The following is a 230686-nucleotide window of genomic DNA, read 5'->3' as shown; positions in this document are numbered from 1 at the left end:
GTTCGGCGACGAGGAGCGCTACCCCATCGCCTGGGGCGTCCTGATCCACGAGGCCGCCCATGCCGCCCACACTGCCTGGCTCCCGGCACCACACCTCCGCCCGACCGCCGCCCACCAAGCGGCAGAAATGCTGGAGGAGTCCCGCGCCGAGTGCGCCCATCTCGCTCGCCGCCCGGCCGACCGCCGTTTCCTGCGGGCCACCGTGGCCACCCTGGTCATGGCCGACATCACCGCCCAGACCCCCGCCGACCGCTGGCAGGCCGCCTTCGCCGCAGGCCTCATCCTCGCCCGCCGCGACGCCGGAATCCTGGACGAGGACGAAACCGAAGCTCTCGAGCACACCGTGCGCGACATCCTCGGCCCGGACCTCCTCAACACCTTGGCCGCGATCTGGCAGGCCGCCCACCAAACCGCCGACACCGACGGCCAGGCCATGTGGGAGCACGGCCGCGCCTGGTGCGAAGCCCTCGGCACCGACCCGACCCAGCCCCCGCCCGCCCCCGGCAACGAACGGCGCGGCGCCCTGGCCGCCGCGATCGGCAAGGTCACCGGTCAAGTCACGGCCAATGAAGACGCACACGCCGCAGCCCAACAAGAAGCCCGCACCACCCGGGCCAACCGCGCAAAGGCGAAGGCGGCCCAGGCCGAACGCCAACGCCAGGCCACCCGCACCGCCGAGCACGTCTTCACTCCCGGCGCCCGCCCCTACGCCCCCGCCCCGCTCCGGGGCAGCGGTCGCCTCGCCTCGCCGATCACGGGCACCCGGTTGCCCACCAGCGCCGAGAAGGCTGCCACCGCTCACCTCGCCCGAGGCTTGCGGGCCGCCGCCTACCGCGAGCGCACCGAAATCACCTCCACCTCCGCCGTGCCACCCGGGCGCCTGAACATGCGCGGCGCCCTGGCTCGCCAGGCGCAGCAGGCAGCGGGCGCCACCCCCACCGCCCAGCCCTGGATCCACACCCAGCGCCGCCCAATCCCCGCCCCACCCCTACGAGTCGGTATCGCCGTCGACGTCTCTCGCTCCATGCGCAGCGCCGCCGCCCCGATCGCTTCGGCCGCCTGGATCCTCGCCAAAGCCACCGCCCTGACCGACCCGGACTCGCGGGCGGCAACGGTCGCCTACGAGGAGTCACTGACCGCGATCACTGCGCCCGGCCGCACCCCGCACCGGGTCACCGAGTTCGACGCCGACGGAGCCGGGCACAGCCTCGGACACGCCATCGACGCCCTGACGGCCGGGCTTGAGCTCACCCGCCCGGGTCGAGGCCGCCTCCTGGTGATCGCCTCGGACGGCTACTACCGCCGCACCGAGGCCGCCGAGGCCACCGAGCGGCTCACCACCCTGACCCAGACCGGGTGTGCGGTGCTCTGGCTCGCCTTCGCCCCCGAACCCTGCCCTCTGCCCCACACCACCCTCCTCGAACTCGAAGACCCGGCCAAGGCGGCGACCGCCATCGCCAAGGCCGCGACCACCGCACTCCAGGCCCTCTGACCTGACCACTCACGCGGGAGGAGCCGATCCCCATGACCTCACTCGCCGAACGCGCCCACGCCGCCGCCGTATTCATCCAACGCGCCACCGCCCCCGGCCCGTACGGCCCATGTCGGGGCTCCGACCATGCCCTCATCGCCGTACGTCTGGCAGCCGCCCTCGGCATCGAAACGGACAACATCACCGTCGCCCCGGATTGGCTGCGCCGCCGCACGATCCCCGACGAACCGGTCCTGGCCACCGTCATCTGCCCCGACAGCGGTGAGAGGTACGTCTTCCTGGCGCGCCGCTCGCACCACGCGGATGAGCCCTTTGAATTCCTGGGCCCGTGCCCCGAGTGCGCGGCGCGAGTGCCCCTTGCCGACGTACGTCACCTCGCTGACCTCGGCATACATCTGGCCCGTGGCCCCGCCCCGCTCACTGACGGCCAGGTGCCGTCCACCTACCCCGACACGTTCGCCGCCGACGAAGCCCACACCGCGGCCTGCCATTTCGGAGCAGATCCCTGAAAGAGCAACGGCCGGGCCGAGCACAGCCTCGCAGTGATCATCCGTAAACCGTGTCGAAGAGAAGGAAGTTGAGCCATGACATCGAACTCTGATTCCCCGGTCTATCTGATCGCTCCTTGCTACCTCGCGGGCCCCGACACCAGCATGAGCACCGCTCTGACCGCCCATCTCGAAGCGGCAGGGTGGGCGCGCAAACCCGTCCGGGCGGGCCTGGCGTTCTCCCACCGTGAGAGAGGAGGGCTCGTGGAGGCCGTCCACGCACCGGACGGCACGCCACCAGGAGAGAGCCCGTGCCCGGCGCTGAGCTGGGAGTTCACCGCCCGCCCCGGGCCCGGCCGCCCCTCGACCTGGTCGGTACGGTTCACCCCCGCCACCCCGCCCGAACTCCCCACCGCCTTCGCGCACGCCCTCACAAGCCCCGATCCTGCCGCTGACCCAGACGGTGGGGCACCGCACTACCTGCAGGCACCTGGCCTGACCGACCTGACGACGGCGCCATTGCAACAGGCGCGGTGGCAACGGGACATCGGTTCCTACTGGTCCGCCTGGAACGCTCCCGACCGGCAAGGCGTCGTCATCACTCCCGTCGCGCCGGGAGTCGACGGCTACGGCGGTGCCGACTGGCTGCTCGCCGCACGACGGGCCAGCGACAAGACCGTGATGTGGATGGCCGTGGCGCACCCGAACACCCCCACACACCTCATGCGCACACTCTGCACCGCGCTTGCCAGCCCGGCCCCCGTACCCCGCCAACGCAAACCCGCCTCCTAGGTCGGAGACGTCACCATCACCAGCCGTTGATGGCACCCGGCCCCGAACCAGGCGGCAACGAGCGCAGGAAGAACGGTCCCATGACCAGCACGTCCCACACGGAGATCAACCCGCCATGACCAGCGATCCATCCATCCCGGGGCCGGGCACCCGGCTTCTGACCGAGCAACTCGGCCTCGCCGATCCCCTGGCAGAACTCGCCGCTCACCATCCGCCGGGAGAGCACCTGCAGCGACTGGCTCGCGCGCTCGGTCAGACCGCGGTCGATCTCGATGCCGCGTACACGCGGGCCAGGCAAGCCGGCAGCATCCTGCGAGACCTGCGCGCACAGCGAGACATCCGCCACCTGGTGGATGAAATCGCAGCTGTGGCGCAGGAATTGGAGCGAGAACTCGTCCGGTTCGACGTGATCGACACGGCGCTGATCCGCCTGCTTGCGGTCTACTTGGACCTCACTAAGGAGACGGAGAGGACCGCGGCGGGAGGTTCGCCGGCCCGCCGCGAGGCCTGCAGGCCAGCGTGAGGAAGCTGTCAGGGCGTGCGGAGCTGGGGCAGGCACCCGGCCCGCGCAGCTCGTCTGAGAGGTGGCTGACGTCGTTGTGGGCGAGGACGGTTGCGGGCCGAGGCGTTGCGGCTGGAGGGCCCGGGGATCGACATCGTGTAGTGGCGGGTAGAGATGTTGCTACGCCCCGCCTGGCAGACCTCCTTGAACTACCGGGAGGCCCGTAGATTTGCCTGGTCCGAGGAGCCTGGACACCCTGCCGGAGCGCAGCGGCCCGGTACCCATCCGAGGAGATGACCGGTCCCTCGTGTTATCGGCCCCGTCCAGCAAGCTGAAACGGCCCGCCAGATGGAGCGACGTGGCGCCGCGAATGGACGAGGCCTTCCCTCGCTCGCAATGGGGCGTTCACCTGACACGTTCTTACCGTCAACTTATGCCCACTGCAGGCACGATGACTGCGCACTCACTCCACGCGAAGGGACCTGCCACGGTGCGCGAAGCCATGCCCATGGGCAAGCGCTGGATCGCTATAGACCTCCACCGGGTACGCGCTGAGAGCCCGGGGCAACTCTCCCCTAGCTTCCCGACGGGTGCGATCCCCTTGGGCGGCAGCTCGTTAAGTCGGATGTGAGGTCATGGCCCGTACCCCCGAGGGTGCTCCGCAATCGATGCTCCCGCCGAAACCACAACATCCGCCACAGGCGTCCCCCACCGGGCGTTCCTGGTATCGAATTGAGGCCACCGGGAACCTGTCGCGGCTGCGTCCAACTATCCGGATTCGGCTGACGGTGCTGTACGGCGGTATGTTCCTGATGGCCGGGATTGTGCTTCTCTCGATCATTTATCTACTGGCTGCTGAAGCCCTGCAAAATGACGGCGCGAGCGTACGCATCACTGATGGATACGGGGTGCGTTGGTCGAGTAGCACCTGTCCTGCGCTAGAACTGGCCCAAAGCCCTGCCGAGTTCAACAGCATCTTGCGAGAGTGCGTGGACCAACAACGCGCCGCATCGCTCAACTCATTGCTCAACCGTTCTTTGCTGGCTCTGCTGATACTCACGGCGGTGGCGTTTGCCTTCGGCTACGCGATGGCGGGCCGTGTCCTGGCGCCCCTGGGGCGGATCACACGCGCCGCGCGCCAGGTCGCTGCCACCGACCTAGCACGGCGTATCAAACTGGACGGCCCCGATGACGAGCTGAAGGAACTCTCCGATACGTTCGACGAGATGGTGGATCGCCTGGAACGGGCGTTCACCGCTCAGCAGCGCTTTGTGGGGAATGCTTCACACGAGCTGCGCACTCCGCTCGCCATCAGTCGCACACTCCTAGAGGTTCATCTCTCCGACCCAGGGGCCTCCATCGAACTGAAGCAGCTCGGCAAGACGCTCCTGGCTACCAATGAGCGGAGTGAGCAACTCGTCGAGGGTTTGCTGCTGTTGGCCCGCAGCGACAATCAGATCGTGGACCGCAAACCCGTGGACCTCGCCGAGGTCGCTTCGAGGGCCATCGACCAAAGCAGCTCAGAGGCGAGCCAAGAGGGCATTGAGATCCGTGGTGAGCGGCGCTCGGCAGTCACTCAGGGCAGCGGCGTTCTCCTGGAACGCGTAGCCCTCAATCTGGTACAGAACGCCATTCGCTATAACGTTCCTGAGAACGGTTGGGTGAAAGTGGACACGGAAGTTGAGCGTGGCCACGCTGTCATGGTTGTCTCAAATACAGGCACGCTGGTGCCCGGGTACGAGATCGAGAATCTCTTCGAGCCTTTTCGCCGACTACGCGCGGCGCGCACCGGCAGTGACAAGGGTGCAGGCCTCGGCCTGTCCATCGTCCGCTCCGTGATGCGTGCTCATGGTGGAACAGTGACAGCAACGCCTCGTGAGGACGGAGGCCTGGAGGTCCGTGTCCAGGTCCCAAACCACTGAGTCTCGACAAAGAGTGCAACCATAGCCCTCTTCATGGCGAGGCAGAAACACAGAGAGGCTTCCAGCGGCAGCTCCGTTGAGGAGATCCAACCGCCAGAAGCTCTCTGTGTTTGGGGGCCGGCAGCGCCTCCAGGGGACTTAGAACTGCGCCCCTGTCAGCAAGCCTTCAGTGAGCCTCCGCCATGCCGAACGTTAGGCGCATACACGAAGCCGTAATTTTCGGTACCGGAGAGGCGCCCGTAGATCCACTTGTTTCCGTAGCCATTCGTCCACTGGCACCAATAGAAGATCTTTCTGCCCGCGCCGTGGCGTGTGGAGTCGCACACCTCGTACGGCGCGTCCCTTAAGTGGGTGTTGTTCTCCTTGAAGTAGCCGTAGCCATCGGAGTTGTTCTGTACGGCCCTGATGCCATCACATATTGGCGGGTCGGCACTTGCGCTGGTCGCAGTGGCGCCCACGAGCGCTCCCGCCAGGAGCGTACCTGCCCCGATCAGTGATGCCGCACGATTCTTGAACCTCAAGTGACCTCTCCTATGTCGCATGCCGCAGGCTTGACGGATTCGAGATGGCAAGCCTTGCCGCCACCTGAACTTCCAATTCTGCACACTCTCCGTGCGCTTGCCTTTGGCATAGCCCGAACGTTGTGCCGCCAAAGCTATATTCGAACTCCTGAGTGCGGCAATCGGTTCTTGTGGTGCGGCTGGAAAGTAATCAGTGAGCGGAATGCTGGTTAACGAGGAATTAACCTCGTAGGTGCCCCGGCTGCTCAGTAAGCGGAATGCATTTCAGGATTTTCACTCTTGTCTGGGCTGGCGCATTTCATTCCTTGAAGCCTCTTGGTGAGCGTCCGCGCGTTCGCCGATCGGCGAGATGCCCACCAGCCTCTCGGACTTGAAGCACTATTCGGCGAAGCCGTCTGCGTCTGGGGCACGGTATGGCGGAGCCGGTATAGAAGCCCCTTGTTGGGGAGTTACTGGGCTTGAACTCGTGTCGTAGTCGGCGGCAAAGCTTGGTCCTCGCGCGGCTGACGGCAGTCGGAAGACTGTCGCTGTTGCATCGAGCACCAAGGTGGAACGGCGCGGGCATCGACTTTCCTCTGCAACCTGTCGACGATGCGGCCCTGTTTCTGACTCGTATGAATGACAAGCAGTTGCTGGTTTCGGTGCATGCCGAAAGCAGCCCGTGCCTCCTGTGACACCCACATGGGTGTCACAGGAGGCACGGGCTGATGGGGGGCGGTCAGCTCTGAGTGGTCGTGGGCGCGCGACGATAGGTCCTTGGCCGCTCACTCATCTGCTCGGCGGCACACCCCTTTTCGCCAGACCGCCGAGTAGCCGGCGATCGCACCGCATGATCTCTCGATGGCGCGGCTGATGCCGGTGGCGGCAAATACTTCATCGGGTCTGCCCCTGAGGTGTTCGACGGGGAGGCATCGCAATACCCAGGAGCGAGCCCGGAAGGAGTGCACCGGCGAAATGCCCGCCCGGTGGGCGTGAAGCGAGCCCGAGCGTTTCGAGAGTGTCCGGCGCGCTGGTGGCGGTGGAACGGCCCAGCCCTGCGGCGAGGGCGAGTTCGGGGGCTAGGCCCGGGCGCCGTGGATTGAGTGGAGCCCTACTCGAGTGGCGGGGGTGGCGGCGAAGGCGGGTGTGGTGGAGGAGGCGGAAGTGGACGCTGAGGTCGAGGGCGGCTTAGGAGAGAGGGAACCAGAAAGCCGAGAGCTCCGCCTGCGACAGCGCCGACCAGCGCGGAGAACAGCACGTCCCAGCCGATCCCGGAGTTGAGGAACTTCAGGGGTCCCGTGATAATGGCGCCGAAGAGGCTCACACGCGCTGCTGCACGCCAACGTGACCGTAGGCTTGGCCTGTTGTTCTTCATTGCAGGGTTTCTCCTCCCGGCGGGCCTGCGAGCGATGCACGCTCGCAGGCCCTCATGCCTACGCTGCCTGCTACCTAGAAGAAGCGCCCCAGCCAGGACCCGGCCGGGGACGCACCGAGTGCTCCCCACAAGGTCCCATTCTTGAAGGCGTCGGCGCGGTCCTCGTAGTCTCCGCCGCCCACGGCGGATCCGATAGCCGCTCCGGATCCTGAACTGAGGCCGACGATGACTGCCCCGGCGACGACGCATCCGACGCCTGTGGAGCACAGCGCGGCAGTAGCTGCCACACCGACTACACCTCCGGCGAAGGCGCCGAGACCTTCACCAATGTCTGACCATCCGAACAGGCCGCTCGGGTCGATGATGTTGGTGGGGTCGCCAGAGGCGTAGAGGTAGGGATTGGCTTCCAGGCCTGCCGGGTCGGGTTGCGTGAAGCGCCCGATGTTGGGGTCGTAGAAGCGAGCCTTGAAGTGGTACAGCCCGGTGGGGTCCTGGTAGCCGCCGGCGAAGCGGTAGGGCTGGGGGACCTTCTCGTTGGCGCTGGTGACGCCGCGGGGGCTGTAGCCGTAGGTGTTGACCTTCTCGCCGTCCGCGTTCACGACGGCTTCGATGCTGCCGAGGGCGTCGGCGAGGTAGTAGTAGGTCGTGTTCTTGGTACGGAACGAGTTGAGTGTGCCGCCCGGTTCGCGGGTGAAGTTCGTGTCCACGCCGCTGAGAGTCTGGGCGGACAGGCCGAGCGGTCCGTGGTGGAACGCCGTCGAGCCGAACTGGGTGCGCTCGGAGTTGTCGGTGCTCGCGTAACGGGCCTTGTAGTCGGTGCCGCTGTGAGTGAGAGCGGTCTGCTGGGAGAAGTCGCTCCACTGCCCGCCGGTGCGGGTGGTGTCGGTGGTGGGTGCGGCGGCGGTTTCGTTTCCGGCGGCGTCGTGGGACCAGTTGGCCGTCGAGCCGTTCTTGCCGGTGATCTGTGAGGCGGCGTTGTAGGTGTACGTGGAGCCGCCGGGGCAGCCGGCCGCGGTGCCCTGCGAGGTCAGGTTGCCGGCCTTGTCGTAGCAGTACAGCCAGCTGCCGTTGGTGGCCGAGCCCTTGGTCTCCTTCGTGAACGTCAGACGGCCCGCGGAGTCGTAGTCGTAGGTGCGCTTGAGACCGCTGACCGCGTCGGTGCGGGTACGGATCTTCGAGCCGTCCTTGGTGGTGGTGCCGCTGGTGTACGTGTAGCTGTAGGAGAGGTCCATCAGAGTGCCCTTGGGCGAGGTCGCCTTGATGGCTGTCTCCCGGTTGGCCGCGTCCCGCGTGATGGTCTGCACCGTGCCGCCCGGATAACTGATCTGTCTACGGGCGTCGTTGGCGTTGTACTCGAAGCCGGTCTTCTGCCCGTAGGGGTCGGTCAGGGATTCGAGCCTGTTGGTCTTGTTGTAGGTGTACCGCACCATGCCCGAGGGGTCGTGGTAGGTCTCCACGTTGCCGTCGGCGGTGTAGGTCAGCACCGTCTGGGAGCCGTCCTGGAGGGTGCGGACGGTTTCGCGGCTCAGAGGGTCGAAGTCGTACTTGGTGATGCCGGTGGCATCCGAGCGCTGCTTGAGGTTGCCGTCGCCGTCCCAGGTGTACTCGGCCCAGCCGCTGGGGCCGGAGACTTTGGTGATGCGGTCGCGGTTGTCGTAGGTGAAGTTGACCTTGGTGCCGCGGCCGTCGGTGGTGCTGGTGGCTCGTCCGGCCTGGTCGTACGTGTAGGTGGTCTCGCCCAGCGGCTTGGGTGGGGTGACCTTCGAGAGGTTGCCCTTGGCGTCGTAGGTGAACTGGGTGGCGTTGCTGTTGGCGTCCTTGATCTCGCAGCGCTGGCCCTTGAATCCGCCGCAGGTCGGTGATGTGGGGTTGTAGGTGAAGGTGCGTGTGCCGCCCTCGGTGCCGGCGACGGTCTCTTTGGTGGTGTTGCCCGCGCTGTCGTAGCTGTAGGTGGCCGACAGTCCGTCCGCGGTGGTGATCTTTCCCGGGACGTCGGCGCCGGCGATGGTCTGGTAGCCGGTCAGCGAGGACGTCGCGCCGGTGGGCAGCTTTGCCGTGGTGGGGTTGGAGCGGGCATCCCAGCCGTAGGCGGTGACATTGCCCGGGGTGGAGCCCACACCCATGGCGTCGGTGGCGGTGGCGACGTTGCGGTTGGCGTCGTAGGTGCGTTCCCGGTTGCGCCCGAGGGCGTCGGTGACCTTGGTGATCTCGCCGTCGGCGGCGTGCTTGTAGGTGGTGGTGTCGCCGACCGGGTCGGTGACGGTGGTGATGCCTTCGGAGTTGGGGGTGGCCGCCGTGTAGTCGTACAGGTAGGTCGGGCCGGTTTCGCCGGAGCCGTCGAAGGTGGTGGCGCGCTTCATCGAAGTGACGCGGCTCTGTGCGTCGTAGGTGAAGACCGTGACGCGCCCCTCGGGGGTGGTGATCTTCGTCAGGCGGCGGTTCGAGTCGTAGACGAAGCTGGTGGCCTTGCCCTCGGTGTCGGTGGTCTTGGCCACATCCCCCGCCGAGTTGAGGTCGTAGACGACAGTGCGACCGGTGTTGTCCTTGGCCTGCCACTGCGAGGCATCGGTCTTCAGCAGGTCGATCGAGCGGCCGGACCGGTCGTCAGTGATCTTGAAGCCCTTGTGCTCGCTGCCCTCGTCGTGCTGGTCGACGAGTATGTGGCCACCGTTGCGGTCGGTGACCTTCACCAGGGTGCCGGCCGCGCTGTAGGTGTCCTTCATGCCCGAGCCGCGCTCGGTCACCGTGTACTCACCACTGGAGGTCTTCTTCAGGTCCAACCGGTAGCCCTCGGGGGTGGCGAAGGTGCCATCGCTCTTCTTGCTGAAGGACACCGAGGCGCCGGTGGCGTCGTAGAGGACCATCTTGTCGGTCTCGACCTGCAGGTAGCGCTCGTACCCCTGCCACCATCGCTGGGAGACCTTCCCCCAGGGCGCGTCGAGGGAGTTGTAGGTCCGCGTCAGCTGAAGCGACTTGCCCACCCCGGGCAGGTGCAGGTCAGTGGCGGCGAGCATGAGGTTGCCGGTCGAGTAGTTGACGCGCACGACCAGGGAGTCAGTCACCCAGACGTCCGAGATCTGGTGCCAGGGCACCTGGCCCTGCCCCTTGGGGACCACCGCCGCGAGCGCGGCCCGGTCCTTCGCGCTCAGCTGCGCCGGCTCCTTGGTGCCGCGGGAGCGTTCTTCCTGCACGGCCCGCCACCGGGCCACCGCGGCGGCGGCCTCCTGTTCGCGGACCGAGGCGGGAGCCTTGGTCCTGCCGACCTTCACCGGCGGCATCTTGGCCTTCTCGCCGCCCTTGCCCCAAACAGTGGACGGCCTGTCTTCCTTGCCGGGAGCTGCGGCGGCTGGAACCACGCCGAGGGAGAGTGCGACGGCGACCGTAGCCGCCAGCGCGGAGCGTCTTGCACGTATGCGGGCACGCCGGACCGACGTGCGTGAGGTGCCTAAGTGCATGGTGTTCGGATCTCCTTGCCCTGATCAACCGATGGTGCACTGTCGAGGCAAGGGGCGCGGCGGCGCGGCCGCAAAGGGAAGCCGCACGGCGCCTGCGGGGGACAGGCACACACCGTGCCCGTGGCCAGGCCACCTCGGCCGCACCCCCTGCCGGCTCTCCAGCGCCCGCGGCAAGAGATACGGCACACCAGCCTGCGGCCGGCGCAGCCGTGCGCATTCCCTCCCCGTAGCAACCGCGCACATGCCGTTGGTCTGCACCTGCGGGCGCGGCGATCACGATAGGCACCGGCTACCGGGGCCCGGCAAGGACGATCGAAAGGCAGGACGGGTGGGCTGTCCGGAAACAGGCCGCAAGCGGAGGCGGGGCGCCCAGGGCCTCTCGTGATGTGCGAGCTGTATGAAGCGATGTGTGACACCTGTGAAAGAGACGAGGGAGGGTGGTGCTCCGCTTCAGGGCGAACCGACCGATTCCGTGTATGCCATCGGCCCGGCCTATCGGTGCATCTTGCATGAACTGGCGCGCAGCCAGACAACATCCGGTCGGCGCTTGGAAGGGCATCTCGGTGTGGGCGCGATCCATCCCCGAACGGCAGGTGCTGACCGGTCAGTCTCGCAGGATGCTGGTCTGGATCAACGGACCCTTCGGCGGCGGGAAGACGCAGACCGCGCACGAGCTGCACCGCAGGCTGCCGGACAGCCTGGTCTGCCACCCGGAGCTGACCGGTCTCGGCCTGCACCGGATGATGCCGCGCGGGCGCGCAGCACTAAGCCGCGTCGAGTTGGGGGGGGCGGGCAGGAGCCTCGGTGAGCAGAACGCAGTAGGTCCGGGCGCACCGCGCCATGCGCGCGATGCGCCCGGACCGGGCCTGGGGCTGCGGCTACTCGGATTCTGTCCCGCTCGGATTCGCCAGCCGGTAAGTCCGGGGGCGATCGGTGACTTGCTCGGCGACACCCTGGCCCGCGAGCGTGACCAGCGCGTTGGCGATGGCGCCTGAGGATTTCGAGATGGCACGGCTGATGCCGGTCGCGGTGAAAGCCTTGCCGGGGTGCGCTTCGAGGTGGCCGACCACCAACTGCCTCAGAGCACCGGGTGCGAGTCGCTTGCCTTCGCCGAATGAGGTGGTCGCCGCGCTCTCAGCCACTGGCTGTCCCCCGTCGCTTGGGGCCTCGGGGTGGACCGTCTGCTCGCCGAGCGTGGTCGACGGGCTCTCACTCGTAGTGCCAGTGCCGTTGGCGTCGACCTTCGTGGGGCTGGTGGGTGCGGGCTCCGGGCGGTCGCCTGTGCGTGTGGTGTCGCTGTCGTGATTGGCGGCGGCGTCGTCATCGCCGGTGGCCAACGGGGAGTCACCCGCAGCGCGCCAGCGGTCGGGGACGCGCCGCGCCCCCTCGTGCCCGCCGGGCTCACGCACGACCAGCCCCTGCTTCTCCAGGGTGGCCAGGGCATTGGTCGCCGTGGAGCGGCCGAGCCCGGCGGCAAGGGCCAGTTCGGCCGCCGTGGCGTACGGGGTGGTGACCAGCTCGGTGTAGATCGCCGCAGGGGCACCAGTAAGGCCGGTCAGAGGTTGAGGGCTGGGTACTGGGCGCAGATCACGGACGTTGGAGTCTTGGACATCGGACATGGTGGGGCCTCGCTTCCGGTGAGCGGAGATGGACGGAGGTCCCCGGCCGGGGTGCGGCATGGAATGCCACGGTGTCGAACGGGTGCGTGCGCAGCGCAGAAGATCCCGGTCGAACTCGGCCCGGCGCCCGTGGGTTCGGGGTGCGTGAACCCGTGACGCTCGGCCGGTGCGACCCATGGACGCTCCATAGGGTTTCCCCTGTCAAGTCGATCGGCGGATATTGCGATCGACGGTGGGAAAACGGATCGTCGCTGGTCAGGAGAGCGGTTCGGCGTGGTCGGGCCGACGGGCCAGGAGCTGCGTCCGGATCTGGCGGGCCCGCTTCGGGCCGAGGTGCAGATCCGATCGGAGCCGCCAGACGCTCACCGGTCGGCCAGTGACCGCACGCACCGCGTCGTCGATCGCTGTGGCGCGCGCCCACACGTCGCCCTGTGGCGGGCTGTCCGTACGCGCTTCGCCCACCGGGGTCACCGAGGCTGTGCCCGGCGCGCTGTCGGCCGCCGTGGGGCCCCCGTCGTCGGAGGGTGGGGGTGTGGCCGGGTGCGCCGGGGCGGTCAGAGCGCCGGAAGGGGCAGGATCGGGCGGGGGAGCGGGACCGATCGAGGGCTCGGTGATCGGTTTGATGCCAGGTGGGTCAGGTTCGGACGATCGGGGCCGGAGGGAGGCGGGGGCGAGGCAGTTTTCCGTGGGATCGGCGGGGCCGATCCGGTCTAGGAGCGGCGAGATGCCTCGTCGATAGGCGGCCACTGTCTCCGTGAGCAGTACGAGGAGCAGGGTCGGCGTGGCGTGCAGGACGATGCCCGCCGGATCGGCCCGGGTCGGCCAGCCGATCCGTCCGTCCGGCCACAGCGACGGCCAGATGTTCATCAGCGTCGCGACCGTGCCGGTGAACCACCGCAGAGCCGTCGACCACCGGGAAGGACTGACGCCCCAATCGGCCAGCCGGGCCTCCGCGTACAGGGCGACCACCAAACCGAGAGCCAGCATGGGGTCGAGAAGGACGGCAATGGGCCACGGCACTCCCTGACTTACCGCGAACAGCGTCACGTTCACCGCTGTGAAGACGAGCGCGAGAACGGCGACGGCGCCCAAGGCCCGGGTCAGGGCGTGAAGGAACCGTCGGGCCTCGGAGGGGCTGGGGCCGGTCATCGGGGGCCCCGCCCGGCAGCGGGTCGGGAGGCACCCTGAAAGTCGGACCTCGCGGCCACGTCGAGGGGGAGCTCCCGCACGACTGCTCCCCGGCGGGGCGCGTCGATCATCCGGCCCGGTGCGCTGGCGATGCCGACATGAGTGATGTGGCCAGGGTCGGTGCCGAAGAACAACAGGTCGCCTGGGGCCAGTTGGGCCTTCCTCGGTAGACGGGGCCCCGCATCGTACTGGGCCTGGGCGACGCGGGGGATGCTGATGCCGGCGGCACGGTAGGCGGCCTGGGTGAGTCCGGAGCAGTCGAAGCCGCCCTCGGCAGGTCCGTCGCCGCCCCACACGTAGGGGGTGCCGAGCTGGGCGCGGGCGAAGGTAACGGCCTTGCCTGCCGCGCCGGTTGGGACGGGCGCCGCAGCCGCGTACCGTCCGGAGATCTTGAGGATCTTGTCGACGTACCAGTCCGCGTGGTTGTAGTGCCAGATGGCCCGCCGGAGGTTCTTGTTGTTCTTCGCGCCGTTGGCGCACAGTAGGCGGGCGGCGGCGTGGACCGCGTCGACGGGATCCCACGGGGTCGGCGGCTTCTTTCCGCCGGGTGGGACCGGATAGGCGTACGCCTTGAAGGTGGACGGCAGGAATTGCATCGGTCCCACGGCGCCTGCTGAGGAGATCATCGTGGGGTGGCGGCCGTGATTGGTCTCGACCTTGCCGATCGCGGCCAGGATCGTCCAGGACAGGCCGGGGCATTCCGGAGCGGCACGCTGGTAAAGCGCGAGCATGTAGGCGGGGATGTCGGCGAGGGCGTGCTTGCTGGGTGCGGCGGACCCGTCGGCGCCGCCGGGAAGCAGGCCGGATATGAGCGCGGCCACGGTCAGTGCCGCGAGCAGGGGCAGGGCGAGGATCGTGCAGCCGATGCCCCCGGTGGTCTTGGCGAGGGCGCTCATGGCCGTTCCTCGTCCGGAGGGAGCGGCGGGATGGGCCGCCAGGGCAGCGCGGCGCGTCGGCCGGGCGCGGGCAAGGTCGTGTCGGGGGTCAGTGCGGGGGTGAGGTGGGGCCAATGGGTGGTGAGTTGGGTGAGGTCGAGCCGTGTGCTGGGGACGGAGTCCATGGGGAGCCAGGCCGCTGCGTCTGGGGCGGCGAGTTCGGCGTTGCCGGTGGCTACGAGAAGGCCGAGCTGGCCGGCTGACGGGGCGAGGCGGCGGCGCAGGGCGGTTTCGCGGCGTGTGGTGCGGGTGTGGATGAGGAGCGGGGTGCGGGTGCCGGTGGTGGAGGCGAGGGCCGCGTAGCCGGGGAGTTTGGATTCCAGCCGGGCGAGGTTGTAGGAGCCGGTGTCGTACTCCAGGAAGAACGGAAGGAGTTGGCCGCTCGGCGCCGCGCAGTGGGCGTAGGCGTCGGGCCGGGTCCAGTCGCCCCACAGCCGGGTGGCGGAGCGCTCCGACAGCCAGATGGGAAGCCGCCGGGTGACGGCCAAGGTGACGAGGAGGGCGTTGACGCCGAGGGTGTGCTCCAGGGTCGGGGAGAAGGCGATGCGGGCACACGAGTCTTTGCGCCAGCCAGTGGCGGCCGGTTCGACTCCGGCACGGGCGGCGAGGAGTTCGGCCCCGGCCTTGCCGAGGGTGTAGTGCTCGGGGGCGGAACCCGTCTGCCTCAGAGGGCGGAAGGAATCGACGAGGCCGAGAAAGTACAGCTCGCGCAGGCGGCGGTTGGCGGTGCGATGGCCGCCGCCGAAGGCGAGTTGAGCGATGTGGTGCGAGGTGAGCACCTTGTGTTCGTGGAGTATCTCGGTCAGCCAGACGTCGCGGGGCGTGAGTCGGGCCGTGAGCTCGGCGAGGTTGGTGCGGGCGCGGGCGGCCTGTGCTGGGCGGCGCCGGCGGACGGCGGCCCGGGGCACGTAACCGGAGCGGGGGTCGGGGGTGGGTGTTGGCATGGCCGCTCCTTCGAGGTCACGAGGTCACGAGTTTTCGAGGTCACAGGGGCAGGTGGAAGGAGCGGCTGGTGGTGCCGCCGAAGTGGCGGGCCGCAGCGGCCCGTAGGTCGTCCGAGCGGCCCGGCCGGGCGGGCGGCAGGGGACGGGTGGTCAGGGTGAACGCGGCCGACTCGGCGCCGTCGGTGAGGAGGTGGGCGGCGGCCTGGTAAGGGCCGAGGTGGGCGAGGTCGTGGGCGCCGAGCGTGGGCAGGGTGTGACGCTCCAGGGCGTGGGCGTCTTCCGGGGAGGCGTTGAAGAAGACCTTGTTGCGGGCGTTGGCGGAAATGCCTTCGCGCAGGTCGCGGGGGAGCTGTGCGAGGTTCTGGTGGGCCAGCGTCAGGGACAGGCGGTAGCCGCGGGCCTCGGCGAGCATGTCCTCCAACGGGTACGGCAGGGTGAGGAAGTTGTGGCACTCGTCCACATACAGGGCGGCGTCGATGCGCTGGTGCTCGGGAGTGCGGGCGCGGGCGGCGGCGCACTGCCAGGTCTTGGCGACGATGAACGAGCCGAGCAGGCGGCAGGTCTCTTCGCCGAGCGCGCCTTTGGGCAGGCGGGCGAGCAGGATGCCGCCGTCCAGGACATCGGCGAGGTGGAAGGTGGACTCGCCCGACGCGATGGCCTGGCGTGCGAAGGAGCGCAGCAGGAAGGCGCGGAGCTTGTTCATGACCGGGCCGACCACGGCGGCCCGGGATGGCTCGGACAGTTCCTCGTACCAGGTCCAAAAGCCTTTCAGGACGGGGTCCTTGATGGTGGGGATCATTCGCAGTCGGTAGGCCGGCTCGCCGAGCAGCCGGGGTACGTCCGCGAGGGTGACGAGCCGGTTGGTCACCTGGGCGTGGTGCAGCAGGGTCAGGCAGGCGGCGCGCATCACGTCGTCGGTCCTGGGTCCCCAGAAGGCGGTGAAGATACGGCGGAAGATGCCGGTGATGTTGTCGACGACGACGTCGATGTCCGTGCCGTCCAGGACGTTCAGGCACGGCGGTACGTGGACGTCGTCGGGGTCGATGACCACCAGGCGGTCCGCGCAGGTGTCCGGCAGCCGGTGCAGGAGACCGGCCACCAGATCGCCTTTGGGATCGATGACGACCGCGCCGCGGCCTGCTTGTACGTCGTCCAGGATGAGGTTGCCGATGAGGGTGGACTTGCCGGAGCCGGTGGCGCCCATCAGGTGCAGGTGCTGGCGGGCGTCAGGGACGGCGAGGCCGACGGCGCGGCGGGCGCCGGTGTCCGCCGCGCCGAGCGGTTTGATGTCGGGGCCGGGCTGAGGGACGGCTGGGGGTGGGGCGATGGAGCGGGCACCGGCGCGGGCCAGGCCAGGGGCGTCCGGATCCCAGGGCAGATGGGCGAGGGCGGCCAGTTCCGGGACCGAGAGGAGGTCTGCGCGCAGCGGGAAGCGGCGGGCGCTGAGGTCTCGGTGGGGGATACGGAGGCGGTGGCGGGTCAGCCAGTTGCGGGCGGCGAAGAGCAGGAAGGCGGAGGCGACGGCATGGGCCCGGCCCCGCAGTCGCGTCCCGGCTCCGTCGCCCGTGGGCGGCAGAGTGACGGCGTAACGGATCGTGGTCTCCCACTGCGGGCCGGTGAGCTTGGTGACGCTCTCGCGGACCTCAGCTCCGTGCGAGGGGTCCTGCGGGGTGGACGAGACCGGCTGGGGACGGTGAGAGAAGAGCCGGAGCAGGAGCGTGACGCGCGACGCGGAGCGCCCGGCCTTCAGACGGCGGGCCCGGTGCCTGGCCTGTCGCACGCGGGCACCGGTCGCGGGCCGGGCCAGGATCTGGACGAGTGCCTGCTCGCCGGCGGCCATGTCGGTAGCGGCCTGCAGCAGGGCACGCAGGGGATCGTCCTTGTGGTCCGTACGCAGCGGCAGGACCTCGGGGCGTGCCAGGGCAAAGCGTCCCGCAGTGTGCAAGTAGCCTACGGGGAGCGGAGGTTGTGCGTGGCTCACGGTGGTGTGGGCGCCGGGCCAGGCGGCCTCGACGGCCCGGCGCACCAGCGGGCTGGGTACACCTTTCGGCAGCCACAGCCGTACGGCCAGTCCGTCGCCAGTGAAGGCGTATTCGAAGCCGACGTGCGGCTGGCCGTGCAGCAGGCGCTGGTGCCAGGGCCGCAGCAGGCCGGCCAGTTGGGCCCACAGCACCTCGCCGCCGCGCTCGGGCACGGTGGGCGGGGCGAGGACGGTGACCAGGTGGGCGCCGTCGGCGAGGGCGGCCTGCCGACGCCGGTGCACGACCACCCGCAGTGCGCCGACGGCCGCCGCGGTCGCGGCGCAGAAGGCCACCAGCCACGGCCAGGACGCGCTGAGGAAGTCCTTGCCGCCCAGGAGGCCGGGCCAGAAGGAGCCCGGATCGGTCAGAAAGTCCACCACCGGTCCGCCGGGACGGCCGGCGCTCATGGCGCAAGCCCTGGCAGATCAGAGAGCCCGTCCAGATCGGGAAGCCCGTACGGGTCGCTTTCCTCGCACTCCAAGGCGACTTCATTCGCCTGGAGTTCGGCCGGGTCCGTGGTGATCTGATCATGCTCGGTCTCGGAGGCGACGGGACTGAAAGAGATCTTCGTTCGGCCAGACAGCAGTAACGCGCACCCGCGCGGAGCGGACAGCAGATGATGCCGCTCCCCGCGGGACAGCCGGAAGGCGGCGGCGACTTGATCGATGGCCTGCGGGGCCTGGCGCATGAGCAGCTGGGTGGCGGAGTTCGCCACGATCGCCCGCCCGAGCTCGCTGGCCAGGACGTCGTCGGCGTCTTGGGTGACCACCGCGAGTCCGGTCCAGTACTTGCGGGCGGCCTTGGCCATCCGGAAGAGAAACCGTGCTCCGTGCCCGTCGCGCATCAGCACCCACGCCTCGTCCACCACGACCAGACGGCGCCTGCGCGGGCCGGGGTGGGCGACCTGACGCCAGATCGCATCCAAAGCGAGCAGCATGCCCGCGGTCTTCAGCTCGTCGGGGATCTCCCGGAGGGAGAACACCACCAGATGGCCGGTGGCGTGGGACGTGGTCGGCCCGGCGAAGAGCTGCCGGTGCGAGCCGTTCACGTATGGGTCGAGGCGCGCTGCCAGCTAACCGGCCGCCGCGTCCGTCATCGTCGTCAGCTGCTCGGCCAGGTCCTTCAGCAGCGGCGCCGGGCGTGACCAGGTGGCCGGATCGGTGGAGATGCCGGCATGCCGGTAGGTGGCAAGAACGGCCCGGTCAAGGACGGCACGTTCGGCAGCCGATAGCTCGGCGCCGAAGAGCACGGACAGGAATGTGTGCAGGAACAGCACCCGCCGGGTCAGTGCGTCCCCGTCCCCGCCCGCGGAGGGCGGCAGGTCGAATGGGTTGAGCCTGACTGCCGGATCGCCGAGCCGGATGACCGTGCCGCCGACCGCTTCTGCGAGGCGCACGTATTCGTCCTCGGGGTCGATGACCCTCGCCTCGATGCCGGTGAACAGCAGCCTGAGCAGTTCGAGCTTGGTCAGATACGACTTCCCGGCCCCCGACCGGGCGAGCAGCACGGAGTTGTAGTTGTCCTGCGCGAACCGGTCCCACAGCACGAGAGAGCCGCTGGCGGTGTTGACCCCATACAGGACTCCGCCCGGCCTCATGGCCGTATCGGCGGGCAGGTCAGGGGAGGCGAACGGGAAGCAGGCGGCGAGGGCTTCGGTGTCGAAGGTGCGGCGCACTTTCAGCGTGTCCAGGCCCAGCGGGAGCGTGGCGAGCCAGCCGGGCAGGGAGCGGTAGGTGGCCGGGGCGGTGGAGACCAAGAGGGACTCGGCGACGGACCGCACGGAGGCGACCTCATCGGCGAGGTGCTCTTCGTCGCGCCCGTAGACGGTCATGTACAGGCCGACGCGGAAGAGTTTCCCCTCGCCGCGCGCGATCCGGTACGCCAGCTCGGCGGCGTCCTGGGCGGCGGCTTCGGTGTCCGGGTCGTCGAGCCGGCCGCGGTCGAAGCCGGTGCGGCGGGTGGATTCCAGGCGGGCGCGTTGCGTCTTCAGCTGTCGGGCGGCGAGTGCGCTGGGCACGGGCTCGATGTGCAGGGCGACATCCAGGCGGCCGGGGTAGGTGAGCAGCGGATCCAGCCAGCCCGGTACCACTTCTGCCGGATAGCCGGTCACCACCAGCGTGGCGGCCAGCTGACTGCCGACGGCGAGCGTCCGGGCGTGCACCTCGATACCGTCCGGGCCGAGCCGCGCCAACTCGTCCCGCACATCGACGCGTTGCCGCGATGCGGCGGTACGTCGCCACAAGCGGGGCATCACGCACCTCCCAGGTCGAGGGCTTCGGGGGCGGCGGACAGGCGGAGCGTGTGCGCGGCCGATGCGCCGTCCAGTGCCGTGACGGTGATCTCGGCGGCTTCCAGGGCGCGGGCCGCCTCGTCGAGGCGATGAGCGGCACGCGGGCCGCCGGAGGCGGAGGGCTCGCGGGTGGTCAGCAGGACCTGCCGGGTGAGGAGGTCGCGTTCGTCGGCGAGCTGGTCGAGGTAGGCGGCGTGGGCCAGGGCCGCCTGGGCGAGCGCCGGGTGGGGAAGCTGGGCGGCTTGCTGGGTGAGGTCGTGGACGAGCGGGGCGACGTCGAGGCGATGGGCCCGCACCAGGAGCTGGGTGGGGCCGGTGAGCGCGTTGAGCCAGCGGGCGAATGCCTCGGTGAGCGCCTGCTGTTCACCGCCGGTGCGCAGGTGGAAGTTGAGCGTGCTGCACATTGCCAATGCGGCTTGCCCGTCCCGCCCGAGATCCATGACACCGGCCTCGGTGACGGCTTCACACGGCAGGCGCTGAGCGGTCGGTGCGCCGCCGGCGGCTGCGCGCCAGGCGGCCGGGGTGACATCCGGGAGCGCGGGGACACCCTCGGGCGCGGGCACCTGCCGCTTCACGAAACGGTGGTGGCGGACGGCGGCCAGCAACAGCCGGTCCAGACCGATGCCGTCGCGCCGTCCTACCGCCACCACCGTCACGAGCACGGCGAGCGGAGCGACGAGCGCCGCGTAGGCGAGCGGCGCCATGAACGGACGACTGGCCCAGAACCCCGTGTACAGCACGAGAGCGGCGAGGGAGAGGATCGCCAACTGCCGCGCGGTCAGCGGCCCGAGCAGTGGATCACTCTTCGCTACGTCGGCGGGGATACGGGCCGATGCGACGTACTCGTCATCTGTGTCGGGCATGACGGTTCACCTCCGGGCGGCGGGCGGGGCGGGTGGTTCGAGCGGCAGGCGCAGCTGTACGGGCCGGGCGGGGCGGCGGCGGACCCGCTCGGCAGGGATGGGAAGCGCCAGCTGCCGGGGCCGTCGGGGTGCACGGGGTGGTCCCGGCGCGGTGGAGACCGCGGGGCCTGTACTCGGCACGGTCCCCGCGGCAGCGGGCGAGGCGCGGCGGGGGACGCGCTCGGCGGGAATGGGCAGGCGCAGTTGGGTCGCCCGGCCTGGACGGGCGGGAACACGTTGCGCGCGGATCGGCAGTACCGTCTGCCTGCTGTGCACCGCCTGGGCCGGGTGGATCACCGACCGCGAGCCTGAGGGAGGTGTGCGCGGTGGTGGGCTCTGCGTGGATGAGGAACGCCGGGTGGACGGTTGCCCTGCGGGCCTGGGTCCGGCGCCGCTCGTTGGCGTACCGCCACCGCCACCGCCACCGCCACCGCCACCGCCACCGCCACCGCCGCTGCCGCCACTGCTTCTTGCTCCGGCGCGCTGTCGGGCGGTGGCGAGGAGGGCCCGGCTGCGGCGCACCGCGAATCCAGCTGGTCCACCCGGTGCAGGCAGATGGCTCCCGCCGCCCCGGCCTGGCCCGCCCCGGCCCCCTCCACCTCTGCCCCCGCCGCCTCCGCTCCCGCCCGTGGGCGGTGGGCTGCCGGGGATACCCCCGCCACCTGACCGGCCCCCGCCCGGACCGCCCCAGCCCCGGCCGCCGTGGCGCAGATGGCGCATGCTCCGCATGGCGGGCAGGGCGCGGCCCAACAGGTCCCACAGCAGGCGGTATTGCAGTGTCCGGAGCGGGCCGGGCAGCCCGGGGTGGATCGGGGTGGATCGGAACACGGACCGCAGACACCACCCAGGGATCTTGAACAGAATCCAGAACAGGGCGAGCCCGGTGAGCATGGTGCCCAGCTGGCTCGGCTTCGGGAAGCCGAGCAGGGTAGCGCCGGGGGCGTAGAACATCTTCAGCGCGACGACGAACGTCATCGACTGGGCGACTTGGATGGTGAGACACCCGGCGAGGCCGCGCCACCACATCCGGGCCACGCCCTCGGTCAGCGGGTGGGCGTGACAGGACAGCGCCAGCGGCGCGGACACGGCAAGCAGCGCGATCACCGCGATCCGCACGACGTAGCCGATCAGCACCGCCACGATGAGCACGACCATCACCACGGCGAGCAGCAGCAGATACAGCTTGAGACCCGGGACGCCGAACAGAGCAAAGGGGATCACGCGCTCCACCAGGCCCTTGCCCGCGTCACTCACGTCGGTGCCGAGCACCGCGTGGGAGAGCGCGTTGGCCAGGGAGATGGCCTTGCCCATGACGGTCAGCGACAGTGCGGCGGCCACCATGCCGAACAACAGGCGCGGGGTGATCTGTTTGAGGGCGTAGCGGGACTGGACGGTCTCATGTCCCATGACGGTGATCCCGCCGGCGGTCACGAACAGCACATAGATCCCGGCGGTGATACCCATCGCGCCGGTCCACAGCGCCTTGATCGGCTGCTGCTTGGTGACGTCGGGTGTGGACAGCAGGGTGTCGGCGAGGAGTTCCCGGGCCGGCTTCATGACCTGATCGAGGAGCGTCCCGAGGAATGTGGTGACCGCGTTCACGATCAAAGCTGGGATGTCGGTGAGCGGGCCGAGGTTGAAGCCGGTGCCCGGGTCGCAGTCGCTGTCGTCGCCGTCAGCCGCGCAGGCGGGTGGGGTCGGTCCCGGAGTCGGTTCAGGGGAGGCAGGATCGTCCCCGCCCCCGCCCCCGCCCCCGTCCTCGTTCCCGTCGGCGTCGCCGGGCGCCGGTGTGGGACCGGGTGATGGTTCGGGCTCTGCCGGTGTGGGGGCGGCAGGTCCCGGCTCGGGCCGAGGCTCCGGATCTGTGGGCGTGGACGGTACGGCCACCGCGTATGAGACGGGCAGCGTCGGCACGACGACGGTGGCCGCGACGACGAGGAGGAATGCGAAGGCGAGCAGTCGCAGATGATGCCGCGGGCGCATCCAGCGCCGGGCCCGACTCATTCCGCGCCCCCGCCTTCGCCGACGATGCCCTGGAGCACCGTGACGAGTACTGGGGCGAGGACGGCCAGGCCGTAGCCGATGGCGGCGGCCTTCAACGCCCGCTTGGCGGCTTCGACTTCGCCCGGGTCACCGCCGGCCATCAGGTAGCGCAGGCCGCCGAACGTCAGGAACAGAGTGGCGAGTCCGGCAAGGATGCCGACGACCCAGTTCCGCAGGTTCGTGATCACGGTGGGGATGTCCGCGACCGCCCACGAACTGGGCGGGTCGCACAGCAGCGCGGCCAGAGCGAGTACGGCCACGAACAGCCCCCGGCACACCTGCCGGCCAAGGCGGCGCAGGCCATGCCGACGGCCCTTGATCCGGGACGGGTGCAGTGACGCAGGCACGGACATGCACCTCCAAGGCGCGGGCGGCAGGCGGGAGAAGAGACAGGAGCGGACCAAGGAGAGGGGAGAGGAGGCGCGAAGGCCTCGTCCCCCGGGCCGGGCCGGCCCGCGCCGGCGCTTCACCTCCTTCGCTGCGAAGGCGAGCCGCTGGTGCGGGGCGTGGGGGCCACTTCGGGTGTCAGCACGAGACGCCGTGCCCGAACCCCGGGGACGTACGGGACGAGAGCGGCTCTACGGCGCTTGACGTGCCGCAGTTGCTCTCACCTTCTAAGGAGAATTTCGGGACCTGATCGTGCCAAGCCCTGGCCGGACCCTGGTCAGAAGTCCTGCGCGGCCAGGGCGGCTGCGAGCCGCTCCTCGGCGGCGGCGCGATGGCGGAAGGCGCTGCGTGCGCTCATCCCCACGGCCGCGGCGGCCTTCGCCATGACCTGGCGCTCGACCCGTGTCCGGGCGATGAGTTCGGCCTCGGCTTCCGTCAGCACCTTCTCGTGCACCGCCCGCTGCAAGACCGCGCACATGGCAGCCGCTCCACTTGCGGGAAGCGGCTGGGGGACAGAGTTCTCATCCAACGGCAGCGGGGCAGTACGTCGTGTCCGCTGGGCCGCGTACAGCCGCCGGTGGGCGGCGCGGTCACCGGCTCGCACGAGCCTCAGTCCGGCCTGCGGTTCGTTCACGGCCAGGAGGTTGAGCTCGGCGCTCACCGCGGTCAACACCTCCTGCTCCAGCTCGCAGATCTCGATCTCGGCGAAGCGGGGCAGCCGCGCCAGCAGACGCCGCAGCGCGGGAACGGTGAAGCCGACGGCGACCGTGCTCCACGGCTCCCTGCGCGCGGCGCGGCGGGCAAGGACCTCCGCCCATACCCTTGTCCGGGCATCCTCGGTGCAACTGGGGTGGACCAGCCGGGCACGAACCCGGTTCACCGGCAGCACTCCACCCGCCAGCGCGTCCGTGAACAGGCGGGCAGGCAGAGTGAGCGGCCAAGGGTCGGCGGCCAGCGCGAGAAACGCGGACTCGACCTCTTCCAACGGCGAAACGAACGAGACGGTACGGGCGGAACGAGCGGAACGGGCGGGACAGGCGGACGTGGCGCGCATCGCGGGGCTCCTTGCCTCGAAGTGCGGTGCATCGGGACGCGCCCATCGCGCCAGCCGCCCCTGCCACGGCCCCGCCATCACCTCGCCACGTGGCTGCCAACGCTCCGCCACAGCGCTGCCACGCCCCGGACGCGCCGTAGCAGATCCGCCCCTCACCAGCAGCGATGTCAGACTCAGCCGACCGGAGAACTCCACCAAAGAATCTCCGGCACCGTCGCGGCGCCCGCTGTCGTTGGCCGCACTCCACAAGGACCCCGCCGACCGGGGCGTCGCCTACCGCAGGTGTGGCAGATCGGCCGCTGACCAGTGTCTTTGTCGCCGGCTGGCAGGATCACCCCTGGAAATCCTCCTTAGATAGACGTCAGCACCTTGCGTCGCCCGGCCCGCCCAGCGCGCCCACCATGGCCCACCCCCGCACCCCGAATGTCCCGCCCCCGCTGCCGATCACGATCTGGCTGCCTGCCCACGACGAGCCGTCCCCAGCTCCCGCACCGGGCCGAGTTCTGCCCGACTGGGCGATCGACAAGATTCGAACCGAGTACCTTCGTCTGCCGGGCCGACCGCCCACCCGGCTGCTGCGGCTCTCGATCCGAGAGACCGAACCTGGCATGGACACACGCATTCCGTGCACCGACGGCGACCACGGCGCCGAAACTGACGCACCGGCCGGACCGCCGACCCTGCTGGCCGAACTCCACCCCGACGCCCTCCCGGCCCTCAATGACGGCGCCATGCTCGCCCGACTGGGCACGGCCCCCGGCGTGATGGACGGCGGCTGGCCCGGCTTCTTCCACCGCGCCCACCACCTCCTGCCGCCCGACGGACTGCTCCTGCTCGCCACCCGCCAACGCCGCGACGCCGGAGTCCTCACCGACCCGCTCGGCACGCTGATCGCCTGCGCCCGCAGTGCTGGCTTCCGCTACTTGCAGCACATCGCCATCGCCTACGCCCACCCCGTCGGCGATCGCCTCGTGCCCTGCCCGCCGGGCGACGCCAGCCCCGGAGTGGCGCACTGCGACCTTCTCGTCCTCTCAGCGATCAACCACGCCTGAACACCGAGGAGTTCACCATGCCTGCCCTCTGCTCGGCGTGGAACACCGCCCCCACCTCCGCCCCCGCCCAGCGCAAGGGCCGCTACGTCCCCGGATCCGCGGCCCACCCGGCCAAGATGCTCCCGGCGATCGCCGCCCACGCGATCCGCGCCTGCTCCAAGCCCGGCGACCTCGTCCTCGATCCGATGTGCGGCATCGGCACCACCCTCGTCGAAGCCATCCACCTCGGCAGGCACGCGTTCGGCGTCGAGTACGAGCCCAAGTGGGCCCACCTCGCCAAACTCAACACCGCCTCCGCCGCTCACGAAGGCGGCACCGGCACCGGATCCGTCTTCCTGGGCGATGCCCGCCAGCTCACCGACCTCATCCCCACCCGCCTCCACGGCAAGGTCGATCTCGTCGTCACCTCACCCCCGTACGGCTCCAGCGTGCACGGCCAGGTCCGCTCCACCCGCGAGACCGGCGAACGCGGCGTGGTCAAGAAGGACTTCCGCTACAGCCACGACCCGACGAACCTTGCCCACGTAGGAGTGGAGCAACTCCTGGTCGCCTTCACCGAGATCCTCGACCAGTGCCGCCGCGTCCTGCGCCCCGGCGGCACCGTCGTCGTCACCACCCGCCCCTGGCGCGAGCGCGGCGAACTCATCGACCTGCCCTCCGCCGTCCTCGCCGCCGGCCAAGCGGCCGGACTGGTCCCCACCGAGCGCTGCGTGGCCCTGCTCGCGGGCATCCGCGACAGCCGCCTGATCGCCCGCCCCTCCTTCTTCCAGATGAAGAACGCCCGCGACGCCCGCCGTCAGGGCATCCCGCTCTCGGTCGTCCAGCACGAGGATGTGATCGTCCTGGCCAAGGCTCTAAGTTCCGGGAGGTCATGCGCGCCGAACTCCTCCGGACACCGTGATGGAACACGGGCGCGGTCGCGTACGGGCCGGGTCAAGCCCGCCACCGCAGCCACCTTCACCTCCCGCACCTGTCAGACGGGGCCTCGGCCGTGACCACTCGCGAGCTGCGGATCGGCTCGCTCTGCAGTGGAATCGGCGGGCTCGACCTCGGCGTCCAGGAAGTGCTGGGCGGCCGCATCGCCTGGCACGCCGAAATCGACCCTCGCGCCGCCCGGGTCCTCGCTCGGCACTGGCCCGGCGTCCCCAATCACGGTGACGTCCGCACTACCGACTTCCGCGAGGTCGAACCCGTCGACGTGATCACCGCCGGGTTCCCCTGCCAGGACCTGTCGGTCGCCGGGCCGCGTACCGGACTCGACGGCTCACGCTCGGGCCTGTGGCACCACATCGCCGACACCCTCTCCGCCCTGAATCCACGGATGGTGGTTATCGAGAATGTGCGCGGAATCCTCTCCACCCGAGCCGGCACCACCCCCGTTCGCGACGTGGAACCCTGCCCGACGTGTCTGGGAGACCCCGCACAAGAACCTGGCATGCGGGCACTCGGCGTCGTTCTCGCAAGTCTGGCCGAGCGCGGCTTCGATGCGGACTGGCGCGTGCTCCGCGCCTGCGACATCGGAGCCGCACATGCCAGGGCCCGCGTGTTCCTGTGCGCCTGGCCCCGAACGCCCGCCCCGCACACCGCAGATGGAGACCCAGACTGCGGACCTCGGCCGAGGCGGCAGCTCCCAGAACCCGGACAAACGCAAGACAGGAGGCCACGGACCGGCCCTGGCCGACGAGATCGAGCACCTGCTGCCCACTCCCAGGGCCAGCGACGGGTCGAAAGGCTCCCCCAACCAGCGCTACCGCAACGGCAGCCTCACCCTTGCCTCCACCGCGGCCCAGCTCGCCGCCTCGCAAGCCTCCACTCAGGCCAGCGCCCTCACGCTGCTGCCCACCCCGACATCGGCGGACGCCCACGGCGGTGCCGGCACCACGCCGAAACGCAAGGGCGGGATGAATCTGCGCACAGCGGTCACTCACCTCCCGAATGGTGGGGCCCCTACCTCCCGGCCATCCGCAGATGGGAGTACGTGACCGGGGGCGCCGCTCCCGCACCGACCGTGCCCGGCACCCAGCGCCTCTCCGCACAGCTCGTGGAATGGATGCTCGGCCACGAGAAGGGCTGGGTAACCGCCACCCCCGGCCTGTCCCGCGCCGACCAGCTCCACCTGCTCGGCAACAGCGTCGTCCCCCGGCAAGCCGCACACGCTCTGAAGCTCCTGCTCCCGGACGGCATTCCGCCGCCCGCGACATCAGCGCCCCACCCCTACGAGGACGTGGGAGGAGCGCGGTGACCGGGCAGACACGGCACGAACCGGCGGGACATGAGAGTGCCCTTGACGACGGGGCCGAGACGGAGCGTCCATGGTCCACGCCCGGTCCGGCCACCGGTTCCCCACCGTGCCGCACCCCGCCCACCGCCCCCGCCCGGAAAGGAAGCGGCGGACGCCCGCGCTCCACCCCGGTCCGCGGGCGCTCCGTCCCGGACGGACGGGATCGGTTGCTGACCGTGGCAGAGGTCGCGGCATGGCTGCGGGTCAGTACGACCACGGTCAGGAACAAGTACCGCTTGTGGGGCATCAAGCCCCAGAAGGTCGGACGCCTCCTGCGGTTCCGCGAACGCGACGTCACCCGCTATCTCGACGACCACTACGGCTGACGCGAGCCCGCGCCGGCCCGTGAGGAGGACGCAAGACCGGTGTCCACCATCTACCAGCGCTGCAAGAGCGACAAGCGCAACATCAACTACCCGTGTACAAAGGACCGCTGCGGGCATCCCTGGACCGTCCGTTACCGCGAACCAGGCACCTCGCGAGCCGAACGTCAGCCCAGCTTCGAGAAGAAGTCCCAGGCCGAGGCCTTCGCCGGGCGCCTGGAGCACGACAAGTACGAGGGCTTCTATCTCGACCCCAAGCGCGGCGATATCACGCTGCGCGAATACGCCACCGACTGGCTGTCCCGCCAGGTCATCGCCGACGGCACGTGGCGCAACTACGAGAGCTTCCTGCGCATTCACCTCATCCCCGCCCTGGGAGCCAAGACCGTCATCGGGGTCCAGGCCAAGGACATCGAGTCCTTCGTGGCCACCGTCAGCAAGAAGCTCGCCCCCAGCACGGTCTGCGACCGCATGAAGATGGTGAGCAGCCTCTTCAAGGCCGCGATCAAGGAGAAGCGGCGTCCCGACGACCCCACTGACGGGATCAAGCTGCCGCGCACCGGTTCCCACGCGGTCGACGAGGACGAGATTCCCACGCTGCACGAGGTGGACCTCATCGCCAAACAGATCTCCCCGCAGTACCGGCTCACGATCTACCTCCAGGCCGGTGCCGGGCTGCGCATCAGCGAGACCCTGGCCTTCTCCGCGGACTGCCACCGTGACGGATTCGTGCGCATCCGACGCCAGGTGAGCTCCAAGGCCCACCGCGAGGACTGCGTCACCCGGTTCATCCCGCTCAAGCACCGCGCCGAAGGCGAATACCGTGACATCCCCACCCCCGCTTTCCTCGCCGACGAGATCGACACCCACCTGCGCGACTGGGGCGTCAAGACCGTCGGCGACGTCCAGGTCCTCTTCGCTCCCCGCGAGCGCGGCAAGGGCACCATGCCCACGGCCAACACCTACGGCTACCACTTCAGAAAGGCCCTCAAAGACGCCGGGGTCACCAAGCCCGACGGCAGCCCGAAGTACACCCCCCACGGCCTGCGGCACTTCTTCGCCTCCACCGCTCTGGCCCACGGCATTCCGATCCACGAGGTCTCCCGCTGGCTCGGACACAAATCCATCAAGACCACCGTGGATGTGTACGGCCACATCGTCCCCGCCTCCTGGGACCGCTGCCGCACCATCATGCAGAACGCCCTGCGCCCCAGCCGCCAGGCCGCACCCGGGCATCTGTGGACGCCGGATCCGACCGGGATCCGGCCTGAAACGTCGGGCGGGGACCGCCGTTACGGCATGCTTCGAGCAGGCGCGGTCGGCGGCCACTTCGATGCAGCGCCGCTTGGAGTCGACGGCATTCAATGCCATCTGCTGGACGGTGCGTCCGGCGACGTGGAGGCCTTCGGCCCGGAACCGCAGCGCGATCTGTGTCAGTAGGTTCGGTGGGAGGCGGGTGGGCCCGCCTCCCACTATGTCTGGCTTCCTCTCTGTAGGTCAGTTGAGAGCGATCATGGATTTCCAGCCGGAGGAGCCTGCGAGGCGAGGGGTGCGATGCGTAGTAGATCCGCCGGGGTAGAACAGCAGACACCCGGTCGGGCAGGTGGTTGATGCGGACGTGCCGTCGTCTGGGCGTATCTTTGGCGATTATGATCTTGACATGCGCAGCTGCGTCACATACTGCGCAGACGTCTTGCGAGTGATGTCGGCGGCCTCAAACGGCTGGACCACTGGTCCGCCCGCGGAACCTAAGAGGCCAGGGTGGGGCACGATGCAATCGCCGCCGACACCAGCCGGGGCGAGATCGCTACTCGACGGGAGGGTAACACTGCGTGCATTCACATCCGGCCTGCTCGCTGGCGTTGTCAGCCCCCTGCGATAGCGTCTGAATCCGTGCCACCCTGAGGTCCCGCGGCGGCGAGCGGAGACCCAGAAAGGAGTGCCCGATACCGATGGCTGCGACGGCTGATCACATCAAGGCTCTGGTACAGGCACACGCGGACGGTGACGACCGCAACTTCTACGCGGTCGCCTTGCAAGTCGCAGCCCGTGAGGCACGACAGGGACATACCCGAAGCGCTGCCTCCCTGAGAGATGTCATCGACGCGTCCAAGGCCAAGCGGGTACGTCACCTTGAGTCAGTATCGGCTGTGCCCCCCAATCGCGAACTCGCCGGCCTGCTCCATCTCAGCCATCCCGATCTCGGGCTGGAGCACATGACGCTCGATCCACAGGTGCGCGACCACCTCCGACGAGTGCTTTCGGAACAGCGCCAAAGGGCCAAACTGGGGGAGTTCGGCTTCTCGCCCGTCCACCGCATGCTGCTGACCGGCCCGCCCGGCACGGGCAAGAGCATGTCGGCCGCGGCCGTCGCCTGCGAGCTGGGACTGCCGCTTTACAGCATCCGCCTCGACGGCCTGATCAGCCGCTTCATGGGAGAGACTGCTGCAAAACTGCGGCTGATCTTCGACGCGGTGGGACGGACTCGTGGGGTGTACCTCTTCGACGAATTTGATGCCCTGGGAGCCGAGCGCATCGCTGGCAATGACGTCGGCGAGGCAAGAAGGATCCTGAACTCCTTCCTGCTCTTCCTGGACGAACTAGAACCGCACAGTCTGGTGATCGCTGCGACCAACCATGAGGGTCTGCTTGACCGTGCATTGTTCCGCCGCTTTGACCTGATGGTGGGATTCGACCGGCCTGGGCAAGAGGAAGCCCTGGAGGTACTCCAGCGCCGCTTGTCCTTGATGGACGCGACACAGATCCAGTGGACTGAGGTAATTTCTGAGGCAGTTGGCCTCAGCCACGCGGAGCTCGTCGCTGCCGCGGAGTCGGCCGCGAAGCAAGCGATCCTCGGAGGAAGTGACGTGATCGACCCAGCAGTGCTAACAGTGGCCCTTGCCGAGCGTCGTAGCGTCGCCGGTGCCTGAGGATAATGGCGGACAACTCTCCCGCCACATAGATCTCCCGCCTGCCGTCGACCGTTCCTTCCGGGCCATGCCAGGTCGAGGAGAGCAGAAGATCCGGCCGGTCGCCGACAGGCTTGAGCACGCCGAGAACCTGCGGAACTCGTTGACGCATGCCTTGATGGCAGGCGACACGCGGCGCGAGCGCATCCCCTCCGGAGAGGCCGCTGAGGAGACGCTCCTCGCCATCACCTCGGCTCCCGGCTATCCGCTGGCCGTCCCGAAACTCGACTCCTCCGGCTGCCGTCTGGTGGCCATGTCGTCACAACCTGGCAATGCCCACTCCGAGGTGGCGCTCGTAAGCGTTGGTGACTCGGGGGCCGAGAAGCTGCGGGGACGTATCGCCGCGTATGTCGAAGTTCCCGGCGAGGAGCAGCCGGAAGGCTCGCTGCCGGCAGAGGCGGATCTGATCGCCAACGTTGATGAGATCTCTCTGGCCTCGGTCAGGCATTTGTGGAGTGGCGGTGACGCGCTACCCGAAGGCGAACGCTGGTGGCAGCTGTGGCTGGAGAGGGCTGCGGACCGTGAGGAGGAACCGATCGAGGTTCTTCGCAGACTCGGCCCGTTGGCTGGGCTGACGCTGAGCGAGCACACCTTGTCCTTTGCGCGACGCACTGTTGTCCACGTTCATGGGACCCCTGCTCAACTCTCAGACTTGGTGGGCACCAACGCACTTCCCGTCGAGGTCCGGCCGGCGCCCATGGTCGAAGTCTTCACCGAGGCCACATGGGCCCTCCAGGAAGACTTGGCTGATGACCTCGCCGGTCGCACCGTGCCTGTCCAACGCGATGACGCTCCGGTTGTCACCGTCCTTGATACCGGCGTGCTTGCACAACACCCATTGCTCAAGCACTCGTTGGTCCGGAGCCTGACCTTGCGGACCGATGGCCAGGCCGGTGACGCGAAGGGGCACGGCACCGAAATGGCCGGACTGGCGCTATACGGTGATCTGTCCAAGGTGTTGAGCCATAACCTGGAAGTGCATCTACGTCACCGCATCGAGAGCATGAGGATCCTCTACCTCGACCGTGATCAATCGAGTGAGCATGACTTCGGCGCTGTCATGGCCGAAGCCGTGGCCCGCACGGAGATCGAGGATCCCACGGCTCCCCGTGCCTATTCGATGTCCGTCACTGCCCACACGTACGAGCCGTCACCTGTGGCGGGACAGCCCACAGCGTGGTCGACCGCTGTAGACGCACTCGCCTACGGTCATGACATTGCGGTTTCCGAGGAAGGTGATGTGACCCTCCTTACGCCCGCCGAACCCGGGCCACGTCGCCTGTTCTTCATCTCGGCCGGCAACGTGCGCGACCCATATGTGCGGGACTACCTGGATCGCTGCGATCTCATGCCAGTGGAGGACCCCGCTCAGAGCTGGAACGCCCTCACAGTCGGTGCGTACACCCGACTGGCGCATGTGCCGGCTCAGAATTCGGACTACGCGGGTTGGAGCCCATTGGCACCTGACGGTGAACTGTCGCCGTTCAGCCGCACCGGGGTTGTCTTGAGCAACCGCTGGCCGAACAAACCGGACATTGTGATGGAGGGCGGCAACCTTCTCTTCCAGACGATGCCGGATGGCGAACTGGACACAACCGCGGCTAAGAGCCACGGCGTGCTGACGACGACACGCGCGTCCCACGCTCGGGTTCAGGCTACCCACGCCACCAGTCCCGCCACAGCCCAGGCCGCCCGCCTTGCTGCCCTGGTGATGGATCGCTATCCGCATCTGAAGCCGGAGACGATACGTGGCCTGCTGGTGCACTGCGCCGAATGGACTCCGGCGATGTGGAGCCGCTTCACTTCGGCCGGAGCTTTTGGCACGAAGGGCAACAAGCAGGCACTGGGCGCCCTGCTGCGCCGTTACGGCTGGGGCGTCCCGACCGAGGAACGGCTCCTGAATAGCGCCGCCCACGACTTCACCCTGATCGCCCAGGAAGAGTTCTGGCCGCTGAGGGTCGCGAACCGGCAGCCCAAGCTCTCGCTGATGCAGGTACACGATCTCCCGTGGCCGGTCGAACAACTCCAGACCCTCGGCGACGAGAGGGTGCGGATGAGGGTGACCCTGTCGTACTTCATCGAACCCTGGGTCGGAGGCCAAGGCTGGCGAGACCGCTTCGTCTACCCGTCCCACGAGCTGCGCTTCGAGCTGCCGAGGCCCGGGGAGGATCCAGTCGACTTCCAACGCCGTGTCTCCCACGACGCCGCAGCAGACGAACTGGGGCGCTCAGCCGGCACGCGCCGCGGCAAGCCGCGAGCCGACAGGGGCTGGCTCCTAGGCCAGGGACAGCGACAGCGCGGCAGCCTGAGCTCCGACCTGTGGGACGGAACCGCAAGCGAATTGGCCGAGCGAGGCCACGTCGCCATCTACCCGGCGGGCGGCTGGTGGCACCGGCAGAAAGCCACCGACCGCGCCGAGATGCCGGTGGCTTACGCGCTGCTGGTCACCATCCGTACCCCGAACGCCAAGACGGACCTACTGACTCCGATACGAAGTGAGATCGCTGCCAGAGTGCCCGTCTCGGTGCCCATCGAGCTCTGAGCCCGACGCGTTAGTCGTCAGAGCCCACCCGGCTCGGATGACTCGTCAGCCTCGGCTGAGGGATCGTATGTCTCCCGGAAGACCGTCTCAGTCAGCCACCGTTGGAACTCGGGATTACCCATGAACTCGCGGTACAGCTCGGTATCGGACTGGAGGAAACTGCCGATCGCACGCCGAACGGCTGCGTCGCTTTCGACGCGCGCATTCTGTTCGTCGTTGTACTGCTGGGCGTTGCGGTAGTCCTTGTCCTGACGTACCTTCGCTGGAATCTCTACGGAGATCAGCTGCTGTATGCGGTCCTTGTCATTCCACGGGATGTTTCCGAAGTTTTGGTTGAAATCGGCAAGGATGACGGAAGCAGGTTTCAACTCCGGTTCGGAGTGATGTCCGCCCCCTCCTGGGTTGGTGGCTGTCAGCTCGGCGTCCTCGTCTCCCAGGGCGATGCTGATCGCCTTCTGCTGTTCGGCTCGATAGCTGTCCAGGTTGACTGTCTCCAAGATGCCCCGAGACAGGTCCTCTTCGATGGGAGCTGGCAGTTTAGGGATGAGGAAGGTGAGCAGGATCGACAGCTTCAACCACTCCGGGTTGCGGTACGGAAGGATGCCGGCGAGGTAGTCGTAGTTGCGGACGAAGGTCTTGGCCTTGCCCTTGAACTCGACCTGCAGGTCTTCGCTATCGAGCTGCTGATAGGCGACGACGAGTTGATCCAGGAGGGTCTCTAGGCGCGATCGCGGTTCCTTGTCCAAGAACATCTCGACGAACTCATCGATATCCGACTGGTCGTAGACTCCGGCGCTGTCCAAGACGGCACGCAAGTCATGGAGCTTGTTGGGGTCGACGCTGTCCGCGAGCACGGTGGTGCGATACCACTTCTCAAAGGACGTCTTGATGGCGTCAGTCTTGTTGGAGAAATCGAGAACCGCGACATCGTGCTTGTCCGGGTGGGCACGGTTAAGGCGGGACAGAGTCTGCACAGCCCGCACACCGGAGAGCGTCTTGTCGACATACATCGTGTGCAGGAGCGGTTCGTCATAGCCAGTCTGGAACTTATCCGCGCAGACCAATATCCGGTAGGGATCTTCACGAAAGGTCTCTTCGATGTCACTGCTTGGAAAGCCATTGAGGCCCGCCTCCGTGACCTTTTTGCCGCCATATTCGTGTTCACCGGCGAATGCGACGATGGCTCGGTAGGGATGGCCGAGCTTCTTGAGGTAGGCGTTGATCTCTGCGTGGTAGGCCAGGGCGCGCTTTACTCCGTCGGTCACCACCATGGCTCGGGCCTTGCCGCCGATCTTCCGGGGGCGGATAACATGGTCTAGTAGATGGTCGACCATGATCGATGCTTTGACCTTGACCGCATGGTCGTGCCCCTCGACGTAGCGGCGAAGCTTCTTCGCGGCCTTCTTCGCGTCGAACTCAGGATCGTCTTCGACTCGTTTGACGAGCTTGTAGTGGCTGTCGACCGTACTGAAGTGCTTCAACACATCCAGGATGAAGCGTTCCTGGATTGCCTGCTTCATGGTGTAGACGTGGAATGGACGGCCCTTCTTGTCCCTGCCGCCCCCGCCGAAGTAGCCGAGCGTCTTGTCCTTCGGTGTAGCTGTGAACGCGTAGTAGCTGGCGTTGGTAAGTAGCTTCTGACTTTCGATGATCTTGTTGATCTTGTCTTCGGTTGTCTCTTGCTCCTCTCCCTCGGACTCGACGCCAAGTGCGCTGCTCATCGCATGAGTTGTCTTGCCGCCCTGCCCGGAGTGCGCCTCATCGATGATGATGGCGAAGTTCCGGTCCCGGAGAGTGTGGCTGATGTCCTCCACGATCACCGGGAACTTCTGAACCGTGGAAATCACGATCTTCGTGCCGTTGGCGAGTGCCTCCCGCAGGTCCTTTGACTTGTCGGCATGCTTGACCAGTGACCGAATCTGCGTGAAGTGCATGACCGTGCGGTTGATCTGCGTATCGAGATTCACGCGGTCAGTCACGACGATCACCGCGTCGAAGATGGGTGAGTCGTCAGTGCCCAGACTGACCAACTGGTGTGCCAGCCAGGCGATGGAGTTGGACTTGCCGCTGCCGGCCGAGTGCTGGATCAGGTAGCGCTGGCCCGCGCCCTTCGCCTTGCTGTCTTCCAGGAGTTTGCGGACAACATCGAGTTGGTGGTAACGAGGGAAGATCTGTGAACGCGTCGTCTTCTTGGTCTTAGGATCCTTCACCACCAACCTGACGGCGTAGTGCTCGATGATGTCCGTGAGGCTGGTAGGGGACAGGATCTCCCGCCACAGGTACGCCGTCTTGTAGCCGTCAGGGTTCGGAGGGTTGCCTGCGCCGCCTTCCCAGCCCTTGTCGAAGGGCAGGAACCAGGACTTTGTACCGAGCAGCTGGGTGCAGAACCGTACGGAGTGCTCGTCGACTGCGAAGTGGGCGAGGCATCGCCCGTCCTTGAAGAGCAATTCGCGATGATCGCGGGTGTTCTTGAACTGTTCGACCGCGTCCTCCACGGTCTGTTTGGTCTGATTGTTCTTCAGCTCGAACGTCGCGAGCGGCAGGCCGTTGAGGAAGATCACCAGATCGAGTGCTCGATGAGTCTCATCTTGGCTGTAGCGCAGTTGACGGGTCACGCTCCAGAGGTTTGCGCTGTGTCGAGCCTCAGCCACAGCGTTGCCTGGAGAAGGTGTTGCCCCGTAGAAAGCGACCTCGTAGGCGCCCGTGGTAGTGGAGTGGTTCATCCCTTTACGGAGGAGGTCCACAACCCCGTAGGTGGTGATGTAGCCCTGCACCCGTCCCAGGAACTTGGCCCGGGTCTCGGACTTCGAGTTGTCGAGCTCGAATGCTGCAGCGACGTCAGGTTGAGTCTCTTGCAGGAACGCCTTCAGCTGCTCGGTGTCGATGGCGTGGCCGCGGTCGTACGCCTGAGAGGAGCCCTCTATCCACCCTCCTGAGGCCGAGGTCATGTCGGCGACTATGTCGCGCTCCAGCGCGCCCTCGCTCATGTCCGTGCCGCCGTACAGGGTCGCCTTGCCGCTCACATTGACTCCTCAGTCGGGTTGTCACCGTCCAGCCTGGCTTCGTTGGCGTCGAATGCCGCTGCCAGGCCAGGGTCATGCGGGTCCACGTCGGGCAGCGTGGCTGCGGCGGCACGGACGTCAAGTTTGCCAGTGACCACGTCTGCGGTCAGGCGGGCTTGGTATTCACGGAGGAGGGAGATTTCACGCTCGGCGCGCCGTCTCGTCGCATCATATTTCTTGCACCGTGACTGGATTAGGTTCACGATCTCCTGCTGCTCAGCCAGGGGTGGAGCTACCAATCGGTAGTTCCTGATCTGCTCTACGTTCACCCGTGGCGATGCGGAACCCACCATGTCCGCCTGAGCCTGGTCGAGCACATGTCGGCAGTTTAGTTGCCACATCATGTATTCACTGGAATATGTTTCTTTGATGCGAAGCACGACCATGCGTTGCCCAATGCAGAGACGGACGTCGGGCGGGACTGGAGCTGCGATGCCGAATCGCCCACCTTCTCGAGAATAGAGGATGTCGCCGGCCCTAGGTTCCAATCTGGAAGTCCATCTCTTGAATTCGCTCTTGGATACGCGATGGGCGTCCTCGTGGAGCGTGCGACCCGGTTCGATGTCTGCAGTCCGAATTACTGGAAAACCGCCATCATCGACATAGTGGGGAGTTGCGTGCAGGCAGTCGACGATGTGCGACGCTACACGCTTGAGGTGAATGTTTTCCCAATGGGCTGGAATTCGAGGCGCCCCAAGGGTATTTGGATCCTTGAGAGGGATATCAGGATCCGTGCCTCGCGTTACCAAGTGGTTGATTAGGGTGTGCTTTTGTTCGCCGAGAAGGGAGATGAGCCGTTGTTTGGCGCGGACCGCAGTTCCGACGTAATGGTCAATCCGCCTAACGTATCTAACGATAGCTAGCTGCTCCTCGAGGGGGGGCGTTGGCAGCTGCTGCGAGCCGAACTGGCTGAAGCGAAAATCCGTGGACCGCTCACGAATTCCTGTAGCCAGCGCGGTGATCCAACCCGAAAGTGCCATATGCCGCACAAGTAGCGCGTAGTACTCTGCGCTAACTCCGGCGCGCGGCTGGAGGGCGGCGTAAACCGGAGTGGACTTCCCATCGGAATCGGAAACGCCGACTGCACCCGCAAACGCATCCATTGCGTGAATTACGAGATCGCCTTTGCGAATTCCTTGATATCCGATCTCTTTGACAGATTCTGTGTAACCCGTTGCGCGTCGATTTTTTCGCAACGTGACGGTTCCATCGCGAAAGCACGTGACGACCTCGTCATTGAGGCGGATGGGACGCGACATCAGGGTGAACAGATTCTTACCACGTGCGGTTCCCCAGTGTGAAGGGGTTCGCCCAATCCACGGCATAAGTGTATCCGAGTAGTCTGGATACTCTGGCAGATCCGCTTTCACTCTGAGCCCCCAACGAACAGATCACTGAGTAGCCCCTCGGTCTCTTTCTCTAGAGCCACGATGTCCGTTTGGATTTCCTCAAGGCTTCGCAGCGTTGGCGGCTTGTAGAAATGGCGAGTGAAGCTAATCTCGTACCCCTTCTTCGTCGCGCTCTCCTTGATCCAGCAGTCCTCCGCGTAGGGGAGAACTGCACGGCGGAAAAACGCCTCGATGCCACCTGGCTCTAGCAATGGTACTTGTTCCGTGTCGCGGAGCTCGCTATCGGGTTCGTACTCGACGACGACTCTTTGGGTTCCCTCGATCCTGATGAGGCTATGAGGTTCTCGGGCCTTGGAGTCCTCGACCGCGTAAAGTCCGTAATAGGGGCGCTCGGTAGTGCCGCTCTTGTGGCGTTTGGCGATCACAGGCTTTGCAGATTCGTCGCGCCAACTGACTCCTCGCAGCAGGGCCTTGCGGTCGGAGGCGCTGAGTTTGAGGCCGAGGCGAGACATCCTCTCGCCGACTTTCAGTGCAAACTCGTTGTAGTCGTGGTAGATCTGGTCGCCCATGTCTTGGAGGAGGGCCATGCCGATCTTGGTGAGCTGGCCATCGCGCTCCCACGTCTTAGAGGCCAGCAGCTTCCTGCGTGCAGCGTCATTCAGGGTCGGCACGCCAGGGTCTGTTTCTTCTTCGCCTGTTTCGGCAGCCTGCGCCCATAGACTCAGTTGTTCGCGCACTTGTTTGGAATAGCGTCCAAACTCAGTGAACAGCCCATCTCCGAATTTCTCATGCAGGAGTTCCCGCGCCTCTGCATCGCCAGACGAGAATCGCAGAGCCTGCACCCGTTCCTCTGAGAACTGGCTGCTCAGCCGTAGCGGCCGCTCCACGGTGATCTTCCAGTATCCGAATTCCTCGTTGGGGAAGATCTTCGACTCTGTCGTCTCCGCAAAGTTCAGGAAAATCTCGGTGACGCGCTCGATGTCAGTCAGGGACAGCTCGCAGTTCTTGCTGCCCAGGCTCTTGCGTAGGGGTGTGGACCAACCCGTGGCGTCAATTAGCTGGACCTTGCCCTGGCGGGCTTCGGCCTTTTTATTGGTGATCACCCAGATATACGTGGCGATGCCGGTGTTGTAGAACATGTTCAGCGGAAGCGCGACGATGGCTTCTAGCCAGTCATTCTCGATGATCCACCGACGGATATTGCTCTCGCCGCTTCCGGCGTCGCCAGTGAAGAGGGATGAGCCGTTGTGAATTTCAGCGATGCGGCTACCCAGCTTCGATTCAGTCTTCATCTTCGAGACCATGTTTGCAAGGAACATCATCTGGCCGTCGCTGGAACTCGTGACCAGTGAGGATGGCTCGACTTCACCCTTGAACGTTACGATGAATCGAGGGTCGGAGATATTTGCCTTCCCGCCCAGTCGATCCTGGTCGGCCTTCCAGCTCTTGCCGTACGGAGGGTTGGCCAGCATGAAGTCGAATTGCTCGCGAGGGAAGGCATCATTGGAAAGCGTGGACCACTCGGCTCCCCCCTTGATGTTGTCGGCCGCCTCGCCGTCGCCCTTCAGTAGCATGTCGGCCTTGCAGATCGCGTAGGTCTCGGCGTTGATCTCCTGGCCGAAGAGATGAGTGACGATGCTTCTTTCGCGCTCGTTGGCGAGGGCGCGCAGGGTTTGCTCGGCGACAGTCAGCATGCCGCCAGTGCCGCATGCCCCGTCGTACAGCAAGTAGGTTCCATTAATCTTGTCTGCAATAGGCAGGAACATCAGACGGGTCATAAGGTTCACCACGTCACGAGGAGTCCAGTGCTCGCCGGCCTCCTCATTGTTCTCTTCATTGAACCGACGTACCAGGTTCTCGAAGATCGTCCCCATAGCGTGATTGTCGAGGCCTGGTAGGCGAGTCTTCCCGAAGGGGTCAAGAACGGGCTTTGGAGAGAGGTTGATCTCAGGCGACAACAGCTTGCTGATCAACATGCCCAGGGTGTCGTTCTTGGTCAGCTTAGGGATCTGGTTCTGGAACTCGAAGTTCTCGAGGATGTCCTTGACGTTCGGTGAGAAGCCGTCCAAGTACGCCTCGAAGTCGCTTCGGAGCTGCTGAGCTGTTGTGCGCTTGGAGAGCTTCTTCAGGGTAAATGGGGAGGTGTTGTAGAACGCCGCCCCTGCTGCCTGTCGAAGGGGGAGTTCCTGCAACTCTGGGCTGAGGAGCTCCAACTCCCGGAGATTGTCGTACGTCTGGAGGACCTGGGCCTTAGTCTCCTCTAGCACGGCATCGAAGCGTCGGAGTACGAGCATGGGGAGGATCACGTCCCGGTACTTGCCGCGCACGTACACATCGCGCAGGACGTCGTCTGCGATTCCCCAGATGAAGCTCTCGATGCGGCTCTGCTGCGCGCTGTACACCTTGTAACCGTCTCTCCTGAACTGTGCCGACCTGTTGGGGCGGCCACCGCGGCTGCTCTCGATTGCTGCGGAGAGCGTAGTCGAGAAGGCCGAGTTGGGAGGGGTTTCGAGCCTCGGTGGAGGGGCTGCTGGCGATGGTTGGCGGTTGTAGTGGTCGAAAACTCGGCCACCGGGTGTGACCTGCGGTTTTCAGGCGGCGGGCCGGTACTCGTGGGTGAGGCCGCCGAGGATGGTTCGGCGTGGGGACGGCGATCACGTCGGGGGCATCGTCCGGTGCGCGTAGGTCCATGCCGTGGCCTTGGTGGCTTCGTCCGGTGTTGTAGTGCTCGATGTACTCGTCCAGGACGGCACGCAGATGGCGCTGGCCGGTGATGAGCATGCGGTCGGTGCACTCGGCGCGGACGGTGCGTACGAAGCGCTCGGCGTACGCGTTCATCCGTGGGGCCTGCGGTGCGGTGGTGACCGCCGTGATGCCGGTCGATGTGAGCACGGCGTCGAACGCGTCGGTGAACTTCGCGTCCCGGCCCGGATCAGATGCGTGAAATACCGGCCTGACTCGTCGAGCCGGCAGGCGAGCTGGGTGGCCCAGGCCACGGTGGGGTGTTCTGTGATCCCGAGCAGATGGCCCCGGCGGGTGCCGTGTTCGATGACGAAGAAGACGTACAGCCGCTGCAGCGTGAGGGCGCAGTCGACGTGGAAGAAGTCGGTGGCCAACAGGGTCCGTGGCGTGGGCGCGCAGGAAGGTGCGCCAGGCGTCGTCGTGTGATGCGGGCGGCGGTATCCGATGCGTCCGCAGGATCCTGCGGATGGTGGAGGCGGCAAGTCGGTGGCCGAGGCGGCGCAGCTCGCCCTGGATGCGGACCACGACCCAGCGCCGGTTGTCCCGGGCGAGGCTCAGAATGAACTGCACGAGTTCATCGCTGATCGGCGGGCGTCCAGCTGGGCGTGGCTGGCCACTTTGCGGCAACCATCCTGCGGTGCCAGCGCAGCGTGCCGGGCGTCACGATCCGGTGCCGGCGCAGCGCCGCGGGCAGGATGTGAGCAAGTGCGGCCAGCAGCGCACGCTCGGACCGAACGAGTTTCGGCTTCGGGTTGGCGCGACGTAGGACCGCGACCTCGTGCCGCAGCGCGAGTATCTCCGCGTCCTTCGACGCCGAGGAGCGGGCCCGCAGGGCCAGCCAGGACAGTACGGTCACCAGCAGGCGGTAGAGCAGGGAAACGAACACAGGCGATGATCATTTTGCGGTAGAAGACGCAGGTCAAGCAGCATGACCGAGTTCTCGACCAGTACAGACTGGTCAGGCGGCGGTGTCGTGTTCCCGGGGGGTGAGGATGATTTTCGGTTCCTCGTCTTCGACGTCGATGTCGATGTGCAGCGTGGCGTCCAGTCCCTTGGACAGCTTGTAGAGCAGGGGGAGGGTGGGTACGGCGTCGCTGCCCTCGATACGGGAGATTTTCGCCTGGTCGAGGCCGCAGCGCTCGGCGGTTTCGGCCTGGGTGAGCCCGAGCTGGGTGCGTCGGTTGTACACGACGACGGCGAGTGCCATGGCCAGGAGGTTTTCCCGGCGTTCCTGGGCACGTTCCAGTGTCTCCTGGTCACCGTAGCTGCGAAGTCCTGTCGATGGTGGTGAACGGCGGCTGGATTTTGGCTGGATCCGTTCCGGTTCCCGGTCGTTTTCGCAGGTCAAAAATCTGGCGCGGAAGTTCCGCTTCAACGTGTAGCGGCTGACCCATCACCACGTCGCTGATCTGGCGAGCATGCAGGCAGGTCAGAGAGGGCCCGACTCTTCGGAGTCGGGCCCCTTTGTTCTCCCGTGCTGGGACGGTGGGACGAACCGCGACGAGGTCGTCGCCGACAGGCTCGTCGCTCTCGCGTGTGCTGCGTCAGTGACGGGCACGCGCCATTACGCGTCCTGGTTCACCTGCGCGAGGTGCGTATCCATGGCGGCGCACATCTCTCCCAGCAAGTCCCTGAACTGGTCGAGGAGTTCCGGCGGGTAGCGGCCGACGATGGCGTCCATGGGTGCCGCCAGCGGGCGGAAGAACTCATCGGCGCGTTCCTGGATGTGCGGGCTGCTGCGCAGGGTCACCACGCGGCGGTCGCTGTGCTCGCGACTGCGGACGATGTGCCCGGCGCCTTCGAGGCGGTTGAGCAGTGAGGTCGTGGCACCCGACGAGAGCAGGATGCGCTTGCTGAGGCGGGCCGGGGAGATCGGGGTGCCCCGCTCCTCTGCCTCGATGATCTCCAGCAGAGCGGTCGCGTCTGTGGCGTACAGGCCGAGATAGGCGGCGAAGCTGCGGCTGAGTTCGGCATAGCGCCCGCTGTGCACCCTCAGGGCTTCCACCAGCAGCTCGCGCTGCGCCGTCGCGCCGTCGAGCGCCGATTCCTCCATCACCAGCGGCCGCCCTTTCCTTGCGTGAACATCGCCGGACCCGCACCCGCACCCGCAGATCGCCTTTGACAATCTACCCATCCCAATCTACCTTCACGATGGAATTACTTCACCATGGAGGTATTGGGATGCCGGACTCGACTGCCACCAGGCGGTGGCTCGGACTGATCGCCATCGCCCTGGGCGTGGCGCTGATCGTCGTGGACACGACGATCGTCAACGTGATCACGCCATCGGTCGTCGAGGACTTGGGCGTCAACTCCTCGCAGGCGCAGTGGATCCAGGAGTCGTACGCGATCGTCTTCGCGGCGCTGCTGCTGCTCACCGGCCGGCTGTCCGACATGCTCGGCGCCCGCCAGGTCTTCACCTGGGGTGTCGTGATCTTCGGAGCCACCAGCGTGCTCGCGGGTCTGGCGCCGAACGGCGGGCTGCTGATCCTGGCCCGCTTCCTGCAGGGCGCGGGTGCGGCGATGATCCTGCCGACCTCGCTGGCGTTGCTGAAGGCCAACTTCACCGGCAAGGCCCGCGGTCAGGCGTTCGCGGTCTGGGGCTCGACCATCGGAGCTGCCGCCGCGCTGGGTCCGCTGCTCGGCGGCTGGCTGTCCGAACACGTCTCGTGGCGCTGGGCGTTCGGCATCAACGTGCCCTTGTCCGTGCTGGTCGCGTTCGGCGTGGTGCGCTATCTGGCCCGCTCGCCCCGGACGAAGGGGCGCATCGACGTACTCGGCGCCGTGCTGTCCGTCGTCGGGCTCGGTCTGCTCGCCTTCGGGCTCGTGGAGGGCCGCATCTATGGATGGGTGGCCACCATCCACCCGCTCGACTTCCTCGGCTTCACCTGGGACAGCGGGCCCTCGCCCGTTCTGGTCGCGCTGATCCTCGCCGCCCTCGCCGTCGGCCTGTTCGTACGCCGCCAGTCGAAGCTGACACGCGGCAGCGACGCCTCCAGGGCGATGATGGACGTGCGGCTGTTCTCCATCGCCTCGTTCCGCAACGGCAACATCGCCACCCTGATCATCGGCGTCGGGGAGTTCGGCATCGTCGCGGTGCTCCCGCTGTGGCTGCAGTTCACTCTCGGCTACAGCGCGCTGCAGGCCGGGCTCGCCCTGGTGCCGGTGGCCATCGGCAGCTTCGTCGCCAGCGGCGCCAGTTTCGGGATGGCGGCCAAGCTCTCGCCGCTGATCCAGCTGCGCATCGGCCTCGCACTCGAGGTCGTCGGCCTGGCCGGCGTCGCCCTGGTGGCCGCCCCGGACACCTCGTGGTGGGCTGTATCGGCGATGCTCTTCCTTTACGGCATCGGCGTCGGCTTCGCCACCGCCCAGGTCACCAACGTCGTCCTCGCCGACATCCCCGACGACAGCAGTGGCCAGGGCTCCGGTATTCAGAGCGCCTTCCGCCAACTCGGCTCCGCCCTCGGCATCGCCGCCCTCACCACGGTGTTCTTCACGACTCTCAGTTCCAAGCTGCACGACAGCCTGGCCTCCTCCGGCCTGTCCGGGGCCGCCGCCGACAAGTTCGGCCACGCCGTCACCGACAGCGCGGGCGCCGCGATCGGCCCGCTCGCCGGGAACCCGCAGACGGCCTCGGCCGCCGATGCGGCCCGCTCGGCGATGTCCGACGGCGTCGCCATCGGCGGCTACGTCGCAGCAGGGTTCGTCGCTCTGGGCCTGCTCGCTTCCCTGCTCATCCCCGCCATGCCGGTGCCGCCACAGGCACAGGCCGCGACCGAAGGGGCAGAGGCCGAGGCCGAACCCGCCCTGCCGTGACTGACGCCCGCCCGTCCCGCCCGTGACCGACGCACGCCCGTCATGCCCCGTGCGCGGCGGGCGGGCGTCTCTGCCGCGGTGCTGTCAGATACGCCCTGCCGGCGTGACGCGCCGCCTTCACCGGTACCACCCCGGTACGCAAGGGCGATCCCGCGGCGACGAGTCAGGTCGACGGCACTCTTGGTCGCGGTGATCCGGTGCCCGTACGCGGGACGCTGTCCGGCACCGTGACGTGGCTGCCCAAGGCGGGCGACACGATCGAGCGCGGGGAGAGGGCCCGTACAAGGCCGGCAACGAGCCGGTGACGCTGATGTACGGCATGGCGCCGCGACCGGCGCGTGGCCCAGGGCGCCGGTCGCGGGCTGTCCATCGTCCGCAGCCACCTGCAGACCGTCACCGGCACCGGCGGGCCAGGGCGTTGACTGCCCCTCCGGCCGGAGCGGGCGGTGTCGGCGCGATGGTCCTCATGCCAGGACGAGCAGCGCCGCGATGGCCGGTCCGAGGGCGCTGCCCATCTGGTACGAGAGGACGAACAGGCCGATGGCGGCGGGGCGTTGGGTCGGGTCCGGGGTGGCCTGGCCCGCGTACACCGCGAGGACCGCGTTGCTGCCGGTGGCCGCGAAGATCGCGGCTGTCGTGGCGAGCAGCAGCAGCGGGGCCGACGCGGCGAGCGCGGTGGTGACCGCGGCGAGGGTGCCGAGGGTGAGGAGTACGCCGTACACGGTCCTGCGGCCCAGGCGGGCCGACGCGGCGGCGAGCAGCCAGGACAGGGCGGAGCCGGTCAGCATGGCCACCAACTGCCCGGTGCCGACGGCCCCGACGCTCCAACCGGTGCGGTCCGCCATCAGCTGCGGTACGGCGAAGAGGAGCGCGAAGTACGAGGTCGAGAGGGCGAGCGCGACGGCCGCGGCGCCCAGGAAGGGCCGGGAGCGCAGCAGGGCCGCGGGCACGAACCCGCCGGGCCTGCGCCGGATGTGCAGGGCGAGCAGTGCACCTGCGGCGACGGCGGCGCCGGCCGCGGCGAGCGGCGCGGAGGGCAGCAGGACCACGGCGGTGGCCAGGGCGACGAGGAGCGCCGCGCCGCGGGAGTCGAACCGCCCGGCGGCGGGCGGCACTTGAGTGGCGTAGCGCCACACGACCGGCACCGCGAGCAGCGTCACCGCGGACACGGTGAGCGAGAGCCGCCAGGACGCCGAGGTGCTGACCAGCTGCCCGAGCAGCGGGCCGCCGGCCCCGAGCACCCCGAACCCCGAGGTGATCACACCCATCCGCCGGGCCGACCCGGCGAGGTTCATGGCCACGGCGACGAGGCCCGCACCGCCGAGCGCCTGCCCCGCGCGCCCCACGAGCACCAGCGGCAGCCAGGGCCCGAGGGCGACGAGGGCGGTGCCGGCGGCGACGGTCAGGGAGCTCACCTTGAGGGTGGCCCGGATGCCGCGCAGCCGCAGCAGCCCCGCCATCAGCGGCGTGCCGACGGACATGGCCCAGGCGAAGGCGGTGACGAGCCAGGTCACGGTGGCCGTGGAGACGCCCAGGGAGTGCCCCATGTCCGGCAGGATCAGGACGGGAGCGTTGGCCCCGGCAGCGATCGGGCTGGCCAGCAACGCCAGCCAGAGCACCGGGACTTGGCGGGCGGCGGGACGCGTGGCCTCGCGGACGGGTGCCGTGCGCGCGGCCACCGGTGCGACGGATGCGACGGGTGCGACGGGTGTGACGGGTGCGGACATGAGAAGTGCCCCCCTGATACGTGTCGGTGTGGTGGTCAGACGTGGTCAGACGGTGGTGACGACCTCGTCGTAGGCGAGGCGGGGCAGGCGCGGGAACCAGGCGTCGGGGCCGGGCTTGCCGATGTTGACGACCATGAGCGGGGTGTGGTCGTCGTCGAGGAATTCCTTCTGTACGCCGGCGAAGTCAAAGCCGGTCATGGGGCCGGCGGCGAGGCCTGCGGCGCGGATGCCGACGATGAAGTACGCGGCCTGCAGCGCGCCGTTGACCTGTGCGGCCTGCTCGCGCACCGGGCGCTCGGAGAAGACCGTGTCCTTGATGCCGGGGGCGAAGGGCAGAAGCCGGTGGGTCTCCTCGTGGAACTCGATGTCCGCGGCGAGGATCACGGCCAGCGGGGCGGCGCCCGTCTTGGCCTTGTTGCCCTCGTCCATGTGCGTGACCAGGCGCTCGCGGGCTTCAGGTGAGCGGACCAGGACCGCGCGGAGCGGGGTGAGGTTGTAGGCGGTGGGGCCGTACTTGACCAGGTCGTAGACCGCCTGGATCTGTTCCTCGGTGACGGGCTCGTCGGTGAAGGTGTTGGCGGTGCGGGCCTCGCGGAACAGCAGGTCCTGGGCGGCGGCGTCGAGGGCGAGGGACATGGCACTCCTATGTCGAAAGCTGCTCAAGGTTGGCTTGCTCAAAGTTGGCTTGGTCAAGATTGAGAATCTCAACGCTGAGATAAAAACAGGCAGCTATGCTCAACGTCAAGTGTCTTAACGTTGAAAGGAGTGGCAGTCATGAGCGACGCGGTGGACGCGATCATCGGCCAATGGGTCGAGGAGCGGCCCGAGTTGACGGACGCCATGTGGCCCGTGCAGGTCCTGGCCAGGGTCCAGCGGCTGTCGATGGTGCTCTCGAAGGAGAACAAGGCCTTCGCGGTCGAGCACGGCCTGGAGATGGGTGAGTTCGACGTCCTGACCACGTTGCGCCGCTCGGGCCCGCCCTATGCGCTGACCGCCGGTGCCTTCCTCAAGGCCGCCATGGTCACCTCGGGCGCCATCACCAACCGCGTCGACAGGATGGAGGCCAAGGGCCTGGTCGAGCGGGTGCGGGACGGGTCCGACCGGCGCACGGTCAGGATCCGCCTCACTGAGCGGGGCATGGAGATGACGGACCAGCTGATGGCGGACCACCTGGTCAACTACGAGCGGATCATCGGTGCCGCCCTGTCGCGCGAGGAGTGCGAGCAGGTCGCGTCAGGGCTGCGGAAGCTCCTCGAGGCCCACGGCGACACCACGATCAAGTAGCCGTGCGGACCCGCAACTCCCGTACCGCCTCGGGTTGTTCACCGGTCTGTGTGATCCGTACGTACCGTCCGTGCATCCCGGGCACCCCGGGGTCGTACGCCGTCCACCGTTTCCCGTCCGGCGACACAAGGACCCGGTAGGACCGCGCGCCCGCCACTCGTACGTCAGAAACCGTCTTCGCCCGCCCCAGGTCGACCGTGAGCGAGGCCCCGGCTGTCGCCGGTGTCCAGGACGTGGCCGTGGAGCTGTCCACCGCCGCCTCCGCGTAGAGGCCCGGCTCCTCCGATGTGGCGCGGACCGGGCGGCACTGGGCCGCGTCGGTGAGCGCGGGCCGGCGGGTCGGCAGGGTGAGGGGAGCGGAACCCACCTGGTGGCGCTTGCCCCGTACCTCGACCGTGAACGGCGCGCCCGAACGCAGGCGTACCGTCGTCGACCGCGCGCCGATCGTGACGTCGTACGTACGCCCCTGCCAGCGCAGGCCCGGAAGCTTTACGCCGCCCCGGAGCTGGGGTGGCAGGACCGGGTCGAGGAGCACCCGGTCCTCGCGCATCCGCAGTCCCGTCAGGCCGTGCGTGAAGACCTGGAGGAAGCCGCCCTTGCCGGTCACGAAGTCCTGCGCGGGCGCGCCCGACAGCGGGTCGTGGGCGCCGGCCTTGTCGCCGCGCGCCTCGGAGAAGAGCGCGAAGGGGCCACGGACGAAGGGGCGGACGGCGCGCTGCAGATAGGTGTACGCGGCGCAGCCGGGCTCACCGGCCGTGGCCGCGGCGACCGCGTGCACCGAGTCGGTCATCGCCGGGCCGTCCGGGTCGGTGATCGCGGCGTAGTGGTCGAGGGTCGCGGCGGCGGCGCCGGGCGGCATCGGCCACTCCAGGGGGTACGTCAGGAGCACCGTGTCGGCCTGTTTGATCGAGGGCCGGTCGAGCCGCTCGAAGCCGTCGTACTGCAGGAAGATCTTCCGCCGGGCGTCGTAGCGGATCCGCAGACCGTCGGCCACCTCGCGCCACTTGGGGTCGGCGGCGAGCCCGAGTTCGCGGGCCGCCCGTTCGGCGCTGCGCAGGGCGGTGGCGGCGACGGCGTTCGTGTAGGCCGAGTCGTTCACGCCGTTGCTGTACTCGTCGGGGCCGGCGACCTCGTTGAGGGAGTAGGAGCCGTCACGGATCCGCCCGTGCCCGTCCTTGGTGTTGTGCACGGCGCGGTCCGCCCAGAACTCGGCGATGCCCTTGAGCAGCGGCCAGCCGCGCTCGCGCAGCCAGGTGCGGTCGCCGGTGGCCTGCCAGTACTGCCGGACGGCGAGCGCGATATCGCCCTGCAGGTGGATCTGCGTGACGCAGTGCGGGGGCCGCCAGCTGTGGCACTCCGGCCAGACACGGCCCTTCGCGCCGCTGGTCCAGGGGTAGAACAGGCCCTTGAAGCCGAGCTCGCGGGCGTTCTCGCGGGCGCCCGCGCGCGTGCGGAGGCGGTAGTCGAGCACCGCCTTGGCGAGTTCGGGCCTGGTGGCGAGGAGGGACGGGAAGATCCAGGTCTCGGCGTCCCAGAACACCAGACCCGCGTAGCCGTCGCTGCTCAGGCCGACCGGCGAGACGCTGTGCTCGCCGCCGCGGCGCAGTGCCGCGTAGAGGCCGTACTGGGCGGAGCGCAGCCAGAGTTGGAGATCCTCGCGGCCCGGTGTCTCCACGCCCGCCGACCAGAGGTTGCGCCAGGCCGTGGCGTGCGCGGCGAACAGGGCGGGCCAGCCGCGCGCGGCACCCTGCCGGGACACGGCGACCGCCGAGGCGCGCGGGGCCCTGGCGGAGAGCGCGGTGTCGACGCCGACGTACTTGACGGCCTCGTAGCTGCGGCCCTTGCGCACGGGGAAGGCGGCGGCCTGCGCGCTGCTCAACTCCCGTGCGGGCGCGGCCTCTTTGAGCCGTCCGGGGGCGCGCAGCGTGGAGGCGACGGCGCCCTCCGTGTTCGTGCCGTCGGTGCGGAAGGTGACGGCCATCGTGCCGGTGCCGTGCCCGACGGGGCCGCCGTCCTGCTGGCGCATCCGCCGTGCGCCGCGGCCGTCGATGCGGTCGGTGACGGTGGCGGTGCCGTCCCAGTGCGGCGTCATCTTCAGGCGTACGGCGCCGGTGCGGGCCTCGTTGCGGTCCACGAGCACGTCGTACGTGAGGTCGGTGCGGCGTCCGTCCGAGGCGGTCCAGGTCAGCGACGTACGTACGAAACCGCAGCGCAGGAAGAGCGTCTGGCGGTAGTGCGAGACCTTGCTGCGGCCGGTGTAGGTCTCGCCGCCCACGGTCAGGTCGAGGCCCGTCCAGGTGGGCAGGGCGGCGATGGCCTGCCGGCCGGTCTGCCGCGGTGAGGTGGCGTCGACGGCGTACAGGCCGGACACGAAGGCGCCGTCGTAGCGGGGGGTGTAGAGGGGCCAGCCGGTCGTCGTACGGGACTCGGCGTAGCCGGTGCCGCGCGGGGGGATGCGGGCTCCCAGGCGGCCGTTGCCCACGTAGGCGTGCGCCGGGCCCACGGCTTCCCGGTCGGTGGCGGCCGGCGCCCAGCCGGGCGACGGCGCGCAGATCCCTCCGGGGGCGGTGCGGTCGCGGGGCGGCAGCTCGGGCGGCTGCGGCGCGGGCATGGCGGCGCCGGTGCAGGTGAGTGCGGTGACGAGGGCGGCGGCGGCCAGGCGTGCGGTGCTCACTGGGTGACCATAGGGAAGGGGTGCGAGTGATTGTCGTACGGCACGCGGTGCGGTGGCGGCGTCCGCCGTACGGCTCTCCCTGGGGCGCGAATCCGTGGCCGTCACGCCGTCACGCCGTCACGCCGCCCTGCGCCCCGGTGGCCGCTACGCCGCCCTTCGGGCTTGTCCTCAAACGCCGGACGGGCTGGGATGGCCCGGTCACCCGGCCATGCCCGTCTTCGCGCCCGCCCCGCACAGGGGCACCACCACGGACCGGCCCCCGAATCCCTCCTTCCGTACCGCCGCCCAGCAGGCCACGCCTGTCGGCTCCACGTACAGGCCGCGTGCCGCGAGGTCGCGCTGGGCCGCTGCGATCGCGGGCTCGGGGACCGTCAGGAAGCCGCCGCCGAAGGCGCGGACCGCGGCGAGGATCTGGCGGGCCCGGGGCGGGCGGGGGATGGCGATGCCCTCCGCGTGGGTGGGCCGTGCCTCGGCGGGTGCGGGCAGCAGGTCAGCGGCGCCCGCCGACCAGGCCGCCGCCAGCGGGGCGACCGCCGCGGCCTGCACGCCGTACAGCGCGGGCAGCCGGTCGATCAGGCCCGCCGAGTGCAGCTCGCGCAGGGCGAGTGCGGCGCCGAGCAGCAGGGTGCCGTTGCCCGCGGGTACGACCAGGACCTCGGGCAGGCGCCCGCCGAGGTCCTCCCACAGTTCCAGGACGTAGGTCTTGGTGCCGTGCAGGAAGTACGGGTTGTACACATGCGAGGCATAGAACGTGCCGGGCGCGTCGGCGGCCGTACGGGCCGCGGCCGCCGTCGCCTCGCGGTCACCGGCCACCGCCTCCACCCGGGCGCCGTGAGCGCGGATCTGCTCCAGCTTCTTCGCCGAGGTGGCGGCGGGTACGTACACCGTGCAGTCGAGGCCGGCGCGGGCGCAGTACGCGGCGATGGCGGTGCCCGCGTTGCCGCTGCTGTCGGCGATCACCCGCTCCGGGCCGAGGCGGCGGGCCAGCTCGGCGAGCAGCACCGCACCGCGGTCCTTGAACGAGAGCGTCGGCATCAGGAAGTCCAGCTTGGCCGAGACCGTGTCAGTCAGGGCGACCAGCGGCGTGCGGCCCTCGCCCAGGCTGACCGCGGGGGACGCGAGCGGCAGCGAACCGGCGTACCGCCAGAGCGAGTTGACCCGTCCGGTCAGGGATTTCAGATCGGTGGGGGTGGGGTGGAAGTCCAGGTCGAGCGGGCCGCGGCAGAGCGGGCAGCACCAGTCGAGGGAGCCCGCGCGCACCCGGGTGCCGTCCACGGGGCAGACACAATCCGGCAATGACATCATGAACCCAGCCTAAAGGTGGCATGAGGTGACGAAGTGTCATGTCGGGGCTATGGCAGCTCTGTTACCACTGTGCAAGGCCCTTGTGTGATTCCTGTGGATCAGCCAATCTTTCGGGCGACGACCGGGTCCGAACGCGTGTGACGGGACCCCCTCGTGTTCTGCGTGCACCAGCGCACCACGCACAAGTCACCACCCATGCTCACGCTCCACGCATCTCCTGATCCGCCGCTCCACCGCGCTCGCGCACGCCCGCACCACCCCCCACCAGCGCACCATCGATGAGGAGGATCCCTCAGATGGCAGTGAAGAGATCTGCGCGGCGAAGATTCGCAGGTATAGGAACCCTCGCCGTCGCGGCGCTCGCGCTCGGCGTCGTCTCCGCGCCGGGTGCCGGCGCGGCCGAGACCCGAGTGGGCACGATCGAGAACGCCGGCGACCCCGGCACCGTCGCGGACAGTTACATCGTCACCCTGCACGAGGACGCCGCGAGAGCGGGCTCGGCCAAGGGCAAGGCGCTCGCCAAGGAGTACGGCGCCGAGGTCAGGCAGACCTACCGTGCCGCCCTCAACGGCTATGCGGTCAAGGCCACGAAGGCCGAGGCCGAGCGGTTCGCCGCCGACCCCGCGGTCGCCTCCGTGGTCCAGAACCGTGTCCACACGATCGATGCCACCCAGCCCAACCCGCCCTCCTGGGGCCTGGACCGGATCGACCAGAAGACCCTTCCCCTGAACCAGAGTTACACCTACCCGGACAAGGCGGGTGAGGGCGCGACGGTCTACGTCATCGACACCGGCGTCCGCATCTCGCACCAGGACTTCGGCGGCCGCGCGGCGAACGGCTACGACGCGATCGACAACGACAACGTCGCGCAGGACGGCCACGGCCACGGCACCCACGTCGCGGGCACCGTCGCGGGCACCGCGCACGGTGTCGCGAAGAAGGCGAAGATCGTCGCCGTCCGCGTGCTCAACAACTCGGGCTCCGGCACCACCGCGCAGGTCGTCGCGGGCATCGACTGGGTGACACGGAACGCCGTCAAGCCGGCCGCCGCGAACATGAGCCTCGGCGGTGGCGCGGACAGCGCGCTGGACACGGCGGTACGCAACTCCATTGCTTCTGGGGTGAGTTACGCGCTGGCGGCAGGCAATGAGTCGACCGACGCCTCGACCCGTTCCCCGGCCCGCGTGGCCGAGGGCATCACGGTCGGCGCGACCACCAACACCGACGCCAGGGCCAGTTACTCCAACTACGGCAGCGTCCTCGACCTGTTCGCCCCCGGCTCGTCGATCACCTCGGCCTGGCGGACCAGCGACACGGCGACCAACACCATCTCCGGTACGTCGATGGCGGCGCCGCATGTCGCGGGCGCGGCGGCCCTGCATCTCGCGGCCAACCCGAGTGCGACACCCGCGCAGGTCCGTGACGCCCTGGTGGCCGCGGCCAGCACCGGCGTCGTCACCAGCCCCGGCACGGGCTCACCGAACCGGCTCCTGAACGTCGGCAGCGGCGACACCCCGCCGCCCGGCAAGCGGTTCGAGAACACCGCCGACTACGCGATCAACGACAACTCCACCGTCGAGTCGCCGGTCACCGTCAGCGGTGTCGCGGGCAACGCGCCGGCGGCGCTCCAGGTGCCGGTGAACATCGTGCACACCTACGTCGGCGACCTGCAGATCCAGCTGATCGCCCCCGACGGCAGCGCCTACACCCTCAAGGGCTACGGCACCGGCGGCAGCAGCGACAACATCAACACCACGTACACGGTGAACGCCTCGTCCGAGGTGGCCAACGGCACGTGGAAGCTGCGGGTCAGCGACAACGCGAACTACGACACCGGGAAGATCGACTCCTGGGCGCTGCAGTTCTGACGTACCTCCTCGAAAGCTGAACTCCCTGACGGAAAGGCCCTGTTGGCGGACCGAGCGCGGTCCGTCGACAGGGCCTGCCGCATGTCATGGCGCAGCCGCCGCCTCAGGTGATGCGGCGTCATGAGAAGCGTGTGGCTTCTGTGTTACGTGTGTGCACAGCCCTTGTGAGGATTCCTATGCATAGGTCAATCTTTCCGGGACGGGAGCGCACCACCCCACGTCTGTAATTGTCATGCTCCTGTCGCGCGATACCACCCCCACCAGCGCACCATCGATGAGGAGGACCCCTCAGATGGCAGTTGTGCGTCAACGCACGCGAAAGCTCGCAGGTATCGGCACGACGGTCGCAGCGGCACTGACACTCGGCATCGCCTCCGCACTTCCCGCGGGCGCGGCGGCCGAGCAGGAGCCCAGACTCGGCACCATAGAGAACGCCGGCGCCCCCGGCACGATCGCGGACAGCTACATCGTCACCCTCAAAAAGAGTGCGGTGAAGGCGGGTTCGGCACAGGGCAAGGGGCTCGCCAAGCAGTACGGCGCCAAGGTGGAGCGCACCTACACGGCCGCTCTCAACGGCTACGCGGTCAAGGCGACCAAGTCCGAGGCCGAGCGCCTCGCCGCCGACCCCGCCGTGGCCTCGGTCGTCCAGAACCGCACCTTCACCATCGACGCCACCCAGGACAACCCGCCCTCGTGGGGCCTGGACCGGATCGACCAGAAGGCGCTGCCGCTCGACCAGAAGTACACCTACCCCGACACCGCGGGCGAGGGCGTCACCGCGTACATCATCGACACCGGAGTCCGCATCACCCACCAGGACTTCGGCGGCCGCGCGGCCGACGGCTTCGACGCGGTCGACAACGACAACGTCGCGCAGGACGGCCACGGCCACGGCACCCACGTCGCGGGCACCGTCGCGGGCACCGCGCACGGTGTCGCGAAGAAGGCGAAGATCGTCGGTGTCCGCGTGCTCAACGACCAGGGCTCCGGCACCACGGCCCAGGTCGTCGCCGGGATCGACTGGGTCACCAAGAACGCCACGAAGCCCGCGGTCGCCAATATGAGCCTCGGCGGCGGCGCGGACAGCGCGCTGGACACGGCGGTACGCAACTCCATCGCGTCCGGGGTGACTTACTCGCTGGCGGCGGGCAATGAGTCGACCGACGCCTCGACCCGTTCCCCGGCCCGCGTGGCCGAGGGCATCACGGTCGGCGCGACCACCAACACCGACGGCAAGGCGAGCTACTCCAACTTCGGCAGTGTCCTCGACCTGTTCGCCCCGGGCTCGTCGATCACCTCGGCCTGGAACGCGAGCGACACCGCCACGAACACCATCTCCGGTACGTCGATGGCGGCGCCGCACGTCGCGGGCGCGGCCGCCCTCCATCTCGCGGGCAACGCCTCGGCCACCCCGGCCCAGGTGCGGGACGCGCTGGTGGCGGCGGGCAGCACGGGGGTCGTGGGCAGCCCCGGCTCCGGCTCACCGAACGTGCTCCTGAACGTCACACCGTAAGGCCCGGCCTTCAGTAACCCTCGTCCTCGCGGTACGGCTCCGGGTCCTCGACCCGGCCCGCCGCGAGGACGAGGCGCGTGGTGCGGTGGACGGCGAGGAAGCCGAAGGGGCGGTCGAACAGGACCCTCAGGACGGTCGAGGTGTGCCGCGGCTCCGGCGGCTTCCCCATGTAGTCGATCCCCAGCGCGGTGACCGCCGCGGCCTTGAAGCCGGTCGCGCTGAACGTGGCCGTGGCCGTCTGCCGCGCCGACCGCAGCGCCAGCGGCGCGGGGCTGACGCCCTGGAAGTGTTGGGGCGCGCCGTCCGTCGCCGTGTGCAGGCCGAACACACCGGCGTGCGCGAGAAGATCGTGCTCGGCACCGACGGTGAAGCGCGGGGTTCCCACCGTGAGCGTCCGCGGCTGCGGCCTGAGCGTCAGCTCCTCGGTCACCAGCAGCCCGGGTCCGGCCGTGCCCACCGCGAGGCTGTCGCCGGGCACCAACCGGAGCGTGCCGCCGAGCATCCCGATGCCGGCGCCGAGCACCTGTCCGCTGCTCAACTGGTCGTCGCCGAGCAGCAGATGGACGTCGATGCCGTTGTCTCCGCGTACCAGCAGCCGGGTGACGGCGCCGTCCGGCGTCGTGGCGAGGGCGACGGAGTCGAGGTCGGTGCCGGACCGTGTGAGTCCGGCGATGCTCCGCCCCTGCCAGGGACCGGACGCCACCTGCAGAGGCGTGTCCTCGAACGGCCGCTCCCACTCCGTGCGCAGCACCAGCGCACTGGCGAGCACCAGCCAGGTCTCGGGGCCGAGGTCCACCGGCATGGTGTCGATGAGCCCGTCCGTACGCTCGGCCGCCCACCGGTCGAGGGCCGCCGTGTCGGCGCGCAGGTCCCCGCTGAGCCGTGCGTGCGCCTCCTGCGGCAGCTTCGCCGACCAGGCCTCGCGCAGCGGCAGTTCGTCGTGGGTCCACAGGCCGAGCGCCGCCTCCACACCCTCCATCGCGTCGAGCGCGGCGAGCAGTCCCCGGGCCGCGCGGGAGGCCTTGTCCGGCGGCAGGCCGAGCGCGTCGACCAGTTCACGGCGTACGGCCTCGTCGGCACCGTCCGCCAGGAAACCGAGCAGCGGCCAGATCCCCGCCGCGGCGAACACCGTGCCGCCCTCGCAGAAACCCGCCCACCGCGCGGTGAGCGAGTTCACCGCCCGCACCGTCGCCCGGTTCAGCGCCGTCATCACACCCCCAGGGGGTCCTCACCGGCGTACGATTCGCGCAGCCGTTCGCAGAACACCGATCAGGAGCACCGTACCCGTGGCCATACCTCCGCCACCCCAGGGACCGCAGCCGCCGTACGGGCAGGGACCGCAGCCGCCGTACGGCTGGCAGCAGCCGCCCCCCGCGTACCCCTACGGGCCCGCCGGCTTCCCGCCGCAGCCGCGGACGAACGGGCTCGCCATCGCCTCGATGGTGCTCGGCATCCTCTGCTTCCTGCCGCCGCTCGGCCTGATCCTCGGCATCGTCGCCCTGTCACAGATCAACAAGCGCGGCGAGCGCGGCAAGGGCATGGCCGTCGCGGGCATCACGCTCTCCTCGATCGGTACGGCCTTCGTCGTCCTGGCCTTCTCGCTCGGCTGGGCGGCGAGCTTCTGGGGCGGCTTCACGGACGCGGCCGAAGAGTCACAGAAGAACGGCACGACGTTCACGCTGAAGGTGGGGGAGTGCTTCAACTCGCCCACCGGGAAGCTGGAGGGCGAGACCACGGACATCGACGTCGTGGACTGCGACGGGGCGCACGACGGCGAGGCGTACGGCACCTTCCGGCTCGACGACGGCTCGTACCCGGGCGAGACCCGGATCGCGCAGATCGCCGAGGACAAGTGCGCCCCGCTCGCCGACTCCTACTTCGGCGACCCGGACTCCGCCCCGGGCAACATCTACGACTACTACTTCTACCCGACGCAGGAGAGCTGGTCGCTCGGCGACCGCGAGGTCACCTGCCTCATCGGCGACGAGAACGGCGGCAAGCTGACGGGCTCCCTGCGCGACTCGCTCGGCGGCGGCTCGGGCAGCGGCGGTACGGACAGTGGCGGCACCGGAAGCGGCGGTTCCACCGGCGACCTCGAAGGCGACCCCGGTCAGGGCGCCGAGGTCTGATCCGTTTCCTTGATCGCTATACCGGGCAGATAACCCCGCGTAAAGGCAAGTCATCACTTCGGGTGATTGCTTGGCCTTAGGTTGCGGTCAACAACCCACGGTTGCGAGGCTGTTGCTGTCTGTCAACCTGATGGGAGTGGCACGTGACAATCGGTGAGCAGCCGGCGTATCTGCGCGTCGCCGACGATCTCCGCAAGCAGATCGTCAACGGCGCGCTTCCGCCCCACACCCGGCTGCCGTCGCAGGCCCGGATCCGCGAGGAGTACGGCGTCTCGGACACCGTCGCCCTCGAGGCACGCAAGGTCCTGATGGCCGAGGGGCTCGTCGAGGGCCGGTCGGGGTCCGGTACCTATGTGCGCGAGCGGCCCGTGCCGCGCCGGATCTCCCGCTCCGCCTACCGCTCGTCCGGCTCGACGCCGTTCAGGCAGGAGCAGGCCGAGTCGGGCGCGCGCGGCACCTGGGAGTCGCGCAGCGAGCAGGTGGAGGCCACCGGGGAGATCGCCGAGCGGCTCGCGATCAGGCCCGGCGACCGTGTGATGCGCACCAAGTACGTGTTCAGGGACGCCGGCGAGGCGATGATGCTCTCCACCTCCTGGGAGCCCCTGGCCATCACGGGGCGCACGCCGGTGATGCTGCCGGAGGAGGGCCCCCTGGGTGGCTGCGGAGTCGTCGAGCGGATGGCCGCCATCGACGTGATCGTGGACAACGTCGCGGAGGAGGTCGGCGCCCGCCCGGGCCTGGCCGAGGAGTTGCTCGCGCTCGGCGGGGTGCCGGGACATGTGGTCCTCGCCATCGAGCGGACCTACTTCGCCTCGGGGCGGCCGGTGGAGACGGCCGACGTCGTGGTGCCCGCCGACCGTTACCGCATCGCATACCACCTGCCGGTGAAGTGACCGATAGCCGGACGTCACGTCCGTGGCCCGTGATCGCGAGTTAACCGGCCCGGGGATCACGTAACTTCGCGGCAACGACCCGCTGCAACAGATTGTCATGTCCGGCTCCTAGCTTCCGTCCGTACCCGCACTCAGGTCGGACATCGGACAGAGGAAGCAGGAGGTCCCGAGCCTCATGACGGACACGGTCACCCGGGACGGTGCCGCCGCCACGGCGCCCCCGCCCAAGCGCAGTTACGCCAAGCTCGCCGCCGACGAGAGCCGTGAGGACTACTCGCTGCGCTATGCGCCGCACTCCTTCCGGCGCTGGTCGCCGTCCATGGTCGCGGGTACCGCGCTCGGCGGTATCGCCTATCTCGCGGACTTCGCGATCGGCGCGTCCATCGTCTTCACCTACGGCTTCACCAGCGGGCTCGCCTCGATCCTCACCGCGGCGGCGATCATCTTCCTCACCGGTGTCCCGATCGCCCGTGCCTGCGCCAAGTACGGCCTGGACATGGACCTGGTGACCCGGGGCGCGGGCTTCGGCTACTTCGGCTCGACCCTGACGTCGCTCATCTACGCCTCGTTCACCTTCATCTTCTTCGCGCTCGAAGGCTCGATCATGGCGCAGGCCATGCACCAGGCCATCGGACTGCCCCTGGAAGTCGGTTACTTGGTGACGACGCTGATCGTCATCCCGATCGTCTTCAAGGGCATGGGCGCGCTCGCGAAGGTGCAGGCCTGGACCCAGCCCATCTGGCTGATCGGCCTGGTCCTGCCGTTCGTGATCCTCGCCTTCGAAGCTCCCGACGCCTGGGGGCAGTTCGCCTCCTTCGGCGGCACCGAGGGCGCCGGCTCCGGCTTCTCCTGGATCGGCTTCGGCCTCGGCACCGGTGTGGCGCTCTCGCTGATCGCACAGATCGGTGAACAGGCGGACTACTTGCGCTTCATGCCCGCCAAGACCGAGACGAACAAGGGGCGGTGGAATCTGGCCGTTCTCGCCGCCGGCCCCGGCTGGGTGATCATCGGCGCGGCCAAGCAGCTCGGGGGCGCCTTCCTCGCCTTCGTGGCGCTGGAAGCCGTGGGCAAGACGCACGCCCTGGAGCCCATCGCCCCGCAGATCGAGGCGCTCAAGCCCTGGCTCGGCACGGTCGCGCTGCCCGCAGCCGCGGTGTTCGTCGTGGTCTCACAGATCAAGATCAACGTCACCAACGCCTACAGCGGCTCGCTGTCCTGGTCGAACTTCTTCTCCCGCGTCACGCACAAGCACCCGGGCCGGGTCTGGTACATCTTCCTGAACCTCGCCATCGCGCTGACGCTGATGGAGATGAATATGTTCGCGGCCCTCAACAAGCTGCTCGGCTTCTACTCGAACGTGGGCATCGCCTGGATCACGGCCGTCGCCGCGGATCTGGTCATCAACAAGCGGATGGGCTGGAGCCCGCCGTACATCGAGTTCAAGCGCGCCTATCTGTACGCCGTGAACCCGGCGGGCTTCGGCTCGATGGTGATCGCTTCGGTGGTGTCGATCCTCGCCTTCTTCGGCCTCTTCGGTACCTACGCCGAGGCCTTCTCCACCTTCATCGCGGCCGGACTCGCCCTGGTCCTCTGCCCGTTGCTCGCCTGGGCCACCAAGGGCAAGTACTACCTGGCCAGGCCCAACCCGGTGAACGGCCCCCACGTCGAGGTCGCGGACATCACCGCCACCCACACCTGCTCCGTCTGCGAGACGGCGTACGAGCTGCCCGACATCGCCGACTGCCCGGTGCAGTCGGGGCCGATCTGCTCCCTGTGCTGCTCGCTCGACGCGGACTGCGGCGACGTGTGCCGTACGTCCCCCGGGGAGCCGGTGCTGATGCCGCTGCCGACGGTGCGCACCGAACCGTGACCCGTGGCGGGCGGTGACCCGCAGGATCCGGTTCCCAAGGGGGCGCACCTCAGCCGTGCGCCCCCTCTTCATTGGTCCGCACCTGGCCGATTGCGTATCTCTTTGTGTAATTCCGTATCCGCTCCGTGAAGTCCGGGCGTAGGCTCGGGCATATGCGTATTGCGGTTTCGTTATGGAGCGGGACGCGGCGGGAGCCGACGGCTGGGGGAGGGGTGCGATGAACGACGGCAGCACCACGCTCCCGTGGCTGGTCATACGCGAAGACGACGGCGGTAACCGCTACCGCGTCGGCAGGTACGCCACCAGGGCCGAGGCCGAGAAGATCGTGGACAGCCTCGAGGGCCGCAAGCACAAGCAGCTCTACTGGGTGGAGCGCCTTGGACAGAAGTCCCGGTGAGCGCGCGCCGGGGGGCTCGGCCGCGCTCGCGAGTGGTGTGCGCATAGGCTCCGGCGCATGACGGATCGCATCCTGGTCGTGGGCGCCGCCCTTTACGCGGACGGCCGGCTGCTCGCCGCCCGGCGCAGCGCACCCGCGGCCCTCGCCGGCCGCTGGGAGCTGCCCGGCGGGAAAGTCGAGCCGGGCGAGCGGCCGGAGCAGGCGCTTGTGCGTGAGCTCCGCGAAGAGCTGGGCGTCGAGGCGAAGATCCTGGAGCGGGTCCCGGGCGAGTGGCCGCTCGGCCGTGCGGGTTATGTGCTGCGGGTCTGGACGGCCGAACTGATCTCCGGTGAGGCCCATGACGTGCGGCCTCTGGAGGACCACGACCAGCTGCGCTGGCTGGCCCCCGGCGAGCTGTGGGACGTGGACTGGCTGGAGCACGACCGGCCCGCCGTCGCGGAAGCGGCCCGGCTCGCGCAGGCGTGAGCGGTGCGCACGACGTGCTCCTCCTACGCCGTTCGTGCCACAGTGCGCCCGCATATGCGGTAGGCGTTACGGGATATCGGGTATGTGCTGATTAACCCCATGAAACCGGACAGGCCTTCGCTCCTTGCCCTGGTCCTTTGGAAGTGATCGGCGTGATCGAAACCGAAGGCGACTGCGCCGAGTGGATCTTCCCCGCCGATCCCGGCGCCGTACGCACCGCCCGCACCCGTGTCCGCGGGCAACTCGTCGCCTGGGGGCTCGACGCGATCGGCGACATGACCGTGCTGCTCGTGAGCGAGCTGGTGACCAATGCGCTGCGGCATGCCTCGGGTCCCATCGGGGTGCGCCTGGTGCGTCCGGCGAAGTCCACCTCGCCGTTGCGTGTGGAGGTTTCCGATCCGCTTCCGGATCCGCCGCGTGAGCGCAGCGCCGCCCCCGACGACGAAGGCGGCCGAGGACTGCAGATGGTGGCCTGTTCCGCGCGTCGTTGGGGTACTCGACAAGGCAGGACGGGCAAGACCGTGTGGTTCGAGCTGTCCCTGCCTGGTTAGAAGGTGGGGAGAGCCGATCTCCTGCCGGGTCCGCCCCAGAGGCTGAAATGTGTCGGGACCGACGGGAGATGTGAACGCAGTGTTGCGTGCGGCCGTAGTGCTGGATACTGCGGGCAAGCCGTCCGAAGGGCCTGGTCGGTGGCGGTGAGCTGGAGGGGACGGTCGCGTTGAGCGAGATACCAGCCAGGGCGCGGACGCCCGAGGAGGGCGAGGAGGCGCACCCGGCTACCGCCGGGGATGCCCCCGGCGACGTCATGTGGCAGTCGAGTCCGCCGGGCTCGATCTACGACTACATCAAGGTCGCCTCCTTCTCCATCGGCCCCGACGGACTGATCGACCAGTGGTCGCTGCGGGCCGAGCAGCTCTTCGGTGTGTCCGCCGACGCGGCGGTCGGCAAGGACCCGATCGAGGCCTTCGTCCCCGCCGAACTGCGCGACTTGGGGCATCGCAAAGTCGTCGAGATCCTGGACGGCCGTGAGTGGACCGGTGTCGTCCCCTTCCGGATGGCCGCCGACGGCTCCATGGACGGCATCGCCGAGGTCTATGTGATGCCGACGGAGACCGAGCGCGGCGAGAAGGCCGCCGTCTGCATCGTCGTGGATGTCCGTGCGCTGCGCAGCATCGAGACCGACCTCGCCGCCTCCCAGGCCATTTTCGGCCAGTCGCCCTTCGGGTTTCTGCTCTTCGGCACCGACCTCAAGGTGATGCGCGCCAACCGCCGCTTCGCCGCCGTGTTCGGCGGCGGCGTGGACGAGCACCGCGGCCGCACCGTGCACGACTATCTGCCCCGGCACGAGGCCGACCGGATGCAGGCCGCCCTGCGCCGTGTCCTGGAGACCGGCGATTCCGTCACCGATATGCAGCTGGTGGGCCCGGCCCCCGGCTCCACCGACCGCCGTCACTGGTCCATCAACCTCTACCGCGTCCACAGCGGCAGCGGCCGCCCCATCGGTGTCGCGGGCCTCGGCACCGATGTCACACGGCGGCACGCCGCCGCCCGCGAGGCCGCGAACGCCCGCCGCAATCTGGCCCTCCTCAACGAGGCGGGTGCCCGGATCGGCAACTCCCTCGACCTGGAGACCACCGCCCGCGAACTCCTCGACGTCTCCGTGCCCGTCTTCTGCGACCTCGCCTCCGTCGACCTCTACCAAGGACTGCTCGACGGCGACGAGACGGCGCAGATGGGCCACGGGCTCGCCGACGGCAGCGCCGAGCTGCGCCGTGTCGCGTTCGCCAGCGCCGTCTCCGACGGACCGCTCGACGGCCCCGATGTGAACGTCGGCGCCGTGCACCGCTACTCCTTCAACTCGCCCTGCGCCGACGCCCTGCGCACCGCGCGACCGGTCACCATCAGCGGCGACTCGTCGGGTGCCGCCGGACTCGTGCAGTCCACGCTCGCCGTGCCGATGGTCGCCCACGACACCGTCGTGGGCCTCGCCCGCTTCACCCGCGCCAAGGGCAGCGAGCCCTTCGGTGAGCGCGACCGCACCCTCGCCGTGGAACTCGCCGCCCGCGCGGCGGTGTGTATCGACAACGCCCGCCTCTACCGAAGGGAGCACGAACGCGCGCTGATCCTGCAGCGCTCCCTGCTCCCGCCCGGCGACCCCGAGGCCTCCGGGCTCGACATCGCCTGCCGCTATCTGCCGGGCAACGCCGCGACCGAGGTCGGCGGCGACTGGTTCGACGTCATCGAACTGCCCGGTCACCGCACCGCCCTGGTCGTCGGCGACGTCATGGGCCGCGGTCTGCGTGCCGCCGTCGCCATGGGTGAACTCCGCACCGCCGTAAGGACGTTGGCGCTGCTCGACCTGGAACCCGCCGAAGTGCTCGCCGCCCTCGACGAGATCGCCCGCGGCCTCGGCAACCCCGGCAACACCGTGGGCCACTCGCTGCGCCCGCCGCAGTCCCCGCAGTCCACCCGGCGCGCCCTGCAGGGCCGCGATATCGATCCCTCCGAGGTGTACCTCGCGACCTGCGTCTACGCCGTCTACGACCCGGTCACCAGGCGCTGCACCTTCGCCAACGCGGGCCATCTGCCGCCCGTCCTGGTCGAGCCGGGCGAGGCCGCGCTCATGCTCGACGTACCCCCGGGCATGCCGCTCGGCGTCGGTGGCGAGCCCTTCGAAGAGGTCGAGGTCGAACTGCCCGAGGGCGCGCTGCTCGCCCTCTACACCGACGGCTTGGTGGAGTCGCGCGACCATCCGCTCGACGAGGGTCTGCGTGCCTTCCGCAACGCCATAACCGATCCGGAACGCCCCCTCGAAGACGTCTGCGACCACGTCCTGAACACCCTCGACACCCACCATGGCGAGGACGACATCGCACTCCTCATGGCCCGGGTGCAGGGTCTGCCCGCCGACGCCGTGGGCGACTGGATCCTGCCGCGCGAGCCGCGCTCGGTGGGCCGGGCCCGTGAGTACGCCCGTGCCCAGCTGCTCTCCTGGGATCTCGAACCCCTGGTGGACACAACGGAGTTGCTGGTCAGCGAGCTCGTCACCAACGCCCTGCGGTACGGCGAGGGCGAGATAAGACTCCGCCTTCTGCTCGACCGGTCCCTGGTGTGCGAGGTGTGGGACGCGGGCCTGGTGCAGCCGCGCCGGCGCCGGGCGCGCGACACCGACGAGGGCGGGCGCGGCCTGCAGCTGGTCGGTCTGCTCAGCGCCTCCTGGGGCTCACGCCGTACCCCGCGCGGCAAGACGGTCTGGTTCGAACTGCCGCTGCCCGACGGGGGATCGACGGCGGAGCCTTCGGTGGAGGCACTGCTCAGCATGTTCTGAGCCGAGGTGTGCCGGTGTCCGGAGCCGAGGTGTGCCGGTGTCCGGAGGCGATGTGTGCCGGTGTTCTGAGGCGGGGCCGCCCCAGTGGTGCCTTACGCCGTCTGCTTCAGCGCCGCCAGGCGGGCCTCGATCTCGGCCTGGTCGCCGAGTGAGTCGAGCTTCTCGAACTGTGCGTCGAGCGACGAGTCCGCCAGCTCCTGCTTGCCGAGTGCCTTGGCCTCCTCGCGGCGCACCTTCTCCTCGAAGCGGCTCAACTCACTGGTCGGGTCGAGGACATTGATGTTCTTGGCGGCGTCCATCATCTGGTTCTGCGCCTGCGCCGTCTTGGCTCGCGCCACCAACTGGTCGCGCTTCGACTGCAGTTCGGTGAGCTTGGTCTTCATCTGGTCGAGGCCGGTCTTCAGCTTGTCGACGACCTCCGTCTGCGCGGCGATCGTCGGCTCGGCGCCCTTGGCCTCGTTCTCCGACTGCAGCTGGCGCTGCAGCGCCACCTTGGCCAGGTTGTCGAACTTGTCGGCCTCCGCGGCACTGCCGGCCGAGCGCAGCTGGTCGGCCTTGGTGCTGGCCGCGCGGGCCTTGTCGCCCCACTCGCCGGCCGCGGCCACATCCTCCTGGTGGTCGGCCTCCAGCATCCGCAGATTGCCGATGGTGGTGGAGACCGCCTCCTCGGCGTCGCGGATGTTGTTCGTGTAGTCGCGGATCAGCTGGTCCAGCATCTTCTGCGGGTCCTCGGCCTGGTCGAGCAGCGCGTTGATATTGGCCTTCGCGAGCTGGGCCACCCGGCCGAGGATGGTCTGCTTGGTCATCGTCTGTCTCCTTGCCATGAGGTACGGGGTACGGGGTCCGAAGTCCCGGTTACGAGTTACGAGTTACGTGTTGCGCCCGGCCTCAGAACCGGCCGCCGCCGCCCATCCGGCCGCGGGTGCCGCCGCCGCCGAAGCTGCCGGGACCGCCCCCGCCGAAGCCGCCGCCACCGAACCCTCCGCCCCCGTAGCCGCCGCCTCCCATGCCACGGCCCATCCCGCCGAAGATCTCGCCGAGGATGATCCCGCCGAGCACCGCACCGCCCATGCCGCCACCACGGCCCTGACCGCCCGTGCCGCCGTAAGGACTGCCGTACGAGCCCACGTCGCGCTCGGCGAGCTGCTGCGCCTGCCGGGCCAGGGAGTCCGCCTGCTGTGCCTCGGCGAGCGCACCGGACGCGTCGGTGGCGGCCAGCGAGTCCGCCGCCGCGAGATGGCGCTGGGCCTCCGCGAGCCGGGTCCTCGCCTGGCTGCCGACGGCGCCGCGGTGCGTGGTGATGTAGTCGGCGGCCGCGCCGATCCCGCTGCGCGCGGTCAGCATGACCTGGTCGAGCAGGGCGCGGGCCCGCTGGTTCGTGATCTCGCGTTCGCGCGCCCCGGTGAGGGAGTCGTCGAGGGCCGCGTCGGCCTCCTCGATCCGGCGCAGCGCGTCGATCGGGTCGTAGCGCCCGGCGGTCAGGGTCCGGCGCACATCGGCGACCACCGTCTCCGCGCGGGCGATCCGTCCCCGCAGATCGGCGGTCGATGTGCCGCTCGCGGTGCCCTGCAGCAGGCCGCGGGCGTCGGCCAGGTCCGTCTCGGTCTCGGTGAGCGCCCCCGGCAGCTTGCCGGCCGCCTCGGCGAGTTCCTGCGCGAGCCGGTCGACGGCGTCGACGAGGGTGCCCGCCTGGTCGACGGCGCCCTCGGCGGCCCGCAGATGGACGGCCGCACCGCCGTTGTCGCCCCCGTCCACGGACTGCCGGGCCTGGTTGAGGTGTGTGGTGGCGAAGACGAGCCGCTCCCTGGCCTCCTCGACATGGCCCGCCACCGGTGCGGACGCGGAGTCCGCGTAGCGCTCGGCCAGGGCGGCGAGTGTGGCGTCGGCGGTGCCGGTGCGCGCGGTGATCTGCCGGAACTCGGCCTCGGCGTGGGTCAGGGCCTCCGGTGCGTTCTGTTCGAGGGCGCGCAGCCGGTCGAAGTCGGCGGTCTCGGAGTCCAGGCGGCGGCTGGCCTCGGTGCAGCGGGCGATGATCTCCTCCAGCATGCGCCGCTTGGTCGGATCGTCCTCGGGGAACGCGTCGTCGAGCTGCTGGCGCAGGCGGAAGGCCGCGGTCAGTTCGGACTTGGCGTACTGCACGGCCTCCTGGAACGGCTTGACCGCCTCCTCGCCGAACTGCGCGGTGGCGAAGCCGAGTTCCTCGGTGCTGGTACGGATCGCGTCATCGGTCTCTACGAGCAGATGCCTGGCCCGCGAGTCGAGCTCGGGCAGCGGGGTGAGCGGCGCGGTCTGCTGTCCGCCGCCCGGTGTGGTGCGGGTGGCGGCCCGCCGTTTGCGCCGCGTGTACGTATAGGCCGCGAGCACCCCCGCGCTGCCCACCGCCACGATGGGCAGCACCAGGTCACCGGTGACCGGATCGGCGCCCGCACCCGGGTCGGCGACGCCGGGGGTGACCTGGGGGGTGGGCACGGGCTGTCCCGCGAGTACCGCGTCGTAGCCGTTCGCGGCCCCGATGGCGGCGCCCGCCCAGTCGTTCTGCCGCAGCGCCGGCACGATCGCGGTGGTCGCCACGTCCTGCAGCTGGGTCTCGGTGAGCCGGGAGCCCTCGTCCACGGAGTAGGCGTACTGCCGGTCGCGGGTGGCCACGGCGAGCAGCACGTCGTTCAGGCCGAGGCCGTTGCGTCGCGCGGTGGCATGGGCCCAGCTCTTGGAGTCACGCCCGGAGAAGTCGCGGACGTACGCCACGAAGAGCTGCACGCCGCGGTCGTCGTAGAGCCGGTTCAGGGCCTTCTCGACGGCGCCTTCCCGGTCGCCGAGCGCGCCGACCTTGTCCGTGATCTGGCCGCTGCGCGACAGCGTCACCGGATCGTCGGCCCGGGCGGCCCCCTGGGCGGGCAGTACAAGCCAGCCCACGGCGACGAGGGCGGCGAGTACGGCCCGGACGGCTATGTGTGGCCGTGAACGGGATGGCGTCACACTTGGGAGCGTATGTCCGGCTATGGGGCGCCGCGACCGGGCGGCTCGAGGTCAGCCGCGGCTCGGCTCCCCGCGCTGCCACCGGTGCGCCGCCACCACTTCGCAGCGCTGCGGGGCGAACCGTTCCAAGGCTGCGGCTACGGCCGCGTGACGCTCCAGGACGACCCGCTTCGGCAGGAACGTGCCGTCCATGTGCACCATCGTGTACGGACGCGAGTCGAGCGGCCGCTCGCGCAGCTTGAGCCCCAGATGCACACCGCTGAGCCGGACGCCCTTGATCTGCTCCCAGGTGTGCGTGCCCCCGCGGGCGGCGGTCACGCCTTCGGAGTCGATCCGCAGCGGCTTCACCGACAGGGACGTGAGGACGCAGAGGAAGGCGACCGCGCCGAAGGCCGGGGCGAGGACGGCATAGGCCGGATCCCTGAGCAGGGTGAACACCAACGTCACCAGGAAGACCGGGAGGACCACCCGCAGCGTGCCGGTGAGTATCCGAAGGCCTCGCTGCGGCGGCAGTACGAAGGCGTGGTCCGACCTGTCCGGCATGGTGCGCGGCCCCTCCCTGATGGCGTCCGGGGACCGTACCACCAGCGGTTACTGCCCCCGCCTGCGGATCTTGTCCCCCAGCCACACCAGCGGGTCGTACTTGCGGTCCACCGTCCGCTCCTTCAGCGGGATCAGCGCATTGTCGGTGATCTTGATGCCCTCGGGGCAGACATCGGTGCAGCACTTGGTGATGTTGCAGTAGCCGAGGCCGTGCTCGTCCTGTGCCGTCGTCTTGCGGTCGAGACCGGTGTCGGCCGCCGCGTCCAGGGGGTGCATGTCCAGCTCGGCGACCCGCATCAGGAAGCGCGGGCCCGCGAAGGCGTTCTTGTTCTCCTCGTGGTCGCGCACCACATGGCAGGTGTCCTGGCACAGGAAGCACTCGATGCACTTGCGGAACTCCTGGGAGCGGTCCACGTCCTGCTGCTGCATCCGGTACTCGCCGGGCGCGAGGTCCTGCGGCGGTACGAACGAGGGCACCTCGCGCGCCTTGGTGTAGTTGAAGCCGACGTCCGTCACCAGGTCGCGCACCACGGGGAAGGCCCGCAGCGGCGTCACCGTAATCGTTTCCGCACGCGAGAACACCGACATCCGCGTCATGCAGAGCAGCCGCGGCCTGCCGTTGATCTCCGCCGAGCACGAACCGCACTTGCCCGCCTTGCAGTTCCAGCGCACGGCCAGATCGGGGGCCTGGGTGGCCTGCAGCCGGTGGATGATGTCGAGGACCACTTCGCCCTCGTTGACCTCGACCTTGAAGTCCTCGAGGCCGCCGCCGTCGATGTCCCCGCGCCACACCTTGAAGTCGGCCTTGTACGAACTCACTCGTAGAGCTCCTCTTCGGCGAGGTACTTGACCAGCTCCTCCTTCTCGAAGAGGGCGAGCAGGTCGGGACGGATGGGCTCGGTCTCCACGCGCTCCAGCTTGATCTGGCCGCGCACCGAGTCGGTGGCCGCCAACCCGCCGGTGGGATCGGCCAGTTGGCACAGCAGATTGGCGCGCCGCCAGTCACGGTCCATGCCCGGGTAGTCCTCGCGGGTGTGCCCGCCACGGCTCTCGGTGCGCTCCAGGGCGGCGCGCGCGATGCACTCCGACACGAGCAGCATGTTCCGCAGGTCGAGGGCCAGATGCCAGCCGGGGTTGAACTGGCGGTGCCCCTCGACCCCGGCGCGGCGCGCCCGTGCCCGGAGTTCGGCCAGCTTCTTCAGGGCCTGCGCCATCTCCGGTTCGCGGCGGATGATGCCGACCAGGTCGTTCATGGTCTGCTGGAGCTCCTGATGCAGGGTGTACGGGTTCTCCGGCGGCCTGCCCTCATCGGCCTCGCCCTCCGCGGGGCCCTCCGCCGAGAACGGCCGCAGTGCCTCCGCGGCCGCCTCGGTCACCTGCAGTTCGTCGGCCACGGGCCGCGTCCCGCCGAGCCCCGTCGCGTACTGCGCGGCGTGCAGCCCGGCGCGGCGGCCGAAGACGAGCAGGTCCGAAAGGGAGTTGCCGCCAAGGCGGTTGGAGCCGTGCATGCCGCCCGCGACCTCACCGGCGGCGTAGAGGCCCGGCACTCCGCGGGCGGCGGCGGTGTCCGAGTCGACGGCGATACCGCCCATCACGTAGTGACAGGTCGGGCCGACCTCCATCGCCTCCGCGGTGATGTCCACATCGGCCAGCTCCTTGAACTGGTGGTACATGGACGGCAGCCGGCGCCGGATGACCTCGGCCGGCATCCGGGTCGACACATCGAGGAACACGCCGCCGTGCGGGGAGCCGCGGCCCGCCTTGACCTCGGCGTTGATGGCGCGGGCCACCTCGTCGCGGGGCAGCAGCTCCGGTGGTCTGCGGTTGCGGTCCGGGTCGTCGTACCAGCGGTCGCCCTCCTCCTCGGACTCCGCGTACTTCTCCTTGAAGACATCCGGGATGTAGTCGAACATGAACCGTTTGCCCTCGGAGTTGCGCAGGACACCGCCGTCGCCGCGCACCGACTCGGTGACGAGGATGCCCTTCACCGACGGCGGCCAGACCATGCCGGTCGGGTGGAACTGCACGAACTCCATGTTCAGCAGGGGCGCCCCGGCGAGCAGCGCGAGCGCATGCCCGTCACCGGTGTACTCCCAGGAGTTCGACGTCACCTTGAAGGACTTGCCGATACCGCCGGTCGCGATCACCACCGACGGCGCCTCGATGACGAAGAACCGGCCGGTCTCGCGCTCGTAGCAGAACACCCCGGCGACCCGGCCGTCCTCCTTGACGATCCGGGTGACGGTGCACTCCTGGAAGACCTTCAACCCGGCTTCGTAGTCCCCGAGTTGCCTCTTGTCCTCCTGCTGGAGGGCGACGATCTTCTGCTGCAGCGTGCGGATCAGCTCAAGCCCCGTGCGGTCGCCGACATGGGCGAGCCGCGGGTACTCGTGCCCGCCGAAGTTGCGCTGCGAGATCCGTCCGTCCCCGGTGCGGTCGAAGAGCGCGCCCCAGGTCTCCAGCTCCCAGACACGGTCGGGGGCCTCCTGCGCGTGCAGCTCCGCCATCCGCCACTGGTTGAGGAACTTGCCGCCGCGCAGGGTGTCGCGGAAGTGCACCTGCCAGCTGTCGCCGTCGTTGACATTGCCCATGGCGGCCGCGATCCCGCCCTCGGCCATCACCGTATGGGCCTTGCCGAACAGCGACTTGCAGATCACGGCCGTACGCGCACCCTGCTCGCGCGCCTCGATCGCGGCCCGCAGACCGGCGCCGCCGGCGCCCACCACGACAACATCCCACTGCTGCCGCTCAACCTGAGACATCAGAACGCACCTGTTTTCTCGTTAGAAGAGGGCCGGGTCATCGAAGGCGCCGGAAGCGACGAGATACACATAGAAGTCGGCGGCCGCCACGCTGATCAACGAGGCCCAGGCGAGCAGCATGTGACGGGCGTTCAGCTTCCCGACCCACTGCCACATCCGATAGCGCACGGGGTGCTTGGAGAAGTGCTTGAGCTTGCCGCCGACGATGTGCCGGCAGGAGTGGCAGGACAGGGTGTACGCCCAGATCAGGACGATGTTGACGAGGAAGACGACGGTGCCGAGGCCCATATGGCCCCACTCGTAGTGCTCGTCGCGGAAGGCGAGGACCGTGTCGTACGTCAGGATGCCCGCCACCGGGATCGCCGCGTAGAAGAAATAGCGGTGGATGTTCTGCAGGATCAGCGGGAACCGGGTCTCACCGCTGTACTTCTTGTGCGGCTCGGCCACCGCGCAGGCGGGCGGCGAGGCCCAGAAGCCGCGGTAGTACGCCTTGCGGTAGTAGTAGCAGGTGAGCCGGAAGCCGAGCGGGAAGATCAGGATGAGCAGCGCGGGCGACAGGCCCCACCAGCTGCCGAAGATCTCCCAGTTGGGGCCGCCCTTCATGGGCGCGCAGTTCTCCGCCAGACACGGCGAGTAGAACGGCGAGACATAGGGCGCCGCGTAATAGTCCGCGTTGGCGAAGGCCCGCCACGTCGAGTAGACGATGAACGCGAGCAGCCCCGCCGCGGTGGTGGCGGGCGCGAGCCACCAGCGGTCGGTGCGCAGATGCCGGGCGGCGATGGCGGCACGCGAGGAGCCGTGCACACCGCCCGCGGTATTGAGTTCGGGTTCGGTGCCAGTGGCCAAGGAGATCTCCAGTGGGAGAGCTTGGGTGAGGTCAGGGTGCGTGGCGCCCGCTGCAGCCCAGACCCTCGTCGTCCGAATCCGTCCACAGGGAGCGGTCGTACGGCTGGTCGGGGATCCGGATCACCTCCGGCCTGGCCCGCTCCGGCTCAAGGGCCGGGGCGGCCTCGCGCAGGAGCGCGACGCTGTCGCGCAGATGGTCGGTGTCCGTACGCACCCGGCGTATGTCGAGTCCGCCGCCGACCTGCTGCTCAAGGCGTCCTACGGAGCGCACCAGGTCATCGAGGCAGCGTTGTACCGCTGTCAATTCGTCCTGCAGGGACATGACTTGCCCTCACTTCCGCGGTTGCGGTGGCAATGCTCATGCGCCTGCGAGTGTCGCGCGTCACATCCCGCGTTGTGAAGGGATCTGCGCGGATTGAACGCTTCAGTGCCGCGACTGGCCTGAGATGTACGCCTCCGATGTCCGCCGCCGTCCTTCATTGGGCCCAATGGGTGGGGTTCTGGCGGTACGCCGCCGTGTCTGCGCCGCGGGCCGCTGCCGGTCACCTTCAGTGGGGCGATAGGTGTGATCAGCTCCTTATACCGCCAAACGTGATCAAACCCGGCCCACACCGGTAGCGGGCGGCCGGGCGAGCCCCGGAGGTACCTAGCCATGGCCCGACTCGACCCACCAGGCGTGCGACAGCGCCACGTCCTGAGAGCAGCCGCGTTCCTCGCCACGGGCGCCCTCGCCGTGCCCGCCCTGGCGGGCTGCAGTTCGGGCGACGAGTCCGGCGCCGCGGCCGCCGGCCAGCAGATCGCGCCCGCGGCGCGGGATCTGGTCGCCGACGGCGGCAAGGCCACCTGGGCCGTCGACGCCCTGCCCCAGACCCTCAACTCTTTCCAGGCGGACGCCGATTCGGCGACCTCGCGGGTCGCGGGCGCCGTCCTGCCGGCGCTGTTCACGCTCGACGCCAAGGGCCGCCCGCAGCGCAACCCCGACTTCCTGGAGAAGGCGGAGATCGTCGAGCGCGAGCCCAAGCAGGTGGTGCTCTACAAGCTCAACCAGCAGGCGGTGTGGAGCGACGGCCGTGAGATCGGCGCCGCCGACTTCGCCGCCCAGTGGCGCGCGCTTTCGGGTCAGGACAGCGCCTACTGGACCGCGCGCAACGCGGGCTACGACCGGATCGAGAAGGTCGAGCGCGGCGCCACCAACCTGGAGGTGCGGGTCACCTTCGCCAAGCCCTACGCGGACTGGCGCTCGCTGTTCTCGCCGCTGTACCCGAAGGACGTCATGGGCACGCCCGACACCTTCAACGACGGTGCGCGGCGCAAGCTCAAGACCGCCGCGGGACCGTTCCGCATCGAGACCCTGGACCGTGAGTCGGGCGAGGTCACGCTTGCCCGCAACCCGCGCTGGTGGGGCGAGCCCGCGAAGCTGGAGAAGCTGGTCTTCCGCGCCGTGCCCCGCGACCAGCGGGCCGCCGCGCTCGCCGAAGGCAAGGTCGACCTGGCCGAGATCGGCACCGCCGAGGCCGAGCGGATCGCGCTCGCCGCCCGTGAGGGCGGAGCGCAGGGGCCGCTCACCCACGGGCCGGGCGCGGGCCGCACCCCGGCGCAGGCCCTGCGCTCCTGGGCCATCGCGCACGGCGCGAAGGGCGAGGACAAGGCCGAGGCGGAGGCGGAATCCCGCAAGAAGAACCAGAAGGCCGTCAAGAAGTACGCCGACGAACAGAACGGCCTGCGCGGCTTCCAGGTCCGCAAGTCCCTCGAACCGGCGTACACGCAGCTGGCGTTGAACGGCGCCGAGGGTCCGCTCGCCGACGAGCGGGTGCGCCGCGCCGTGGCCCGCGCCATCGACCGCGAGGAGCTCGCCGAGGTCGTCCTCAAGCCGCTCGGCCTGCCCGCCAAGCCGGTCGGCAGCCATCTCGCGCTCTCCGGGCAGCAGGCCTACGCCGACAGCAGCGACGCGCTCGGCGACCAGGACACCGCCGAGGCCCAGGCGCTGCTCGCCGACGCGGGCTGGGAGCCGGGCGGTGAGGTCAAGGGGAAGACCGCGGGCAGCAAGGCCGACAAGAAGAAGGCCGCTGCGGAGGAGGGCTCGGAGGGCTCGGAGGGCTCGGACGGTTCTGAGGGCTCGGAGGGGTCTGAGAGTTCCGAGGGTTCCGAGTCCGACGACGGCACGTACATCGTCGGTGACGACGGCAAGCCCGGAGAGGCCGGGGAGGAAGGCCGCGGGCGCGACCACCGCCCCGGCCACGACGCCAAGCCGGGTGACAACGGAACCTCCGTCCTCGCCCCGGCCCCCGCCGCCGCCCGCCAGGCCGCCGCGCTCCACCGGCAGGCGGCCTCGGTGCTCCGCTCGGACAAGACGGGCGTCAAGGGCGAGGCCATGCGGGAGGCCCTGCGCGAGGCCAAGAAGGAGGCCAAGAAGGAGGCCAAGCGCGAGGAGAACAAGGAGAAGAAGCAGGCCCGCAAGGAGCAGCAGAAGCAGGCGAAGCAGAGCGAGCAGAAGCAGCAGGCCCAGCAGAAGGGCGGCGCCCCCGGCGCGTACGCCCCCAAGGGCACCGCCGCTCCCAAGCCCAAGCCGGCCGGCGGTCCGCTCGCCAAGGACGGCAAGGCGCTGACCCTGCGCTTCGTGCTGCCGTCCGGGCCGGGTTCGGAGTCGCTGCGCGCCGTGGGCGACCGGATCTCCCGCATGCTGCAGCGCATCGGTGTCCGCACGGAGATCAACAAGGTCGCGGACGACAGCTACTTCAAGGACCACATCGCCTCGGGCCAGTACGACATGGCGCTCTACTCCTGGCCCGCCTCCGCCTTCCCGGCCACCGACGGCCGGCCGATCTTCGCCAAGCCGGAGCCTGCGGCGGACGGGTCCCTGAACGTCGAGCAGAACTACACGCGCGTCGGTACCGACCACATCGACCAGCTCTTCGACCAGGCGGTCGGCGAGCTGGACGAGGAGAAGTCCCGGGACCTGGTGAAGCAGGCCGACGCCCGGATCTGGGCCGCGGCCGGCTCCATCCCGCTCTACCAGCGGCCGCAGCTGTACGCGGCGCGGCCGAACCTGGCCAACGCGGGCGCGTTCGGCTTCGAGGCCCCGCACTACGAGGACATCGGCTTCCTGAAGGCGGCGCCGAAGAAGTGATCACTTAGCTCAGAACCAGCTCAAGAACCTTGCCCGCCGGCCCCGCCGGCGGGCAAGGTTCGTCTGACCCCGCCGGCCGCCTCCTCCGACTGCTGCCGGACCGCAGAACCCCAGCTCAGACACCCCCCATAGCCCCGGACAAGCCGCCCGTCCCGCGTCAACGTAGGATGGGGTGAGGCCGTGGCGTGTTCAGCCCGGCAGGGCTCGCGTACCGGACCGTACGCGCAAGCCGTCCACTCTTCCCGGGAGAAGCGCAGCTCGTATGCCCACGCGCCATGACATTCGTAACGTCGCCATCGTCGCCCACGTCGACCACGGCAAGACCACCCTGGTCGACGGCATGCTCAAGCAGGCCGGCTCCTTCGCCGCCCACGCTGCCGAGTCCCTCGACGACCGCATGATGGACTCGAACGACCTGGAGCGTGAGAAGGGCATCACGATCCTCGCCAAGAACACGGCGGTCAAGTACCACCCCAAGGACGGCGGAGACGTCGTCACCATCAACATCATCGACACCCCCGGCCACGCCGACTTCGGTGGCGAGGTCGAGCGCGGTCTGTCGATGGTCGACGCGGTCGTCCTGCTCGTCGACGCCTCCGAGGGCCCGCTGCCGCAGACGCGCTTCGTGCTGCGCAAGGCGCTCGCCGCCCGGATGCCGGTCATCCTGTGCATCAACAAGACGGACCGCCCCGACTCCCGGATCGACGAGGTCGTCAACGAGACGTACGACCTCTTCCTCGACCTGGACGCGGACGAGGACCAGATCGAGTTCCCGATCGTCTACGCCTGTGCGCGTGACGGCGTGGCCTCGCTGACCAAGCCGGAGGACGGCACCGTCCCGGCCGACAGCGACAACCTCGAGCCGTTCTTCTCGACGATCCTGTCCCATGTCCCGGCCCCCGAGTACGACGACGAGAAGCCGCTGCAGGCGCACGTCACCAACCTCGACGCGGACAACTTCCTCGGCCGTATCGCGCTGCTCCGGGTCGAGCAGGGCCACCTGAAGAAGGGCCAGACCGTCGCGTGGATGAAGCGTGACGGCACGGTCCAGAACGTCCGCATCACCGAGCTGATGATGACCGAGGCGCTCACCCGCAAGCCCGCCGAGGAGGCCGGCCCGGGTGACATCTGCGCGGTCGCCGGTATCCCGGACATCATGATCGGCGAGACCCTGGCCGACCCGGAGAACCCGATCGCCCTGCCGCTGATCACGGTGGACGAGCCGGCTATCTCGATGACCATCGGCACCAACACCTCGCCGCTCGTCGGCCGTGGCGGCACCGGCAAGGGCGCGGACAACAAGGCCGCGGTCAAGGACCGCAAGGTCACCGCCCGTCAGGTCAAGGACCGCCTGGACCGCGAGCTGATCGGTAACGTCTCGCTGCGTGTCCTGGACACCGAGCGCCCCGACGCCTGGGAGGTGCAGGGCCGCGGTGAGCTGGCCCTGGCGATCCTGGTCGAGCAGATGCGCCGTGAGGGCTTCGAGCTGACCATCGGCAAGCCGCAGGTCGTCACGCAGGAGATCGACGGCAAGGTGCACGAGCCGGTCGAGCGTATGACCATCGACGTCCCCGAGGAGCACATGGGCGCCGTCACGCAGCTCATGGGCGTCCGCAAGGGCCGGATGGACAACATGTCCAACCACGGCTCCGGCTGGGTCCGCATGGAGTTCGTCGTCCCGTCCCGTGGCCTCATCGGCTTCCGTACGGAGTTCCTGACCAACACCCGCGGTACGGGCATCGCGCACTCCATCCACGAGGGCCACGAGCCCTGGTTCGGCACCCTGGCGACCCGTAACAACGGCTCGCTCGTGGCCGACCGGGCCGGCGCCGTCACCGCGTTCGCGATGACGAACCTGCAGGAGCGCGGCGTGCTGTTCACCGACCCCGGCACCGAGGTGTACGAGGGCATGATCGTCGGCGAGAACTCGCGCGCCGACGACATGGACGTGAACATCACCAAGGAGAAGAAGCTCACCAACATGCGCTCCGCCTCCGCCGACTCCTTCGAGGCGATCGTCCCGCCGCGCAAGCTGTCGCTCGAGCAGTCCCTGGAGTTCTGCCGCGACGACGAGTGCGTCGAGGTCACCCCGGAGGCCGTCCGTATCCGCAAGGTGAACCTGGACGCCCGCGAGCGCGCCCGCGCCGCCTCGCGCGCCAAGCACGGCTGATGCCGTCCGCCGGGGCCCGCTGAGACGGTCCCGCTGACGGCTCGACCGACGGTCCGACTGGCCCGGCTCCACGCCCAACTCGGCGTAGAGTCGGGCCAGTCGGCGTTCCTGGCAGGGTGCCGGGGCGCGGCGAGATCAGCAGAGTGCCGCGCAGGCAAGCAACTGCCACGTTCCGGGCGTATGTTGGCCTGATTTCGATCATGGCCATGGGTGGTCTACGCGCCTTGACCCACCCGACACTACGGTCGTAACCGCAACAGGTTTTCCTGGACCACGTGTCCGGAATGCGGACGTCACTGACCGATAGATGTGTAACGAGTCCGTTTCGCGGCCATCTATCTCGGATCGTTTTGTCCAGATTTCGGAAGAAGTCAACGCCAGGTGTGATCGAACCGAGACCAAAAGGGTGTGGTCGGGCGGAACCCCATGGCTAATAGTTGAGCGCGAAGAGCTCGGGTCAATGGGTCACGCGCTGTGGGGAGCGCCGACTCACGAGCACACTGGGGCACTCGATCTTCGCCGTCAGGGGTGTCGGCGGGACGTCACGTGCCCCCTCTTGTAGTGAACAGTGGACTCATGAGGAGGAACCCATGCGTGGTGCCAAGAGCGCCAAGTGGGTCGCGATAGCCGGCGTTGTCGCGCTGGGCGCGACCGCCTGCGGCGGTGGCAGCGGCAGTGGCAGTGACAACAAGAACCGCGCTGTCGACAAGAACGGCATCGTCAGTTACGCCAACGGTGAGCCGCAGAACGCCCTGCAGCCGGCCAACACCATGGAGGCGTACGGCAGCGTCGTCATCGACTCGCTGTTCACCGGGCTTGTCCACTACGACAAGCAGGGCAACATCACCTACGAGAACGCCGAGTCGATCAAGCCCGACGCGGACAACAAGGTGTGGACCGTCAAGCTCAAGAAGGGCTGGAAGTTCCACAACGGCGAGGCCGTGACGGCCAAGTCCTACGTGGACGCCTGGAACTGGGCCGCGAACCCCAAGAACGGTCAGCAGAACAGCGCCTGGTACCGCGACATCGTCGGCTACGACGAGGTCCACCCGGAGAAGGGCAAGGCCAAGAAGGACGCCATGTCCGGCCTGAAGGTGGTCGACGACCACACCTTCACCATCACCCTGAACAACGGCATTCCGTACTACGAGTACAAGCTCGTGTACACGCCCTTCTACCCGCTGCCCTCCGGGTTCTTCAAGGACCCCGACGGCTACGGCGAGAAGCCGGTCGGCAACGGTCCCTACAAGTTCAAGAGCTGGGACCACAAGAAGTCCATCCAGGTCGTCCGCAACGACGACTACAAGGGTGAGAACAAGGCCAAGAACGGCGGCGTCAACTTCAAGGCGTACACGTCCGACACGGGTGCCTACAACGACCTGCGCTCCGACAACGTCGACAGCATGCCGCTGGTCCCGAACAGCGAGCTCGCCAACTTCAAGCAGGACTTCGGCGACCGCGCGATCGACACCGACTTCTCGGCGATCAACACGATCAACCCGGCCTTCTACACCAAGCAGTGGAAGGACATCGACGTCAAGGTCCTGCAGGGCCTGTCGATGGCGATCGACCGTGAGGGCATCGCCAAGGCCGTGTTCTTCGGCACCCGCGAGTCGGCCACCGGCTGGGTCGCCAAGGGCGTGAAGGGCTACCAGGAAGACGCCTGCGGCGAGTTCTGCAAGTTCGACCCGAAGAAGGCCAAGCAGTTCATCAAGGACGGCGGCGGCGTTCCGGGCAACAAGATCTCCATCCAGTACAACGCCGACCAGCCGCACAAGGACTGGGTCGTCGCGGTCTGCAACAGCATCACCAAGGCGACCGGCGTCAAGTGCGAGGGCGACGCCAAGACCGACTTCCAGGCCGACACCGAGGTGCGGGACAAGAAGCAGGTCAAGTCGATCTACCGCTCCGGCTGGGTGCTCGACTACCCGTTCAACGGCAACTTCCTCGCCGACCTCTACGGCACCGGCGTCGACGGCAACAAGGGCGGCTTCTCGGACCCGAAGTTCGACGAGCTGACCAAGAAGGCCGACCAGGCCTCGTCGATCGAGGAGTCGGCGAAGCTGTACCAGCAGGCCGAGAAGGAGCTGGTCAAGACCTTCCCGGGCATCCCGCTCTGGTACAACAAGGTGCTCTCCGCCTACTCCAACAACGTCAAGGGCATGGAGTTCGACCAGGCCGGTGACCCCATCCTCACCGACGTCGAGGTCTTCAAGAAGTAGGAGTCGGAGTTCTGACCCTGTGGCGGCGTCCGGCGATCCCGGGCGCCGCCACAGGGCGGCTCCGCAATGGAGGAGGCACAAATGGGGCGCTATGTCGCGCGGCGACTGCTCCAGATGATCCCGGTGTTCATCGGGACGACTCTGCTGATCTTTCTCATGGTGAATGTGCTTCCCGGCGACCCGGTACGGGCGCTGTGGGGAGACAAGCCGCCGGACCCGGCGCAGCTTGCGCAACTTCGCCATGACCGCGGCCTGGATCTGCCGCTGTGGCAGCAGTATCTGCACTACATGGGCGGCTTGCTGCAGGGTGACTTCGGCAAGACCATCGCCGGCAACAGACCGGTGATCGACGAGATCACGCAGGCCTTCCCGGTCTCCATGCGCCTGGCCCTCATGGCGTTCGCGTTCGAGCTCGTCGTCGGCATCACCCTCGGCGTCCTGGCCGGCATCAAGCGCGGCAAGGCCATCGACACCGGCGTCACGCTGTTCACGCTCGTCGTGATCTCCGTGCCGATCTTCGTGCTCGGTCTGGTCGCCCAGCTGTACTTCGGCAATGAACTGGGCTGGATCACACCCACGGTCCAGGACTCCATGAACATGCAGCAGCTGCTCGTCCCGGCGATCGTGCTCGGCATGGTCAGCCTCGCCTATGTGGCCCGGCTGACCAGAACGTCCATAGCCGAGAACCTCCGTGCCGACTTCATGCGCACCGCCGTCGCCAAGGGTCTGCCCAAGTCCCGGATCGTCAGCAGGCATCTGCTGCGCAACTCGCTGATCCCCGTGGTCACTTATCTGGGCACCGACATCGGCGCCCTGATGGGCGGCGCCGTCGTCACCGAGGGCGTCTTCAACGTCCAGGGCGTCGGCAACCTCCTCTTCCAGGCGCTGAACCGCCGCGAGGGCACGGTGATCGTCGGCATTGTGACGCTGCTGGTCCTCGTGTACCTCCTCGCCAGCCTGATCGTCGACCTGCTTTACGCGGTCCTGGACCCGAGGATCCGTTATGCCTGACGCCATCAAGACCACCGCACAGGACGAGACGGCACAGCGGCAGGACAGCCTGGCCCCGTCGGATGTGCAGGACACCGCCCCCGTCGCGGGCAAGCCCCGCAGCCTCGGTGCCGACGCGTGGCGGGATCTGCGCCGCAAGCCGCAGTTCGTGGTGTCCGCGGCCCTGATCCTGCTGTTCCTGGTGATCTCCGCGTTCCCGACGCTGTTCACCAGTGCCAGCCCGTCGCTCGGCGAGCTGGCGAAGACACTGCAGAAGCCGGAGCTCGGACACATAGGCCAGGCCGACTGGTTCGGCTACGACCTGCAGGGCCGCAGCGTCTACGCCCGGGTCATCCACGGCACCCGCAACTCGATCCTCGTCGGTGTCGGCGTGACGCTCCTGGTCACCCTGTTCGGCGGTCTGCTCGGGATGCTCGCCGGCTACTTCGGCGGCATCTGGGACAGCCTGCTCTCGCGGATCACCGATGTCTTCTTCGGCATCCCGTTCCTGCTCGGCGCGATGGTCGTCCTGAACGCATTCGCCGAACGGTCGGTATGGGTGGTTATGGGCGCCTTGGCCTTCCTCGGCTGGACACAGATCGCCCGAGTGATGCGCGGCGCGGTCATCACCACCAAGCACTCCGACTACGTGGTGGCGGCCAAGGCGCTCGGCGCGGACACCAAGCGGATTCTGTTCCGGCACATCCTGCCGAACGCCATCGCACCTGTGATCGTCGTCGCGACCATCTCGCTCGGCGTTTACATCGTGGCGGAGTCGACCCTGTCCTACCTAGGCATGGGTCTGCCCTCCGACTCCCTGTCGTGGGGCGGTGACATTTCCGACGCCTCGAACCAGATCCGCAACAGCCCGCATACCCTCCTCTTCCCGGCCGGAATGCTGAGCATCACGGTGCTGGCGTTCATCATGCTCGGCGACGCGGTACGCGAAGCCCTCGACCCCAAGCTGCGCTGAGGGAGGCGTACATGACCACCATTGACAAGACGGCGGACCTCCCCGCTCGGGGTCCGTCAGGTGACGACGGCGGGCCGCTGCTCGAAGTCCGGGACCTGCACGTGGAGTTCCACACCCGCGAGGGCGTGGCCAAGGCCGTCAACGGCGTCAACTACACGGTCAGCGCCGGCGAGACCCTCGCGGTGCTCGGCGAGTCCGGCTCCGGCAAGTCCGTGACCGCGCAGGCGATCATGGGCATCCTCGATATGCCGCCGGGGAAGATCCCCCAGGGAGAGATCCTCTTCCGCGGCGAGGACATGCTCAAGATGGGCAACGAGGAGCGCCGGAAGATCCGCGGCCAGAAGATCGCGATGATCTTCCAGGACGCGCTCTCCTCGCTCAACCCGGTGCTCTCCGTGGGCTATCAGCTCGGCGAGATGTTCCGTGTGCACCAGGGCCTCTCCAAGAAGGAGGCCAAGGCCAAGGCGGTCGAGCTGATGGACCGGGTGCGTATCCCGGCCGCGAAGGAGCGGGTCGGCGACTATCCGCACCAGTTCTCCGGCGGTATGCGCCAGCGCATCATGATCGCCATGGCGCTCGCCCTGGAGCCGGACCTGATCATCGCGGACGAGCCCACCACGGCGCTCGACGTGACCGTGCAGGCCCAGGTCATGGATCTCCTCGCCGAGCTGCAGCGCGAGTACAACATGGGCCTGATCCTGATCACCCACGACCTGGGTGTGGTCGCGGACGTCGCCGACAAGATCGCGGTGATGTACGCGGGCCGGATCGTGGAGACGGCGCCGGTGCACGAGCTGTACAAGCGGCCCGCGCACCCGTACACCCGGGGTCTGCTCGACTCGATCCCGCGCCTGGACCAGAAGGGCCAGGAGCTGTACGCGATCAAGGGTCTGCCGCCCAACCTGACGCGCATTCCGTCCGGTTGTGCGTTCAACCCGCGCTGCCCCTCGGCGCAGGACATCTGCCGTACCGAGATCCCGGTGCTGCACCAGGTGACCGAGCGCGACGGCGGGGACCTGGCAGGCCGCGGCAGCGCCTGCCACTTCTGGAAGGAGACGATCCATGGCTGAGCCCGCGAAGCTCTCGAAGTCCGACGAGCCCATGGACGCGACCCCCAACGTCTCCGAGGTGGACACGGTCGACGCCGCCACCGAGACCGAGTCGGTCGCCGCGATCGAGGCGCCGGTCGAGCGCGGTGAGCCGATCCTGCAGGTGCGCAATCTGGTCAAGCACTTCCCGCTGACCCAGGGCATCCTGTTCAAGAAGCAGATCGGCGCGGTCAAGGCGGTCGACGGAATCTCCTTCGACCTGCACCAGGGCGAGACCCTCGGCATCGTGGGGGAGTCCGGCTGCGGCAAGTCCACCGTCGCCAAGCTCCTGATGATGCTGGAGCAGGCGACCGCGGGCGAGGTCTTCTACAAGGGCCAGGACATCACCAGGCTGTCGGGCCGGGCCCTGAAGGCCGTACGCCGCAACATCCAGATGGTGTTCCAGGACCCCTACACCTCGCTCAACCCGCGTATGACGGTGGGCGACATCATCGGCGAGCCCTTCGACATCCACCCCGAGGTGGCCCCGAAGGGCGACCGCCGGCGCAAGGTGCAGGAGCTCCTGGACGTCGTCGGCCTCAACCCCGAGTACATCAACCGCTACCCGCACCAGTTCTCCGGCGGTCAGCGCCAGCGCATCGGCATCGCCCGCGGCCTCGCGCTCAACCCGGAGATCATCATCTGCGACGAGCCGGTGTCCGCGCTCGACGTGTCGGTGCAGGCCCAGGTCATCAACCTGATGGAGAAGCTGCAGGACGAGTTCAACCTCTCCTACATCTTCATCGCGCACGACCTGTCCATCGTGCGGCACATCTCCGACCGGGTCGGCGTGATGTACCTCGGCAAGATGGCCGAGATCGGCTCCGACCAGCAGATCTACGAGCACCCGACGCACCCCTACACGCAGGCGCTGCTGTCGGCGGTGCCGGTGCCCGACCCGGAGGCCCGCGAGGGCCGGGAGCGCATCATCCTCACCGGAGATGTGCCCTCGCCCGCCAATCCGCCCTCCGGCTGCCGCTTCCGCACCCGCTGCTGGAAGGCGCAGGACAAGTGCGCGAGTGAGGTGCCGCTGCTCGCGATCCCCGAGCGCTTCAAGGGCTCGGACACACCGGCCGCGCACGAGTCGGCCTGCCACTTCGCCGAGGAGAAGGCCGTTCTCGTCAGCTAGGGATGACGCGTAGCCGCCGTGGCGCAGAACCCCCGGAAGCCCCACTCGGGCATCCGGGGGTTTTCTGTGTCCCACTATCCACGGAAAGCCGCCATAGAGATGCGGTACGTCACCGTCTGGGGTGTATTTGGGCGTAACTGTGATTTGGCCTGAAGAGGAGGCACTCCATGCGCGGAGCCACACACGCCAAGTGGGCCGTATGTGCGGTGACCGTCGCTCTCGCGGCGACGGCCTGTGGCGGTGGGAGCAGCGGCGGCGACGGCTCCGGGATCGTGCGGTCCTCGTGGGGTGATCCGCAGAACCCGATCGAGCCGGCCAACACCAACGAGGTGCAGGGCGGCAAGGTCCTCGACATGCTGTTCCGGGGTCTGAAGAAGTACGACCCCAAGAGCGGCGAGGCCAAGGACGTGATCGCCGAGAAGATCGAGACCTCGGACCAGCAGAACTTCACCGTCAAGCTCAAGGACGGCTGGACGTTCAGCAACGGCGAGAAGATCACCGCGAAGTCCTTCGTGGACGCCTGGAACTACGGCGCGCACGTCGACAACAAGCAGAACAACTCGCCGTTCTTCTCCAATATCGAGGGCTACGACGCGGTCCACCCGGAGTCGGGGAACGCCACGGCCAAGACCATGTCGGGCCTCGTGGTCAAGGACGACAAGACCTTCACGGTCAAGCTCAAGGAGAAGTTCTCGACCTGGCCCGAGACCCTCGGCTACCAGGCGTTCTCGCCGCTGCCCGAGGCCTTCTTCAAGGACCACGACGCCTGGCTGAAGAAGCCGGTCGGCAACGGCCCGTACACCGTGGACTCCTACACCAAGGGCTCCGCGATGAAGCTGCGCGCCTGGGACGGGTACAAGGGCGAGGACAAGGCGAAGAACGCGGGTGTGGACCTGCAGGTCTACACGGACAACAACACCGCGTACACCGACCTGATGGCGGGCAACCTCGACCTCGTCGACGACGTACCGGCCAAGCAGCTCAAGAACGTCAAGAGCGACCTCGGCGACCGCTACATCAACCAGCCCGCGCTGATCATCCAGACCGTGGTCTTCCCGATGTACGACCAGGCCTGGGGCAAGCCCGGGATGGAGAAGGTCCGCAAGGGCCTGTCCATGGCGATCAACCGGGACCAGATCACCAAGCAGATCTTCCAGGAGACCCGCACCCCGGCCTCCGACTGGACCTCGCCCGCCCTGCACGACAAGGGCGGCTACAAGGAGGGCCTGTGCGGTGACGCCTGCAAGTACGACCCGGAGCAGGCCAAGAAGCTGATCGAGGAGGGCGGCGGACTGCCCGGCGGCAAGGTCACGCTGACCTCGAACGTCGACACCGGCTCGCACCGCGAGTGGATGGACGCCGTCTGCAACAGCATCAACAACGCCCTCGGCAAGGGCGCGGTGTGCACGGTCAACCCGGTCGGCACCTTCGCGGACTTCAAGAACCAGATGTCCAACTTCAAGATGACCGGGCCCTTCCGCTCCGGCTGGCAGGCGGACTACCCGCTGATCCAGAACTTCATCCAGCCGCTCTTCACGACCGGCGGCTCCTCGAACTACGGCAAGTTCGACAACAAGCAGTTCGACCAGCTCGTCGCCGAGGCCAACAAGGCGCCCGACGAGGCCGAGGCCGTGAAGAAGTTCCAGGAGGCCGAGAAGATCCTCGCCGAGCAGATGCCGTCGATCCCGCTCTGGTACCAGAACGGCAGCGCCGGCTACTCGGACCAGGTCTCGGACGTCCAGCTCAACCAGTTCAGCGTCCCGGTCTACGACCAGATCAAGGTCAACTGATCGACCACAGCGGGCCGTTCCTGCGCCACTCTCCAGGAACGGCCCGTTGTCCTACCCACGGAGCCTGACTTGGGACGCTATGTGATCCGGCGGCTGCTCCAGATGATCCCGGTGTTCATCGGCAGCACGTTCCTGATCTTCGTCATGGTGTACGCGCTCGGCGATCCGGTCGCCGCCCTCTTCGGCGACAAGGCGCCCGACCCCGCCACCGCCGCCCGTATCCGCAAGGAGCTGTATCTCGATCAGCCGCTGTGGAAGCAGTATCTGCACTACATGGGGCAGATCTTCCAGGGTGACTTCGGGACCGCCTTCAACGGCCAGAAGGTCACCGAACTGCTCGCCAGCGCCTACCCCGTGACCCTGCGGCTCACCATCGTCGCGCTGGTGATCGAGCTGATCGTGGGCATCTCGCTCGGTGTGCTCAGCGGGCTCAAGCGCGGCCGTTTCATCGACAGTTCGGTCCTTGTGCTCACCCTGATCGTGATCTCGATCCCGACCTTCGTCAGCGGCTACGTCCTGCAGTTTCTGTTCGGCGTGAAATGGGGGGTCGTACGGCCGACGGTGTCGTCGGACGCCCCCTTCAACGAGCTGATCCTGCCCGGCATCGTGCTCGCCCTGGTCTCCCTCGCGTACGTCACGCGCCTGACCCGTACCTCCATCGCGGAGAACGTACGCGCCGACTATCTGCGCACCGCCGTCGCCAAGGGCCTGCCGAGACGCCGCATCATCACCCGCCATCTGCTGCGCAATTCACTGATCCCCGTGATCACCTTCATCGGCACCGACATCGGTGCGCTCATGGGCGGCGCCATCGTCACGGAGAAGATCTTCAACATCCATGGCGTCGGCTACCAGATCTACCAGGGCATCCTGCGCAACAACGCCCCCACGGTCGTCGGCTTCGTGACCGTCCTGGTGATCGTCTTCCTGCTCGCCAACCTGATCGTCGACCTCCTTTACGCGGTCCTGGACCCGAGGATCCGTTATGCCTGAGCCGCACGACCCGAAGCAGTCCGTCGCGGCCACCGGTGGCGGCGGCGCGATGGATCTGGCGATGAGCGAGGCACAGACCCTGGAGAAGACGCCCGGCGGGCCCGGCGGCCCCGGGCCCGAGACCAAGGCGCGCAGCCTGTGGTCGGACGCCTGGCACGAGCTGCGCCGCAACCCCGTCTTCATCGTCTCGGCGCTGCTGATCCTCTTCCTCGTGATCATCTCGATCTGGCCGGGGCTCATCGCCGACGGCGACCCGTTGCAGTGCGATCTGTCGAAGTCCGAGGAAGGCTCACAGCCCGGCCATCCCTTCGGGTACGACACCCAGGGCTGCGATGTCTACACCCGTACCGTGTACGGGGCGCGTGCCTCCATCACCGTCGGCATCTGCGCCACCATCGGCGCCGCGCTCCTCGGCAGTCTGCTCGGCGGGCTCGCCGGGTTCTTCGGCGGCTGGTGGGACGCGCTGCTCTCCCGGATCGCGGACATCTTCTTCGGCATCCCGGTGATCCTCGGCGGTCTGGTACTGCTCTCGGTGGTCACCAGCACCACCGTGTGGCCCGTCGTCGGGTTCATCGTGCTGCTCGGCTGGCCGCAGGTCTCCCGTATCGCCCGCGGCTCGGTGATCACCGCCAAGCAGAACGACTACGTACAGGCGGCGCGGGCGCTCGGCGCGAGCAACGGGCGGATGCTCCTTCGGCACGTCGCGCCCAATGCCGTCGCGCCGGTGATCGTGGTCGCCACCATCGCGCTCGGCACGTATATCGCCCTGGAGGCCACACTCTCCTTCCTGGGCGTGGGACTTCGGCCCCCCACGGTCTCGTGGGGCATCGACATCTCGAACGCCGCGCAGTCCATCCGCAACGCCCCGCACATGCTGCTCTGGCCCGCGGGCGCCCTGAGCATCACGGTGCTCGCGTTCATCATGCTCGGCGACGCGGTGCGCGACGCCCTCGATCCCAAGCTGAGGTGACCGGTCGCATGTTGCTCGACGTACGCGATCTGCAGGTGGAGTTCCGTACCAGGGACGGGGTCGCCAAGGCCGTCAACGGTGTGACCTACTCGGTGGACGAGGGCGAGACGCTCGCCGTGCTCGGCGAGTCGGGCTCCGGCAAGTCGGTCACCGCGCAGGCCATCATGGGCATCCTGGACTCGCCGCCCGGGAAGATCACCGGTGGCGAGATCCTCTTCCGGGGCAAGGACCTCCTCCAGTTCAAGGAGGACGAGCGGCGCAAGGTGCGCGGCGCGCAGATGGCGATGATCTTCCAGGACGCGCTGTCCTCGCTCAACCCGGTGCTCTCGGTCGGCGACCAGCTCGGCGAGATGTTCATCGTGCACCGCGGGATGTCCAAGAAGGACGCGCGGGCCAAGGCGGTCGAGCTGATGGACCGGGTGCGTATCCCGGCGGCGAAGGAGCGGGTCGGGCAGTATCCGCACCAGTTCAGCGGCGGTATGCGTCAGCGCATCATGATCGCGATGGCGCTCGCCCTGGAACCCTCGCTGATCATCGCGGACGAGCCGACCACGGCACTCGACGTGACCGTGCAGGCCCAGGTCATGGATCTGCTCGCGGAGTTGCAGCGCGAGCTGAACATGGGCCTGATCCTGATCACCCACGACCTGGGCGTGGTCGCGGACGTCGCCGACAAGATCGCGGTGATGTACGCGGGCCGCATCGTGGAGCACGCCCCGGTCCACGAGATCTACAAGGCCCCGGCCCACCCGTACACCCGCGGCCTGCTCGACTCCATTCCGCGCCTGGACCAGAAGGGCCAGGAGCTCTTCGCCATCAAGGGCCTGCCGCCCAACCTGATGGCCATCCCGCCCGGCTGCGCCTTCAACCCCCGCTGTCCGCGGGCCCAGGACATCTGCCGCACCGAGGTGCCGCCGCTTGCCCGGGTGACCGAGGACGGGACCCGGCAGAGTGCGTGCCACTTCTGGAAGGAGACGCTGCGCGATGCCTGAGCTGACCGAAGAGGTGGCGGACGCGAGGCCGGCGCCGTCCGGGGAGCCGATCCTCGAAGTGCGGGGCCTGGTCAAGCATTTCCCGCTCACCCAGGGGGTGCTGTTCAAGAAGCAGGTCGGCGCGGTCAAGGCGGTCGACGGCGTCGACTTCGCCCTCACGGCGGGCGAGACCCTCGGCATCGTGGGGGAGTCCGGCTGCGGCAAGTCCACCGTCGCGAAGATGCTGGTGAATCTGGAACGGCCGACGGCGGGGGAGATCCGGTACAAGGGCGAGGACATCACCCGGCTGTCGGGCCGCGCCCTGAAGGCCGTACGCCGCAACATCCAGATGGTGTTCCAGGACCCCTACACCTCGCTCAACCCGCGTATGACGGTGGGCGACATCATCGGCGAGCCGTACGAGATCCACCCCGAGGTGGCCCCGAAGGGCGACCGGCGGCGCAAGGTGCAGGAGCTCCTGGACGTCGTCGGTCTCAACCCCGAGTACATCAACCGCTACCCGCACCAGTTCTCCGGCGGTCAGCGCCAGCGCATCGGCATCGCCCGCGGCCTCGCCCTGCGCCCCGAGATCATCGTGGCCGACGAGCCGGTGTCCGCGCTCGACGTGTCGGTGCAGGCGCAGGTCATCAACCTCCTGGACAAGCTGCAGAACGAGTTCGATCTGAGTTACGTCTTCATCGCGCACGACCTGTCCATCGTGCGGCACATCTCCGACCGCGTCGGGGTGATGTACCTCGGCCGGCTCGCCGAGATCGGCACGGACGAGCAGATCTACGAACACCCCACGCACCCCTACACACAGGCGCTGCTCTCCGCGGTCCCGGTGCCGGACCCGGAGGCGCGGGAGCGGCGCGAGCGCATCATTCTCACGGGAGATGTGCCCTCGCCCGCGAACCCGCCGTCCGGGTGCCGCTTCCGCACCCGCTGCTGGAAGGCGCAGGAGCGGTGCGAGCTCGAGGTGCCGGAGCTGGCCGTTCCGGCGGAGTTCCGGACGGCGGACGGTCCCGAGGCCCATCCGTCGGCGTGCCACTTCGCGGAGGAACGGCACGTGGTGGGCTGACAGTTCACTCCTGAAAGGGGGCGGGCGGGCCGGTCCCGTGGCAGCCGGCCGGCCGGTGAACAGCGCCGCGGGCCGCGCCCGCCCCGGTGCGAAGGGGGATGCGGCCCGCGGCCCCGCCGGAGGCGCTGAGCTCGGGTCAAGGGGCGTCAGTCGACCTCCTCGATCGCGGCGAGCGCGGGGTCGAGGATCACATCCTCCTCCCGCGCCGCGATCGTGGGCTCCTCCGGGAAGTGGCACGCCGTCAGATGCCCTTCCCTGTTACCGGCGATATGGACCAGCGGCGGCACCTCGGCCGCACACTTCGCCTCCGCCTTCCAGCACCGGGTGCGGAACCGGCAGCCGGAGGGCGGGTGGATGGGGGACGGCACATCGCCGGCGAGCCGGATCCGCTCCCGGCCCTCCCCTTCCCCCTCGTCCTCGAACGTCGCCTCCGGCACCGCGGAGAGCAGGGCGTGGGTGTACGGATGGCGCGGCCGGCGGTAGATCGAGTCGCGGTCGCCCACCTCCACGATCCGCCCCAGATACATCACCGCGACCCGCTGCGAGAAGTGCCGTACGACGGCCAGGTCATGGGCGATGAACAGGAACGCGATGCCCAGCTCGCGCTGGAGCTCCTGGAGCAGATTGACCACCTGGGCCTGGATGGAGACATCCAGGGCCGAGACCGGTTCGTCCGCGATGATGAGTTTCGGCTCAAGGCCCAACGCCCTTGCCACACCGATCCGTTGGCGCTGGCCGCCGGAGAACTCGTGCGGGAAGCGGTTGTAGTGCTCGGGGCTGAGCCCGACCACCTCCAGGAGTTCGCGCACCCGCTTCTCGCGCCCGCCGGGCGGCATCACCCCGTTGATCTCCATCGGACCGCCGACGATGGTGCCCACGGTCTGGCGCGGGTTCAGGGACGCGTACGGGTCCTGGAAGATCATCTGGATCTCGGGGCGGATCGGCATCAGCTGCTTGCGGCTCGCATGTGTGATGTCCCGCCCCCGGTACGTGATGGTGCCGCCGGTGGGCTCCAGGAGGCGGGCCAGGGTCCGTCCCATGGTGGACTTGCCGCAGCCCGACTCGCCGACCAGGCCGAAGCTCTCGCCGCTGTGCACGGTGAGGTCGATGCCGTCGACGGCCTGGACGGCGCCCACGCGGCGTTTGACCGGGAAGCCGCCCATGATCGGGAAGTGTTTGACCAGGTTCTCGGCGACGAGGAGCGGCTCTCCGGGCGCCGCGTCCTGTGCGGTGGCGGCCGGGCCGGCCTCGCGCGGCGCCGGCACTTCCGTACCGCCGCCGTTCATCGGGTCCTTCATCGCTGCTGCCTCCGCTCCCCGAGCCGCGGCCTGATCCGCTCCGTGAAGATGGTGTGTTTCTGCTCCGGTGTGAGATGGCAGGCGGCGCCGCGGCCCTCGGGCAGTTCGGGCCGCTCCGTGCTGCAGCGGCCGCCGTTCACGTCGCCGGGGAAGCCGCACCGCGGATGGAAGGGGCAGCCGGGCGGCGGGGCGAGCAGGCTCGGCGGGGCGCCCGGGATCGGCGTGAGCGGTTCCTCGACGGCCGAGGTCAGCTTCGGCATGGATGTCAACAGGCCCCAGGTATAGGGGTGTTGGGGGGAGCGCATCACTTCGCGCACCGTTCCGCGCTCCACCGCGCGGCCCGCGTACATCACCAGGATGTCGTCGGCCGTGCGGGAGACCACCCCGAGGTCATGGGTGATCAGGATGATCGCCGAGCCGAACTCCTGCTGGAGGTCCTTGAGGAGGTCGAGGATCTGCGCCTGCACCGTCACGTCGAGCGCGGTGGTCGGCTCGTCGGCGATCAGCAGATCCGGGTTGCAGACCAGGGCCATGGCGATCATCGCGCGCTGGCGCATACCGCCGGAGAACTGGTGCGGATAGTCGTCCACCCGCAGCTTGGCGCCCGGGATGCCGACCTTCTCCAGCATCTCGACGGCACGCTCCCTGGCCTCGCGCCGGGAGGCGCCCAGGTGTTTGCGGTACGGCTCGGAGATCTGCCGGCCCACCGTGTAGTACGGCGAGAGCGCGGTCAGGGCGTCCTGGAAGATCATGGCCATCTTGTTGCCGCGCAGGTGTTCCAGGGTGCGTTCGCCCGCGCCGATCAGATACTGGCCGTCCAGGACGATGTCCCCGCTCACGCTGGTGGTCTTCGGGTCGTGCAGGCCGAGGATCGACAGATTGGTCACGGACTTGCCGGAGCCCGACTCGCCGACGATGCCGAGCGTCTGGCCGCGCTGCAGATCGAACGAGACGCCGTCGACGGCCTTGACGATCCCGTCCTCGGTGGCGAACGAGACATGCAGATCGCTTACCGAGAGAAAGCTCCCGGCCGGTGCCTTCGCCGGGTCGCCGGATTCCTTGGTCACGGTGGTCACTTGAGCGCTCCTCGCCGTCAGGAAAGCCGCACACGCGGGTCGATGAACGCGTACGTGGCGTCCACGAGGATGTTGAAGAGGATGATCGCCGTGGCCGCGAAGAGCATCACGCCCATCAGCATCGGCAGATCCGTGTTCAGGACCGACTGCACCGCGAGCCGTCCGAGCCCCGGCAGGGTGAAGGTGAACTCCGTGATCACCGCGCCGCCGAAGAGCGAGCCCATGTCGATGCCGAAGATCGTCACGATCGGGATCAGCGAGCCGCGCCAGGCGTACCGGAAGAAGACGGTGCGGCTGCTCATGCCCTTGGCGCGGGCGGCCTTCACATGTTCTTCCTGGAGCTGCTCGATCATCGAGGAGCGCGCCATACGGGTGTAGTTGGAGATGAAGATCAGGGAGAGCACGAACCAGGGGATGAGCAGCCCCGCGAGCCAGCCCGGCGGATCCTCGGTGATCGGCACGTACTTCGGCTGCGAGAACCACTCCAGGCGGTAGACGAGCAGCGCGAGCAGCAGCGGACCGACGAAGTAGATCTGCATGGAGCTCAGTGCGAGCGAGGTGGAGCTGACGATCTTGTCGGTGAGGGTGCCGCGCCGCCAGGCCGCGATCATGCCGCCGCCGAGGCCGAAGAGCAGGAAGAGCAGCGCGCCGCCGGCCGCGAGCGAGACGGTCGTCGGGAAGCGGTCCAGGATCGTCTCCCACACGGGGCTGTTGTCCACGAACGAGTAGCCGAGGCAGGGCGCGGGGCAGGGCCCGACCGCGAACTCACGCCCGGCGAAGATCCCGGCCATGAACTCCCAGTACTGCACCGGGATCGGCTTGTCGATGCCCATGTTCTTGCGGATGATCTCCAGCGCCTCGGGCGTGCAGTTCTTGCCGCAGGCGAGCAGCGCCGGGTCGCGCGGGATGCTGTAGAAGAGGAAGAACGTGAACGCGCTGATGATCGCGAGAATGACCAGGGCGCCGAGGGACCGGCGGGCCAGAAATCGCAGCATGGCGGGCAGCTTTCGGGGTACGGCCGCGGGCGGCGGTGTGGCGGGACCGTGCGGGGGGCGCCCGGCGGGCGGACGCCCCTCGCACACACGGTGGTTACTGCGCGACCGTCACTGCTTGACGTACAGCTTCGTCGGGTCGGTGCCGTTCAGGTCGTCGTTGTAGATGGCGCCGCCGATCTTGGACCCGGTGACCTGGGTCTGCTTGTAGTAGTAGGCGGGGACCACCGGCAGGACCTCTTCGAGGATGTACTTGTTGAGCTCCCACCACTCGGTGGCCGCCTCCGCCGGGTCGGCGATCTTCAGGATCCGGTCGATCTCCGAGTTGATCTTCGGGTCGTTGACGTGCGAGTAGTTGTTCGCGCCGTCGGCGATCTTCCGGCCGTCGAAGAGCGGCGGGATCACGGTCGAGGAACTCGGCCAGTCATGGCCCCAGTTGTTGCGGTACAGGTCGTACTTGTTGTCCCGCTTGCCGACCAGGTCGTAGTAGGTGTCGGCGGGCAGTTCCTTGCGCTGCACGTTGAAGCCCGCCTGCTTGAGTGCGTCGGCCACGGCCACGGAGACCTGCTGGTCCTCGGCGCTGTTGTTGTAGGCGTAGGTGAGCTTCATGCCCTCCTTGCCCGCTTCCTTCAGGAGGGCCTTGGCCTTCTCGGGGTCGCCGTTGGGCTTCTTGAGCTTGCCGTACGGGTCGTACTTCGCGTCGTGGCCGGGCAGCAGCGGGCTGATCAGGCTCGCCGCGAGGTCGCCGCCCGTGGTGCCGCCGTAGGGCGCGAGCACGGACTTGATGGGCAGCGCGTGCGTGATGGCCTCACGGACCTTCTTGTCCTTGATGCGGTCCATGTTCATGGCGAACTGGGCCACATAGCTCTGATAGCCGCTCATGGAGCGGGACTTGATCTCCTTGTCGCCCATCACCTTCGGCATCGAGCCCGCGTCCACGAAGTTGGTGAAGGCGGCCGCGTACTGGTTCTCACCGGTGTCCGACATGACGCGCTTGGCGTAGTCGTCGCTCTGGTGGTTGAAGGTGATCTCGAACTTCTCCGGGTACTGGTGGCGCGCGGAGTCCGTCTTCGGGTCCCACTCGGTGTTCTTCACCAGGGTCATGGACTTGCCGGACTTGAAGTCCTGGATCTTGTACGGGCCCGAGGCCACCGGCTTCTTGTCGTACTTCTCCTTGGTGTCCTTGGCCTGGGACACCACGCCGTAGCCCGCCATGCCGACCGCGTACGGCAGGTCGTTCTGTGCCTTCTTGAACTTGAAGACGACCGTCTTGTCGTCCGGCGTCTCAAGGATGCTGTCCGGCAGATGCTTGCCCTTGTACGGGCCGTCCGGGAGCAGCTTGCGGTACTCGGTGCCCGCGGTGTTCGCCAGCCAGGACTGCACGAAGGTGGGGCCCTCGGTGATGAAGGGCGCGAACTGCCGCTCGAAGGTGTGCCGGATGTCCTTGGACGTGATGGGTGAGCCGTCCTCGAACTTGATGCCGTCCTTGAGCTTGTACGTCCAGGTCTTGCCGCCGTCGCTCGGCTTGCCGCTGTCCGTCGCGAGGTCGCCGACGACCGTGTACTTGCCGTCGTTGTCCAGCTTGACCGTGGTCAGCCGGCGGTGGATCAGGGTGGCCAGCATGCCCTCGTCGGAGACGTAGATCTGCGCGGGGTCCGTGTGGGCGAAGCTGTCGCGCTGCAGGATCCGGATGGTGCCGCCAGGCTTGGCGCCCGGCACGTCCTCGGCCGCCCCGCTGGAGGCCTCGGCGTCGGCGAACTCGATCAGGCCCTGCTCCTTGGCCTTTGGCCCCTGCTCCTTGCCCTTGCCGTTGCCGCCGCCTCCGCTGCTGCAGGCGCTGAGCACCAGAGCCCCCGCGGCGAGCGCCACTACCGCGGCGCGTCCTCTGCGTACCTGAATACCTGTCATGGCTGTTTGCGCACCTGCCCTTTCAGCGGTTGGTCTTGGGGTCGAACGCGTCCCGGACCGAGTCCCCGAGGAGGTTGAAGGCCACGATGAAGATCACCATGGCGATGCCGGGGAAGAACATGTAGGTGAAGTCGTTCTCGTAGTGGTTGGCGCCGATCGCGAACATCCGCCCCCAGTCGGGGGTGGGCTCGACCAGGCCCACGCCGAGGAAGGAGAGCGCGGCGATGGAGGTCACGGCCTGGGGCAGCATGTAGGTGCCCTGCACGAGGATCGGTGTGACCAGGTTGGGCAGCAGTTCCTTGCGGATGATCCGCCACGGCGAGGCCCCGCTGACCTTCGCGGCCTCGATGAACTCCCGCTCCCGCAGCGACAGGGTGGCCCCGCGCAGGATCCGTCCGAGCGTCATCCAGCCCAGGAACCAGAGCACCAACACCAGGGCCAGACAGCGCACATACGTCGGAGTCTCGTCCGCCGGGTCCACGAACAGGGCGACCACGATCGGCATGAAGGCGACGAAGAACAGCTGGTTCGGAAAGGCCATCAGAAGATCGATGATCCGGCCGATGAAGTAGTCGGTGCGGCCGCCCAGATAGCCGGCGGTCACCCCGAGAATGATTGCAGTGAGCACCGATATCAGAGTGACCGCGAGCGCCAGGTAAAGCGAAGTCCGCATTCCGTATAGGAGTTGGGTGAAGACATCGCGGCCAAGAATTGGTTCAACTCCGAACCAGAACTCTCCGCTCACCCCTCCGTTCGGTGCGATCGGATAGCCGAAGTCGTTCAGAAGATCGTCTCTGAGCTGTCCGTAGCGGGTATACGGATCTTTTCCGTAGAGCTTGGAGATCAGCGGGGCGAGCAGTGCGACGGCAAAGAAGATCCCTACGACACAGGCGGAGATCACGCCGGAGCGATCCCTTTTGAAGCGGATCCACATCAGTTGGCCGGGTGATCGTCCGGCCAGTTCCGTGCCCGGTCCTGTTCCCTTTCCGAGGCCGCCGTCGGGATCGAGTCCGGGAGGGATTCCCGGGGAGTCCTGGGAATCGGTCCTGGGTGAGCTGGTCATGACGTGTGGACCCCCGCACTCGAAGAAGGTGGTACGCGGCACGTCACGGTCAAAGCGCCGTGATTTGAGCGGACTTTCGCAACAGATCGAGTGCGCAGTCAAGAGTTTGGCGGTCCCGATGAAAGATCCGCCGGCTTCTTGAGGGAAATTTCTGCAGATCGATTTTCCGGCGTGCTTGACGGCCGTGCCGGGCGCCCGACGTTTATCGATTAACGGGGCTCAATTTCGTTTACGTGGAGGCAACTTCACTGACGCACCTCCGATATACGGACGCGTCACGCTGTACAACGTACGGCCGTGCGGGTGCCGTGGACCGGCCGGGGTGCGCCATGTCTCTCCGGCCGGTCGCCCGTTCCCGGCGCTCGGCTACCCGGTTGCCGTTGCCGCACTCCCGCCTCTTGTTGAACGTTCGCCGCGGCGGGAGTATTTGGGCCTCATGGGGCAGCCGCAGATACTCACGCGCGGAGCGCGGACCACCGGAACCGTCGCCGCCGGCCTTATCGCGCTCATTTCCCTCGTGTGGATCGTGCGCGACCTCGCCGAGACCGAGGGCCCCGGCTCGGTGTGGTGGATGTGGTCGGGACTGCCCGCGGCGGACTACTCGGGCCAGGGGGTCGGCGTCACCGGCCTCACCGATCTCGTCCTGGTCCTGGTGTGCGGGGCCGTGGCGGTGACGGCACCGCGCTCGCCGTCCGCCACCTCGGCCCTTGTCGCCGCCGGACTGCTCACGGTTGCCCTGCGCGTACCCAGCCTGTGGATCCTCACCTCCGACTGGATGCGGCTCTGGGGCGACCAGGACCAGCGCACCCAGGCACTCGCGAGCGCGGGCACCGCCGTCGGCCTGGGAGTGGTGCTGCTCATCACCGCCGCGGTGGGCCGCCGCGCGCCCGACCACGGCGGCTACGGCGGCTACGGATATCCGCCGGCGCCCGCCGGCCCCGACGAGGAACCCGTCAGACCCGGCAACGGTGCGGCGGCCACGGCCTTCCTCTGCCTGGGCGCAGCGGCCTGCGTACGCGCCGCCTGGGAGGTCTACTACGTCCAGGAGTACGGCTGGGACGTCTACCGCAGCGCCCTGACCGGCGGCCGCAACAACGTCCTGTCCCTGCTCTACACGCCCTCGGCCTGGGGCGCCCTCACCGTGGTCCTGATCGCTCTGGTGGCGGCGGTCGCCGCGCTGCGGCACGCGGCGTTCAGCCGCCCTCTCGGCATGGCGGCGGCCACCGCGATCGGCCTGTGGGGTGCGCTCGGCCTCAGCGTGGCCGTCAAGGCGGATCTCTTCGACGGCCTCTGGGACGCCACCCTCAACCTCCAGCTCACCGTGCTGAGTTCGGCGTTCTACGTCCTCGCGGGCATCGTCGCGCTCCTGGCCCTCGCGGCGCGCGGCGCACACGGGCCGGCGGGCGGCGCGCCCGCCTGGGACCGGGCACCCGCTTCGTACGGCCCGCCGCCGCCCTCTTCGCCGCCGCCGGGCTGGTAGGCCGCGCGCCTGCGGAGCCCGGCGCCTCTGCGGAGTCCCGCGCGCCTGTGGAGTCCCATCCCCTGAAGAGAGGGGCCCCGGCTCACGCCCCCAGCGTCCGCTTCAGGAAGTCCACTTGGAGCAGCAGCAGATTCTCCGCCACCTGCTCCTGCGGGGTCATGTGCGTCACCCCGGACAACGGCAGTACTTCGTGCGGGTGGCCCGCCGCGAGCAGCGCCGAGGAGAGCCGCAGGGTGTGCGCCACCACCACGTTGTCGTCCGCGAGACCGTGCACGATCATCAGCGGCCGCGCCGGGCCCACGGCGTTCGACAGACCGTCATCGGTGACCAGGGAGTTCTCGGCGTACACCGCGGGCTGTGCGGCGGGGTCGCCCAAGTAGCGCTCCGTGTAATGGGTGTCGTAGAGCCGCTGGTCCGTGACCGGGGCGCCCACGATGCCCGCGTGGAAGACGTCAGGGCGGCGCAGGACCGCGAGGCCCGCCAGATAGCCGCCGAACGACCAGCCGCGGATGGCGACCCGGGAGAGGTCGAAGGGGAAGGCGCCGGCGAGCGCCTGGAGCGCCTCGACCTGGTCGTCGAGGACCGCCGACGCCAGATTGTCCTTGATCGCCTTCTCCCAGGCGGGGCTGCGCCCCGGCGTACCGCGGCCGTCCGCGATCAGCACGGCGAAGCCCTGGTCGGCGAACCACTGCGACGTCAGATACGGATTGTGGGCGGCCACCACGCGCGCGTGGTGCGGCCCGCCGTACGGATCGAGCAGCACGGGCAGCGGACCGTCCGAGGCGCGGTAGCCGGTGGGGAGCAGGACGGCGCACGGGATGCGCCGCTCGCCCGCCTCGGTGAGCGTCACGCGCGGCGTGATGCCCGGCTGCTCCGCGTACGACGCGACGAGCGCCAACTGCTTGCGGTCACGCACCACTTGCACCTGCGCGCCGGGGTGGTCCGGGCGTGCCGACACCAGTACCGTCACGCCGCCCGAGCGCACCGCGGAGTGCACCCCCGGCTCCTGGGAGACCCGCTCCACCCCCAGTTCGTTGACGCGGTAGACATGGGTCTCACCGGTCTCCGCCGCGCTCGCCGCCGCACCCGCGGACGCCGCGACGAGTACATCCTCGTCGGTGATGTCGAGGACCGCCCGCACATGCAACTGCGGTCCTGTCAACGGGCGTTCGCCGACCGTCAGGACCCGCGCCCCGCCCTCGTCGGCGATCCGCACCAGCTGCCCCGAAGGCGACCAGGCCGGCACCCCGGGCAGCAGTTCGAGCCACTCCGGGTCGTCGTCGGCGTGCACCATGCGGGTCGTCCCGGTGTCCGGGTCCACGGCCAGATACAGCTGGCCGCGCTGGTCGCGGGACTGCACGAGCAGCAGCGGTGCGCCCGCGGCCGACCAGTGGGCACGGGCCAGATACGGGTAGCGGGCGCGGTCCCAGGTGACCTCGGTGCGGCTGCCGTCCAGGCCGAGGACGAACAGGCGCACCTCGGCGTTGGGGGTGCCCGCCGAGGGGTAGGCGACCGCCGTCGGCTCGTGCTCGGGGTGCGCCGGGTCGGCGATCCACCAGCGCCGCACGGGGGAGTCGTCGACCCGCGCGACCAGCAGCCGGTCGGACTCGGGGGACCACCAGTAGCCGCGCGAACGCCCCATCTCCTCGGCGGCGATGAACTCCGCGAGGCCGTACGTCACGGTGCCCGCGCCGGTCCGTCCCGCGGTGCCCGCGTCCGTGCGTCCCGCGGTGCTCGCGTCCGTGCGTCCCGCGGTGCTCGCCTCCGCCTCGGGCTCCGTGTCAGGATCGGCGAGCGCGCGGTCGCCGTCGCCCTCCGCGCCGATCACGCGCAGGGCGCCCTGCGCGACGTACGCCACATGACGGCCGTCGGGTGAGGGGCGCGGGTCGATCACCGGGCGCGGGACGGGCAGTTCACGCGCGGTGCCGGCGCGCAGCTCGGCGGTGAACAGACGTCCCGACAGCGCGAACGACGCCAACTCCACGGCCGCGTCCGTCGCATAGCCGACGATGCCCGAGCCGCTCTCCCTGCTGCGCTCGCGGCGGGCCCGCTCCGCCGCGGACAGCTCCTCGGTGGCGCCGCGCAGCAGAGCCGCCGGGTCCGCGGCGATCCGCTCCGCCACCTCGCTCTCCGACGAGGCCTCAACATCCATGACCCACAGCATGTTTGCCCGGTCCGTGCCCGAGCGCGAACGAAGGAACACCACCCGCCTGCCGTCCGGTGAAACGGTGAAGGCGCGGGGCGCACCCAGGGTGAACCGCTGGGTGCGGGCGTGCTGTCGAGGGAACGAGAGCTGTGGGGGCAGTGGGGAGGTCATGCCCCCGAGGCTACTGATCGCGCCCGGTTCATGCGCCTGATCGCGCAGCCCGCATGCGCCCCTCGTGCTGCCGTGCACCGAGTCATGCGGACACACGGAAAGTTATGATCCGTAGCGCTGGGTGGGTATACACCTTGCGGTGCCCGTATGGGCGTGCGAGTCCCTCTGCTGCGGCCCTTGTGGCCGCCGCTTTGCTGTGCTGAAAACGTCCCGCCTGCTCTTTGGAGGTGAGCCGCCGTGGCCCTGTCGATTTCGGCGGTGGTGCTGTTCGCGGTTGTCGTCGTGCTGCTGATCAAGAAGTCGGGGTTGAAGGCGGGGCACGCGATCGTGTGCGTACTGCTCGGTTTCTATCTGGCCAGCTCCTCCGTGGCCCCCACCATCAGCGAGCTGACGACCAACGTCGCGGGCATGATCGGCGACCTCAAGTTCTGACGCGCTGACGAGGGGCCCGCCGCCTGCGGGCTCGTAGGCTGGGGGCATGACGGAACTGTCCGACCGGCGTCTGCTCCTGGTGCACGCACACCCCGACGACGAGTCGATCAACAACGGCGCGACCATGGCCAAGTACGCCGCACAAGGCGCCCATGTCGCGCTTGTGACCTGCACCCTCGGCGAGGAGGGCGAGGTCATCCCGCCGTCGCTCGCACACCTCACGGCCGACCGTGAGGACGCCCTCGGCGCCCATCGCGTCGGCGAGCTGACGGCCGCGATGAAGGAGCTCGGCGTCGACGACCACCGCTTCCTCGGCGGCGCAGGGCGGTTCCGTGACTCGGGGATGATGGGCATCGAGCAGAACCACCGCGAGGGCGCCTTCTGGGCCGCCGACGTGGACGAGGCCGCGGTCCCGCTCGTGGAAGTGATCAGAGAGCTGCGGCCGCAGGTGCTCATCACCTATGACCCCGACGGGGGTTATGGCCACCCCGACCACATCCAGGCCCACCGGGTCGCGATGCGCGCCGCGGACCTCGCCGCCGAGCCCGCCTTCCGCAAGGACCTCGGCGACCCGCACGAGATCGCCAAGATCTACTGGAACCGGGTGCCGCGCTCGGTGGCCGAACGCCTCTTCCGCGAACTGCGCGACACCGCGCTCACCGGACTGCCCTGGGCGGCCGCGGCCGACATCGACGACGTGCCGGGAGTGGTGGACGACGCCGTGGTGACCACGGAGATCGACGGCCGCGCCTTCGCGGCGCGCAAGGCCGCGGCGATGGCCGCCCACGCCACCCAGGTCGCGGTCGAGGGCCCCTGGTTCGGGCTCTCCAACGACCTGGCACAGCCGCTCTTCGACATCGAGTACTACGAGCTGGTGCGCGGCCGCAGCGGCGCGGCACCCGGAGAGCGTGAGACGGATCTGTTCGCGGGCCTCCCGGCCGGCGGACCGGCGGACCAACGGAAAGCAAGGTGACGGCCCGGTGAGCACGCCCGGCGGATTCATGACAGAGCCCTTCAAGCCGGGGCGGATCGCCGTGTACGCACTGCTCCTTGTGCTCGGCGCACTCGCGGGGGCCGCCGGCGCCCTGGTCCAAGGTGCCTGGTCCGGGGGCGGGTTGGTGCTCGCGCTGCTCGGCGCGGCCGGTCTCTTCTACGGTGGTGCGCGGGCCACCGGCACCAAGGGCGGGGCCGTCGCGGCCGGCGCGGGCTGGCTGGTCACGGTGCTGCTGCTCACGGCGAGCAGGCCGGAGGGCGACTTCGTGTTCGCCGCCGGACTCGGCTCGTATGTGTACTTGTTGGGCGGCATGGCCCTTGCTGTGATGTGTGCCACGCTCGCGGTGCCGTCGCAACCGGCGCGGCCCGTCGGCCGACTTGGGAAGTGACGTACCACTTCGGGCCGCTGGGCACGGGGATTGCCGGTGGTCTCAGGATGACCGCCGGGCACGGCCAGTATGGTGGTGCGCGCCGCCGAGCTGCCCGCGCATGGCGCTGTACTCATGTCGATAGAAGATTGGCGGACGGCGGAGCCGATCGGGAGAACCTGCCTTGAGTCGTGAAACTGACAGTTCGTCCTCCGGGCCCCAGGGGCGCGGTGGAGCCGCGTACCCCTCGGGGACACCGCCGTACGGACCGCCTGGCGGCGACCGGAACGCGGGTGCCGACGGCACCCCCGGGTCTCCCTGGCGACAGGGCGGCGAGCCCGAGGCCGAGCAGCCCGCGACAGCGGACGAGCCGGAGACGCAGACCACGCTGACCACCCGGATCAGGATCAATATCCCCGGGTCGCGGCCCATCCCGCCGGTCGTCATGCGGACACCGATGGGGGAGGGCGGCGAGTCCTCGGAGACCACCGGCCCGTCGTCGCCGATCGGCGGCCGCAGGGACACGGGCGAGACTCCGGCCGACGGCACGGGTTCCGGCTCTCGCGCAGGTTCGGGCACCGGCTCCGGCCGGGGTGCCGCTTCCGCCGCGGGTGCCGCATCCGGCGCGGGCTCCGGTACGGGCTCCGGCTCCGGCACGGGTGCCGACGAGAAGACGAGCGACTGGTTCGCACCGCGCAAGCCCGCCGCGGGTGCGCCCGCCGCGGGGGGATCCGGTGCGCCCGGCATTCCCGGCGCCCCCGGCATTCCCGGCGCTTCCGGTCAGGGCGGCGGCAGTTCGTCCACCACGGGTGAGGCGCGGCGCGGCGATCTGCCGTACTTCTCCGGGAACCCGGGCCAGGGCGGCACCGACGGCCAGGGCATGCGCTCCCCGCAGGGCGGCCCCGACCGGCCTCCGATGGGCGGCCCCGAGCGTTCTCCGATGGGCGGCCCCGAGCGTTCCGCGATGGGCGGTCCCGAGCGTTCTCCGATGGGCGGCCCCGACAGCGAGCGGACCGGCTCCACGCGCAGGCCGGGCCGGATCGGTCCCGGCGGCGCTCCGTCGGCCCCGGCTCCCGGCCCCGGCGGACCGACACCGGGCCCCGGCGCCCCGGCCGCAGGCCCCACGGGCCCGACCGGCGGTCCCGTCACCGGCGACGGCCCGGTGCTGCCCGCCGCGTTCCAGACCGGCCCCTCCGGCGGACCCGGCGGTCCCGGCGGCGGCATCAGCGCGGGTCCGGGCGGCTTCGGCAGCCAGGGTCCCGGCGCCCAGGGTCCCGGCGCCCAGGGCTCCGGCGCCCAGGGCCCGCCGCACATGAGCGACGACACCGCGGTGCTCACCCCACAGGGCCCCGGTCCCGGCCACGACGCGCCGCCGCCCGGCGGCGGCCATGTCTCGGGGGACACCCTGACGAGCGGGATCCCCGTGGTGCCCTCGGGGAACACCGGGCAGCACAACTCGCCGTTCCCCGCGCAGGCCTCCCCGCACACTCCGCACACGCCCCCGGTGCTGCCGGACCCGCCGGGCCCACGGGCGCCGGAGAGCGACGAGACGGCCGCCGCCGCACCCGCCCCCAAGAAGAAGGGCCGCAACAAACTGGTCCTGATCGGCGTGGGCGTCGTGGGTCTGGCCGGTGTCGCCTACGGCGCCGGGCTGCTGATGAACCACTCCGACGTGCCCAAGGGCACCACCGTGCTCGGCGTCGACATCGGCGGCGGCACCCGTGACGAGGCCGTCAAGAAGCTCGACGCCGCACTCGGCGAGCGCACCAGCACACCGCTGCGGCTCGCGATCGACGGCGACAAGGCCACCCTCAAGCCCTCCCAGGCGGGCCTGTCCCTCGATATGCAGGCCACGGTGCGCAAGGCGGCGGGCAGCGACTACAACCCGGTGTCCGTGATCGGCTCCCTCTTCGGCGGCGAGCGCGCGGTCGACCCGGAGATGCCCACCGACGAGGAGAAGCTGCGCGACGCCCTGGAGCGGGTCGCGGGCACCTCGGGCAGCGCGGCCGAGAGCACGATCAAGTTCCAGCCCGGCAAGGCCGTTCCGGTCTACGGCAAGTCCGGCAAGCGGCTCAACCCGGAGGGCTCGGTGGCGGCCGTGGAGGCGGCGTACCGCACCCAGGTCGAGACCGGCAAGGCCACCCCGGTGCAGCTGCCCGTCTCGGCGGCGGACCCGAATGTCTCCAAGGCCGAGGTCGACCAGGTGATGAAGACCTTCGCCGAGCCCGCGATGTCCGGTCTCGTCACGGTGCGCACGGACGCCGCGCACACGGTGTCCTTCAGCCCCGAGAAGTCGATCTACAAGTTCCTCAGCATGCAGGCCAACGAGCGGGGCAAGCTGGTCCCGCACTACGACCTGAAGGCGCTGGAACAGCTCTACGGCGGCGCCTTCGACGGCGTACAGCTGACCATGGCCGACGGCACCAAGAAGCCGGTGACGCCGGCCCTCGTCGCCCAGGCCGTGAACCGGGCCCTGATCGGCAAGACGCCCGCCCAGCGGATCGTGCAGATCGGCCCGGAGCAGCAGAACTGACCGCGGAGCCGGCAGCACGACCAACGGCGACCCAGGGCGGCTGAAGGCGACCGACGGCGGCCGACGGCACTGAGTACGGCATGACATGACCGGCATGGCATGACATCTGTCATGCCGTACTCACGACCGGCGACACTGCCCCTGACCAGGGCCCCAGCGGCACTGTGGACACATGACGACGACCACAGTGAGCAGCGCCCCCGGTGGCCCCGCGGGCACGGCGTCCCGCGCGAGCGCCGCGGTCCGCTTCGAGAACGTGACCAAGGACTACGGCTCCGTGCGTGCCGTGGACGGCCTCTCCCTCACCCTCCACCCCGGCGAGACGGTGGCCCTGCTCGGCCCGAACGGCGCTGGCAAGTCCTCCACGCTCGACCTGCTGCTCGGCCTGCGCCCCGCCGACAGCGGCACCGTCGAGGTGTTCGGCACCGGCCCGCGCGAGGCCATCGTGGCCGGCCGGGTCGGCGCGATGCTGCAGAGCGGCGGCCTCATGGAGGAGATCACGGTCGAGGAGATCGTGCGCCTCGCCTGCTCACTGCACCCGAGGCCGCACCCGGTGGACCGGGTCCTCGCCGGGGCGGGCCTCACGAAGATCGCGAGCCGTAGGGTCGACAAGCTCTCCGGCGGCCAGGAGCAGCGGGTCAGGTTCGCTCTCGCCACCGCCGGGGCGAGCGATCTGATCGTGCTCGACGAGCCGACGACCGGGATGGACGTCACGTCCCGGCAGGCCTTCTGGGCCACGATGCGGGAGCAGGCCGGGCAGGGCCGTACCGTCCTGTTCGCCACGCACTACCTCGAAGAGGCCGACGCCGTCGCGGACCGTGTGCTCGTACTGCACCGCGGCCGGCTGCTCGCGGACGGCACGGCGAGCGAGATCAAGGCGAAGGCGGGCGCCCGCAAGATCTCCTTCGAGCTGGAAGGGCCCGTCGACCGGGCGGCAGAGGACGCCCTGCGGACGCTGCCGTACCTCAACTCCCTTGCCGTGACCGGCCGTACGGTCCGTATCCGGTCCCACGACGCCGACGCCACCGTGCACGCGCTGTACGGACTCGGCCTCTACCCCCGCAATCTGGAGGTCGCAGGCCTCGGCCTGGAGCAGGCCTTCGTCGCCCTCACGGAAGCAGCCGCCCGTACCGAGGCCGCTGCCCGCACGGAAGCAGCCGCCCACACCGGCGCGGACGAGGAGAACGCCCGATGAATCCGCTCATCAAGCTGGAGATCACCCGCGCCCTGCGGAACAGGAAATTCCTGTTCTTCTCGGTGGTGTACCCCACCGCGCTGTTCCTGCTGCTGTCCGGCAACGCGAACGGCATGGTCCCGGACACCGGTCTGACCGTCGTGCTCTACATGATGGTCTCCATGGCGTCGTTCGGTGCCCTGACGGCCGTCCTGGTCGGCAACAGCCAGCGCATCGCCACCGAGCGCGAGAAGGGCTGGGTCCGGCAGCTGCGGCTCACCCCGCTGCCGGGCCGCGGCTATGTCCTCGCCAAGACGGCGAGCGCGGCCGTGGTGTCGCTGCCCTCGATCGTCCTGGTCTTCGCGGTCGGCGCGGCCAAGGGCGTGGACCTGCGGCTGTGGCAGTGGGCCGCGCTCACCGGAGTCATCTGGGCCGGCAGCCTGGTCTTCGCCGCGCTCGGCGTGGCCCTCGGCTATCTGGTCAGCGGTGACGCGGTGCGTCCCGTCACCATGCTGGTCTACTTCGGCCTGTCGATCATGGGCGGTCTGTGGATGCCGACGAGCACCTTCCCCGACTGGCTGCAGAAGGTCGCCGACTGGATGCCCACGCACGCCTACGCCGCCCTCGGCCAGGCCATCGAGCTCGGCAACGCCCCGAGCGCGCGCGACCTGGCGCTGCTCGCCGCGTACTTCGTCCTGTTCGCCGGTGGCGCCGCCTGGCTGTACCGCAAGGACACACTGAAGGCGTGAACGACTTCGACCCTTCCGGCAGGCTCGATCAGCGGCACCCCCTGCAGGTCTTCGGCCGGCCCCCGCAGGGCAACCGCCAGAACCTGGTGAAGCTGGCGTGGATCGGCGTCTGGCTGGTGTTCCTCGCCGCGCCCGTCAAGGACCTGACGGACGGCCGGCACCCGCCCGGGGCCACCGCACTCGGCTGGCTCGGCCTCGCCGTCTTCGTGGCCTGCTATCTGACGCTGGTCTTCCGGTACACCACCCGGATCACCTCGTGGACCAGGCCGCGGCTGCAGCTCGCCCTCCTCCTCGTCCTGGCCACGACGCTCGCCTGGACGCTCGGCGACAACTGGCTCGGTCTGTTCGTGTACGTCTCCGTGTCCGCGGGCTCGATCCTGCCGGTGCGGCAGGCCGCCTGGGCGATCCCGGCGATCACGGCCGTGCTCGTGGCGGTCGGGCTGCGCACCGAGGACCTCGCCGAGGTCATCACGTCCCTGGCCGTCATGACCCTCATGATCGGCTTCGCGATGAGCGGCGTACGACGGCTGATCCGCACCACGATCCAGCTGCGTGAGGCCCGTGCCACGGTCGCCCAGCTGGCCGCCAACGAGGAGCGCCTGCGGCTCGCCCGCGATCTGCACGACCTGCTCGGGCACTCGCTCTCCCTGATCACGCTCAAGAGCGAACTCGCGGGCCGGATGCTGCCCGGCCACCCCGATCGGGCGGCCGAGCAGGTCGCCGACATCGAACGGGTCAGCCGCCAGGCCCTCGTGGACGTACGTGAAGCCGTCACCGGCTATCGCAGGCCCACGCTCCCCGGTGAACTGGCCGGTGCCCGCACGGCGTTGACGGCCGCGGGCATCGAGGCCGACGTCCCCGCGCAGGCCCCCGACGGCCTGCCGGAGGAGCGGGAGGCGGCCCTGGCCTGGGCGCTGCGCGAGGCCATCACCAATGTCGTACGCCACAGCGACGCCCGCCGCTGCACCGTGGCGCTCACCCCGCGCCAGACCCTGGACGGACCGGTCCTGGAGCTGACCGTCGAGGACGACGGCAAGGGCACCGGGAAGATCCCGGACGGCACGGGCGCACCGGGCAACGGCCTGAAGGGGCTCGCCGAGCGCCTCACGGACGTGGGCGGCACCCTGGAAGCGGCCCCCGCCGCCCGCGGTTTCACGCTCACCGCCCGCGTCCCTCTAGGATCCGCCGCATGATCAGACTGCTTCTCGCCGAAGACCAGGCCATGGTGCGGGAGGCCCTCGCCACACTGCTCGGCCTGGAGCCGGACTTCGAGGTGGTCGCGCAGGTCGCCAGGGGCGACGAGGTGCTCGGTGCCGCCCGCGAGCACGCCGTGGACGTGGCGCTCCTGGACATCGAGATGCCGGGCGCCACGGGCATCGAGGCGGCGGCGGAACTGCATGCCTCCGAGCCGGCCGTGAAGCTGGTGATCCTCACCACCTTCGGCCGCCCCGGCTATCTGCGCCGTGCCATGGAGGCGGGCGCCGACGCCTTCCTGGTCAAGGACGCACCGGCCGCCCAACTCGCCCAGGCGGTACGCAAGGTGCTCGCCGGTGAACGCGTCATCGACCCCACCCTGGCGGCCGCTGCCCTGGCCCAGGGCGCCGACCCGCTGACCGATCGCGAACGCGAAGTACTGCGCGCCGCGGCCGACGGCGCGACCAACGCGGAACTCGCCGCCGCCCTCCACCTGTCCCAGGGCACGGTGCGCAACTACCTGTCGACGGCGATCCAGAAACTGGCGGCACGGAACAGGGCGGAGGCGGTGCGTATCGCGAGGGAGAAGGGCTGGCTGTGAGGGCCGGTCCCTCGGACGCCTGCTGACCGAGGCCGCCGCAGGCCGCCCCTCAGTTCAGCGTCGCCCGAGTCAGTTCAGCATCGCCCGAGCCGCGAGCGCCTGATGCCGCACCTGGTCGGCCGCACCGGAGTCGACGGCGGCGACCACATCCGCGTAAGCCTCCAGCTCCGCGGCCCCGGTGCGGAACTCGCCCCGCTGGACGAGCAGTTGAGCCCGTTCGTACCGAAGCCGCGCAGGATGCGAGGGGAGCAGCAGCGACAGTTCCACGGCCCACAGCGCCACGTCGGACCGCTCGGGCCGGGCCGCGGCCCAGGCCCGGATGTTGTTCAGGATCCGCAGCACGATCTCCAGCGGATCCGCGGGCCGCAGCATCGAGGGGTCGAGCGGAGCCCCCGTCGCCCCCGCCACGAGCAGCTCCGCGTCCGTGCCGGTCAGCAGCCGCCCCCCGCCGAACGGATCGGCGAGTACCTGCTCGTCGGGTGCCCCGAACCCGACGACGAAGTGCCCCGGCAGCGCCACTCCGTACACCGGGGCCCCGGCCCGCCGGGCCACCTCCATCCACACCACGGACAGCAGGATCGGCAGACCGCGGCGGCGTCTCAGCACCGTGTGCAGGAGCGAGGACTCCAGGCGCTGGTAGTCGGCGGGCGCCCCGTGGAAGGCACAGCGGGCGCCCAGGAGTTCGGCCAGGGCCGCGGCCCAGGACCGGGGGCCGCCGGGCCGGAACGGCAGCAGCCCGGCGAGCCGGTCGAGTTCGATCTGGGCCGCGTCGATGGCCGCGTCGTCGAGCGCCGGGTCGGCCTCGGCGCCCACCAGGAGGCAGAGCAGCGCGAGGTCGGGCCGCTCCGAGCGGGCCTCCTGGGCGAACTGTCCGCGCCTGTCGGTGGATTCCGGATCCATACGTGCCTCGTGCCCTCTCACGCAGATCGGCTCACTCGGGGGCCCGGTAGTGGTGGTAACTGTGGTGGGCGGCGAACCCCATCCCGTCGTAGAGCGCCCTGGCCGAGGTGTTGTCGTCCTCGACCTGCAGCCACGCGGCCGAGGCGCCCTCGTCCAGGGCACGGCGGCCGAGCGCCGCCATGACGGCCGTGGCCAGGCCACGGCGCCGGTGGGCGGGGTCGACCTCGACGGCGAGGAACCCGGCCCAGCGTCCGTCCACCACACAGCGCCCGATGGCCGCGGGCGCCTCGCCCGCCGCGGGCACGGAGGCGAACCACACGGAGGGCCCGCTGCCGAGCACCGCGGTCACATGCGGCCCCGGCGTCCCGAACCGCTGGTAGCGCCGCAGCCACGCGTCGTCGTACGAGCGCGAAAGCCGCACCTGGTCCACATCCGCGTCCAGGTCGCCGACCGGGGCGAGCCCGCCGACCCACACCTGGGCGCTGACCTCGCGCACCCACCCGCGCCGCTCAAGGTCGGCGCAGAGCAGCTCCTGGCCGCCCTCGGCCCCGGTGGCGGTCTGGATGTAGGCGGGCAGCTCGCGGGCCGCGTACCAGTCGCGTACGTACGAGAGCGCCTCGTCGAGCGGACGGCCGGGATCACCGAGCGGGAGTACGGAGTTGGCGCGCCGGGTGAAGCCCGACGAAGCGCGCAGCCGCCACTCGCCGAGCGTCTCGCTCTCCACGGGCTGCCAGCCGCGCGCGGTCACCCGCGCGAGCTCGTCGAAGGAGGTGGCGGGGCCGCGCCTGCGGGCCGGGGCCATTGTCACGTGGCGCGAAGCGCCTCCTTGAGGGGTGGTGGTCGGGTGGCGGGTGGGAACGACCTTGCCCGCCACCAGCGAGGACTCCACGATCCGGACGCTTTCGCCGGTCCGTCGTGTGATGAGCAGCACACCGTCGTTCCACGATGTGAGAACGCCCACCGTGTCGGTGAACTTCTCAGCGCCGATTCCGCCGTCGTTCAAGCACCGCACTGACACACGTTTTCCCACGTCAGTAGGCTTGATGTGGACTTCGAGGCGAGCGCCTCCGATGATTTCCACAGCTCAGTCCGCCCCTCCTGTTCGGATCATGCCCCGGAACGGAGATACTAGGTGCGGGCATCGACGACGCCGCGCTCCCGCGCGCCAGGCGGCGGAGCCTGAGGAGGCCCGCCAGCGCCCTATCGAGGAGGAACGACAGCGTGACTTACGTCATCGCGCAGCCTTGTGTCGACGTCAAGGACAAGGCGTGCATCGAGGAGTGCCCGGTCGACTGCATCTACGAGGGCTCGCGGTCCTTGTACATCCACCCGGATGAGTGCGTCGACTGTGGAGCCTGTGAGCCGGTGTGCCCGGTCGAGGCGATCTTCTACGAGGACGACACTCCGGAGGAGTGGAAGGACTACTACAAGGCGAACGTCGAGTTCTTCGATGAGCTCGGCTCGCCCGGTGGCGCCAGCAAGCTCGGCCTGATCGAGCGCGACCACCCCTTCATCGCCGCACTGCCGCCGCAGAACCAGTAACCGGCAGCCAGTGCACCGCCTCGGTCCCGTACGGCACCAACCGCCGTACGGGACCGAGGCGTTGGTACGCAACGGAAAGTGAGCAGCCCCGTGAGTCCAGTCGTGGGCGCGGTCTCTTCGCGCCTTCCCGTCTTCCCCTGGGACAAGCTGGAGCCGTACAAGGCGACGGCCGCCGCGCACCCGGGCGGCATCGTCGACCTGTCGGTCGGCACGCCGGTCGACCCGGTGCCCGAGCTGGTCCAGAAAGCCCTGACGGCCGCGAGCGACAGCCCGGGCTATCCGACGGTCTGGGGTACGGCTGAGCTGCGCGACGCGATCACGGGCTGGTGTGAACGCCGCCTGGGCGCACGCGAGGTCACGCACCGCAACGTCCTGCCGGTGGTCGGCTCCAAGGAGCTGGTGGCCTGGCTGCCGACCCAGCTGGGCCTGGGCCCCGGCGACAAGGCCGCCTATCCGCGCCTCGCGTACCCGACGTATGAAGTGGGCGCCCGTCTGGCCCGCGCCGAGTACGTGGCGTACGACGAGCCCACCGAGCTCGACCCCACGGGCCTGAAGCTGCTCTGGCTCAACTCGCCCTCGAATCCGACCGGCCGGGTGCTCTCCAAGGACGAGCTGACCCGCACGGTGGCCTGGGCGCGCGAGCACGGCGTGCTGCTCTTCTCCGACGAGTGCTACCTGGAGCTCGGCTGGGAGGCGGAGCCGGTCTCGGTGCTGCACCCGGACGTCTGCGGTGGTTCGTACGAAGGCATCGTCGCGGTCCACTCGCTGTCCAAGCGGTCCAACCTGGCGGGTTATCGCGCGGCGTTCCTCGCCGGTGACGCGGACGTGCTCGGCGAGCTGCTGCAGATCCGCAAGCACGGCGGCATGATGACGCCCGCGCCGGTGCAGGCGGCCACGGTGGCGGCGCTCGGCGACGACGCGCATGTGGCCGAGCAGCGCGCCCGGTACGCGGCCCGCCGCAGCGCCCTGCGCGACGCCCTGCTCGCCCATGGCTTCCGCATCGAGCACAGCGAGGCGAGCCTGTATCTGTGGGCGAGCCGCGGCGAGAACTGCTGGGAGACGGTGGACCGGCTCGCACGGCTCGGCATCCTGGTGGCCCCCGGCGACTTCTACGGCCCGGCGGGCGAGCAGTTCGTGCGGGTCGCGTTCACGGCTACGGACGAGCGGGTGGCCCAGGCGGTCGAGCGGCTGTCGTAACCGCCGTCCGTATCACGCGCGGAGGGCCTGGGAGTGATGAACTCCCAGGCCCTCCAGGCGTATTCAGGACCGCTCAGCCGAGGGGGAGGCCCTTCACCGGCAGCTGGTCGGTGGGCAGGCCGCCGCCGACGCCCGGCAGGCCGCCCTTGGTCAGGCCGTCGGTGGGCAGACCACCGCCGGCGACCGGCAGGTCGGCCGGGAGCCCGCCCTCGGTCGCGGCACCGGCGGTCTCGCCGAGCACCTCGCCCGCGCTGCCCGCGATGTCGCCCGCGGCCTTCTGGGCGGCCGGGGTGGCGGTCTTGCCGGCCTTGCCGACGGTCTTGCCGGCGGTGGGCACGGCCTTCTTGACGGCCTTGCTGCCGGCCTCGCCCGCGAGACCGCTGACGTTCTGTGCCGCACCGTCGACGGTGTTGCCGAGGCCGCCGCCGTCAAGCGCGGTCAGCCCGCCCAGGTCGGGGGTGGCCGGAAGGTCAACGGCGCTCGCGGAGCCGGCCGCACCGACCACGGAAGCTGCACCCGCTGCGCTGAGCAGCGCGGCACGGGCGATCCGGCGGGTCAGGGGGAGGGACATGATGCTCCTTGCTTGACGAAGAGAACGTGGTGTGTCCGCTTGGTGAGTCCGGCATGCACCGGCCTACGGACGCCGTGACTACCGCTCGAAGCCCTCGAAGGTTGCGGGACGGCAACGTAAAGAGTTGGCAATGCGTCGCATAATCAGCTGCGGATAAAAGCGGTCAAACAACGGGCAAACCGGTCGGACCGCAGAGGGCTGCAGAACCCTCACTTCCCTTTGTTCTCAAGGGATTTGAGGACCGGTGGGCCGACGGCTCGAAAACACGCGCACACCGTCGCCGTACGCTGACCCGGCTCCCACCATCGAGTGATGGCCCGCACTACTGGGCGGTGACGATCAGGACCTCGTCCGCGCCGCTCTTGCCGTCGGCCGTCTGTCCGTCTTCGGCCTTGTGCCAGGTGTGCCCGGAATCCGACGCCGCCCACTCGCGGCCTCCGTAGGAGACGCGTTCGATGTGCAACGCGGACGAGTGGGCCACCGCCCAGTGCGCCAGCTCCCAGCCGCGCCGCCCGTCACCGCCGTCCGCGGACACGGCCGCGGTCACCGGCACCGTCACGGTGCGCTGCTCGACGGGCGCCTTGCCGTCCTGCGTGTGCCCGGCGCCCGCGGCCTGGGTCCGCGGCAGCACATCGGCGCCGAAGTCCCGGGTGAGCGCCGCCCGTACCTTCGCCGGGTCGCCGGGGCCAGTGGCGGGCTCGGCGTCACAGGTCAGGGTGGCCGCGGCCCGGCCCGTCAGGGCGGCGGCGAGGAGCGCGGCGTCCGGCTCGTGCTTGGCATAGGCCTGCGGGAAGCCGCTGCGCTGCACGCGCTGGGCGGCCACCGTGAGCGGAAGGCGTGAGTAGCCGGGGACCTTGTCCAGGTGCTCGTAGAACTTCCCCGCCGAGTACACCGGGTCCATGATCTGCTTCTTGTCGCCCCAGCCCTGCGAGGGCCGCTGCTGGAAGAGCCCGAGCGAATCGCGGTCGCCGTGGCTGATGTTGCGCAGGGACGACTCCTGCAGGGCGGTGGCGAGCGCGATGGTCACGGCGCGCTCCGGCATACCGCGCGAGGTGCCGACCGCGGAGATCGTCGCCGCGTTCAGCGCCTGCTGGGTGCTCATTTCGTACGAGGCGCCGTCGCCGCCGGCCGATACGACCCGGCACCTGGGGGCCGATTTGCCGCCGCCCTCGTACTGGACCAGGAGATATCCGGCGAGCGCGAGCAGCACGGCGACGGCCGCAGCGATCCGCAGGAGGCGGCCGCGCCTGAAGAGGGTGGGGGGCTGCTCGGGCACGCGGTCAACCGTACTGGAGTCCGGCATTCGGCCGTGACAGTGCTTATGTGAAGGGAACGTCTAGGGTCGGTGGCATGCCTGAAACCCCGCTTGACCTCGCCTTGGACGCCGCGCGTGTGACCGCGCAGCTCGTCGACTTCCCCTCGGAGAGCGGCACCGAAAAGCCCCTGGCCGACGCGGTCGAGGCGGCCCTGCGCGCGCTGCCGCACCTCACCGTCGACCGCTACGGCAACAACGTGGTGGCCCGTACGAACCTCGGCCGCGCCGAGCGTGTGATCCTCGCCGGGCATATCGACACCGTGCCGATCGCGGACAACGTGCCCTCGCGGCTCGACGAGGACGGCGTCCTGTGGGGCTGCGGCACCTGCGACATGAAGTCCGGAGTGGCGGTCCAGCTGCGGATCGCGCAGACGGTCACGGAGCCCAACCGCGACCTCACCTTCGTCTTCTACGACAACGAAGAGGTCGCCGCCCACCTCAACGGCCTCGGGCATGTGGCCGAAGCCCACCCCGAGTGGATCGAGGGCGACTTCGCGGTACTGCTCGAACCGACCGACGGCGAGGTCGAGGGCGGCTGCCAGGGCACCCTGCGGGTCCTCCTCAAGGTGACCGGCGAGCGGGCGCACTCGGCGCGCGCCTGGATGGGCGACAACGCGATCCACAAGGCCGCCCCGATCCTCGCCCGGCTCGCCGCATACGAGCCGCGTACGCCGGAGGTCGACGGACTGCGCTTCCACGAGGGCCTCAACGCGGTCCGTATCGAGGGCGGCGTGGCGACGAACGTGATCCCCGACGCGTGCACCGTCACGGTCAACTTCCGTTACGCGCCCGACCGTACCGAGGAGGAGGCCGAGGCCTTCGTACGGGACTACTTCGCGGACTGCGGCGTCGAGGAGTTCATCGTCGACGACCACACGGGCGGTGCGCGGCCGGGCCTGAACCATCCGGCGGCGGCGGCCTTCATGGCGGCCGTCGGCGGCGAGGCGCGCCCCAAGTTCGGCTGGACCGACGTCTCCCGCTTCAGCGCCCTCGGCGTGCCCGCGGTGAACTACGGCCCCGGTGAGCCGCTGCTCGCGCACAAGGCCGACGAGCGGGTGCAGACCTCGAAGGTGCTGGCCGCCGAAGAGCGCCTGCGAGCCTGGCTGACATCCTGATCTCGCCCTTAATTACGCCGTTCGTCACCCCTGTCCGCCTACGCTGGAGCAGCAACACTGTCAGCGTAAGGGGATGTTCATGGGCAGTCCGGAAGCGCAGGGTCCGCCGGAGGAGCAGTACCTCGGGCCGGTGGTGCGGCGGCGTGAGCAGGTCAAGCCGGGCACCACCGACCAGCGGCTGCTCGACACCGAGGGCGACTCGGAGTGGGTGCACACCGACCCCTGGCGGGTCATGCGCATCCAGTCGGAGTTCGTGGAGGGCTTCGGCGCGCTGGCCGAACTGCCGCCCGCGATCAGCGTGTTCGGCTCCGCGCGCACCCCACCGGGATCGGCCGAGTACGCGTCGGGTGTGGAGATCGGCAAGGCCCTGGTCGACGCCGGCTTCGCGGTGATCACGGGCGGCGGCCCGGGCGCCATGGAGGCCGCGAACAAGGGCGCGCGCGAGGCCAAGGGCGTCTCCGTCGGCCTCGGCATCGAGCTCCCCTTCGAGCAGGGCCTCAACCCGCACGTCGACATCGGTGTGAACTTCCGCTACTTCTTCGTCCGCAAGACGATGTTCGTGAAGTACGCGCAGGGCTTCGTGGTCCTGCCCGGCGGCCTCGGCACCCTGGACGAGCTCTTCGAGGCGCTCACCCTGGTCCAGACCCGCAAGGTGACCCGCTTCCCGATCGTGCTGTTCGGCACGGAGTACTGGGGCGGCCTGGTCGACTGGCTGCGGAACACGGTGATCGCGGGCGGCAAGGCCTCCGAGAAGGACCTGCTCCTGTTCCACGTGACGGACGACGTGGACGAGGCGGTGGGCCTGGTCACGAAGGAAGTGGGGCGCTAGCCCCTGGTGGCCACCGGCCACCGGCGGCTCTTGTGGAGGGGCGAGGGGCGGGGGACGGCTCAGGCCAGTCCCCGCCGGGCCACCGCGGGCTCGCGGTGGCCCGCGATCGTCGCCACCATGTCCAACACCTGCCGGGTCTCGGCGACTTCGTGCACCCGGTACACCTGGGCCCCCAGCCACGCCGACACCGCGGTCGTCGCAAGGGTTCCGATCACCCGCTCCTTGACCGGCTTGTCCAGGGTCTCGCCCACGAAGTCCTTGTTGGACAGCGAGACGAGCACCGGCCACCCGGTCTCCGTCATCTCCCCGAGCCGCCGCGTCGCCTCCAGGGAGTGCCGGGTGTTCTTGCCGAAGTCATGGCCCGGGTCGATGAGCACCGACTCGCGCGGCACCCCCAACTCCACGGCCCGCTCGGCCAGTCCGAGGGTGACCCGCAGAATGTCCGCCATCACGTCGTCGTACGCGATCCGGTGCGGGCGCGTACGCGGCTCGGCGCCCCCCGCGTGCGTGCACACGAGCCCGACGCCATAACGCGCGGCGACCTCCGCCAGCTTCGGGTCGACCCCGCCCCACGCGTCGTTGAGCAGATCGGCGCCCGCCTCGCACACCGCGGCGCCGACGTCGTGCCGCCAGGTGTCGACGCTGATCACCACGTCGGGGAAGCGCCGCCGTACCTCCGCGACGAAGCCGACCGTGCGGCGGGCCTCCTCGTCGGCCGTGACCTCTTCGCCGGGGCCCGCCTTGACTCCGCCGATGTCGATGATGGCGGCGCCCTCCGCGACCGCCTGCTCCACGCGCGCGAGGGCGGGCTCGTCGCGGAACGTGGCGCCCTGGTCGTAGAAGGAGTCCGGGGTCCGGTTGACGATCGCCATGATCACCGGCTCGTACGCGTCGAACTCGCGCCGTCCGAGCCGCAGCGGCTTGCGCATCCCCTGATTCCTCCTCGCATCGGTCGCCTGCGACCTTAACTGTCGGTGGCACATGGCACGATCAGACGGAGAGACTCTTTCAGTCCGCAGTCACCGCGTGTCCGGCGGCCCGGCCCGGGACCGGCGCGCGGACGCACCCGGGAGATGGTCGTGTTCTGGTTCCTGCTCATCGCGCTGGTCGTGGTGGTCGCCGCGGTCACGCTCGCCGTCGTGGGCGGCGGTGAGTCGACGCCGCTGCCCGAGGCCGAGCCCGAGCGCCTCGCCGACCCGCTGCCGGTCGCCCGCCCGGTGCACCGCGCGGACGTCGAATCGCTGCGCCTGCCGCTCGCCCTGCGCGGCTACCGCATGGCGGACGTGGACGACGCCCTCAGCCGTCTCGGCGCCGAACTCGCCGAGCGTGACTCCCGGATCGCCGAGCTCGAGGCCTCACTGGCGGGCGCGCACGCCACGGCGGTCGGCGGCCACCGGCGCCTGTTCGACGAGCCGCAGGACACCCCGCCGCCCGCGGGCCCGCCCGCCGCACCCGAGGAGCCGGAGAAGTGACGGAAGGAGCCGCACAGCGGGGCCCCGACGGCGTACTGCGCTGCCCCTGGTCCCTGTCGACCGAGGACTACGTCGCGTACCACGACGAGGAGTGGGGCCGCCCGGTCCACGGCGACGACGCCCTCTATGAACGGCTCTGCCTGGAGGCGTTCCAGTCGGGCCTGTCCTGGATCACGATCCTGCGCCGCCGCGAGGGCTTCCGGCGCGCCTTCGCGGACTTCAAGATCTCCTCGGTCGCGGCGTTCACGGACAAGGACGCCGAGCGCCTCCTCGCCGACCCGGGCATCATCCGCAACCGCGCCAAGATCGCCGCCACCCTCGCCAACGCGAAGGTGCTCGCCGACTGGCCCGCCGGCGAACTCGACCGCCTGATCTGGTCGTACGCACCGGACGCGGCCGGCCGCCCCGTCCCGCGCACCCTCTCCGACGTCCCGGCGATCACCGACGAGTCGACGGCCCTGTCCAAGGAGCTGAAGAAGCGCGGCCTCCGCTTCGTCGGCCCCACGACGGCGTACGCCTTGATGCAGGCCTGCGGTCTGGTGGACGACCACTTGGAGAAGTGCGCGGCCCGCCGCACCTCTTAGGGACGCGCCTTTCAAGGGCGCGCCCCGTGGGGCGTGCTCAGCGGCCGAGGTACTTCGGCTGCTCCTTGGCGATGAACGCCTGCACGGCGATGTGGTGGTCCTCGGACGCGCCCGCCCTGGTCTGCAGCTCGTCCTCCTTGTCGAGCGCCTCGCTCAGGGTGTGCCCCGCGCCGTACGCCACCGACTCCTTGATCGCGGCGTACGCGAGCGTCGGCCCCGCGGCCAGTGTCCGTGCCACCTGCTCAGCCTCGGCGGCGAGCGTGTCCGCGGGCACGACCTTGTTGGCGATGCCCAGGTCGTACGCCTCCTGGGCCTTGATGCCGCGCGGGAAGAGCAGCAGGTCGGTGGCGCGGCTCTGGCCGATCAGGCGGGGCAGCGTCCACGACACCCCCGAGTCCGCGGTGAGCGCGACCCCGGCGAACGAGGTGTTGAACGACGCGGTGTCCGCCACCACGCGGTAGTCGGCGGCGAGCGCGAAGCCGAAGCCGGCGCCCGCGGCCACGCCGTTGACCCCGGCCACGACGGGCTTGGGCATCTCGGTGAGCGCACGGACCACGGGGTTGTAGTGCTCGCGCACCGTGTTCATGGTCCGGCCCGTGCCCGCCTCACGGTCCGCGGCCAGGCTGCCGATGTGCTCCTTGAGGTCCTGGCCCACACAGAAGGCGCGCCCGGTGGCGGTGAGCAGAACGGCGCGCACCGCGGAGTCCGCGGCGGCCGCCTGGACCGCCTCGCGCAGGGCGACCTTCGCTTCGGTGTTCATCGCGTTCATGGCCTCGGGACGGTTCAGGGTGATCGTCGCGAGTCCGTCGCTCACCTCGTAGAGCACGGTGTCGGCCATGGTGGGTCCCCTCCGTCGGTGCGGCTCATGGCGGTGAGCGCGCGTGGCACAGCGTCGTCACAGCACAGCATGGCGGAGATCATCAGCGCCCGACATGTGCCCGGGCATGTGACCTGCGTCAAACAATTGGTGACCGGTGGGGTGTGCGGGGCGGCGCAGTATCGCAGCCACATCGCCGAATTGAGTGGTTTTGCTCAAGCGCGTTGCGCAAGCGATGCCGACTGATGTTGGTCATCGGGTCCTGCGATGCGGGATAATGGCCTGGAAGCAATGTGTTCGATGCCGGTGACACCTGGGTTGTCGGCTGCGATGAGCTGGTTTCAGGAAGGGGAACGAGCATGGCGGCCATGAAGCCGCGGACGGGCGATGGCCCGCTCGAGGTGACCAAGGAGGGGCGGGGCATCGTCATGCGCGTTCCGCTCGAAGGCGGCGGTCGGCTTGTCGTCGAGCTGACTCCAGACGAGGCCGACGCTCTCGGCGATGCCCTCAAGAAGGTCGTCGGCTGACGCGGACGCGCACACCGTTCATAGGTGTTTGAACTGCCCCGGCACACTAACAGCGTGCCGGGGCAGTGTCGTATCCGCCCCGCTTTGTCGCCGCACCATGGCCTGCCGCCGTCCCGCGGCCACCGCTTGCGTGCGGTCCGCCGCTGTCCCGCGGCCCACCGCTTCCGTGCGGTCTACCGCTTCACCGCGCACAGCAGTCCGTCGCCCATGGGCAGCAGCGACGGCACCAGATCGTGGCTCTCGCGCACGGTGCGCAGGAGTTCACGCAGCTTCACGACCTCGGCGGGCTGCGGTCCCGAGTCGACGGTGTGGCCGTCGGCGAAGACGCCCTCGAAGCAGACGAGACCGCCGGGGCGCAAGAGGCGCAACGATTCAGCGAGGTAGTCGAGGCACTCCATGCGGTCGCCGTCGCAGAAGACGAGGTCGTATCCGCTGTCCGCGAGACGCGGCAGTACGTCGAGGGCGCGGCCGGGGATGAACCGGGCACGGTTGCTGGCGAAGCCGGCGGCGCGGAAGGCCTGGCGGGCGAACTGCTGGCGCTCCGGCTCGGGGTCGACCGTGGTGAGCACGCCGTCGGGGCGCATGCCGTGCAGCAGATGGATGCCGGAGACCCCGGTTCCGGTGCCGATCTCGGCGACGGCTTTGGCGCCCGCGGTGGCGGCGAGCATCCGCAGGGCGGTACCGGTGCCGGGCGACACCGGGCGAAGGCCTGACTCCCGGGCCCGCTCGCGGGCCCAGTGCAGTGCTTCGTCCTCGGCGACAAAGGCGTCGGCGAACGCCCAGCTCGTCTGCCGGTTGGCGGTAATGACCCTCTCCTGTCCCCGTGGTCGGCGGCCTTCGGCCTGCCGGTGACTGTATCCGTTGGGGCCGGGAACCCGCAGATGGGACCGGGCGTTAGGAAGGGGTGAGAAGGAAAGGCGGGAGACCATGGCCCGTTTTCCAAATTCACGTAAAAACGCTTATCCGGAGCTAACGGGCGAGGTGGCTATGGTAGGGGCTCCACTGGACACCACCAGAGCCGACAGGGGAGGTGCGGCTGCGGCCGGTGACCGAGGGAGGCTGTCGCGTCTGCGGCGCCGTTTCCTCCGGTCGGCGGGCGAGCCGAAATCCGTGACCAACACCGCTGACCGATCCCGCGCCACCGACTCCGCACAGACCGCGACCTTTGCCGCCGATGCGGAATCGCAGGCGTGGACTCCGCCCACCTGGGAGGAGATCGTCAGCACGCACAGTGGTCGGGTCTACCGCCTCGCCTACCGTCTGACGGGCAATCAGCACGACGCCGAAGACCTCACGCAAGAGGTCTTCGTCCGCGTCTTCCGCTCACTGTCGACGTACACCCCCGGCACGTTCGAGGGCTGGCTGCACCGCATCACCACCAATCTCTTCCTGGACATGGTCCGGCGCCGCCAGCGCATCCGTTTCGACGCCCTCGGCGACGACGCGGCGGAGCGCCTGCCCAGCCGCGAGCCCAACCCGCAGCAGGTCTTCAACGACACGCACTTCGACGCCGACGTCCAGCAGGCGCTCGACACCCTGGCGCCCGAGTTCCGTGCCGCAGTAGTCCTGTGCGACATCGAGGGTCTGTCGTACGAAGAGATCGCGGCCACCCTCGGCGTCAAGCTCGGCACGGTCCGCAGCCGTATCCACCGCGGCCGCTCCCAGCTCCGCAAGGCCCTGCAGCACCGGTCGCCCGAGGCCCGTGCCGAGCGCCGTTCGCTCGCGGTCACCGGTGTGCCCGCTCTGGGAGGAGGGGGCGCGACCGCGTGAGTGGATCACGTCCGACCCCCGCCGAGCAGCATCTGGGAGACCGGCTGGCCGCCCTGGTGGACGGCGAGTTGGGCCATGACACGCGCGAGCGCGTCCTCGCACACCTCGCGACCTGCGCCAAGTGCAAGGCGGAGGCCGACGCGCAGCGACGCCTGAAGACCTACTTCGCCTCGACGGCCCCGCCGCCCCCCTCCGAGAACTTCCTGGCCAGGCTGCAGGGCCTGTCCGCCGACGGTGACGACGGCCGCGGCGACGGCTTCGGCGGCTCCGTCACCGACGCCTTCTTCGGCCCCGGCGCCGGGGGCGTCTTCGGCGTCCGGCACGACAGCTTCGGTTACGCCCCGTCGGGGACGCACGGCGGAATCCTGCCCGGCGGGAGCCGGGACCGCGGTCTGCCGGGCGGCAGCCGTGAGCGGGGCTTCCGCATCCATGACGTCGGCCGCCCCGCGCAGGACCGTCCGTCCGGATCGCGCGGGCGCCGGTTCGCCTTCGCCGCGGCGGGCGCCGTCTCGCTGGCGGCGATCGCACTCGGCGGGGTGTCCACGGGCGTTCCCGCCCCGGCCGATGCCTCGGCCTCCGCGGACGCCCGCGGCTCCAAGGCCAGCCCCATGCGCACCCAGGGCACGAACAGCTCCACCGCGCCCGATTCGCAGCGGCGCCGCGGGAGCGGAGGGCCGCCCTCCGCAGGGGCTCAGGGAGTCCGGCCAGGGGCACTCGCGGCGCCGGTCGACTCCACCGGAGTGGCCGCTCCCGGAGTGCCGGGACTGCCGGGTGACCGGCCGCCCAGACTCCAGGGACCACCCGCCTCGCCGATGCTCACCGGCTCGGCCGCCCTCTCCCCGCTGATACGTCCGGCCTCCGGGACCCCGCAGTTCCCGGCCGGTACGGACGACGGCGGCCGGGCGGGCCCGTCGAAGAGTTCACCGTTCCTGGCCACGCCGCCATCGGCGCTGCCCTCGCCCTCGCTCGGCACGGCCCTTTCGTCCCGCCGCTGACCCGGCCGTCTGCACGAGCGTTCGCAAACCTGGTTGAATCCTTGGTGGGCCGTGCCCGTCATAGGGGGCGCGGAGTCGAGGACTCTGATCGTTGCGGCGCGATGCCGCGTGGCTGCCCGCGGGACCGTGCCGCGGACCAGTGGTGGGGAGAGCATGGACGAGGGCAAGCCCGCAGGGCCGAAGGCGAAGTGGTGGAGCCGCCCGGCCTCGCGGGGGCGGGTGCCGGACGAGGCGGCCGCCCAGGAGCCGTCCGCGCCGGACGACATGGGGCGGACGGGCGACAACTCCCCGTCCACGGAAGCCGGTTCGACCACACAAGAGCAGCCCGTGCAGTCAGTGCAGCCCGCACAGCCCGGAGGGCCCGCGCAGTCCGCCCAGTCCGGATCGCCCGCGCCTTCCGGCGCTGAGCGTGACGAGGCGGCCGCCGTGTCCGACGAGGTGTCCCGCGCCCAGGACTCGGCGGTACGTGACGCCGCTCCCGCGCCGGCAGTCCGTGACGCCGCGCCGACGGACGACGGCGCGCACTCCGCGCGTGACGCCGCGGGCCTCTCCGGCGACCGTACGGACTGCTCCGCCGACCCTGCGCACCCCTCCGCCGACCGGCCGAAGCCGCTGCATGACCCCGATCCGTACGGCACGCCCCCTTACGGCGAGCCCGGGCCCTGGGCCCCCGCCCCGCCCGTGCAGCACCCGGCGGCGACTCCCGCGCAGGGCACGCCCGTTCCGCCGCAGCCCGCGGGCACCCCGCCGCAGGGCACACCTGCCCCGCCGTACGCAGGAAACCCGGCGACTTCGCACACGGGCGCCCAGCAGGCGCCACCCCACACGAGTACCCAGCAGGCGCCCCACGCCGGAGTCCCGCACCCCTCCCCGCCGCCCGCCACGGAACACGGCCACGGACCCGGACCCGGGCAGGGACACTCCCAGGAGCCCTACGCCCCAGAGCCGCACCGCCAAGAGCCGCACGGCCACGACCCGCACGGCCACGACCCGCACGGGCAGTGGCAGCAGTACGACCCGTGGCGTTCTCCGCAGCCCCAGCCGCAGCCGCACCTGCAGCATCAGCCGCTGCTGCACCCCGACGGGCCCGGGACCGCCGCCGCACGTAAGCCAAGGCGCGGCCGGGTGTTCTTCGCCGCCCTCGTGCTGTCCCTCGTCGCGGGCGGTATCGGCGGCGGCATCGGCGCGTACATGGAGCGGAACGGCGGCGTCAGCACCGTCGAACTCCCGCAGGCGGACAGGGAGTCCAAGGAGCGTTCCCCGGGAAGCGTCGCCGGCATCGCCGCCAGCGCGCTGCCCAGCGTGGTCACGCTGCATGTCAGCGGCGGCAGCGCCCAGGGCACCGGCACCGGCTTCGTGCTCGACGACAAGGGCCACATCCTCACCAACAACCACGTGGTGGAGCCCGCGGGCGACGGCGGCGAGGGCGATATATCGGTGACGTTCAGCGGCGGCGAGACCGCCGAGGCGAAGGTGATCGGCCGTGACGCGGGCTACGACCTGGCGGTGGTCAAGGTCAGCGGTGTCTCGGGCCTGAAGCCGCTGCCCCTCGGCAACTCGGACAATGTGCAGGTCGGCGACCCGGTGGTGGCCATCGGCGCCCCCTTCGACCTGTCGAACACCGTGACCTCCGGCATCATCAGCGCCAAGGAGCGGCCCATCACCGCGGGCGGCGAAGAGGGCGACGGCAGCGATGTCTCGTATGTGGACGCCCTCCAGACCGACGCCCCCATCAACCCCGGCAATTCGGGCGGCCCGCTGGTCGACCACAAGGCCCGGGTGATCGGGATCAACAGCGCCATCCGCTCGGCGGGCAGCGGCTCCGAGCTCGAAGGCGGCCAGTCCGGCTCCATCGGCCTCGGCTTCGCCATACCGATCAACCAGGCCAAGCGTGTCGCCGAAGAGCTGATCAATACCGGCAAGGCCACCCACCCGGTCATCGAGGTCACCCTCGACACCAAGTACACGGGCGACGGCGCCCGGGTGGCGAAGCAGGGCGCCGACGGCAGTCCGGCGGTCAGCCCCGGCGGGCCCGGTGACAAGGCGGGCATCGAGCCCGGCGACATCGTCACCGAGGTGGACGGCCAGCGGGTGCACTCCGGCGAGGAGCTGATCGTCAAGATCCGCGCCCACCGCCCCGGCGACCGTCTCGAGCTGACCCTGAAGCGCGGCGGCGACGAGAAGACCCTGTCCCTGGTGCTCGGTGCGGCCGGCGGCTGACCGTCGGCCCCGGCCGGTTCCCGGGCCGCCGCCGGCGGACATCCATCCGGACGTCGCCCCGAGCGCCCCGGGACAGTACCGGCAGTACAGGAAGGGCGGGTACCGTTGTTCCGGCCCGTACCTCGGATCGGACCTCCTGCCAACGGGCCGCGGACATCGCAAGGAGCTGCAAGGTGTTCAATGACATAGGCGCACTTGAGCTGGTGACGCTCGTGGTCCTTGCCGTGCTCGTCTTCGGCCCGGACAAGCTGCCCAAGGTCATCCAGGACATCTCCGGGTTCATCCGCAAGGTCCGTGCGTTCTCGGACAGTGCCAAGAGGGACATCCGCGAGGAGCTCGGCCCGGAGTTCAAGGACTTCGAGTTCGAGGACCTCAACCCCAAGACGTATCTCCGCAAGCAGCTGGACAACGACGACCTGGGGCTCAAGGAAATCCGGAACGGCTTCGACCTGCGCAAGGAGATGGCCGACGTCACGGACGCGGTGAACGGCCACGACAGCGAATCGGTGGCCTCCCCGAGTTCGGCCGGCTCCTCCGGCGCGGGCCCGAACATGAGCAAGGGCGGCGGCCCCGACCTTCAGAAGCGGCCGCAGAACCTGGACCCGGGCGAGCGTCCGCCGTTCGACTCGGACGCCACCTGAACCCCCGCGCCGGCGGGCGCATTCAGGCCCGGTAAGCACCCGGTTCCGGCCGTGCGACGACCCGCGCACCCCGGCGCAATCCAACTCGGCGAACCAGGGTGGCTATTCTCCTCTGTTGTTGTCCGGACTCAGGACGCCCGAGGGGGGCGGGCCGCTCCGGACCGACAGAGAACGAGGAGGCGGCCGGGTACATGGAGACGACGAGTCATACAGGGGCGCGTGCGGTCGACGGCTATCTGCTGGCGCCGTTCCCGTGGTACGGCCTGGACGAGGCCTTCACGGGCCCGCGCTGGCTGATGCAGGTCGGCGCCGCGGCGGACGGCACGGTCGAGCACGGTTCGATCGGCCACGGCGACGAGCCGTCGGTGCGTGCGGACGCCGAGCGGGAGCGGGAGCGGTTCGCGGTGGTGGTGACCGTCGCGGCCAGCCCGGTGCGGCGCAGCGGTGACGGCACCGGCGTCCTGGAGGCCACCTCGGTCTCCTCCGCCGCCTGGCTGGCCGGAGTCGGACTGCTGACCTTCACCTGGCCGAGCCAGATGGACCACACCCTGCGCGACGACTGGCTCGACCAGCAGACGGAGACCGCCTGGGTGCTCGCGGACGACCTCGGCGGCGAGGACTGGACGACGCTCACCCTGCCCGTGGACGGGGTGCCCACGCCGTTCCACTACCGCGAGTCCGAGTTCGGCTGGGTGCTCGCCGGTTCGACGCAGTCGGGCGCGCACCTGGGGGCGTACGGCCGCGGCATGAGCGCGTACGGCCTGGGCTTCTCGGTCGTCAAGGACATCGCGGCGTACGACGGGCAGTAGCCGCGCGGGAGCCGGCCGGACGCCGAAGGGGGCGCCGTCAGCAGTGACGGCGCCCCCTTCGGTACGGCTGCGGCTCTCAGAACTTGTTCTTCGGCGTGATCCCCAGGGTCATCCCCGCAAGGCCGCGCTGGCGGCCGCCGAGCTTGCCCGCGATGGCGCGCAGGGCCGAGCCCGCGGCGGAGTCGGGGTCGGTCAGGACGACCGGCTTGCCCTCGTCGCCGCCCTCGCGCAGGCGCACGTCGATCGGGATGGAGCCGAGCACGGGCACCTGGGCGCCGGTGGTCTTGGTGAGCCCCTCGGCGACCTTCTCGCCGCCGCCGGTGCCGAAGACATCGACCATCTCGCCGCAGTGCGGGCAGGGCAGGCCCGACATGTTCTCGACGACGCCGACGATCTTCTGGTGGGTCTGGACGGCGATGGAGCCCGCGCGCTCGGCGACCTCGGCGGCGGCCTGCTGCGGGGTCGTCACGACCAGGATCTCGGCGTTCGGCACCAGCTGGGCCACTGAGATGGCGATGTCACCGGTGCCGGGCGGCAGGTCGAGAAGGAGGACGTCGAGGTCACCCCAGTAGACATCGGCGAGGAACTGCTGCAGGGCGCGGTGGAGCATCGGGCCGCGCCACACCACCGGGGCGTTGCCCGGGGTGAACATGCCGATCGAGATGACCTTCACGCCGTTCGCCGACGGCGGCATGATCATGTTCTCCACCTGGGTGGGGCGGCCGTCGGCGCCCAGCATGCGGGGCACGCTGTGGCCGTAGATGTCCGCGTCGACGACGCCGACCTTCAGTCCGTCCGCGGCCATCGCCGCCGCCAGGTTGACCGTCACCGACGACTTGCCGACGCCGCCCTTGCCGGACGCGACCGCGTACACCCGGGTCAGCGATCCGGGCTTGGCGAAGGGCACCTCGCGCTCGGCGGTGCCGCCGCGCAGCGCGCTCGCGAGCTCACGGCGCTGCTCGTCGCTCATCACGTCGAGCGTGACGTCCACCGAGGTGACGCCCTCGACGCGGGCGACGGCCTCGGTCACGTTAGTGGTGATGGTCTCGCGCATCGGGCAGCCGGAGACCGTCAGATAGACCGTCACGGCCACCGCACCGTCCGTGCCGATCTCGACCGATTTCACCATGCCGAGTTCGGTGATCGGCCGGTGGATCTCGGGGTCGTTGACCGTCGCGAGCGCTTCTTGGATCGCGTCCTCGGTCGGATACGTGTCGGTAGCCATACAGGAATGGTACGGCGGACGGGTGACGGTCCGGGAAGGGCTACCGGCGGTCGCCTTCGTCACCCCGGTAGGCGGGCTCGGGCGGGAATAGTTCGCGCCGCATCTCCATCTCCCGGACCAGGTCCTGCAGTTCCGAGCGGATCCAGTCGCGGGTGGCGACCTCGCCGAGGTTCATCCGCAGCGCGGCGATCTCCCGGGTCAGATACTCGGTGTCCGCCATGGACCGCTCGTTCTGCTTGCGGTCCTGTTCCAGATTGACCCGGTCCCGGTCGTCCTGCCGGTTCTGCGCGAGCAGGATCAGCGGGGCCGCGTAGGACGCCTGCAGGGAGAGCATGAGGGTCAGGAAGATGAAGGGGTACTCGTCGAAGCGCAGCTCCTTGGGCAGGAGCACGTTCCACAGCACCCACAGGACGATGAGGATCGTCATCCAGACGATGAAGCGTCCGGTGCCGAGGAAGCGGGCGATCTTCTCCGAGAGGCGCCCGAAGGCCTCGGGGTCGTACTCCGGGAGCAGCTTGCGCCGAGGCGCGCGCGGCAGGTCGAGGCGGATACGTGTGCGTGGCTCGGTGCGGGGCTCCCGCTCCCGGTCGCGTTCAGCCAGGGACATGGCCCACCTCCCCGGAGTGGAATTCGGTCTCGCGCCAGTCGTCCGGCAGCAGATGGTCGAGTACGTCGTCCACGGTCACCGCGCCGAGCAGCGAGCCGCTCTCGTCGACGACGGGCGCCGCCACCATGTCGTAGGTGGCGAAGAAACTGGTCACCGCGGGCAGCGGGGTCTCGGGGTCGAGGGTCTGCAGATCCTTGTCGAGCATCGAGCCGACCAGGGTGAACGGCGGGTCGCGCAGCAGCCGCTGGAAGTGCACCAGGCCCAGATACTTGCCGGTCGGGGTCTGGTCGGGCGGGCGGCAGACATAGACCTGGGCGGCGAGGGCGGGGGACAGATCGGGCTCGCGGACCCGGGCGAGCGCGTCGGCGACGGTGGCATCCGGCTGCAGCACGATCGGCTCGGTCGTCATCAGACCGCCCGCCGTGCGCTCCTCGTACTGCATGAGGCGCCGCATGTCGGCCGCGTCCGCCGGCTCCATCAGTCCGAGCAGCCGCTCCTTGTCCTCCTCGGGCAGCTCGCCGAGCAGGTCGGCGGCGTCGTCCGGGTCCATCGCCTCCAGGACGTCGGCGGCCCGCTCCTCCTTGAGCTTGCCGAGGATCTCGATCTGGTCGTCCTCGGGAAGCTCTTCGAGCACGTCGGCGAGGCGGTCGTCGTCGAGGGCGGCCGCCACTTCGGCACGGCGCTTGGGGGAGAGGTGGTGCAGGACGTTGGCGAGGTCGGCGGGGCGCAGCTGTTCGAAGGTGGCGAGCAGGTTTTCGGCGCCCTGGCCGTGTTCTTCGAGCGAGAATCCCGTGACGGCCGACCATTCGACCGTCAGGGTCTCGCCCTTGCGCCGTAGTGCGCCGGCCTTTCCCTTTCGTACGAAGACCCGGTCGATCTCCCAGTCCCGGCGGGCCGGCAGCTGCTGTACGGAGATGTCGAGGACGGTCACTTCCTCATCGGAGTCCACGAGGCGCACCCGGCGGTCGAGCAGCTCGCCGATGACCAGGCGCTCGGTGGGCCGCTGCTCGAAGCGCCGCACATTGAGTACGCCGGTGGTGATGACCTGGCCCGACTCGATGCCGGTGACCCGGGTCATGGGCAGGAAGATCCGGCGCCGGGTGGAGAGCTCCACGACCAGGCCGAGCAGGCGCGGGGGCCGGCGCCCGACGCGGAGCATCGCGACCAGATCGCGGACACGGCCCACCTGGTCGCCGTTGGGGTCGAAAACGGCGGTGCCGGACAGATGCGAGACAAAGATGCGGGGGGCGCCTGCCGGCATACTGCACGCCTCCTTTTCGTCCCTATATATGGCGTATTACGGGGTTCAGGCTAGCCCGTCCCGGTCGGATACGCCCTGGTGGGGCGTCCGGAAGGCTCCCTGCCGGATGGCGTAGTGGCCACGGGTACGCTGCCGTACTGTCGCCCCGGACACCCGCATGAGAGGCAGCGCCGCACGTGACTGCAACCGCCCTGGGCCGAGCCCGCCGCACCACACTCGCCGGTGCCGTGTGCGCCGGTCTGGTCGCCGGGATGACGGGGCTCGTGGGATGCGGTGCCGACGAGGACCCGGACGCCGGGACCAACGGCGTCGGCAAGCTCTCGGCAGCGAAGATCGAGGCGAAGACGCAGGCGGCCGCCAAGGACGCGGGCTCGGTACGGCTCGCCGGTTCGGTGGTCAGCAAGGGCGCCACGTACAAGCTCGACATGAAGCTCACCGGTGACGGCGGCAGCGGCGAGGTCCGCTCCAAGGACCGCACCTTCGAGCTGCTCCGGGTCGACGGCCAGCTCTATCTGAAGGCCGACGCCGAGTTCTGGAACACCCAGGGCGGCAAGGGTTCCCAGGGCGGCCGTGACGAGCCGGGCAAGGCCGACGACGCCGCGGCGGGCAAGCTCGACGGCAAGTATGTGAAGGTGCCGCAGGGCGACGCGGCGTACAAGCAGCTCAGCGGCTTCACGGACAAGGATCTGCTGCTCGACGGGCTGCTCACGCTGCACGGCAAGCTGGCCAAGGGCGAGCGCGGCCGGGCGGACGGCAAGCGCACCATCACCATCAGCGGCGACAAGGGCTCCGGCGGCACCCTGGCCGTCTCCCTGGACGGCCGCCCCTACCCGCTGCGCCTGGAGCGCGCGGGCGGCGCGGGCACCCTCCAACTGACCGACTGGGACAAGCCGTTCGAGCTCAAGGAGCCGGACAAGGATCAGACGGTGGACTACGGCAAGCAGCTGCCCACGTCATAGCGCCCTGTGCCGACGAGCGCTGCGGGGTCGCGGAGCTCCGTGCCGCAGAGCTACGGGACGCGGCGCACCACTCCGTGTAGCGCTACCGCTTCTTGCGCTTGAACAGGATCCGCGGCAGCGCCCCCGGGATCGGCTCCCGGGTCGTCGCCGTCGTCGGCAGCGGGGCGGCCGCGAGAGACCCCTCCGGAGGCACCGTGCTCACCGACTGCGGCTCCAGGCGGAGCACCCGGCACTCGCGGGCCCAGCGCTCGGTCATCTGCTTGCCGTCCGGTGCGTTGAGCCGCTTGCCCTTGAGCTCGGCGACGGCGGCCTCCCACCCGTCCGAGTGCGGGGTCAGCTCCACGGTCTTGGCACTCCAGGCGACGAGCCGGCCGCCCTTGTCCTTGCTGCGCACGGTGACTTCGGCGCTCGCACCGTCGGCGAGGCCCGGCAGCGGCTGCTCGCCGGGGCCGTCGCCGATCACATGGGCGGCGCCGTCGTGCCACACATGCCACAGGGCGCGCGCCGGTTCGGTCCCGGCGACCCAGATCAGGCCGGACTTCTTGGTGGCCTCCTCGACGAGGGCCTTGTCCAGGAGATCGGCGTGGAGCGGGTCGGGCCGGGAGTCACTCATGTCCGGCAGCTTATTAGAGCCAGCCGTTGCGCTTGAGGGTGCGGTGGATAACGAAGCAGACGGCGGCGATGCCGGCCATCACCATCGGGTAGCCGTACTCCCACTTCGTCTCGGGCATGTAGTCGAAGTTCATGCCGTAGACACCGCAGATCATCGTGGGTACGGCGACGATGGCCGCCCAGGACGTGATCTTGCGCATGTCCTCGTTCTGCGCGACGGTCGCCTGCGCGAGGTTGGCCTGAAGGATCGAGTTGAGCAGCTCGTCGAAGCCGATGACCTGCTCCTGCACGCGCGCGAGGTGGTCGGCGACATCGCGGAAGTACTTCTGGATGTCGGGGTCGACAAGCCGCATCGGCCGTTCGCTGAGCAGCTGCATGGGGCGGAGCAGCGGCGATACGGCGCGCTTGAACTCCAGTACCTCACGCTTGAGTTGGTAGATCCGCCCGGCGTCGGTGCCGCGCGGGCTGCCCTTGCCGGGCTGTGAGAAGACATCGATCTCGACCTCGTCGATGTCGTCCTGCACGGCGTCGGCCACCGCGATGTAGCCGTCCACCACATGGTCGGCGATGGAGTGCAGTACGGCCGAGGGGCCCTTGGCGAGCAGCTCGGGGTCGTCCTGCAGCCGGTGCCGCAGGGCCCGCAGGGAGCCCTGGCCGCCGTGCCGCACGGTGATGAAGAAGTCCCGCCCGGTGAAGCACATCACCTCGCCGGTCTCCACCACCTCGCTGGTCGCGGTGAGTTCGGCGTGCTCGACGTAGTGGATGGTCTTGAAGACGGTGAAGAGGGTGTCGTCGTACCGCTCCAGCTTGGGCCGCTGGTGGGCGTGGACGGCGTCCTCGACGGCCAGCGGGTGCAGCCCGAACTCCGCGGCGATACCGGCGAATTCGGCCTCGGTCGGCTCGTGCAGACCGATCCAGGCGAAGCCGCCGTCGCGGCGCACCTGCAGCATCGCGTCATGCGGCGTGAGGACCGCCCCGTCCACGGCGGGCTTGACGCGGCGGCCGTCGCGGTAGACGGCGCAGTCGACCACTGCGGTGGCGGTGGCGTCACGGGTGGGGTCGTACGTGGCGTAGGGCGCCCGGTCCTTGCGGAGCTGGGGGCGGACGGCGGCACGCAGGTCACGGATCATCGACATGGCAGGCTCCTTGGCAACGCGGCTGCCGCGCGGGGGTGGAACTGCCCGGAATGGGGACGTACGGCTCTCAAGTCACGTCCGCAAAGCGGGCGGCACCGCACCGTCGCGGTGACAGCCTTCGCTACTGACACAGATCAAGCAGAGACGAGACGCTCTTCCGTCGTGTCGAATGCCGTCGACTTCACGTGTTTGCCCGGCTGCGGGCCGGGTACGGAAAGCCTCGGTCGAAAGACGCGGTTACCTGGCGGAAGAGCGGGTGGTACTGCACGGTCGACTTCGATCCATTTCAGCCCCACCTCCTCCGGCCGGTCCCCCGTGGGGGAAGTCTCAACGCCGGGCGTGACAACGGCATTCCCTTGTAACTGGCGCCCTGTCCACCTGCTGCCCTGACCAGCGGCCAAGACTATCAGCCGACAGAAGTGTCAAGCCCTCACTTTGCCGGTTCTCTACGAGTTCTATGCTCGCGGCATGGTTGATGTTCTTGCCCTGGTCGAAGCCAGGCTGCGTACGGCGCTCGGCGAACCGGACGCGCGGGCGGCGGTGACGTTTCTCGGGACGGACCGGATCGAGGTGCTGCGCTTCCCGGACGGGGACATCGCCCGTTACGCCACGCTCGGTATGTCCGCCGCTCCCATGACCGACCCGACCGCGGCCCTCGCCGATCCGGTGAGCGGCCCCCGCGCGGAGCTCGTCCTTTCGGTGCGCGCGGGTCTCGCCGACACCGACAAGGTGCTCCGCCCGCTCGCGGTCCTCGCCGCCTCGCCCCAGGTGGAGGGCGTGGTCGTGGCGCCCGGCGCCTCGCTCGACGTGGGCGAACCACTGTGGCCGGGCGCGCAGTTCACCTCGGTCCTGGTGGCCGAGCCGGGAGGCCTGGTCGAGGACCTGGAACTGGACGCCCCGATGGAGCCGGTGCGCTTTCTGCCGCTGCTGCCCATGACGCCCAACGAGGCGGCGTGGAAGCGGGTGCACGGTGCGGCCGAGCTGCGGGAGCGCTGGCTGAGCAGCGGAACGGACCTGCGCGATCCGCTGCGCAGGTCCGTGTCCCTGGACTGACGGTCCGTTGCGGTTCGGCCGTGCCCCAAGGGGGCCGGACTTCCCGCGGAGCGCTCAGTTGGCGAAGACCGCCACGCCGTCCTCGGTGCGGTGCCTGGGCTCCAGTTCCTCGGCCTCGTGCCGCAGCGAGGTCCGGCGTACCCACACGATGACGGCGCCGATCACGGCGGCCACGGCCGCGACCACGAACGGCATGTGGATATCGCTCCACTCCTCGATCTTCGGTGCGAGGTAGGGCGCGGCGGCCGCGGCGAACCAGCGCACGAAGTTGTAGCCCGCGCTGGCCACCGGCCGGGGCGCGTCCGAGACGCCGAGCGCGAGCTCGGTGAAGACGGTGTTGTTGAGCCCGATGAAGGCGCCCGACACGACCGTGCCGGCGACGGCCGCCGCGTGGTTGCCGTAGCCGAGTACCACCAGGTCGGCGGCGAGCAGGACGAGCGAGCCGCCGAGCACCTTCAGCGAGCCGAACCGCCGCTGCAGCCGCGGCGCGACGAGCACCGAGAACACCGCGAGCAGCACGCCCCAGGCGAAGAAGACGGCACCCGACTTGTACGGGGTCATGTTCAGTACGAAGGGTGTGAAGGCCAGGACGGTGAAGAAGGCGTAGTTGTAGAAGAACGCCGACGCCGCCGCCGAGGCGAGACCGCCGTGGCCGAGCGCCCTGATCGGATCGAGCAGTGAGGTCTTGCGGGCCGGCTTCGGCTGCTCCTTCAGGAGCACGGTGATGGCGATGAACCCGATGGCCATCAGGGCCGCGGTGCCGAAGAAGGGGTAGCGCCAGCTGGCGTCGCCGAGCACCGCGCCGAGCAGCGGCCCGCAGGCCATGCCGAGCCCGAGCGCCGACTCGTAGAGCAGGATCGCCGCGGCGCTGCCTCCCGCGGCGGCGCCGACGATGACGGCAAGCGAGGTCGATACGAACAGCGCGTTGCCGAGGCCCCAGCCGGCCCGGAACCCGACGAGTTCGCCCACCGAGCCCGACGTACCGGACAGGGCGGCGAAGAGCACGACGAGCGCGAGCCCGGCGAGCAGTGTCTTCTTGCCGCCGATCCGGCTGGAGACGAAGCCGGTCACCAGCATGGCGACCGCTGTGATCAGGAAGTACGAGGTGAACAGGAGCGAGACCTGACTCGGTGTGGCCTCGAGCCCCTTGGCGATCGACGGCAGGATCGGGTCGACGAGCCCGATGCCCATGAACGCGACGACGGAGGCGCCGGCCGTCGCCCACACCGCCTTGGGCTGGCGCAGGATGCCGCCCGCGCCCGCATCGAATGGATCTTCCTCGGTTGGGCCGCCGTTGCTGCTGTGCATGCCCGCTCCTTCACTGCTTCCGCTAGGGGGTCCGATTGGTTGAGCTATGCACACAATAAGTTAGACGTGCTAATTAATGCAACCTACACTTAATTTTCCCTGGTGGCGGGCACTCCGCACGGGTGATCGTCCTTGACGCGGCGTCGGCTGCGGAGGACCGTGGGGCGCTATGAGGGGCGAACCCAGTTGCCCGAAGTGCGGTGGCCGGGTCAGGGCTCCCGGTCTCTTCGCCGATTCGTGGCAGTGCGATCTCCACGGGACCGTTCATCCGCTGCAGCCTGTGATCCCGCCGAGCGTCGAGGCGCTCGGAGTCGTGGTGCACCGCAGCCATGTGCCGGTGTGGATGCCGTGGCCGCTGCCCGTCGGCTGGCTGTTCACCGGAGTGGCCTGCGCGGGCGACGACCGCAACGGCGGCCGGGCGACGGCGGTGGCCTGCTCGGGCCCCGGACCGCTCGGCGGCATAGGCGAGTTGGTGCTCGTCGCCGAGGAACTCGGCGTCGGTCTCGGGGCGCGGTACGCGGGCATCGACGGTCCCGACCCCGGCCCTTTCATCGGCGTGGAGAAGCCGCCGCAGGCCAAGGTGCTCGCGGCCGGGCGGCCGACACCGCTCTGGCATGTGGCGGGCACCCCCGACGACCGCGCCGTCTTCGCGGGCGAGGCGCGCGGACTGTGGCTGTGGGCCGTGGTCTGGCCCGAGCAGTCGGGACTCCTGATGTACGACGAGCTGGTCCTCACGGATCTGCGGGACGCGGGCGCCGAGGTGGAGCTGCTGCCGTGCGGGGCGCTGTCGCCGCGGCTCCTCGAGTGCTGACTGTCCGAGTGCTGACTGTCCGAGTGCTGACTGTCCGAGTGCTGACTGGTCCGAGTGCTGACCGCCCGGGTCGAGGCGGTCGGCGTCGGGGGGCTGAGGCGGCTGCCGTGGCCGGTGGGCCGGACCGTTATCCTTGAGCGTCCCCTGCTGTCGTCCGCCGTCTGTCGCCTGTCGTCCGACGACTGCCGGCTGTCCGTCCGAGTCCGAGCCTGGAGTACGCGTCGTGCGCATCGACCTGCACACCCACTCCACCGCTTCCGACGGCACGGACACCCCGGCCGAGCTCGTCCGTAACGCGGCCGCCGCCGGACTCGACGTCGTGGCGCTCACCGATCACGACACCACCCGCGGCCACGCCGAAGCGGCCGCCGCACTGGCTCAGCTGCCCACGGGACTCACCCTCGTCACCGGCGCCGAGCTCTCCTGCCGCCTCGACGGCACGCCGCTGCACATGCTGGCGTATCTCTTCGACGCCGAGGAGCCGGAGCTGCTCCGTGAGCGCGAGCTGGTGCGCGACGACCGGGTGCCGCGGGCCAAGGGCATGGTCGCCAAGCTGCGGGAGATCGGCGTTCCGGTCACCTGGGAGCAGGTCGCGCGGATCGCGGGCGACGGCTCGGTGGGCCGCCCGCACATCGCCGAGGCGCTCGTCGAACTCGGCGTCGTACCCACCGTCTCCGACGCCTTCACCTCCGACTGGCTCGCCAACGACGGCCGGGCCTATGTGGAGAAGCACGAACTCGACCCCTTCGACGCGATCCGCCTGGTCAAGGCCGCCGGCGGGGTCACCGTCTTCGCGCATCCCCTCGCCGTCAAGCGCGGCCAGGTCGTGCCCGAGTCCGCGATAGCGGCGCTCGCCGCCGCGGGTCTCGACGGCATCGAGGCCGACCACATGGACCACGAACCGGCGACGCGGGCGCGGCTGCGCGGACTCGCCGCCGACCTCGGACTGCTCGCCACCGGCTCCAGCGACTACCACGGCAGCCGCAAGACCTGCGTCCTCGGGGAGTTCACCACGGACCCCGAGATCTACGGCGAGATCACCCGCCGTGCGACCGGTGCGTTCCCGGTGCCGGGCGCCGGGGGAGCGGGCGCCTAGCTTCTGGCTCGCCGCGGAGCGGTCGACTCCCGCCCCGGCTGCACCAGTTCGTCTCTCTGCTCCGCTTCACCGCTCGACTTCTCCGCTCCACTTCACCGCTTCACTTCTCGGCAAGGCTCACTGTGTTCGACGTCGCCGTCTTCGGCTCCCTCTTTCTCACCCTTTTTGTGATCATGGATCCCCCTGGGATCACCCCGATCTTCCTCGGCCTCACCGCGGGCCGCCCCGCCAAGGTGCAGCGCAGGATGGCCTTCCAGGCGGTGTGCGTGGCCTTCGGCGTGATCGCCGTTTTCGGGGTCCTCGGCCACCAGATCCTGGACTATCTGCATGTGTCCGTGCCCGCGCTGATGATCGCGGGCGGACTGCTGCTTCTGCTGATCGCGCTCGATCTGCTCACCGGCAAGACCGACGAGCCGAAGCAGACGAAGGACGTGAACGTGGCCCTCGTACCGCTCGGCATGCCGCTGCTCGCCGGCCCCGGCGCGATCGTCTCGGTGATCCTCGCGGTGCAGGACGCCGACGGGTTCGGCGGTCAGCTGTCCGTATGGAGCGCGATCGTGGCCATGCATGTGGTGCTGTGGCTGGTCATGCGGTACTCGCTGGTGATCATTCGCGTGATCAAGGACGGCGGTGTGGTGCTCGTGACCCGGCTCGCGGGCATGATGCTCTCCGCCATCGCGGTGCAGCAGATCATCAACGGCGTCACGCAGGTGATCCAGGGCGCCTGAGCGCCGCCGGGCCCCGGTGTCCGGTTCCGGGCCGTGGTACGCGAAGGGCCCCCGCGCGGTTCGCGCGGGGGCCCTTCGAAGCTGCTGCGGCGTTACGGAGCCGCGCTGCGTACGTCGGCGGCGTTACGAAGCCGCACTGTCTGCCGGGCGGATCAGGATGCGCTGGCCGATTGCGGCGGCCTGCTGCACGATCCGGTTGACGGAGGCGGCGTCCACGACGGTGCTGTCCACGGCGGAGCCGTCGACGTCGTCCAGGCGCATGATCTCGAAGCGCATATGGCTTCTCCCTTCGTCTGGTGATCCTCCTGAAGGAGAACTCTGGTGCGGGATGAGACTGATGTCAGTCTTGTCCTGCTCTGCGGCAGGGCGATTGCCCGGCCGTTAAGAGTGGGTTGCGGTACACGAGTGCCCGCCTTCCATAGGGTCCAACGACTTGCACCCTACAAACATTCCCTACGCTAAAGAAATTTTTCGCAGACCTAACTACCGTGGGTAGTGCGACCGCTTGTGTTCGCTGCGTGACCGGCCGGAGAATGGGCGGCATATGAACCAAGACCAGGCGGACGGCCACTCGTTCATGGAGCTCGGCGCCCGTATCGACCGCACCAACGAGCTGCTGCACCGCATGCTCGCCGAGGTGGCGAAGACCCCGTCGACCCACGCGATCTTCGTCGACGCCGGATATCTGTACGCCGCGGCGGGCCGTCTGGTGGCGGGCACGGAGGACCGCAGGGCCTTCGACCTCGATGCCGAGGGCCTGATCGACGCCCTCATCGACAAGGCCCGCACGATCTTCGCGGACAGCCGCCTGCTGCGCGTCTACTGGTACGACGGCGCCCGGCGCCGTATCCACACCCTGGAGCAGCAGTCCATCGCCGAGCTGCCCGACGTCAAGGTCCGCCTCGGCAACCTCAACGCCAACAACCAGCAGAAGGGCGTCGACTCCCTGATCCGTACCGACCTGGAGTCCCTCGCCCGGCACCGTGCCATCAGCGACGCGGCCCTGATCGGCGGGGACGAGGACCTGGTCTCCGCCGTCGAGGCCGCGCAGGGCTACGGCGCGCGGGTGCACCTGTGGGGTATCGAGGCCGCCGAGGGCCGCAACCAGGCGGAGCCGCTGCTCTGGGAGGTCGACAGCCAGCGCACCTTCGAGCTCGACTTCTTCAAGCCGTACGTCAGCCGCCGCACCGTCACCGCCCCGGACGCCTCGGCCCCCAGGCCGGGCCGCGACCAGGTGCGCTTCGTCGGCGCGCAGATCGCCGCGACCTGGCTGGCGGCGCGGGGGCGCGAGGCCCTGGTCGAGCTGCTTCCCGGGCACCCCTACCTGCCGGGCTCCGTGGACCAGGAATTGCTCGTCGAGGCGGAGCGGCTGCTGCAGTACTCGCTGCGCGGGCAGGCGGATCTGCGCCGGGCCCTGCGCGACGGATTCTGGGACCACCTGCAGACCCAGTACTGACCTGGGTCAGGACCACCTGCAGCCCCAGTACTAACCAGACGCAGCGCTGAGCCAGGTCAGGGCCACCTGCGGGCGCAGTGCTGAGCCAGGTCAGGGCCACCTGCGGGCGCAGTGCTGAGTCAGGTCGAGCGCGCGTCACGAACCGTGACCCGGGTCGGGTGCGGCGTCGGGGGCGAGGGAGTCCCAGAAGGAGATCAGGGCCGCGGCCGTCGCCTCCGGGCGGTCGGTGTTGGGGGAGTGCTCGGCACCCTCGATCACCGAGCGCCGCGCGGACAGCCGCCCGGCCATCTCGTCGAGCAGCGGCACCGGCCAGGTGTCGTCCCGCTCGCCCGAGAGCACATGCGTGCGCAGGCCGAGCGCGACGAGTTCGTCGACACGGTCCGGCTCCGTCATCAACAGCCGCCCTGTGGCGGTCAGTTGGGCCGGGCTGTGACGCAGCCAGCGGGCCCGCAGGGCGGGGTCGCCGCCGTCGGTGTCGGTCTCCTCGGGCGGTTCGAGCGCCTGGATCGCCTCCCAGACCTGCGCCATGTCGAGGACGGCGAGCGCGTCCTGCAGCAGTTTCACGCGTTCCTGCTGGGAAGCGGAGATCTGGGCGGGCCCGGACGCCATCAGGGTCAGCGAGGCGAAGGGCGCGGGGTCGAGGAGTACGGCGGCGCGGGCGATCTGCCCGCCCAGTGAGTGGCCCACGAGGTGCACCCGCCCGCCGAGTGCGGCGGCTTGGGCGAGCACGTCCTGCGCCAACTCGGCCTGGGCGTAAGCCGACTGGTCGTCGCGAGGCCCGGCCGACTCGTACTGCCCACGGCCGTCGACGGCGACGGCGCGGTAGCCCGCCGCGGCGATGGCGGGCAGCAGCGCGATGAAGTCCTCCTTGCTGCCGGTGAAGCCGGGCAGGAGGAGGACGGTGCCCTTCTGGGCGGGCGCGGTGGAGGGCGTGTCGAGTACGGCGAACTCCCCGCGAGGAGTGGCCAGCGGATACGACCTCGTGCCGGGCGGGGGAATGAAGGTGGGCGGCCTGCTCATGGGACGAGATTAGCCGGGCCCACCGGAGCCGAACCGGTGCGCCTGAGGGGGGGGCACCGGGGAGGGAACACCGATGGCCCGGCTCCGTGAACGGAACCGGGCCAGCAGGGGGTGCGGTGTGGCGTCAGGCCTCGGTCGACTCGACCGCGGGCTTCGCCGCACGGGTGCGACGGCGGCGCGGCTTGGCCTCGGCCTCGGCGGCAGGAGCCTCCGTGGCCTCGACGACCGGCGCCTCCGCGGTCTTGCGGGTGCGGCGGCGCGGCTTGGCCTCCGCCTCGGCCTCCGGAGCGGCGGCCTCGACGACCGGCGCCTCCGCGGTCTTGCGGGTGCGGCGGCGCGGCTTGGCCTCGGCGGCGGGAGCCTCCGTGGTCGCGGCGGCCTCCACGGTCTCCGCAGCGGTCTCCGCGGTCTTGCGGGTGCGGCGGCGGCGCGGCTTCGGCTCGGCCTCCACGGTCTCGCCCTCGGCGGTCGCCACAGCGGCCTCGGCCTGCTCACCGGCAGCGGCGGCCGCCGGGGCGGCGTCGACGCGGGTGCGACGGCGACGGCGCGGGGTGCGCGGCTTGTCGGCGGTCTCGGCGTCGCTGGACGCCGGTGCGGACTCCGCGGTCTCCACGGCCTTCGTGGCCGTGTCGTCCGCCGGGGCGCCGGCCCGGGTGCGGCGGCGCTGGCGCGGGGTGCGCGTGCGCTTGGGCCGCTCCTCCTCCGCCTCCCGGCGCGGGCCACGACCGCCGCCACGGGCACCGCGGCCGCCGGTCTCGCCGAGGTCCTCGACCTCTTCCGCACCGAGGCCCGCACGCGTGCGCTCGGCACGCGGCAGGACACCCTTGGTGCCGGCCGGGATGTTCAGCTCCTCGTAAAGGTGCGGGGAGCTGGAGTAGGTCTCGACCGGGTCGTTGAAGTCCAGCTCGAGCGCCTTGTTGATCAGCTGCCAGCGCGGGATGTCGTCCCAGTCGACGAGGGTGATCGCGATGCCCTTGGCGCCCGCGCGGCCGGTGCGGCCGATGCGGTGCAGATACGTCTTTTCATCTTCGGGCGACTGGTAGTTGATGACATGCGTCACGCCCTCGACGTCGATACCGCGCGCGGCGACATCGGTGCAGACGAGGACGTCCACCTTGCCGTTGCGGAAGGCACGCAGGGCCTGCTCGCGGGCGCCCTGGCCGAGGTCGCCGTGGACCGCGCCGGACGCGAAGCCGCGCCGCTCCAGCTGCTCGGCGATGTCGGCCGCCGTGCGCTTCGTACGACAGAAGATCATCGCGAGCCCGCGGCCCTCGGCCTGCAGGATGCGCGAGACCATCTCGGGCTTGTCCATGGAGTGCGCGCGGTACACGTGCTGCGCGGTGTTCGCGACGGTCTGGCCCTCGTCGTCCGGCGCCGTGGCGCGGATGTGCGTGGGCTGCGACATATAGCGACGGGCCAGGCCGATGACGGCGCCCGGCATGGTGGCCGAGAACAGCATCGTCTGACGCTTCACCGGCAGCATGTTGATGATCTTCTCGACGTCGGGCAGGAAGCCCAGGTCGAGCATCTCGTCGGCCTCGTCGAGAACGAGGGCGCGCACGTGCTTGAGGTTCAGCTTCTTCTGGCCCGCGAGGTCGAGGAGGCGGCCCGGGGTGCCGACGACGACGTCGACGCCCTTCTTGAGGGCCTCGACCTGCGGTTCGTAGGCACGGCCGCCGTATATGGCGAGGACGCGGACATTGCGCACCTTGCCGGCGGTCTGCAGGTCATTGGTGACCTGGGTGCACAGCTCGCGGGTGGGGACGACCACGAGCGCCTGCGGAGCGTCGGTGAGCTCCTCGGGCTTGGCGCGGCCCGCCTCGACGTCGGCGGGAACGGTGACGCGCTCAAGGAGCGGAAGGCCGAAGCCCAGCGTCTTGCCGGTGCCGGTCTTGGCCTGGCCGATGACGTCCGTGCCGGTGAGGGCGACGGGGAGGGTCATCTCCTGGATGGGGAAAGGGGACGTGATGCCGACGGCCTCAAGGGCTTCGGCGGTCTCGGGAAGAATCCCGAGCTCTCGGAACGTAGTCAGGGTGCTGCCTCTTCTGTGAGACGCGGCGCGAGGCGAACGCTGGGGGTCGTGACCGCGCCGGGGGGTGCATCCGGCCGCTGTTTCGCGAGGCCGGGTGGCACGGGACCACTGCCGTCGCTCGAGCGTCACGCCGCTGAGGGCCCCTCCTGCATACGCACTGATGCGTACGGCCCGGAGGGCTGTCGGGTCGGAGCCGATCGGGCCACCGACCGGGCATCCTCATTCGGATGGCCCGTCGAATGAATCGGCGGGCGCATTACCACTGTACCCCGGATATGCGCAGGCGTGTCGGCCAAATTGCTCACGTAGCCGTTGTCACAGTGAATGACCAGGGACTTCCCTGCCCACACGAGCGGGCTATTGTGCGCTTCATGGAGACGCCTGACACGCCTGACACCGCCACGGACACCGCCGAAACGGCCGAGGCACCCACCGGAATCGCCGCCCAGAACTGGGACCGGGCCGCCGCCGACCCGCAGTACCGCGCGGCGGTCGTCGACCTGCTCGGCGCGCTCGCGTACGGCGAGCTCGCGGCGTTCGAGCGGCTCGCGGAGGACGCGAAGCTCGCGCCGACGCTGGCCGACAAGGCGGAGCTGGCGAAGATGGCATCGGCCGAATTCCACCACTTCGAGCAGCTGCGCGACCGGCTCTCGGCGATCGGCGCCGAGCCGACGGAGGCGATGGACCCGTTCGTCGCCGCCCTGGACGGCTTCCACCGCCAGACCGCCCCGTCCGACTGGCTCGAAGGACTGGTCAAGGCGTACGTCGGCGACTCCATCGCCAGTGACTTCTACCGCGAGGTCGCGGCCCGGCTCGACTCCGACAGCCGCAAGCTGGTGCTCGCCGTCCTCGACGACACCGGGCACGCGAGCTTCGCGGTGGAGAAGGTGCGGGCGGCGATCGACGCCGACCCGCGGGTGGGCGGACGGCTCGCGCTGTGGGCCCGGCGGCTCATGGGCGAGGCCCTGTCGCAGTCGCAGCGGGTGGTGGCCGACCGGGACGCCCTGTCGACCATGCTGGTCGGGGGTGTGGCCGACGGGTTCGATCTGGCCGAGGTCGGGCGGATGTTCTCGCGGATCACCGAGGCGCACACCAAGCGGATGGCGGCGCTCGGTCTCGCCGCCTGAGGCGGTGCCTCACGAGGCTTGAGCTATGCCGTGTCCACGCCGGAGCCGCCGGTGTCTACGCCGTATCCATGCATCTGCGCATTCGTGTATCCGCGCATCCATGCATCTACGCCGTTGACGTCGTCCGGCGGACTCTTCCTTCCGGGCGGACCAGGAGGGACAGCAGGGCCGCCGCCAGGACGACCGCACCGAACAGGGTGGCCAGGACATGGCCGGGGCCGAGCGCCGAGTGCGTGATGAACGCGCCGAACAGGCCGCCCGTCACACCGGTCGCCAGGACGAGGTTGCGGTTGGGGAGCCGGTGGCCGAGACGGTGGGCCGCGGCCCAGGCCAGGGCCAGACCGAGCAGTGCGGAGCCGAGCGCTTCCAAGATCATGTGTCCTCCCGCGCGGCTAGGTGCAAATCGGTCGTAGCCGGTCTTACCCGGGGTGGCCGGAATGCAATCCTCCTGATGCCTCCGTCGTGACGGGTGGGGCAGGTCGGACGGCGAAATCGGACAGCAAAAGGCGGGGCCCGGTGGCACAAGTCCACCGGGCCCCGCCCTTTGTTCTGCTTGCGGTCGCCTAGAGCGCGCTGAAGCCCACCTTGCGGGCGGTCGGCTCGCCGATCTCGACGTAGGCGAGACGGTCGGCGGGTACCAGGACCTTGCGGCCGTGGTCGTCCACGAGGGAGAGCAGCTGAGACTTGCCGCTCAGCGCCTCGGACACCGCCTTCTCGACTTCCTCGGCGGTCTGGCCGCTCTCCAGAACGATCTCGCGGGGCGCGTACTGCACGCCGATCTTGACCTCCACGGCTTTGTCCCTCCGACGGTCAGTGATGTGCGCGGCCGTCCGCGCTGTACTCCGCACACATTAGCCCGGTGAGGGGACCGGCAAGCCGCGGTGCTGCACGCTCGCAGCGAACAAGACTCACTCGCGGCGGACCGGACTTCAGTGGTGCTCGCTGCCGTGCAGCGGGAACCCGGCGATACCGCGCCAGGCGAGGGACGACAGGAGCTGGACCGCCTTGTCGCGGTCGACCTTGCTGCCGCTGGCCAGCCAGTAACGTGCGACCACCTGGGAGAAGCCGCCCAGGCCCACGCCGAGGAGCATCGACTCGTCCTTGGGCAGGCCGGTGTCCTCGGCGATCACCTCGGTGATCGCCTGTGCGCACTCCAGGGTGACCTTGTCGACGCGCTCGCGGACGGCGGGTTCGTTCGTCAGGTCGGACTCGAAGACCAGGCGGAAGGCGCCGCCCTCGTCCTCGACGTAGGCGAAGTACGCGTCCATCGTGGCCGCCACCCGCTGCTTGTTGTCCGTGGTCGACGCGAGTGCCGTACGGACCGACTGCAGCAGGGATTCGCAGTGCTGGTCGAGCAGTGCGAGGTAGAGGTCGAGCTTGCCCGGGAAGTGCTGGTAGAGCACCGGCTTGCTGACGCCGGCGCGCTCCGCGATGTCGTCCATGGCCGCCGCGTGGTAGCCCTGGGCGACGAAAACCTCCTGGGCGGCGCCGAGGAGTTGATTACGGCGGGCCCGGCGCGGCAGGCGCGTGCCCCGCGGGCGCGCCGCATCTGTCTGCTCGATGGCTGTCACGCCGCCTCCCATGTCATTGAGCACGGCCTCGACTGAAACTCTTCAGGGCCGTTCCGTGTGCGGTGTGCTGCCGCGCCGCCATCGTACTTTTCGGTAACCGTGGTGTGCGCGGTGCGGACCGAGAATTTCACGGACCGGACGCGGCCGCTGGCGGGCGAAAGCCGAGATAGCGGGATATGGGCGCGGAGTGCCGCAGGTCAGCGGTAGTCGTCCTCGTCCAGGTCCACTACCCGGGCCTGTTCGGCGACGTCCGCCGGGTTGGCCGACGCGGGCTCGAAACGGGGGAGCGGTTCGTCGCGGTGCTGCTGCAGATCGGTCTGCTGCTCTGCGGCGTCGGCCTCGGGGGTCTCCTGGTCGAGGCCGGTTTCGGGCTCTTCCGGGTCGAAGGTTTCGGGGTCGGTCGGGTCGACAGTCATGCTGACACCCCTTTCCTGGGCGAGCGCCCTCCACACGGGGGACTCCCTGCCCTCTTTATGAGCGTAGGAGACACCCATTCGTGGCGCTATGCGATGGACGTGCGGACGGTGCCGGGATCTGTGACCGCGAACACGTGATCCAACGCGTGATCGTCTCGTAACATTGCCGCATGTCTTCGACCGAGCTGCCGGGCGCCCTCGCCACAGCGGTGACCCCCAAGGCGCTGCCCGTCCGGGTCGCCGAGGGGGAGCGGCTGCGTTCGGTGAGCCTGCCGGGCCTGACGCTGACGGTGCGCTCGCGCCCCGGCACCACCGAAGGGCTGCCGCCCGCCCTCTACGTACACGGGCTCGGCGGCTCCTCGCAGAACTGGTCGGCCCTGATGCCGCTGCTCGCGGATTCGGTGGACGGCGAGGCCCTCGATCTGCCGGGCTTCGGGGACTCCCCGCCGCCGGACGACGGCAATTACTCCCTGACCGGGCACGCGCGCGCGGTCATCCGCCATCTCGACGCGAGTGACCGCGGCCCCGTCCATCTCATCGGCAACTCCATGGGCGGGGCCGTCGCCACGCGCGTGGCGGCCGTGCGGCCGGACCTCGTGCGCACCCTGACGCTGGTCTCGCCGGCGCTCCCGGAGCTGCGGGTGCAGCGCACCGCGGTGCCCACCGGGCTGCTCGCGCTGCCCGGCGTCGCGCGGCTCTTCGCCCGGCTCACCAAGGACTGGACACCGGAGCAGCGCACGCGCGGCGTCATGGCGCTCTGCTACGGCGACCCCGCCAAGGTCACGCCCGAGGGCCTGGCCAACGCGGTGCACGAGATGGAGCGGCGGCTTCAACTCCCCTATTTCTGGGACGCGATGGCACGTTCGGCGCGCGGCATCGTGGACGCGTACACCCTCGGCGGGCAGCACGGCCTCTGGCGGCAGGCCGAGCGGGTGCTCGCACCGACCCTGCTCGTCTACGGCGGCCGCGACCAGCTCGTGTCGTACCGCATGGCTCAGCGGGCCGCGCGTGCCTTCCGTGACTCGCGCCTGGTCACGCTGCCGGACGCGGGGCATGTGGCGATGATGGAGTATCCCGAGACGGTGGCGGCGGCGATGCGTGAACTCCTCGCGGACACCGACGACTTGGGCACGGGGGGCTGAGGCGCGCGTGGGACGTCACGCACGGCGGGGGCCCGTCGACAAGTCCGATACGGGGGGCATACCCGTTGCCCCGCAGTCCGCGCCGGCGCCAGGTCCGGGATCCGGGCGGCGCAGGCGGGGATCTTCCGCCCCGGCCGAGGGGGCGCCTTCGCGTGCCCACAGCGGTGCCCCCGCGGCGGCGCCCGGAGCGCGGCCGCATCCCGAGCACCGCGAACCCGGCGGCGGCTGGGGGCGGATATCCGGTGCGGGTCCGTCCGCCGCGGCCGGTGCGCGTTCGTTCGACACGGGCGCACAGCCACGGGTCACCGGCGGGCAGCCTCGGATCACCGGCGCGCAGCCCCGTGTTCCCGGGCCGCGCCGTGAGTACGTCGACGCCTTCGAGTCCTTCGACGGGGCGGGCGCCTTCGGCGGGACCGATGACCACGACGACGACGTGTTCGCCGCCGGGGCGCCGCCGCGGCGGCCCGATGACCCCTATGGCGATGTCACCGCCTGGGACTCCGGGGCGGATGACGACGAAGCACCGCACCCCGCCGAGCAGACCGAGCCGGCGGCGCGCGGCAAGGGCGGCAGGGGCGGCAGGGGCCGTACCTTCACCGGGATCGCCGCGGCCGCGGTGACCACCGTGCTCGCCGTCGTCGTCGCCGGGCAGGTCGCCGACGGGCCGCGCGGCGACGCGCAGGCGCGGGCCGCCGACGCCGATGGCGAGGTGCGCGAGCAGGCGGACTCCGCGTCGCGCTCCGCCGAGCGGCCGGCCAAGGGCCGCTCCGCCCCGCTGACGTACGACCAGAAGATGGGCGAGAAGTACCCGCTGGCCGCCGACGCCAAGGCGAGCGGGGAGTTCGAGGCCATCGCCGGGTTCGACAAGGCGCCCGGGCGCGGGCAGAAGTTCCGCTACCGCGTCGACGTCGAGAAGGGGCTCGGGCTCGACGGGCAGCTGTTCGCGCAGGCCGTGCAGAAGACCCTCAACGACGAGCGCAGCTGGGCCCATGGCGGCGGACGCACCTTCGAGCGGATATCGAGCGGCAAGCCCGACTTCGTCATCACCCTCGCCAGCCCCGGCACGACCGGGGTGTGGTGCGCCAAGTCGGGCCTCGACACCACCCAGGACAACGTCTCCTGCGACTCCGCCGCCACCGAGCGCGTGATGATCAACGCCTTCCGGTGGGCGCAGGGCGCCGAGACCTACGGCGATGCCATCCACCCGTACCGGCAGATGCTGATCAACCACGAGGTCGGCCACCGGCTCGGGTTCAATCACGTGATGTGCAGCAAGGACGGGGCGCTCGCGCCGGTCATGCAGCAGCAGACCAAGTTCCTGGAGCACGACGGGATCAAGTGCCGTCCCAACGCCTGGGCCTTTCCCGGGAATTGAGCCTTACCCGACTCTTTGCGGAGCGTGACCGAATGCGCGCCTAGCGCGACGGAACGCCACCTGTGCGGGAAAGTTACGGCCGTTCACCCCTTTTGGTGGTGCGATGGACAACCGTCCGTCGCGCCCCCGGCGTATCCGCATACGTTCTTCCCGCTGCGGGCCGTCGGACCAACGACGGCCCCCCATATGGGAGATCGGGGGTCTACTCGTGCGCATCGGACTGCTCACGGAGGGTGGCTATCCGTATGTGACCGGTGAAGCCAGGCTGTGGTGCGACCGGTTGGTGCGCGGCCTGGAGCAGCACGAGTTCGACCTCTTCGCGCTCGCCCGCAGCGCCCACCAGGAGCAGGCGGGCTGGATCGAGCTTCCGCCGCAGGTCCAGCGGGTGCGCACGGCGCCGCTGTGGTACGCCGACGACGACGGTGTCAGCTACGGGCGGCGCCAGCGCCGGCGCTTCACCGAGCACTTCGAAGAGCTCGCCGCCGCCGTGTGCGCGGGCGAGCCCGCCGGTGGCGCCGAGGACGTGGCGGACCGTTTCGGCAGTGCGCTCTACGGACTGGCCGAACTCGCCCGCGACGAAGGCGGACTCGCCGTCGCGCTGCGCTCCGAGACGGCCGTGCGCGCCCTGGAACGCGCCTGTCGTGCGCCCGGAGCCCTGCGCGCCGCCCACCAGGCCCGGGTGCCCGATCTGCTCGCCGTGGCGGGCATGCTCGAACAGGCCCTGCGGCCGCTCTCCCTCGACTGGTACGAGGAGGACGGTGAGGACGGGTCGGGCGGGCTCGGCGCCGTCGACCTGTGCCATGCCGCGTCCGGCGGGTCCGCCGCGCTGCCCGGCCTGCTCGCCCGGCACTTCTTCGGGGTGCCGCTGCTCGTCACCGAGTACGGCGTGCAGCTGCGCGCCCACTACCTCGGGACCGCGAGCGAGCCGGCGAGCGGCCCCGCGCGGGCGCTTGCCGCCGCCTTCCACGGCCGCCTCGCCACCGAGGTGTACCGGCAGGCCGCCCTCATCACCCCCGGCAACACCCACGCGCGGCGCTGGCAGGAGAAGTGCGGCGCCGAGCGCGCCAAACTCCGCACCGTCTACCCAGGCATGGCCGCGGGGCGGTTCGCCGAGGTGGGCGAGGCCGGGGAGCATCTGGCCGACCCCGACACCCTGGTGTGGGTCGGGCGGATCGAACCCGCCAAGGACCTGATCGCGCTCCTGCACGCCTTCGCCGAGGTGCGCAAGGAGGAGCCGAAGGCCCGCCTTCGGATCGTGGGAGCGCCCGCGCAGGGGCCCGAGGCCGCCGCGTATCTCGCGCACTGCCGGGCCCTGGCCGCACAGCTCTTCCCGGACGAGGCGGAGGACGTGCACGCCGTGGGCGACAACCCGGTCTCGTTCGAGGAGATCGGCAGCCCCGAGGTGCCCGAACTGGCCGACGCGTACGCCTCGGGCGGTGTCGTGGTCCTGTCGAGCGTCGTCGAGGGATTTCCGATCAGCCTGGTCGAGGCCATGTTCTGCGGGCGCGCCACCGTGTCCACGGATGTCGGAGCCGTCGTCGAAGTCATCGGCGGTACGGGGCTCGTGGTGCCGCCGCGCAACCCGCGGGCGCTCGCCGACGCGTGCGTGGCACTCCTGCGCGACCCCGAACGGCGCGACCGGCTGGGAGCCGCCGCACGCGCGCGTGCCCTCGAACTCTTCACCGTGGAACAGAACATCGCGGCATTTCACGGCATCTACCTGGAGATCGTCTCGCACTGTCCGGTGCGCAGGGAGGCGCTCGACGAGGACGGGGAGCCGCTGCTCTTCGCCAACCCCGCCGAGAGCCATGTGCCCGGTCGGTGGACCGCGGCGAAGAGCGCGGGCAGCGCCGCGCCACGGTTCGGACAGTGGCTCGCCGGGCGCAAGGGGGCCAAGGACGGGCCGAGTTGGGCCTCCGGAGACGGCAGGCACGGTGCCGGTGGCGGCGGCGCAGGAGACGGCAGCGGTGACGGCAGTGGCGCGGGGCCCGCGGGCGAGCCGGTCGCCGTCGGATCCGGTGCGAGCGAGGGGGAGGCATGAGCAAGCCGCGTACGACCCGCTGGGATTCCGCCGATACGCCGGTGACGCCGGTCAGCCCCGGGAGCTGGGACACCCGCTCCGAGGAACTGCTCTCCGCCGCCCCGGCCGCCCCCGCCGCCCCGGCCGCCCCCGCCGGACCGGCCGCGGCGGCCACGACGGGCAAGGTCCGCAAGCGGCGCGGCGGTGTCGACCCGGTCAAGGCCCTGATGCACCGCCATCGCGAACTGTGCCAACGGGCCGTCGACCCGCTGGAGATCGCCGCAGGCCTCGAGGCGCACGGCGTGACCGACCGGACCGCGGCCCGCTTCCGGCACCGGGATGTGTTCTCGCTCGCCGAGGAGATGTACGCGCGAATGCCGCGCGGCGCCGAGGCCGGGTCCGTGGTGGCACCGCCCGTGCCGCCTGCGGTCACCGTCCCGGTGCCCGCTGGCTGGGGCGCCGTCGCCATGCTGCCGGGTGCGGTGTGCGCGGCAGCCGTGGCCGGGCTCGAACTCACCGCTGGGCGCGGCCGGTTGGCGGCCCTCGTCATCGGCGCTCTCGCCGTCGCCGCCGCGCTGCGGCTCGCCCTGCGGTACGGCCCGCTGTACACACCCGCCGGGCGCGTACAGCGCGGCACGCGCGCGTACACCTGCTGGCTCCTGGCGTACGCGCTGCTCGGCGAAGGCCTGCTGCGTGGTGCGCTCGCCGGTGGGCCCGACGGGCCGTGGCACCTGGACACCGCCGCCCTCATGGGACTTGCCCTCGCGGTGGCCCCCGCCGCCTGGTGCGCCCGGCTCCTCGCTCTGCGGGGACGACGGCGGCTCGCCGTCTGCCGGGGCCTGGAGGAGTTCGCCGCGGGGATGCGGCCGGTGCTCATCGGGGTGGTCGGGCTTTTCGCCGTCGCCGCGGTGGGGCTCGTCGTGCTCGCCGGACGGGTGCTCGGGCAGCCCGTCGGGAGCGGCGCCGCCGCCCTGGGCGTACTGCTGCTGCTCGTACGCCTGTTGAACGTGTACGGCAGGGGCACAGCCGCCTCTCTGGTGCTCGGCTGCGTCTGTGCCCTGGAGGCCCTGGCGCTGACCTGTGCGTTCGGCGGACGCCTTCCGGGGTGCGGATTCCTGGCCGCGCCGGTCGACCTGATCGGGCCCGCGGCGGTCCAGGGCGTGGCGTGCGGCCTGGGTGCCGTCATCCTGCTCGGCCACGCGGCCCGCACCCTGACCCGGGCGTCCGCCCACGCCGGGTCGGCGGGGGAAACCCGGTGAACCCCCGCCCTGTGGACCGGGTGGGCCCCCGCCCTGTGAACCGTTCGAAGACTTTCTCTTGCGTTCCCGCGGGGCCGACACCGCGGGCCTCAACCGTGTGCAACTCCCTGAAGGAGAACGCCAGATGACCACCCCCCATCACCGTGCATCCACCCCTGGGGCCGCCCGATGAGGGTTCTGCTGCTCGGAGCCAATGGATATCTCGGCCGGTTCGTCGCCGACCGGCTGCTCGCCGACCCGGCGGTGCAGCTCACCGCGCTCGGGCGCGGGGACGACGCGGACGTACGGTTCGATCTCGCCGGCGGCAGCCCGGGCGCCCTCGCCCGGTTCCTCGACGCCGTGCACCCCGGAGTCGTCGTCAACTGCGCGGGCGCGACCCGCGGCGGCGCCCGTGATCTGACCCGGCACAACACCGTGGCCGTGGCCACCGTGTGCGAGGCGCTGCGCCGCAGCGGCTGCGGGGCCAGGCTCGTGCAGGTCGGCTGTGCCGCCGAGTACGGGCCGAGCCAGCCGGGCTCGTCCACCGCCGAGGACGCCGTGCCGCGGCCCGGCGGGCCCTATGGCGTCAGCAAGCTGGCCGCCACCGAGCTGGTGCTCGGGGCCGGGCTCGACGCCGTGGTCCTCAGGGTGTTCTCGCCCGCGGGGCCCGGCACACCCGCCGGGACACCGCTCGGGCGGCTCGCCGAAGCGATGCGGCGCGCGATGCAGTCCGGGGACGGCGAGCTGAAGCTGGCCGGGCTCGGTGTACAGCGGGACTTCGTCGACGTACGCGATGTGGCGCGGGCCGTGCACGCGGCCTCGCTGTCCGCCGCGCAGGGCATCGTCAACATCGGCTCGGGCCGGGCGGTGCGGCTGCGGGACGCGGCGGCGGTGCTCGCCCGTGTCGCCGGGTACGGCGGTGCGCTGCACGAGCTGGACGCACCCACCGGGCGCCCATCCATCGGGCACCCCCGCGCCGAACCCGAGCACGGGGCCCCCGCCGTCTACCCGTATCCGGACGGCTGCGGCAGCTGGCAGCAGGCCGATGTGCGCACCGCGCGCGACCGGCTCGGCTGGCGGCCCCGGATCAATCTCGAAGAGTCACTCGCCGATATCTGGATGGAGGCGGCATGCCGCATCTGATCTCCCGGACAGGCGCACCGCACTCCCTGGCCGGAGCCACCATGGGCCTGGGCGTGCCCGGCTATGCGCACCCGCTCCTCGCCCCCGTGGAATGGGCCACGTTGACATCGGCGGCTGCCGCCGCGGGCTCCCGCCCGGAAGCCCCTTTGCACTGGGTTGTCCTCAATGTCGCGAACGGCCCCGGTGCCCGGCCCGATCCGCACTGCCTGGAGGCGGCGGGCCGGCTGCGGAACGCCGGGGTCCGGGTCATCGGGCATCTGGACCTGGCGTACGGCGCGCGCGGCTTCGGCGAGCTGGTCTCGGACGCGCACCGCTTCCTCGACTGGTACCGGATCGACGGCTTCCTGCTCGACCGCTGCCCCTCGGAGCGCGGCGCGCTGCCCGAGGTGCGGCGCACCACGGCGACCCTGCGGGCGCTGCTTCCCGACGCACACCTGGTGTTCGGGCACGGCACCCACCCGTATCCCGGATACGCCGAGGACGCCGACCAGTTGGTGACCTTCTCCGGGCCCTGGGCCGAGTACCGCTGGTCGCAGGTGGCCGAGTGGACCGCCGACTACCCGCCCGAGCGGTTCTGTCATCTGGTGCACGGAGTGCCGCGCGGTCATCTGGAGGAGGCGCTGCGCGTGGCCCGCTGGCAGGGCGCGGGCACCATCTGGTTCACGGACCGCACCGACCGGCGCGGCACCGTCGACCCGTTCGGTGCGCTGCCCGGGTACTGGGACGAAATCGTCTCGCGCATCGGACACCCTGTCTCGGAATGAAGAAGCGTGTGGCAGCGTTACGGAGAGAACAACTGTTCCGCATAACCGATCTACGGAGTTCCCGTGTCGCTGCCACCCCTGGTCGAGCCAGCTGCTGAGCTCACCGTCGACGAGGTCCGCAGGTACTCCCGCCACCTGATCATCCCCGACGTCGGGATGGACGGGCAGAAGCGGCTGAAGAACGCCAAGGTGCTCTGTGTGGGCGCGGGCGGCCTGGGTTCGCCCGCGCTGATGTACCTGGCCGCGGCCGGTGTCGGCACCCTCGGCATCGTGGAGTTCGACGAGGTCGACGAGTCGAACCTGCAGCGCCAGATCATTCACAGCCAGGCGGACATCGGCCGCTCCAAGGCCGAGTCGGCCAAGGACACGGTGCTTGGCATCAACCCGTACGTGAACGTGATCCTGCACGAGGACCGGCTCGAGGCCGAGAACGTGATGGACATCTTCAGCCAGTACGACCTGATCGTCGACGGCACGGACAACTTCGCCACCCGTTACCTGGTCAACGACGCCTGCGTACTGCTCAACAAGCCGTACGTCTGGGGCTCGATCTACCGCTTCGACGGCCAGGCCTCCGTCTTCTGGAGCGAGCACGGTCCGTGCTACCGCTGCCTGTACCCGGAGCCCCCGCCGCCCGGCATGGTCCCGTCCTGCGCCGAGGGCGGCGTGCTCGGAGTGCTGTGCGCGTCCATCGGCTCGATCCAGGTCACCGAGGCCATCAAGGTCCTGGCCGGAGTGGGCGACCCGCTGGTCGGCCGCCTGATGATCTACGACGCCCTGGAGATGCAGTACCGCCAGGTCAAGGTCCGCAAGGACCCCGACTGCGCGGTCTGCGGCCCGAACGCCACGGTCACCGAGCTGATCGACTACGAGGCCTTCTGCGGCGTCGTGTCGGACGAGGCCCAGGAGGCGGCGCTCGGCTCCACGATCACTCCCAAGCAGCTCAAGGAGTGGATCGACGCGGACGAGAAGATCGAGATCATCGACGTCCGCGAGCAGAACGAGTACGAGATCGTCTCGATCCCCGGCGCCAAGCTGATCCCCAAGAACGAGTTCCTCATGGGCAACGCCCTGCAGGACATGCCGCAGGACAAGAAGATCGTCCTGCACTGCAAGACGGGTGTCCGCAGTGCGGAAGTCCTGGCCGTCCTCAAGTCCGCGGGCTTCGCGGACGCCGTCCACGTGGGCGGCGGCGTGATCGGCTGGGTCAACCAGATCGAGCCCGAGAAGCCCGTTTACTAGGAGCTTGCTCACGTAAGGGCGATCGGCGCCGCCTTCTCGCGGACCGCCGATCGCCCTTCGTGCTCTTTGCTCCTCCTCCGGCCGCCGGGCCGGCTCACCTCATCAAGAGCAGCTCTTGCCGTCGGACGGCACCTTGCCGTCGAGCAGATACGCGTTCACCGTGTTCGTCGCGCAGTCGTTCACGCCGTAGGTGCCGTGGCCCTCGCCGTTCACGGTGAGGGTGGTGCCGACGCCCTTGCCGAGCTGCTCCGCCATGCGGCGCGCGCCCGCGACCGGTGTGGCCGGGTCGCCGGTGTTGCCGATGACCACGATCGGCGCCGCGCCCTTCGCGCTGACGTCCGGCGTGCGGCTCTTGCCCGTCACCGGCCAGTCGGTGCAGCTGGGCAGGCCCCAGGCGAGCAGCTCGCCGAAGACCGGCGACTCCTTCTTGTACGCCGGCAGATGCTTCTTCACGTCGGCGAGCGTGAACCGCTCGTCGGTGTCGGCGCAGCTGATGGCGCCGCCCGCCTCCTGCTGATTGCTGTAACGGCCCTGCGGGTCACGGGTGTTGTAGACGTCCGCGAGAATCAGCAGCGTGTCGCCCTTGCCCGCCTTGGCCTCGTCGAGTGCCTTGGAGAGGTAGGGCCAGGTCTCCTCGCTGTAGAGCGCGGAGGCGATTCCGGTGGTGGCCAGGTTCTTGGTGACACCACGGCCCGTGGCCGTCGGCAGCGGCTTGTCGTCGAGGCCGTCGAGGAGCTTCGCGATGTCACGGGTGCCCTGCCGCGGGTCTTTGCCCTCGCTCTTCAGGAAGTTGTCCAGGGCGTGCTGGAAGCCCTTGACCTGGCCGAGGGCGCTCTCCACCGTGCCCTTGGTGGGGTCGACCACGGCGTCCAGGACGGCGCGGCCGACGTTCTTCGGGAACAAGTGGGCGTAGACGCCGCCGAGTTCGGTGCCGTACGAGATGCCGAAGTAGTGCAGCTTCTTGTCGCCGAGCACCTGGCGCATCAGGTCCATGTCGCGGGCGGTGTTCTCGGTGGTGAGGTGCGGCAGCAGCTTGCCGGAGTTCTTCTCGCAGCCCGCGACGTACTTCTTGTTCTCCTCGAGCAGCTTGCGCTCCTCGGCCGCGCTGTCAGGGATGCCCTCGTCGGCGCTGGTCAGCTTGTCCATGGCCTTGTCGTCCACACAGTCGACGGTGGCGCTGTCGCCGACGCCGCGCGGGTCGAAACTCACCAGGTCGTAGCGGGAGTTGAGCTTGGTGTAGTCCTTCGCGGCCAGCGGCAGCGTGAAGACACCGGAGCCGCCGGGCCCGCCGAAGTTGTACAGGAGCGAGCCGATCCGCTTGTCCGGGTCCGTGGCCCTCTTGCGGATCAGGGCGACGTCGATGGTGTCCCCCTTGGGCTCGGCATGGTCGAGCGGCGCCTTCATCGTGGCGCACTCCCACCCGGAGCCGGGTGCCTGGCCGCCGCCCTGCGCGACCGAAGGGGCCTCGCACTTGGCCCAGTCGAGCTTCTGTGCGGACAGGTCGCCGCCCGCCGCCGGCCTTCCGTCCTGCCTGCCCGGTCCGTCCTGCCCGTCCTTCGCACCGCCGCTGCCGCTGCTGCAGCCCGCGACCGCCGTCACGGCAAGGAGGGTCGCCGCGACGGCGGCGGACCGTATCCGTATGTGAGTGGACATCTGTGTTGCTGCTCCTGCCGTTGCGGGCCTGCGCCTCTGTGTGGTGCCTGCGCTTTTGTGTGGTGCCTGCGCCTCTAGGTGCTGCCTATGCCTCTAGGTGGCGCCTACGCCTTGCAGACCTTGCCGTCCGAAGGGATCTTGCCGTCGATGAGGTAGGCGTCCGTCGTACGGGTCGCGCAGGAGGAGACGCCGTATGTGCCATGGCCTTCCCCCTCGACCGTCAGATGGATGCCCACGCCCTCGCCGAGCTGCCCGGCCATCCGCTTCGAACCCTCGAAGGGGGTGGCCGGGTCGCCGGTGTTGCCGATCACCAGGATCGGGGGCGCGCCTTCGGCGCTGACATCGGGGGTGGTGCGTTCGCCGGCCACCGGCCAGTCGGTGCAGGTGTAGAGGGCGAGCGCGGAGGTCTCGCCGAAGATGGGCGAGGCCTTCTCGAAGCGGGGGACCAGGGCGTCGATCTCGTCGTAGTCCAGGCGCTGGTCGGAGTCGGCGCAGCTGATGGCGGTGAGGGCGGCATCGGAGTTGCCCGGCTGTGCGGCGGCGCGGGGGGTGACGCCGACGGAGGTGCGGGCGCCGCCGCCGGTGTAGTCGTCGGCCATCTCCAGGAGGCCGTCGCCCGTGCCGTCCCGCTGAACCTCGCCCAGCGCGGCGGCCAGGGACTCCCAGCCGTCCTTGCCGCTGTACAGGGTGTTGGTGATGCCGAGCAGCGCGGTGTCGGAGTTCACTTCGCGGCCGTCGTCGGTGCGTACGGGCTTCTTCTCCAGGCGCTCCAGGAGCGCGCGGACACGCTCGCCGCCCTTGGCCGGGTCGGGGCCCGTCGGGCAGGAGGCGTTGCGGGCGGCGCAGTCCTTCATGAAGTGGGCCAGGGCCCGTTCGAAGCCCTCGGCCTCGGCGAGCGCCCGCTCCGTGTCGTCCTGGGTGGGGTCGACCACGGCGTCCAGGGCCATCCGGCCGACGTTCTTGGGGAACAAGTGGGCGTAGACGCCGCCGAGTTCGGTGCCGTACGAGATGCCGAAGTAGTGCAGCTTCTTGTCGCCGAGCGCTTCACGCAGCAGGTCCATGTCGCGGGCCGTGCGGGAGGTGGATACCTGGCCGAGTACGGCGCCGGAGTTCTTCTCGCACGCCTCGACATAGGCGGCCGCATCGGTCTCGTCCTCGTCTCCGCAGCTCACCGGAATGGTGTTGCCGACGCCGCGCGGGTCGAAGGAGACCAGGTCGTAGCGGGAGCCGAGGTGCGTGTACTCGTCGGCGAAGGCGGGCAGGCCGGTGACGCCGGACTCGCCGGGGCCGCCGAAGTTGAAGACGAGGGACCCGATGCGCCGCTCCGGGTCCGTGGCCTTCTTGCGGATCAGGGCGACGTCGAGGGTGCGGCCCCCGGGCTTCAGATAGTCGACGGGCGCCTTGAGGGTGGCGCACTCCCAGCCCTTGCCGGGCGCGTCGCCGCCGCCCTGCGCCGCCGACGGCTCCGGACAGACGGTCCAGTCGGGTTCCTGGCCGGTGAGAGACGCGGGCAGCTCGGGCGCGGGGGCCTTCCCGCCGGGGGCGGCGTCCTTGGGGCGGGCGTCGGCGCGGTCGTGGGTGCCGGTGCCGTTGCCTGTGCCGCCCGTGCAGGCCGCCGTGAGCAGCAGGGCGGTGGCGGCGATGAGTGCCGGTGCGCGCAGGACGCGCGGGTGTACGCGGCGACTGTGGCGGCGTATGCGATGTATGCGGCGTAGTAGATGTGCGCCGCCTATGGAGTTGTCGGGCATTGCCTCGCCCCTCTCGGACCGTACGGACCGTCTCATCTGCTCTCCGCCGGGCCTACGAGCAGGTCTTCCCGTCGTCCGGCACCTTGCCGTCCAGGAGATAGCCGTCGACCGTGGAGGTCACGCACGCGTCGCCGGAGAAGTACGCGGTGTGGCCCTCGCCCTCGTGGACGAGCCGGACGCCGACGCCGAGTTCTTTCGCCATCCGCGCGGCGCCCTCGAACGGTGTCGCCGGGTCGCCCGTCGTGCCGACCACCAGGATGGGAGCCGCGCCGGGCGCGCTCACCTCAGGGGTGTCGTGCTCGCCGGGCACCGGCCAGTCGTGGCACCAGCCCGCCGTGTCCCAGCCGAGGAAGTCGCCGAACACCGGGGAGATCTTCCGGAACTCGGGCAGCCCGGCCTCGGCCTGCGCGGGCGTGGGCCTGTTCTTGGCGTCCGCGCAGGAGATGGAGCGCTGCGAGTGGCTCTGGGTGCCGTAACGCCCGGACCGGTCACGGTCGTTGTAGCCGTCGGCGAGCGAGAGCAGTGCCGCGCCCTTGCCGTCTCGGGCGTCGGCGAGCGCCTCGGTCAGGGTGGGCCAGGACTGCCGGCTGTAGAGCGAGGCGAGGATGCCGGTCAGGGCCTGGCTCTCGGTGAGCCTGCGGCCGCCCGCGCCGGGCAGCGGCTTCCTGTCGATGCGGTCGAGCAGGGCGACAAGGTCCCGGGTGCCGCGCCCGGGGTCCTTGCCGGTCGACTTGAGGTAGTTGTCCAGGGCGCGCTGGAAGCCGGTGGTCTGGTTCTTGGCGTGGCCCACGGCGTCGGCGGTGGGGTCGACCACGCCGTCCAGGACCATGCGGCCGACGTTCTTCGGGAACAAGTGGGCGTAGGTGCCGCCGAGTTCGGTGCCGTAGGAGAAGCCGAAGTAGTGCAGCTTCTTGTCGCCGAGCACCTGGCGCATCAGGTCCATGTCGCGGGCGGTGTTCGAGGTGCCGATGTGCGGCAGCACCCTGCCGGAGCGGCTCGCGCAGCCGGCGCCGAAGTCCGCGGCGTCCTCGAAGTACGCCTTCCGCTCGGCGGCCGTGTCCGGGGTGAGGTCGACGTGGGCGCCCGCCTGGTCCAGGTCCCGGTCGGAGCGGCACCGTACGCCCGAGCTCGCGGCGACCCCGCGGGGGTCGAAACTCACCAGGTCGTAGCGGGAGTTGAGGGCGGAGAAGAGGGACTCGGCGGGCGGCAGGCCCGCGATGCCGGAGCCGCCGGGCCCGCCGAAGTTGAACAGCAGGGAGCCGGTCCGCCGGTCCCGGTCCGTGGCCTTCTTGCGGACCAGGGCCAGGTCGATGGTGCCGCCCCCCGGCTCGGTGTAGTCGAGGGGCGCCGTCAGCGTCGCGCACTGCCAGGCGCTGCCGGGAGCGGGCCCGTCACCGGTGGCCTTGCAGCGGCCCCAGTCCAGCTTCTGGCCGGTCAGCCCCCCGGGCAGGGCGGCGGACTTCCCCGGACCCCCGCCCGGCGCGGGGCCGCTCGCGGACGGCTCGCGCGACGTGTGCGGGGCCTTTCCGTCCTCGGCCCCCTCGCTCCCGCCGCTGCACCCGGCGGCGAGCGCGAGGGCCAGCAGCGCGGCGACGGGCCGCAGCCGGCGTACGCGTACGGATATACGGCCAGGGAACGGCATGGACGGATTCCCCCCTCGAAAACGATTCCGCAATAGTAGAGCGGCGGCCCGCCCGGCCCGGCCCGCCCGGCCTGGGCGTCCCGGGACCAGGACGTCCTGCGGCACCCGCCCCGTACGCCGGGCGGCACCCGCCCCGTACGCCCGGCCGCACCCGCACCCGTACGCCGGGCGGCACCCGCACCCGTACGCCGGGCGGCACCCGCACCCGTACGCCGGGCGGCACCCGCCCCGTACGCCCGGCGGCACCCGCCCCGTACGCCCGGCGGCACCCGCCCCGTACGCCGGGCGGCACCCGCACCCGTACGCCCGGCGAAACCCGCACCCGTACGCCCTACGAGCAGACCGTCCCCGCCGCCGGGCTCTTGCCGTCCAGGAGATAGCCGTCCACGGCCCGGCGTACGCACTTGTCGCCGCTGTCGTACGCGCCGTGCCCCTGGCCCTTGTACGTGAGCTCGACGCCGACGCCCTTGCCGAGCGAGTCGACCATCTTGCGCGCGCCCTCGTACGGCGTGGCCGGGTCGCCCGTGTTGCCGACGACCAGGATCGGGTCCGCGCCGGCCGCGCTCACGTCCGGGTGGTCGGCGGCGCCGTCCACGGCCCAGTCGGTGCAGCCGACCATGCCCCAGGCGAGGAAGTCACCGAACAGCGGCGAGGCCTCGCGGAACTTCGGCAGCTTCGCCTTCACGTCGGACGGGGTGTAACGCGGCTTGTCATCCGCGCAGTTGATGGCGATGTTGGCGGCGCTCATGTTGCTGTACGTGCCGTCGGGGCTGCGGCCGTTCATGGAGTCGGAGAGCGTCATCAGGATCCGGCCGTCACCGTCGTAGGCCTGCTCCAGGCCGTCGGTCAGGTACTGCCAGAAGTCCTTCGAGTACAGGGACTGCGCGATGCCGTTGGTCGCCGCGGTCTGGGTGAGCTTGCGGGCACCGAGGCCCGGCAGCGGCTTCTCGTCCAGGTCGTCGAGGAGCTTCGAGATCTTCGCCTGTACGTCTTCGGCGGTGTCGCCGACCGGGCAGTCCTCGATCTTCGACGTGCAGTCCTTCGCGTAGTTCTCCAGGGCCCGCTGGAAGCCCTTGGCCTGGCCGAGCGAGCCCTCCTCGGGGCTCTGCGTGGGGTCCACGACGGCGTCGAAGACGGCGCGGCCGACGTTCTTGGGGAACAAGTGGGCGTAGACACCGCCGAGTTCGGTGCCGTACGAGACGCCGAAGTAGTGCAGCTTCTTGTCGCCGAGCACCTGGCGCATCAGGTCCATGTCGCGGGCCGCGTCCGTGGTGCGCACCTGCGGGAGCACCTCGCCCGAGTTCTCGTCGCACGCGGCGTTGAACTTCTTCACGCCGTCCAGGTAGGTCTGCTCCTCGGCCTCGTCGTCGGGCGTCGAGTCCTCCTGGTAGTACGCGTCCAGCTGCTTGTCCGACTCGCACTTCACGGGGGCGCTGCGGCCCACCCCGCGCGGGTCGAAGCTCACCAGGTCGTAGCGGGTGCGCAGATTGGCGTAGTCCTCGCCGAAGGCGGGCAGCGTGGTGATGCCGGAGCCGCCGGGCCCGCCGAAGTTGAAGACGAGGGAGCCGATCCGGTTCTCCTTCTTGCCGCTGGCCCGCGCCCGGATCAGGGCGATGTCGATGGTGTCGCCCTTGGGCTCGTTCCAGTCGAGGGGGGCCTTCATGGTGGCGCACTGCCAGGCGGCTCCGCCCGGCAGCGGCGACGGTGACTCCCCGCCTCCTTGAGCCTCCGAAGGCGCCGGGCAGTCCTTCCAGTCGAGCTTCTGGGAGGGCAGGTCCTCGGCTTTCGTCTCGCCGGCGCAGCCACCGAGGGCGGTGGCGAGCGAGAGGGCGGCGCAGAGGACAGCGGCACGGGTGCGGGGGCGGCTCGGCATGGGTCCATCCTGCGATGGGGGCCGGGAGCGCGCCCGGGGGTGGGCCCGTACAGGTGATCTTGACCGGGCGCGGCTCACCCGGCGCCCGGCTGCCGCCGGGGTACCCCCGGAGGTGCCTCCCCCAGGGCGGGCTGGCTGTTCAGGCCCCCGCGGACCCGGCCTGGAGCAGCCGCCCCGCGGCCTTCCGTCCCGTGGCCACGCACGCCGCCACCCCCACGCCTTCGTACGCCGCGCCGCACACCTCGAGGCCCGGCAGCTTGTCGACCGCTTCACGGATACGGGCCACGCGGGCGGCGTGCCCCACGCCGTACTGCGGCAGGCCGCGGTCCCAGCGGGTGACACGGGCCGCCACCGGCTCGCCGAGGCGGCCCGCGGCGAGATGCAGCTCCGAGACGGCGGTACGGATCAACTCGCGGTCGGTGGCGTCGAGTTGGTGCTCCTCGCCGTAGCGTCCGATCGAGGCGCGCAGAATGAACGTGTCGGGGGCCCGCTCGGCCAGCCAGCTCCACTTGTTGGAGAGGAACGACGCGGCCTTCACGGTGCGGCCGTCGACCGCCGGCACGAGGAAGCCGTTGCCCTCGGGCACACACGGCAGCTGGGCCCGGCTGAAGGCCATCGTGACCACGGCCGAGCTGGCGTGCTGAATGGCCGACAGTTCCTCATCGGCCAGGGGGGAGTGGCCGCGCAGCAGCTCGGCGGCGGCGAACGCGGGCACCGCGAGGATCACCGCGTCCGCCTCCATCAGGAGCGGGCCGTCGCTCGTGTCGGCCTCCACGCGCCAGCGGCCCGACGTGGTGCGCTGCAGCTCACGTGCCAGGGTCGAGGTGAGGATACGGGCGCCACTGGCCGCCGCCACCGCCTGCGGGAGACGGCCGGTGCCGCCGCGCACGCCCTGCACGGGCGAGACCTTCGGGGCGCCCGCCGCCCGCACCCGGCGCAGGGCGCCGATGATCGAGCCGCCCTGTTCGGCGACGGCCGCGAGGCGCGGCATCGAGGAACGCAGCGAGAGCCGGTCGGCGCGGCCCGCGTACACACCGCCGAGCATCGGCTCGACCAGGCGGTCCACGGCCTCCTGCCCGATGCGCTCGGCCAGATATCCGGCGACGGAGAGATCGCCGTCCGCGGCCAGCGGCGTCGCGGGCAGCTGCTCCTCGCGGCACAGGCGCTCCAGGCCCTCGTCGGTGAGGAGCCCGGTGCCGGCCAGGGTGCGCGGCTCGGTGGGGATGCCCATGACGTGGCCGCGCGGCATCGGGCGGAGCCGGCCACGGGTCCACACGGTGGTGGGGGCGGGGGCCGGGTCGTACAGGTCGGCGCCGAGGCCCACCTCGTGGGCCAGCTCCACGGCCTCGGGGCGCAGGGCCATGATCGACTCGGCGCCGTCGTCCACGGGGATACCGGCGATGGTGGTGGTGCGCAGCTTGCCGCCGATGTGCGGGGTGCTTTCGATGACGGTGACGTCCGCGCGGTCTCGCAGCTGCCAGGCGGCGGCGAGGCCGCTGATACCGCCGCCGATCACGATCACTGAGCGCATGGGGTGGTCTCCGTCCGAGGGGTCCTGCCTATTGACGTTACGCACCGTTCTGCCGGGTTTTTGTGGACTTCGGTCCCATGGGGCAGGACCCTGGCCCCCGCGCGGCGCCCGGCACGCCGGATTTCCCAAGGGGCGCATGGGGACTCGTACTTACGGTCCTTTATGGGGCGCCGGAAGGGGGATTTCTCCCCCGGCCCGCCCCGTCGGCGCCGCCGTCACGACGGCAGCAGCTCCCGTACCTCCGACTCGTATCCGAACGACCCCGGCTCGTACGCGCACCAGGGGTCCGCCGCCAGCGTGCGGCCCGTCACGCCGTAGGCCCGTGACCGCGATCCCCCGCACACCGTCCGGAACTCGCACGCCCCGCACTTGCCCTCCAGGAGGGACGGATCGCGCAGCGACGTGAACAGGGCCGAGCCGCGGTAGATGTCCGGCAGGGGGTGGTGGCGCACGTTGCCCGCCGACAGTGGCAGGAAGCCGCTGGGGTGCACCTCGCCCGTGTGCGAGACGAACACGAAGCCACGGCCCGAGCCCACGTCCATGGGCGGGCGCCGCACCGCGCGGCCCTCGCCGTCGAACAGGCCGAGGCCGGCCGCCCGTGCCCGCAGCGAGGCGTACAGCGGGCCCGTCTCGGGCTGCTCCCCGTGCCGGTCCAGGATCGTGCGCTGCAGCGCGACCCGGCGGAAGTGATGGCCTTCGGTGGTCTTGGTGGCGAGGACGGCACCGGTGTCGTAGAGGAAGTGCAGGACGTCCTCGATCTCCGCCGCGCTCAGCGACTGCAGCTGCTCGCCGCGCCCGGTCGGCACCAGGACGAAGCCGCTCCAGATCATCGCTCCCTCGCGCTTCACGACCGCCGCGATATCGGCGAGGTCGTGCAGGCTGTGCCGGGTCACGGTGGTGTTGATCTGCACCTTCAGACCGAGCTCGCGTGCGGTGCGCCAGCCGTCCAGGGTCCAGTCGTAGACGCCCGGCACCCCGCGGAAGGTGTCGTGCCGCTCGGCCGTCGAACCGTCGAGGGAGAGCGAAAGGGCGACCGCGCCCGCGTCCCGTACCGCCGTCAGGTTCTCCCGCGTCAGCGTCGGCGTGCCCGAGGGGGAGACCGCGATCCGCAGGCCGAGCGAGGTGCCGTACGCGATCAGATCGGTGAGGTCGGCCCGCTGGAACGGGTCGCCGCCCGTCATCACGAACAGCGGGCTCGGTTTCCCGAAGGCCGCGATCTGGTCCATCAGGCGGCGGGCGTCCGCGCCGTCCAGCTCATCCGGATGCCGCCGCGGCTGTGCCTCGGCCCGGCAGTGCAGACAGGCGAGGGGGCACGCGCGCGTGGCCTCCCAGATGACGATGAAGGGGCGCTCGGCGACCGCGTGCCGTGGCACGCGTACGACCCGCTTCACGAGACCCGCTCCCAGCCCCGCTTCGGCTCCCGGTGCGCCAGCTGCCGCGGGTCGCGGCTGCGGTAGACGACGTACGGGCGGAACAAGTACTTCACCGGGGCGCTGAACATATGCACCAGACGCGAGTACGGGATCAGCGTGAACAGCGCGAAGCCGAACAGGACATGGAGCTGGAAGGCGAGCGGCGCCTGCCCCATCAGGGCGTAGTCCGGCTGAAGCGTGAAGAGCGAGCGGAACCAGAGCGAGACGCCGTCGCGGTAGTTGTAATCGCCCATCGCGCCCGTGCTGTTGAGGGCCGTGGCGAGCAGCCCGAGGAACATCGCGCCCAGCAGCACCGTGTACATCAGGTGGTCGCTGCGCAGCGTCGCCCTGCGCACCGCGGGCACCGTGAAGCGGCGGTGGACGAGGATGCCGATGCCCACGGCCGCCGCGACGCCCGCGACGGTGCCGGTGGTGACGGCGAGCAGGTGGTACGTGTGGTCGCTGACGCCCACCGCGTCCGTCCAGCCCTTGGGGATCAGCAGGCCGACCACATGCCCGAGCACCACGAAGGCCATACCGAAGTGGAACAGCGGCGAGCCGATCCGCAGGAGCCGGGACTCGTGCACCTGCGTGGAGTGCGTGGTCCAGCCGAACTTGTCGTAGCGCGCACGCCAGACGAGCCCCGCGACCAGCATCACGACGGCTACGTACGGCATGGCGCCCCAGAGGATGAGGTCCATCAGGCGGGCGTCCTTTCGGGGCTCTTTGCGACGGTCGGCTCGTGGGGCCCGGGGCTCTTCGTGACGGCCGGCCCGGCGCTCTTCGCGACGGTCGGCCAGGGCAGTTCGACGCCGGGCCCGAGCGGCTCCATGCCGGCCGTGTCCATGCCGACCGTCTCGCGCGGCGGGCCGCTGCGGGCCAGGGCCTTGGCCTCCGCCTTGGTCTGCGGCGAGGCACCCGGCAGCGTGGCGCAGACGGCCTCCAGCACGCGCGCGTAGGGGGTGTTCGCCTCTGTCACGGCGAGCCGCAGGAGTTCGAGGCCTGCCCGGTGCTCCTGCAGCAGTTCGGTGCCGGCCTCGGGGTGCAGGGCCGCGAACTCCAGGGCCACGGGCAGGAAGTCGGGCAGCTCGTCGCTCGCGAACTCCAGGCCGAAGTCGCGGTAGATCCGCTTGATCCGCACCAGGGACAGACCCCGGTTGCGGGTGTCGCCGTCCGTCCACCAAGTGAGGTAGAGGCAGCGGCGGTTACGGGTGTCGAAGGTGTCCGTGTAGTGCGCGGCGAGCTCGATTTCCGGCACTACGCGCGCGTGGTCCAGGAATTGCCGCAGCAGTGCGGCTTGTTGGGTGGCCGCCCCGGCGAGGGCCTCGTCGAGCCGGGGCAGATCTTCGCGCAGACGGGCATCGGGGTACTGCAGGCAGCGGCCCGCGACCAGACGTACGACGGCATCGGGGGTCATGCGCTCCTCCTCGTGGGGCTCAGGTTGAGCAGGACGGGGCTCTGGCCGGAGGCGTCGCCGGCCGCCTTGCCGAACGCCTCGTCGGAGACCGGGCAGCCCATGTCGTCGTCCAGCGGATGCGTCCCGGCCAGCGCGTCCGCGTCCGCCCGCGCCGCCGTCGGAATCACGTAGCGGTCCTCGTACTTGGCGATGGCGAGGAGCCGGAACATGTCCTCCATCTCCGGGCCGGTCAGCCCGACCGCCGCGGCGATCGACTCGTCCCGCTCCTGGCCGAGGTTGATCCGCCGCATGTACGCGCGCATCGCGGCCATCCGCCGCAGTACTGCGTCCACGGCATAGGTGTCCCCGGCCGTGAGCAGCTCCGCGAGGTACTCGACGGGGATCCGCAGGGCGTCGATCGCGCCGAACAGATTGCCCGCGTCCTCGCCGTCGTGGCCGCTCGCGGCGACCGCCTCCACGACCGGCGAGAGCGGCGGCACGTACCAGACCATGGGCATGGTGCGGTACTCCGGATGCAGCGGCAGGGCGACCTGATAGGTGCGGATCAGGTCGTAGACGGGGGAGCGGCGGGCCGCGTCGAGCCACTCGTCGGTGATGCCCGCGGCGCGCGCCGCGGCCTGCACGGCCGGGTCGTGCGGATCGAGGAAGGCCTCCAACTGGGCCGGGTACAGATCCTGTTCGTCCGCCACGGCCGCGGCTTCGCCGACCTTGTCCGCGTCGTACAGCATCACGCCCAGGTACCGCATCCGCCCGACGCAGGTCTCCGAGCAGACCGTCGGCATCCCGACCTCGACGCGCGGGAAGCAGAAGGTGCACTTCTCCGCCTTGCCGGTGGAGTGGTTGAAGTAGACCTTCTTGTACGGGCAGCTGCTGACGCACATCCGCCAGCCGCGGCACTGGTCCTGGTCGACCAGGACGATGCCGTCCTCGGCCCGCTTGTACATCGCGCCCGACGGACAGGCCGAGACGCAGGCCGGGTTGAGGCAGTGCTCGCAGACGCGCGGCAGATAGAACATGAAGCTCTGCTCGAATTCCATGCGGATCTTGTCGCCGAGCTCGGCGCGGGTGGCGTTCACCTTCTCGACCAGCGGGTCCTTCGGGGCGTGCTCGGGTGCGCCACCGAGGTTGTCGTCCCAGTTGGGCCCCCACTCGATCTTGTCGATCGGCTCGCCCGTGGTCTGTGAGACCGGCCGCGCCACCGGCAGGTCGTCGCCCGCGGGCGCCTCGGTGAGGTTCTTGTACTCGTACGTCCAGGGCTGGTAGTAGTCGTCGAGCTCCGGCAGTTCGGGGTTGGCGAAGATCTGCCCGAGGCGCTTGAGGCGGCCGCCCGCCTTGAGGCGAAGACGCCCCGAACGGGTGCGCTCCCAGCCGCCCTTCCACTTCTCCTGGTCCTCCCAGCGGCGCGGATAGCCCTGCCCGGGGAGGGTCTCGACATTGTTGAACCAGACGTACTCGGTGCCCTTGCGGTTGGTCCACGCCTGCTTGCAGGTGACCGAGCAGGTGTGGCAGCCGATGCACTTGTCGAGGTTCATGACCATCGCGACCTGTGCCATGACGCGCATGCTTAGAACTCCACATCCTGGTTGCGGCGACGGACGACCGTCACCTCGTCGCGCTGGTTGCCGGTCGGGCCGAGGTAGTTGAAGGCCCAGGTCAACTGGGCGTAGCCGCCGACGAGATGGGTGGGCTTGAGCATCACGCGGGTCAGCGAGTTGTGGATGCCGCCGCGGCGCCCGGTCTTCTCGGTCTTCGGGACGCCGACCGTGCGCTCCTGCGCGTGGTTCATATAGACCGTGCCGGGGGGCATCTTGTGGGAGACGATCGCGCGGGCCGTGACGACACCGTTGCGGTTGACGGCCTCGATCCAGTCGTTGTCGCTCACGCCGATCGCCTCGGCGTCCTGCGGCGACATCCACACCGTCTGGCCGCCGCGGCCCAGCGTCATCATGTGCAGGTTGTCCTGGTACTGGGAGTGGATCGCCCACTTGTTGTGCGGGGTCAGATACCGCACGGCGACGGCCTTCTCGTCGACGCGGCCGAGTTCCGGCTCCCCGTAGAGACGGTGCATGTCCAGCGGCGGCTTGTAGACCGGCAGCGCCTCGCCGACCTCGTGGATCCAGTCGTGGTCCAGGAAGAAGTGCTGCCGGCCGGTGAGGGTGTGCCAGGGCTTGAGGTGCTCGGTGTTGACCGTGAACGCGGTGTAGCGGCGCCCGCCGGACTCGCTGCCGCTCCACTCCGGCGACGTGATCACCGGCACGGGCCGCGCCTGGGTGTCCGCGAAGGTGATCCGCTTGCCCTCGGCCTCCGCCGACAGATGCGCCATCTCCTGTCCGGTGCGTGCCTCCAGGGTGTGGAAGCCCTGGGTGGCCAGGCGTCCGTTGGACGTGCCCGACAGGGACAGGATCGTCTCGCAGGCCTGCTGCGCGGTCTCGAGGCGGGGCCGGCCCTCGGCGACTCCGGTACGGACGACACCGTTCTTCTGCTTCAGATACGCGATCTCCTCGGCGACGTCGAAGGTGATCGCCTTCGTGGTCACCCCGAGCCGGTCGACCAGCGGGCCGAGCGCCGCGAACTTCTCGCCGACGGCGCCGTAGTCCCGCTCCACGACCGCGAGGCTGTACATGGTGCGGCCCGGCACCGGCTCGCACTCGCCCTGCGACCAGTCGAGGGCGACACCGCCGGGCTGCGCCATCTCGCCGCCCGGGGTGTCGTGCTGCAGTGCGGTGGCCACGAGGTCCTTGCGGACGCCCAGGTGCTGCCCGGCGAGCTCGCCGAAGCGCCTGGCTATGGCGTGGAACGCGTCGTAGTCCGAGCGTGCCTGCCAGGGCGGGTCCACGGCCGGGGTGAAGGCGTGCAGGAAGGGATGCATGTCGGTGGACGACAGATCGTGCTTCTCGTACCAGGTGGCGGCCGGAAGCACGACATCGCTCAGGAGCGTCGTGGACGTCATCCGGAAGTCCATCGCGAGCAGCAGATCGAGCTTGCCCTCGACGTCCTCGGAGCGCCACTTCACATCGCGCGGCACACAACGCGGCCCGTCGTCGGGCAGGTTGGAGTGCGTGCCGAGCAGATGCTTGAGGAAGTACTCGTTGCCCTTGGAGCTCGACCCCAGGAGATTGGCCCGCCATACGTTGAGCACCCGCGGCCAGTTGCGCGGCGCGTCCGGGTCCTCACCGGCGAAGCCGAGCTTGCCGTCCTTGAGCTCCTGTACGGCGTTGCCGACCGGGTCCTCGTGCTCCCCGAGCTCCAGGGGGTTGCGGTCGAACGTCGGGTACGACGGCATCCAGCCCATGCGCGCGGACGCGGCCAGGCAGTCGGCGCCCGTCATGCCCTCGAACCGGCCGTCGCCCAGCGGCGAGGCGAGCGCCTCGGCGGGCAGCGTGTCGTAGCGCCACTGGTCGGTGTGCAGATAGAACCAGCCCGCGCCGATCATGTGCCGGGGCGGCCGGCCCCAGTCGGACGCGCTCGCCAGGGTGGCCCAGCCGGTCACCGGGCGGCACTTCTCCTGGCCGACGTAGTGACCCCAGCCGCCGCCGTTGCGGCCCTGGCAGCCGGTGAGGGTGAGCAGGGCCAGGAAGGCACGGTAGATCGTCTCGGAGTGGAACCAGTGGTTGGTGCCGGCGCCCATCAGGATCATGCAGCGGCCGCCGGACTCCTCGGCGGTCTGCCCGAACTCCCTTGCCACCCGGGCGGCTTGGGCGGCCGGTACGGAGGTGAGGGTCTCCTGCCAGGCCGGGGTACCGGGTGCGGACGCGTCGTCGTAGCCGGTGGGCCACTGGCCGGGCAGGCCCTCGCGGGCGACGCCGTACTGGGCGAGCATCAGGTCGAAGACGGTGGTGACGAGCCGGCCCTCGATCCGGCGCACGGGGACGCCGCGCCGGATCACGCCCTGCTCGTCGAAGCGGGGAAGGGTGACCTCGGCGGACTCCGCGGACTCGGCGTGCAGAGTGAGACGGGGGACCGTACCGCCCAGGTCGAGATTCCACTCGGGCTGCTCGTTCTTGCCCCAGCGGTGGCCCAACGTGCCGTTCGGGACGGTCGGTTCACCGGTGACATCGTCGACGAGGACGGTCTTCCACTCGGCGTTCTCGGTGTCCTGGCCGAGGTCGGCGGCGGTGAGGAACTTGCCGGGTACCAGACCGTCGGCGGTCTCTTTCAGGGACACGAGGAACGGCAGATCCGTGTACTGCCGTACGTAATCCGTGAAGAACGGCGTCTGCTTCTCGACGAAGAATTCCTTCAGGATGACGTGCCCCATCGCGAGGGCGAGGGCACCGTCCGTGCCGGGGTGCGGGTGTATCCACTCGTCGGCGAACTTGGTGTTGTCCGCGAAGTCCGGGGAAACGGTGACGACTTTCTGGCCGCGATAGCGCGCCTCGGCCATCCAGTGCGCGTCGGGGGTGCGGGTGACGGGGACGTTCGAGCCCCACATCATCAGATACGCGGCGTCCCACCAGTCGCCCGACTCGGGTACGTCGGTCTGGTCGCCGAAGACCTGCGGCGAGGCCACCGGCAGGTCCGCGTACCAGTCGTAGAAGGACAGCATCGGGGCACCGATGAGCGAGTGGAAACGGGCGCCCGCCGCGTGCGAGGCCATCGACATCGCGGGGATCGGCGAGAAGCCCGCCACCCGGTCGGGCCCGTACTCCTTGATGGTGTGGACGTGCGCGGCCGCGATGATCTCGACGGCCTCGTCCCAACTCGCCCTGACCAGGCCGCCCTTGCCGCGTGCCTGCTGGTACTTTCGGCGGCGCTTGTCGTCCTTCTGGATATCGGCCCAGGCGAGGACCGGGTCACCGAGGCGCGCCTTGGCCTCCCGGTACATCTCCAGGAGCACCCCGCGCACATGCGGATAGCGCACCCGGGTCGGCGAGTAGCTGTACCAGGAGAAGGAGGCGCCGCGCGGACAGCCGCGGGGCTCGTACTCGGGGCGGTCGGGGCCCACGGACGGATAGTCGGTGGCCTGGGTCTCCCAGGTGATGATCCCGTCCTTGACGTAGACCTTCCACCGGCAGGAGCCCGTGCAGTTCACGCCGTGCGTCGAGTACACGACCTTGTCGTGGCTCCACCGGTCCCGGTAGAAGACCTCACCCGCGCGCCCGCCGGTGTGGTGCACGGTACGCAGATCCCCGGAGACCTCGGCGCGCCGGAAGAAGCTGCCCGCCTTGATGAGTTTCTCCGCGGCGTTCTGACCCTGCGGCAACTTCTGCGGCTGCAACGCGACCCTCCCGGCCGTATGGAATTCGACTCCTCAAGACACTAAGCGCGGCTTTCCGCGGAACCCGGTGACAATGGTCCCGGGCGGCCGGGACCTCGTCCCTGAGTTCCCCAGGTATTGCGGTGCGAGAGTGGAGGGGCGCCAACTCGCCGTGAGTTCAGGGTTTTTACGTGCCGACGTGCCGACGTGCCGTCGGGAAAGAAAAGGGAATTGTGAGCCGGGGTGCCTAGGGCCGGAAAAAGAAAAGACAAGTGGCTGCCGGATCAGCACGGCGCCTGGGCCATGCTCGCCGTCCCCTACCTCGCGGGCACCCTCCTCGGCTCTCCGCGCTGGGCCCATCTGCCCCTCTTCGCGGCCTGGCTGCTCGGCTACATCGCGGTGTTCCACGGGCAGCAGTGGCTGCGTCTGCGCCGGATCTCCCGCAACCCGCGGGCGCCGCGCCGCCATGTGCGGCCCGCCCTGGTGTTCGGCGGCGCCTTCGCCGCGTGCGCGCTGCCGCTGGCCGTCGCGTATCCGTGGCTGCTGGTCGCGGCGCTCTGCGCGGTACCCTTCGTCGCCGTCAACACCCTCTATGCGCGGCGGAACAGGGAACGCGCCCTGCTCAACGGCCTGGCCGCGGTGGTCCCCGCGTGCGGGATGCTCCTGGTGGCCCTGCGCCTCGGCGACGGCGCGGCCTGGTGGGCGGACGGCTGGCGGCCCGCCCTCGCCTGTCTGCTGTACTTCGGCGGCACGGTGCCCTACGTGAAGACGATGATCAGGGAGCGCAACTCCCGTGCGTACTACCGCGCTTCGGTGGCGTACCACGTCCTCGCGGCGGGGATCGCCGCACTCCTCAACCCGTGGCTCGCTCTGCCGTTCACCGCCTACGCGGCACGGGCGGCGGCCCTGCCGGGACACGGCCTGAAGGCCGCGGTCGTGGGGGCCGTGGAAGTGATCGGTTCCGTGGCCCTGCTCGGGGCGCTGCTCTGCTTGTTCTGAACCTTAGAGCGCACCCTTACGCGTCAGGTGGTTGAAGAACAGCCACCCCGGCAGCACCGGCAGCCACAGCGTCAGGAGCCGGTAGAGCAGCACCGCCGGCGCCGCGACCTCCTTCGGCAGGCCGATCGCCACCAGACCGAAGGTGAGCGTCGCCTCGACGGCGCCCACACCGCCCGGCGTCGGCGCCGCGGAGCCGAGCGCGTTGCCCGCGAGGAACACCACGGCCACGCTGGCCAGGCTGAGCGAGACGGTGCCCTCGGTGGAGAACGCCCGGATCGAGGCGTCGAGACACAGCACGAACATCCCGGTCAGGAGCAGCATCCCGCCGATCCCGGTGAGCAGCTTCTGCGGCCGCTGCAGTACGTCGAGCATGCGCGGCACGACACCGGCGAACAGCGACCGCAGCCGCGTGGCCACGAACTGCCGCAGGAACGGGATCGCGGTCACCACGAGCACCAGGACCGCGACCGTGAGCAGACCCGCGATCACCGTGCGGGACGGGGTGAGTTCGGGAGTCTTCTCGGTTCCCGTCAGATAACCCATGGTGAGCAGCAGCAGGATGTGCGAGCCGAGGCCGAACAGCTGCGAGGCGCCCACCGAGGCCACCGCGAGCCCGGAACGTACCCCGGCCCGCTGCAGGAACCGGGTGTTGAGCGCCACACCGCCGACCGCCGCGGGCGCCACGATCTTCACGAAGGACCCGGCGACCTGCGCCGCCACGGTCCGCGCGAACGACACCCGCTCCGGCACGAAGCCGAGCAGGCTCATCGCCGCCGCCACATAGCTCAGCGCCGAGAACGCCACCGCCGCGGCCACCCAGCCCCACTTGGCCTCCGCGAAGAGCTTCGCGAAGTCGATGTCGGTGAGCTGCGACAGCAGGAAGTACGCGCCGAACGCACCGGCGATGAAGCTGATCAGGGTGCGCGGCTTGATCCGCTCCAGCTGCGCGGGCTCGACCGGAGCCTGCGGTCTGATCCGCAGCACCTGGTGCCGGATCTGGGTGAGCAGATCCTCTTCGCGGGCCACTTCGAGCGCCTCGTCGATGGCCCGCTTCTCGGCCTGCTTCTCCGCCTTGGCGGTCCTGCGGTCATGGCCGTCGTCGGCGCCCTCGACGCGGGTCTGCTTGGTCTTGCGGGAGGCTTCGAGCACCGCCTCGCGCTCACGCTGGGAGCGCTCGCGGCCGAGCCTGCGCAGCGTGGCCCGGGTCGACCGGGACAGGGCGATGGGCTGAAGCAGCGGCAGACAGTCGGCGATCGCGTCGGGGCCGAGCACTCCGACGGCGGCGGCCACCGCGCGCTCGGCGCCGGTACGCAGGCCGAACGTGGTGAGCAGCTGCGCGATATCCATCCGCAGTACAAGATCGCCGGCGGCGATCTCACCGCCCCGCAGATCGGTGATGATCACCTTGCCGGAACGATCCACCAGAATCGCGTCCCCGGCCAGGCGCCGGTGCGCGATCCGCCGCGACTGCAGCGCCTGCACCTGCAGCCAGGTGTCCCGCATCAGGTCGTCGGTGATCTCGTCGTCGGCGAGCGCGTCCAGGGAACGGCCGCCCAGGTGCTCGTAGACGAGCATGACGGCGTCCGGGCCGAGCTCGGAGGTCGCGATCAGCTTCGGGGCGTTGGCGCCGGCCGCGATCGCCGCGTACGACAGGAGCGCCTCCTGCTCCAGGGCCTGGCGCAGCGACTGCAGGCTGCGCCGTGTGGTGATGCCGCGCAGCGTGAGCCGCCGCCACACCCGGTAGAAGAAGCCCTGTGCCTGCTGCTCACGGTCGACCACCGTGACGTCCAGGGGCGGCCCGTGTTCGAGCGTCACGAAGTAGCGGCGGCCGCGGTCGCCCATGTCGGGGGAGTCCGGCACCTCCTCCGCGCGGGCCGCGCTCACCGGCCGGAACCCGACGTGCCGCAGACCGGCGAGCAGCGTCTGCCCGGTGGGCCTGACATTGGGGGAGCCGACCGCGTACAGCGTTCCGTAGGCCACGGTCCAGCCGATGAGGACCGTCAGGATGATCGAGAACGGGGTGGTGAACCCGGCGACGAGCATCGACAGGGCGTCGAGCAGCAGCACCGTCCACAGCACCACACGCCAGCGCGGTCTTCGCGACATTCCGACGGCCGTCATATACGCGATGACCGGCGCGAGATAGCCGTGCACCGGGTCGGTCAGGGCCCCGGGGTCCTCCGCCAGCGGCCGGGTCAGCGCGTCCTGGATCGAGGCCGGTGCCGCCTTCGCCACCCATAGGTCGGTGGCGAGCGTCACACCGTGCGCGAGGACCGCGGCGAGCACACCGTCGGCGATGCGAAGGCCGTCCCGCTTGATGAGCCGCTCGATCGCGAAGGCCACCGGCACGAGGAGCACCGCGATCGACGCGCTCAGACCGGCGAACTTGATCAGCAGATCCGGCGCCTGGTCGGTGCCCTTGTTGATGTCCTGCTCGAGCCCCGAGGTGGTGCCGTGCGCGAACGCGGCGACGAACAGCACCAGGCCGATCGCCAGGATGCCGACCAGCATCCGCATGAGGTCGGACGGCCGGTGCACGCGCGCGGGCAGCAGCGGTTCGTCACCCTCGACCTCGTCCCCGGGCGGCTCGACCTCGGTCTCCGTGGGTACGGGGGTGTACTCGGCGTCGGCGGCCACGTGAGCGTCCTGGGCCTCGGTGGGCGCGGTGGTGTCCTCGCGCGGCGGCTTCTCGGTGTCCGGGCGCGACGGCGTCTCAGGGGTGCGCTCGTCCTTGGGGGGCTGCACTCCCTGATCCTTCTCCGTCTCTTCTTGATCTCGTATCACCAGTCACCGCCCGCACGATGGTGGCACGACCGGCCGACAACAGTGGGCATCAGGGTGCAATCAGCCGTCAGGATGTGTCCCTGATATGAACACCTCCGGTTCACCGGGCCATGCCTGTACACCCTCCGGCACTGTCGGTGGGGTGGGGCAGGATGGACCGGATGAGCGAGGAGAGCCTGCCGGAGATTCCGGAGTACGCGGAGCGGGTGCTCGAGGTGGCGGAGCTGATCCCGTCCGGCCGCGTGATGACGTACGGCGATGTCGCGGAGTGGCTCGACGAGGGAGGACCGCGCCAGGTCGGCCGCGTGATGGCGCTGTACGGCGGCGCGGTGCCCTGGTGGCGGGTGGTGCGCGCCGACGGCGTGCTCCTCCCCGGCAGCGAACTGCGGGCCCTGGAGCACTACCGCGCGGAAGCCACCCCGCTGCGCACGACCGGCGCCGGTGAGCACCGTCTCGACATGCGGCGAGCGCGCTGGGACGGCGGCAATGACTCGGCGCGGGCTCACACATGACAGCTTCCGGCATCCGCGGCCGGCACGGGGGTTCGGTGGACCGTACGGGCGAAGCGGGGGACTTGGGCGGTCCTGCGGGGGGTTCGGGGAGAAGCGGTGGCCGTCCGGGACGGAGGGGGGCCGGGAGCCGGGGAAGATCGCTCGGCCGCCAGTCACCGGGCGAAGCGCGGGAAGCTCCGCGTCCCCGCCGTCGACTGGCGTAGCGTCGAGCGCGGCAGTCACCGGGCCGCCACCGCACCCACGGTGCACGGCGGCCGCACGACGGCCCCCGCGGCCGTGAGGCCCCTCTCCACCCAGCACACCCACCAGGACCGGCGATCCACGTGAGCTCCTCTTCTTCCGACCGGCGCGCTCCGGACGCATATACGCGTCAAGGGCCCCGCGGTGCATACCGACTGGTGCGTACCCCGCCGACTCGCGTGGACCCCCCTCGTCTTGACGCACCTCAGCGCTCGGTGGTTGACCATGCGGGTGGACCGCTCCTGGTCCTGGCCGGACCGGGCACCGGGAAAACCACCACTCTTGTGGAGGCGGTCGCCGCCCGCATCGCCAAGGGCACCGACCCCGAGCGGATCCTGGTGCTCACCTTCAGCCGCAAGGCGGCGGTCGAGCTGCGGGACCGCATGGCCCTGCGCATCGACGGCGTCGCGGCGCCGCAGGCCACCACCTTCCACTCGTTCTGCTACGCGCTCGTGCGCGCCCACCAAGAGGCCGATCTCTTCGTGGAGCCGCTGCGGCTGCTGTCGGGACCCGAGCAGGACGTCGTCGTACGCGAACTCCTCGAGGGCCAGCTCGACCTCGAAAAGAGCGGCCACGCGCGCGTGCGGTGGCCCGACGAACTGCGCGCCTGTCTGACGACGCGCGGCTTCGCCGACGAGGTGCGCGCCGTCCTGGCCCGCAGCCGTGAACTCGGCCTCGGCCCCACGGCCCTCGCCGACTTCGCCCGCCGCATAGGGCGCCCCGACTGGAGCGCGGCGGCCGCCTTCCTCGCCGAGTACCTCGATGTCCTGGACGCGCAGGGCGTGCTCGACTACGCGGAACTCGTGCACCGCGCGGTGCTGCTCGCGCACCGCGCGGAGGTCGCCGACCAACTGGCCGCGCAGTACGACGCGGTGTTCGTGGACGAGTACCAGGACACGGACCCCTCACAGGTGCGGCTCCTGCAGGCGCTCGCCGGCGGCGGCCGCGACCTGGTGGCGTTCGGCGACCCGGACCAGTCGATCTACGCGTTCCGGGGCGCCGACGTGAACGGCATCCTGGAGTTCCCCGACACGTTCCGGCGGGCCGACGGCGCCCCCGCTCCGGTCGAGGTCCTGACCACCTCGCGCCGCTCCGGCGCGGCCCTGCTCGAAGCCACGCGCCGGATCACCCAGCGGATGCCGCTGCCGCGCCTGCCCGCGGACAAGGTGCGCGTCCACCGGGCCCTGAACCCGGTCCGTGACGGCGGCCGCGTTGACGTCTTCACCTATCCGACGCCGGGCACCGAACTGGAGAACGTCGCGGACATCCTGCGCCGCGCGCACCTCGAGGACGGCGTCGCCTGGTCCGACATGGCCGTCCTGGTCCGCGCGGGCGCCCGCACCGTCCCGGCCGCCCGCCGCGCCCTGACCACGGCGGGCGTCCCGGTCGACGTGGACGGCAACGACCTCCCCTTGCGCAGCGAGCCCGCGGTCGCACCCCTCCTTGAGGCGCTGCGGGCGGCGGCGGAGAGCCTGTTGGGGGAGTCGGTACCGGTACGGGTACCGGTGTCCGGCTCGGGACCGGGATCGGGACCGGGCTCGGGACCGGGACCGGGCTCGGGACCGGGATCGGGCTCGCGGGAGGAGGCCCCGGACTCAGGAGAGGGGGCGCCGGACCTCGCCCCGGACCCGGACCTCGCCACCGACCCGGACCTCGCCCCGGCCCCGGAAGCCCCCGCGCCCGCCTCGGAACCCGCCCCGGAAGCCGCCCAGGAGATCCCCGCACCCTGGCTCAGCACCGACCGTGCCCTGGCCCTGCTCACGTCCCCGCTCGCCGGCATGGACGCCGCGGATCTGCGCCGCCTGGGCCGCGCCCTGCGCGACGAGGAGCGGGCCGCGGGTCATCGCGTACCGCCGCCGTCGGACGAGCTTCTCGCCCGTGCCCTCGCCGAGCCGGAACGCCTCACCGCCCACGACCCGGCGTACGCCCGTGGCCCCCAGCGTCTCGGCGAGCTGCTGCAGCGGACCCGTGCGCTCCTCGCGTCCGGCGGCACCGCCGAAGAGGCGCTCTGGGAACTGTGGGACGGCACACCGTGGCCGGGGCGCCTGGAACGCGCGGCCCGTCGTGGCGGCACCGCGGGCCGCAACGCCGACCGTGACCTGGACGCCGTGTGCGCCCTGTTCGCCACCGCCGCCCGCGCCGAGGACCGCACCGGCGGCCGCGGCGCCCTGAACTTCCTCGCCGAGGTCGAGGCCCAGGACATCGCCGCGGACACCCTCACCAAGAGGGCAGTACGCCCCGACGCCGTACGCCTGATGACCGCGCACCGCTCCAAGGGCCTGGAATGGCGCCTGGTCGTCGTCGCGGGCGTCCAGGAAGGCCTGTGGCCCGATCTGCGCCGGCGCGGCTCCCTCCTGGAGGCCGACCGCATCGGCCGTGACGGCCTGGCCGAGCCGCTCACCCCGGGCGCCCTGCTCGCCGAGGAGCGCCGTCTGTTCTACGTCGCCGCCACGCGCGCGTGCGAGCGTCTCGTCGTCACTGCGGTGAAGGCGGCGGCCGACGACGGCGACCAGCCCTCCCGTTTCCTGACCGAACTCGGCGTGGCACCAAGGGACATAACGAACCGCCCGCGCCGTCCCCTCTCCGTCGCCGCGCTCGTCGCCGAACTGCGCGCCACGACCGTCGACCCGCGGGTCTCGGACACCCTGCGCGAGGCCGCCGCCCAGCGTCTGGCCCGCCTCGCCGCGCTCAGCGACGAGGACGGCAGGCCGCTGGTGCCGGCCGCGCACCCGTACCGCTGGTGGGGCATGTACGAACCGACGCACAGCAAGGTGCCGCTGCGCGACCGCGGCGACCCCGTGACGCTCTCGGGCAGCGCCCTCGACCAGCTCGCCAACACCTGTGCCCTGCAGTGGTTCCTGGGCCGCGAGGTGAAGGCGGACACCCCCGCGACCGCGGCCCAGGGCTTCGGCAACGTCGTGCACGTCCTGGCCGACGAGGTCGCCTCCGGCCGCACCCCGGCCGACCTGGACGTGCTCATGGCACGGCTCGACTCGGTGTGGGACGCCCTCGCCTTCGACGCCCCCTGGAAGTCCGCCCAGGAGAAGGAGCACGCGCGCGTGGCGCTGGAACGCTTCCTCCAGTGGCATGTCGACTCCAACGGCGCCCGGCCGGGACGTACCCCTGTGGCGAGCGAGCACGACTTCGACGTGACCTTGGAAGCGGGCTCCTACGAGGTGCGGATCCGCGGCTCCATGGACCGGGTCGAAGCGGACGCGGAAGGCCGCGCTTATGTGGTGGATTTCAAGACGGGAAAGCAGGCGCCCACCGCCGCCGAAGTCGCCCGCCACCCCCAGCTCGCCGTTTACCAGCTGGCCGTGCGCGAAGGCGCCGTCGACGACGCGTTCGACGGACACCGTCCGGAGCCGGGCGGTGCCGAGCTGGTGCAGCTGCGCCAGGCCGCGGCCAAGAAGGACGGCGGCGAGTCCCAGCCCAAGGTGCAGGCGCAGGAGGCGCTCGGCGGCGACTGGGTGGGCGATCTGCTCGCCTCGGCCGCGGGCAAGGTGCTCGACGAGCGCTTCACCCCGACCGCGGGGCAGCACTGCGCCCACTGCTCCTTCAAGGCCTCCTGCAGCGCCAGGCCCGAAGGCGGGCAGGTCGTCGAGTGAGCGCTGCCGAGGGGGCGCGGTGCGTGATCCTTCCCACCCTCGGAACGGGCGGGTCCGGCCATTCGGACCCGTAAGGTCCACGTGAAGAAAAGCGTGAACTCGGTACCCAGGAGGGGACATATTCATGGCAGCCAACCGGAAGTTCTTGGCGACGGCAGTGGCCTGCGCGGCCGCCCTCGTCGGCGTCACCGGCTGCTTCGGTGACAAGGACCCCTTCGAGGGCATGGGCGCCGACAAGATCGCCGACAAGGCCTCGAAGGCGACCGCCGGCGTCGACTCCGTCAAGCTGTCGGCCGAGGGCAAGCAGAACGGCAAGTCCAACTCGATCACCTTCGAGATAGCCGAGGGCGGCCAGTGCAACGGCGCCATGGAGTCCCAGGACATGGGCAAGGTCGACATCCGCGTCAAGGACAAGACCAGCTACATGAAGGGCAGCGCCTCCTACTGGAAGAGCACCCTCGGCGACGCGAAGGCCGCCGAGAAGGTCGGCGACCGCTGGGTGAAGTCGCCGGGCGCCAGCGCCGATATGTGTGACCTGAAGTCCCTCTTCAAGGGCGAGGACCTGAAGGGCGTCAAGCGCGGCGACGACACCGAGGTCGACGGCAAGAAGGCGGCCACGCTCACCAAGAAGCGCTCCGGCGGCGAGACCATCACCTTCTACGTCGCGGCCGAGGGCGAGCCCTACTTCCTGAAGGCCGTCACCAAGGGGGGCGCGTCCCCCAACACGATGAACTTCTCCGACTTCAACGAGAAGGTGACGGTCGAGGCCCCGCCCGCGGACCAGATCGCCGACGTCAAGGACCTGATGAAGGCCTCCTGACCTCAGGGCGAAGCCCTTCTGGCCTCAGGGCGAAGGCCTCCTGGCCTCAGAGCGAAGGCCTCCTGGCCTCAGAGCGAAGGCCTCCTGAGATCAGGAGGAAGGCCTGCCGACCTCTGGCGCACCTGCGTGTGACGGCGGCCGCCGACCCGACCGGAGCCCCGGTTGTCGGTGGCCGCCGCTAGCCTCTCTGGAGTGTCCGCGCGTATCACCGATCCCGAGCAGCTCAAGGAGCTCCTCGGCATCCCCTTCACCCCGGAGCAGACGGCCTGCATCGTGGCGCCGCCCGCCCCGCAGGTGATCGTGGCCGGCGCCGGTTCCGGCAAGACCACGGTGATGGCGGCCCGCGTGGTGTGGCTGGTCGGCACCGGACAGGTCGCCCCCGAGCAGGTACTCGGCCTGACGTTCACGAACAAGGCGGCGGGCGAACTCGCCGAGCGGGTCCGCACCGCACTGATCAAGGCGGGCGTCACCGACCCGGACGCGATCGACCCGGACAACCCCCCGGGCGAGCCCGTGATCTCCACGTACCACGCCTTCGCCGGGCGGCTGCTCACCGACCACGGCCTGCGCATAGGGCTCGAACCCACCGTGCGGCTGCTCGCCGACGCCACCCGCTTCCAGCTCGCCGCACGCGTCCTGCGCGAGGCCCCCGGCCCCTATCCGGCGCTCACCCGCTCCTTTCCCGACCTGGTCGGGGATCTGCTCGCACTCGACGCCGAGCTCGCCGAGCACCTCGTGCGCCCGGCACGCCTGAGCGCGTACGACACCGGCCTCCTGCACGCCCTGGACAGCGTCCGGCTCAGCAACGCCGACCTGCGCAAGGTGCCCGAGACGGCCGCCGCACGCCTGGAGCTCACCGAGCTCGTCGAGCGCTACCGCACCGCGAAGCGCACCGGCGACCTGCTCGACTTCGGCGACCAGATCGCCCTGTCCGCGACCCTCGCAGACACCCGCCCCGAGGTCGGCGAGATCCTGCGCGACGAGTTCCGCGTCGTCCTGCTCGACGAGTACCAGGACACCTCCGTGGCCCAACGCGTCCTGCTGTCCGGCCTGTTCGGCGCGGGCACCGGCCATGCGGTGACCGCGGTGGGCGACCCCTGCCAGGCGATCTATGGCTGGCGCGGTGCCTCCGTCGCCAACCTCGACGACTTCCCCGAGCACTTCGCGCACGCCGACGGCGGCCCCGCCACCCGTTTCGCCCTCAGTGAGAACCGCCGCAGCGGCGGCCGCCTCCTCGACCTGGCCAACGGCCTCGCGGCCCCGCTGCGCGCCCTGCACGCGGGCGTGGAGGCGCTGCGGCCCGCACCCGGCGCCGAGCGCGACGGCGTGGTGCGCTGCGCCCTGCTGCGTACGCACGGCGAGGAGATCGAGTGGCTCGCCGACTCCATCGGGCACCTCGTGGCCACCGGCAAGGAGCCGGGCGACATCGCGGTCCTGTGCCGTACGGCGAACGACTTCGCGCAGATCCAGGCCGCCCTCGTGGCCCGTGACGTCCCGGTCGAGGTGGTCGGCCTCTCCGGCCTGCTGCACCTGCCGGAAGTCGCCGACCTGGTCGCCGTCTGCGAGGTCCTGCAGGACCCGGGCGCGAACGCCTCCCTGGTCCGGCTCCTCACCGGCCCCCGCTGGCGGATCGGTCCCCGCGACCTGGCCCTGCTCGGCCGCCGCGCCCGTCTGCTCGTGCACCATGCGCGCGTGGAGGGCGATGACGATCCGGACGAGCGCCTGGCGCAGGCCGTCGAAGGAGTCGACCCGGCCGAGGTGATCTCCCTCGCGGACGCGCTCGACACCTTCCTGGACGGGGACGGGGGAGGAGACGGCGGCACGGCGGACCGGCTGCCCTTCTCGGCCGACGCGCGCGTGCGCTTCGCCCGGCTCGCGGCCGAACTGCGTGACCTGCGCCGCTCGCTCGCCGACCCGCTCATGGATGTCCTGCACCGGGTGCTCGCCACCACGGGCCTGGACGTCGAGCTCTCCGCGTCGCCGCACGCCCTGGCCGCCCGCCGCCGTGAGACGCTCGCCAACTTCCTCGACATAGCGGCGTCCTTCGCGGCGAACGACCCGTCGGCGTCCCTCCTCGCCTTCCTTGGCTTCCTGCGCACTGCCGCCCAGTACGAGAAGGGCCTGGACAACGCACTGCCGGGTGGCGAGAACACGGTCAAGGTCCTCACCGCCCACAAGTCCAAGGGCCTGGAATGGGATGTCGTCGCGGTCCCCGGCCTGGTCACCGGAGTGTTCCCGTCCGCGCAGGGCCGCGAGAAATGGACCTCGCAGGCCAAGGTCCTGCCGCACGCCCTGCGCGGGGACACCGCGACCCTGCCCGACGTGGAGGCCTGGGACAGCCAGGGCCTGAAGGCCTTCCAGGAAGAGATGAAGGAGCACCAGCGGACCGAGGAACTCCGCCTGGGATACGTCACGTTCACACGGCCCCGCTCCCTGCTCCTCGGCACCGGCCACTGGTGGGGCCCCTCCCAGAAGAAGCCCCGCGGCCCCTCCGACTTCCTGCTCGCCCTGCACGACCACTGCGCCGCGGGCCATGGCGAGATCGAGGCCTGGGCCGACCCTCCGCAGGAGGACGAGGAGAACCCGGCCCTGCAGGAGTCCACGAAGGACACGGCCTGGCCGCTGCCCCTGGACGAGACGTCCCTGATCCGCCGCAGGGCGGCCGCGGCGACGGTCCTGGCCCACTTGGACGCCCTGCAGGCCACCGCGCAGGACACCGTGCCGGAGGCCTCGCAGGACGACGCCCCGCCGGAGGCCGGGCCGACCAGCGGCCCCGAGAGCGCCCACGACGCGTACGACCCCGAGTGGCCCTCTGAGGACGACTCGTACGCCGATCCGTACGCCGATGCCAACGCGGACGGCGAACCCCCCTTCCCGGACGACGAACCCCCGTACCCGGACGACGAACCCCCGTACCCGGACGAGGAGTTCGACCAGCTCCCCGCTCAGCGCTCCGAAGCCGCAGCCCAGCCCCCGCGCTCCGAAGCCGTCGGTCGCACACCGCGCTCCGGAGCCGCAGCCTCCGCCGTCCCCGCCCCGCCCCCGGCGGCGGGCAGGCCGCACACCGTGCCCGCCCAGGGCCTCACCCCGGAAGAGCACCGCACCATCGCCTCCTGGGACAGAGACCTGGAAGCCCTCGCCAAGGAACTGCACCGTGCGCGTGAGACCGTCCGCGACGTCCCGGTGCCCTCCGCCCTGACCGCGTCCCAGGTGTTGCGTCTCGCCGCCGACCCGGACGGCTTCGCGCAGGAGCTCGCGCGCCCCATGCCCCGGCCGCCGCAGCCCGCGGCCCGCCGCGGCACCCGCTTCCACGCCTGGGTCGAGTCCCGCTTCGAAGCGCTCGAACTCCCCATGCTGGATCCGGACGACCTGCCGGGTACGGACGCGGAGATCGCCGACGAGGAGGATCTGGAGCGCCTCAAGGACGCCTTCGAGCACACCGCGTACGCCACCCGGACCCCCTACCGCGTGGAGGCCCCCTTCCAGCTGATGATCGCGGGCCGCGTCGTGCGGGGCCGTATCGACGCCGTCTACCGCGGCGACGACGAGGACACCACGTACGAGATCGTCGACTGGAAGACCGGCGGCCCCGGCGCGGCCGACCCCTTGCAGCTGTCGATCTACCGCCTCGCCTGGGCCGAGCAGCAGGGCGTCCCGCTGGAGTCGGTACGAGCCGCGTTCGTGTACGTGCGTACGGGCAAGACCACCTGTCCCGAGGCCCTCCTGGACCGGGCCGCCCTGGAGCGTCTGCTCGGCCCCGAATCCGGCCCCGAATCCGGCCCCGAACCCGGCCCCGAACCCGGCCCCGAAGGGGACCGTCACGGGAGTTCGCCGAGGCCGGATAGGCTCGACGTATGAGCCAGACCCCGGACAGCGCTGTCCGCGCGTACGTGGAAACCCACCGCACCGCCTTCCTCGACGACCTCATGGAGTGGCTGCGGATTCCGTCCGTGTCGGCCCAGCCGGAGCACGCCGCCGATGTGCGCCGCAGCGCCGACTGGCTCGCGGCCAAGCTCAAGGAGACCGGTTTTCCCACCACCGAGGTGTGGATGACGGCGGGCGCTCCCGCGGTCTTCGCCGAGTGGCCGGCCGCCGAGCCCGACGCCCCCACGGTCCTGGTCTACGGCCATCACGACGTCCAGCCCGCGGCCCGCGAGGACGGCTGGCACACCGACCCCTTCGAGCCGGTGATCCGCGAAAACCGGCTGCACGCGCGCGGTGCGGCCGATGACAAGGGCCAGGTCTTCTTCCACACCCTGGGCCTTCGCGCGCATCTCGAAGCCACCGGGCGCACCAGCCCGGCCGTGCACCTGAAGTTCCTGATCGAGGGCGAGGAGGAGTCGGGCTCCCCGCACTTCCGCGCTCTGGTGGAGGAGCGCGCAGACCGTCTCGCCGCCGACGCGGTGATCGTCTCCGACACCGGCATGTGGTCGGAGACCACTCCGACCGTGTGCACCGGCATGCGTGGCCTCGTCGAGTGCGAGATCGCCTTCGCCGGGCCCGACCAGGACATCCACTCTGGCTCGTTCGGCGGCGCCGTACCCAACCCGGCGGCCGCGGCCGCCCGTCTGGTCGCCGCCCTGCACGACGAGCACGCGCGCGTGGCGATCCCAGGCTTCTACGACGGCATCGTCCCGCTCACCGACCGCGAGCGTGAGCTCTTCGCCGAGCTGCCCTTCGACGAGCAGGAGTGGCTGCGCAGCGCCAAGTCCCACGCGGCACACGGCGAGGACGGCTACTCCACCCTGGAGCGGATCTGGGCCCGCCCCACCGCCGAGGTCAACGGCATCGGCGGCGGCTACCAAGGCGCGGGCGGCAAGACCATCATCCCGTCGTCGGCCGTCCTGAAGCTCTCGTTCCGGCTGGTCGCGGGGCAGGACCCGGAGCGGATCGAGCGGTCCGTGCGCGACTGGACGGCGGACCAGGTGCCCGCGGGCATCCGCCACACGATCACGTTTTCCGGCGCCACGCGCCCGTGCCTCACGCCGCTCGACCACCCCGCGCTGCAGTCCGTCGCCCGCTCCATGGGACGCGCCTTCGGCCAGGAGATCCGCTTCACGCGCGAAGGCGGTTCGGGCCCCGCAGCCGATCTCCAGGACGTCCTGAACGCCCCTGTGCTCTTCCTCGGCATCTCCGTGCCGTCCGACGGCTGGCACGCACCCAACGAGAAGGTCGAGCTCGACCTGCTCCTCAAGGGAGTCGAAACCACCGCCTATCTGTGGGGCGATCTCGCGGACAGCTGGAGCGAGTCCCCGTGATCCGCCGCCTCGCGCGGGAGGCCTGAAATCCCGCCCCGCCCCATGCCACCCGTCCTGCCGAACAGCCCATTCCACCGGGGGAGTTGGAACCACCTGTGACCACCTGGACCGACCGCACCGCTGACCGGCCCCTGTCGCTGACCGCGCCCAGCGGCATCGACCGGGCGGCCCACCACCGTCTCGACGAGGCATGGCTGGCCGCCGCCTGGAGCCACCCGACGACCCGGGTCTTCGTGGTGTCAGGGGGCCAGGTCCTGATCGACGACACCCCGGACGGCCGTACGGAACTGGTCATGACCCCCGCCTTCGAGGCCCCGGTCACCGAGACCCACCGCTATTTCCTCGGCACCGACGACGACGGCGTCAGCTACTTCGCGCTCCAGAAGGACGCCCTGCCCGGCCGCATGGACCAGTCGGCGCGCCCCGCGGGCCTGCGCGAGGCCGGGCTGCTGCTCTCGCCCCGTGACGCGGGCCTGATGGTGCACGCCGTCGCCCTGGAGAACTGGCAGCGCCTGCACCGTTTCTGCTCCCGCTGCGGCGAGCGCACCGTCATCGCCGCCGCCGGCCACATCCGCCGCTGCCCGGCCTGCGGCGCCGAGCACTACCCGCGCACCGACCCGGCCGTGATCATGGCGGTCACGGACGAGCACGACCGGATCCTGCTCGGCCGCCAGGTGCACTGGCCCGAGGGCCGGTTCTCGACGCTCGCGGGCTTCGTGGAGCCGGGGGAGTCGATCGAGCAGTCGGTGCGCCGCGAGGTCTTCGAGGAGGCCGGCGTCACGGTCGGCGAGGTCGAGTACGTCGCCAGCCAGCCCTGGCCGTTCCCCTCCAGCCTGATGCTGGGCTTCATGGCCCGTGCCACCTCGCCGGAGATCACCGTCGACGGCGAGGAGATCGAGGAGGCCCGCTGGTTCTCCCGCGACGACCTGTCCGCCGCCTTCGAGTCGGGCGAGGTGCTGCCGCCGTACGGCATCTCGATCGCGGCCCGTCTCATCGAGCTCTGGTACGGCAAGCCGCTGCCCCGGCCCGTACCCTGAGCCGGGGGCTGCTCAAGATCTCCGGGGCTGCGGAAGAGACTCCGGGAACAGGAAGGGCGCGGCCATGGCCGACTACCGCATCGAGACCGTCCGTACCGGCTACCGGCAGTGGACCGCGCGCAACGATCGCGGCGCCGAGGTCCGGATGGCCGCCGCCGACGACGAGTCGGGGCAGCCGTCCTTCACGCCGGTGGAGCTGCTGCTCGCCGCGCTCGGCGGCTGTGGCGGACTGGTGATCGACCGCACCGCCCGCGCGGTGGACCACGACGACCTGCGCATCGTCGTGGAGTCGGTCTCGGCCCCCGAGGACGACGGCCGGGTCGGCAAGGTCCGTGTCACCTACGAGCTCGACATCCCCGAGGACGCCAACGGCGGCCGCGCCGCCGAGGTCTTCGCCCGTGGCGTCCGCCTGACCCACGAGAAGCACTGCACGGTCAGCCGCACGGTCGAACACGGCGCCCGCGTCGAGGCGATCCTGCCCGACGGCACGGTCGGCTTCGCCGAGGGCGGCGACTCCTGAGGACCGCGGCACGCGACTCCTGAGGACCGCGGTCGGCGCCTCCTCAAGACCGCGCCCCACGGCATACGCGAAGGCCCCCGCCAGAGAAGCGGGGGCCTTCGACTACGCGCTGTACTGGACCTTGAGCACCGGTGCTCAGGCGCCGACCTTCTGCTTGACCTGGGCCAGCGAGGGGTTCGTCAGGGTCGAACCATCCTCGAAAAGCACCGTCGGGACCGTCTGGTTTCCGCCGTTCGCCTTCTCGACGAAGGCCGCGGACTCCGGGTCCTGCTCGATGTTGATCTCCTTGTACGCGATACCCTCGCGGTCCATCTGGCCCTTCAGCCGACGGCAGTAGCCGCACCACGTGGTGCTGTACATCGTCACAGTCCCCGGCATGGTCCTTGTGCTCCTCTGTCTCGTCCCGATGCGCTGCCGCATCCGTTCCGGCCGATACGCAGTCGCATCCGATGCGTAGTCGCTTCTGGTCGAACGTACGGGGCGCGGCCGCCATTCCCGCATTAGTACGACCAATGCTTCTCGCCTGTGGACAAGTGGCCCGCCCGCCCCGGCAGACCTGGCAGCATGGCGGGGTGACAGCAGCAACGCACTCCACTCTCTTCCCGCAGGTGCCGGGCGCGAGCCAGTACGCGGCCCCGCCGCCGGACGCCGACGCCGTGCTCGACGGTCTCGACCCCGAGCAGCGTGAGGTCGCGACCGCCCTGCAGGGACCGGTGTGCGTGCTCGCGGGCGCGGGCACGGGCAAGACCCGCGCGATCACACACCGGATCGCGTACGGCGTGCGTGCGGGCATCCTCCAGCCCGGCAGCGTCCTCGCTGTGACCTTCACCAACCGGGCCGCGGGCGAGATGCGGGGCCGGCTGCGCCAGCTCGGGGTGAGCGGAGTGCAGGCCCGCACCTTCCACTCCGCCGCCCTGCGCCAGCTCCAGTACTTCTGGCCGAAAGCAGTCGGCGGCCAGCTGCCTCGCCTGATGGAGCGCAAGGTCCAGCTGGTGGCCGAGGCGGCGGCGCGCTGCCGCATCCGGCTCGACCGGGGCGAGCTGCGGGATGTCACGGGCGAGATCGAGTGGTCCAAGGTCACCCAGACCGTGCCCGCGGACTACCCCGCCGCGGCGGCCAAGTCCGGCCGCGAGATCCCCCGCGACCCGGCCGAGACCTCCCAGATCTACGCCACGTATGAAGAGCTCAAGCGGGACCGCGGCGTGATCGACTTCGAGGACGTGCTGCTCCTGACCGTCGGCGTCCTGCAGGACCGGTACGACATCGCGGAGCAGGTCCGCTCGCAGTACCAGCACTTCGTGGTGGACGAGTACCAGGACGTCAGCCCCCTCCAGCAGCGTCTGCTCGAACTGTGGCTCGGTGAGCGGGACAGCCTGTGCGTGGTCGGCGACGCCAGCCAGACGATCTACTCCTTCACCGGCGCCACCCCCGACCACCTTCTGGACTTCCGCACCCGCCACCCGCAGGCCACCCTCGTCAAGCTGGTCCGGGACTACCGCTCGACCCCCCAAGTCGTCCACCTCGCCAACAGCCTCCTGTCCCAGGCCAGCGGCCGCGCCGCCGAGCACCGCCTGGAACTGCTCTCCCAGCGGGACCCCGGCCCCGACCCGGTCTATACGGAGTACGCCGACGAGCCCGCGGAAGCCGAAGGCACCGCCCGCCGTATCCGCAAGCTCCTCGACTCCGGCGTCCCGGCCAGCGAAATCGCGGTCCTGTTCCGTACCAACGGCCAGTCGGAGCTCTATGAGCAGGCCCTCGCGGACGAGGGCATCGCCTACCAACTGCGTGGCGCCGAGCGCTTCTTCGAGCGAACAGAGGTCCGCGAGGCGGGTGCGGCCCTGCGTGGCGCGGCCCGCTTCGGCGGCAATGACGCACTCCTCGACGACGCGGTGGACGTGCCCTCGCAGGTGCGTGCCGTCCTGTCGACCAAGGGCTGGACGTCCCAGGCACCGGCCGGCTCCGGAGCGGTCCGCGACCGCTGGGAGTCGCTTGCCGCCCTGGTCCGCCTCGCCGAGGACTTCGCCCGCGCCCACCCGCAGGCCACCCTCGCCGACCTGGTCGCTGAGCTGGACGAGCGGGCGGGAGCCCAGCACGCCCCCACCGTCGAGGGCGTCACCCTGGCCTCACTGCACGCCGCGAAGGGCCTGGAGTGGGACGCCGTCTTCCTGGTCGGCCTCACCGAGGGCATGCTCCCCATCGCCTACGCCAAGACGGACGAGCAGGTGGAGGAGGAGCGCCGCCTGCTCTACGTCGGCATCACCCGGGCCCGGCAGCATCTCGCCCTGTCCTGGGCGCTGGCCCGCTCTCCCGGGGGCCGGGCCTCGCGCCGCCCGAGCCGTTTCCTCAGCGGTCTGCGCCCCGGCTCCGCCGCCGCGGGAGCGCGTCCGGTTGCCTCCGCCGCGGGCGGCGGGGTGCAGCGCGGCACTGCCCGCAGTCGCAAACCCCGCGGCCCGGTGCCCTGCCGGGTCTGCGGCCGCACCCTGACCGACGCCGGCGAGATGAAGCTGATGCGCTGCGAGGACTGCCCCTCCGACATGGACGAGGGTGTCTACGAGCGCCTGCAGGACTGGCGTAAGGACCAGGCCGCCCAGCTCGGGCAGCCCGCGTACTGCGTCTTCACCGACAAGACCTTGATCGCCATCGCCGAGACGGTCCCGGACAGCGCGGCGGACCTGTCCCGCATCCCAGGCGTCGGAGCCCGCAAACTGAACCGCTTCGGGGCCGATGTCCTGGCCATCTGTGCAGGTGAGGAGCGGGCCGCGGAGGTTGGAGAAGCGGACGAAGACGACTGATACAAACTCGTCGAAAAAATAGTTTGCGTACGCCGCAGCAATCCCCATAGGTTCTTAACCACGGAAACAGCGGCTTCTCTGAAGCCCTGGTTCCGTGCTGTACTTGACACCTTGCACGCATGCGGGTCGGTTCGCGCCGGCCCCCGAGACGCCGAGAGGAGGCGATTCCAGTGATCAGCATCAACACCAGCTCCATCAGCTCGGTGAGCAAGAACGTCGTCAAAATGACCGATCGCTCGGTCGTCGCCACCTGCCTGCTCGGTATCTCGAACCAGGGCACCGGTCTGCCCGGCGGCATCGCCGCCGTTCGCCCGGCTTCCCTGTCTCTCGCGGTCCTTCCCGTGAGCGAGCGTGAGCGCAATCAGCGACCGACCAAGGCACCGGAAGCAGCAGTAGCAGCGGCACAGGCGCAGGCCTATGCCTTTGCGGCAGCCGGTGCCGGATCCCGGAAGCAGACGACGACGCAGCACCACATGTGGGCCTTCCGCGGGCTCGAACCCTGGAGTGATCCAGCCTGATCGACGATCAGGCCGGCGCCTTCAGGGCCGCGGAACCCCACCCGGGATCCGCGGCCCTTCTGTTTGCCCTCAAAGGGGTGAGCGGAGCGAAGGGGCCGACGGACAAGCAGTACCTGGTACCAGCCGCCACCCGGCCGACCGGCCGGAACGACCAGACGAGGAAGACACCAACCGTGCACATCGAAACGCACGCCCCGTCCGTACCGCCTTCAGAGACGATCCCCCCGCCCGGCCTTCAGGAGAACACCTTGACTCCGCTCACCGCGCTCACCGCGCTCGACGACGCCATCGAGAACCTCGGCGTACCCGTCCCCTGCCGCAGCTACGACCCGGAGGTCTTCTTCGCCGAGTCGCCGGCCGATGTCGAGTACGCCAAGTCGCTCTGCCGTACCTGCCCGCTGATCGAGGCCTGCCTTGCCGGCGCCAAGGAGCGGCGTGAGCCGTGGGGCGTCTGGGGTGGCGAGCTCTTCGTCCAGGGCGTGGTCGTTGCCCGCAAGCGGCCGCGTGGCCGCCCGCGCAAGAACCCGGTCGCCGCATGAACGCCACCGGAACCATCGACCGCCCCCTGACGCACGACCCCATGAAGCAGGCCCCGATGAAGCCTTTCGCCAGCGAGCCCGCAGGCTCCGCGACCCCAGAGACCACCACCGAATCCGGCGCGAACACCTCGCGCCAGAACAGGACCCGAGAGATGCAACTCCAACCAGAAGCCCTGGCTCGTGCACATATGCACGACCGGCTGCGTGAGGCCGAGTCCGAACGTCAGGCCGTGCGCCTGATCAACGCTCGCCGGATGCAGCGCCGCGCCGAGCGCGCCTCCCTGCGCGCCCGCCGTGCGCTGGCCATGGCCGTCATGCACTGACAAGCAGCATCGGGGGCGCAAGCCCTTCGACCAGCCGCGGGGGTCGCTCCGAACGGAGCGGCCCCCGCGGTGCGTTGTACTCCCAGGCCTCCGGACGCGGCGATACTGTCGCCGAGTGGACCATCAAACTCCGCACTCGGCGGAAGAGAGTGCCGAGCCCGTCGTGTGTTCCCGCTGCGGCACCAGCGCCGAGGGCGGACAGCCGACCTGGACCTGCTCGGTGGAGAACGGCGTCCGTCGCTACTTCTGCGACGACTGCGCCCGCGCCAACTTGAGAGCCATCGAAGGCCGCCTCGACTCCAGCTGGTGGTGAACTCGGGGCGGGGTGGAGTGAGACGGGACGGCGCTCAGGCCTCGGCTGCCGACTCGCCCTCTTTCCCGGCGTCCGCAGCCTCGGTCTCCGCCGCCTCCATCTCCGCATCCGGTTCCGGCAGAAACCCGGGCAACCAGGTCTCCAGCTCCTCCCGCAGTCTCACGGTCGCCCCCAGCTGGCACAGCACCCCGATGGTGCTCAGCGTCACCCGGTGTATCAGCAGATACGACGGGGGCAGATTCAACTGCTTGCCCAACTGGTGGGCGGGGGAACGGGGATCGGCGATCCGCGCCGCCTGGCTACGCATCCAGCCCCGGGTGAAGGTGAACGCGTCGACCTGCGCGGGCTCGATGATCGGCAGCAGATACTCAAGGACCGCATCGGGCTCGAGCTCGACGGTCTCCTTGACGAACCCTTCCTCGCAGAGCAGTTCGTAGACCGCGTCGGCCTCGCCGTCCAGGGTCATCCGCAGGGAGTCACCGATGGTGGCGGGCAGCCCGCCGGGCAGCCGGTCCACCGTGCCGAAGTCGAGCACACCGAGCCGCCAGACCTCCGCGCCGTCTTCGGCGCCCTCTTCCGGGGGAAGCAGCCGGAAGTTGCCCGGATGCGGGTCGGCGTGCAGCAGTCCGGTGCGGGCCGGGCCCGAGAACAGGAAGCGGGCCAGGAGCTGTCCCGCCCGGTCGCGCTGCTCATCGGTGCCGTCGGCGATCACCTCGGACAGCGGGATCCCGTCGATCCACTCGGTCACGAGGACCTGCTCGCACTGGTGCAGCACCTGCGGAACGAGCACATCGGGATCCTCCGCGAACTCCTCCGCGTGCACCCGCTGCGCCTGCGCCTCCAGGCCGTAGTCCAGCTCCTCGGACACCCGGTCGCGCAGCTCCGCGATCAGCGGCTTGATGTCCATCCCTGGAATCAGCGGCCCAAGGAGCTTGGCGAAACGGCTGAGTTGGGTCAGATCGGACAGCAGTGCCTCACCCGCCCCGGGATACTGCACCTTGACCGCGACCTCCTGGCCCTCGTGCCAGACCGCCCGGTGCACCTGGCCGATCGAGGCGGCCGCGGCCGGCTTGTCCTCGAACTCCAGGAAGAGCTCCCGCCAGTCCTCCCCGAGCCGCTCCGCGAGCACGGCGTGCACGGCGGCGGACGGCATAGGCGGCGCTGCTTCCTGCAGTTTCGTCAGCGCGGCGCGGTACGGACCGGCGACCTCCTCGGGCAGCGCGGACTCGAAGACGGACAGCGCCTGCCCGAACTTCATGGCGCCGCCCTTGAGCTCGCCGAGGACCTTGAACAGCTGTTCCGCCGTTCGCTGTTGCAACTCGCGGCCCACTATCTCCGCGGACTTTCCGCCGATCCGCTTGCCCAGGCCCCAGGTGGCCCGGCCCGCGAAGCCCAGTGGCAGCGCGGCCAGCTTGGCGGTACGGGTGACCGCCTTCCGGGGAAGATCAGACATGCGCCCCTCCAAATCCCAGACTGCCGCGCCACGTCCGGCGCTCACCGGGCCATTGTCTCGTGCGGCTCTCGTTCCATAGAGGTGTCCTCCCTCTCAGTAATGGTGTGCTCCCTCTCACTCCTCTCGGCCGCACCGCACGGGCACGTCCACTGCGGCGGCACGGGCTCGGCCCGCCAGCCGAGTCCCGGCACCGCCGCCTCCCAGCGTGCTCCCGCACTGGCCGGCAGCCGACCGTCCATGAACGCCAGGGCGTGGGCGGCGGCCAGACCGGCCACCGCGGTGGCCAGGGCCAGGTCACAGGCCTGCACCGCCGGCGCCCGCCCGGAACGCCACTGCGCCAGCATCCGAGGCCAGGCCGGGTCCCGCTCGGAGCGCCCGAGGTCGAGGCACCGCGCGCACGCCGAGACCCCCGGCAGCACCAGCGGCCCCACCACACCCGTGCCCTCGACCACGCCCGCGTAAAGGTGCGGGGTCCCCGACACCATGAAGGGCTCGGCCGGGCAGGGATCGGGTGCGTACGCCGAGAGTCCGTCGCGCGGAGCCAGGACGACCAGCGAGAGCGGTGGCTCGGCCCCCGGTGCCCGGACAACGCGATCCGCGGACGGGCCCCGGGGCGAGGTGCGCCGCGGGCCCGCCCGGCGTGGCGCACGGCCGGGTGCGCATCGACGCACAAGACGTCGCGCGGACATATCCCTGCGCTCCCCGATGTCCTCGGCGCGCACGCCGCCGGGTGCCACGTCCTCCGGCCGCACACAGCCACCGTCGAGGACATCGACCTGGCCGACCCCGGCGCCGGCGAGCACTGCGGCGACCGACGCTCCCACCCGGCCCGCGCCGCGCACCTGGACCCGCAGGTCGCGCCGGGCCGCCAACCGTCGTATCCCACCGTCCGGTTCCCGGTCGACCAGGGACAGGGAGGCCAGGTCGGGGCACAGCCGGTCAAGGGTGTCCGGGCGCTTGCGCAGCGCGTCCGCCGAGGGGCCGCCGCCCGTCGTGTCGTCCAGGAGGCCCGCACCGGCGAGGTACGAGACGAGTTTGTCCACATGGCCTTCGGGCAGCCCGATCCGGCTGCCCTCCTCGCGCAGCAGCGGCAGGCCGCGGGTGCCGTCGAGCAGATGCAGCAGGCTTGCCGTCGCCGGGTCGACGGGGCCGAGGACGACCGCGTGCGCGGGCGTGACTCCGACCTGCACGGTCGTCAGATCCCGCCAGCCGCGCCGCAGCGCGGGTTTCACCCTCGGATGCATGATCATTCCCCCGTTGCCTGCCGTGCCTGCCGTGCCTGCCGTGCCTGCCGTGCCTGCCGTGCCTGCCGTGCCTGCCGTGCCTGCCGGTCCCTGCTGTTCCTCGCCGTTCCCCCGCGCTGCGTCCCGCATCTTGCCCCGCGTCCCGCTCCGCCCGCCGTCCGGTCCGACGCCGGTGATTCGATCCGCTGTCAGCATGCCCGCTCCGTCGACACCGTGCCGCGACTTGTCCACAGGCAGTGGGTAATAGTCGTACAAACGCGGTCCGTGGTGAGTGGATCGGCCGGGAACCGTCCCGGAGGCGGGACTTCCCCCACCGCCAGCGGGTAACGTCGGGGCGTGCCCGCCGACCCACTGCACAGCTCCGGAAGCCCGCAGCGCAGCACGACAAGCCAGCCGCCACGCGGCTCAGTGGTGAGCGCGGTAGAGGTCCGCAGGAGCGCACGGCGCCGCAGGACGGTCTCCGCGTACCGCGAGGGCGACCGGACCATCGTCCTGATTCCCGCCCGTATGTCGGAGGCGGAAGAGCAGCGCTGGGTGGGTGTCATGCTCGACAAGCTCGCGGCCCAGGAGAGCAAGCGGCTGCTCGGCGACGCCGAACTGGCGGAGCGTGCGCAGCTGTTGTCCGACCAGTACTTCCAGGGCCGCGCCAAGCCCACGTCGGTGCGCTGGGTCACCAACCAGAACACCCGCTGGGGGTCGTGCACTCCGGCAGAGGGCAGCATCCGCCTCTCGCACCGGCTGCAGGGCATGCCCGAGTACGTCGTGGACTACGTGCTGGTGCACGAGTTGGCGCATCTCCTGGTGCCGGGGCACGGGCCGCGCTTCTGGCGGCTCCTGGAGGCCTACCCCCGTACGGAGCGGGCCCGTGGCTACCTCGAAGGGGTCGTCGCCGCCGACCGGTTGCCGCATCTGCCCGCGGCGCGCGGCGAAGGCTCCGGCGCGCGCGGCGAATGACGCCGGGCACCCGCCGACGGGACGCACGCGCGCGTAGCGAGTGACGTCCCAGCGCGCGCTGTAACACCGCAGGTGGCGATTGTGTACCGGGTCTGTCCCGGCTTCGCCCACTCTCAGGGTTTGCGGTTAGCCTGGCGCGACGCATTCACATCCGGGATGGGGGACGGTCGTTACGCATGGCCAGGGAATTCCAACGCGGCCACAAGGCCAGGATCAGTGACCTCACAGCGGGCACGGATCTGTACGTAGGCGTGCAGATCAGCGCCCCGGGTCTGTCGTTCGACATCAGCTGCTTCGGCCTCGACGCCAACGAGCAGCTCTCCGACGACCGTTATTTCGTCTTCTTCAACCAGCCGAAGTCACCGGAGGAGTCGATTCAGCTCCTCGGCGCCCAGGCCGGCGACACCGAGTCCTTCCGCGTCACGCTCGACAGGATTCCGCCGCAGATCCAGAAGCTGTCGTTCACAGCGACGATCGACGGTGCGGGCCAGATGTCGCAGGTCGCTCCCGGGTACATCCGGATCGTCGCGGGCGGCGAGGAAGTGGCCCGCTACGCCTTCGACGGCTCGGAGTTCACCACCGAGCGCGCCGTGATGCTGGGCGACTTCTACCTGAAGGACGTGTGGCGGTTCGCCGCCGTCGGCCAGGGCTTCGACGGTGGACTCGACGCGCTGCTCAGGTACTTCGGCGGCGAGGTCGCCGAGGAGGAGCCGGCCGCCGCGCCGCCGCAGCAGCAGGGCGGCGCCCCCGGCTTCGCCCCACCGCCCGGAGCTGCCGCACCGGCCCCGTCCTTCGGTGCGCCCGCCCCCGCCGAGCCTGCCCCGGCCCCGTCCTTCGGCGCCCCCGCGCCTGCCGAGCCCGCCCCCGTCCCGCAGCAGGCGCCGCCGGCGCCCGCGCCGGCTCAGGGGTTCGGACCGCCGCCCGGCGGGGCGTCGCCGCCCCAGGCGCCCACCCAGCCGGATGTGCACGCGGCACCGACCATCGCCGCGCCGATGGCCCCGGCCCAGCAGAGCCCGCCCCCGCCGCCCGGCTACGGACAGCCGCCGCAGCAGCCGCAGTTCGGCCAAGTTCCGGGCCAGGCACCGCCCGGTCAGGCGCCCCCAGGGCAGAGCCCGCCCGCGCCGCCCGGTTACGGCCAGCCGCCGCAGGCCGGTTTCCCGGGCCAGCCGGGCGCCCCGTCCCCGTACGGACAGCCGCAGGGCGTCCCTCAGGGCGGCGGTCCCGCCGGTGTCGCTGCGGCGCTGCAGAAGTACCGCGAAGTGCCCACCGGGCAGCGCTGGACGCAGCAGAACGACCAGCTGGTCCGGGTCGACCTCGGAGCCGACGGCCAGCCCGTGCTCGCCCGCCAGGGCAGCATGGTGCTCTACCAGGGCAAGGTCGATTTCAGCTACAAGGGCGCCGGATTCGCCGGCCGGATCGTGGGCAACGCCACCGGCCAGGAGATGCAGCTGATGCGCTGCACCGGCCGCGGCCAGGTCTTCCTCGCCGAGAACGAAGCCCATCTGCACCCCATCGAGCTCCAAGGGGACGCGATTTGCGTTTCTGCGGAGAACGTCCTGGCGTACGACGAGTCGCTGCAGCACGAGGTTCGCCGGATCGAGGGCCACGGCATCCCCGGCGGCGCGCTGTTCACCATGCAGTTCCAGGGGACCGGCACCGTGATCGTGAAGACCAGGGGCACCCCTGTGGTCCTTCCCGTCACGCCGACGACCTTTGCGGACGCCAACTCCGTGGTCGCCTGGTCCGCCGCCTCGCAGGTGATCATCTCCAGCCAGGTGCGGCTGCGCCGGCAGGCCTTCCCCGGGCACAGCGGAGAGACCGTGAACCTTCAGTTCCGCGGTGCGCCCGGCAACTTCATTGTCGTCCAGCCCTACGAGATCTAAGGGGAGCGAAGTCATGAACCAGCAGCTCGCGGGCTTCGCCCCGACCCCTGTCGCGGCCCGGATGGAGAACCACGGCCGCAGCATGGTGAAGATCGCCATGCAGAGCGGACAGGACCTCTTCGCGCGCACCGGCTCGATGGTCGCGTACGAGGGCTTCGTGCAGTACGAGCCGAATCCGCCCGCCGTCCGGCAGATCGCCGGGCAGTGGATCACCGGTGAGGGCACCCCGCTGATGAAGGCCAGCGGCGACGGCCTGCTCTATCTCGCCGACTACGGCGCGGACGTCGTCGTCATCAACCTGGGCGGCGAAGCCCTGTCGGTGAACGGCACCAACCTGCTCGCGTTCGACGCGGGCCTCCAGTGGGGTGTCGAGCGGGTCAAGGGCCTGGCCAAGTTCGCCGGACAGGGCCTGTGGAACGTGCAGCTCGGCGGCCAGGGCTGGGTCGCGCTGACCTCGCGCGGCGCCCCGATCGTCGTCGACTGCGGCAGCGGCGAGGACGAGACCTACGTCGACCCCGACGCGCTGGTCGCCTGGTCCCCGAACCTCAAGGTGAAGGGCAAGCGCAGCTTCAAGGCCTCCTCGATGATCGGCCGGGGCAGCGGCGAGGCCTACCAGATGGCGTTCTCCGGCCAGGGCATCGTCGTCGTCCAGCCCAGCGAGGACAGCACAGACCGCCTCCGGATCCGGAGCTAGGGGGAGCGAACACACCATGCAGAGCCCGCTTTTCGCTCACACCGAGCAGCAGACCCAGGAGCGCTACGCGATCCAGAACCCGCAGATGCTGCGGGTCGCCCTGGAAGGCCATGACGACATCCTCGCCCGCAAGGGCGCGATGGTCGCCTACCAGGGACTCCTCGAATTCGACGGGGAGTACCAGTCGCAAGGCCAGCGCCGCGCCCGCGCCAACACCGGTGAGGGCCTGGACCTGATGCGCTGCTCCGGGCAGGGCACGGTCTATCTGGCCAACCTCGCCCAGTACATCCACCTCGTGGACATCGACCAGCAGGGTCTGACCGTGGACAGTTCCTATGTCCTCGCTCTCGATTCCCAGCTGCACACCGAAGTGATCGCCGTGGACAGCCAGTTCGGCATCTCCGGCTCCGGCAAGTACCAGCTCAACATCACCGGCAGCGGCAAGGTCGCCCTCATGACCTCGGGCCAGCCGCTGATGCTTCAGGTCACGCCGGACAAGTACGTCAACGCCGACGCCGACGCGATCGTGGCCTGGTCCAACTCCCTGCGCGTGCAGATGCAGGCGCAGACCCACTCCTCGGGCGTACGGCGCCGCCGTGGCAGCACGGGGGAGGGCTGGGAACTCAGCTTCATGGGCCAGGGCTTCGCGCTCGTCCAGCCCAGCGAGCTGCTGCCGCCGCAGAACGCCGTGATCGGCTCGGGCATGGCCGCGCAGTACGGCATGGGCCAGCAGGGCGCGCGAGGCCAGAACCGGGGCAACGCCTGGGAGTAGCCCGGCGTTCCCACCGAGTAGCTCCCACCGAGTATGGGTAAGGGGCGGTCGCCATGGCGACCGCCCCTTACCCATACGTCGGATTCACAGCACCGCGCGCGTGGCCTCCGTCAGGCGGACGACCGACTCGTCCGCGACGCCCGCCACCTCGTCGTACGCGAACCAGCGCACATCGAGCGACTCGTCGCTGACCGCCTCGATCGCGCCCGCCGGCGCAAGCGCCGCGTACTGCACGTCCAGATGCCAGTGGCAGGGCGCCGGAATAGGGTGCCGGTCCAGCATCACCGGGCCGCCTGGCAGCAGCGTCAGGCCTTCGATGCCCGACTCTTCCGTCGCCTCGCGCAGCGCGGCCGCCGCCAGCGTCGCGTCCCCCGGCTCGCAGTGCCCGCCCATCTGCAGCCACATCCGCAGCTTCTTGTGCAGCGTCAGCAGAACCCGGCCCCGCGCGGGATCCACGATCAGCGCGCTCGCGGTGATGTGCCCGGCCTGGCAGGCCTTCCACATGCCGTCCGGGTGCGCGTCCAGGTGGTCGAGATACGCCTGGCGCAGCGCGCCCTGCTCACCGTCGCGGTCATAGCCCTTGAGTACGCGTACGGCGTCGTCGTGCAGGCTCACTTGCTGTCGTCGCCCTCGCCCTTGTCGCCGTCCTGGGTCTCGTCCTTGCGCAGGTTCGGCTTCTCGCCGGAGGGGCCGCCCGCGGCTTCGCCGAGCATGGCGTCGATCTCGGAGAAGTCCAGCTGCTCGCGGTGCACGAAGCCGTCCGGGTCGTCCAGGTCCTCGGCGGTCGGCAGCATGTCCGGGTGGGCCCACAGACCGTCGCGGCCGTCCACACCGCGCGCGTCTGTGAGCGAGGCCCACAGGCGCGAGGCGTCCCGGAGGCGGCGCGGCCGCAGCTCCAGGCCGATCAGGGTGGCGAAGGTCTGCTCCGCGGGGCCGCCGGACGCACGACGGCGCCGGAGCGTCTCGCGCAGCGCACCGGCCGACGTCAGCCGGTCCTTGGCGGCCTCGTGCACCACGGCGTCCACCCAGCCCTCGACCAGGGCCAGGGCGGTCTCCAGGCGGGCGAGCGCGGCCTTCTGCTCGGGGGTGTCCTCGGGCTGGAACATGCCCTGCTGCAGCGCCTGCTGCAGGTCCTCGGGATTCTGCGGGTCGAACTGGCCGACCACGTCCTCGAGCTTCGATGTGTCGACCTTGATGCCGCGCGCGTATCCCTCGACCGCACCGAACAGATGCGAGCGCAGCCACGGCACGTGGGCGAAGAGACGCTGGTGGGCGGCCTCGCGCAGGGCGAGATACAGCCGCACCTCGTTCTGGTCGACGCCCAGGTCCTTGCCGAACGCCTCGATGTTCAGCGGAAGCAGCGCGGCCTTGCCCGCCGGGCCGAGCGGCAGGCCGATGTCGGTCGAGCCGACCACCTCGCCCGCGAGCACACCCACGGCCTGCCCGATCTGCTGCCCGAACATGGCACCGCCCATGGACCGCATCATGCCGATCAGCGGGCCCGCCATGGCCTGCATCTCCTCCGGCAGTACGTCACCCATGGCCGCGCCGACCCGCTCGGCGACCGGGTCGACCAGTTCCTGCCACACCGGAAGGGTCGCCTCGACCCACTCCGCGCGGGACCAGGCCACGGCCGTGCCGGCGCCGGACGGCAGCGATGTGGCGCCGTCCAGCCACAGGTCGGCCAGGCGCACCGCCTCCTCGACGGCGCCGCGCTCGGCGGGCCCGACGCTGGTGTCCTTGGTGCCGTCGGCCGTGCCCTGGGAGACCGTCTGGCGGGCGATCTGCTTGGCCATGTCCCAGTTCACCGGGCCGCCCTCATAGGACAGCATCTGGCCGAGCTGCTGGAAGGCCGCACCCAGGTCGTTCGGGTTCATGTTGCCGAACATGGCGGCGAAGGGGTTGTCACCGCCGCCGGGGCCGCCGGCGCCGGGGAGGCCGCCGAAGCCGAACGGGTTCGCCGGACCTCCCTGGCCACCACCGCCCTGCTGGTCCTTCTTCTTGCCCTCGTCGCCGTTCTCCGGCTCCTCCGGCGGAAGGCCGAATCCGAATGGGGTGTCACTCACGGGAATCCTCGGCTCGTAGGGCCGCCGGCTGCGTGCCGACGGCGACTGCCCGACTTTGTCATCCAGCGTAGACACCAGGGCCGCTTCCGGGCTCGGTGCTCCGCCGTCTTCCGGGCTGCGGCAGGATGGATGCCACCTGGTAAGTACGCGTCATTCACGTACTTACTGAAGACAACCGCTGGAGACGCCTGGTGAGTTCCCCAGATCCGCAGGTTCGCGCAGCGCGAAACCGCTCAACCCCGGCGGCCGCGCGAGGCCCGGTGGTCGCCGTGACCGGCGCCGCCGCCGGTATCGGCGCGCTGCTCGCCGAGCGCCTCGCGGCGTCCGAAGAGATCAAACAAGTCGTGGCCATCGACGAGCGGCGGGGCGAGTGCGCGGACGCGCAGTGGCACATCCTCGACGTACGGGACCCCGCGATCGCCGACAAGTTGCGCGGCGCCGACGTCGTCGTGCATCTCGCACTCGACCTCGACCTGGAGACCGATCCCGCCGCGCGCACCGCCTACAACGTGCGCGGCACCCAGACCGTGCTCACCGCCGCTGCCGCCGCGGGCGTGCACCGGGTCGTCCTGTGCACGTCGGCGATGGTCTACGGCGCCCTGGAGGACAACGAGCTCCCGCTGTCCGAGGACGCCGAGCTGCGTGCCACGGCCGAGGCCACAGGGGTCGGCGACCTCCTGGAGATCGAGCGCCTGGCACGCCGCGCGCCCCGGGCCCACCCCGGACTTAATGTGACGGTTTTGCGCCCCGCCGTCCTTGTCGGAGGCACGGACACCGCGCTGACCCGCTACTTCGAGTCGCCCCGCCTCCTGGTAGTGGCGGGTTCGCGGCCCGTCTGGCAGTTCTGCCACGTCGAGGACCTGTGCAGCGCCCTTGAGTACGCGGTCCTGGAGAAGGCCGAGGGGGAGCTGGCGGTCGGCTGCGACGGGTGGCTCGAACAGGAGGAGGTCGAGGAGCTCAGCGGAATCCGCCGCATGGAGCTGCCCTCGACCGTGGCCCTCGGGGCCGCGGCCCGCCTGCACCGCATCGGCCTCACCCCGTCACCCGCCGGCGACCTCGCGTACACGATGTATCCGTGGGTGGTCAGCGGCACGGCCCTGCACGAGGCGGGCTGGCGGCCGCAGTGGACCAATGAGGAAGTGCTCGCGGAGCTCCTGGAGGAGGTCGCGGGACGGCACACCGTCGCGGGCCGCCGCCTGGGCCGCAAGGACGCCACGGCCGCGGGTGCGGCGGGTGCGACGGTCGCGCTGCTCGGCGCCGCGGCGGTGGTCCGCAGGGCCCGCAGGCGCCGCGGCGTGTAGGCCGGAACCGGCCGGGCGCGAGCCGGGCGGGTCCGGCTTCCTGTAGGAGTCTCCTACGCCGGATCCGTACGGCCGGTCGAATGCGCTATTCCGTGATGTCAGTGCCGTACGGCACGATGGATGGCATGGCAGCACGGTATGACCACCCCGGCGAGCAGGCAGCACAGGATCCGATCCGTCTCCTTGCCGTCCGAGACACCCCGCTCTCGGTCGACGAGGTCTTCACGGCCGTCGGCGACTCCGCCGCGGGCGGCACCGCGCTGTTCGTGGGCACTGTGCGCAATCACGACGGCGGCGCGGACGTCGACGCTCTGGGGTACTCCTGTCACCCCACAGCCGAGGCGGAGCTGCGCCGGGTCGCCGAGAAGGTCGTCGCGGACCACCCGGTGCGCGCCCTGGCGGCCGTGCACCGCGTCGGCGATCTCGAGGTGGGGGACCTGGCGGTGGTCGTCGCCGTGTCCTGCCCCCACCGCGCGGAGGCCTTCGAGGCGTGCCGCAAGCTCATCGACGACCTCAAGCACGAGGTCCCGATCTGGAAGCACCAGAAGTTCTCGGACGGCACCGAGGAGTGGGTCGGAGCCTGCTGATTCCGGGGTCCGCCCGCACGGCGGACGGACCGGTCTGCGGCACCGAATGGGTCGTCGGACGCTCTGCGGGGCTCCGGTTGCGTAACCGGACCCCTGCGGCGAGCGTTGACAGGGCGGATGGTTAATCTGCTGATCAGTCAGTTGCGGTCGCTCATGGGGTCGGGAGGTCGGCATGGCATCGCTTGCGTGGTTGCTGATTCCGCTTGTGGCTGCGATCTGTGCGGGAATGTGGGGCAGTTGGGCCGCGCGCAACCGCAGGACCGGCGATGTCACGGAGCTCGCCGGCTATGCCAGGTTCCGCGCCGCCATGGAGCGCGCCGAGCTGGACAAGGCCGTCGCGGAGGCGGCGGAGCGCGAGAGGGCCGCGGCGGACCGGGCGGGCGCGGAGCTCCCCGAGATGGAGAAGGCCGGGTCCGGCTCGGACGCCGCCTGACCCGCGCCGGTGCCCCGGGCGGGCCCTCGTACGGACCGGCCCCGAAGGTGCACTGACAGACCCGTCCCGTACTGTCGTTCCATGCCACGCCGCACTGCGACGATGCTCGCCTCCACCCTGATGCTGATCGCTCTCCTCTGCGTGGGAGTACTCATCAAGGTCCCGTACTCGGAGATGACCCCGGGCCCCACGGTGAACACCCTCGGCGACCACGGCGGCGAGCCGGTCCTGCAGATCAGCGGCCACAAGACGTACCCGACGAGCGGTCATCTCAATATGACGACGGTCCGGGTCACCAGCGCCGACTACAACATGAACCTCGTCCAGGCGGTGTACGGCTGGCTGGCCCACGACAACATCGTGGTGCCGCACGAGACCCTCTACCCCGACGGCAAGACCGAGGAGCAGTCGAGCCAGGAGAACGCGGAGGAGTTCAGCCAGTCCCAGGAGAGCGCCAAGGTCGCCGCCCTGAAGGAGCTGGACATCCCGGTGCAGTCCCGGGTCATCGTCTCCACCGTCCTCAAGGACAGCCCGGCCGAGGGCAAGCTCCACGCCGGCGATGTCATCAAGGCCGTGGACGGCAAGGAAGTGAAGCAGCCGGAGGACGTGGCGAAGCTGGTCACCCAGCACAAGCCGGGGCAGAAGGTGGTCTTCACCATCGTCCCGGCCAAGGAGGCCGCCGCCGCGGAGAAGGCCGGCAAGGAGCCGAGCGTCACCGAGCAGATCGCCGTCACCACGCAGAAGGCGGACGACGACGACCGCGCGGTCGTCGGCATCCAGGCCGGCACCGACCACACGTTCCCGTTCAGCATCGACATCAAGCTGGCCGACGTGGGCGGTCCCAGCGCGGGCCTGATGTTCGCCCTCGGCATCGTCGACAAGCTGACGCCCGACGACCTCACCGGCGGCAAGTTCGTCGCGGGCACCGGCACCATCACCGATGACGGCGTCGTGGGCCCCATCGGCGGCATCGGGATGAAGACGGTCGGTGCGCGCGAGAGAGGTGCGGAGTACTTCCTGACGCCCGCGGACAACTGCGCCACCGCCGCGAAGGACGTTCCCGACGGCCTCACCCTCGTCAAGGTCAAGACCATCGACGACGCACGGAAGTCCCTCCAGGACATCCGCAAGGGCAAGACCTCGGACCTGCCCCAGTGCACCACTAAGTAGCCGGCACACGAAGTGGGGCGCCCCCTTCCCGAAGGGGGCGCCCCACTTCACGCAGGACGGCGTACGGCCGTCACGGATGACCGCGTACGACTGTCACGCATGACCGCGTACGACCGAGGAGGCCTACTCCGCGAATGTCGCCGCCAGTGCCTCGGCGAGCCCCGGCACCAGGTCGGAGCCGGTGAGCACCTCGGTCGGCGAGTCCTTCGCGCGCAGCCGCAGGGCCGACTCCCGGGCACCGTCGCGCAGCACGGCCACCGTCATCCGCACCTCCTGGCGGTCCGGGTGCTCGGCGACCCACTTGGTCAGCTCGCCTTCGCTCAGGCCCTCCGGAACGGTGGCCTCCGCGGACGGCGGCAGCATCAGGCGTTCCACGGACAGGGCGCAGCCGGCCACCGCGTCGGGCCAGGCGATGGTGCCGAGAAAGTCGTCGAGCGGACTGCCCGCGGGCAGCTCCTCCTGCTCGATCGGGGTCAGGGTGCCGGCGGGCGCATCGCCGCTGAGGCCGAGGCGCTCGGCGAGTCCGGGCTCCTGGCTGCGCAGCTGCGCGGTGTCGACAAGGGCGAAGAGACGGGCGGGCTGGTCCCACCCGATACCGGCGACATAGTCGTCGATTTCGAGCACGGCAACGGTGAGCGGGCTCGCGGCCATCGGAGGGCCGGAGGGGGATTGGTTGGGCATGGGCAATATCCTGCCTGGTTCAGGCCCAGGATCGGGAACTGAGTAAAGCTTCAGTAAGTTGCATCAGTGGGCTCTACGATCGCGGAGCCCGCCCCAAGAGCAACGACAACAGCAGCTGAATAGCAGCGACCCAACAGCGAACTTCGAGGTGCGCACCTTGGCTTTCCAGATGCCGGACCGCGGTGGAGGCCCGTCTGGGCCACGGATGAGAGTGGGCCGGCCCTCCCGGCGTGTCCGCACCCTGCTCCTGACTTTGGGCGTTCTGGCCGTTCTGGCCATGCTCTTCGTCATGTTCGCCGGGTTCTGGACGGACTGGCTCTGGTACCGGTCGGTCAAGTACTCCTCGGTCTTCACCACCACTCTGTGGAGCAAGATCGGACTGTTCTTCGTCTTCGGCCTGCTGATGTCGGCGGCCGTCGGCGTGAACATCTGGCTGGCGCACCGGCTGCGCCCGCCGCTCAGTGCCATGTCGATGGAGCAGCAGAGCCTCGACCGGTACCGCATGGGCATCGCCCCGTACAAGAAGTGGATCCTGCTCGCGATCACGGCCCTGGTGGGTCTGATCGCCGGCGCCTCGGCCGCGGGCCAGTGGCGCACCTGGCTGATGTGGGTGAACGGCGTGCCCTTCGGCCAGAAGGACCCGCAGTTCCATATGGACGTGGCGTTCTACGCCTTCGATCTGCCCTGGTACCGCTTCCTGTTGGGCTTCGGCTTCGCGGCCGCGGTGCTCGGCCTGATCGCGGCCGCCCTGACGCACTACCTGTACGGCGGGCTCCGTATCACCAGCCCCGGCGCGCGCGCCACGGCCGCCGCCACCGGGCATCTGTCGGTGCTCCTCGGCATCTTCGTCGCGCTCAAGGCGGTGGCGTACTGGCTCGACCGGTACGGCCTCGCGGTGAAGTCCAGTGAGTTCAAGGCCGCGGGCAACTGGACGGGCCTGAGGTATGTCGACGCGAATGCCTATCTGCCCGCCAAGACGATTCTCTTCTGCATCGCGGCGATCTGTGCCGTGCTGTTCTTCGCGACGCTGTGGCGGCGCACCTGGCAGCTGCCGGTCATCGGCTTCGGCCTGATGGTGCTCTCGGCGATTCTGATCGGCGGCCTCTACCCGGCCATCGTCCAGAAGTTCCAGGTCGACCCGAACGAGCAGAAGAAGGAATCCCCTTACATCGAGCAGAACATCGAGGCGACCCGTAAGGCGTACGGCATCGACGGCGCCAAGGTCACCGACTACTCGGGCAAGGGCAAGGCCGCGGACGACGCGGCCACCAAGGAGAAGCTGCGCAAGGACGCGGACGGTCAGGCCAGTTACCGCGTGATCGACCCGAACGTCGTGGGCCCGACCTTCGACCAGCTCCAGCGCCAGCGCAAGTACTACCAGTTCCCGACCACGCTCGACGTCGACCGCTACAAGGACGCGGACGGCAAGGAGCAGGACACCGTCATCGGTCTGCGCGAGCTCGACCTCGACGGCATCCCGAAGCGGAACTGGATCAACGACCACTTCACCTACACCCACGGCTACGGCGCGATCACGGCCAAGGGCACCAGCACCGACCCGAAGGCCGACCCGGCGGGGTCCCCGGACTTCACCGAGGCCGGACTGCCGACCAAGGGCCAGCTCGGCCAGTACGAGCAGCGGATCTACTACGGCGAGAAGACCCAGCAGTACTCGATCGTCGGCGGCCCGCAGAAGGAGCTCGACTACGAGGCCGACGGCGAGAAGACCACCAGCTTCAAGGGCAACAGCGGGGTCAATCTCTCCAACCCGATCAACAGGGCGGCGTACGCGGTGGCGTTCAGCGAGCCGCAGATCCTGTACTCGGGTGCGATCGGCGAGGGCTCGCGGATCATGTACAACCGCACGCCCAAGGAGCGCGTCGAGGCGGTGGCCCCCTGGCTCACCATCGACGGCGACGCCTATCCGGCGGTGGTCGGCGGCAAGATCCAGTGGATCGTCGACGCGTACACGACCAGCAACGGCTATCCGTACGCCTCGCGCACCACGCTCGGCGACACCACGGCCGACTCCCTGACCGCCCAGAACAACCAGCGCGCGGTGGTGGCCCAGGAGAACCAGGTCAACTACATCCGCAACTCGGTGAAGGCGACGGTCGACGCGTACGACGGCTCGGTCAAGCTCTACCAGTGGGACGAGAAGGACCCGGTCCTGAAGACCTGGATGAACGCCTTCCCGGACACGGTGAAGAAGAAGAGCGAGATCTCGCCCGAGCTGCGCGAGCACATGCGCTACCCGCAGGACCTGTTCAAGGTCCAGCGTGAGCTCATGACCCGCTACCACGTGCAGAGCCCCTCGCAGTTCTACAGCGGCTCGGACGTGTGGCAGGTGCCGGACGACCCGACGAACAAGGACAAGAACGCGGTTCCGCCGTACTACTTGAGCCTGAAGATGCCGGGTGAGCAGGATCAGAAGTTCTCCCTGACGACGACGTTCACGCCCAACGGGCGGCCCAACCTGGGGGCGTTCATGTCGGTCGACGCCGACGCCACCAGCGACAGATACGGCTCAATAAGCGTTCTGAACGTCAAGTCCGACGTCCCGGGCCCCCAACAGGTGCAAAGTGAGCTGAACGGCGATCCCGAAGTCGCTGAGTTCGTGAGAAACCTGAGAGGCACCGACTCGGACATCGTCTACGGCAACCTGCTCACGGTGCCGATGCACGACGGCTTCCTCTACATCGAGCCGGTGTACGTCAAGGGCGGCAGCGCCAACTATCCGCTGCTGAAGAAGATCGGCGTTCAGTACAACCGCGAGACGGTCTTCAAGAACACCCTCAGTGAGGCCTTCGACGCGGTCTTCGGGGAGCAGGGCGACAGTCCGGAGGAGCCACCCAAGGACCCGAGCCAGCCACCGTCCAGCGACCCCACGGTCCAACAGGCCCTGGAAGACGCCCAGGACGCGCTCGAGCGGGGCGAGGCCGCGCTCAAGGAGCAGGACTGGAACGCGTACGGCGAGGCGCAGAAGGACCTCTCGGAGGCACTGAAGCGCGCGACCGACGCCGAGTCCAAGGCGCGCAAGGAGGACACCGACAAATCGGGCTGAATCGGCAGCCGAGGGCTCTGAGCGGCCCCCACCCCGCGCCGTGGTACGGTTGCAGCACAACGGCGCGGGGTGGAGCAGCTCGGTAGCTCGCTGGGCTCATAACCCAGAGGTCGCAGGTTCAAATCCTGTCCCCGCTACTGAAGACGAGGGCCCGGATCCTGATCAAGGATCCGGGCCCTCGTCATGCGTGCGACCTGCGTGCGTCATGGGTGCGCCATGCGTCCGTCACGCCTCCGACCGGCTCGGCCGGAGTGAAGAGTGCGCCCGGCGCGGCCAGTTGGGAAATCTGTGTTTGACTTATCTCCCTGTGGGCATGTCGACAAAACGCTGTAGTGACCTCACTGGCCGCGGTATACCAGGTGTACCCGGGTTGCAGGTGGTGCGACGATGGACGTTATGGGGGACAAGGCAACTCTGTTGGAAACAGGGCGACTTATGCAGTCGGCCGACCGGGAGGACCCCGGTGAGGTCGCGGAGGTAGCACGCCATCGGCTGGCCGCCGAAACCGGCGACATCGCCGCCATGAGCGTGCTCGGTGCCCTGCTGCTCCGCCGCGGAGACCTTGACGGTGCCGAGCCCCATCTGCGTGCCGCCACAGCGGAGGGCGACCGCGCCGCCGCCAACAACCTCGGCGTCCTGCTGCACCAGCGCGGTTACTCCGACGAGGCGGCCGGCTGGTGGCGGATCGCCGCCGTCGCCGGCTCCGCCGCGGCCGCGCACGCCCTCGGCCGCCACCACCGCGAGCGCGGTGACGAGCCCGCCGCCGAGTACTGGCTGCGCCAGTCCGCCGAGCAGGGCCATGTGCTCGGCGCCTACGCACTCGCCGACCTCCTGGAGCACCGCAGCGACGTCGGCGCCGAGCGCTGGATGCGTGCGGCCGCCGAGCGCGGTCACCGTGAGGCGTCCTACCGCCTCGCCCGCGCCCTTGAGCGCCGCGCCGCCGAAGAGCCCGGCTCCGGATGCGGTACGTCGACGGGGACCCGGCTGCGCACGGACTCGGGGCGGCGCACGGCCAACGGCACCGCCCCGGACCGCGCCGACGGCCGGTCCATCGTGTTCGGCGCGGGGCTGCTGCGCTCGGCGTCCGTGGTGGTCGGCAGCGACGCCGCCGACGTACGGCCGCGGGCGGAGGAGGCCACGTGCGCGCCCGAGGGCGGTCAGGGTGCGGCGCAGCTGACGCTCACCGAAGAGGTGGAGCAGTGGTACCGCCAGGCCGCCGCGCGGGGCCACCGCCGGGCCGCGCTGCAGCTCGGCGCGATCCTGGAGCGGCGCGGCGAGCTCAAGGAGGCCGGCCGCTGGTACCTCACGTCCGCCAAGGACGGCGAGCCGCGCGCCGCCTGTGCGCTCGGCTTCCTGCTGCGGGACGCGGGCGACGAGGAGAACGCCTCCGTGTGGTGGCTCAAGGCCGCCCAGGACGGCGACGGCAACGCCGCCAACGCCCTGGGAGCGCTGCACGCCGAGCGCGGGGAGACACAGACCGCCGAGCGCTGGTACCGGGCCGCGATGGACGCGGGAGATGTGAACGGCGCGTACAACCTCGGTCTGCTCTGTGCCGAGCAGGGCCGCACGGCCCAGGCCGAGCAGTGGTACCGCCGCGCGGCCTACGCGGGGCACCGCGAGGCGGCCAACGCCCTCGCGGTGCTGCTTCTGCAGGTCGGTGACACCGCGGGCGCCGAGCCCTGGTTCTCCAAGGCGGCGGAGGCCGGCAGTGTGGACGCCGCGTTCAACCTCGGCATCCTGCACGCCGGGCGCGACGACGACGGCGCCGCCCTGCGCTGGTACGAGCGGGCGGCCAAGGCCGGCCACACCGAGGCCGCCCTGCAGGTCGGCATCGCCAAGATCCGTGAAGGCGACCGGCAGGGCGCCGAGCGCCATCTGCGGTGTGCCGCGGGCGGCGGCAGCGCAGAGGCGGCGTTCCGCCTCGGCACCCTGCTCGACCGCAGCGACCAGCGGGCCCCCGCGGGCACGGTGCTCGGCGAGGCGGTCACCGAGAAGAGCGAGTGCGAGGAGTGGTACGAGCGCGCGGCGGAGCAGGGCCACCGGCGCGCGCAGGTCCGTGTCGGCATGCTCGCCGCGGCGCGCGGCGATGTGGTCGAGGCGGCCCGCTGGTACCGCGAGGCGGCGGAGGCGGGCAGCCTCGGCGGCGCGTTCAACCTCGGCCTTCTGCTCGCCCGCGAGGGCAGCGAGCCGGAGGCGCTGCTGTGGTGGACCCGCGCGGCCGACGCCGGGCACGGCCGCGCCGCGCTGCGGCTCGCCCTGCTCTACGCGCGTCGGGGCGAGCTCGCCGAGGGGCAGAAGTGGTGCGCCCGCGCGGTGGCACTCGGCCCGGCGGAGGTCGCCGAGCGAGCAGGACGCCTCCGGGACGCGCTGCAGCAGGAACTGACGGCGTAAGCAGGCGAGGGACGGGGCGGGACGCGGCAGGGCTGCGCGGAGGCGCGGGACACAGCAGGGCGGGCGCGCGGCGGACCGGGAGGCATGGCCGTCCGCGCCCCGGCCCCGGCCGGTTCCGTGCGGCTGGTCTCGCCCGGGCCCTCGTCGCAGTCCGCGCCCCGGCCTGTCCCGTGCGGCAGGTCTTGCCCCGGCCCTGATAGCAGTCCGTGCCCCCGGCCCGTCCCGTCCCGACCGGTCTCGCCCCGGCCCCCGTAGCAGCCCGCGCCCCGCCCCTACGCAACCAGAGGGCGGCCCCGCCCCCACGCAACCGGAGGCCCCCGCCCCGTCTCCCTGGGTCGTCGCTGTCCTCGGCCTGAAGGGATTTGCGCTGGTCGTGAGGCTGGCGTAGAGTCATATTCACCGACGCGGGGTGGAGCAGCTCGGTAGCTCGCTGGGCTCATAACCCAGAGGTCGCAGGTTCAAATCCTGTCCCCGCTACTCAGAGACTGAGGCCCGGATCCTGATCAAGGATCCGGGCCTCAGTCGTGTGCGGATGCGCCGGCTCAGGGCTTGTGGCCGACCGCCTCCGCGTACAGCCTGCGGTCCACCGCCTTCTTCTCGGGGATGGCCTCGCCCTCCGCGACGCCTGCCTCCCGGTAGGCGGCCTGAAGGCGGTCCGTGGTGCCCGAGCGGATCTCCCAGTCCATCCGCAGCGACGGCGTCGACTTCAGGGTGGGCTCGTCGACCTTGAGCAGCTTCGCCAGTTCCGTGACGAAGGCGGGGTCGGACTTGTAGTCGCCGGCGAAGTAGGTGTTCACGGTCCGTATGTACGCCCGCAGGAAAGCCACGCCCGCGTCGGGGTCCTCCTGGAGGAGCCGCGGTCCGAACAGGACACCGCCGAGGGGTTCGCCGAGCGGCTGGCCGCCGAGGAAGGCGTACTTCTTGTCGTCGTCGACCTTGCGCCACACCGGGTCGAGCAGCCAGGCGGAGTCGACGCCGCCGTTCTGCAGGGCGGTGAGCACATCGGCGGAGCCGAGCTGGCGGAAGTCGACCTTGTCGAGCCCGCCGCCGTGCTTCTTCAGGGCTTTGCTCATGGGGTACGAGATGACCGAGCCCTTGCCGATCATCGTGCCGAGCTTGCGGCCCGCCATCGGGACGTGCGACGCCGTCTGGCCGTCCTTGAGGCGGACCCACAGGCCGCTGCGGGACTTGGGGGCGGGGGAGTAGTTGGCTGCCACCCACTTGATGGTGAAGCCGCCGTTGATGCCGTTCATCACGGCGGCCTCGGGTGCGGCCCACTGGGCGTCGATTTCGCCCTTGCCGAGCAGCGGGAGCGCCTCGGGCGTGGGCAGCACCTTCACGTCGACGTCCAGGCCCTCCTTCGCGAACTCGCCCTTCTTCACCGCCATTTGGAGCGGGGCGACATACTCCGCGCTCGTCGTCCCGGTGGCGACGGTGAGCTTGCGCTTCTCGGCCAGCTTCTGCGGGGCGGGCGCGCCCTTCTCGCAGCGGGCCGGCTCGCGGTCCTTGGCGAGGTCGGCCGGGTCGGTCCAGGCCTGTGCGCCGCAGCCCTCGACGGACTTGATGGTGCGGGGCCCGGCCGACTGTGCGGGCTTGTCGTCCTCTTCGGCGCAGCCCGCCGTGGCCGACGCGAGAAGCGCGCCCGCGAGCAGCACGGTGGGCCAGGTCTTACGGGTACGCATGGTGCCTCCGTCGTTGCGAGAGGTTCAGGACTGGCCGCGGCCGTGGTCACGCGGGGCCCAGGGGGTGAGCAACCGCCCGGCCAGGCGCACCAGTTCGGAGAAGAGGACCCCGAGGACGGCGACGCAGACGATGCCGACGAACATGATGTCGTTCTGGAACAGGGCCCGTGAGTCGAAGATCAGGTGCCCCAGGCCGTCGTCGGCCGCGATGGACTCCGACGCGACGATGACGAGTACCGCGACACCCGCCGCGATCCGCGCGCCCACCAGGACCGCGGGCAGCGAGGCGGGCAGCAGGACATGCCGGAACATCTGCCAGGGCGAGGCCCCGAAGACCTGCCCCGCGTCGCGGTGCCCGGCAGGGACGGCGAGCACGGCCGCCATGGTCGAGATCCAGACGAAGAAGAAGACGGTGGCCGCGACCAGGGCGATCTGCGGGCCCTCGCCGAGCCCGAACATATTGAGGAAGATCGGCAGCAGGGCGAGCTTCGGCACCACGTACAGCGCGTCGAGCAGGGGCTCAAGTGCGGCGCGTACCAGGGAGAGTGAGCCCATGAGGAGGCCGAGCGCATAGCCGCTGACCGTGCCGATGGCGTACCCCGCGAGCACCCGCTTCAGCGTCGCCCACACATCGGGCCACAGCTCACCGTCGGCCGCGCGCTCGATGCCGTCCTCCAGGATGGTCTGCGGCGCGGGATAGATCCGGTCGTCGATCCAGCCCTGTACGGCGGCTAGTTGCCACAGCAGGAGCAGGGCGACGGGGACGGCGACGGCGAGCGAGAGTTCGAGGGTGCGCCTGCGGCGATGGGTGCGTACGGGGGCGAGTTCCCGCGGGCCCGGCTCTCTGACCAGGACATCGTGGTCGGGCGCCTTGGTGATCGTGGTCATGCGGGGACCGCCTCCGTCCGTACCTCGCCGCGCAGCAGTTCCCACAACTCGCCCTTGAGTGCGGTGAATTCGGGGGCGTCACGGATGTCGCCGGTGCGTGGCCTGCCGAAGGGCGGGCGGCGTTCGGCGATGATCCGGCCGGGGCGTGCCGACATCACGAGGACGCGGTCGCCGAGGACGAGGGCCTCTTCGAGGCTGTGCGTGATGAAGAGGGTGGTGGTGCTCGTGGCCTGGGTGAGCTCCAGGAGTTCGTCCTGCATGATCGTGCGCAGCTGTGCGTCGAGCGCCGCGAAGGGCTCGTCCATGAGCAGGATCTCGGGTTCCACGGCGAGGGCGCGGGCGATGGCGACGCGCTGGCGCATACCGCCGGAGAGGGCCGCGGGATAGGCCCCCGCGAAGTCCGCGAGCCCCATGCGGCCCAGCCAGTCGTACGCCTTGGCGTCGGCCTCCTTGCGCGGGACGCGCTGGATGTCCAGGCCGAAGCGGACGTTGGCGAGGACGGTCTTCCAGTCGTAGATGCCGTAGTCCTGGAAGATCATCGCGGCGGGGCGCGGGCTGTCCGTGCGGATTTCGAGCCGCCCTGCGCTCGGTCTGAGCAGGCCGGCGGCTATCCGCAACAGCGTGGACTTGCCGCAGCCGGAGGGGCCGACGATGCAGGTGAACTCGCCGGGGGCGATGTCGAGGTCGACGGGGCCGAGCGCGTGGAGCTGCTTACGGCCGCGGCCGAAACCGCGGGTCAGGCCGGTGGCGCGGAGTTTGGGGGGTGGGGCCGGGTGCGGATCGTCTCCCACGGGGGCTCCTGTGGTGCGGTACGTCGGGATGGGCGCCGCAGAGAATATGACGGTCCGTCAGATTGGGGAAGGGGTCGGGCGGGTGGTCGTTCACCGCGCAACGACAAGGCCCCCGGCGCCTTGTCGGTGTCGGGGGCCTTGGGTGGCGTACGAAATCAGGTGGCCGCGCAGTTCGGGCAGACGCCGCGGTAGGTGACCTCGACGTCCGAGACCGTGAAGCCGAAGCGCTCGGAGTCGGGCAGGTCGGACAGCGGGTTGCCCGACGGGTGGACGTCGCGGATCGCGCCGCACTGGGCGCAGACCAGGTGGTGGTGGGGCCGGTGCGCGTTCGGGTCGTAGCGCTTGGCCCTGCGGTCGGTGGAGACCTCGAGGACCTCGCCGAGGGTGACCATCTCGCCCAGGGTGTTGTAGACGGTCGCCCGGGAGATCTCGGGCAGCTTCGCCACCGCGCGCGCGTGCACCTCGTCGGCCGTCAGGTGCACATGGTCCCCGTCGAGGACCTCTGCCACGACGCGACGCTGGGCGGTCATGCGCCAGCCGCGTCCGCGCAGTCGTTCCAACAGGTCGCTCATGAGGGTCAGCCTAACAGTCAAGGGACCTTAGTCCCGAACCGGTGTGAGTCTGGATGCTTACTTGACTTAGACAAAGTCCATCGTAGGATCGAGACTGGCATTAGCCAAGGGACAGGATCCGTAGATTGACGCAGGAGGCGCACGTGACGCAGGGACCGCTGACCACGGAGGCCGGTGCTCCGGTCGCCGACAACCAGAACAGCGAGACGGCGGGCGTCGGCGGCCCGGTGCTCGTCCAGGACCAGCTGCTGCTCGAGAAGCTGGCCCACTTCAACCGTGAGCGCATCCCGGAGCGCATCGTGCACGCGCGCGGTGCCGGTGCGTACGGCACCTTCACGCTGACCCGTGACGTCTCGCAGTGGACGCGCGCCAAGTTCCTCTCCGAGGTCGGCAAGCAGACCGAGACGTTCCTGCGGTTCTCCACCGTGGCGGGCAACCTCGGTGCGGCCGACGCCGTGCGCGACCCGCGTGGCTGGGCGTTGAAGTTCTACACCGAAGAGGGCAATTACGACCTCGTCGGCAACAACACCCCGGTGTTCTTCATCAAGGACGCCATCAAGTTCCCCGACTTCATCCACACCCAGAAGCGCGACCCGTACACCGGCTCGCAGGAGGCGGACAACGTCTGGGACTTCTGGGGTCTGTCGCCCGAGGCCACCCACCAGGTGACCTGGCTCTTCGGTGACCGTGGCATCCCGGCCTCGTACCGCCACATGAACGGCTACGGCTCGCACACGTTCCAGTGGAACAACGAGGCCGGCGAGGTCTTCTGGGTCAAGTACCACTTCAAGACCGACCAGGGCATCAAGAACCTGACCTCGGAAGAGGCCGCGAAGCTCGCCGGTGAGGACCCCGACTCCCACCAGCGCGACCTGCGCGAGGCCATCGAGCGCGGTGAGTTCCCGACCTGGACCGTGCAGGTGCAGATCATGCCGGCGGCCGAGGCGGCGGAGTACCGCTTCAACCCGTTCGACCTCACCAAGGTGTGGCCGCACGAGGACTACCCGCCGATCGAGATCGGCAAGCTGGAGCTCAACCGGAACCCGGAGAACATCTTCGCCGAGGTCGAGCAGTCCATCTTCAGCCCCGCCCACTTCGTGCCGGGCATCGGTCCGTCCCCGGACAAGATGCTCCAGGGCCGCCTGTTCGCGTACGGCGACGCCCACCGCTACCGCGTCGGCATCAACGCCGACCACCTGCCGGTGAACCGTCCGCACGCCACCGAGGCGCGCACCAACTCCCGTGACGGCTTCCTCTACGACGGCCGCCACAAGGGCGCGAAGAACTACGAGCCGAACTCCTTCGGCGGCCCGTTCCAGACGGACCGGCCGCTGTGGCAGCCGCTGCCCGTCACCGGCCAGACCGGCGACACCGCGGCCGCGACCCACGCCGAGGACAACGACTTCGTGCAGGCGGGCAACCTCTACCGCCTGATGTCCGAGGACGAGAAGGGCCGTCTGATCGAGAACCTGTCGGGCTTCATCGCCAAGGTCTCGCGCGATGACATCGCCGAGCGCGCGATCGAGAACTTCCGTCAGGCCGACGGTGACTTCGGCAAGCGTCTGGAGGCCGCGGTCCAGGCCCTGCGCGGCTGATCCGGGTTCGTTTGCCGTAGACCGGAGGGCCGGATTCCGAGAGGAGTCCGGCCCTTCCGGCGTATCCGGACGCTGATGCGTGTCCGTGGCTAGAGCGCGGCCGCGTGCCGGCGGCTCGGGGCCCAGCAGCGGGTGATGTCGCGCACCGACACGATTCCCACCGGCTCGTGGTGGTCGAGCACGATCAGGTGCCGGAAGCCGCCGTGCGTCATGGCGTCCGCCGCTTCCTCCAGGGTCCAGGCCGGCGCGGCGAAGACGACGTCGGTCGTGGTGTGGGTGCCTGCGGTCTCCTGGTCCGGGTCCTGGCCCGCGCCAAGGGAGTTGAGGATGTCGCGCTCGGTCAGGATGCCGATTCCGTTCGCGTCCGTGTCGAAGACGACCGCGGCACCGACCCGGCGCGTGGACATCAGCCGGGCGGCCTGGCGGAGAGTGTGGTCGGGGCCGATGGTGAGGACCATCGTGCTCATGGCGTCGCGGACGAGCATGGGCGGAAGCCACCTCCTTGATTGCGGATCCCCCTCTTAGAGAAAGGATTCACAAGTTCACAATGTGGGGGTGGTCTCAGAGTGGCAGGTAAACAAAAGGTCAACAAGGGGGAGTGCGAAGCCAGTTGAGGGCGTGCACGGTGCACATGGCCGGTAACGACTGCCCAGTGGGGGCGCGGCCCGGTCAGTAGCGCTGGTTGAGGTAGCCGAGGAGTTCCTCGTGCAGCAGCCCGTTGGAGGCCGCCGCGTTGCCGCTGTGCGGACCGGGGGCGCCGTCGAGGCCGGTGAAGCTGCCGCCCGCCTCGGTCACCACGATCGCGGTGGCCGCCATGTCCCACAGCGAGAGCTCGGGCTCCGCGCAGATGTCGACCGAGCCCTCGGCGACCATCATGTACGGCCAGAAGTCGCCGTAGCCGCGGGTGCGCCAGCACGCGCGCGTGAGGTCGAGAAAGCCGTCGAGGCGGCCCTGCTCCTCCCAGCCGCTGAGCGAGGAGTACGCGAAGGACGCGTCGGAGATCTGCCCGACCTTGGAGACCTGGAGGCGGGTCGCGGCGGTGAGGCTGCGGCCCGTGTAGGCGCCCGCGCCCTTCGCCGCCCACCAGCGCCGGCCGAGCGCCGGGGCCGAGACGACACCGACCACCGGCTGGTAGCCGCCCTCACCGGCCTCCATCAGGGAGATCAGGGTCGCCCAGACGGGCACCCCGCGGACGTAGTTCTTGGTGCCGTCGATCGGGTCGATGACCCAGCGGCGCGGGCCCGTGCCCTCGACTCCGTACTCCTCGCCGAGGATCGCGTCCCGCGGCCTGGCGCGCTGCAGCTGGCCGCGGATCAGCTCCTCGGCGCCCTTGTCCGCCTCACTGACCGGCGTCATGTCCGGCTTGGTCTCGACCTTCAGGTCGAGCGCCTTGAACCGGTCCATGGTCGCGCGGTCCGCGGCGTCGGCGAGGACATGGGCGAGGCGCAGATCATCGTGATAGTCGGGCATGAGCGAACAGTATCGAGCGTGCTGTGACGGGACCACACGGCCCTGACCGTCGCCTCCCGGCCGTAGACGGCACGGCTATTGACACCGCACACGGGCGCGTCAACTCTGCATACCGAAGCGCTACCCAAGTCGCTACCTATGCCGCTGAGCCGCTCGGCCGGGGAGGCAACGATGCCTGCAGCGCGGGATTCCTTACTCGATGCGGCCTATACGTCGCTGTCGCGCCGGCCCTGGTCCGGTGTGCGCATGGTCGATGTGGCCGCCGTCGCCGGGGTCTCCCGGCAGACCCTCTACAACGAGTTCGGCAGCAAGGAGGGGCTCGCCAGGTCGCTGGTGCGCAGGGAGATCGACTCCTATCTCGCCGGCGTCGACCGGGCCCTTTCGGAGGGCGGCCTGCCGGCCGTCGCGGAGTGGACCGTGGGCGGCGCCCGCGGCAACGTCCTGGTCCGTGCCGTGCTCACCGGGTGCTGGAGCGAGCGGCTGCCCGCGCCTGCGCTCTCCGCGGTGCCCTCGACCTCGGCGGTGCCGGCGCAGCGGCGGGCGGACGGGCCGCTGCCCTCACCCGCCGATGTGGTGGCCCTGGTACGGGACCGCGCGGTGGCGGCGCTCGCCCCCGCGGGGACGTCCAAGTCCGACCTCGCCGCACTGGCCCGTGACTGCGAGGTGGCGCTGCGCCTGGCTCTGTCGTGTGTCATCGCGCCGGTGGGGGAGGGGGGTACGGCGCAGCTGGTGCGGGAGGTGGTCCGGCCCGCGTCGGAGGAGTGAGGCCGAAAGCCGGAGGAGTGAGGCCGAAAGCCGGCCCCTGAGCGGCTTGTGCTCCCAAAGGGGGCGCGGGGGAACTGCGCGACCAGCCACGACGCACCCGCAGATGTCGGACCGGACTTCCCGCGGAGCGCTCAGTGCGCGCCGCCCGACAGCTGCAGGCCGATCACGCCCACGATGACCAGGGAGATCGACACCAGCTTCAGGGTGGAGACCACATCGCCGAGGAAGACCATTCCGTAGATCGCCGTGCCGGCGGCGCCGATACCGGTCCAGACGGCGTACGCCGGGCCGACGTCCAGCTTCTTCAGGGCCAGGGTCAGCAGGCCGAAGCTGCTGAGCGCGAAGACCGCGAAGGAGATGGTCGGCCACAGCCGGGTGAAGCCGTGGGAGAGCTTGAGGCACACGGCGAAGCCGGTCTCAAGGATTCCGGCCACGATGACCAGCAGCCACGCCATGGTTGTGTGCCTCCTGCGCCTCGGTGTGCGGCTGACCGCTTCGTCCGCCGGTGAACCGGCGGTCCGGCTCGGTGCGATTATGCATTTACCGGGGGCACCCAGGGGCAAACACTCGCAAGGCCGGTTCCCTTAGGAAGGTCAGTCGCCCTTTTGGAAGGCCGGTCCCGTTCGTGCGGGCAAGGTCAGTCCCCTTCGCGCCGCTCCTGTGTGGCGAGCAGCCGGCGCAGTGAGTAGAGGCGGGCCGGGTCGGCGTGGCCCTCGGCCACCCATGCGTCGAGGGCGCAGTCCTTCTCGTCGTGGCTGCAGGCGCGCGGGCAGTTCACGGTGCCCGGCTCCAGGTCGGGGAAGGCGTGGATGACCCGCGCGGGGTCGACGTGGTGCAGGCCGAAGGAGCGCACGCCCGGGGTGTCGATCACCCATCCCTCGGCGTCCGTCAGGGGGAGGGCGAGGGCCGATGTGGTGGTGTGGCGGCCGCGGCCCGTGACGGCGTTGACATGCCCCGTCGTACGCCGGCGGTCGTCGGGGACCAGGGCGTTGACGAGGGTCGTCTTGCCCACGCCCGAGTGGCCGACGAACGCTGTGACGTGTCCGTCGAGCAGCTCGCGCACCCGCTCTGCCGCGTCGCCGTTCTCCAGCTCGTCGCGGCTGGTGACGACATACGGGAAGTCCAGGTCGCCGTATGCCTCGAGAAGCTTGTCCGGCGGGGCCAGATCGGACTTCGTGAGGACGAGCAGGGGTTCGAGGCCCGCGTCGTAGGCCGCGACCAGACAGCGGTCGATCATGCGGGGGCGCGGTTCGGGGTCGGCGAGTGCGGTGACGATGGCGAGCTGGTCGGCGTTGGCGACGACGACGCGTTCGTACGGATCGTCGTCGTCGGCCGTGCGGCGCAGGACCGAGGTGCGCTCCGCGATCCTGACGATGCGCGCCAGGGTGTCCTTCTTGCCGGACAGATCCCCGACGAGCGCCACGATGTCGCCCACCACCGCGGCCTTGCGGCCCAGCTCGCGGGCCTTCATCGCCATCACGACCCGGTCCTCGACGAGGCAGGTGAGGCGGCCGCGGTCGACGGTGAGGACCATGCCGTCCGCGGCGTCCTCGTGCTTGGGCCTGATGTTGGTGCGGGGGCGGTTGCCCTTGCGGTTGGGGCGGACGCGGATGTCGTCCTCGTCGGGGTTCTTGCCGTAGCGGCGCATCGCGGTCGGCCTTATCCCTGCCGGTCCCCGAGCATCGTGGCCCACATCTCGGGGAAGTCCGGGAGGGTCTTCGCCGTGGTGGCGACGTTCTCGATCTGTACGCCCTCGACCGCGAGGCCGATCACCGAGCCGGCCGTGGCCATACGGTGGTCGTCGTAGGTGTGGAAGATCCCGCCGTGCAGCCGGCGCGGGCGGATGTGCAGGCCGTCGGCGGTCTCGGTGACATCGCCGCCCAGCTCGTTGATCTCCTTGGTGAGCGCGGCGAGGCGGTCCGTCTCGTGCAGCCGCAGATGGGCGACGCCGCGCAGGGTGGAGGGGCCGTCGGCGAGCGCGGCCACCGCGGCGATCACAGGGGTGAGCTCGCCGACCTCGCTCAGGTCCACGTCGATGCCGTGGATACCGCCCGAGCCGGTGAACGTCAGGCCCTTCTCGGTCAGTTCGCAGGAGCCGCCCATCTCCGTGAAGATGTCGCGCAGCTTGTCGCCGGGCTGGGTGGTGCGCGCCGGCCAGTCGGGGATCGTGACGCGGCCGCCGGTGACCAGGGCGGCCGCCATGAACGGCTGGGCGTTGGACAGATCCGGTTCCACGGTCAGATCGCGGCCGAGCAGCGCGCCGGGGGTGACCCGCCAGACATCGGGCTCGCCGCCCGTCTCCGGCTCGTCCACCTGGGCGCCGACCGCGCGCAGCATGTCGACGGTCATCCGGATGTGCGCCATGGACGGCAGGGTGCCGCCGACGTGGCGGACCTCCACGCCCTGGTTGAAGCGCGGTCCCGAGAGCAGCAGGGCGCTCACGAACTGCGAGGACGACGAGGCGTCGATCTCGACCTGCCCGCCCTCAAGGGCGCCGCCGCCGTGCACGGTCATCGGCAGGGCGCCGGGGCTCCCCTGGACGGTGTCGTCGATCCGGGCGCCGAGTGCGCGCAGCGCGTCGATCACGCCGTGCAGCGGGCGCTCGTACGACCTCGGGTCGCCGTCGAACCGTACGGAGCCGTCGGCGAGGGCCGCGACCGGGGGCAGGAAGCGCATGACCGTGCCCGCGTTGCCGACGTCGACCGTGGCCGGGCCGTGCAGACCCGCGGGGATCACCCGCCAGGCCTCGCCGGTGCCGCCCGCGTCGGAGGAGCTGGAGGACACCGTCTCCTCGATGCCGACGCCCAGGGCGCGCAGGGCCGAGGCCATGAGCAGGGTGTCGCGGGAGCGCAGCGGGCGGCGCAGCCAGCCGGGCTCGGCGGCCAGTGCGGCAAGCACGAGGGCTCGGTTGGTGACCGATTTGGAGCCGGGCACATGGACCGTCGCGTCGACGGCTCCGCTCGCGGTCGGGGCGGGCCAGAGGGCGGTGTGCGCGGGGTTTTCGGTCATGCCCTCACTTTAATGGCTGGGCAGGACGGCAGATCTTGATCAGGACGTGGCTCACAGTGACATCGCTGCCCTTGCTCTTGGTCAGGCCACGCTCACAGGCCGAGCAGCCAGCGGCCGCCGCCCATCAGGGAGCACACCGAGACGGCGTGGAACAGGAACAGCCAGAGCCACGCCGGCACATGGGTGAGCCGGGAGAGCTGATCGGCGTCGGAGTCCTGGGCGCCGCCCCGGCGCCGCTTGGACTGCAGCTCGAAGGCCGGACGTACGCCCCCGAGCAGCAGGAACCACACCACCACGTACGCGAACGCCGCCTGCACCTGCGGGTCGGCCAGCCAGGAGATCAGCAGGAAGGCGCCGCCGGTGAGGATCACGGTCAGGGCGCCATAGGCATTGCGGATCATCACGAGCAGGGCGACGAGCAGGGCCGTCGCCAGCCACAGCAGGGCCGTGATGTGGTTCGCGGCCAGGAGCCAGGCGCCGCCGAGGCCGAGCAGCGGGGGCGCCGTGTAGCCGGCGGCCGCGGTCAGGATCATGCCGAGCCCGGTCGGCTTGCCGCGGCTGACGGTCAGGCCCGAGGTGTCGCTGTGCAGCCTGATGCCGTCCAGCTTGCGCCCGGTGGCCAGGGCCACAAGACCGTGGCCGCCCTCGTGCGCGATGGTGATGGCGTTCCGGGTCAGACGCCAGATTCCGTGCGGCAGTACGGCGCCGAGCGCGACCACCGCCGTGGCGATCACCAGCCACTGGTCCGGGTCCGGCTGGCTGCCGAAGACCCGGTCCCAGAGGTCGGCGACGGACGTGGCTGCGGTGGTGTGCATGCTCGGACGGGCTCCCTCAGCGGTAGACGGATCTGGCAGTGTGGCACGTATGTGCGGACGGTATGCATCGAGTCGTAGGCCCGAGGATCTCGCAGGAATCTTTGAGATCGAGAAGTGGGAGCCGGAGGAGGCACTCGCCCCCGACTTCAACGTGGCCCCGACCAAAGAGGTCTACGCGGTACTGGACCGTCCTGTGAAAGACGCAGACAGCCCTCGTCCGGTTCGCCAGCTGCGCACCCTGAAGTGGGGACTTGTGCCGTCCTGGGCGAAGTCGCCCGAGGGCGGCGCCAGGATGATCAATGCGCGGGCGGAGACGGTGCACGAGAAGCCGTCCTTCCGGCGGGCCTTCACGACCCGGCGCTGCATCCTGCCCGCCGACGGCTATTACGAGTGGGTGACCGCCCCGCACGAGCGGGATCTGGAGGTCGAGGGAAAGAAGAAGCGGCCCCGCAAGCAGCCGTACTTCGTGACCCCGGCCGACGGCTCGGTCTTCGCGATGGCCGGGCTCTATGAGTTCTGGCGGGACAGGACGCTGCCGGACGAGCATCCGCAGGCGTGGTGGGTGACGTGCTCGGTCATCACCACGGAGGCGGAGACGGGGCCCCTCGGGGTGGCCCCCGCCGAGGGCCCGTCCTCGCTCGCGGACATTCATCCGCGGATGCCGTTGATGCTGACGCCCGAGCGGTGGGACGCGTGGCTGGACCCGTCGCGGACGGATGCCGAGGAGCTGCGTTCCCTGCTGTCCCCGCCGCCGGAGGGGCTGATGCGGGCCTATCCGGTGTCGACCGCGGTCAGCAATGTCCGTAACAACGGCCCCGAGCTGCTGACGGAGCTCGAGGGGCCGGAGGAGGGGACGTTGTTCTGACGGCGGTGGGGCCGTGGGGCTGCGGGGTCGCGGGGCGCCGCGGGTTCGCGGGGGCGCGGGGTCGCGGGGAAAGCCCACGGCCGCGCGGCAGGATGGGCGCGTGACCAAGAACGAGATCCAATCCGTCGACACCCCGGCCGGAGAGGCCAGGATCACCTGGCACCGTGCCGGGAAGCCCACGCTCCTCCTCGCCGTGAGCCACGGCGCCGGGGGCGGCATCGAGGCGCGGGACCTGCAGGGGCTGGCCGCCGCGCTGCCCGGGCACGGTGTCACCGTCGCGCTCGTGGAGCAGCCCTGGCGGGTGGCCGGCAGGAAGGTGGCACCGGCGCCGAAGACCCTCGACGCCGGGTGGCGCGGGCTCTGGCCCGCCCTCGCGGAGCAGCGGCTGCCCGTGATCGCCGGCGGCCGCAGCGCCGGCGCCCGCGTGGCCTGCCGTACCGCCGCGGACCTGGGCGCGCACGCCGTACTCGCGCTCAGCTTCCCGCTGCACCCGCCGGGCAAGCCGGAGAAGTCACGCGCCGACGAGCTGCTCGGCAGCGGGGTGCCGACCCTCGTCGTGCAGGGCGGGAACGATCCCTTCGGCAGGCCGGGCGAGTTCCCGGACGGCGCGTACGACCTGGTGGAGGTGCCGTACGGCGATCACGGCTTCGCCGTGCCGAAGAAGGCGGACATCGGCCAGGGCGAGGCCGTGGCGCTCATCACGCGGGAAGTGACCGTCTGGATCAAGGGACTCCGGGAATGGTGAGTGCGTGACGGCTGTTGAGGCGAACGTCGGAAAGAACGCACGAACTTAGGGAGTCCGCCGCATGGGTTCGATCGCCTGCCCGAGCCGCAGCAGCGCCGCTGACCTGGAGAGGTCCATGCTGGCGGCGGCCAAGACCGCCCCTATTCGGGCGGCGGGCGGACCGGATCGTCGTCTATCCTCCGATTCGAGCGTCGCCGGTTTCGGCTTCGCCACGAAGCCGGAGGAGGTGGGTCAGGTCACTGGGACCGACGAGGGCCGCGCGGAGGAGACGGCGCAGGAGACCGCTGCCGAGCGCAATGCCCGGTTCGAGCGCGATGCGCTGGAGTTCCTCGACCAGATGTATTCGGCCGCGCTGCGTATGACGCGCAATCCCGCGGACGCGGAGGACCTGGTGCAGGAGACGTATGCGAAGGCGTACGCGTCCTTCCACCAGTTCCGTGAGGGCACCAACCTCAAGGCGTGGCTGTACCGCATCCTCACCAACACCTTCATCAACTCGTACCGCAAGAAGCAGCGCGAGCCCCAGCGCAGTGCCGCCGAGGAGATCGAGGACTGGCAGCTGGCGCGCGCCGAGTCGCATATGTCGACGGGTCTGCGCTCCGCCGAGTCCCAGGCGCTCGACCACCTGCCGGACTCGGATGTGAAGGAAGCGCTCCAGGCGATCCCCGAGGAGTTCCGCATCGCCGTCTATCTGGCGGACGTAGAGGGCTTTGCCTACAAGGAGATCGCCGACATCATGGGTACTCCCATCGGCACCGTGATGTCCCGCCTCCACCGGGGCCGTCGCCAACTGCGCGGCATGCTCGAGGACTACGCCAAGGACCGTGGCCTCGTCCCCGCCGGTGCCGCCACCGGTACGAGTGAGTCGTCGAACGGAACGAAAGGCTCGGGCTCATGAGCTGCGGAGACCCGCACGAGACGGATTGCTCCGAGGTCCTGGACCATCTCTATGAGTTCCTGGACCACGAGATGCCCGACAGCGACTGCACCAAGTTCGAGTCGCACTTCGAGGAGTGCTCTCCGTGCCTGGAGAAGTACGGCCTCGAGCAGGCGGTCAAGAAGCTGGTCAAGCGCTGCTGCGGGCAGGACGACGTGCCGACCGATCTGCGCGCCAAGGTCATGGGCCGGATCGATCTGATCCGTTCCGGTCAGGCCGTGCCCGAGCACGATCTGACCGCGTCGGCGGAGCTGCCGTCTTCCGCGCAGGAGTCCTGAACCCGGTCGCTTCACGGGACCGACCCGGCCGCTCCACAGGGCCCAACCGGCTGAACTCCCCTCGCGTAGCACAGAGTTAAGAGGCCGCAGCCCGTATTTCCGTGGGCTGCGGCCTGCTGTCACTCGAAGGTGCTAATCCGCGCTCGCATAAGCCGCGGAATCACCCGATCCCGTGCCCCCTCGCACAGCACCGTCCTATTCTCCGGAGCTTGAACGGCTTACGGAGGACCGGCGCTGCCGGGGGATGGGGAGGGGGCGCGATGCGGTCGGTTCCCCTGCGGGGCTCGGTCACCATCGGTGCCGTCGCCGTGGGCGCCGCCGTCTGCGTGCTTCCCGTGCTGAGCGCCGACGGCACGCCCTGGGGCGCCCTCGCCCTCCTCGCCGCGCTGTACGCCGGCTGCGAGCAGCTCACCCGCTGCCGGGTCGTCGGGGAGCGGGCGCCGCGCGGGATGGCCGCGTTCTTCCCCGTGCTGCTCGCCGGGGCCTTTCTGCTGCCGCCCGCCGCGGCCGCCCTGGTGGCCGTGCCCGGTGCCGTGCTCGCCCGGGTCGAGCGCCGGCCCGCCGCGCCACGGCGGATCTGGCGGGCGGCCCAGCTGGCGCTCGCGTCGTGGGCGGCGGCCGGTGTCCATCTCGCACTCGGGGGCCGGCAGGCACTGGCCGCCGGGACCCCGCCGGCACCGGACTTCCCGGGCGCCCTCGTGCCCGCGGGAGCCGCCGCCCTCGTCTTCGCCCTGGTCCTGGCCGCCCTGGACGGCGCGATCCTGGCCACGGCCGAGCGGCTGCCGGTACGGGCCGCCTGGCGCGGGCTCTTTCTGCGCACCCTCGCGCCCGTCGTGGTGCACGGGCTCGCCGGGCTGATGATGGCGGTGCTCTGGCGCAGCCCGTACGGGCCGCTCGCCGCGCTGCTCGTGCTGCTGCCGATGTACATCTCCTGCTGGGTGTTCGCCCAGTACCACCGCGAGCGCGCCGCCCACCAGGCCACCATCAGGGCGCTTGTGCAGGCCGTCGACATCAAGGACGAGTACACCCGCGGGCACAGCGAGCGGGTCGGCAAGGCCTCCGTCCTGATCGCCCGTGAGCTGGGCATGGAGGACGCGCGCGTGGAGGTGCTCCGGTTCGCCGGGATTCTGCACGACGTCGGCAAACTCGGCGTCCCCACAAGGCTGTTGAGGAAGGACGGGCCGCTCACCGACGAGGAGCGCCGGATCATCGAGCTGCACCCCGAGTACGGCCACGAGATGGTGCGCGGCATCGGTTTCCTGGGGGAGGCCCGCAGCGCGATCCTGCACCACCACGAGCGGCTCGACGGCAGCGGCTATCCGTATGGCCTCGTGGGGCGGCAGATTCCGGAGTTCGCCCGGGTGGTGGCCGTCGCCGACGCCTTCGACGCGATGACGTCCACCCGCTCCTACCGGCGGGCCAGGCCCGTCGCGGAGGCCGTGGCCGAGCTGAAACGGTGCGCGGGGCGGCAGTTCGACCCGCAGATGGTGCGGGCCCTGGCGCGCGCCATCGAACGCGGCGGCTGGCACCCGGCCGTCACGTCCGACGCCCCTGCGGTCGCCTCGGACGGCCCCGCGCTCCCCGCACCGAGAAAAAACGTGCCTCCTGAGAGCCGCCGGCGCACTCCCGTCACCGGGGAGCGGCCTCGGTGACCCGGTGGGACACGGCGAAGCCGGCGGGCGCTCCCGCCGTGGTGCGGTGCGTGCATCTGCTCGCCGCCCTGCTGACCGCCGCCGCCCTCGGGCACACCCTGTGGTTCGGGCTCGCCGAACGGGGGGTCGCCCTGGCCTTCGGGGCGCTCATCGCGGTCGGCGAACTGGCCCGGTGGGGCGGCGGCGCGGGGGAGCGGGAGCCCGCACCGCTCGGCGCCGCCGGAGCCCTCGCGTACGCCCTGCTCGGGGAGAACGCCGGGCACCCCACCAGCCACGGCGTGCTGCAGGTGACCGCGGTGACGGTGGCCGCCTTCCTGGTCGGCTCCGTCCCGCATGTGGCGCTCGGCCGTGCTCCAGGGCTCGACCACATGGCGCGCCGGGTCCTGTCCGTCGGCTTCGCCGCGGTGTGCTTCCAACCCCTCTACAACTCGGGGAAGTTGGGAGAGCTGGTCGGGTACGGCCCGTACTACGCGCTGTGGCTCGTGGTGGTGCTCGCCCTCACCGCGCTCTGCGACGCCGTGCTCGCCGCCGCCCTGCTCAGCGCCCGCACCGGCTGGCCGTACGGGCCGCTGCTGCGCGACGAACTGCGGGCCATGCGCGGCATCGGCTCCGCGGTCGGCGCGACCGGCGCCGTGATGGCCCTCGCGGTGGCCGTCGCGGGGCTGTGGGCGCTGCCGGTGTTCTGTCTGCCGCTGCTGCTGACCCAGCTCTCCTTCCGGCGGTACGCGGCCGTGCGCACCACCTACCGGCAGACCATCACCTCACTCGCCCGGGCCACCGAGATCGCCGGCTACACCCCGCCGGGTCACGCCCGCCGTGTGGCCGCGCTCAGCCGGGCCGTCGGCCGTGATCTCGGTCTCGCCGGCGCCGATCTCGTCGTACTCGAATACGCCGCCCTCATGCATGACATCGGGCAGCTCTCCCTGGTCGACCCGGTGTCCGAAGGCGCCACCGCGGTCCTGCCCGCCGCCGAACAGCGCCGGATCGCCCTGCTCGGCGGGGCCGTGGTGCGTCAGACCGGTGTGCTCGCGGATGTCGCGATGGTCGTGGAGCGGCAGGCGGAGCCGTACCGCGACCAGCCGCTCACCGCGCGCATTGTGCGGACAGCGAACGCATACGACGAGATGGCCAGGGGAGAAGGCCCCGGCGGGCCGCTCACCGCCCTGGAGAGGCTGCGTCTTTCCACGGGCCACGACCACCAGCCGGAGGTCGTGGAATCCCTTGCGAGGGTGCTGTCACGGGTCGGGAGCGGCCTGTAGCGGGCGTGTGGCCGTCCGGGAGCGGCGGGCAGCACTCATGGAGAGGGGGCCGGTAACGGTTCGTAGCCGCTCAAAGGGCGAGATCCACAGGGATCCCCTTGTCCCACCTGGGTAACCCATGGGTAATGAGCGGGCGTCCGAGTGGGCATGGTTGGATGCGAAGTGCAGGGTGTCCGGGGGCAAAGGCCCGATGCTGCACTGTTTTGGAACGAATCTGGGCAGGCGGGAATCGTGAGGATCTTCGGCAAGGGACGACACCGGCCCTCCGCCTCATGGCGGCAGGCCACCGACAGGGCGTTCACGCTCATCGGCGACGGCCGTTACGAGGACGCGGGCGCGCTCCTGACGCGTGCGGCGGACCTCGAACCCTGGCTGTCCGAGTCCTGGTTCAACCTCGCGCTGCTGCACAAGTTCCGGCACGACTGGGAGCAGGCGCGGGCCGCGGGCCTGCGCGCCGTCGCCCTCCTCGACCGCGAGACGGGCGCCCCCGACTGGTGGAACGTCGGCATCGCGGCGACCGCCCTGCAGGACTGGCCCCTCGCGCGCCGCGCCTGGCAGGCGTACGGCCTGAAGGTGCCGGGCGGCGCTGTGGGCAGCGGCGAGCCGCTCGGCATGGACCTGGGCAGCGCCGCCGTCCGGCTCTCCCCCGAGGGCGAGGCCGAAGTGGTGTGGGGCCGCCGCCTGGATCCGGCCCGTATCGAGGTGCTCTCCATTCCGCTGCCGTCGTCCGGGCGGCGCTGGGGCGAGGTCGTCCTGCACGACGGCGTACCGCACGGGGAGCGGACCACGGCCGCGGGCCAGTCGTACCCCGTCTTCGACGAGATCGAGCTGTGGGCGCCCTCGCCGGTGCCCACCTGGGTGGTGCTCCTCGAAGCCGCCACCGAGGCCGACCGGGACGCCCTGGAGCGGCTCGCGGCGGACGCGGGCTTCGCGGCCGAGGACTGGTCGTCGTCCGTGCGCCTGCTGTGCCGGATGTGCTCGGAGAGCCGGATGCCGAGCGACGAGGGCGACGGCGAGCACCTCGACCCGCACGACCACAGCGAGCCGGGGCACCCGGGACCGCTCGGGCACCGCAGCCCCGGCGCCCTGTGGGTGCCGGAGCGCGAGTGCGGCCTCGCGGCGCCCGCGGGCCTGGTGCGCGGGCTGCTCGACGGCTGGGTGGCGGACAGCCCGGACTCCCGGGACTGGCGGGATCTGGAAGAAGTCTGCTGACCTCTTGCCCGTAGGCTGTATCCACCACTTGGCATGTTGAGGAAGGCATACGTCGGTCATGGCGCAGCAGGACACTGAGCAGCAGGCACCGGTGAGCTCGGCGGTGCTCCCCGTCGACGACGAGGGCTTCGTCATCGACACCGAGAACCCCGGGGAGCGCGAGGCGGCCTACCGCGAGCGCGGCACGTCCCGGCCGGTCACCGTCGTGGGCAACCCGGTGCTGCACAAGGAGTGCAAGGACGTCACGGCCTTCGACGACGAGCTCGCGAAGCTGGTCGACGACATGTTCGCCAGCCAGCGCGCCGCCGAGGGCGTGGGCCTGGCCGCCAACCAGATCGGCGTCGACCTCAAGGTCTTCGTGTACGACTGCCCGGACGACGACGGGGTCCGGCACGTGGGCGTCGTCTGCAACCCCGTCCTCCAGGACCTCCCGGCCGACCAGCGCAGCCTCGACGACTCCAACGAGGGCTGCCTGTCCGTGCCGACGGCCTACGCCTCGCTCGCCCGCCCCGACTACGCCGTGGTCAAGGGCCAGGACGAGAAGGGCAACCCGATCACCGTGCGCGGCACCGGCTACTTCGCCCGCTGCCTGCAGCACGAGACGGACCACCTGTACGGCTACCTGTACATCGACCGTCTCTCCAAGCGTGAGCGCAAGGACGCCCTGCGCCAGATGGAAGAGGGCACGCCGCGGTACGAGACGGTGCCGAACGCCTGAGGGCCATGAGCTGAACTCCGGGACCGGTCACGCCGCGCGGGCCGGTCCCTGGAACGTGCGGCGGTAGGTGTTCGGTGTCGTGCCGAGCACGCGCAGGAAGTGATGGCGCAGGGCGGCCGCGGTGCCGAAGCCGACCCGGCTCGCGACCGTGTCCACCGTCTCGTCCGTGGACTCGAGCAACTCCTGGGCGCGCAGGACGCGTTGGCGCAGGAGCCAGCGATAGGGCGTGGTGCCGGTCTCCTGCGAGAAGCGGCGGGCGAAGGTGCGCGGTGACATATGCGCACGGGCGGCGAGCTGTTCGACGGTGATCTCCTCGTCCAGGTGCCGCTCCAGCCAGGCGAGTACCTCCCCGACGGTGTCACAGGGGGTGGCGGGCAGCGGCCGCTCCACGTACTGGGCCTGGCCGCCGTCGCGGTGCGGGGGCACGACCATGCGCCGGGCGATGGCGTTGGCCACCTCGCTGCCGTGTTCCGTGCGCACGATGTGCAGACAGGCGTCGATACCCGCGGCGGTGCCGGCGGATGTGATGACCGGGCCCTCGTCGACGTACAGGACGTCGGGTTCGACGCGGGCGCGGGGGAAGCGGACCGCCAGCTCCCGCGCGTACCTCCAGTGCACCGCGCACTGCCGTCCGTCGAGGAGCCCCGCCTCGCCCAGGACGAACGCGCCCGAGCACACGGACAGCACCCGCGCGCCCCGGTCCACGGCCTGCCGCAGGGCGGCCAGGAGCTCGGGCGGATAGGGGCGGTCCCGGTCGGAGCGGGCCGCGGGCACGGCGATCAGATCGGCCTCCGCCAGACGTTCGAGGCCGTGGGTTGCTCGAATGGTGAAGCCCGCGTGCGTGCCGAGCTCCGGGCCCTCCGCCGAGACCACCGCGAAGTCGTACACCGGCAGCCCTTCGTCGCCGCGGTCGAGGCCGAACACCTCGCAGACGACGCCGAGTTCGAAGGGATGCACACCGTCGAGCAGCACTGCGGCCACGTTCTTCAGCATGTCCGTCAGTCTGCCGCAGGCTTGGCAGGAAGTCGATGGTGTATGACAGTCCTGCCACTGACCCCGAGGGCCCGTGCGCGCGAAAGTAGTGCGCATGGACAACACACACGCACTCCTCAACACACTCGGCGTCCTCGGGGTCTTCCTGCTTCTGGCGCTGCCCTCACTGATCGGATACGTCCACGACCGGCGGATTGACCGGCAGTTGAAGGCGGCGGAGCGGGGCCCGGTGCGGCCGGCGGCCCGGAACTCCTCGGCGCGTCAGAACTCGTCGTCGAACGACACCGAGCCCTCCACCGCCACCTGGTACGCGGACGGCCTGCGCTCGAAGAAGTTGGTCAGCTCCTGAACTCCCTGCAGCTCCATGAACGAGAAGGGGTTCTCGGAGCCGTAGAGCGGGGCGAAGCCGAGCCGGGTGAGGCGCTGGTCGGCGACGCACTCCAGGTACTGCCGCATCGACTCGGTGTTCATCCCGGGCAGGCCCTCGCCGCACAGGTCGCGGGCGAACTGCAGCTCGGCCTCCACCGCCTCCTTGAGCATGTCGGTGACCTGCTCACGCAGCCGGTCGTCGAAGAGCTCCGGCTCCTCCTTGCGGACGGTGTCCACGACCTCGAAGGCGAAGTTCATGTGCATCGTCTCGTCCCGGAACACCCAGTTGGTGCCGGTGGCCAGACCGTGCAGCAGGCCGCGGGAGCGGAACCAGTACACGTACGCGAAGGCGCCGTAGAAGAACAGGCCCTCGATGCAGGCCGCGAAGCAGATCAGATTGAGCAGGAAGCGGCGCCGGTCCGCCTGGGTCTCCAGGCGGTCGATCTCCTCCACCGAGTCCATCCACTTGAAGCAGAACTCGGCCTTCTCGCGGATGGACGGGATGTTCTCCACCGCCGCGAAGGCCGCGTTGCGGTCCTCGTGGTCGGGCAGATAGGTGTCGAGCAGCGTCAGATAGAACTGGACGTGCACGGCCTCCTCGAAGAGCTGACGGCTCAGGTAGAGCCTCGCCTCGGGGGAGTTGATGTGCTTGTAGAGGGTGAGCACCAGGTTGTTCGCCACGATCGAGTCGCCGGTCGCGAAGAAGGCGACCAGGCGGCCGATCATGTGCTGCTCGCCGGGTGAGAGCTTGGCGAGGTCGGTCACGTCGGAGTGGAGGTCGACCTCCTCGACGGTCCAGGTGTTCTTGATGGCGTCCCGGTAGCGCTCGTAGAAGTCCGGGTAACGCATGGGGCGCAGGGTCAGCTCGAAGCCCGGGTCGAGCAGATTCCTCTCGGCCTTCTCGGCCTTCTCGGCCTTCGCGGCCTTCGCGGTTGTCTCGGTCTTCTCGGGTGCGGCGGTCATTACTGGCAGGCCTCGCAGGACTCGGGGTTTTCCAGGGAGCAGGCGACGGCTTCTTCCGTCGTGGCCTGCGCGGGGACGGGAGTGGCCGGGTTCGAACCGGCGGCGCGGGCGATCCGGGTGGCCGGGCGCGAGCGCAGGTAGTACGTCGTCTTCAGGCCCTGCTTCCAGGCGTACGCGTACATCGAGGAGAGCTTCCCGATCGTCGGCGTCTCCAGGAAGAGATTGAGCGACTGTGCCTGGTCGAGGTACGGGGTGCGGGCGGCGGCCATGTCGATCAGGCCGCGCTGCGGGATCTCCCACGCCGTGCGGTACAGGTCGCGGATCTCCTCGGGAACCCAACTGAAGCCCTGCACCGAGCCGTTGGCCTCGCGCAGCGCCTCGCGGGTCTTGGCGTCCCAGACGCCGAGGCGCTTCAGGTCCGCCACCAGATAGGCGTTCACCTGCAGGAACTCCCCGCTCAGCGTCTCGCGCTTGAAGAGGTTGGAGACCTGCGGCTCGATGCACTCGTAGACGCCCGCGATGGACGCGATGGTGGCCGTCGGGGCGATCGCCAGAAGCAGCGAGTTGCGCATGCCGGTGGCGGCGATCCGCTCCCGAAGCGCCGCCCAGCGCTCGGGCCAGTGCTGCTGTACGCCGTAGTGGTCGGGGTGCAGGACACCGCGCGCAGTGCGGGTCTTCTCCCAGGCGGGCAACGGGCCGTTGCGCTCGGCGAGTTCGGCCGACGCCTCGTACGCGGCGAGCATGACGCGCTCGGCGATCCGGGTGGACAGCGCCTTGGCCTCGTCGGAGCCGAAGGGCAGCCGCAGCTTGAAGAAGACGTCCTGCAGGCCCATCGCGCCCAGGCCCACCGGGCGCCACTTGGCGTTCGACCGGCCCGCCTGCTCGGTCGGATAGAAGTTGATGTCCACGACACGGTCGAGGAACGTCACGGCGGTGCGCACGGTGGCGTCGAGCCGCTCCCAGTCGATGCCGTCGGCACCGGCGTCCGGGTCGACGAAGGCGCCCAGGTTCACGGACCCCAGGTTGCAGACCGCCGTCTCGCCGTCGTCCGTGACCTCCAGGATCTCGGTGCACAGGTTCGACGAGTGCACCGTGTGGCCGGGCTCGGCGGTCTGGTTGGCGGTGCGGTTGGCGGCGTCCTTGAAGGTCATCCAGCCGTTGCCGGTCTGCGCGAGGGTACGCATCATGCGGCCGTACAGATCCCGCGCGGGCAGGGTCCGCTGGGCGAGGCCCTTGGCCTCCGCCGCCCGGTAGGCGGCGTCGAACTCCTCGCCCCACAGGTCCACGAGCTCGGGCACGTCGGCGGGGGAGAACAGCGACCAGTCCTGGTCGGCGGCGACCCGGCGCATGAACTCGTCCGGGATCCAGTGCGCGAGATTCAGATTGTGGGTGCGCCGGGCGTCCTCGCCGGTGTTGTCGCGCAGCTCCAGGAACTCCTCGATGTCGGAGTGCCAGGTCTCCAGGTAGACCGCGGCCGCGCCCTTGCGCCGCCCGCCCTGGTTCACGGCGGCGACCGACGCGTCCAGGGTCTTGAGGAACGGGACGATGCCGTTGGAGTGCCCGTTCGTGCCCCGGATCAGCGAACCCCGGCTGCGGATACGGGAGTACGAGAGCCCGATGCCGCCGGCGTGCTTCGAGAGCCGGGCCACCTGGTGGTAGCGGTCGTAGATGGAGTCGAGTTCGTCGAGCGGTGAGTCGAGCAGATAGCAGCTGGACATCTGCGGGTGCCGGGTGCCGGAGTTGAAGAGCGTCGGCGAGGACGGCAGATAGTCCAGGCGGCTCATCAGGCCGTAGAGGGCCTCGACCTCCTCCAGGGCGCGCTCGCTTTCGCCCTCGGCGAGTCCGGCGGCCACCCGCAGCATGAAGTGCTGCGGCGTCTCGACGACCTTGCGGGTCAGCGGGTGCCGCAGCAGATAGCGGCTGTGCAGGGTGCGCAGTCCGAAGTAGCCGAAGCGGTCGTCGGCGCCCTCGTCGACAGAGGTGGCGATGAGCGCGTCGAGCCGGGCGCCGTGACGGCGTACGAACTCGGCGGTGCGGTCGGCGATCAGGCCCTCGCGGTGGCCGGTCGCGACGGACTCGGTGAAGGTGGTGACGCCCTGCGACGCGGCCTCGTCGGCGATGGCGAGCGTGAGCAGCCGGGCGGCGAGCCGGGCGTACGCCGGGTCTTCGGAGATCAGTCCCGCCGCCGCCTCCGTGGCCAGTTCGCGCAGCTCCGCCTCGTCCGAACCGGCGTTCCGGCCGCGCAGCGCGGCGGCCGCGACCCGGCCCGGGTCGGTGTCGGGCAGATCGGCGGTCAGCTCGGTCAGGGTGCGCAGGAGCGCGGTTCCGGGGGCGTCACCCGCCCGTTCCGGTTCGACCTGGTGGTCGGCACGGCGTTCCGTCTGGGGTGAGACGGGATCGGCTGGCGCGATGGTCACGTGGAGCACTCCCTCGCTCGGCTCGGGGCCTTGCGGGGGATGGCGGCGTAGCGGAGGCCTGGCGAACGGCACACCGCATCGCGTCCACCGGCCCATTCCGCGAGACCCGGACGTCGTTGGCACCCGAGCCGGGCGGCACGGGCGCACTGTCGACAGGTCTTCGGACTTGACGGGTACGCAAAAGCGCACCGATACACCGTTGCGGGACAGTTCCGGATTTGCACCGGATTCCCCTGCGACGACAGCGAGCACGAGCATACATGTGGGGGCCGCCTGTTGTGGCAGCCCCCATATGTTGTGTCGCGCTCC

Annotated in this window: 193 protein-coding genes, 2 tRNA genes, 3 pseudogenes and 1 riboswitch (1 of these 199 only partly in view); of the genes and pseudogenes, 111 read left to right on the top strand and 87 right to left on the bottom strand. The window is 70.1% G+C overall.

The features are described from left to right. The 5 genes from ACFQVC_RS12910 to ACFQVC_RS12890 form a co-directional block, all read left to right on the top strand. On the top strand, positions 1-1492 hold the 3' portion of the coding sequence (locus tag ACFQVC_RS12910; RefSeq protein ID WP_381830217.1) for a VWA domain-containing protein. The gene continues 308 nt to the left of window position 1, outside the view; 1492 of the gene's 1800 nt are visible here — the last part of the coding sequence; its start codon lies off the left edge, out of view; its stop codon occupies positions 1490-1492. Positions 1493-1524: 32 nt separating this feature from the next. Then, complete coding sequence (locus ACFQVC_RS12905; RefSeq protein WP_381830215.1) at positions 1525-2001, top strand: hypothetical protein; 477 nt, start codon at positions 1525-1527, stop codon at positions 1999-2001. Between the two features lie 75 nt (positions 2002-2076). Continuing rightward, complete coding sequence (locus ACFQVC_RS12900; RefSeq protein WP_381830213.1) at positions 2077-2772, top strand: SPDY domain-containing protein; 696 nt, start codon at positions 2077-2079, stop codon at positions 2770-2772. A gap of 115 nt (positions 2773-2887) precedes the next feature. Continuing rightward, positions 2888-3295: a hypothetical protein gene (locus ACFQVC_RS12895; RefSeq protein WP_381830211.1), complete on the top strand. Its 408-nt coding sequence runs from the start codon at positions 2888-2890 to the stop codon at positions 3293-3295. A 614-nt stretch (positions 3296-3909) separates the two neighbouring features. Next, positions 3910-5196 (top strand): sensor histidine kinase, encoded by a 1287-nt coding sequence (locus ACFQVC_RS12890; protein WP_381830209.1) that lies wholly within the window; start codon positions 3910-3912, stop codon positions 5194-5196. 1949 nt (positions 5197-7145) lie between these two features. On the opposite strand, the gene ACFQVC_RS12885 is transcribed toward ACFQVC_RS12890, so the two are convergent. Further along, entirely contained in the window at positions 7146-10349 is a 3204-nt protein-coding gene (locus ACFQVC_RS12885; RefSeq protein ID WP_381830560.1) for an RHS repeat-associated core domain-containing protein, read from the bottom strand. A 794-nt stretch (positions 10350-11143) separates the two neighbouring features. Between ACFQVC_RS12885 and ACFQVC_RS12880 the strand changes: the two are divergent. Next, a pseudogene (locus ACFQVC_RS12880) lies at positions 11144-11275 on the top strand (ATP-binding protein); the annotation flags it as partial. A 129-nt stretch (positions 11276-11404) separates the two neighbouring features. Here ACFQVC_RS12880 and ACFQVC_RS12875 read toward each other — a convergent pair. From ACFQVC_RS12875 to ACFQVC_RS12825, 11 genes are all read right to left on the bottom strand, one after another. Further along, complete coding sequence (locus ACFQVC_RS12875; protein ID WP_381830207.1) at positions 11405-12145, bottom strand: helix-turn-helix domain-containing protein; 741 nt, start codon at positions 12143-12145, stop codon at positions 11405-11407. Positions 12146-12400: 255 nt separating this feature from the next. Continuing rightward, complete coding sequence (locus ACFQVC_RS12870; protein ID WP_381830205.1) at positions 12401-13294, bottom strand: extensin; 894 nt, start codon at positions 13292-13294, stop codon at positions 12401-12403. Continuing rightward, positions 13291-14229, bottom strand: coding sequence for a C40 family peptidase (locus tag ACFQVC_RS12865; RefSeq protein WP_381830204.1), 939 nt, complete (start codon positions 14227-14229; stop codon positions 13291-13293). The genes ACFQVC_RS12870 and ACFQVC_RS12865 overlap by 4 nt, the downstream gene beginning before the upstream one ends. Beyond that, positions 14226-15212 (bottom strand): replication-relaxation family protein, encoded by a 987-nt coding sequence (locus ACFQVC_RS12860; protein WP_381830202.1) that lies wholly within the window; start codon positions 15210-15212, stop codon positions 14226-14228. The genes ACFQVC_RS12865 and ACFQVC_RS12860 overlap by 4 nt, the downstream gene beginning before the upstream one ends. Before the next feature lie 40 nt (positions 15213-15252). Continuing rightward, complete coding sequence (locus ACFQVC_RS12855; protein ID WP_381830200.1) at positions 15253-17640, bottom strand: type IV secretory system conjugative DNA transfer family protein; 2388 nt, start codon at positions 17638-17640, stop codon at positions 15253-15255. After that, positions 17637-18281, bottom strand: a complete 645-nt coding sequence (locus ACFQVC_RS12850) for a TraG/VirB4 family ATPase (RefSeq protein WP_381830198.1) — start codon at positions 18279-18281, stop codon at positions 17637-17639. The genes ACFQVC_RS12855 and ACFQVC_RS12850 overlap by 4 nt, the downstream gene beginning before the upstream one ends. Before the next feature lie 24 nt (positions 18282-18305). After that, positions 18306-19484, bottom strand: coding sequence for a VirB4 family type IV secretion system protein (locus ACFQVC_RS12845; RefSeq protein ID WP_381830196.1), 1179 nt, complete (start codon positions 19482-19484; stop codon positions 18306-18308). Next, complete coding sequence (locus tag ACFQVC_RS12840; protein ID WP_381830194.1) at positions 19484-20386, bottom strand: PrgI family protein; 903 nt, start codon at positions 20384-20386, stop codon at positions 19484-19486. The genes ACFQVC_RS12845 and ACFQVC_RS12840 overlap by 1 nt, the downstream gene beginning before the upstream one ends. A gap of 6 nt (positions 20387-20392) precedes the next feature. Beyond that, positions 20393-22429, bottom strand: a complete 2037-nt coding sequence (locus ACFQVC_RS12835; RefSeq protein ID WP_381830192.1) for a hypothetical protein — start codon at positions 22427-22429, stop codon at positions 20393-20395. Then, the gene (locus tag ACFQVC_RS12830; protein WP_465270591.1) at positions 22426-22746 is read right to left on the bottom strand and encodes a pilin; all 321 of its coding nucleotides are present in this window, start codon (positions 22744-22746) and stop codon (positions 22426-22428) included. The genes ACFQVC_RS12835 and ACFQVC_RS12830 overlap by 4 nt, the downstream gene beginning before the upstream one ends. Before the next feature lie 386 nt (positions 22747-23132). Further along, positions 23133-23909 carry a hypothetical protein gene (locus ACFQVC_RS12825; protein ID WP_381830190.1) on the bottom strand — a complete coding sequence of 259 codons (777 nt, stop codon included), beginning with the start codon at positions 23907-23909 and terminating at the stop codon, positions 23133-23135. 608 nt (positions 23910-24517) lie between these two features. On the opposite strand from ACFQVC_RS12825, the gene ACFQVC_RS12820 reads away from it, so the two are divergent. From ACFQVC_RS12820 to ACFQVC_RS12780, 9 genes and pseudogenes are all read left to right on the top strand, one after another. Next, complete coding sequence (locus ACFQVC_RS12820) at positions 24518-24961, top strand: hypothetical protein (protein WP_381830188.1); 444 nt, start codon at positions 24518-24520, stop codon at positions 24959-24961. A gap of 17 nt (positions 24962-24978) precedes the next feature. Next, entirely contained in the window at positions 24979-25956 is a 978-nt protein-coding gene (locus ACFQVC_RS12815; RefSeq protein WP_381830186.1) for a TRM11 family SAM-dependent methyltransferase, read from the top strand. Further along, positions 25953-26462, top strand: a pseudogene (locus ACFQVC_RS12810) (DNA cytosine methyltransferase); the annotation flags it as partial. The gene ACFQVC_RS12815 and the pseudogene ACFQVC_RS12810, both read left to right, overlap by 4 nt. Before the next feature lie 88 nt (positions 26463-26550). Next, positions 26551-26943 (top strand): hypothetical protein, encoded by a 393-nt coding sequence (locus ACFQVC_RS12805; protein WP_381830582.1) that lies wholly within the window; start codon positions 26551-26553, stop codon positions 26941-26943. Next, entirely contained in the window at positions 26940-27203 is a 264-nt protein-coding gene (locus ACFQVC_RS12800; RefSeq protein ID WP_381830580.1) for a hypothetical protein, read from the top strand. Before ACFQVC_RS12805 ends, ACFQVC_RS12800 begins: the two co-directional genes overlap by 4 nt. Before the next feature lie 215 nt (positions 27204-27418). Beyond that, positions 27419-27568: a helix-turn-helix domain-containing protein gene (locus ACFQVC_RS12795; RefSeq protein ID WP_381830185.1), complete on the top strand. Its 150-nt coding sequence runs from the start codon at positions 27419-27421 to the stop codon at positions 27566-27568. A 39-nt stretch (positions 27569-27607) separates the two neighbouring features. After that, positions 27608-29005, top strand: coding sequence for a tyrosine-type recombinase/integrase (locus tag ACFQVC_RS12790; protein ID WP_381830183.1), 1398 nt, complete (start codon positions 27608-27610; stop codon positions 29003-29005). 512 nt (positions 29006-29517) lie between these two features. Beyond that, positions 29518-30495: an AAA family ATPase gene (locus tag ACFQVC_RS12785; RefSeq protein ID WP_381830181.1), complete on the top strand. Its 978-nt coding sequence runs from the start codon at positions 29518-29520 to the stop codon at positions 30493-30495. 67 nt (positions 30496-30562) lie between these two features. Further along, positions 30563-33076 (top strand): S8 family peptidase, encoded by a 2514-nt coding sequence (locus ACFQVC_RS12780; protein ID WP_381830179.1) that lies wholly within the window; start codon positions 30563-30565, stop codon positions 33074-33076. 17 nt (positions 33077-33093) lie between these two features. Here ACFQVC_RS12780 and ACFQVC_RS12775 read toward each other — a convergent pair whose 3' ends face one another. From ACFQVC_RS12775 to ACFQVC_RS12760, 4 genes are all read right to left on the bottom strand, one after another. Beyond that, the gene (locus ACFQVC_RS12775; RefSeq protein WP_381830177.1) at positions 33094-36099 is read right to left on the bottom strand and encodes a type I restriction endonuclease subunit R; all 3006 of its coding nucleotides are present in this window, start codon (positions 36097-36099) and stop codon (positions 33094-33096) included. Then, on the bottom strand, positions 36096-37397 hold the full coding sequence (locus ACFQVC_RS12770) for a restriction endonuclease subunit S (protein ID WP_381830175.1): 1302 nt from the start codon (positions 37395-37397) through the stop codon (positions 36096-36098). The genes ACFQVC_RS12775 and ACFQVC_RS12770 overlap by 4 nt, the downstream gene beginning before the upstream one ends. Before the next feature lie 107 nt (positions 37398-37504). Continuing rightward, positions 37505-39853: a type I restriction-modification system subunit M gene (locus ACFQVC_RS12765; RefSeq protein ID WP_381830556.1), complete on the bottom strand. Its 2349-nt coding sequence runs from the start codon at positions 39851-39853 to the stop codon at positions 37505-37507. Next, positions 39738-40325: an integrase core domain-containing protein gene (locus ACFQVC_RS12760; protein WP_381830554.1), complete on the bottom strand. Its 588-nt coding sequence runs from the start codon at positions 40323-40325 to the stop codon at positions 39738-39740. Before ACFQVC_RS12760 ends, ACFQVC_RS12765 begins: the two co-directional genes overlap by 116 nt. Here ACFQVC_RS12760 and ACFQVC_RS12755 point away from each other — a divergent pair. Then, positions 40261-40431, top strand: coding sequence for a hypothetical protein (locus ACFQVC_RS12755; RefSeq protein WP_381830578.1), 171 nt, complete (start codon positions 40261-40263; stop codon positions 40429-40431). The genes ACFQVC_RS12760 and ACFQVC_RS12755 overlap by 65 nt on opposite strands. 372 nt (positions 40432-40803) lie before the next feature. Here the strand turns inward: ACFQVC_RS12755 and ACFQVC_RS12750 are convergent, their stop codons facing one another. From ACFQVC_RS12750 to ACFQVC_RS12740, 3 genes are all read right to left on the bottom strand, one after another. Further along, entirely contained in the window at positions 40804-41115 is a 312-nt protein-coding gene (locus ACFQVC_RS12750) for an integrase (RefSeq protein ID WP_381830173.1), read from the bottom strand. A 72-nt stretch (positions 41116-41187) separates the two neighbouring features. Continuing rightward, positions 41188-41436 carry a helix-turn-helix domain-containing protein gene (locus ACFQVC_RS12745; protein WP_381830171.1) on the bottom strand — a complete coding sequence of 83 codons (249 nt, stop codon included), beginning with the start codon at positions 41434-41436 and terminating at the stop codon, positions 41188-41190. A gap of 357 nt (positions 41437-41793) precedes the next feature. Beyond that, positions 41794-42282 carry a MarR family winged helix-turn-helix transcriptional regulator gene (locus ACFQVC_RS12740; protein WP_381830552.1) on the bottom strand — a complete coding sequence of 163 codons (489 nt, stop codon included), beginning with the start codon at positions 42280-42282 and terminating at the stop codon, positions 41794-41796. A 128-nt stretch (positions 42283-42410) separates the two neighbouring features. Here ACFQVC_RS12740 and ACFQVC_RS12735 point away from each other — a divergent pair, with 128 nt between their 5' ends. Beyond that, positions 42411-44045 carry a DHA2 family efflux MFS transporter permease subunit gene (locus ACFQVC_RS12735; RefSeq protein WP_381830169.1) on the top strand — a complete coding sequence of 545 codons (1635 nt, stop codon included), beginning with the start codon at positions 42411-42413 and terminating at the stop codon, positions 44043-44045. Between the two features lie 464 nt (positions 44046-44509). Here ACFQVC_RS12735 and ACFQVC_RS12730 read toward each other — a convergent pair whose 3' ends face one another. Further along, on the bottom strand, positions 44510-45772 hold the full coding sequence (locus ACFQVC_RS12730) for an MFS transporter (protein ID WP_381830167.1): 1263 nt from the start codon (positions 45770-45772) through the stop codon (positions 44510-44512). Between the two features lie 45 nt (positions 45773-45817). Then, on the bottom strand, positions 45818-46408 hold the full coding sequence (locus tag ACFQVC_RS12725) for a malonic semialdehyde reductase (RefSeq protein WP_381830165.1): 591 nt from the start codon (positions 46406-46408) through the stop codon (positions 45818-45820). Between the two features lie 138 nt (positions 46409-46546). Here ACFQVC_RS12725 and ACFQVC_RS12720 point away from each other — a divergent pair, with 138 nt between their 5' ends. Then, positions 46547-47056: a MarR family winged helix-turn-helix transcriptional regulator gene (locus tag ACFQVC_RS12720; protein WP_381830163.1), complete on the top strand. Its 510-nt coding sequence runs from the start codon at positions 46547-46549 to the stop codon at positions 47054-47056. On the opposite strand, the gene ACFQVC_RS12715 is transcribed toward ACFQVC_RS12720, so the two are convergent. Next, a complete protein-coding gene (locus ACFQVC_RS12715; RefSeq protein WP_381830550.1) occupies positions 47049-49667 on the bottom strand; it encodes a glycosyl hydrolase family 65 domain-containing protein in 2619 nt (872 codons plus the stop codon). The two genes, ACFQVC_RS12720 and ACFQVC_RS12715, sit on opposite strands and share 8 nt — an antisense overlap. Positions 49668-49928: 261 nt before the next feature. Continuing rightward, a complete protein-coding gene (locus tag ACFQVC_RS12710) occupies positions 49929-51035 on the bottom strand; it encodes a pyridoxal-phosphate dependent enzyme (protein WP_381830161.1) in 1107 nt (368 codons plus the stop codon). A 296-nt stretch (positions 51036-51331) separates the two neighbouring features. On the opposite strand from ACFQVC_RS12710, the gene ACFQVC_RS12705 reads away from it, so the two are divergent. Both ACFQVC_RS12705 and ACFQVC_RS12700 read left to right on the top strand, forming a co-directional pair. Then, complete coding sequence (locus ACFQVC_RS12705; protein ID WP_381830159.1) at positions 51332-52903, top strand: S8 family peptidase; 1572 nt, start codon at positions 51332-51334, stop codon at positions 52901-52903. Positions 52904-53195: 292 nt separating this feature from the next. After that, positions 53196-54407 (top strand): annotated as a pseudogene (locus tag ACFQVC_RS12700) (S8 family peptidase); the annotation flags it as partial. A gap of 19 nt (positions 54408-54426) precedes the next feature. On the opposite strand, the gene ACFQVC_RS12695 reads toward ACFQVC_RS12700, so the two are convergent. Continuing rightward, complete coding sequence (locus tag ACFQVC_RS12695) at positions 54427-55626, bottom strand: serpin family protein (protein WP_381830157.1); 1200 nt, start codon at positions 55624-55626, stop codon at positions 54427-54429. Between the two features lie 76 nt (positions 55627-55702). Here ACFQVC_RS12695 and ACFQVC_RS12690 point away from each other — a divergent pair, with 76 nt between their 5' ends. The 7 genes from ACFQVC_RS12690 (at position 55703) to ACFQVC_RS12660 (ending at position 63498) form a co-directional block, all read left to right on the top strand. After that, a complete protein-coding gene (locus ACFQVC_RS12690; RefSeq protein WP_381830155.1) occupies positions 55703-56545 on the top strand; it encodes a DUF4190 domain-containing protein in 843 nt (280 codons plus the stop codon). Positions 56546-56688: 143 nt separating this feature from the next. Beyond that, a complete protein-coding gene (locus ACFQVC_RS12685; protein WP_381830153.1) occupies positions 56689-57438 on the top strand; it encodes a GntR family transcriptional regulator in 750 nt (249 codons plus the stop codon). A gap of 175 nt (positions 57439-57613) precedes the next feature. After that, complete coding sequence (locus ACFQVC_RS12680; RefSeq protein WP_381830151.1) at positions 57614-59308, top strand: purine-cytosine permease family protein; 1695 nt, start codon at positions 57614-57616, stop codon at positions 59306-59308. 217 nt (positions 59309-59525) lie between these two features. Then, positions 59526-59705 carry an SPOR domain-containing protein gene (locus ACFQVC_RS12675; RefSeq protein ID WP_381830149.1) on the top strand — a complete coding sequence of 60 codons (180 nt, stop codon included), beginning with the start codon at positions 59526-59528 and terminating at the stop codon, positions 59703-59705. 57 nt (positions 59706-59762) lie between these two features. Next, positions 59763-60170 carry a (deoxy)nucleoside triphosphate pyrophosphohydrolase gene (locus ACFQVC_RS12670; RefSeq protein ID WP_381830147.1) on the top strand — a complete coding sequence of 136 codons (408 nt, stop codon included), beginning with the start codon at positions 59763-59765 and terminating at the stop codon, positions 60168-60170. A 143-nt stretch (positions 60171-60313) separates the two neighbouring features. Further along, complete coding sequence (locus tag ACFQVC_RS12665) at positions 60314-60721, top strand: ATP-binding protein (RefSeq protein ID WP_381830548.1); 408 nt, start codon at positions 60314-60316, stop codon at positions 60719-60721. A gap of 167 nt (positions 60722-60888) precedes the next feature. Beyond that, positions 60889-63498, top strand: coding sequence for a SpoIIE family protein phosphatase (locus ACFQVC_RS12660; RefSeq protein WP_381830145.1), 2610 nt, complete (start codon positions 60889-60891; stop codon positions 63496-63498). Between the two features lie 92 nt (positions 63499-63590). On the opposite strand, the gene ACFQVC_RS12655 is transcribed toward ACFQVC_RS12660, so the two are convergent. The 7 genes from ACFQVC_RS12655 to ACFQVC_RS12625 form a co-directional block, all read right to left on the bottom strand. After that, entirely contained in the window at positions 63591-64304 is a 714-nt protein-coding gene (locus tag ACFQVC_RS12655; protein ID WP_381830143.1) for a PspA/IM30 family protein, read from the bottom strand. An 82-nt stretch (positions 64305-64386) separates the two neighbouring features. Continuing rightward, positions 64387-66474, bottom strand: a complete 2088-nt coding sequence (locus ACFQVC_RS12650) for a TPM domain-containing protein (RefSeq protein WP_381830141.1) — start codon at positions 66472-66474, stop codon at positions 64387-64389. Positions 66475-66525: 51 nt separating this feature from the next. Beyond that, positions 66526-67017, bottom strand: a complete 492-nt coding sequence (locus ACFQVC_RS12645; RefSeq protein ID WP_381830139.1) for a hypothetical protein — start codon at positions 67015-67017, stop codon at positions 66526-66528. A 48-nt stretch (positions 67018-67065) separates the two neighbouring features. Then, positions 67066-67836 (bottom strand): succinate dehydrogenase/fumarate reductase iron-sulfur subunit, encoded by a 771-nt coding sequence (locus tag ACFQVC_RS12640; protein WP_381830137.1) that lies wholly within the window; start codon positions 67834-67836, stop codon positions 67066-67068. Then, positions 67833-69779: a fumarate reductase/succinate dehydrogenase flavoprotein subunit gene (locus tag ACFQVC_RS12635; protein ID WP_381830135.1), complete on the bottom strand. Its 1947-nt coding sequence runs from the start codon at positions 69777-69779 to the stop codon at positions 67833-67835. The genes ACFQVC_RS12640 and ACFQVC_RS12635 overlap by 4 nt, the downstream gene beginning before the upstream one ends. Before the next feature lie 21 nt (positions 69780-69800). Beyond that, positions 69801-70625, bottom strand: a complete 825-nt coding sequence (locus ACFQVC_RS12630) for a hypothetical protein (RefSeq protein WP_381830133.1) — start codon at positions 70623-70625, stop codon at positions 69801-69803. Between the two features lie 31 nt (positions 70626-70656). Then, a complete protein-coding gene (locus tag ACFQVC_RS12625; RefSeq protein WP_381830131.1) occupies positions 70657-70947 on the bottom strand; it encodes a hypothetical protein in 291 nt (96 codons plus the stop codon). 330 nt (positions 70948-71277) lie between these two features. Here ACFQVC_RS12625 and ACFQVC_RS12620 point away from each other — a divergent pair, with 330 nt between their 5' ends. The 12 genes from ACFQVC_RS12620 (at position 71278) to ACFQVC_RS12565 (ending at position 88129) form a co-directional block, all read left to right on the top strand. After that, complete coding sequence (locus ACFQVC_RS12620; RefSeq protein WP_381830129.1) at positions 71278-73752, top strand: ABC transporter family substrate-binding protein; 2475 nt, start codon at positions 71278-71280, stop codon at positions 73750-73752. Positions 73753-74014: 262 nt separating this feature from the next. Continuing rightward, positions 74015-75922 (top strand): translational GTPase TypA, encoded by a 1908-nt coding sequence (gene typA, locus ACFQVC_RS12615; protein ID WP_381830127.1) that lies wholly within the window; start codon positions 74015-74017, stop codon positions 75920-75922. A gap of 590 nt (positions 75923-76512) precedes the next feature. Beyond that, on the top strand, positions 76513-78144 hold the full coding sequence (locus ACFQVC_RS12610) for a peptide ABC transporter substrate-binding protein (protein WP_381830125.1): 1632 nt from the start codon (positions 76513-76515) through the stop codon (positions 78142-78144). A gap of 81 nt (positions 78145-78225) precedes the next feature. After that, a complete protein-coding gene (locus ACFQVC_RS12605) occupies positions 78226-79155 on the top strand; it encodes an ABC transporter permease (RefSeq protein ID WP_381830123.1) in 930 nt (309 codons plus the stop codon). Beyond that, positions 79148-80107, top strand: coding sequence for an ABC transporter permease (locus tag ACFQVC_RS12600; protein ID WP_381830121.1), 960 nt, complete (start codon positions 79148-79150; stop codon positions 80105-80107). Before ACFQVC_RS12605 ends, ACFQVC_RS12600 begins: the two co-directional genes overlap by 8 nt. Before the next feature lie 11 nt (positions 80108-80118). Then, positions 80119-81177, top strand: coding sequence for an ABC transporter ATP-binding protein (locus ACFQVC_RS12595; RefSeq protein WP_381830119.1), 1059 nt, complete (start codon positions 80119-80121; stop codon positions 81175-81177). Then, a complete protein-coding gene (locus ACFQVC_RS12590; RefSeq protein ID WP_381830117.1) occupies positions 81170-82324 on the top strand; it encodes an ABC transporter ATP-binding protein in 1155 nt (384 codons plus the stop codon). Before ACFQVC_RS12595 ends, ACFQVC_RS12590 begins: the two co-directional genes overlap by 8 nt. 167 nt (positions 82325-82491) lie before the next feature. Next, complete coding sequence (locus tag ACFQVC_RS12585) at positions 82492-84114, top strand: peptide ABC transporter substrate-binding protein (RefSeq protein WP_381830115.1); 1623 nt, start codon at positions 82492-82494, stop codon at positions 84112-84114. 69 nt (positions 84115-84183) lie between these two features. Beyond that, a complete protein-coding gene (locus tag ACFQVC_RS12580) occupies positions 84184-85107 on the top strand; it encodes an ABC transporter permease (RefSeq protein ID WP_381830113.1) in 924 nt (307 codons plus the stop codon). Then, complete coding sequence (locus ACFQVC_RS12575; protein WP_381830110.1) at positions 85100-86077, top strand: ABC transporter permease; 978 nt, start codon at positions 85100-85102, stop codon at positions 86075-86077. Before ACFQVC_RS12580 ends, ACFQVC_RS12575 begins: the two co-directional genes overlap by 8 nt. A gap of 8 nt (positions 86078-86085) precedes the next feature. Further along, positions 86086-87069, top strand: coding sequence for an ABC transporter ATP-binding protein (locus ACFQVC_RS12570; RefSeq protein ID WP_381830108.1), 984 nt, complete (start codon positions 86086-86088; stop codon positions 87067-87069). Then, positions 87062-88129: an ABC transporter ATP-binding protein gene (locus ACFQVC_RS12565; RefSeq protein ID WP_381830106.1), complete on the top strand. Its 1068-nt coding sequence runs from the start codon at positions 87062-87064 to the stop codon at positions 88127-88129. Before ACFQVC_RS12570 ends, ACFQVC_RS12565 begins: the two co-directional genes overlap by 8 nt. Before the next feature lie 146 nt (positions 88130-88275). On the opposite strand, the gene ACFQVC_RS12560 is transcribed toward ACFQVC_RS12565, so the two are convergent. The 5 genes from ACFQVC_RS12560 to ACFQVC_RS12540 all read right to left on the bottom strand — a co-directional run bounded on the left by ACFQVC_RS12560 (position 88276) and on the right by ACFQVC_RS12540 (position 94466). Next, the gene (locus ACFQVC_RS12560; protein WP_381830104.1) at positions 88276-89427 is read right to left on the bottom strand and encodes an ABC transporter ATP-binding protein; all 1152 of its coding nucleotides are present in this window, start codon (positions 89425-89427) and stop codon (positions 88276-88278) included. After that, the gene (locus ACFQVC_RS12555) at positions 89424-90503 is read right to left on the bottom strand and encodes an ABC transporter ATP-binding protein (RefSeq protein ID WP_381830102.1); all 1080 of its coding nucleotides are present in this window, start codon (positions 90501-90503) and stop codon (positions 89424-89426) included. Before ACFQVC_RS12555 ends, ACFQVC_RS12560 begins: the two co-directional genes overlap by 4 nt. A gap of 17 nt (positions 90504-90520) precedes the next feature. Then, entirely contained in the window at positions 90521-91498 is a 978-nt protein-coding gene (locus ACFQVC_RS12550) for an ABC transporter permease (RefSeq protein ID WP_381830100.1), read from the bottom strand. A 108-nt stretch (positions 91499-91606) separates the two neighbouring features. Continuing rightward, positions 91607-93403, bottom strand: coding sequence for an ABC transporter substrate-binding protein (locus ACFQVC_RS12545; RefSeq protein ID WP_381830098.1), 1797 nt, complete (start codon positions 93401-93403; stop codon positions 91607-91609). Between the two features lie 22 nt (positions 93404-93425). Further along, a complete protein-coding gene (locus tag ACFQVC_RS12540; protein WP_381830096.1) occupies positions 93426-94466 on the bottom strand; it encodes an ABC transporter permease in 1041 nt (346 codons plus the stop codon). Positions 94467-94902: 436 nt separating this feature from the next. Between ACFQVC_RS12540 and ACFQVC_RS12535 the strand changes: the two genes are divergently transcribed. Then, on the top strand, positions 94903-95946 hold the full coding sequence (locus ACFQVC_RS12535) for a hypothetical protein (protein WP_381830094.1): 1044 nt from the start codon (positions 94903-94905) through the stop codon (positions 95944-95946). Between the two features lie 82 nt (positions 95947-96028). Here the strand turns inward: ACFQVC_RS12535 and ACFQVC_RS12530 are convergent, their stop codons facing one another. Further along, entirely contained in the window at positions 96029-98263 is a 2235-nt protein-coding gene (locus ACFQVC_RS12530) for a S9 family peptidase (RefSeq protein ID WP_381830092.1), read from the bottom strand. A 237-nt stretch (positions 98264-98500) separates the two neighbouring features. Between ACFQVC_RS12530 and ACFQVC_RS12525 the strand changes: the two genes are divergently transcribed. The 8 genes from ACFQVC_RS12525 (at position 98501) to ACFQVC_RS12490 (ending at position 106307) form a co-directional block, all read left to right on the top strand. Beyond that, a complete protein-coding gene (locus ACFQVC_RS12525; protein WP_381830090.1) occupies positions 98501-98695 on the top strand; it encodes a hypothetical protein in 195 nt (64 codons plus the stop codon). 46 nt (positions 98696-98741) lie between these two features. After that, positions 98742-99668 (top strand): N-acetyl-1-D-myo-inositol-2-amino-2-deoxy-alpha-D-glucopyranoside deacetylase, encoded by a 927-nt coding sequence (gene mshB, locus ACFQVC_RS12520; protein ID WP_381830088.1) that lies wholly within the window; start codon positions 98742-98744, stop codon positions 99666-99668. Between the two features lie 28 nt (positions 99669-99696). Further along, on the top strand, positions 99697-100077 hold the full coding sequence (locus tag ACFQVC_RS12515; protein ID WP_381830546.1) for a DUF6113 family protein: 381 nt from the start codon (positions 99697-99699) through the stop codon (positions 100075-100077). 163 nt (positions 100078-100240) lie between these two features. Further along, positions 100241-102589 carry a hypothetical protein gene (locus tag ACFQVC_RS12510; protein ID WP_381830085.1) on the top strand — a complete coding sequence of 783 codons (2349 nt, stop codon included), beginning with the start codon at positions 100241-100243 and terminating at the stop codon, positions 102587-102589. 172 nt (positions 102590-102761) lie between these two features. Continuing rightward, entirely contained in the window at positions 102762-103784 is a 1023-nt protein-coding gene (locus ACFQVC_RS12505; protein ID WP_381830083.1) for an ABC transporter ATP-binding protein, read from the top strand. Further along, entirely contained in the window at positions 103781-104512 is a 732-nt protein-coding gene (locus ACFQVC_RS12500) for an ABC transporter permease (RefSeq protein ID WP_381830081.1), read from the top strand. The genes ACFQVC_RS12505 and ACFQVC_RS12500 overlap by 4 nt, the downstream gene beginning before the upstream one ends. After that, entirely contained in the window at positions 104509-105705 is a 1197-nt protein-coding gene (locus tag ACFQVC_RS12495; protein ID WP_381830079.1) for a sensor histidine kinase, read from the top strand. Before ACFQVC_RS12500 ends, ACFQVC_RS12495 begins: the two co-directional genes overlap by 4 nt. After that, a complete protein-coding gene (locus ACFQVC_RS12490) occupies positions 105702-106307 on the top strand; it encodes a response regulator transcription factor (RefSeq protein ID WP_381830077.1) in 606 nt (201 codons plus the stop codon). The genes ACFQVC_RS12495 and ACFQVC_RS12490 overlap by 4 nt, the downstream gene beginning before the upstream one ends. A gap of 69 nt (positions 106308-106376) precedes the next feature. Here the strand turns inward: ACFQVC_RS12490 and ACFQVC_RS12485 are convergent, their stop codons facing one another. Together ACFQVC_RS12485 and ACFQVC_RS12480 are read right to left on the bottom strand one after the other, a co-directional pair. Then, a complete protein-coding gene (locus ACFQVC_RS12485; RefSeq protein ID WP_381830075.1) occupies positions 106377-107207 on the bottom strand; it encodes a transglutaminase family protein in 831 nt (276 codons plus the stop codon). Positions 107208-107238: 31 nt separating this feature from the next. Further along, complete coding sequence (locus tag ACFQVC_RS12480) at positions 107239-108288, bottom strand: GNAT family N-acetyltransferase (RefSeq protein WP_381830073.1); 1050 nt, start codon at positions 108286-108288, stop codon at positions 107239-107241. Between the two features lie 140 nt (positions 108289-108428). Here ACFQVC_RS12480 and fdxA point away from each other — a divergent pair, with 140 nt between their 5' ends. After that, positions 108429-108749, top strand: a complete 321-nt coding sequence (gene fdxA, locus ACFQVC_RS12475; RefSeq protein WP_018089397.1) for a ferredoxin — start codon at positions 108429-108431, stop codon at positions 108747-108749. A 102-nt stretch (positions 108750-108851) separates the two neighbouring features. Further along, positions 108852-109946 (top strand): bifunctional succinyldiaminopimelate transaminase/glutamate-prephenate aminotransferase, encoded by a 1095-nt coding sequence (locus ACFQVC_RS12470; protein WP_381830545.1) that lies wholly within the window; start codon positions 108852-108854, stop codon positions 109944-109946. A gap of 73 nt (positions 109947-110019) precedes the next feature. On the opposite strand, the gene ACFQVC_RS12465 is transcribed toward ACFQVC_RS12470, so the two are convergent. Beyond that, positions 110020-110517 carry an ATP-binding protein gene (locus tag ACFQVC_RS12465; RefSeq protein WP_381830071.1) on the bottom strand — a complete coding sequence of 166 codons (498 nt, stop codon included), beginning with the start codon at positions 110515-110517 and terminating at the stop codon, positions 110020-110022. Between the two features lie 322 nt (positions 110518-110839). Continuing rightward, entirely contained in the window at positions 110840-111793 is a 954-nt protein-coding gene (locus ACFQVC_RS12460; protein WP_381830069.1) for a heavy metal transporter, read from the bottom strand. A gap of 74 nt (positions 111794-111867) precedes the next feature. On the opposite strand from ACFQVC_RS12460, the gene dapE reads away from it, so the two are divergent. Further along, positions 111868-112947, top strand: coding sequence for a succinyl-diaminopimelate desuccinylase (dapE, locus tag ACFQVC_RS12455; protein ID WP_381830067.1), 1080 nt, complete (start codon positions 111868-111870; stop codon positions 112945-112947). Between the two features lie 79 nt (positions 112948-113026). Beyond that, positions 113027-113776, top strand: a complete 750-nt coding sequence (locus ACFQVC_RS12450) for an LOG family protein (RefSeq protein ID WP_381830065.1) — start codon at positions 113027-113029, stop codon at positions 113774-113776. 59 nt (positions 113777-113835) lie between these two features. Here the strand turns inward: ACFQVC_RS12450 and folP are convergent, their stop codons facing one another. Beyond that, on the bottom strand, positions 113836-114705 hold the full coding sequence (gene folP / locus ACFQVC_RS12445) for a dihydropteroate synthase (RefSeq protein WP_381830063.1): 870 nt from the start codon (positions 114703-114705) through the stop codon (positions 113836-113838). Positions 114706-114849: 144 nt separating this feature from the next. On the opposite strand from folP, the gene ACFQVC_RS12440 reads away from it, so the two are divergent. Then, a complete protein-coding gene (locus ACFQVC_RS12440; protein ID WP_381830062.1) occupies positions 114850-115248 on the top strand; it encodes a DivIVA domain-containing protein in 399 nt (132 codons plus the stop codon). Beyond that, a complete protein-coding gene (locus tag ACFQVC_RS12435; protein WP_381830061.1) occupies positions 115245-115832 on the top strand; it encodes a DNA-3-methyladenine glycosylase I in 588 nt (195 codons plus the stop codon). The genes ACFQVC_RS12440 and ACFQVC_RS12435 overlap by 4 nt, the downstream gene beginning before the upstream one ends. Before the next feature lie 37 nt (positions 115833-115869). On the opposite strand, the gene chcB is transcribed toward ACFQVC_RS12435, so the two are convergent. Then, entirely contained in the window at positions 115870-116670 is an 801-nt protein-coding gene (chcB, locus tag ACFQVC_RS12430) for a 2-cyclohexenylcarbonyl CoA isomerase (RefSeq protein WP_381830060.1), read from the bottom strand. Positions 116671-116739: 69 nt separating this feature from the next. Here chcB and ACFQVC_RS12425 point away from each other — a divergent pair, with 69 nt between their 5' ends. Together ACFQVC_RS12425 and ACFQVC_RS12420 are read left to right on the top strand one after the other, a co-directional pair. Continuing rightward, positions 116740-116895 carry a hypothetical protein gene (locus ACFQVC_RS12425; protein WP_381830059.1) on the top strand — a complete coding sequence of 52 codons (156 nt, stop codon included), beginning with the start codon at positions 116740-116742 and terminating at the stop codon, positions 116893-116895. Positions 116896-117008: 113 nt separating this feature from the next. Beyond that, positions 117009-117176: a DUF3117 domain-containing protein gene (locus ACFQVC_RS12420; protein WP_003966491.1), complete on the top strand. Its 168-nt coding sequence runs from the start codon at positions 117009-117011 to the stop codon at positions 117174-117176. Positions 117177-117349: 173 nt separating this feature from the next. Here the strand turns inward: ACFQVC_RS12420 and ACFQVC_RS12415 are convergent, their stop codons facing one another. Beyond that, positions 117350-118105 carry an O-methyltransferase gene (locus tag ACFQVC_RS12415; protein WP_381830057.1) on the bottom strand — a complete coding sequence of 252 codons (756 nt, stop codon included), beginning with the start codon at positions 118103-118105 and terminating at the stop codon, positions 117350-117352. Between the two features lie 58 nt (positions 118106-118163). Here ACFQVC_RS12415 and sigE point away from each other — a divergent pair, with 58 nt between their 5' ends. The 5 genes from sigE to ACFQVC_RS12390 all read left to right on the top strand — a co-directional run bounded on the left by sigE (position 118164) and on the right by ACFQVC_RS12390 (position 123611). Continuing rightward, complete coding sequence (gene sigE / locus ACFQVC_RS12410; protein ID WP_381830055.1) at positions 118164-118946, top strand: RNA polymerase sigma factor SigE; 783 nt, start codon at positions 118164-118166, stop codon at positions 118944-118946. Then, complete coding sequence (locus tag ACFQVC_RS12405) at positions 118943-119941, top strand: anti-sigma factor family protein (protein ID WP_381830053.1); 999 nt, start codon at positions 118943-118945, stop codon at positions 119939-119941. The genes sigE and ACFQVC_RS12405 overlap by 4 nt, the downstream gene beginning before the upstream one ends. A gap of 153 nt (positions 119942-120094) precedes the next feature. Then, positions 120095-122161: a trypsin-like peptidase domain-containing protein gene (locus ACFQVC_RS12400; protein WP_381830051.1), complete on the top strand. Its 2067-nt coding sequence runs from the start codon at positions 120095-120097 to the stop codon at positions 122159-122161. A 173-nt stretch (positions 122162-122334) separates the two neighbouring features. Then, a complete protein-coding gene (locus ACFQVC_RS12395; protein WP_381830049.1) occupies positions 122335-122802 on the top strand; it encodes a sec-independent translocase in 468 nt (155 codons plus the stop codon). Positions 122803-122993: 191 nt separating this feature from the next. After that, on the top strand, positions 122994-123611 hold the full coding sequence (locus ACFQVC_RS12390; RefSeq protein WP_381830047.1) for a hypothetical protein: 618 nt from the start codon (positions 122994-122996) through the stop codon (positions 123609-123611). 76 nt (positions 123612-123687) lie between these two features. Here the strand turns inward: ACFQVC_RS12390 and ACFQVC_RS12385 are convergent, their stop codons facing one another. From ACFQVC_RS12385 to ACFQVC_RS12375, 3 genes are read right to left on the bottom strand one after another with little or no spacing between them, the layout of a single operon-like run. Next, on the bottom strand, positions 123688-124836 hold the full coding sequence (locus ACFQVC_RS12385; protein WP_381830045.1) for an Mrp/NBP35 family ATP-binding protein: 1149 nt from the start codon (positions 124834-124836) through the stop codon (positions 123688-123690). Positions 124837-124876: 40 nt separating this feature from the next. After that, the gene (locus ACFQVC_RS12380) at positions 124877-125443 is read right to left on the bottom strand and encodes a DUF1003 domain-containing protein (protein WP_381830043.1); all 567 of its coding nucleotides are present in this window, start codon (positions 125441-125443) and stop codon (positions 124877-124879) included. Then, positions 125430-126704 carry a magnesium transporter MgtE N-terminal domain-containing protein gene (locus tag ACFQVC_RS12375; RefSeq protein WP_381830041.1) on the bottom strand — a complete coding sequence of 425 codons (1275 nt, stop codon included), beginning with the start codon at positions 126702-126704 and terminating at the stop codon, positions 125430-125432. The genes ACFQVC_RS12380 and ACFQVC_RS12375 overlap by 14 nt, the downstream gene beginning before the upstream one ends. A 176-nt stretch (positions 126705-126880) precedes the next feature. Here ACFQVC_RS12375 and ACFQVC_RS12370 point away from each other — a divergent pair, with 176 nt between their 5' ends. Then, positions 126881-127663 carry a hypothetical protein gene (locus tag ACFQVC_RS12370; protein ID WP_381830039.1) on the top strand — a complete coding sequence of 261 codons (783 nt, stop codon included), beginning with the start codon at positions 126881-126883 and terminating at the stop codon, positions 127661-127663. An 82-nt stretch (positions 127664-127745) separates the two neighbouring features. On the opposite strand, the gene ACFQVC_RS12365 is transcribed toward ACFQVC_RS12370, so the two are convergent. Next, the gene (locus ACFQVC_RS12365; RefSeq protein WP_381830037.1) at positions 127746-128276 is read right to left on the bottom strand and encodes a hypothetical protein; all 531 of its coding nucleotides are present in this window, start codon (positions 128274-128276) and stop codon (positions 127746-127748) included. 13 nt (positions 128277-128289) lie between these two features. After that, positions 128290-129411: a magnesium and cobalt transport protein CorA gene (locus ACFQVC_RS12360; protein ID WP_381830035.1), complete on the bottom strand. Its 1122-nt coding sequence runs from the start codon at positions 129409-129411 to the stop codon at positions 128290-128292. Between the two features lie 468 nt (positions 129412-129879). On the opposite strand from ACFQVC_RS12360, the gene ACFQVC_RS12355 reads away from it, so the two are divergent. Next, positions 129880-130464: a suppressor of fused domain protein gene (locus tag ACFQVC_RS12355; RefSeq protein ID WP_381830033.1), complete on the top strand. Its 585-nt coding sequence runs from the start codon at positions 129880-129882 to the stop codon at positions 130462-130464. Between the two features lie 54 nt (positions 130465-130518). On the opposite strand, the gene ACFQVC_RS12350 is transcribed toward ACFQVC_RS12355, so the two are convergent. Then, entirely contained in the window at positions 130519-131772 is a 1254-nt protein-coding gene (locus tag ACFQVC_RS12350; protein WP_381830031.1) for an MFS transporter, read from the bottom strand. Between the two features lie 169 nt (positions 131773-131941). Between ACFQVC_RS12350 and ACFQVC_RS12345 the strand changes: the two genes are divergently transcribed. The 3 genes from ACFQVC_RS12345 to ACFQVC_RS12335 all read left to right on the top strand — a co-directional run bounded on the left by ACFQVC_RS12345 (position 131942) and on the right by ACFQVC_RS12335 (position 134407). After that, positions 131942-132583, top strand: coding sequence for a DUF6758 family protein (locus ACFQVC_RS12345; protein WP_381830029.1), 642 nt, complete (start codon positions 131942-131944; stop codon positions 132581-132583). A 223-nt stretch (positions 132584-132806) separates the two neighbouring features. Beyond that, on the top strand, positions 132807-133679 hold the full coding sequence (locus tag ACFQVC_RS12340) for a PHP domain-containing protein (RefSeq protein WP_381830027.1): 873 nt from the start codon (positions 132807-132809) through the stop codon (positions 133677-133679). Positions 133680-133801: 122 nt separating this feature from the next. Beyond that, a complete protein-coding gene (locus tag ACFQVC_RS12335) occupies positions 133802-134407 on the top strand; it encodes a MarC family protein (protein ID WP_381830025.1) in 606 nt (201 codons plus the stop codon). A gap of 123 nt (positions 134408-134530) precedes the next feature. Here ACFQVC_RS12335 and ACFQVC_RS12330 read toward each other — a convergent pair whose 3' ends face one another. Then, positions 134531-134683, bottom strand: a complete 153-nt coding sequence (locus tag ACFQVC_RS12330) for a hypothetical protein (RefSeq protein ID WP_381830023.1) — start codon at positions 134681-134683, stop codon at positions 134531-134533. 268 nt (positions 134684-134951) lie between these two features. Between ACFQVC_RS12330 and ACFQVC_RS12325 the strand changes: the two genes are divergently transcribed. After that, entirely contained in the window at positions 134952-135863 is a 912-nt protein-coding gene (locus tag ACFQVC_RS12325; protein ID WP_381830021.1) for an NYN domain-containing protein, read from the top strand. 135 nt (positions 135864-135998) lie between these two features. Here the strand turns inward: ACFQVC_RS12325 and ACFQVC_RS12320 are convergent, their stop codons facing one another. After that, a complete protein-coding gene (locus ACFQVC_RS12320) occupies positions 135999-136883 on the bottom strand; it encodes an alpha/beta fold hydrolase (RefSeq protein WP_381830019.1) in 885 nt (294 codons plus the stop codon). Positions 136884-137007: 124 nt separating this feature from the next. Then, positions 137008-138825, bottom strand: a complete 1818-nt coding sequence (locus ACFQVC_RS12315; protein WP_381830017.1) for a DEAD/DEAH box helicase — start codon at positions 138823-138825, stop codon at positions 137008-137010. 452 nt (positions 138826-139277) lie between these two features. Here ACFQVC_RS12315 and ACFQVC_RS12310 point away from each other — a divergent pair, with 452 nt between their 5' ends. After that, positions 139278-140042, top strand: a complete 765-nt coding sequence (locus tag ACFQVC_RS12310; RefSeq protein ID WP_381830015.1) for a ferritin-like fold-containing protein — start codon at positions 139278-139280, stop codon at positions 140040-140042. Positions 140043-140148: 106 nt separating this feature from the next. On the opposite strand, the gene ACFQVC_RS12305 is transcribed toward ACFQVC_RS12310, so the two are convergent. The 4 genes from ACFQVC_RS12305 to ACFQVC_RS12290 all read right to left on the bottom strand — a co-directional run bounded on the left by ACFQVC_RS12305 (position 140149) and on the right by ACFQVC_RS12290 (position 142029). Then, on the bottom strand, positions 140149-140418 hold the full coding sequence (locus ACFQVC_RS12305; protein WP_381830013.1) for a hypothetical protein: 270 nt from the start codon (positions 140416-140418) through the stop codon (positions 140149-140151). 187 nt (positions 140419-140605) lie between these two features. After that, positions 140606-140833, bottom strand: a complete 228-nt coding sequence (locus ACFQVC_RS12300) for a DUF3107 domain-containing protein (protein ID WP_381830011.1) — start codon at positions 140831-140833, stop codon at positions 140606-140608. Between the two features lie 138 nt (positions 140834-140971). After that, a complete protein-coding gene (locus ACFQVC_RS12295; protein ID WP_381830009.1) occupies positions 140972-141613 on the bottom strand; it encodes a TetR/AcrR family transcriptional regulator in 642 nt (213 codons plus the stop codon). Between the two features lie 197 nt (positions 141614-141810). Then, positions 141811-142029 carry a hypothetical protein gene (locus ACFQVC_RS12290; RefSeq protein ID WP_381830007.1) on the bottom strand — a complete coding sequence of 73 codons (219 nt, stop codon included), beginning with the start codon at positions 142027-142029 and terminating at the stop codon, positions 141811-141813. A gap of 170 nt (positions 142030-142199) precedes the next feature. On the opposite strand from ACFQVC_RS12290, the gene ACFQVC_RS12285 reads away from it, so the two are divergent. The 7 genes from ACFQVC_RS12285 (at position 142200) to moeZ (ending at position 150953) form a co-directional block, all read left to right on the top strand. Beyond that, entirely contained in the window at positions 142200-143171 is a 972-nt protein-coding gene (locus ACFQVC_RS12285; RefSeq protein WP_381830005.1) for an alpha/beta fold hydrolase, read from the top strand. Positions 143172-143229: 58 nt separating this feature from the next. Next, on the top strand, positions 143230-144546 hold the full coding sequence (locus ACFQVC_RS12280; RefSeq protein WP_417851978.1) for a DUF3152 domain-containing protein: 1317 nt from the start codon (positions 143230-143232) through the stop codon (positions 144544-144546). Between the two features lie 208 nt (positions 144547-144754). Then, positions 144755-146587, top strand: coding sequence for a DUF3492 domain-containing protein (locus ACFQVC_RS12275; protein WP_381830001.1), 1833 nt, complete (start codon positions 144755-144757; stop codon positions 146585-146587). Continuing rightward, complete coding sequence (locus ACFQVC_RS12270) at positions 146584-147825, top strand: hypothetical protein (protein WP_381829999.1); 1242 nt, start codon at positions 146584-146586, stop codon at positions 147823-147825. Before ACFQVC_RS12275 ends, ACFQVC_RS12270 begins: the two co-directional genes overlap by 4 nt. A 168-nt stretch (positions 147826-147993) precedes the next feature. Next, positions 147994-148947, top strand: a complete 954-nt coding sequence (locus tag ACFQVC_RS12265) for an NAD-dependent epimerase/dehydratase family protein (protein ID WP_381829997.1) — start codon at positions 147994-147996, stop codon at positions 148945-148947. Then, positions 148935-149711, top strand: a complete 777-nt coding sequence (locus tag ACFQVC_RS12260) for a spherulation-specific family 4 protein (protein ID WP_381829995.1) — start codon at positions 148935-148937, stop codon at positions 149709-149711. Before ACFQVC_RS12265 ends, ACFQVC_RS12260 begins: the two co-directional genes overlap by 13 nt. A gap of 63 nt (positions 149712-149774) precedes the next feature. Further along, complete coding sequence (gene moeZ, locus ACFQVC_RS12255; RefSeq protein ID WP_381829993.1) at positions 149775-150953, top strand: adenylyltransferase/sulfurtransferase MoeZ; 1179 nt, start codon at positions 149775-149777, stop codon at positions 150951-150953. A gap of 102 nt (positions 150954-151055) precedes the next feature. Here the strand turns inward: moeZ and ACFQVC_RS12250 are convergent, their stop codons facing one another. From ACFQVC_RS12250 to ACFQVC_RS12205, 10 genes are all read right to left on the bottom strand, one after another. Beyond that, positions 151056-152606, bottom strand: a complete 1551-nt coding sequence (locus tag ACFQVC_RS12250) for an alpha/beta hydrolase (protein ID WP_381829991.1) — start codon at positions 152604-152606, stop codon at positions 151056-151058. A gap of 104 nt (positions 152607-152710) precedes the next feature. Then, positions 152711-154354, bottom strand: coding sequence for an alpha/beta hydrolase (locus tag ACFQVC_RS12245; RefSeq protein ID WP_381829989.1), 1644 nt, complete (start codon positions 154352-154354; stop codon positions 152711-152713). Positions 154355-154406: 52 nt separating this feature from the next. Further along, positions 154407-155996: an alpha/beta hydrolase gene (locus tag ACFQVC_RS12240; protein WP_381829987.1), complete on the bottom strand. Its 1590-nt coding sequence runs from the start codon at positions 155994-155996 to the stop codon at positions 154407-154409. 331 nt (positions 155997-156327) lie between these two features. After that, positions 156328-157869, bottom strand: coding sequence for an alpha/beta hydrolase (locus ACFQVC_RS12235; RefSeq protein WP_381829985.1), 1542 nt, complete (start codon positions 157867-157869; stop codon positions 156328-156330). Positions 157870-158008: 139 nt separating this feature from the next. Further along, positions 158009-159400: a protoporphyrinogen oxidase gene (gene hemG / locus ACFQVC_RS12230; RefSeq protein ID WP_381829983.1), complete on the bottom strand. Its 1392-nt coding sequence runs from the start codon at positions 159398-159400 to the stop codon at positions 158009-158011. 215 nt (positions 159401-159615) lie between these two features. Further along, positions 159616-160791 (bottom strand): TIGR04053 family radical SAM/SPASM domain-containing protein, encoded by a 1176-nt coding sequence (locus ACFQVC_RS12225; protein WP_381829981.1) that lies wholly within the window; start codon positions 160789-160791, stop codon positions 159616-159618. Beyond that, entirely contained in the window at positions 160788-161513 is a 726-nt protein-coding gene (gene narI / locus ACFQVC_RS12220) for a respiratory nitrate reductase subunit gamma (protein ID WP_381829979.1), read from the bottom strand. The genes ACFQVC_RS12225 and narI overlap by 4 nt, the downstream gene beginning before the upstream one ends. Then, positions 161513-162229: a nitrate reductase molybdenum cofactor assembly chaperone gene (narJ, locus tag ACFQVC_RS12215; protein WP_381829977.1), complete on the bottom strand. Its 717-nt coding sequence runs from the start codon at positions 162227-162229 to the stop codon at positions 161513-161515. Before narJ ends, narI begins: the two co-directional genes overlap by 1 nt. Next, positions 162226-163791 carry a nitrate reductase subunit beta gene (narH, locus tag ACFQVC_RS12210; protein WP_381829975.1) on the bottom strand — a complete coding sequence of 522 codons (1566 nt, stop codon included), beginning with the start codon at positions 163789-163791 and terminating at the stop codon, positions 162226-162228. The genes narJ and narH overlap by 4 nt, the downstream gene beginning before the upstream one ends. A gap of 2 nt (positions 163792-163793) precedes the next feature. Then, positions 163794-167432 (bottom strand): nitrate reductase subunit alpha, encoded by a 3639-nt coding sequence (locus ACFQVC_RS12205; RefSeq protein ID WP_381830543.1) that lies wholly within the window; start codon positions 167430-167432, stop codon positions 163794-163796. 237 nt (positions 167433-167669) lie between these two features. Between ACFQVC_RS12205 and ACFQVC_RS12200 the strand changes: the two genes are divergently transcribed. Then, the gene (locus ACFQVC_RS12200) at positions 167670-168425 is read left to right on the top strand and encodes a YwiC-like family protein (RefSeq protein ID WP_381829973.1); all 756 of its coding nucleotides are present in this window, start codon (positions 167670-167672) and stop codon (positions 168423-168425) included. A 3-nt stretch (positions 168426-168428) separates the two neighbouring features. On the opposite strand, the gene ACFQVC_RS12195 is transcribed toward ACFQVC_RS12200, so the two are convergent. Then, a complete protein-coding gene (locus ACFQVC_RS12195) occupies positions 168429-171170 on the bottom strand; it encodes a lysylphosphatidylglycerol synthase transmembrane domain-containing protein (RefSeq protein ID WP_381829971.1) in 2742 nt (913 codons plus the stop codon). 200 nt (positions 171171-171370) lie between these two features. Here ACFQVC_RS12195 and ACFQVC_RS12190 point away from each other — a divergent pair, with 200 nt between their 5' ends. From ACFQVC_RS12190 to ACFQVC_RS12160, 7 genes are all read left to right on the top strand, one after another. Continuing rightward, positions 171371-171721: an MGMT family protein gene (locus ACFQVC_RS12190; protein ID WP_381829969.1), complete on the top strand. Its 351-nt coding sequence runs from the start codon at positions 171371-171373 to the stop codon at positions 171719-171721. A 323-nt stretch (positions 171722-172044) separates the two neighbouring features. After that, positions 172045-175569 carry an ATP-dependent helicase gene (locus ACFQVC_RS12185; RefSeq protein WP_381829967.1) on the top strand — a complete coding sequence of 1175 codons (3525 nt, stop codon included), beginning with the start codon at positions 172045-172047 and terminating at the stop codon, positions 175567-175569. A 124-nt stretch (positions 175570-175693) separates the two neighbouring features. Next, positions 175694-176389 (top strand): hypothetical protein, encoded by a 696-nt coding sequence (locus ACFQVC_RS12180; RefSeq protein ID WP_381829965.1) that lies wholly within the window; start codon positions 175694-175696, stop codon positions 176387-176389. Between the two features lie 192 nt (positions 176390-176581). Continuing rightward, positions 176582-180247, top strand: a complete 3666-nt coding sequence (locus ACFQVC_RS12175) for a UvrD-helicase domain-containing protein (protein WP_381829963.1) — start codon at positions 176582-176584, stop codon at positions 180245-180247. Next, positions 180244-181647, top strand: a complete 1404-nt coding sequence (locus ACFQVC_RS12170) for a dipeptidase (RefSeq protein ID WP_381829961.1) — start codon at positions 180244-180246, stop codon at positions 181645-181647. Before ACFQVC_RS12175 ends, ACFQVC_RS12170 begins: the two co-directional genes overlap by 4 nt. A 95-nt stretch (positions 181648-181742) precedes the next feature. Next, positions 181743-182684, top strand: coding sequence for an NAD(+) diphosphatase (gene nudC / locus ACFQVC_RS12165; protein ID WP_381829959.1), 942 nt, complete (start codon positions 181743-181745; stop codon positions 182682-182684). A 64-nt stretch (positions 182685-182748) separates the two neighbouring features. After that, positions 182749-183204 (top strand): OsmC family protein, encoded by a 456-nt coding sequence (locus ACFQVC_RS12160; RefSeq protein ID WP_381829957.1) that lies wholly within the window; start codon positions 182749-182751, stop codon positions 183202-183204. Positions 183205-183339: 135 nt separating this feature from the next. Here ACFQVC_RS12160 and ACFQVC_RS12155 read toward each other — a convergent pair whose 3' ends face one another. Then, entirely contained in the window at positions 183340-183582 is a 243-nt protein-coding gene (locus tag ACFQVC_RS12155; protein ID WP_381829955.1) for a mycoredoxin, read from the bottom strand. A 134-nt stretch (positions 183583-183716) separates the two neighbouring features. Here ACFQVC_RS12155 and ACFQVC_RS12150 point away from each other — a divergent pair, with 134 nt between their 5' ends. The 5 genes from ACFQVC_RS12150 to ACFQVC_RS12130 all read left to right on the top strand — a co-directional run bounded on the left by ACFQVC_RS12150 (position 183717) and on the right by ACFQVC_RS12130 (position 187689). Then, complete coding sequence (locus tag ACFQVC_RS12150; protein ID WP_381829953.1) at positions 183717-185996, top strand: ATP-dependent DNA helicase UvrD2; 2280 nt, start codon at positions 183717-183719, stop codon at positions 185994-185996. Between the two features lie 170 nt (positions 185997-186166). Then, positions 186167-186514: a hypothetical protein gene (locus tag ACFQVC_RS12145; protein WP_381829951.1), complete on the top strand. Its 348-nt coding sequence runs from the start codon at positions 186167-186169 to the stop codon at positions 186512-186514. A 173-nt stretch (positions 186515-186687) separates the two neighbouring features. Further along, positions 186688-187053 carry a WhiB family transcriptional regulator gene (locus ACFQVC_RS12140; protein WP_381829949.1) on the top strand — a complete coding sequence of 122 codons (366 nt, stop codon included), beginning with the start codon at positions 186688-186690 and terminating at the stop codon, positions 187051-187053. Continuing rightward, positions 187050-187376, top strand: a complete 327-nt coding sequence (locus tag ACFQVC_RS12135) for a hypothetical protein (RefSeq protein WP_381829947.1) — start codon at positions 187050-187052, stop codon at positions 187374-187376. Before ACFQVC_RS12140 ends, ACFQVC_RS12135 begins: the two co-directional genes overlap by 4 nt. Positions 187377-187491: 115 nt before the next feature. Continuing rightward, positions 187492-187689: a hypothetical protein gene (locus ACFQVC_RS12130; protein WP_381829945.1), complete on the top strand. Its 198-nt coding sequence runs from the start codon at positions 187492-187494 to the stop codon at positions 187687-187689. 34 nt (positions 187690-187723) lie between these two features. On the opposite strand, the gene ACFQVC_RS12125 is transcribed toward ACFQVC_RS12130, so the two are convergent. Next, positions 187724-189142 (bottom strand): ABC1 kinase family protein, encoded by a 1419-nt coding sequence (locus tag ACFQVC_RS12125; protein ID WP_381829943.1) that lies wholly within the window; start codon positions 189140-189142, stop codon positions 187724-187726. Between the two features lie 41 nt (positions 189143-189183). After that, positions 189184-190386, bottom strand: a complete 1203-nt coding sequence (locus ACFQVC_RS12120) for a ThiF family adenylyltransferase (protein ID WP_381829941.1) — start codon at positions 190384-190386, stop codon at positions 189184-189186. A 336-nt stretch (positions 190387-190722) separates the two neighbouring features. Here ACFQVC_RS12120 and ACFQVC_RS12115 point away from each other — a divergent pair, with 336 nt between their 5' ends. The 4 genes from ACFQVC_RS12115 to ACFQVC_RS12100 all read left to right on the top strand — a co-directional run bounded on the left by ACFQVC_RS12115 (position 190723) and on the right by ACFQVC_RS12100 (position 194689). Continuing rightward, the gene (locus ACFQVC_RS12115) at positions 190723-191340 is read left to right on the top strand and encodes a M48 metallopeptidase family protein (RefSeq protein WP_381829939.1); all 618 of its coding nucleotides are present in this window, start codon (positions 190723-190725) and stop codon (positions 191338-191340) included. A gap of 176 nt (positions 191341-191516) precedes the next feature. Continuing rightward, positions 191517-193223 (top strand): TerD family protein, encoded by a 1707-nt coding sequence (locus ACFQVC_RS12110; RefSeq protein ID WP_381829937.1) that lies wholly within the window; start codon positions 191517-191519, stop codon positions 193221-193223. Positions 193224-193236: 13 nt separating this feature from the next. Beyond that, positions 193237-193917 carry an AIM24 family protein gene (locus ACFQVC_RS12105; protein WP_381829935.1) on the top strand — a complete coding sequence of 227 codons (681 nt, stop codon included), beginning with the start codon at positions 193237-193239 and terminating at the stop codon, positions 193915-193917. 16 nt (positions 193918-193933) lie between these two features. Continuing rightward, positions 193934-194689, top strand: coding sequence for an AIM24 family protein (locus ACFQVC_RS12100; RefSeq protein ID WP_381829933.1), 756 nt, complete (start codon positions 193934-193936; stop codon positions 194687-194689). Positions 194690-194773: 84 nt separating this feature from the next. On the opposite strand, the gene ACFQVC_RS12095 is transcribed toward ACFQVC_RS12100, so the two are convergent. Then, complete coding sequence (locus tag ACFQVC_RS12095; RefSeq protein WP_381829931.1) at positions 194774-195304, bottom strand: NUDIX hydrolase; 531 nt, start codon at positions 195302-195304, stop codon at positions 194774-194776. Next, a complete protein-coding gene (locus ACFQVC_RS12090; protein ID WP_381829929.1) occupies positions 195301-196755 on the bottom strand; it encodes a zinc-dependent metalloprotease in 1455 nt (484 codons plus the stop codon). Before ACFQVC_RS12090 ends, ACFQVC_RS12095 begins: the two co-directional genes overlap by 4 nt. Positions 196756-196946: 191 nt before the next feature. Here ACFQVC_RS12090 and ACFQVC_RS12085 point away from each other — a divergent pair, with 191 nt between their 5' ends. The 4 genes from ACFQVC_RS12085 (at position 196947) to ACFQVC_RS12070 (ending at position 200246) form a co-directional block, all read left to right on the top strand. Continuing rightward, positions 196947-198056, top strand: a complete 1110-nt coding sequence (locus ACFQVC_RS12085; protein WP_381829927.1) for an SDR family oxidoreductase — start codon at positions 196947-196949, stop codon at positions 198054-198056. Between the two features lie 125 nt (positions 198057-198181). Beyond that, the gene (locus tag ACFQVC_RS12080; RefSeq protein ID WP_381829925.1) at positions 198182-198643 is read left to right on the top strand and encodes a molybdenum cofactor biosynthesis protein MoaE; all 462 of its coding nucleotides are present in this window, start codon (positions 198182-198184) and stop codon (positions 198641-198643) included. A 172-nt stretch (positions 198644-198815) separates the two neighbouring features. Beyond that, entirely contained in the window at positions 198816-199076 is a 261-nt protein-coding gene (locus tag ACFQVC_RS12075) for a hypothetical protein (protein WP_381829923.1), read from the top strand. Positions 199077-199157: 81 nt separating this feature from the next. Beyond that, positions 199158-200246 (top strand): YlbL family protein, encoded by a 1089-nt coding sequence (locus ACFQVC_RS12070; RefSeq protein WP_381829921.1) that lies wholly within the window; start codon positions 199158-199160, stop codon positions 200244-200246. A 123-nt stretch (positions 200247-200369) separates the two neighbouring features. Here the strand turns inward: ACFQVC_RS12070 and ACFQVC_RS12065 are convergent, their stop codons facing one another. Further along, positions 200370-200927 (bottom strand): PPA1309 family protein, encoded by a 558-nt coding sequence (locus ACFQVC_RS12065; protein WP_381829919.1) that lies wholly within the window; start codon positions 200925-200927, stop codon positions 200370-200372. A 169-nt stretch (positions 200928-201096) separates the two neighbouring features. Between ACFQVC_RS12065 and ACFQVC_RS12060 the strand changes: the two genes are divergently transcribed. The 4 genes from ACFQVC_RS12060 to ACFQVC_RS12045 all read left to right on the top strand — a co-directional run bounded on the left by ACFQVC_RS12060 (position 201097) and on the right by ACFQVC_RS12045 (position 206859). After that, positions 201097-203991, top strand: a complete 2895-nt coding sequence (locus ACFQVC_RS12060) for a UPF0182 family membrane protein (RefSeq protein WP_381830541.1) — start codon at positions 201097-201099, stop codon at positions 203989-203991. 63 nt (positions 203992-204054) lie between these two features. After that, positions 204055-204128: transfer RNA gene (locus tag ACFQVC_RS12055), tRNA-Met, on the top strand. A 250-nt stretch (positions 204129-204378) separates the two neighbouring features. Next, on the top strand, positions 204379-206382 hold the full coding sequence (locus ACFQVC_RS12050; RefSeq protein ID WP_381829917.1) for a tetratricopeptide repeat protein: 2004 nt from the start codon (positions 204379-204381) through the stop codon (positions 206380-206382). Positions 206383-206785: 403 nt separating this feature from the next. Further along, positions 206786-206859 (top strand) — tRNA-Met (locus ACFQVC_RS12045). 65 nt (positions 206860-206924) lie between these two features. Here the strand turns inward: ACFQVC_RS12045 and ACFQVC_RS12040 are convergent. The 4 genes from ACFQVC_RS12040 to ACFQVC_RS12025 form a co-directional block, all read right to left on the bottom strand. Beyond that, positions 206925-208064 (bottom strand): ABC transporter substrate-binding protein, encoded by a 1140-nt coding sequence (locus ACFQVC_RS12040; RefSeq protein ID WP_381829915.1) that lies wholly within the window; start codon positions 208062-208064, stop codon positions 206925-206927. A 24-nt stretch (positions 208065-208088) separates the two neighbouring features. Then, positions 208089-208952, bottom strand: a complete 864-nt coding sequence (locus ACFQVC_RS12035) for an ABC transporter permease (RefSeq protein WP_381829913.1) — start codon at positions 208950-208952, stop codon at positions 208089-208091. Then, complete coding sequence (locus tag ACFQVC_RS12030; RefSeq protein ID WP_381829911.1) at positions 208949-209743, bottom strand: ABC transporter ATP-binding protein; 795 nt, start codon at positions 209741-209743, stop codon at positions 208949-208951. Before ACFQVC_RS12030 ends, ACFQVC_RS12035 begins: the two co-directional genes overlap by 4 nt. A gap of 155 nt (positions 209744-209898) precedes the next feature. Further along, positions 209899-210315: a Fur family transcriptional regulator gene (locus ACFQVC_RS12025; RefSeq protein ID WP_381829909.1), complete on the bottom strand. Its 417-nt coding sequence runs from the start codon at positions 210313-210315 to the stop codon at positions 209899-209901. 125 nt (positions 210316-210440) lie between these two features. Between ACFQVC_RS12025 and ACFQVC_RS12020 the strand changes: the two genes are divergently transcribed. Then, positions 210441-211910, top strand: a complete 1470-nt coding sequence (locus ACFQVC_RS12020) for a catalase (RefSeq protein ID WP_381829907.1) — start codon at positions 210441-210443, stop codon at positions 211908-211910. An 89-nt stretch (positions 211911-211999) separates the two neighbouring features. Here the strand turns inward: ACFQVC_RS12020 and ACFQVC_RS12015 are convergent, their stop codons facing one another. Both ACFQVC_RS12015 and hisN read right to left on the bottom strand, forming a co-directional pair. Further along, positions 212000-212395, bottom strand: coding sequence for a CBS domain-containing protein (locus ACFQVC_RS12015; RefSeq protein WP_381829905.1), 396 nt, complete (start codon positions 212393-212395; stop codon positions 212000-212002). Positions 212396-212579: 184 nt separating this feature from the next. Then, entirely contained in the window at positions 212580-213380 is an 801-nt protein-coding gene (gene hisN, locus ACFQVC_RS12010) for a histidinol-phosphatase (protein ID WP_381829903.1), read from the bottom strand. A 171-nt stretch (positions 213381-213551) separates the two neighbouring features. Between hisN and ACFQVC_RS12005 the strand changes: the two genes are divergently transcribed. After that, positions 213552-214145 carry a TetR/AcrR family transcriptional regulator gene (locus ACFQVC_RS12005; RefSeq protein ID WP_381829901.1) on the top strand — a complete coding sequence of 198 codons (594 nt, stop codon included), beginning with the start codon at positions 213552-213554 and terminating at the stop codon, positions 214143-214145. A 131-nt stretch (positions 214146-214276) separates the two neighbouring features. On the opposite strand, the gene ACFQVC_RS12000 is transcribed toward ACFQVC_RS12005, so the two are convergent. From ACFQVC_RS12000 to ACFQVC_RS11985, 4 genes are all read right to left on the bottom strand, one after another. Further along, positions 214277-214600, bottom strand: coding sequence for a DMT family transporter (locus ACFQVC_RS12000; protein WP_381829899.1), 324 nt, complete (start codon positions 214598-214600; stop codon positions 214277-214279). A gap of 182 nt (positions 214601-214782) precedes the next feature. After that, positions 214783-215793, bottom strand: coding sequence for a ribosome small subunit-dependent GTPase A (rsgA, locus tag ACFQVC_RS11995; RefSeq protein ID WP_381829897.1), 1011 nt, complete (start codon positions 215791-215793; stop codon positions 214783-214785). A gap of 11 nt (positions 215794-215804) precedes the next feature. Next, positions 215805-217154, bottom strand: coding sequence for a 3-phosphoshikimate 1-carboxyvinyltransferase (aroA, locus tag ACFQVC_RS11990; RefSeq protein WP_381829895.1), 1350 nt, complete (start codon positions 217152-217154; stop codon positions 215805-215807). A gap of 92 nt (positions 217155-217246) precedes the next feature. Next, complete coding sequence (locus tag ACFQVC_RS11985) at positions 217247-217969, bottom strand: M50 family metallopeptidase (protein ID WP_381829893.1); 723 nt, start codon at positions 217967-217969, stop codon at positions 217247-217249. Positions 217970-218018: 49 nt separating this feature from the next. Here ACFQVC_RS11985 and ACFQVC_RS11980 point away from each other — a divergent pair, with 49 nt between their 5' ends. The 8 genes from ACFQVC_RS11980 to def all read left to right on the top strand — a co-directional run bounded on the left by ACFQVC_RS11980 (position 218019) and on the right by def (position 225635). After that, the gene (locus tag ACFQVC_RS11980) at positions 218019-218834 is read left to right on the top strand and encodes an SOS response-associated peptidase (protein ID WP_381829891.1); all 816 of its coding nucleotides are present in this window, start codon (positions 218019-218021) and stop codon (positions 218832-218834) included. A gap of 100 nt (positions 218835-218934) precedes the next feature. Beyond that, positions 218935-219579 carry an alpha/beta hydrolase family protein gene (locus ACFQVC_RS11975; RefSeq protein ID WP_381829889.1) on the top strand — a complete coding sequence of 215 codons (645 nt, stop codon included), beginning with the start codon at positions 218935-218937 and terminating at the stop codon, positions 219577-219579. 226 nt (positions 219580-219805) lie between these two features. After that, positions 219806-220477 carry a sigma-70 family RNA polymerase sigma factor gene (locus ACFQVC_RS11970; RefSeq protein WP_381830539.1) on the top strand — a complete coding sequence of 224 codons (672 nt, stop codon included), beginning with the start codon at positions 219806-219808 and terminating at the stop codon, positions 220475-220477. Further along, on the top strand, positions 220474-220794 hold the full coding sequence (gene rsrA / locus ACFQVC_RS11965) for a mycothiol system anti-sigma-R factor (RefSeq protein ID WP_381829887.1): 321 nt from the start codon (positions 220474-220476) through the stop codon (positions 220792-220794). Before ACFQVC_RS11970 ends, rsrA begins: the two co-directional genes overlap by 4 nt. Positions 220795-221054: 260 nt before the next feature. Beyond that, positions 221055-222446: an HD-GYP domain-containing protein gene (locus tag ACFQVC_RS11960; RefSeq protein ID WP_381829885.1), complete on the top strand. Its 1392-nt coding sequence runs from the start codon at positions 221055-221057 to the stop codon at positions 222444-222446. Next, positions 222443-223705, top strand: coding sequence for an HD-GYP domain-containing protein (locus tag ACFQVC_RS11955; protein WP_381829883.1), 1263 nt, complete (start codon positions 222443-222445; stop codon positions 223703-223705). The genes ACFQVC_RS11960 and ACFQVC_RS11955 overlap by 4 nt, the downstream gene beginning before the upstream one ends. A gap of 231 nt (positions 223706-223936) precedes the next feature. Continuing rightward, complete coding sequence (locus ACFQVC_RS11950; RefSeq protein ID WP_381829881.1) at positions 223937-224917, top strand: tetratricopeptide repeat protein; 981 nt, start codon at positions 223937-223939, stop codon at positions 224915-224917. Between the two features lie 58 nt (positions 224918-224975). Further along, positions 224976-225635 carry a peptide deformylase gene (gene def / locus ACFQVC_RS11945; protein ID WP_381829879.1) on the top strand — a complete coding sequence of 220 codons (660 nt, stop codon included), beginning with the start codon at positions 224976-224978 and terminating at the stop codon, positions 225633-225635. A 27-nt stretch (positions 225636-225662) separates the two neighbouring features. On the opposite strand, the gene ACFQVC_RS11940 is transcribed toward def, so the two are convergent. Further along, a complete protein-coding gene (locus tag ACFQVC_RS11940) occupies positions 225663-226628 on the bottom strand; it encodes a helix-turn-helix domain-containing protein (protein ID WP_381829877.1) in 966 nt (321 codons plus the stop codon). A 94-nt stretch (positions 226629-226722) separates the two neighbouring features. Here ACFQVC_RS11940 and ACFQVC_RS11935 point away from each other — a divergent pair, with 94 nt between their 5' ends. Further along, positions 226723-226977, top strand: coding sequence for a hypothetical protein (locus ACFQVC_RS11935; protein ID WP_381829875.1), 255 nt, complete (start codon positions 226723-226725; stop codon positions 226975-226977). On the opposite strand, the gene ACFQVC_RS11930 is transcribed toward ACFQVC_RS11935, so the two are convergent. Then, complete coding sequence (locus ACFQVC_RS11930) at positions 226890-227846, bottom strand: ribonucleotide-diphosphate reductase subunit beta (RefSeq protein WP_381830537.1); 957 nt, start codon at positions 227844-227846, stop codon at positions 226890-226892. The two genes, ACFQVC_RS11935 and ACFQVC_RS11930, sit on opposite strands and share 88 nt — an antisense overlap. 113 nt (positions 227847-227959) lie before the next feature. Beyond that, on the bottom strand, positions 227960-230377 hold the full coding sequence (locus tag ACFQVC_RS11925) for a ribonucleoside-diphosphate reductase subunit alpha (protein ID WP_381829873.1): 2418 nt from the start codon (positions 230375-230377) through the stop codon (positions 227960-227962). Positions 230378-230511: 134 nt separating this feature from the next. Continuing rightward, a riboswitch (cobalamin riboswitch) is annotated at positions 230512-230635 on the bottom strand. Between the last annotated feature and the right edge of the window lie 51 nt (positions 230636-230686).

Origin of the sequence: Streptomyces monticola, assembly GCF_042665355.1 — a bacterium.
Lineage (GTDB): Bacteria > Actinomycetota > Actinomycetes > Streptomycetales > Streptomycetaceae > Streptomyces > Streptomyces monticola.
The sequence above is the reverse complement of the archived record's forward strand: the minus strand, read 5'-3'. Positions and strand labels throughout refer to the sequence as shown.

Excerpts from the sequence above, each read along its gene's own strand:
- ACFQVC_RS12290 (WP_381830007.1), bottom strand. The coding sequence starts at position 142,029 with ATGACTGTCGACCCGACCGACCCCGAAACCTTCGACCCGGAAGAGCCC.
- ACFQVC_RS12135 (WP_381829947.1), top strand. The coding sequence starts at position 187,050 with ATGAACGCCACCGGAACCATCGACCGCCCCCTGACGCACGACCCCATG.
- rsgA (WP_381829897.1), bottom strand. The coding sequence starts at position 215,793 with ATGCGCCGCTACGGCAAGAACCCCGACGAGGACGACATCCGCGTCCGC.
- ACFQVC_RS12380 (WP_381830043.1), bottom strand. The coding sequence starts at position 125,443 with ATGTCCCTGGCTGAACGCGACCGGGAGCGGGAGCCCCGCACCGAGCCA.
- ACFQVC_RS12490 (WP_381830077.1), top strand. The coding sequence starts at position 105,702 with ATGATCAGACTGCTTCTCGCCGAAGACCAGGCCATGGTGCGGGAGGCC.
- typA (WP_381830127.1), top strand. The coding sequence starts at position 74,015 with ATGCCCACGCGCCATGACATTCGTAACGTCGCCATCGTCGCCCACGTC.
- ACFQVC_RS12110 (WP_381829937.1), top strand. The coding sequence starts at position 191,517 with ATGGCCAGGGAATTCCAACGCGGCCACAAGGCCAGGATCAGTGACCTC.
- ACFQVC_RS12245 (WP_381829989.1), bottom strand. The coding sequence starts at position 154,354 with ATGCCCGACAACTCCATAGGCGGCGCACATCTACTACGCCGCATACAT.
- ACFQVC_RS12425 (WP_381830059.1), top strand. The coding sequence starts at position 116,740 with ATGGCGGAGATCATCAGCGCCCGACATGTGCCCGGGCATGTGACCTGC.
- ACFQVC_RS12905 (WP_381830215.1), top strand. The coding sequence starts at position 1,525 with ATGACCTCACTCGCCGAACGCGCCCACGCCGCCGCCGTATTCATCCAA.
- ACFQVC_RS12625 (WP_381830131.1), bottom strand. The coding sequence starts at position 70,947 with ATGTCCCTGCAGGACGAATTGACAGCGGTACAACGCTGCCTCGATGAC.
- ACFQVC_RS12350 (WP_381830031.1), bottom strand. The coding sequence starts at position 131,772 with ATGCACAGCAGCAACGGCGGCCCAACCGAGGAAGATCCATTCGATGCG.
- ACFQVC_RS12000 (WP_381829899.1), bottom strand. The coding sequence starts at position 214,600 with ATGGCGTGGCTGCTGGTCATCGTGGCCGGAATCCTTGAGACCGGCTTC.
- ACFQVC_RS12770 (WP_381830175.1), bottom strand. The coding sequence starts at position 37,397 with ATGTCGCGTCCCATCCGCCTCAATGACGAGGTCGTCACGTGCTTTCGC.
- ACFQVC_RS12890 (WP_381830209.1), top strand. The coding sequence starts at position 3,910 with ATGGCCCGTACCCCCGAGGGTGCTCCGCAATCGATGCTCCCGCCGAAA.
- ACFQVC_RS12240 (WP_381829987.1), bottom strand. The coding sequence starts at position 155,996 with ATGCCGTTCCCTGGCCGTATATCCGTACGCGTACGCCGGCTGCGGCCC.
- ACFQVC_RS12265 (WP_381829997.1), top strand. The coding sequence starts at position 147,994 with ATGAGGGTTCTGCTGCTCGGAGCCAATGGATATCTCGGCCGGTTCGTC.
- ACFQVC_RS12620 (WP_381830129.1), top strand. The coding sequence starts at position 71,278 with ATGGCCCGACTCGACCCACCAGGCGTGCGACAGCGCCACGTCCTGAGA.
- ACFQVC_RS12885 (WP_381830560.1), bottom strand. The coding sequence starts at position 10,349 with ATGCCGCCGGTGAAGGTCGGCAGGACCAAGGCTCCCGCCTCGGTCCGC.
- ACFQVC_RS12465 (WP_381830071.1), bottom strand. The coding sequence starts at position 110,517 with ATGTCCCTCCCCCTGACCCGCCGGATCGCCCGTGCCGCGCTGCTCAGC.
- folP (WP_381830063.1), bottom strand. The coding sequence starts at position 114,705 with ATGCGCAAGCCGCTGCGGCTCGGACGGCGCGAGTTCGACGCGTACGAG.
- ACFQVC_RS12745 (WP_381830171.1), bottom strand. The coding sequence starts at position 41,436 with ATGGCACTCGCCGTCGTCGTGTACAACCGACGCACCCAGCTCGGGCTC.
- ACFQVC_RS12585 (WP_381830115.1), top strand. The coding sequence starts at position 82,492 with ATGCGCGGAGCCACACACGCCAAGTGGGCCGTATGTGCGGTGACCGTC.
- ACFQVC_RS12855 (WP_381830200.1), bottom strand. The coding sequence starts at position 17,640 with ATGAGCGCCGGCCGTCCCGGCGGACCGGTGGTGGACTTTCTGACCGAT.
- ACFQVC_RS12355 (WP_381830033.1), top strand. The coding sequence starts at position 129,880 with ATGGTTGATGTTCTTGCCCTGGTCGAAGCCAGGCTGCGTACGGCGCTC.
- ACFQVC_RS12035 (WP_381829913.1), bottom strand. The coding sequence starts at position 208,952 with ATGACCACGATCACCAAGGCGCCCGACCACGATGTCCTGGTCAGAGAG.
- ACFQVC_RS12675 (WP_381830149.1), top strand. The coding sequence starts at position 59,526 with ATGAACGACGGCAGCACCACGCTCCCGTGGCTGGTCATACGCGAAGAC.
- ACFQVC_RS12530 (WP_381830092.1), bottom strand. The coding sequence starts at position 98,263 with ATGACCTCCCCACTGCCCCCACAGCTCTCGTTCCCTCGACAGCACGCC.
- ACFQVC_RS12155 (WP_381829955.1), bottom strand. The coding sequence starts at position 183,582 with ATGCCGGGGACTGTGACGATGTACAGCACCACGTGGTGCGGCTACTGC.
- ACFQVC_RS12820 (WP_381830188.1), top strand. The coding sequence starts at position 24,518 with ATGGACACACGCATTCCGTGCACCGACGGCGACCACGGCGCCGAAACT.
- ACFQVC_RS12235 (WP_381829985.1), bottom strand. The coding sequence starts at position 157,869 with ATGCCGAGCCGCCCCCGCACCCGTGCCGCTGTCCTCTGCGCCGCCCTC.
- ACFQVC_RS12760 (WP_381830554.1), bottom strand. The coding sequence starts at position 40,325 with ATGAACGCGTACGCCGAGCGCTTCGTACGCACCGTCCGCGCCGAGTGC.
- ACFQVC_RS12600 (WP_381830121.1), top strand. The coding sequence starts at position 79,148 with ATGCCTGACGCCATCAAGACCACCGCACAGGACGAGACGGCACAGCGG.
- mshB (WP_381830088.1), top strand. The coding sequence starts at position 98,742 with ATGACGGAACTGTCCGACCGGCGTCTGCTCCTGGTGCACGCACACCCC.
- ACFQVC_RS12840 (WP_381830194.1), bottom strand. The coding sequence starts at position 20,386 with ATGCCCGACACAGATGACGAGTACGTCGCATCGGCCCGTATCCCCGCC.
- ACFQVC_RS12105 (WP_381829935.1), top strand. The coding sequence starts at position 193,237 with ATGAACCAGCAGCTCGCGGGCTTCGCCCCGACCCCTGTCGCGGCCCGG.
- ACFQVC_RS12125 (WP_381829943.1), bottom strand. The coding sequence starts at position 189,142 with ATGTCTGATCTTCCCCGGAAGGCGGTCACCCGTACCGCCAAGCTGGCC.
- ACFQVC_RS12805 (WP_381830582.1), top strand. The coding sequence starts at position 26,551 with ATGGAGACCCAGACTGCGGACCTCGGCCGAGGCGGCAGCTCCCAGAAC.
- ACFQVC_RS12120 (WP_381829941.1), bottom strand. The coding sequence starts at position 190,386 with ATGCATCCGAGGGTGAAACCCGCGCTGCGGCGCGGCTGGCGGGATCTG.
- ACFQVC_RS12100 (WP_381829933.1), top strand. The coding sequence starts at position 193,934 with ATGCAGAGCCCGCTTTTCGCTCACACCGAGCAGCAGACCCAGGAGCGC.
- ACFQVC_RS12710 (WP_381830161.1), bottom strand. The coding sequence starts at position 51,035 with ATGATGTCATTGCCGGATTGTGTCTGCCCCGTGGACGGCACCCGGGTG.
- def (WP_381829879.1), top strand. The coding sequence starts at position 224,976 with ATGGCGCAGCAGGACACTGAGCAGCAGGCACCGGTGAGCTCGGCGGTG.
- ACFQVC_RS12535 (WP_381830094.1), top strand. The coding sequence starts at position 94,903 with ATGGGGCAGCCGCAGATACTCACGCGCGGAGCGCGGACCACCGGAACC.
- narI (WP_381829979.1), bottom strand. The coding sequence starts at position 161,513 with ATGGACCTCATCCTCTGGGGCGCCATGCCGTACGTAGCCGTCGTGATG.
- ACFQVC_RS12610 (WP_381830125.1), top strand. The coding sequence starts at position 76,513 with ATGCGTGGTGCCAAGAGCGCCAAGTGGGTCGCGATAGCCGGCGTTGTC.
- ACFQVC_RS11930 (WP_381830537.1), bottom strand. The coding sequence starts at position 227,846 with ATGCGTTACCCGGACTTCTACGAGCGCTACCGGGACGCCATCAAGAAC.
- ACFQVC_RS12360 (WP_381830035.1), bottom strand. The coding sequence starts at position 129,411 with ATGTCGATGATCCGTGACCTGCGTGCCGCCGTCCGCCCCCAGCTCCGC.
- ACFQVC_RS12590 (WP_381830117.1), top strand. The coding sequence starts at position 81,170 with ATGGCTGAGCCCGCGAAGCTCTCGAAGTCCGACGAGCCCATGGACGCG.
- ACFQVC_RS12560 (WP_381830104.1), bottom strand. The coding sequence starts at position 89,427 with ATGAAGGACCCGATGAACGGCGGCGGTACGGAAGTGCCGGCGCCGCGC.
- ACFQVC_RS12870 (WP_381830205.1), bottom strand. The coding sequence starts at position 13,294 with ATGACCGGCCCCAGCCCCTCCGAGGCCCGACGGTTCCTTCACGCCCTG.
- ACFQVC_RS12450 (WP_381830065.1), top strand. The coding sequence starts at position 113,027 with ATGGGCAGTCCGGAAGCGCAGGGTCCGCCGGAGGAGCAGTACCTCGGG.
- ACFQVC_RS12260 (WP_381829995.1), top strand. The coding sequence starts at position 148,935 with ATGCCGCATCTGATCTCCCGGACAGGCGCACCGCACTCCCTGGCCGGA.
- ACFQVC_RS12050 (WP_381829917.1), top strand. The coding sequence starts at position 204,379 with ATGGACGTTATGGGGGACAAGGCAACTCTGTTGGAAACAGGGCGACTT.
- ACFQVC_RS12080 (WP_381829925.1), top strand. The coding sequence starts at position 198,182 with ATGGCAGCACGGTATGACCACCCCGGCGAGCAGGCAGCACAGGATCCG.
- ACFQVC_RS11960 (WP_381829885.1), top strand. The coding sequence starts at position 221,055 with ATGCGGTCGGTTCCCCTGCGGGGCTCGGTCACCATCGGTGCCGTCGCC.
- ACFQVC_RS12735 (WP_381830169.1), top strand. The coding sequence starts at position 42,411 with ATGCCGGACTCGACTGCCACCAGGCGGTGGCTCGGACTGATCGCCATC.
- ACFQVC_RS12040 (WP_381829915.1), bottom strand. The coding sequence starts at position 208,064 with ATGCGTACCCGTAAGACCTGGCCCACCGTGCTGCTCGCGGGCGCGCTT.
- ACFQVC_RS12645 (WP_381830139.1), bottom strand. The coding sequence starts at position 67,017 with ATGCCGGACAGGTCGGACCACGCCTTCGTACTGCCGCCGCAGCGAGGC.
- ACFQVC_RS12780 (WP_381830179.1), top strand. The coding sequence starts at position 30,563 with ATGCCAGGTCGAGGAGAGCAGAAGATCCGGCCGGTCGCCGACAGGCTT.
- rsrA (WP_381829887.1), top strand. The coding sequence starts at position 220,474 with ATGAGCTGCGGAGACCCGCACGAGACGGATTGCTCCGAGGTCCTGGAC.
- ACFQVC_RS12860 (WP_381830202.1), bottom strand. The coding sequence starts at position 15,212 with ATGCCAACACCCACCCCCGACCCCCGCTCCGGTTACGTGCCCCGGGCC.
- chcB (WP_381830060.1), bottom strand. The coding sequence starts at position 116,670 with ATGGCCGACACCGTGCTCTACGAGGTGAGCGACGGACTCGCGACGATC.
- ACFQVC_RS12540 (WP_381830096.1), bottom strand. The coding sequence starts at position 94,466 with ATGACCAGCTCACCCAGGACCGATTCCCAGGACTCCCCGGGAATCCCT.
- ACFQVC_RS12715 (WP_381830550.1), bottom strand. The coding sequence starts at position 49,667 with ATGCCCGCGCCGCAGCCGCCCGAGCTGCCGCCCCGCGACCGCACCGCC.
- ACFQVC_RS12320 (WP_381830019.1), bottom strand. The coding sequence starts at position 136,883 with ATGAGCAGGCCGCCCACCTTCATTCCCCCGCCCGGCACGAGGTCGTAT.
- ACFQVC_RS12190 (WP_381829969.1), top strand. The coding sequence starts at position 171,371 with ATGAGCGAGGAGAGCCTGCCGGAGATTCCGGAGTACGCGGAGCGGGTG.
- ACFQVC_RS12575 (WP_381830110.1), top strand. The coding sequence starts at position 85,100 with ATGCCTGAGCCGCACGACCCGAAGCAGTCCGTCGCGGCCACCGGTGGC.
- ACFQVC_RS12835 (WP_381830192.1), bottom strand. The coding sequence starts at position 22,429 with ATGAGTCGGGCCCGGCGCTGGATGCGCCCGCGGCATCATCTGCGACTG.
- ACFQVC_RS12400 (WP_381830051.1), top strand. The coding sequence starts at position 120,095 with ATGGACGAGGGCAAGCCCGCAGGGCCGAAGGCGAAGTGGTGGAGCCGC.
- ACFQVC_RS12375 (WP_381830041.1), bottom strand. The coding sequence starts at position 126,704 with ATGCCGGCAGGCGCCCCCCGCATCTTTGTCTCGCATCTGTCCGGCACC.
- ACFQVC_RS12730 (WP_381830167.1), bottom strand. The coding sequence starts at position 45,772 with ATGTCCGCACCCGTCACACCCGTCGCACCCGTCGCATCCGTCGCACCG.
- ACFQVC_RS12170 (WP_381829961.1), top strand. The coding sequence starts at position 180,244 with ATGAGCCAGACCCCGGACAGCGCTGTCCGCGCGTACGTGGAAACCCAC.
- ACFQVC_RS12385 (WP_381830045.1), bottom strand. The coding sequence starts at position 124,836 with ATGGCTACCGACACGTATCCGACCGAGGACGCGATCCAAGAAGCGCTC.
- ACFQVC_RS12325 (WP_381830021.1), top strand. The coding sequence starts at position 134,952 with ATGAACCAAGACCAGGCGGACGGCCACTCGTTCATGGAGCTCGGCGCC.
- ACFQVC_RS12180 (WP_381829965.1), top strand. The coding sequence starts at position 175,694 with ATGGCAGCCAACCGGAAGTTCTTGGCGACGGCAGTGGCCTGCGCGGCC.
- ACFQVC_RS12160 (WP_381829957.1), top strand. The coding sequence starts at position 182,749 with ATGGCCGACTACCGCATCGAGACCGTCCGTACCGGCTACCGGCAGTGG.
- ACFQVC_RS12725 (WP_381830165.1), bottom strand. The coding sequence starts at position 46,408 with ATGTCCCTCGCCCTCGACGCCGCCGCCCAGGACCTGCTGTTCCGCGAG.
- dapE (WP_381830067.1), top strand. The coding sequence starts at position 111,868 with ATGCCTGAAACCCCGCTTGACCTCGCCTTGGACGCCGCGCGTGTGACC.
- ACFQVC_RS12655 (WP_381830143.1), bottom strand. The coding sequence starts at position 64,304 with ATGACCAAGCAGACCATCCTCGGCCGGGTGGCCCAGCTCGCGAAGGCC.
- ACFQVC_RS12440 (WP_381830062.1), top strand. The coding sequence starts at position 114,850 with ATGGTCGTGTTCTGGTTCCTGCTCATCGCGCTGGTCGTGGTGGTCGCC.
- sigE (WP_381830055.1), top strand. The coding sequence starts at position 118,164 with ATGGTAGGGGCTCCACTGGACACCACCAGAGCCGACAGGGGAGGTGCG.
- ACFQVC_RS12595 (WP_381830119.1), top strand. The coding sequence starts at position 80,119 with ATGACCACCATTGACAAGACGGCGGACCTCCCCGCTCGGGGTCCGTCA.
- ACFQVC_RS12825 (WP_381830190.1), bottom strand. The coding sequence starts at position 23,909 with ATGCGCGCCACGTCCGCCTGTCCCGCCCGTTCCGCTCGTTCCGCCCGT.
- ACFQVC_RS11940 (WP_381829877.1), bottom strand. The coding sequence starts at position 226,628 with ATGCTGAAGAACGTGGCCGCAGTGCTGCTCGACGGTGTGCATCCCTTC.
- ACFQVC_RS12415 (WP_381830057.1), bottom strand. The coding sequence starts at position 118,105 with ATGGTCTCCCGCCTTTCCTTCTCACCCCTTCCTAACGCCCGGTCCCAT.
- ACFQVC_RS12570 (WP_381830108.1), top strand. The coding sequence starts at position 86,086 with ATGTTGCTCGACGTACGCGATCTGCAGGTGGAGTTCCGTACCAGGGAC.
- ACFQVC_RS12285 (WP_381830005.1), top strand. The coding sequence starts at position 142,200 with ATGTCTTCGACCGAGCTGCCGGGCGCCCTCGCCACAGCGGTGACCCCC.
- ACFQVC_RS12505 (WP_381830083.1), top strand. The coding sequence starts at position 102,762 with ATGACGACGACCACAGTGAGCAGCGCCCCCGGTGGCCCCGCGGGCACG.
- narH (WP_381829975.1), bottom strand. The coding sequence starts at position 163,791 with ATGCGCGTCATGGCACAGGTCGCGATGGTCATGAACCTCGACAAGTGC.
- ACFQVC_RS12845 (WP_381830196.1), bottom strand. The coding sequence starts at position 19,484 with ATGCCCCGCTTGTGGCGACGTACCGCCGCATCGCGGCAACGCGTCGAT.
- ACFQVC_RS12705 (WP_381830159.1), top strand. The coding sequence starts at position 51,332 with ATGGCAGTGAAGAGATCTGCGCGGCGAAGATTCGCAGGTATAGGAACC.
- ACFQVC_RS12550 (WP_381830100.1), bottom strand. The coding sequence starts at position 91,498 with ATGCTGCGATTTCTGGCCCGCCGGTCCCTCGGCGCCCTGGTCATTCTC.
- ACFQVC_RS12500 (WP_381830081.1), top strand. The coding sequence starts at position 103,781 with ATGAATCCGCTCATCAAGCTGGAGATCACCCGCGCCCTGCGGAACAGG.
- ACFQVC_RS12605 (WP_381830123.1), top strand. The coding sequence starts at position 78,226 with ATGGGGCGCTATGTCGCGCGGCGACTGCTCCAGATGATCCCGGTGTTC.
- ACFQVC_RS12865 (WP_381830204.1), bottom strand. The coding sequence starts at position 14,229 with ATGAGCGCCCTCGCCAAGACCACCGGGGGCATCGGCTGCACGATCCTC.
- ACFQVC_RS12390 (WP_381830047.1), top strand. The coding sequence starts at position 122,994 with ATGGAGACGACGAGTCATACAGGGGCGCGTGCGGTCGACGGCTATCTG.
- ACFQVC_RS12695 (WP_381830157.1), bottom strand. The coding sequence starts at position 55,626 with ATGACGGCGCTGAACCGGGCGACGGTGCGGGCGGTGAACTCGCTCACC.
- ACFQVC_RS12365 (WP_381830037.1), bottom strand. The coding sequence starts at position 128,276 with ATGAGTGACTCCCGGCCCGACCCGCTCCACGCCGATCTCCTGGACAAG.
- ACFQVC_RS12755 (WP_381830578.1), top strand. The coding sequence starts at position 40,261 with ATGAGCATGCGGTCGGTGCACTCGGCGCGGACGGTGCGTACGAAGCGC.
- hemG (WP_381829983.1), bottom strand. The coding sequence starts at position 159,400 with ATGCGCTCAGTGATCGTGATCGGCGGCGGTATCAGCGGCCTCGCCGCC.
- ACFQVC_RS12635 (WP_381830135.1), bottom strand. The coding sequence starts at position 69,779 with ATGTCTCAGGTTGAGCGGCAGCAGTGGGATGTTGTCGTGGTGGGCGCC.
- ACFQVC_RS12270 (WP_381829999.1), top strand. The coding sequence starts at position 146,584 with ATGAGCAAGCCGCGTACGACCCGCTGGGATTCCGCCGATACGCCGGTG.
- ACFQVC_RS12565 (WP_381830106.1), top strand. The coding sequence starts at position 87,062 with ATGCCTGAGCTGACCGAAGAGGTGGCGGACGCGAGGCCGGCGCCGTCC.
- ACFQVC_RS12065 (WP_381829919.1), bottom strand. The coding sequence starts at position 200,927 with ATGCCCAACCAATCCCCCTCCGGCCCTCCGATGGCCGCGAGCCCGCTC.
- ACFQVC_RS12900 (WP_381830213.1), top strand. The coding sequence starts at position 2,077 with ATGACATCGAACTCTGATTCCCCGGTCTATCTGATCGCTCCTTGCTAC.
- ACFQVC_RS11980 (WP_381829891.1), top strand. The coding sequence starts at position 218,019 with ATGTGCGGACGGTATGCATCGAGTCGTAGGCCCGAGGATCTCGCAGGA.
- ACFQVC_RS12815 (WP_381830186.1), top strand. The coding sequence starts at position 24,979 with ATGCCTGCCCTCTGCTCGGCGTGGAACACCGCCCCCACCTCCGCCCCC.
- ACFQVC_RS12250 (WP_381829991.1), bottom strand. The coding sequence starts at position 152,606 with ATGTCCACTCACATACGGATACGGTCCGCCGCCGTCGCGGCGACCCTC.
- narJ (WP_381829977.1), bottom strand. The coding sequence starts at position 162,229 with ATGACCCCCGATGCCGTCGTACGTCTGGTCGCGGGCCGCTGCCTGCAG.
- ACFQVC_RS12680 (WP_381830151.1), top strand. The coding sequence starts at position 57,614 with ATGACGGACACGGTCACCCGGGACGGTGCCGCCGCCACGGCGCCCCCG.
- ACFQVC_RS12545 (WP_381830098.1), bottom strand. The coding sequence starts at position 93,403 with ATGACAGGTATTCAGGTACGCAGAGGACGCGCCGCGGTAGTGGCGCTC.
- ACFQVC_RS12875 (WP_381830207.1), bottom strand. The coding sequence starts at position 12,145 with ATGTCCGATGTCCAAGACTCCAACGTCCGTGATCTGCGCCCAGTACCC.
- ACFQVC_RS12075 (WP_381829923.1), top strand. The coding sequence starts at position 198,816 with ATGGCATCGCTTGCGTGGTTGCTGATTCCGCTTGTGGCTGCGATCTGT.
- hisN (WP_381829903.1), bottom strand. The coding sequence starts at position 213,380 with ATGCCCGACTATCACGATGATCTGCGCCTCGCCCATGTCCTCGCCGAC.
- ACFQVC_RS12070 (WP_381829921.1), top strand. The coding sequence starts at position 199,158 with ATGCCACGCCGCACTGCGACGATGCTCGCCTCCACCCTGATGCTGATC.
- ACFQVC_RS12060 (WP_381830541.1), top strand. The coding sequence starts at position 201,097 with ATGCCGGACCGCGGTGGAGGCCCGTCTGGGCCACGGATGAGAGTGGGC.
- ACFQVC_RS12895 (WP_381830211.1), top strand. The coding sequence starts at position 2,888 with ATGACCAGCGATCCATCCATCCCGGGGCCGGGCACCCGGCTTCTGACC.
- ACFQVC_RS11985 (WP_381829893.1), bottom strand. The coding sequence starts at position 217,969 with ATGCACACCACCGCAGCCACGTCCGTCGCCGACCTCTGGGACCGGGTC.
- ACFQVC_RS12005 (WP_381829901.1), top strand. The coding sequence starts at position 213,552 with ATGCCTGCAGCGCGGGATTCCTTACTCGATGCGGCCTATACGTCGCTG.
- ACFQVC_RS12515 (WP_381830546.1), top strand. The coding sequence starts at position 99,697 with ATGACAGAGCCCTTCAAGCCGGGGCGGATCGCCGTGTACGCACTGCTC.
- ACFQVC_RS12330 (WP_381830023.1), bottom strand. The coding sequence starts at position 134,683 with ATGCGCTTCGAGATCATGCGCCTGGACGACGTCGACGGCTCCGCCGTG.
- aroA (WP_381829895.1), bottom strand. The coding sequence starts at position 217,154 with ATGACCGAAAACCCCGCGCACACCGCCCTCTGGCCCGCCCCGACCGCG.
- ACFQVC_RS11935 (WP_381829875.1), top strand. The coding sequence starts at position 226,723 with ATGGACAACACACACGCACTCCTCAACACACTCGGCGTCCTCGGGGTC.
- ACFQVC_RS12315 (WP_381830017.1), bottom strand. The coding sequence starts at position 138,825 with ATGACCCTCCCCGTCGCCCTCACCGGCACGGACGTCATCGGCCAGGCC.
- ACFQVC_RS12015 (WP_381829905.1), bottom strand. The coding sequence starts at position 212,395 with ATGCTCGTCCGCGACGCCATGAGCACGATGGTCCTCACCATCGGCCCC.
- ACFQVC_RS12485 (WP_381830075.1), bottom strand. The coding sequence starts at position 107,207 with ATGGATCCGGAATCCACCGACAGGCGCGGACAGTTCGCCCAGGAGGCC.
- ACFQVC_RS12345 (WP_381830029.1), top strand. The coding sequence starts at position 131,942 with ATGAGGGGCGAACCCAGTTGCCCGAAGTGCGGTGGCCGGGTCAGGGCT.
- ACFQVC_RS12720 (WP_381830163.1), top strand. The coding sequence starts at position 46,547 with ATGAGCGACGCGGTGGACGCGATCATCGGCCAATGGGTCGAGGAGCGG.
- ACFQVC_RS12785 (WP_381830181.1), top strand. The coding sequence starts at position 29,518 with ATGGCTGCGACGGCTGATCACATCAAGGCTCTGGTACAGGCACACGCG.
- ACFQVC_RS12420 (WP_003966491.1), top strand. The coding sequence starts at position 117,009 with ATGGCGGCCATGAAGCCGCGGACGGGCGATGGCCCGCTCGAGGTGACC.
- ACFQVC_RS12150 (WP_381829953.1), top strand. The coding sequence starts at position 183,717 with ATGCTTCTCGCCTGTGGACAAGTGGCCCGCCCGCCCCGGCAGACCTGG.
- ACFQVC_RS12740 (WP_381830552.1), bottom strand. The coding sequence starts at position 42,282 with ATGGAGGAATCGGCGCTCGACGGCGCGACGGCGCAGCGCGAGCTGCTG.
- ACFQVC_RS12025 (WP_381829909.1), bottom strand. The coding sequence starts at position 210,315 with ATGAGCGACCTGTTGGAACGACTGCGCGGACGCGGCTGGCGCATGACC.
- ACFQVC_RS12305 (WP_381830013.1), bottom strand. The coding sequence starts at position 140,418 with ATGATCTTGGAAGCGCTCGGCTCCGCACTGCTCGGTCTGGCCCTGGCC.
- ACFQVC_RS12670 (WP_381830147.1), top strand. The coding sequence starts at position 59,763 with ATGACGGATCGCATCCTGGTCGTGGGCGCCGCCCTTTACGCGGACGGC.